The organism is Sorangium aterium (genome assembly GCF_028368935.1).
Lineage (GTDB): Bacteria > Myxococcota_A > Polyangia > Polyangiales > Polyangiaceae > Sorangium > Sorangium atrum.
Window position 1 is genome coordinate 1,264,088 of the sequence record NZ_JAQNDK010000001.1, and the last position, 230,686, is coordinate 1,494,773.

General features: G+C 70.7%; 176 protein-coding genes and 1 tRNA gene (2 of these 177 cut by a window edge). 77 read left to right on the top strand and 100 right to left on the bottom strand.

The features are described from left to right. The 7 genes from POL72_RS04635 to POL72_RS04665 form a co-directional block, all read right to left on the bottom strand. Positions 1 to 841, bottom strand: partial view of a 4-hydroxyphenylpyruvate dioxygenase family protein gene (locus POL72_RS04635; RefSeq protein ID WP_272093787.1) — the 5' portion only. It extends 311 nt beyond the left edge of the window; only the first 841 of its 1,152 coding nucleotides appear in the window; it begins with the start codon at positions 839 to 841; the stop codon falls past the left edge of the window. A gap of 38 nt (positions 842 to 879) precedes the next feature. Next, positions 880 to 1,002, bottom strand: a complete 123-nt coding sequence (locus tag POL72_RS04640) for a glutathione S-transferase family protein (protein WP_272093788.1) — start codon at positions 1,000 to 1,002, stop codon at positions 880 to 882. Next, on the bottom strand, positions 999 to 1,976 hold the full coding sequence (locus tag POL72_RS04645; RefSeq protein WP_272093789.1) for a fumarylacetoacetate hydrolase family protein: 978 nt from the start codon (positions 1,974 to 1,976) through the stop codon (positions 999 to 1,001). Before POL72_RS04645 ends, POL72_RS04640 begins: the two co-directional genes overlap by 4 nt. A 291-nt stretch (positions 1,977 to 2,267) precedes the next feature. Then, entirely contained in the window at positions 2,268 to 3,224 is a 957-nt protein-coding gene (locus POL72_RS04650) for a hypothetical protein (RefSeq protein ID WP_272093790.1), read from the bottom strand. Between the two features lie 435 nt (positions 3,225 to 3,659). Continuing rightward, positions 3,660 to 4,106 (bottom strand): DUF3237 family protein, encoded by a 447-nt coding sequence (locus POL72_RS04655; protein WP_272093791.1) that lies wholly within the window; start codon positions 4,104 to 4,106, stop codon positions 3,660 to 3,662. Next, complete coding sequence (locus tag POL72_RS04660; protein ID WP_272093792.1) at positions 4,103 to 5,329, bottom strand: flavin-dependent oxidoreductase; 1,227 nt, start codon at positions 5,327 to 5,329, stop codon at positions 4,103 to 4,105. The genes POL72_RS04655 and POL72_RS04660 overlap by 4 nt, the downstream gene beginning before the upstream one ends. Before the next feature lie 216 nt (positions 5,330 to 5,545). Beyond that, positions 5,546 to 6,745, bottom strand: a complete 1,200-nt coding sequence (locus tag POL72_RS04665; protein ID WP_272093793.1) for an MFS transporter — start codon at positions 6,743 to 6,745, stop codon at positions 5,546 to 5,548. A 474-nt stretch (positions 6,746 to 7,219) separates the two neighbouring features. Here POL72_RS04665 and POL72_RS04670 point away from each other — a divergent pair, with 474 nt between their 5' ends. Beyond that, positions 7,220 to 7,708, top strand: a complete 489-nt coding sequence (locus tag POL72_RS04670) for a hypothetical protein (RefSeq protein ID WP_272093794.1) — start codon at positions 7,220 to 7,222, stop codon at positions 7,706 to 7,708. 22 nt (positions 7,709 to 7,730) lie between these two features. Next, positions 7,731 to 8,114: a hypothetical protein gene (locus tag POL72_RS04675; protein WP_272093795.1), complete on the top strand. Its 384-nt coding sequence runs from the start codon at positions 7,731 to 7,733 to the stop codon at positions 8,112 to 8,114. Here the strand turns inward: POL72_RS04675 and POL72_RS04680 are convergent. Beyond that, positions 8,066 to 8,545: a hypothetical protein gene (locus POL72_RS04680; protein WP_272093796.1), complete on the bottom strand. Its 480-nt coding sequence runs from the start codon at positions 8,543 to 8,545 to the stop codon at positions 8,066 to 8,068. The genes POL72_RS04675 and POL72_RS04680 overlap by 49 nt on opposite strands. Before the next feature lie 501 nt (positions 8,546 to 9,046). Between POL72_RS04680 and POL72_RS04685 the strand changes: the two genes are divergently transcribed. After that, positions 9,047 to 10,714, top strand: coding sequence for a hypothetical protein (locus tag POL72_RS04685; RefSeq protein WP_272093797.1), 1,668 nt, complete (start codon positions 9,047 to 9,049; stop codon positions 10,712 to 10,714). Positions 10,715 to 10,812: 98 nt separating this feature from the next. Here POL72_RS04685 and POL72_RS04690 read toward each other — a convergent pair whose 3' ends face one another. Together POL72_RS04690 and POL72_RS04695 are read right to left on the bottom strand one after the other, a co-directional pair. Continuing rightward, on the bottom strand, positions 10,813 to 11,598 hold the full coding sequence (locus tag POL72_RS04690; RefSeq protein WP_272093798.1) for a hypothetical protein: 786 nt from the start codon (positions 11,596 to 11,598) through the stop codon (positions 10,813 to 10,815). Positions 11,599 to 11,829: 231 nt separating this feature from the next. Continuing rightward, the gene (locus tag POL72_RS04695) at positions 11,830 to 12,825 is read right to left on the bottom strand and encodes a zinc-dependent alcohol dehydrogenase family protein (RefSeq protein ID WP_272093799.1); all 996 of its coding nucleotides are present in this window, start codon (positions 12,823 to 12,825) and stop codon (positions 11,830 to 11,832) included. Between the two features lie 872 nt (positions 12,826 to 13,697). Here POL72_RS04695 and POL72_RS04700 point away from each other — a divergent pair. From POL72_RS04700 to POL72_RS04720, 5 genes are all read left to right on the top strand, one after another. Then, positions 13,698 to 14,354, top strand: a complete 657-nt coding sequence (locus tag POL72_RS04700) for an RNA polymerase sigma factor (protein WP_272093800.1) — start codon at positions 13,698 to 13,700, stop codon at positions 14,352 to 14,354. Between the two features lie 453 nt (positions 14,355 to 14,807). Continuing rightward, the gene (locus tag POL72_RS04705) at positions 14,808 to 16,259 is read left to right on the top strand and encodes a DUF1592 domain-containing protein (protein ID WP_272093801.1); all 1,452 of its coding nucleotides are present in this window, start codon (positions 14,808 to 14,810) and stop codon (positions 16,257 to 16,259) included. A gap of 64 nt (positions 16,260 to 16,323) precedes the next feature. Beyond that, entirely contained in the window at positions 16,324 to 17,886 is a 1,563-nt protein-coding gene (locus tag POL72_RS04710; RefSeq protein WP_272093802.1) for a DUF1552 domain-containing protein, read from the top strand. A 285-nt stretch (positions 17,887 to 18,171) separates the two neighbouring features. Continuing rightward, complete coding sequence (locus POL72_RS04715; protein ID WP_272093803.1) at positions 18,172 to 19,122, top strand: STAS domain-containing protein; 951 nt, start codon at positions 18,172 to 18,174, stop codon at positions 19,120 to 19,122. 272 nt (positions 19,123 to 19,394) lie between these two features. Next, entirely contained in the window at positions 19,395 to 20,783 is a 1,389-nt protein-coding gene (locus POL72_RS04720; RefSeq protein ID WP_272093804.1) for a pectate lyase family protein, read from the top strand. Between the two features lie 28 nt (positions 20,784 to 20,811). On the opposite strand, the gene POL72_RS04725 is transcribed toward POL72_RS04720, so the two are convergent. Genes POL72_RS04725 through POL72_RS04735 form a run of 3 tightly spaced genes read right to left on the bottom strand, consistent with a single transcriptional unit; the run spans position 20,812 to position 23,786 of the window. Continuing rightward, on the bottom strand, positions 20,812 to 21,831 hold the full coding sequence (locus POL72_RS04725) for a hypothetical protein (protein WP_272093805.1): 1,020 nt from the start codon (positions 21,829 to 21,831) through the stop codon (positions 20,812 to 20,814). Positions 21,832 to 21,834: 3 nt separating this feature from the next. Next, entirely contained in the window at positions 21,835 to 23,154 is a 1,320-nt protein-coding gene (locus POL72_RS04730) for a FecR family protein (protein WP_272093806.1), read from the bottom strand. Next, positions 23,151 to 23,786: an RNA polymerase sigma factor gene (locus tag POL72_RS04735; protein ID WP_272093807.1), complete on the bottom strand. Its 636-nt coding sequence runs from the start codon at positions 23,784 to 23,786 to the stop codon at positions 23,151 to 23,153. The genes POL72_RS04730 and POL72_RS04735 overlap by 4 nt, the downstream gene beginning before the upstream one ends. Before the next feature lie 136 nt (positions 23,787 to 23,922). Here POL72_RS04735 and POL72_RS04740 point away from each other — a divergent pair, with 136 nt between their 5' ends. The 7 genes from POL72_RS04740 to POL72_RS04770 all read left to right on the top strand — a co-directional run bounded on the left by POL72_RS04740 (position 23,923) and on the right by POL72_RS04770 (position 34,724). Then, entirely contained in the window at positions 23,923 to 25,656 is a 1,734-nt protein-coding gene (locus POL72_RS04740; protein ID WP_272093808.1) for a pectate lyase family protein, read from the top strand. Between the two features lie 215 nt (positions 25,657 to 25,871). Further along, positions 25,872 to 27,131 (top strand): pectinesterase family protein, encoded by a 1,260-nt coding sequence (locus tag POL72_RS04745; protein WP_272093809.1) that lies wholly within the window; start codon positions 25,872 to 25,874, stop codon positions 27,129 to 27,131. 59 nt (positions 27,132 to 27,190) lie between these two features. Then, complete coding sequence (locus POL72_RS04750) at positions 27,191 to 28,414, top strand: pectate lyase family protein (protein ID WP_272093810.1); 1,224 nt, start codon at positions 27,191 to 27,193, stop codon at positions 28,412 to 28,414. Positions 28,415 to 28,618: 204 nt separating this feature from the next. Further along, on the top strand, positions 28,619 to 29,593 hold the full coding sequence (locus POL72_RS04755) for a GAF domain-containing protein (protein WP_272093811.1): 975 nt from the start codon (positions 28,619 to 28,621) through the stop codon (positions 29,591 to 29,593). Then, positions 29,590 to 29,787, top strand: coding sequence for a hypothetical protein (locus POL72_RS04760; protein ID WP_272093812.1), 198 nt, complete (start codon positions 29,590 to 29,592; stop codon positions 29,785 to 29,787). The genes POL72_RS04755 and POL72_RS04760 overlap by 4 nt, the downstream gene beginning before the upstream one ends. Before the next feature lie 420 nt (positions 29,788 to 30,207). After that, positions 30,208 to 31,902: a glycoside hydrolase family 5 protein gene (locus tag POL72_RS04765; RefSeq protein WP_272093813.1), complete on the top strand. Its 1,695-nt coding sequence runs from the start codon at positions 30,208 to 30,210 to the stop codon at positions 31,900 to 31,902. A gap of 1,058 nt (positions 31,903 to 32,960) precedes the next feature. Beyond that, entirely contained in the window at positions 32,961 to 34,724 is a 1,764-nt protein-coding gene (locus POL72_RS04770) for a cytochrome-c peroxidase (protein WP_272093814.1), read from the top strand. Positions 34,725 to 35,149: 425 nt separating this feature from the next. Here the strand turns inward: POL72_RS04770 and POL72_RS04775 are convergent, their stop codons facing one another. Beyond that, positions 35,150 to 35,956 (bottom strand): TetR/AcrR family transcriptional regulator, encoded by an 807-nt coding sequence (locus POL72_RS04775; protein WP_272093815.1) that lies wholly within the window; start codon positions 35,954 to 35,956, stop codon positions 35,150 to 35,152. 285 nt (positions 35,957 to 36,241) lie between these two features. Between POL72_RS04775 and POL72_RS04780 the strand changes: the two genes are divergently transcribed. Genes POL72_RS04780 through POL72_RS04795 form a run of 4 tightly spaced genes read left to right on the top strand, consistent with a single transcriptional unit; the run spans position 36,242 to position 43,170 of the window. Beyond that, on the top strand, positions 36,242 to 37,090 hold the full coding sequence (locus POL72_RS04780; RefSeq protein ID WP_272093816.1) for an urea amidolyase associated protein UAAP1: 849 nt from the start codon (positions 36,242 to 36,244) through the stop codon (positions 37,088 to 37,090). Further along, positions 37,087 to 37,761 carry an urea amidolyase associated protein UAAP2 gene (locus POL72_RS04785; RefSeq protein ID WP_272093817.1) on the top strand — a complete coding sequence of 225 codons (675 nt, stop codon included), beginning with the start codon at positions 37,087 to 37,089 and terminating at the stop codon, positions 37,759 to 37,761. The genes POL72_RS04780 and POL72_RS04785 overlap by 4 nt, the downstream gene beginning before the upstream one ends. Then, positions 37,758 to 41,612 (top strand): 5-oxoprolinase/urea amidolyase family protein, encoded by a 3,855-nt coding sequence (locus POL72_RS04790; RefSeq protein WP_272093818.1) that lies wholly within the window; start codon positions 37,758 to 37,760, stop codon positions 41,610 to 41,612. The genes POL72_RS04785 and POL72_RS04790 overlap by 4 nt, the downstream gene beginning before the upstream one ends. Continuing rightward, positions 41,605 to 43,170, top strand: a complete 1,566-nt coding sequence (locus POL72_RS04795) for an APC family permease (RefSeq protein ID WP_272093819.1) — start codon at positions 41,605 to 41,607, stop codon at positions 43,168 to 43,170. Before POL72_RS04790 ends, POL72_RS04795 begins: the two co-directional genes overlap by 8 nt. 26 nt (positions 43,171 to 43,196) lie before the next feature. Here POL72_RS04795 and POL72_RS04800 read toward each other — a convergent pair whose 3' ends face one another. Continuing rightward, entirely contained in the window at positions 43,197 to 44,771 is a 1,575-nt protein-coding gene (locus POL72_RS04800) for a metallopeptidase domain-containing protein (RefSeq protein WP_272093820.1), read from the bottom strand. 657 nt (positions 44,772 to 45,428) lie between these two features. On the opposite strand from POL72_RS04800, the gene POL72_RS04805 reads away from it, so the two are divergent. Continuing rightward, positions 45,429 to 46,811 (top strand): S8 family serine peptidase, encoded by a 1,383-nt coding sequence (locus POL72_RS04805; protein ID WP_272093821.1) that lies wholly within the window; start codon positions 45,429 to 45,431, stop codon positions 46,809 to 46,811. A 25-nt stretch (positions 46,812 to 46,836) separates the two neighbouring features. On the opposite strand, the gene ssuD is transcribed toward POL72_RS04805, so the two are convergent. After that, positions 46,837 to 47,976 carry an FMNH2-dependent alkanesulfonate monooxygenase gene (gene ssuD, locus POL72_RS04810; protein WP_272093822.1) on the bottom strand — a complete coding sequence of 380 codons (1,140 nt, stop codon included), beginning with the start codon at positions 47,974 to 47,976 and terminating at the stop codon, positions 46,837 to 46,839. A gap of 2 nt (positions 47,977 to 47,978) precedes the next feature. Here ssuD and POL72_RS04815 point away from each other — a divergent pair, with 2 nt between their 5' ends. From POL72_RS04815 to POL72_RS04835, 5 genes are all read left to right on the top strand, one after another. Next, positions 47,979 to 48,314 carry a hypothetical protein gene (locus POL72_RS04815; RefSeq protein ID WP_272093823.1) on the top strand — a complete coding sequence of 112 codons (336 nt, stop codon included), beginning with the start codon at positions 47,979 to 47,981 and terminating at the stop codon, positions 48,312 to 48,314. Continuing rightward, the gene (locus tag POL72_RS04820; RefSeq protein ID WP_272093824.1) at positions 48,311 to 49,354 is read left to right on the top strand and encodes a sulfonate ABC transporter substrate-binding protein; all 1,044 of its coding nucleotides are present in this window, start codon (positions 48,311 to 48,313) and stop codon (positions 49,352 to 49,354) included. Before POL72_RS04815 ends, POL72_RS04820 begins: the two co-directional genes overlap by 4 nt. After that, a complete protein-coding gene (locus POL72_RS04825; protein WP_272093825.1) occupies positions 49,351 to 50,163 on the top strand; it encodes an ABC transporter permease subunit in 813 nt (270 codons plus the stop codon). The genes POL72_RS04820 and POL72_RS04825 overlap by 4 nt, the downstream gene beginning before the upstream one ends. A 4-nt stretch (positions 50,164 to 50,167) precedes the next feature. Further along, positions 50,168 to 51,007, top strand: coding sequence for an ABC transporter ATP-binding protein (locus POL72_RS04830; RefSeq protein WP_272093826.1), 840 nt, complete (start codon positions 50,168 to 50,170; stop codon positions 51,005 to 51,007). Positions 51,008 to 51,240: 233 nt separating this feature from the next. Beyond that, positions 51,241 to 53,226, top strand: a complete 1,986-nt coding sequence (locus tag POL72_RS04835; protein WP_272093827.1) for a hypothetical protein — start codon at positions 51,241 to 51,243, stop codon at positions 53,224 to 53,226. 174 nt (positions 53,227 to 53,400) lie between these two features. Here the strand turns inward: POL72_RS04835 and POL72_RS04840 are convergent, their stop codons facing one another. Beyond that, entirely contained in the window at positions 53,401 to 54,783 is a 1,383-nt protein-coding gene (locus tag POL72_RS04840; RefSeq protein WP_272093828.1) for a hypothetical protein, read from the bottom strand. Between the two features lie 162 nt (positions 54,784 to 54,945). On the opposite strand from POL72_RS04840, the gene POL72_RS04845 reads away from it, so the two are divergent. Next, entirely contained in the window at positions 54,946 to 56,421 is a 1,476-nt protein-coding gene (locus tag POL72_RS04845) for a DUF6688 family protein (protein ID WP_272093829.1), read from the top strand. Between the two features lie 356 nt (positions 56,422 to 56,777). Here POL72_RS04845 and POL72_RS04850 read toward each other — a convergent pair whose 3' ends face one another. After that, positions 56,778 to 57,698, bottom strand: a complete 921-nt coding sequence (locus POL72_RS04850) for a transposase (RefSeq protein ID WP_272093830.1) — start codon at positions 57,696 to 57,698, stop codon at positions 56,778 to 56,780. Between the two features lie 361 nt (positions 57,699 to 58,059). Between POL72_RS04850 and POL72_RS04855 the strand changes: the two genes are divergently transcribed. Beyond that, a complete protein-coding gene (locus POL72_RS04855; protein ID WP_272093831.1) occupies positions 58,060 to 60,192 on the top strand; it encodes a DUF6055 domain-containing protein in 2,133 nt (710 codons plus the stop codon). A 16-nt stretch (positions 60,193 to 60,208) separates the two neighbouring features. Continuing rightward, positions 60,209 to 60,904, top strand: coding sequence for a CTP synthase C-terminal region-related (seleno)protein (locus POL72_RS04860; protein WP_272093832.1), 696 nt, complete (start codon positions 60,209 to 60,211; stop codon positions 60,902 to 60,904). 185 nt (positions 60,905 to 61,089) lie between these two features. Here the strand turns inward: POL72_RS04860 and POL72_RS04865 are convergent, their stop codons facing one another. The 7 genes from POL72_RS04865 to POL72_RS04895 all read right to left on the bottom strand — a co-directional run bounded on the left by POL72_RS04865 (position 61,090) and on the right by POL72_RS04895 (position 71,642). Further along, entirely contained in the window at positions 61,090 to 62,955 is a 1,866-nt protein-coding gene (locus POL72_RS04865; protein WP_272093833.1) for a hypothetical protein, read from the bottom strand. Beyond that, positions 62,952 to 63,344 carry a DUF4150 domain-containing protein gene (locus POL72_RS04870; RefSeq protein WP_012237562.1) on the bottom strand — a complete coding sequence of 131 codons (393 nt, stop codon included), beginning with the start codon at positions 63,342 to 63,344 and terminating at the stop codon, positions 62,952 to 62,954. The genes POL72_RS04865 and POL72_RS04870 overlap by 4 nt, the downstream gene beginning before the upstream one ends. A 52-nt stretch (positions 63,345 to 63,396) precedes the next feature. Further along, entirely contained in the window at positions 63,397 to 64,122 is a 726-nt protein-coding gene (locus POL72_RS04875; RefSeq protein ID WP_272093834.1) for a DUF3540 domain-containing protein, read from the bottom strand. A 232-nt stretch (positions 64,123 to 64,354) separates the two neighbouring features. Further along, the gene (locus POL72_RS04880) at positions 64,355 to 65,428 is read right to left on the bottom strand and encodes a pentapeptide repeat-containing protein (protein ID WP_272093835.1); all 1,074 of its coding nucleotides are present in this window, start codon (positions 65,426 to 65,428) and stop codon (positions 64,355 to 64,357) included. After that, positions 65,425 to 68,097 carry a DUF2169 family type VI secretion system accessory protein gene (locus POL72_RS04885; RefSeq protein WP_272093836.1) on the bottom strand — a complete coding sequence of 891 codons (2,673 nt, stop codon included), beginning with the start codon at positions 68,095 to 68,097 and terminating at the stop codon, positions 65,425 to 65,427. Before POL72_RS04885 ends, POL72_RS04880 begins: the two co-directional genes overlap by 4 nt. Before the next feature lie 6 nt (positions 68,098 to 68,103). Then, the gene (locus POL72_RS04890; RefSeq protein WP_272093837.1) at positions 68,104 to 70,539 is read right to left on the bottom strand and encodes a type VI secretion system Vgr family protein; all 2,436 of its coding nucleotides are present in this window, start codon (positions 70,537 to 70,539) and stop codon (positions 68,104 to 68,106) included. A gap of 308 nt (positions 70,540 to 70,847) precedes the next feature. Next, positions 70,848 to 71,642 carry an N-formylglutamate amidohydrolase gene (locus POL72_RS04895; RefSeq protein ID WP_272093838.1) on the bottom strand — a complete coding sequence of 265 codons (795 nt, stop codon included), beginning with the start codon at positions 71,640 to 71,642 and terminating at the stop codon, positions 70,848 to 70,850. Positions 71,643 to 71,709: 67 nt separating this feature from the next. Here POL72_RS04895 and POL72_RS04900 point away from each other — a divergent pair, with 67 nt between their 5' ends. Next, positions 71,710 to 72,846: a hypothetical protein gene (locus tag POL72_RS04900; RefSeq protein ID WP_272093839.1), complete on the top strand. Its 1,137-nt coding sequence runs from the start codon at positions 71,710 to 71,712 to the stop codon at positions 72,844 to 72,846. A gap of 93 nt (positions 72,847 to 72,939) precedes the next feature. Here POL72_RS04900 and POL72_RS04905 read toward each other — a convergent pair whose 3' ends face one another. From POL72_RS04905 to POL72_RS04920, 4 genes are all read right to left on the bottom strand, one after another. Beyond that, positions 72,940 to 73,710: a YbhB/YbcL family Raf kinase inhibitor-like protein gene (locus POL72_RS04905; protein WP_272093840.1), complete on the bottom strand. Its 771-nt coding sequence runs from the start codon at positions 73,708 to 73,710 to the stop codon at positions 72,940 to 72,942. 428 nt (positions 73,711 to 74,138) lie between these two features. Then, complete coding sequence (locus POL72_RS52205) at positions 74,139 to 75,302, bottom strand: pectate lyase (protein ID WP_272093841.1); 1,164 nt, start codon at positions 75,300 to 75,302, stop codon at positions 74,139 to 74,141. Between the two features lie 368 nt (positions 75,303 to 75,670). After that, on the bottom strand, positions 75,671 to 77,521 hold the full coding sequence (gene asnB / locus POL72_RS04915) for an asparagine synthase (glutamine-hydrolyzing) (RefSeq protein ID WP_272093842.1): 1,851 nt from the start codon (positions 77,519 to 77,521) through the stop codon (positions 75,671 to 75,673). Between the two features lie 236 nt (positions 77,522 to 77,757). Further along, positions 77,758 to 80,574, bottom strand: a complete 2,817-nt coding sequence (locus tag POL72_RS04920) for a DNRLRE domain-containing protein (protein WP_272093843.1) — start codon at positions 80,572 to 80,574, stop codon at positions 77,758 to 77,760. 849 nt (positions 80,575 to 81,423) lie between these two features. On the opposite strand from POL72_RS04920, the gene POL72_RS04925 reads away from it, so the two are divergent. Then, positions 81,424 to 83,322 (top strand): c-type cytochrome, encoded by a 1,899-nt coding sequence (locus POL72_RS04925; RefSeq protein WP_272093844.1) that lies wholly within the window; start codon positions 81,424 to 81,426, stop codon positions 83,320 to 83,322. A 451-nt stretch (positions 83,323 to 83,773) separates the two neighbouring features. Further along, positions 83,774 to 84,748: a CIA30 family protein gene (locus POL72_RS04930; protein WP_272093845.1), complete on the top strand. Its 975-nt coding sequence runs from the start codon at positions 83,774 to 83,776 to the stop codon at positions 84,746 to 84,748. Here the strand turns inward: POL72_RS04930 and cobT are convergent. From cobT to POL72_RS04960, 6 genes are all read right to left on the bottom strand, one after another. Then, positions 84,700 to 86,547: a nicotinate-nucleotide--dimethylbenzimidazole phosphoribosyltransferase gene (gene cobT, locus POL72_RS04935; RefSeq protein WP_272093846.1), complete on the bottom strand. Its 1,848-nt coding sequence runs from the start codon at positions 86,545 to 86,547 to the stop codon at positions 84,700 to 84,702. The genes POL72_RS04930 and cobT overlap by 49 nt on opposite strands. 185 nt (positions 86,548 to 86,732) lie before the next feature. Continuing rightward, positions 86,733 to 88,376, bottom strand: a complete 1,644-nt coding sequence (locus POL72_RS04940) for a flavin-containing monooxygenase (RefSeq protein WP_272093847.1) — start codon at positions 88,374 to 88,376, stop codon at positions 86,733 to 86,735. Positions 88,377 to 88,476: 100 nt separating this feature from the next. Then, complete coding sequence (locus tag POL72_RS04945; RefSeq protein WP_272093848.1) at positions 88,477 to 89,694, bottom strand: MFS transporter; 1,218 nt, start codon at positions 89,692 to 89,694, stop codon at positions 88,477 to 88,479. Next, positions 89,691 to 90,230: a glycine-rich domain-containing protein gene (locus POL72_RS04950; protein WP_272093849.1), complete on the bottom strand. Its 540-nt coding sequence runs from the start codon at positions 90,228 to 90,230 to the stop codon at positions 89,691 to 89,693. The genes POL72_RS04945 and POL72_RS04950 overlap by 4 nt, the downstream gene beginning before the upstream one ends. Before the next feature lie 2 nt (positions 90,231 to 90,232). Beyond that, complete coding sequence (locus POL72_RS04955; protein ID WP_272093850.1) at positions 90,233 to 91,504, bottom strand: phenylacetate--CoA ligase family protein; 1,272 nt, start codon at positions 91,502 to 91,504, stop codon at positions 90,233 to 90,235. Between the two features lie 136 nt (positions 91,505 to 91,640). Then, positions 91,641 to 91,871 carry a hypothetical protein gene (locus POL72_RS04960; protein ID WP_272093851.1) on the bottom strand — a complete coding sequence of 77 codons (231 nt, stop codon included), beginning with the start codon at positions 91,869 to 91,871 and terminating at the stop codon, positions 91,641 to 91,643. A 330-nt stretch (positions 91,872 to 92,201) separates the two neighbouring features. Here POL72_RS04960 and POL72_RS04965 point away from each other — a divergent pair, with 330 nt between their 5' ends. Next, positions 92,202 to 93,098, top strand: coding sequence for an SDR family oxidoreductase (locus POL72_RS04965; RefSeq protein ID WP_272093852.1), 897 nt, complete (start codon positions 92,202 to 92,204; stop codon positions 93,096 to 93,098). Between the two features lie 441 nt (positions 93,099 to 93,539). Then, positions 93,540 to 99,887: a DUF4215 domain-containing protein gene (locus POL72_RS04970; protein WP_272093853.1), complete on the top strand. Its 6,348-nt coding sequence runs from the start codon at positions 93,540 to 93,542 to the stop codon at positions 99,885 to 99,887. 186 nt (positions 99,888 to 100,073) lie between these two features. Here POL72_RS04970 and POL72_RS04975 read toward each other — a convergent pair whose 3' ends face one another. The 3 genes from POL72_RS04975 to POL72_RS04985 are packed head-to-tail and all read right to left on the bottom strand — an operon-like array spanning position 100,074 to position 105,849. After that, a complete protein-coding gene (locus POL72_RS04975; protein ID WP_272093854.1) occupies positions 100,074 to 101,333 on the bottom strand; it encodes a PEGA domain-containing protein in 1,260 nt (419 codons plus the stop codon). Beyond that, the gene (locus POL72_RS04980) at positions 101,330 to 104,113 is read right to left on the bottom strand and encodes an FG-GAP repeat domain-containing protein (RefSeq protein ID WP_272093855.1); all 2,784 of its coding nucleotides are present in this window, start codon (positions 104,111 to 104,113) and stop codon (positions 101,330 to 101,332) included. The genes POL72_RS04975 and POL72_RS04980 overlap by 4 nt, the downstream gene beginning before the upstream one ends. Positions 104,114 to 104,115: 2 nt before the next feature. Further along, positions 104,116 to 105,849 carry a serine/threonine-protein kinase gene (locus tag POL72_RS04985; protein ID WP_272093856.1) on the bottom strand — a complete coding sequence of 578 codons (1,734 nt, stop codon included), beginning with the start codon at positions 105,847 to 105,849 and terminating at the stop codon, positions 104,116 to 104,118. Between the two features lie 655 nt (positions 105,850 to 106,504). Between POL72_RS04985 and POL72_RS04990 the strand changes: the two genes are divergently transcribed. Genes POL72_RS04990 through POL72_RS05000 form a run of 3 tightly spaced genes read left to right on the top strand, consistent with a single transcriptional unit; the run spans position 106,505 to position 110,416 of the window. Beyond that, positions 106,505 to 107,635: a hybrid sensor histidine kinase/response regulator gene (locus POL72_RS04990; protein WP_272093857.1), complete on the top strand. Its 1,131-nt coding sequence runs from the start codon at positions 106,505 to 106,507 to the stop codon at positions 107,633 to 107,635. Next, entirely contained in the window at positions 107,625 to 109,634 is a 2,010-nt protein-coding gene (locus POL72_RS04995) for a PAS domain-containing hybrid sensor histidine kinase/response regulator (RefSeq protein ID WP_272093858.1), read from the top strand. The genes POL72_RS04990 and POL72_RS04995 overlap by 11 nt, the downstream gene beginning before the upstream one ends. 14 nt (positions 109,635 to 109,648) lie before the next feature. Continuing rightward, positions 109,649 to 110,416, top strand: coding sequence for a phosphotransferase enzyme family protein (locus tag POL72_RS05000; protein ID WP_272093859.1), 768 nt, complete (start codon positions 109,649 to 109,651; stop codon positions 110,414 to 110,416). A 111-nt stretch (positions 110,417 to 110,527) separates the two neighbouring features. Here the strand turns inward: POL72_RS05000 and POL72_RS05005 are convergent, their stop codons facing one another. Further along, on the bottom strand, positions 110,528 to 111,394 hold the full coding sequence (locus POL72_RS05005) for a HEAT repeat domain-containing protein (protein WP_272093860.1): 867 nt from the start codon (positions 111,392 to 111,394) through the stop codon (positions 110,528 to 110,530). Positions 111,395 to 111,688: 294 nt separating this feature from the next. On the opposite strand from POL72_RS05005, the gene POL72_RS05010 reads away from it, so the two are divergent. Next, on the top strand, positions 111,689 to 112,381 hold the full coding sequence (locus POL72_RS05010; RefSeq protein ID WP_272093861.1) for a transcriptional regulator: 693 nt from the start codon (positions 111,689 to 111,691) through the stop codon (positions 112,379 to 112,381). Positions 112,382 to 112,400: 19 nt separating this feature from the next. Here the strand turns inward: POL72_RS05010 and POL72_RS05015 are convergent, their stop codons facing one another. Next, on the bottom strand, positions 112,401 to 113,303 hold the full coding sequence (locus POL72_RS05015; protein ID WP_272093862.1) for a nucleoside hydrolase: 903 nt from the start codon (positions 113,301 to 113,303) through the stop codon (positions 112,401 to 112,403). Positions 113,304 to 113,450: 147 nt separating this feature from the next. Here POL72_RS05015 and POL72_RS05020 point away from each other — a divergent pair, with 147 nt between their 5' ends. Together POL72_RS05020 and POL72_RS05025 are read left to right on the top strand one after the other, a co-directional pair. Beyond that, positions 113,451 to 114,290 (top strand): hypothetical protein, encoded by an 840-nt coding sequence (locus tag POL72_RS05020; RefSeq protein ID WP_272093863.1) that lies wholly within the window; start codon positions 113,451 to 113,453, stop codon positions 114,288 to 114,290. Positions 114,291 to 114,517: 227 nt separating this feature from the next. Continuing rightward, the gene (locus POL72_RS05025) at positions 114,518 to 115,678 is read left to right on the top strand and encodes an STAS domain-containing protein (RefSeq protein ID WP_272093864.1); all 1,161 of its coding nucleotides are present in this window, start codon (positions 114,518 to 114,520) and stop codon (positions 115,676 to 115,678) included. Positions 115,679 to 115,821: 143 nt separating this feature from the next. On the opposite strand, the gene POL72_RS05030 is transcribed toward POL72_RS05025, so the two are convergent. Together POL72_RS05030 and POL72_RS05035 are read right to left on the bottom strand one after the other, a co-directional pair. Further along, entirely contained in the window at positions 115,822 to 117,057 is a 1,236-nt protein-coding gene (locus POL72_RS05030; RefSeq protein WP_272093865.1) for a hypothetical protein, read from the bottom strand. Positions 117,058 to 117,457: 400 nt separating this feature from the next. Continuing rightward, on the bottom strand, positions 117,458 to 118,126 hold the full coding sequence (locus tag POL72_RS05035) for a glutathione binding-like protein (protein ID WP_272093866.1): 669 nt from the start codon (positions 118,124 to 118,126) through the stop codon (positions 117,458 to 117,460). A 76-nt stretch (positions 118,127 to 118,202) separates the two neighbouring features. Here POL72_RS05035 and POL72_RS05040 point away from each other — a divergent pair, with 76 nt between their 5' ends. Beyond that, positions 118,203 to 119,171 carry a LysR family transcriptional regulator gene (locus tag POL72_RS05040; RefSeq protein ID WP_272093867.1) on the top strand — a complete coding sequence of 323 codons (969 nt, stop codon included), beginning with the start codon at positions 118,203 to 118,205 and terminating at the stop codon, positions 119,169 to 119,171. A gap of 12 nt (positions 119,172 to 119,183) precedes the next feature. Here POL72_RS05040 and argC read toward each other — a convergent pair whose 3' ends face one another. The 8 genes from argC to POL72_RS05080 all read right to left on the bottom strand — a co-directional run bounded on the left by argC (position 119,184) and on the right by POL72_RS05080 (position 127,441). Beyond that, positions 119,184 to 120,134 (bottom strand): N-acetyl-gamma-glutamyl-phosphate reductase, encoded by a 951-nt coding sequence (gene argC / locus POL72_RS05045; protein ID WP_272093868.1) that lies wholly within the window; start codon positions 120,132 to 120,134, stop codon positions 119,184 to 119,186. Positions 120,135 to 120,188: 54 nt separating this feature from the next. Beyond that, a complete protein-coding gene (locus tag POL72_RS05050) occupies positions 120,189 to 120,449 on the bottom strand; it encodes a hypothetical protein (RefSeq protein WP_272093869.1) in 261 nt (86 codons plus the stop codon). A 2-nt stretch (positions 120,450 to 120,451) separates the two neighbouring features. Further along, positions 120,452 to 121,054 (bottom strand): RNA polymerase sigma factor, encoded by a 603-nt coding sequence (locus tag POL72_RS05055; RefSeq protein ID WP_272093870.1) that lies wholly within the window; start codon positions 121,052 to 121,054, stop codon positions 120,452 to 120,454. An 8-nt stretch (positions 121,055 to 121,062) separates the two neighbouring features. Then, the gene (locus tag POL72_RS05060) at positions 121,063 to 121,275 is read right to left on the bottom strand and encodes a YgaP family membrane protein (protein ID WP_272093871.1); all 213 of its coding nucleotides are present in this window, start codon (positions 121,273 to 121,275) and stop codon (positions 121,063 to 121,065) included. A 206-nt stretch (positions 121,276 to 121,481) separates the two neighbouring features. Next, positions 121,482 to 124,514, bottom strand: a complete 3,033-nt coding sequence (locus tag POL72_RS05065; RefSeq protein ID WP_272093872.1) for a patatin-like phospholipase family protein — start codon at positions 124,512 to 124,514, stop codon at positions 121,482 to 121,484. 205 nt (positions 124,515 to 124,719) lie between these two features. Next, positions 124,720 to 125,121, bottom strand: a complete 402-nt coding sequence (locus POL72_RS05070; protein WP_012237604.1) for a group II truncated hemoglobin — start codon at positions 125,119 to 125,121, stop codon at positions 124,720 to 124,722. Between the two features lie 47 nt (positions 125,122 to 125,168). Further along, the gene (locus POL72_RS05075; RefSeq protein ID WP_272093873.1) at positions 125,169 to 126,707 is read right to left on the bottom strand and encodes an FAD-dependent monooxygenase; all 1,539 of its coding nucleotides are present in this window, start codon (positions 126,705 to 126,707) and stop codon (positions 125,169 to 125,171) included. 86 nt (positions 126,708 to 126,793) lie between these two features. Beyond that, positions 126,794 to 127,441: a TetR/AcrR family transcriptional regulator gene (locus POL72_RS05080; RefSeq protein WP_272093874.1), complete on the bottom strand. Its 648-nt coding sequence runs from the start codon at positions 127,439 to 127,441 to the stop codon at positions 126,794 to 126,796. Positions 127,442 to 127,805: 364 nt separating this feature from the next. Here POL72_RS05080 and POL72_RS05085 point away from each other — a divergent pair, with 364 nt between their 5' ends. Beyond that, positions 127,806 to 129,482 carry a hypothetical protein gene (locus tag POL72_RS05085; RefSeq protein ID WP_272093875.1) on the top strand — a complete coding sequence of 559 codons (1,677 nt, stop codon included), beginning with the start codon at positions 127,806 to 127,808 and terminating at the stop codon, positions 129,480 to 129,482. A 131-nt stretch (positions 129,483 to 129,613) separates the two neighbouring features. On the opposite strand, the gene POL72_RS05090 is transcribed toward POL72_RS05085, so the two are convergent. The 3 genes from POL72_RS05090 to POL72_RS05100 form a co-directional block, all read right to left on the bottom strand. Beyond that, complete coding sequence (locus tag POL72_RS05090) at positions 129,614 to 130,150, bottom strand: chlorite dismutase family protein (protein ID WP_272093876.1); 537 nt, start codon at positions 130,148 to 130,150, stop codon at positions 129,614 to 129,616. A gap of 233 nt (positions 130,151 to 130,383) precedes the next feature. Then, positions 130,384 to 131,403: an S-adenosylmethionine:tRNA ribosyltransferase-isomerase gene (locus POL72_RS05095; RefSeq protein ID WP_272093877.1), complete on the bottom strand. Its 1,020-nt coding sequence runs from the start codon at positions 131,401 to 131,403 to the stop codon at positions 130,384 to 130,386. Beyond that, positions 131,400 to 132,212 carry an SDR family NAD(P)-dependent oxidoreductase gene (locus tag POL72_RS05100; protein WP_272093878.1) on the bottom strand — a complete coding sequence of 271 codons (813 nt, stop codon included), beginning with the start codon at positions 132,210 to 132,212 and terminating at the stop codon, positions 131,400 to 131,402. Before POL72_RS05100 ends, POL72_RS05095 begins: the two co-directional genes overlap by 4 nt. Positions 132,213 to 132,302: 90 nt before the next feature. Here POL72_RS05100 and POL72_RS05105 point away from each other — a divergent pair, with 90 nt between their 5' ends. Continuing rightward, a complete protein-coding gene (locus POL72_RS05105) occupies positions 132,303 to 132,863 on the top strand; it encodes an XRE family transcriptional regulator (protein ID WP_272093879.1) in 561 nt (186 codons plus the stop codon). A 118-nt stretch (positions 132,864 to 132,981) separates the two neighbouring features. On the opposite strand, the gene POL72_RS05110 is transcribed toward POL72_RS05105, so the two are convergent. The 15 genes from POL72_RS05110 to POL72_RS05180 form a co-directional block, all read right to left on the bottom strand. Further along, positions 132,982 to 135,162, bottom strand: a complete 2,181-nt coding sequence (locus POL72_RS05110; protein WP_272093880.1) for a family 1 glycosylhydrolase — start codon at positions 135,160 to 135,162, stop codon at positions 132,982 to 132,984. A 91-nt stretch (positions 135,163 to 135,253) separates the two neighbouring features. Continuing rightward, positions 135,254 to 137,182, bottom strand: coding sequence for a glycoside hydrolase family 2 protein (locus tag POL72_RS05115; RefSeq protein ID WP_272093881.1), 1,929 nt, complete (start codon positions 137,180 to 137,182; stop codon positions 135,254 to 135,256). An 8-nt stretch (positions 137,183 to 137,190) separates the two neighbouring features. After that, positions 137,191 to 138,315 carry a UDP-galactopyranose mutase gene (glf, locus tag POL72_RS05120; protein ID WP_272093882.1) on the bottom strand — a complete coding sequence of 375 codons (1,125 nt, stop codon included), beginning with the start codon at positions 138,313 to 138,315 and terminating at the stop codon, positions 137,191 to 137,193. Beyond that, positions 138,300 to 139,454, bottom strand: a complete 1,155-nt coding sequence (locus POL72_RS05125) for a glycosyltransferase family 1 protein (protein WP_272093883.1) — start codon at positions 139,452 to 139,454, stop codon at positions 138,300 to 138,302. The genes glf and POL72_RS05125 overlap by 16 nt, the downstream gene beginning before the upstream one ends. A 703-nt stretch (positions 139,455 to 140,157) precedes the next feature. Next, a complete protein-coding gene (locus POL72_RS05130; RefSeq protein ID WP_272093884.1) occupies positions 140,158 to 140,748 on the bottom strand; it encodes an LOG family protein in 591 nt (196 codons plus the stop codon). A gap of 153 nt (positions 140,749 to 140,901) precedes the next feature. Beyond that, positions 140,902 to 142,386, bottom strand: a complete 1,485-nt coding sequence (gene tssC, locus POL72_RS05135; RefSeq protein WP_272093885.1) for a type VI secretion system contractile sheath large subunit — start codon at positions 142,384 to 142,386, stop codon at positions 140,902 to 140,904. Positions 142,387 to 142,389: 3 nt separating this feature from the next. Beyond that, positions 142,390 to 142,890: a type VI secretion system contractile sheath small subunit gene (gene tssB / locus POL72_RS05140; RefSeq protein WP_272093886.1), complete on the bottom strand. Its 501-nt coding sequence runs from the start codon at positions 142,888 to 142,890 to the stop codon at positions 142,390 to 142,392. Between the two features lie 151 nt (positions 142,891 to 143,041). Then, positions 143,042 to 144,721 carry a type VI secretion system protein TssA gene (tssA, locus tag POL72_RS05145; RefSeq protein WP_272093887.1) on the bottom strand — a complete coding sequence of 560 codons (1,680 nt, stop codon included), beginning with the start codon at positions 144,719 to 144,721 and terminating at the stop codon, positions 143,042 to 143,044. Between the two features lie 142 nt (positions 144,722 to 144,863). Beyond that, on the bottom strand, positions 144,864 to 145,838 hold the full coding sequence (tagF, locus tag POL72_RS05150; RefSeq protein ID WP_272093888.1) for a type VI secretion system-associated protein TagF: 975 nt from the start codon (positions 145,836 to 145,838) through the stop codon (positions 144,864 to 144,866). Positions 145,839 to 146,371: 533 nt separating this feature from the next. Further along, positions 146,372 to 150,088, bottom strand: a complete 3,717-nt coding sequence (gene tssM / locus POL72_RS05155) for a type VI secretion system membrane subunit TssM (RefSeq protein WP_272093889.1) — start codon at positions 150,086 to 150,088, stop codon at positions 146,372 to 146,374. 41 nt (positions 150,089 to 150,129) lie between these two features. Next, entirely contained in the window at positions 150,130 to 150,807 is a 678-nt protein-coding gene (locus tag POL72_RS05160; protein WP_272093890.1) for a DotU family type IV/VI secretion system protein, read from the bottom strand. A 34-nt stretch (positions 150,808 to 150,841) separates the two neighbouring features. Further along, positions 150,842 to 152,203, bottom strand: a complete 1,362-nt coding sequence (tssK, locus tag POL72_RS05165) for a type VI secretion system baseplate subunit TssK (RefSeq protein ID WP_272093891.1) — start codon at positions 152,201 to 152,203, stop codon at positions 150,842 to 150,844. A gap of 181 nt (positions 152,204 to 152,384) precedes the next feature. Continuing rightward, a complete protein-coding gene (tssJ, locus tag POL72_RS05170; protein ID WP_272093892.1) occupies positions 152,385 to 153,143 on the bottom strand; it encodes a type VI secretion system lipoprotein TssJ in 759 nt (252 codons plus the stop codon). 126 nt (positions 153,144 to 153,269) lie between these two features. After that, the gene (gene tssH, locus POL72_RS05175; RefSeq protein ID WP_276596381.1) at positions 153,270 to 155,966 is read right to left on the bottom strand and encodes a type VI secretion system ATPase TssH; all 2,697 of its coding nucleotides are present in this window, start codon (positions 155,964 to 155,966) and stop codon (positions 153,270 to 153,272) included. A gap of 45 nt (positions 155,967 to 156,011) precedes the next feature. Beyond that, positions 156,012 to 157,895 (bottom strand): lytic transglycosylase domain-containing protein, encoded by a 1,884-nt coding sequence (locus POL72_RS05180; RefSeq protein WP_272093894.1) that lies wholly within the window; start codon positions 157,893 to 157,895, stop codon positions 156,012 to 156,014. Positions 157,896 to 158,095: 200 nt separating this feature from the next. Here POL72_RS05180 and POL72_RS05185 point away from each other — a divergent pair, with 200 nt between their 5' ends. Then, positions 158,096 to 159,388 (top strand): type VI secretion system-associated FHA domain protein, encoded by a 1,293-nt coding sequence (locus POL72_RS05185; RefSeq protein WP_272093895.1) that lies wholly within the window; start codon positions 158,096 to 158,098, stop codon positions 159,386 to 159,388. A gap of 132 nt (positions 159,389 to 159,520) precedes the next feature. Continuing rightward, positions 159,521 to 160,171: a hypothetical protein gene (locus POL72_RS05190; RefSeq protein ID WP_272093896.1), complete on the top strand. Its 651-nt coding sequence runs from the start codon at positions 159,521 to 159,523 to the stop codon at positions 160,169 to 160,171. 374 nt (positions 160,172 to 160,545) lie between these two features. Here the strand turns inward: POL72_RS05190 and POL72_RS05195 are convergent, their stop codons facing one another. Then, a complete protein-coding gene (locus POL72_RS05195) occupies positions 160,546 to 161,463 on the bottom strand; it encodes a hypothetical protein (RefSeq protein WP_272093897.1) in 918 nt (305 codons plus the stop codon). A gap of 517 nt (positions 161,464 to 161,980) precedes the next feature. Between POL72_RS05195 and POL72_RS05200 the strand changes: the two genes are divergently transcribed. The 5 genes from POL72_RS05200 to tssG all read left to right on the top strand — a co-directional run bounded on the left by POL72_RS05200 (position 161,981) and on the right by tssG (position 166,650). Continuing rightward, complete coding sequence (locus tag POL72_RS05200; protein ID WP_272093898.1) at positions 161,981 to 162,493, top strand: Hcp family type VI secretion system effector; 513 nt, start codon at positions 161,981 to 161,983, stop codon at positions 162,491 to 162,493. A 265-nt stretch (positions 162,494 to 162,758) separates the two neighbouring features. After that, positions 162,759 to 163,244, top strand: coding sequence for a type VI secretion system tube protein TssD (gene tssD, locus POL72_RS05205; RefSeq protein WP_272093899.1), 486 nt, complete (start codon positions 162,759 to 162,761; stop codon positions 163,242 to 163,244). A gap of 46 nt (positions 163,245 to 163,290) precedes the next feature. Continuing rightward, positions 163,291 to 163,710, top strand: coding sequence for a type VI secretion system baseplate subunit TssE (gene tssE / locus POL72_RS05210; RefSeq protein WP_272093900.1), 420 nt, complete (start codon positions 163,291 to 163,293; stop codon positions 163,708 to 163,710). A gap of 73 nt (positions 163,711 to 163,783) precedes the next feature. Further along, positions 163,784 to 165,553, top strand: a complete 1,770-nt coding sequence (gene tssF, locus POL72_RS05215; RefSeq protein WP_272093901.1) for a type VI secretion system baseplate subunit TssF — start codon at positions 163,784 to 163,786, stop codon at positions 165,551 to 165,553. Next, the gene (gene tssG, locus POL72_RS05220; protein ID WP_272093902.1) at positions 165,517 to 166,650 is read left to right on the top strand and encodes a type VI secretion system baseplate subunit TssG; all 1,134 of its coding nucleotides are present in this window, start codon (positions 165,517 to 165,519) and stop codon (positions 166,648 to 166,650) included. Before tssF ends, tssG begins: the two co-directional genes overlap by 37 nt. Before the next feature lie 82 nt (positions 166,651 to 166,732). On the opposite strand, the gene POL72_RS05225 is transcribed toward tssG, so the two are convergent. After that, positions 166,733 to 167,440, bottom strand: a complete 708-nt coding sequence (locus POL72_RS05225; protein WP_272093903.1) for a hypothetical protein — start codon at positions 167,438 to 167,440, stop codon at positions 166,733 to 166,735. A 146-nt stretch (positions 167,441 to 167,586) separates the two neighbouring features. Between POL72_RS05225 and POL72_RS05230 the strand changes: the two genes are divergently transcribed. Together POL72_RS05230 and POL72_RS05235 are read left to right on the top strand one after the other, a co-directional pair. Then, positions 167,587 to 168,297, top strand: a complete 711-nt coding sequence (locus tag POL72_RS05230; protein WP_272093904.1) for a hypothetical protein — start codon at positions 167,587 to 167,589, stop codon at positions 168,295 to 168,297. A gap of 104 nt (positions 168,298 to 168,401) precedes the next feature. Further along, positions 168,402 to 169,553: a hypothetical protein gene (locus POL72_RS05235; RefSeq protein WP_272093905.1), complete on the top strand. Its 1,152-nt coding sequence runs from the start codon at positions 168,402 to 168,404 to the stop codon at positions 169,551 to 169,553. A gap of 13 nt (positions 169,554 to 169,566) precedes the next feature. Here the strand turns inward: POL72_RS05235 and POL72_RS05240 are convergent, their stop codons facing one another. Together POL72_RS05240 and lon are read right to left on the bottom strand one after the other, a co-directional pair. Further along, positions 169,567 to 170,718, bottom strand: a complete 1,152-nt coding sequence (locus tag POL72_RS05240; RefSeq protein ID WP_272093906.1) for an FHA domain-containing protein — start codon at positions 170,716 to 170,718, stop codon at positions 169,567 to 169,569. Between the two features lie 272 nt (positions 170,719 to 170,990). Next, on the bottom strand, positions 170,991 to 173,444 hold the full coding sequence (gene lon / locus POL72_RS05245) for an endopeptidase La (protein WP_272093907.1): 2,454 nt from the start codon (positions 173,442 to 173,444) through the stop codon (positions 170,991 to 170,993). 398 nt (positions 173,445 to 173,842) lie between these two features. Between lon and POL72_RS05250 the strand changes: the two genes are divergently transcribed. Together POL72_RS05250 and fmt are read left to right on the top strand one after the other, a co-directional pair. Then, a complete protein-coding gene (locus tag POL72_RS05250; RefSeq protein WP_272093908.1) occupies positions 173,843 to 174,676 on the top strand; it encodes a formylglycine-generating enzyme family protein in 834 nt (277 codons plus the stop codon). Between the two features lie 78 nt (positions 174,677 to 174,754). Next, positions 174,755 to 175,690 (top strand): methionyl-tRNA formyltransferase, encoded by a 936-nt coding sequence (gene fmt / locus POL72_RS05255; protein WP_272093909.1) that lies wholly within the window; start codon positions 174,755 to 174,757, stop codon positions 175,688 to 175,690. Positions 175,691 to 175,770: 80 nt separating this feature from the next. Here the strand turns inward: fmt and POL72_RS05260 are convergent, their stop codons facing one another. From POL72_RS05260 to deoC, 3 genes are all read right to left on the bottom strand, one after another. After that, complete coding sequence (locus tag POL72_RS05260) at positions 175,771 to 176,742, bottom strand: aldehyde dehydrogenase family protein (protein ID WP_272093910.1); 972 nt, start codon at positions 176,740 to 176,742, stop codon at positions 175,771 to 175,773. After that, positions 176,742 to 178,286, bottom strand: coding sequence for an aldehyde dehydrogenase family protein (locus tag POL72_RS05265; RefSeq protein WP_272093911.1), 1,545 nt, complete (start codon positions 178,284 to 178,286; stop codon positions 176,742 to 176,744). Before POL72_RS05265 ends, POL72_RS05260 begins: the two co-directional genes overlap by 1 nt. Before the next feature lie 63 nt (positions 178,287 to 178,349). After that, entirely contained in the window at positions 178,350 to 179,303 is a 954-nt protein-coding gene (gene deoC, locus POL72_RS05270) for a deoxyribose-phosphate aldolase (RefSeq protein ID WP_272093912.1), read from the bottom strand. Positions 179,304 to 179,383: 80 nt separating this feature from the next. Here deoC and POL72_RS05275 point away from each other — a divergent pair, with 80 nt between their 5' ends. The 5 genes from POL72_RS05275 (at position 179,384) to POL72_RS05295 (ending at position 183,576) form a co-directional block, all read left to right on the top strand. Further along, positions 179,384 to 180,148 carry a peroxiredoxin gene (locus POL72_RS05275; RefSeq protein ID WP_272093913.1) on the top strand — a complete coding sequence of 255 codons (765 nt, stop codon included), beginning with the start codon at positions 179,384 to 179,386 and terminating at the stop codon, positions 180,146 to 180,148. A gap of 141 nt (positions 180,149 to 180,289) precedes the next feature. Further along, on the top strand, positions 180,290 to 181,225 hold the full coding sequence (locus tag POL72_RS05280; RefSeq protein ID WP_272093914.1) for an alpha/beta fold hydrolase: 936 nt from the start codon (positions 180,290 to 180,292) through the stop codon (positions 181,223 to 181,225). 48 nt (positions 181,226 to 181,273) lie between these two features. Beyond that, positions 181,274 to 181,345: transfer RNA gene (locus POL72_RS05285), tRNA-Thr, on the top strand. Positions 181,346 to 182,029: 684 nt separating this feature from the next. Then, positions 182,030 to 182,980 (top strand): nucleotidyltransferase domain-containing protein, encoded by a 951-nt coding sequence (locus POL72_RS05290; RefSeq protein WP_272093915.1) that lies wholly within the window; start codon positions 182,030 to 182,032, stop codon positions 182,978 to 182,980. Continuing rightward, complete coding sequence (locus POL72_RS05295; protein ID WP_272093916.1) at positions 182,977 to 183,576, top strand: Cap15 family cyclic dinucleotide receptor domain-containing protein; 600 nt, start codon at positions 182,977 to 182,979, stop codon at positions 183,574 to 183,576. Before POL72_RS05290 ends, POL72_RS05295 begins: the two co-directional genes overlap by 4 nt. A 2-nt stretch (positions 183,577 to 183,578) precedes the next feature. Here the strand turns inward: POL72_RS05295 and POL72_RS05300 are convergent, their stop codons facing one another. The 3 genes from POL72_RS05300 to POL72_RS05310 form a co-directional block, all read right to left on the bottom strand. Continuing rightward, positions 183,579 to 184,841 (bottom strand): FHA and sigma-54 interaction domain-containing protein, encoded by a 1,263-nt coding sequence (locus POL72_RS05300; RefSeq protein WP_272093917.1) that lies wholly within the window; start codon positions 184,839 to 184,841, stop codon positions 183,579 to 183,581. A 3-nt stretch (positions 184,842 to 184,844) separates the two neighbouring features. Next, positions 184,845 to 186,695, bottom strand: a complete 1,851-nt coding sequence (locus POL72_RS05305) for a serine/threonine-protein kinase (RefSeq protein ID WP_272093918.1) — start codon at positions 186,693 to 186,695, stop codon at positions 184,845 to 184,847. A gap of 191 nt (positions 186,696 to 186,886) precedes the next feature. Beyond that, entirely contained in the window at positions 186,887 to 188,467 is a 1,581-nt protein-coding gene (locus POL72_RS05310) for a serine/threonine-protein kinase (protein ID WP_272093919.1), read from the bottom strand. Between the two features lie 168 nt (positions 188,468 to 188,635). Between POL72_RS05310 and POL72_RS05315 the strand changes: the two genes are divergently transcribed. The 3 genes from POL72_RS05315 to POL72_RS05325 all read left to right on the top strand — a co-directional run bounded on the left by POL72_RS05315 (position 188,636) and on the right by POL72_RS05325 (position 190,030). Then, positions 188,636 to 188,941, top strand: coding sequence for a hypothetical protein (locus POL72_RS05315; protein ID WP_272093920.1), 306 nt, complete (start codon positions 188,636 to 188,638; stop codon positions 188,939 to 188,941). Continuing rightward, positions 188,938 to 189,672, top strand: a complete 735-nt coding sequence (locus POL72_RS05320) for a sigma-70 family RNA polymerase sigma factor (RefSeq protein WP_272093921.1) — start codon at positions 188,938 to 188,940, stop codon at positions 189,670 to 189,672. The genes POL72_RS05315 and POL72_RS05320 overlap by 4 nt, the downstream gene beginning before the upstream one ends. 109 nt (positions 189,673 to 189,781) lie before the next feature. Beyond that, the gene (locus POL72_RS05325) at positions 189,782 to 190,030 is read left to right on the top strand and encodes a DUF433 domain-containing protein (protein WP_272093922.1); all 249 of its coding nucleotides are present in this window, start codon (positions 189,782 to 189,784) and stop codon (positions 190,028 to 190,030) included. 151 nt (positions 190,031 to 190,181) lie between these two features. On the opposite strand, the gene POL72_RS05330 is transcribed toward POL72_RS05325, so the two are convergent. Then, a complete protein-coding gene (locus POL72_RS05330; RefSeq protein WP_272093923.1) occupies positions 190,182 to 191,138 on the bottom strand; it encodes a hypothetical protein in 957 nt (318 codons plus the stop codon). A 537-nt stretch (positions 191,139 to 191,675) separates the two neighbouring features. Here POL72_RS05330 and POL72_RS05335 point away from each other — a divergent pair. The 3 genes from POL72_RS05335 to POL72_RS05345 all read left to right on the top strand — a co-directional run bounded on the left by POL72_RS05335 (position 191,676) and on the right by POL72_RS05345 (position 193,140). Then, on the top strand, positions 191,676 to 192,014 hold the full coding sequence (locus POL72_RS05335) for a transcriptional regulator (protein ID WP_272093924.1): 339 nt from the start codon (positions 191,676 to 191,678) through the stop codon (positions 192,012 to 192,014). Further along, a complete protein-coding gene (locus tag POL72_RS05340) occupies positions 192,011 to 192,559 on the top strand; it encodes an RNA polymerase sigma factor (protein ID WP_272093925.1) in 549 nt (182 codons plus the stop codon). Before POL72_RS05335 ends, POL72_RS05340 begins: the two co-directional genes overlap by 4 nt. 134 nt (positions 192,560 to 192,693) lie before the next feature. After that, entirely contained in the window at positions 192,694 to 193,140 is a 447-nt protein-coding gene (locus POL72_RS05345; protein WP_272093926.1) for a hypothetical protein, read from the top strand. A gap of 404 nt (positions 193,141 to 193,544) precedes the next feature. Here POL72_RS05345 and POL72_RS05350 read toward each other — a convergent pair whose 3' ends face one another. The 3 genes from POL72_RS05350 to POL72_RS05360 form a co-directional block, all read right to left on the bottom strand. Further along, positions 193,545 to 194,606 (bottom strand): IS1 family transposase, encoded by a 1,062-nt coding sequence (locus POL72_RS05350; protein ID WP_272093927.1) that lies wholly within the window; start codon positions 194,604 to 194,606, stop codon positions 193,545 to 193,547. A gap of 268 nt (positions 194,607 to 194,874) precedes the next feature. Continuing rightward, positions 194,875 to 195,735: a hypothetical protein gene (locus POL72_RS05355; protein ID WP_272093928.1), complete on the bottom strand. Its 861-nt coding sequence runs from the start codon at positions 195,733 to 195,735 to the stop codon at positions 194,875 to 194,877. A 662-nt stretch (positions 195,736 to 196,397) separates the two neighbouring features. After that, positions 196,398 to 197,429, bottom strand: coding sequence for a synaptic vesicle VAT-1 family membrane protein (locus POL72_RS05360; protein WP_272093929.1), 1,032 nt, complete (start codon positions 197,427 to 197,429; stop codon positions 196,398 to 196,400). 232 nt (positions 197,430 to 197,661) lie between these two features. Between POL72_RS05360 and POL72_RS05365 the strand changes: the two genes are divergently transcribed. Both POL72_RS05365 and POL72_RS05370 read left to right on the top strand, forming a co-directional pair. Continuing rightward, positions 197,662 to 198,741, top strand: coding sequence for a DUF2169 family type VI secretion system accessory protein (locus POL72_RS05365; RefSeq protein WP_272093930.1), 1,080 nt, complete (start codon positions 197,662 to 197,664; stop codon positions 198,739 to 198,741). A 28-nt stretch (positions 198,742 to 198,769) separates the two neighbouring features. Next, a complete protein-coding gene (locus POL72_RS05370) occupies positions 198,770 to 199,240 on the top strand; it encodes a DUF4150 domain-containing protein (RefSeq protein ID WP_272093931.1) in 471 nt (156 codons plus the stop codon). A gap of 56 nt (positions 199,241 to 199,296) precedes the next feature. Here the strand turns inward: POL72_RS05370 and POL72_RS05375 are convergent, their stop codons facing one another. The 8 genes from POL72_RS05375 to POL72_RS05410 all read right to left on the bottom strand — a co-directional run bounded on the left by POL72_RS05375 (position 199,297) and on the right by POL72_RS05410 (position 208,800). Continuing rightward, on the bottom strand, positions 199,297 to 200,100 hold the full coding sequence (locus POL72_RS05375) for an Imm49 family immunity protein (RefSeq protein WP_272093932.1): 804 nt from the start codon (positions 200,098 to 200,100) through the stop codon (positions 199,297 to 199,299). A 1-nt stretch (position 200,101) separates the two neighbouring features. Next, positions 200,102 to 200,683 (bottom strand): imm11 family protein, encoded by a 582-nt coding sequence (locus POL72_RS05380; RefSeq protein ID WP_272093933.1) that lies wholly within the window; start codon positions 200,681 to 200,683, stop codon positions 200,102 to 200,104. Positions 200,684 to 200,730: 47 nt separating this feature from the next. Further along, entirely contained in the window at positions 200,731 to 201,459 is a 729-nt protein-coding gene (locus POL72_RS05385; RefSeq protein WP_272093934.1) for a hypothetical protein, read from the bottom strand. Between the two features lie 20 nt (positions 201,460 to 201,479). Next, positions 201,480 to 202,649 carry a beta-ketoacyl synthase N-terminal-like domain-containing protein gene (locus POL72_RS05390; protein WP_272093935.1) on the bottom strand — a complete coding sequence of 390 codons (1,170 nt, stop codon included), beginning with the start codon at positions 202,647 to 202,649 and terminating at the stop codon, positions 201,480 to 201,482. Positions 202,650 to 202,704: 55 nt separating this feature from the next. After that, on the bottom strand, positions 202,705 to 203,967 hold the full coding sequence (locus POL72_RS05395; protein ID WP_272093936.1) for a TIGR02270 family protein: 1,263 nt from the start codon (positions 203,965 to 203,967) through the stop codon (positions 202,705 to 202,707). Continuing rightward, positions 203,964 to 204,605: a DUF6484 domain-containing protein gene (locus POL72_RS05400; RefSeq protein WP_272093937.1), complete on the bottom strand. Its 642-nt coding sequence runs from the start codon at positions 204,603 to 204,605 to the stop codon at positions 203,964 to 203,966. The genes POL72_RS05395 and POL72_RS05400 overlap by 4 nt, the downstream gene beginning before the upstream one ends. A gap of 56 nt (positions 204,606 to 204,661) precedes the next feature. Further along, the gene (locus POL72_RS05405; RefSeq protein WP_272093938.1) at positions 204,662 to 206,800 is read right to left on the bottom strand and encodes a type VI secretion system Vgr family protein; all 2,139 of its coding nucleotides are present in this window, start codon (positions 206,798 to 206,800) and stop codon (positions 204,662 to 204,664) included. Positions 206,801 to 206,991: 191 nt separating this feature from the next. Next, on the bottom strand, positions 206,992 to 208,800 hold the full coding sequence (locus tag POL72_RS05410; RefSeq protein WP_272093939.1) for a DUF2169 domain-containing protein: 1,809 nt from the start codon (positions 208,798 to 208,800) through the stop codon (positions 206,992 to 206,994). 127 nt (positions 208,801 to 208,927) lie between these two features. On the opposite strand from POL72_RS05410, the gene POL72_RS05415 reads away from it, so the two are divergent. From POL72_RS05415 to POL72_RS05425, 3 genes are all read left to right on the top strand, one after another. Then, a complete protein-coding gene (locus POL72_RS05415) occupies positions 208,928 to 210,979 on the top strand; it encodes a B12-binding domain-containing radical SAM protein (protein ID WP_272093940.1) in 2,052 nt (683 codons plus the stop codon). 408 nt (positions 210,980 to 211,387) lie between these two features. Next, positions 211,388 to 211,822, top strand: coding sequence for a hypothetical protein (locus POL72_RS05420; RefSeq protein ID WP_272093941.1), 435 nt, complete (start codon positions 211,388 to 211,390; stop codon positions 211,820 to 211,822). A gap of 114 nt (positions 211,823 to 211,936) precedes the next feature. After that, the gene (locus POL72_RS05425) at positions 211,937 to 212,521 is read left to right on the top strand and encodes a Uma2 family endonuclease (RefSeq protein ID WP_272093942.1); all 585 of its coding nucleotides are present in this window, start codon (positions 211,937 to 211,939) and stop codon (positions 212,519 to 212,521) included. A 111-nt stretch (positions 212,522 to 212,632) separates the two neighbouring features. Here POL72_RS05425 and POL72_RS05430 read toward each other — a convergent pair whose 3' ends face one another. The 3 genes from POL72_RS05430 to POL72_RS05440 all read right to left on the bottom strand — a co-directional run bounded on the left by POL72_RS05430 (position 212,633) and on the right by POL72_RS05440 (position 214,774). Next, positions 212,633 to 213,076, bottom strand: a complete 444-nt coding sequence (locus tag POL72_RS05430; protein ID WP_272093943.1) for a type II toxin-antitoxin system VapC family toxin — start codon at positions 213,074 to 213,076, stop codon at positions 212,633 to 212,635. Then, positions 213,039 to 213,305, bottom strand: a complete 267-nt coding sequence (locus POL72_RS05435; RefSeq protein WP_272093944.1) for a hypothetical protein — start codon at positions 213,303 to 213,305, stop codon at positions 213,039 to 213,041. The genes POL72_RS05430 and POL72_RS05435 overlap by 38 nt, the downstream gene beginning before the upstream one ends. A 161-nt stretch (positions 213,306 to 213,466) precedes the next feature. Then, positions 213,467 to 214,774, bottom strand: coding sequence for a DUF362 domain-containing protein (locus POL72_RS05440; protein ID WP_272093945.1), 1,308 nt, complete (start codon positions 214,772 to 214,774; stop codon positions 213,467 to 213,469). Positions 214,775 to 215,252: 478 nt separating this feature from the next. On the opposite strand from POL72_RS05440, the gene POL72_RS05445 reads away from it, so the two are divergent. The 4 genes from POL72_RS05445 to POL72_RS05460 all read left to right on the top strand — a co-directional run bounded on the left by POL72_RS05445 (position 215,253) and on the right by POL72_RS05460 (position 220,743). After that, entirely contained in the window at positions 215,253 to 215,417 is a 165-nt protein-coding gene (locus tag POL72_RS05445; RefSeq protein WP_012237660.1) for a DUF1328 family protein, read from the top strand. Positions 215,418 to 215,483: 66 nt separating this feature from the next. Further along, positions 215,484 to 215,801 (top strand): hypothetical protein, encoded by a 318-nt coding sequence (locus tag POL72_RS05450; RefSeq protein WP_272093946.1) that lies wholly within the window; start codon positions 215,484 to 215,486, stop codon positions 215,799 to 215,801. Positions 215,802 to 215,806: 5 nt separating this feature from the next. After that, on the top strand, positions 215,807 to 217,921 hold the full coding sequence (locus POL72_RS05455; RefSeq protein ID WP_272093947.1) for a hypothetical protein: 2,115 nt from the start codon (positions 215,807 to 215,809) through the stop codon (positions 217,919 to 217,921). After that, complete coding sequence (locus tag POL72_RS05460; protein WP_272093948.1) at positions 217,918 to 220,743, top strand: translocation/assembly module TamB domain-containing protein; 2,826 nt, start codon at positions 217,918 to 217,920, stop codon at positions 220,741 to 220,743. Before POL72_RS05455 ends, POL72_RS05460 begins: the two co-directional genes overlap by 4 nt. A gap of 71 nt (positions 220,744 to 220,814) precedes the next feature. On the opposite strand, the gene POL72_RS05465 is transcribed toward POL72_RS05460, so the two are convergent. Together POL72_RS05465 and POL72_RS05470 are read right to left on the bottom strand one after the other, a co-directional pair. Then, positions 220,815 to 221,444, bottom strand: coding sequence for a hypothetical protein (locus POL72_RS05465; protein ID WP_272093949.1), 630 nt, complete (start codon positions 221,442 to 221,444; stop codon positions 220,815 to 220,817). Positions 221,445 to 221,746: 302 nt separating this feature from the next. After that, the gene (locus POL72_RS05470) at positions 221,747 to 223,729 is read right to left on the bottom strand and encodes a hypothetical protein (protein ID WP_272093950.1); all 1,983 of its coding nucleotides are present in this window, start codon (positions 223,727 to 223,729) and stop codon (positions 221,747 to 221,749) included. 210 nt (positions 223,730 to 223,939) lie between these two features. On the opposite strand from POL72_RS05470, the gene POL72_RS05475 reads away from it, so the two are divergent. After that, a complete protein-coding gene (locus tag POL72_RS05475; protein WP_272093951.1) occupies positions 223,940 to 224,113 on the top strand; it encodes a hypothetical protein in 174 nt (57 codons plus the stop codon). Positions 224,114 to 224,173: 60 nt separating this feature from the next. Here the strand turns inward: POL72_RS05475 and POL72_RS05480 are convergent, their stop codons facing one another. Genes POL72_RS05480 through POL72_RS05490 form a run of 3 tightly spaced genes read right to left on the bottom strand, consistent with a single transcriptional unit; the run spans position 224,174 to position 227,156 of the window. After that, entirely contained in the window at positions 224,174 to 225,295 is a 1,122-nt protein-coding gene (locus POL72_RS05480) for an outer membrane protein assembly factor BamD (RefSeq protein WP_272093952.1), read from the bottom strand. Continuing rightward, complete coding sequence (locus tag POL72_RS05485; protein WP_272093953.1) at positions 225,292 to 226,017, bottom strand: RNA polymerase sigma factor; 726 nt, start codon at positions 226,015 to 226,017, stop codon at positions 225,292 to 225,294. Before POL72_RS05485 ends, POL72_RS05480 begins: the two co-directional genes overlap by 4 nt. After that, a complete protein-coding gene (locus POL72_RS05490) occupies positions 226,017 to 227,156 on the bottom strand; it encodes a hypothetical protein (protein WP_272093954.1) in 1,140 nt (379 codons plus the stop codon). Before POL72_RS05490 ends, POL72_RS05485 begins: the two co-directional genes overlap by 1 nt. A 364-nt stretch (positions 227,157 to 227,520) precedes the next feature. Here POL72_RS05490 and POL72_RS05495 point away from each other — a divergent pair, with 364 nt between their 5' ends. The 3 genes from POL72_RS05495 to POL72_RS05505 are packed head-to-tail and all read left to right on the top strand — an operon-like array spanning position 227,521 to position 229,138. Beyond that, complete coding sequence (locus tag POL72_RS05495; protein ID WP_272093955.1) at positions 227,521 to 227,898, top strand: hypothetical protein; 378 nt, start codon at positions 227,521 to 227,523, stop codon at positions 227,896 to 227,898. Beyond that, positions 227,898 to 228,605 (top strand): DUF4166 domain-containing protein, encoded by a 708-nt coding sequence (locus POL72_RS05500; protein WP_272093956.1) that lies wholly within the window; start codon positions 227,898 to 227,900, stop codon positions 228,603 to 228,605. Before POL72_RS05495 ends, POL72_RS05500 begins: the two co-directional genes overlap by 1 nt. Then, positions 228,602 to 229,138 carry a hypothetical protein gene (locus POL72_RS05505; protein ID WP_272093957.1) on the top strand — a complete coding sequence of 179 codons (537 nt, stop codon included), beginning with the start codon at positions 228,602 to 228,604 and terminating at the stop codon, positions 229,136 to 229,138. The genes POL72_RS05500 and POL72_RS05505 overlap by 4 nt, the downstream gene beginning before the upstream one ends. Positions 229,139 to 229,162: 24 nt before the next feature. On the opposite strand, the gene POL72_RS05510 is transcribed toward POL72_RS05505, so the two are convergent. Next, positions 229,163 to 230,041, bottom strand: a complete 879-nt coding sequence (locus tag POL72_RS05510) for a carbohydrate ABC transporter permease (protein ID WP_272093958.1) — start codon at positions 230,039 to 230,041, stop codon at positions 229,163 to 229,165. Position 230,042: 1 nt separating this feature from the next. Further along, on the bottom strand, positions 230,043 to 230,686 hold the 3' portion of the coding sequence (locus POL72_RS05515; RefSeq protein WP_272093959.1) for a carbohydrate ABC transporter permease. It continues 289 nt past the right edge of the window; only the last 644 of its 933 coding nucleotides appear in the window; its start codon lies beyond the right edge, outside the window; the stop codon is at positions 230,043 to 230,045.

The window sequence follows — 230,686 nt, forward strand, 5'->3', positions numbered from 1 at the left end:
CCACACCCCGCCCGCGCATCGCGCGCACGGCGGCGAGGATGTCCTCCACGGCGAGCGCCACGTGCTGCACCCCGTCGCCGCGGTGCTCCTCATTGAAGACGTTGATCTGCGAGCTCTTGAAGTAGGGCCGGTAAGGCTCGTTGTTCGCGAACTTCACGCCCGAGGCCGGATCCCACATCACGGCCGAGCGCAGGCCCGAGCCGTGGTCCGCGTCCTTCGCAACGTCGTTCGTGTGGAACGCGATCTTCCAGAACGGCTCGAGCCCGAGCACCTGCTCCATCCAGAGCAGGGCGGGCGCCATCGTCTGGAAGTTCGAGGTGATGTGATCGAACCGGGTGATCCCGAACCGGTTCTCGCCGCCGCGCGGCGCGTCGTAGGCCACGCAGCCGGGGAACAGCGCCCGATATCCGCGCCGCTCCACGAAGCGAAAGGTGGTGTCGCCGAACGGCGTCGTGATCGAGAACGACGCGAACGCGCCGCCCTCGTCCGTCGCTCTGTGGATCTCGTCGATCGGCGTGCCCCCGCGGCCGTCGAGCAGCCGGAAGGCGCGGTCGATGTCCTCGACCTCGAAGATGACCGTGCCCACGCCGTCCGGGTGCTTGCGCAGGTAGCGCCACGCCCGCCCGCCCTCGCCGGCGGGCTGCGAGCACACGACGACGCACTCGCCGGCCTGGAAGACGACCGACTGCTGCGCCGCCGCCGCCGTGAGCTCCGGCGAGCTCGCGGCGATCTCCTGAAAATCGAGCTTCTCCGTGTAAAACTTGCGGCTCCGCTCCAGGTCGCGCACGTAGTAGTGCAGCGCCTCTACCCGCTTGATGCCGATCGACTCCACCTTGGCCATTCGAATCCTCCGTCGCGAGGGGGTAACGCAGGGGCGAGCTAGGCGACCGGATCGACCTGGCGGTCGGCGTGGGCCGCCTGGAAGGCGGGCAGCGCCGTGCGCTCCGCCTCGATCCGCAGCAGGGTCGAGAGCGGCGCGAGATTGACCTCGCAGGCGCTCATCCGGATACCACCCGCTGCGCGATGCGCCCGAACAGGCTCTCTCCCGCGCGATTCAGCATCTCGATCATGATCGTGTCTCCTGGCTTCATGAACGGCGTCCTGGCCGCCCCGTCCGACAGGATCTCGAGCATGCGCTTCTCGGCGAGGCACGACACGCCGCGCGCCGGATCCCGGTTCGAGACGGTGCCGCTGCCGAGGAGGGTCCCCGCCGTGAGGCTGCGGGTCCTGGTGACATGCTCGATGAGCTCGAAGAACGAGAAATGCATCTCCGGGCCGGCCTCGGGATCGCCGATGAGCGCGCCGTTGTAGGTCGAGCGGAGCCGCAGGTGGACGCGCCCATCGTCGAACGCGCCGTCGAGCTCGTCGGGCGTGATCGCGAACGGCGAGAACGCGGTGGCGGGCTTGGAGCAGAAGAACCCGAACCCCTTCGCGAGCTCGGCGGGCACGAGGTTGCGCAGCGTCACGTCGTTGGCCAGCAGGAACAGGCGGACGTGCCGGTGGGCCTCTTCGCGGCGCGTGCCCTGCGGCGTGTCGCCGAGGACGACGCAAACCTCGGCCTCGAAATCCAGGCCCCACGCCTCGTCGCGCAGGACGATGTCGTCGGTCGGGCCGAGGAGGACGCCGGAGCCGCCCTGGTACACAAGCGGATCGGTCGTCAGCGTCTCGGGGGGCTCGGCGCCGCGCGCCTTGCGCACGAGCACGATGTGGTGGATGTACGCCGAGCCGTCGATCCACTCGTAGGCGCGCGGAAGCGGCGCGGCGAGCGCTTCCACGGCGAGCGGGGTCACCGCCGCGCCGCCGCGCTCGATATCGTCGGCGATGCGGCGGAGCGCGGGCTCGGCGCGCTCCCAGTCGTCCAGCGCGGCCTGGAGCGTGGGGAAGGCCGCGCCGGCGGGCGCGTAGGCGAGGCCGTCGCGGCGGACGACGACGAGCGTGCCGTCACGGCCGGGGCCGCGGAGAGAGGCGAGCTTCATGCGCGAGCGAGCTCCTCTCGGCGCCCCGGCAGTCTCTTCGCCTCCGCTGGACGAGCAGGAGCCCCGTCGCGCCTGCCAGGGCTCGTCCTCGTTTGCGCGCTGTGCACCGAGTAACCGGTTGAACGGATCCGCATGAACACCGGATTGGATGTTTTCACGACGCCCCACGATCTCGCGCAGCGCGCCATGGAGGTGATTGCAACGATCTCTTACCCGATCCCTCTGACTCGCGGCATAGGCATACTCACCTATGCCGCGGATCGTGGGCGCGGAACCCCACCGTCCCGGGGATCACTTCTGCAGCTGGACGCCCAGGAACAGGGCGTTCCCCTTCGCCCCCGACAGATCGCTTCTTTGATAGCCGAGCGCGACACGCGCAGCGTGCCCCTCGATGATGTAGCCCAGCTGGGCATCGATGAGCAGATAGGAGTCGGCGTTCTTCGGCTTCGCTTGTTGCAGTCGGACCAGAGGCTGCAGCTTCCCGACGCCGATGTTGCTCGGCGTGAGGTAGCTCGCGAGCGCAAAATAAGAATGGTCGAACCTCTCGAAGTCGCCGAAGTACTTGTAAAATGCGCCCTCGAGCGTGATGGTGCCCGCCGTCCCGAGGTTCTTCTCGAACAGGAGGTCGGCGTTGACCTCGCCATAGGTGTCCTTGCGCGGGGTGCCTGGGGGCTCGCCCGCCGCAGGGGGCGGCAGCGGCTCGACCGAACCTTCCTTCTGCACCTCACCCGCCACGCCCAGCGCGAGGATGCTCTTCTCGCCGAGGTACGTGGCTTTCTGGTAATAGGCCGGCTCCGGGTCGAGCAAGCTCAAGTTGAGCCTCGCCGTGTAGAGCGGGCTCACCGAAGAGTCATGCAGGTTGAAGGCCCCCACGTAGTACTTGAACAGGCCACCTGCCGCCTTGCCCCAGGCGGTTACCCCATCGTTGCGCCCGAAAGGCCCCTGCCTCGGCCCGATCGGCGGCGCATAGGGCTCGAAGAATCCGGGATAGTTCCACGGCCCCATCGACCACGGCCCGGAGAAGGCGGAGCGATCCGACGGCACGATCATGCGACCGATCCAGACGTTCAGCAGATCATGGAACTGGAACTTGGCGATGACGTCACGGATGGTCACGCTGCCCGTGATGTTGCCCCCGGTCGGGGTCGGCCCGAACTGAGCGACGATCGCGCCCTGCAGGCCGATGAATCGGTTGATTTCGCCTGAAAACGACAGATCCAGCTCTCCGTCCCCGAGCAGCCGGTCCATCTTCTCGCGCGCGCCGGGGTTCTGTAAGCGACCTCCGACGCGGGCCCAGGCCGCGACGCTGACCGGCTTCTTCCATGGCTCCTTGTCCGCCGGCGGTGCCGTCGAAGCTGCACCGGACCCGGCAGCGCTCTGCGGCGCCGGCGCGCCAGTGTGGGCTTCCGCAGACGGCGCTGGCGCTGCGCTCGCGTCTGCGGGAGGGCCCGCGGGTTCGGTCGCGGGGGCCGCGCTCGTCGGACTTTCGCCCGTGGGCGCCGGCGGCGCATCGGGCGGCGGTTGTGCCCGTGCCGAGCGATGGAAGGAAGTGATGCCGAGGATGACGGCCAAGAACCCTGCGCCGACATCGCCCCGGCGTGTCGCCGCTCTCGTCTGTTTGCTCATGCGTTCTCCGTGTCAGGCCATCCGAGATCTCGACGATCTCGGCCACGCTCGCGCCCCCTAGCCGATCTCGTACACCGTCAGCCGCACCCGGTCGGCCAGCCGCTCGCCCACGGACAGGGCCAGCACGGCGTTCAGCCGCAGAAGCCCTGGCGCCGAGGTGCGCATACGGATGGCGGTGCGGAAGTAGTAGAGCCCGGGGTCCACCGCCTCGCCGCGCCCGAGCGCCGCCAGCACCTCCGGCGGCCCGGCGCGGACGCCCTCGGAGACGATCTCCACCGTCCCATGGCCGGCGATGTCGAGGATGTAATGGGCGGAGATGTCCATCCGCCCGTCGGCCCAGATCGTCTGCCAGTCGCCGCCCGGCAGCACACGCCCCTCGAGGCCGCCGGCCACCGTGCCGCCGACGATCGGGATGAAGCGCCGGCCGGGCGAGCTCGGATTAACGGTGACCGGCGGGTCCACCGCCACCTCGAGCGTCATCAGGGGGACGAGGGGAGGGCTCACGCGCGGGGCTCCGAGGCGCGCTTCAGGCCGGTCAGCACCTTGTAGCGGGCGGCGATGGCCTCCAGCTCGCCGGGGGCGAAGACGTCCTCGATACGGTCGAATCCGTCGGGCGCGCGGTCCTGGGCCATCTGCATGCACTGCTCCGGACCGTTGCCGCGATTGGCCGCGACGATGGCGGCGGTGGCGGGCAGGCGCTCCGCCTCGTACGCGGCCAGCGCTTCCACCGGATCGGCGTGGGCGGCGAGCGCGCGGACCAGCGCGCGGGCGTCCAGGATGGCCTGGCTCGCCCCGTTCGAGCCGATCGGGTACATGGGATGAGCGGCGTCCCCCAGCAGCGTCATGCGCCCATGGCTCCAGCGCGGCAGCGGATCGCGGTCGACCAGCGGGAACTCGTAGATCGCCTCGGCGCCCCGGATCAGGCCGGGCACATCCAGCCAATCGAAGCGCCAGGCCTCGAACCTGGGCAGGAAGTCGGCAGGATCGCCCCGCCGGTTCCAGTCCTCCCGTCGCAGGCTCTCGGCGACGGTGAGCTCGGCGATCCAGTTGATCGTCTGGCGGCCGTCCGGCCCCGGTGGGGAGATGGGATAAGCGACGAACTTCTGGTCCTGATGTCCGGCCATGATCATGCTGGCGCCGGTGAGGAAGGGCGCCGCCACGCTGGTCGCCCGCCACAGGATGCGACCGCCGTAGACCGGCGGCCCCTCGTCCGGATAGAGGCCCGCGCGCGCCGCCGAATGGATGCCGTCGGCGCAGATCAGGAGATCGGCGGACACCTTGCAGGCCACGCCCTCGCGGTTGAGGAAGCGCGCCGCGATGCGGCCCTCGCCCTCGTCGTGGTCCAGGAGGCGCCGGTCGCAGATCACCCGGTCGGGGCCCAGCCGCTCGACGGCGGCGTCGAACAGCACGCCCTGCAGAGCGCCGCGGTGCAGGGAGATCTGCGGCGCGGCGTGACCGGCGAAGCGGCCGCGCGGCTCGCCCCAGATGCGCTGGCCGAAGCGGTTGAAATAGACAAGCTCGCGGGTCGCCACCCCGTGGGCCATCAAGGCCTCGACCAGGCCCAGCTCGTCCAGCACCTCGCCGGCGTGCGGCAGGAGGTTGATGCCGACCCCGAGCGGCAGGATGGTAGGCACGGCCTCGAACACCGTCACCTCATGGCCCCCGGCGTGTAACGCCAGAGCTGCGGCCAGGCCGCCGATCCCGGCGCCCGCGACGATTACCTGCATGAGTCCTCCCGCAGACATGCGGCTCGACGCCGCCCCTCGTTGAAGCTGCCTCCGCGCGGGCGAAGCGCGCGACGAACAGCACCGCCAGCGCCAGCAGCAGCCAGTCCTCTCGAACGATCCAGCGGGCGGCGCCCCTCGGGACGGCGCAGGCCGAAGGCCCCGCCGCCCGGAGGACGCCCGGCGCGCGGCCGGGCGCCGATCGCCCCCGCCATTCCCTCAATCACCTGCGTAGCGTCCGCGAATGGTCATCACCGCCGCGGCAACCCCGGCCGACAGCACCACCGGCACCATGGCCATGGCCACGCCGGCAGGGCCCCAGCCCTGGCCCAGCAGGTGGCCCGCCACCAGCGGCCCGCCGATGGAGCCCAGCCGGCCGGCGGCGATGGAGGCGCCGGTGGCCAGCCCGCGCGCCCGCGCCGGGTAATAGAGCGGGATGACGCCATAGAGCGAATATTGCGCGCCCAGCAAGAAGAAGCCCGCCAGGCCGGCCAGCGCCAGCACCGGAAGCAGGCTGTTGGCCCCCGCCAGCCCGAACAGCGCCAGGGCCAGGGCGGGATAGGCCGCGATGATGGGAACGCGCGGCCCGAACCGGTCCACCAGCAATCCGATGACCCAGCAGCCGACGACGCTGCCGGCATTGAACGCGAAGGCGGCGCCAGCACCCCCCTTTCCGCCCAGGCCCTTGGCCGCCACCAGCGATGGCAGCCAGTTGAGCAGCAGATACAGCACGAGCAGCGTCAGGCCGAAGGTGAACCAGGCCAGCAGCGTGACCAGCAGCCGGCCATGGCCGAACAGCGCCTGCCCCCCGCCCTGCTGCTGGGCGCCGCCGGCCGCCGCCGTGCGGCTGTCGGGCATCAGGAGCGCGATGGCGGGCAGCAGCAGCAGCGGCAGCACGCCGCCGGCCAGGAAGATGCTGTGCCAGCCGAACCGTGCCAGGAAGCCGGCCGCGAACAGCGCCGCCAGCGCGCCGCCGGCCGGCATGCCGCTGAACATCAAGGTGGTGGTGCGGGTCCGCCGATCGGGCGGGGCGATTTCCAGGGCGACGGCCACCAGGGTGGGCATCGCCGCCCCCAGGCCTGCCCCGGCCAGGAGCCGGTAGACGCCGAGCGACAGCGGTCCACCCGCCACGACGGTGGCCAGCGTGAACAGGCCGAACACGCCGACGGCCATCATCAGCAGCGGCTTGCGGCCCATGCGGTCCGCCATCCAGCCGCCGGCCAGCGCGCCGCAGACCAGCCCGACCATGCCGGCCCCGAACACGACGCCCGCCTGCCCGGGCGTCAGGCCCAGGGCGGGGATCAGCAGGGGGGCGGCCACGCCGATGGCCTGGATGTCGAACCCTTCCAGCAGCGCGATCAAGAAGCACAGCGACAGCGTGACGGCGCCGCGCGGCGCGTGAGGGGGCGATGCGCCCATGGGGAAACCTCCCGTTTCCTTCCCGTTGCCCGGGATGGTTGCAGCTGGCCGCAGCCGAACAGATGCGGTGATTGAGCGTTCTGGTCCGAGTTCGCCGTCCGTCCTCGCATCGCACGATGCAGGTGACTGCAACGACTTCGTACCCGAGCCCTCTGGATCGAGGCATAGGCATACCCGCCTATGCCTGGGGGCGAGACGCTGTCAGGCGACAGGTATCTTGCTGCCGCGATGGGGGTCCAGGCGGAGGCAGGCGCGGTGGCTGCAGGATCGGGTCGCGCCGGATGGCCAGGCTCTCGCCCCCGAACGTCGTCCCCATCCACGAGATCGGCGAGCACGGGCGGGGCGTGTTCGTGGCGATGGAGCTCGCCGACGGCCGGACGCTCCGCGACCTGCGCGGCGGGCAGCCCCGCGCGTGGGAGGACGCGCTCGCCACGGGGCTCCAGGCGGGCCGCGGCTTCGCTCTCGAGGAGCGCGGTGAACCGGCCGATCGGCCACGTGGTGACGGTGCAGCGCGTCGCGACGCTCCTTCACCGGGCGCTCGCCGTGATCACGGACGAACCGGTGGAGCGCGCGCTCGCGACGAACCTGCTCCTCTTCGCGGCCGTCCACGCGACCTCCGGGCCGAGCCTGCCGAGGGTGAGCCGGTTATCGGTCGCGCTCTGCGCGGCGGGCGCGGCGGCCACCACCATCTTTCCGGAGCACCCCGCCGCGATCTACGTCACGGGCTCGCTGACGGCCGCCATCGTGGTGCGGCACCTCGACCAGCGCGCTGTCGCCTGTCCCGTGGTCGCGCGTGAGCGTGAGGTCTTGCGGGAATCGAAGGGGTCGCCTTCACCACGCAGCCTGCGGGCTTCAGGTGACCGTTGCGCGCCGCGCGCAATCCCCGTCATGACCATCCCCAAGGACATCGGCGGTGCACGCCGCGAGATGGCCCCTACCCCGCCGATTGACGCCTTCTCCTGACCATGATGCGTTGCGGAACGGTATGATCATCCGTCGTGAGCAAAAGAGCGCGCTGGCCGAGCGGCAGCGCCGGGCGCAGTGCGACCTCGCGCGCGACTACCTGCGCGCCGAGCTCCGGGACCTCGTGGCGGACCTCGGCGACGACGCGTTGTTCGAGCATTGCCGCGAGTCCATGGAGATCGGCCTCGCCTTCGGCCTCTCCGACCACCGGTCGGTTGTATGGCTGGCCGCCATGCGCGTCCTCATCCACCCCCGCTTTCACGAGCACCCGCGCCTGCGCGCGCTCCTCGCGGATCCGCGCGTGCCGCCCGAAGCGCGCATCGATCACGTCCTCGCGGAGGCGACCGAGCTGGATTTTCACGAGGCCGCGATCGTCGGGCCAGGCATCCCGCTCGCGGAGCCGTAGCCTGTTCGCGGCACAAGGACGAGGCCGTCATGCCCAAATGTCAATTCCCCGACTGCGGCACCACCTTCACCGTCAAGAAGTGCGACGGCTGCAAGAAGCATTTTTGCACGGCGCTGGCGCACCTTCACAACCACAATTGCAAAAAGATCTGCGGCACCTGCAGTCGGGACAGCGTGGTCGTGCAGAAATGCGCTGCGTGCGCCATGGTCCTGTGCCACGAATGCTCCATCCCGCACAACAAATACAATCACACCTCGTGCGGCGCCTGCGGAAAGCCAGGAGCCCGCTGCTCTTGCGGGGAAAGCTATTGCAACCATCACCTGCTCCGGCACCAAAACAGCGGCGCGTGTGGCCAGACTTGTATTGTCTGCCACGGCACCGCCGCGGCTCCATGCCCCAAGTGCAGCCACTTCCTTTGCATCAATCATCATAATCACATCGATTCCCCGCACTGCGCACAGCCGCGCTGTCCCACGACGGCGACGAGCTCGTGCCGCCTCTGCGGCCAGATTCATTGCGCGCCCCACGCCCGCGACCACGCGAACGCGCACGCGCCGGACGACGTGAAGCAGTGCGTCCATTGCGAAGCGCTCACGGTGCTCTCCTGCGATCGCTGCCACGAGCCCCTATGTCGACGCCATAAAAGCTCCGCATCGCACGATTGCGTCAACAGGGGACAATGCTCGGTTTTGACATGCCGCGAGCGCACCCCCCTCAAATGCACTACCTGCAAGACCTTCGTCTGCGGCGACCACCGCGACGGGGCCGCGCACCCCTGCGGAAGATGCGCCTTCGTGCTAGGCGCCAGCAGCCAGCCGTGCACGAACCCTGCCGTCGCGCAATGCGCGAAATGCAATCGGTGGTTCTGCTGCAAGCGCGCAAAGATCGGGAAGGAAAAGAACCACCTGGGCGCCCATGGATGCGACCTCGCCGTGATCGAGCAACTGCAGGCCGTCGGCCGGTTCCCCATCTGGACGTTCCAGTACGCGGGTGGCCACCTCCAATTGCCCCGGCTCGTCGAGCCACCCGACGAGGACGACGAGGACTTCGAGCCCCTGCTCCGATCCGAATACATCCACGGCATGATGAGGATCATCGGCGCTCCGCCGCCGGCGGCGCTTCAAGAGATGGTCACCAATCTCTTCGGCTCTACCCTGGGCGCATCGTCCCCCAATGACCTCCTCGCGATGCTCCTCGCGTTGAAGGAGGCCAAGCACTGGCACGAACTCTACGACGCCTTCCGGAGCTCGCCCCAGATGAAGTTCGTCTGCCGCCAGATGCTCAATTCACAGATCCTCCACGTCAAGGACGTCCTCCACGTCCACAAGAGGGACCTCTTTTCGATGCCCTGGATCGAGGAGGCCGACACGAAGCCCTGGGAGATTCGCCTCGTCAAGAAGTTCACGCGCCTCACGCACAGGGGAGAGACCCCGCTGTTGCAAGTAAAACGATGCCACGTCATCGACGTCGGCAAGAGCGGTCTGCTCGGCGCCGCGGAGGAGCTGATCGAGGTCCGAAAGGCCGTGAACGCGGTGCACGCGAAGCACCCCGACCGCACGATACACCACGCGACCATCCTGAACTGGCCGTTCTGCTCCGTGCTGGCCATCAACCAGAAGGACTCCTCGGGCAAGGGCACCACGCGCATCGTCACGCCCTGCGTCGGCGCCACGGATGCGCGCTGGCAGGTGCGCGTGCTCGACCTGTCATACAACGAGATCTGGCAAGGGCTCGCGCGCTTTTCTCCGCAAGACCAGCAAATAATCGCTCGCGTGCTCATCGGCCTCGTGGAGGGAGAGATGCCGTCCCTGGACGTGCAACGACAGGTCGTGCCGCTCACGGACGTCAAGGCGCGGTTCCTGCGCGGGGTCAGGCTCGACCAGAGCACCAGCGCGCTGCAGTTCAGCGAGAAATGGTGGCTCTCGAACCACGCCAAGAAGATCGACGTCAAGCTCTCCATGATGGAATTCCTGTGTTCCATGGCCGCGATCCTCTTCGTCGCGGAGCCGCGGCACGCGCGCGCCATGATCCCCGTCACCCTGATCCAGCTCCAGGAGGTCGTCGACGGCGAGCTCACCATGGCGGACCTCTTCGGCGACCTCGGCGGCGGCATCGAATATGGACGATTGCTCGCGGGCGCGAACTATATTGGCGACAAACTCAGGCAGGCCTCGGACCAAGGCCAGTGGCTGACGCAAGCGTGCACGACATGGGCCTCCATCAAGGATCGCATCCCCCCGGGGCATAACCTCGTGGTGCGATCATGCCCGCTGAAGGATCTGAGGATGGTGCTCGCCGACAGCCCGGGCTACGAGGTCACGGCGCCTGCGCCGTTTTTATACCATGGAGCATCGCTGGCCGTCGGTTATACGAGCGCGGCGCGCGCGCCGGTATACCAGGTCCTCATGAAAGAGCTATTCACGATGTTCCTGAGGACGCTCACAGAGATGAAACAGTCGCTGAGGCTCAACCTCCCTGCGGCGCCCGTGCCTACCCGCCACGTCCAGGTACCCGCGCTGCTCCCGAGCGACATCGAAGATGTCGCGCTCGGCGAGGCCGAGGCGGCGTTCGACGAGGACATCTCCTCGTTGGATCCATGACGGTCTCGCCGAGCCGCCCGGCCCCGAGGCGGTGCTCGTCGCGCGGGCGGGGACGGGTTGAGCTCCGCTGGGGCGCCCTGCGCCCGCCGTCGCGTCCTCTACTTCAAGAAGATGGTGACCGAGCCGGAGTAGGAGATCGTGCCGCTCGGGAACTTGCCGTACGAATCGCGGGCGCGATCGCGGCAGTTCGGGTAGCTTCCATCGCTTTGCGGTTTGTCGCACGCGTCGCGGCAACTGCCGACGACCCTGAGAGCGCAGTCGTCCAGCGATGCCCCGCACACACGCTCTATCGAGGTCTTCTCGGGCGATACGCAGGCGTAGTAGTTCGGCGGACTCGCGAAGATGTTGCCATAGTATGCCCCTTCGCGGTTCGAGTACGCCGTCCGCTCCGTGGAGTCGGAGGACAGCTCGCACTTGTTCCCTCGCATCGAGATCGGGGTCGCGATCCCGAGGTGATTGATCCTGGACAGGACGCATGCGGACACCCAGGCCTTGCACGCGTTGTCGCAGGAGCCGTCCTTGTCGCCCCATTTCTTGTGGAGACCGAGCTCACCATCGAATCCATAGACGACGCCATCGATGTTGATATCGAAACGCGCACCGCTCGGCAGGGCGCAGCTCACGACGTACTTGAGCAGCTGGCGCGCGAGCGGATCCCGGAGCGCGCTCGACGTCAGCGCGTTCGACGTCAGCGCGTTCGACGTCAGCGCGTTCGATGTCAGCGCGTTCGACGTCAGCGCGTTCGACGTCAGCGCGTTCGACGTCAGCGCGTTCGATGTCAGCGCGTTCTCGACGAAAGCGGCCTGCTCGACAACGCCGACATCGTCTTCCTCCCCTTCTTCCCCCTCCTGCACGCCCACGCAAGCGGCCAGCGACGTCATCATGGCAGGACACAGAACCAGGACGCTTCGAACCATCATGAGCAACACCCCCCCTGGCCAGCTTAGGTCCTTGGGCGCCTCCGTGGAATTGACTTGTTGGACTAACCACGTATCCGGACAAAGTTGGAACGAATACCAGGCTGCGCCTGAGTCGCGCGTCGCGAGCGCATCGCCGACACGTCCCAGACAGCACACCTCCTACGGCTGTTCGGCGCGGCGCTCGGGGAGCGGGTTTCACGGCGGCACGAGCACCGCTGCCCCCGAAAAGCGGCCGTTCCGCAGATCGTCGAGCGCCTCGTTGGCCGCCAGCAGCGGGTAGACGTTGACCTCCGTCCGCACGGGCACCCGCGGCGCGAGCGCGAGGAACTCCTCGCCGTCCCTGCGCGTCAGGTTCGCCACCGACCGCAGCACCCGCTCGCCCCACAGGAGCGAATAAGGGAACGAGGGGATGTCGCTCATGTGGATTCCCCCGCAGACCACGGCGCCGCCCTTGCGTACGGCGCGCAGCGCGGCAGGCACGAGCTCGCCGGCCGGGGCGAAGATCAGCGCCGCGTCGAGCTCCTCGGGCGGCGCATCGAAGGAAGAGCCTGCCCACTCGGCCCCCATCGACAGCGCGAACGCGCGCGCCGCGTCGTCGCCCGGCCGGACGAACCCGAAGACGCGCCGACCCTCGAAGCGGGCCACCTGCGCCACGAGGTGCGCGGCGGCGCCAAACCCGTAGATGCCAATCCGCCCGGCGTCCCCCGCCAGACGCAGCGTCCTGTACCCGATGAGCCCGGCGCAGAGCAGCGGCGCGGCCGAGAGGTCGGGGAAGCCGTCGGGTATCGGGAAGCAGAAGCGCGCGTCCGCGACCGCGAGCTCCGCATACCCGCCGTCGATCTGGTACCCGGTGAAGCGCGCCCGGTCGCAGAGGTTCTCCCGCCCTGCGCGGCAATGCGCGCACACGCCGCAGGTCCAGCCGAGCCAGGGCACACCCACGCGCGCGCCCAGCGCGAACCGCGGCCCTTCGCCCGCCGCGGGCACCTCCTCGAGGACCTCGCCCACGATCTGGTGCCCCGGCACGAGCGGCAGCCTGGCGTCCGGCAGCTCGCCGTCGACCACGTGCAGATCGGTGCGGCACACGGCGCAGGCGCGCACGCGGAGCAGCACCTCACCGGGACCAGGCCGCGGAGCGGGCCGATCCTCCAGCACGAGCGGACTCTTCGGGGCTCTCAGGACGAGGGCGCGCATGGCTCCGAGCCGAGGTTTCCGAGCCGAGTGTATTGCAGCCAGCGCCCCCCGTCCCGTGTGTGAGCCCAGAAGATCGCCGAGCCCAGCCTGCTCGACGGGAAGCGACGCTATCCTGTGCCCTGACGTCCGCCGCCCGCTGCTCTTGACACGGCGCTCCGGAGGAGCCCCGCCAGCCGTGTCCTCCCCAGGATCGAGGAGCTCCGCGGTCCCGCCGATAGGAGTTGACACTGCGCATGTGAGCGTTCACAATCGGCCCCAGCGGGTATCCTTTTGCTTCCCCGCTGAAGGGGTCGGTATGCGCACCGAGACCTTCATGTCCCGAACGACATCGCCATGGATTCGCTCGGTCGTCGCGGATGCGAGTCACGGTGAGCTCAATCAATGGCCCGCGGCTGGAATCGCAGTCCTGGCCAGTATCATCCTTTGTGCAGCAGCGATTACAGCGGCGGTTCATCTGTTGAATAGCATCGCTTTATCATCAATGTCTCCCTCTCCCCGCCCCTGACGCGCGGCGCTGTCCTGTTGAAACCCGGCCCGCCCGAGAGGGCCGTCCATGCCGCGCTCTCGAGAGGTTGAGCCAGGAACGGGGGAGATGTTCCATGCGGATTGCAACCCCTCTCGAAGGGCGAGCTCGGAGCAGTAGATTCGGACGAGCGAGCCTCGCAAGGTGAAGGCGGCACTCTTCGGTGCATGGCTAGGTTCTGGTATCCGGGAGGCTCGCACAGAATGGATTTCTACGGCGGCGGCCGAAAGACGGATCCGTTCGCGTACATCGACGCCTCCCTCGCCACCTGCGACGGCTGCCGCGTCGATCTCGTCGCGGCGCATTGGCATGCTTGCGGCTGGCGGGCCCCCGCGTGTGGTAGGGTATCTTGGCGAGCTCCGATGCTACCGGCGGCGAGGTGCAGCCCGTGACCGCCCGCGCGGCGATCGCTCCGTCGACGCCTCCGCCCGCCGACGCGGTCTCCGCGGCCGGCGTACAGGCCGCGCCGCTCGACTTCGCAGAGGTGTACGAGGAGATCTTCCCCTTGGTCTGGCGGACCGTGCGCCGCCTCGTCGCGGACGCCTCCGCGCACGAGGACGTATGCCAGGAGGTGTTCGCCGTCGTGCACCGGCGGCTCCCGGAGTTCCGGGGCCGCTCGTCGCTGAAGACGTGGGTCTTCGGGATCGTGGTCAACGTCGTACAGGCGCACCGGAGAGCGCAGCGCCGCCAGTGCCCGGCCCACCGCGGGACAGGAGAGATCGTGGATCCCGAGCAGCTCGCGGGGCCGAGCGACCTCAGCCCCTACGAGGCCATGAAGAGGGCGGAGGCCGCGCGCGTGGTGCACGACCTCCTGGCGTCGCTCGACGAGGAGAAGCGCGTGGTGCTCCTCCTCGCCGAGCTGGAAGAGCTTCCGGCGTCGGAGATCGCGCAGGGGATCGGGGTCAACGTCAACACCGTGTATGCGCGGCTGAGGGCCGCTCGACAGGCATTTTCCGACGCGGTGCACCGCCACCACGCCAAGATCCGAGGAGGCCGCCATGGATGAGCTGGGGACCGGCGAGCGGGCGCTCTTGAGCGCCCCTTCGCGACGCGGACGAGCCGACCGACGAGGACAGGCGGTCGATGCGCGCGGCCGTGGAGGGCGCGCTCGCGCCGAGCGCGCAGGTCGAGCAGGCGCTTGGCCGATGCCGCTTGCCGCCGACCCTGGATTCATACGACCCGCCGCGATCTTCGCGCTTATGCCCGCACCCGGTCGATTTGATCACGAAAACAGCGCGCTCCGGTCACAAGACGGAACTGCCGATTCCACACGCGGGAGCCGACGATGACATTCAGACTGGACCGAGTGTTCGCGAGTCCCTGGATCGCTGCCGGGGGATGCCTCCTGAGCATCTCGTGCACTGGCACCCTCGGGGGTGATGACTCTTCGGAGGAGAGTCCGGGGCAGACCCCGGACCAGGGTGCCGCCATCGCTGTAGACAGGATGCCTCTGCACCACATGACAGCGTCGGAGTACAACTCCACCGTCGCCCACCTCCTGGGAACGAGCCTGCGGCCGGCGGACGGATTCCCGGCCTTCGGCGCGAAGGGCTTCGACGCAAACGTCAACGCGCTCTCGAACCTCTCGCAGGTCCTGGTCCAGGGGTATTACGACGCCGCCAGGACGCTCGCCGAGGACGCGTTCTCGCACGAGGAGCAGCGCGCCAAGATCCTCGTGTGCGACCCGGCAGAGGGCACGGACGACCGGTGCGCGCGCGAGATCATCGAGCGCTTCGGGCTGCGCGCCTTCCGGCGCCCGCTCGAGGCGGCGGAGGTCGACCGCTACGCGGCGCAGTACGATGACGCGCGGACCACCCTCGAGATGTCCCCGGTCGAGGCGGTGCAGCACGTCGTCCGGACGGTGCTCACGTCGCCGCACTTCATCCTCCGGATCGAGCTGGGCCCCGACTCGGCGAGATCGCCGGGCGCCCTCAACGGCTACGAGGTCGCGTCGCGCCTCTCGTACCTGCTCTGGAGCTCGCTCCCGGACGAGGAGCTCTTCGACGCGGCGGCGAGCGATGAGCTGGCCACCGCGGGCGAGCTCGAGCAGCAGGTGGACCGCATGCTGGACGACCCGAAGAGCGCCGCCTTCTTCCAGAACTTCTTCGGGCAGTGGCTCGGCACGCGCACGCTCCCCAGCCACAACGCCGACACGAGCCAGTTCCCGAGCTGGAACGATGAGATGAAGGGCGCGATGCTCGACCAGGTCAACGAGTACTTCGCCAGCTTCACGACCGGCGGGCGGCCGTGGTCCGAGTTCCTCACGGCGCCCCACCCGGAGAGCCGGCTGATCGAGCCGCTCTATGCGAACGACCCCGAGGGCCTGCGCGAGGGGTTCCTCACGCTCCCAGCGTTCCTGACGCTGTCGTCCCGCGCCGACCGGACCTCTCCCACGTCCCGCGCGAAGACGATCCTGGAGCAGCTCTTCTGCGCGCCCATGGCGCCGCCCGCCAACGTGGATATCCCGGAGCTCGGCGCCGCGGACGGGGAGACGGGCGGCGTCACCAACGTGCGCAAGGAGCTCGAGAAGCACCGCGCGTCGCCCGACTGCGCGGGCTGCCACGACGTGCTCGACCCGATCGGGCTGAGCCTGGAGAACTTCGACCCGATCGGCGCCTACAGGACCCAGTACCCGAACGGCGACCCGATCGACGCGACGGGGGTGTACGAGGGCGCGCCGTTCGAGGACATCTCCGGTCTCGTGCCGGCGCTCGTGGAGGCCGCCCGCTCGGGGACGTGCCCCTCCGAGCAGCTCTTCAGCTATGCCCTGCGCCGGCGCCCGAGCGCCGGGGACAGGACGAGGATCAAGGAGATCGCCGGGCATTGGGCCGGCGGCACGATCGCGGATCTGGCGAAGCAGGTGGTGACCAGCGATGCGTTCCGCCTTCGAGCGAAGGACAAGGCGCGGTGAGGCCGCACGCGTTGTTTCTGCACACGACGAGGCACGAAGGAGCGATGCGCACATGAAACGCTTGATGACACGCAGAAACTTGTTGCGCGGCGCGGGCGTCTGCCTGGCGCTGCCGTTTCTCGAGAGCCTCGCGCCGCGCAGCGCGCGCGGCGGTGAGCCCGGCACCCCGAAGCGGTTCGTGCTCTGCACCTTTCCGAACGGGGCGCCCCATCACTGGTGGGAGACGGCCCCGGCGTTCGGAAAGACGCTGAAGGGCGCCGACTTCAAGCTGCCGAGGGTGCTCGAGCACTTCGCGCCGGTGAAGTCGAAGATGCTCATGATCAGCCGCCTCGGCAACTACACGTGGAGCACGGAGCAGCACCCCTACATCGAGCCTTCGCACTCGCGCCTCGGCGCGGCGCTCTCGACCTGCGTGGACGCCGATCAGCTGGGGAGGGAGGCGCGCCGGGACCTCGGCGAGTGGGTGGGGAACGGCGTCTCGGTCGACCAGCTCATCGTCCAGAAGGCAGGCCCGGAGCAGGCGACCCGCATCCCGTCGCTGCAGACGGGGCTCGGCGTCAAGCCCGGCTTCTTCGACCAGCGCAGCTACGCCTACAATCAGGTTCTCTCCTGGAAGAGCCCGAGCGAGCCGCTGAAGCGCTCGGTCAACCCGAAGGCGGTGTTCGACGCGCTCGTCGGCGCGGGCGCGGCGGGGTCCATGCCAGGGCAGACCGACGAGCAGGCGAGGATCGAGGCGGAGCGCCGCGCGGCGACCGAGAAGAGCGTCATCGACGGCGTGCTCGCGGACGCGAACTCGCTCATGAACCGGGTCGGCTCCGACGATCGCAAGATCGTCCAGCAATACCTGGACTCGCTGCGCGAGATCGAGAAGAACGCGACCCGCGTCCAGTCGACGATGAACCCCGGGACGGGCCTTGGCTGCAGCCCGATCAGCCAGCCCGGCGTGGTCCCCGAGCCGCCGGGCCAGGCGGAGGGGCTCAACGAGAACGACAACACGGGAGCCGGCCCGTACAAGCACGAAGATCACGCGAAGGTCATGATCGATCTTATCGTCATGGCCATTCAATGCGACGTGACGCGCGTGATCACCCACATGCACGACGACATGCGCTCCGAGTTCGAGTACCGGTGCATCCCGGAGGACGTCCGTGCCAAGGTGGGACTCGCGTACAGGAGAGAGGCCAGCCTGCACTACCACTCCTCCCAGCACGCCGCCGGCAACCTGGACCGCGCGACCCAGAACGGCCAGTACAAGATCGTCACGCAGAGCAACCTCGACTACGCGGCGATCAACACCTGGCTCAACCAGAAGAGCGCGCAGCTCGCGCAGCGGCTCGACGCGATCCCCGAGGGCGACGGCACGGTGCTCGATCACTGCGTCATGGTGCACATGAGCGAGATGCGCTCGCACGACCACGACGGGTACGACCTGCCCATCGTGCTCCTCGGCGGAGACGGCGTCTTCTTGAACGACGCGCACGTCGCCTACGACGCCCTCGGCAACGATCGCCAGCTCCGCGATCTGTGGTTCACCATCATGAACCAGTACTACGGCCTGGGCGTCACGTCGTTCGGCGAGGATCGCCGCGGCGCGAAGAACGCGCTCCTTGAGGAGATCCTGCGGTAGCGCGGTGACTCACGGTGACCCGCGCGGACGGTCATGCGCGCACCGTGCCGGCAGCGCCCGGCCGCCGCGTGGAAAACCTGCAATGTTGATGGCTGGGCCCCAACGTGAGCAAGCCACGACTGCATCAAATCCATCCAGCCTGGCTTTCCAGTAGATCGTAGGCCTTCCTCTCGCCTATAGTTCATCACGCCTCGGGCACACGGCGGTTCGCAGGAACACGTGGTGTGGTGCTGGGCGCCGCGCAGGGGCGAGCGTGTGTGAACAAGCTGGCATGAGGGGAGCGCCATGAGCATGGAGGGCCGACTCGATCCGAGCGACGCCTCGGCGCTGCGGGAGCGCGTCGTCCGCCTGGAGCAGGAGCTGGCCCAGCGCGAGCGGGAGCTGGCCGAGCACAGGCGGGAGATCCGGGCGCTGCACGAGCGCGAGGCGCAGCTCCTCGAGATCGAGGCGGAGCAGAAGCGGCTCGCCGCCGTGACGGAGAACAGCTCGGATTTCATCGGCATCGCCTCGATGGAAGGGGTCGCCCAGTACCTCAACGAGGCAGGGCGGGAGCTCGTCGGCCTCGAAGCGAGCGAGCTGCCGCGGGTGACGATCGGCAGCTTCTTCTTCCCCGACGACCTCCCCTACATCGAGCAGCACATCATGCCCGCGACGATGGAGCACGGCCGCTGGGTCGGGGAGTTCAGGTTCAGGCACTTCAAGACCGGGGCTGCGATTCCGGTCCTTTACAACTCCTTCCTGATCAGGGACCCGGAGACCGGGGAGCCCATGGCGCTGGCGACCGTGACGGCGGACCTCACCGAGCGCAAGCGCGCCGAGGAGGAACGCGTCCGCCTGAAGGACGAGATGATCCGGGTCCAGGCCGCCACGCTCCGCGAGCTGTCGACCCCCCTGCTCCGCATCAGCGATCGGGCCGTCATCATGCCGCTCATCGGCGCGGTGGACTCGAGCCGCGCCGCGGCGGTCCTCGAGCGGCTGCTCCAAGGCGTCAGCGCCGAGCAGTCCAGGGTGGTGATCCTCGACATCACGGGCGTATCGAACGTGGACTCCCACGTCGCCGACGCGCTCATCCGGACGGCGAAGGCCGTGCGTCTGCTCGGCGCGCAGATGGTCCTCACCGGCATTCGCCCCGAGGTCGCGCAGATCCTCGTGGCGCTCGGCGTCGATCTGGGCAGCATCGTCACGATGGGCTCGCTCCAGAGCGGCATCGCGTTTGCGTTGAGCCAGCCGCGTTGAGGTCGACGCGCCCGCGTCGGCTGAGCCCACTGGCAACACGGCCTGGACCTCGGCCATATCGCGTGCGACGCAGCACGCCATCCTGCGCCGCAGGTGACGATTTCTGAAAGGTGAGCGGGAGCTCGATCAACTCCGGGAGCATGAAGACCTGGGCACGATGCCTGCCAGGCCGGGCGAGCCTTTCTCGGCTGGCACTTTTTGCTCTGGGCGCAGCCGCGTGGGCGTGTTCCGAGACGCCGCACGACGGCTCCGGGAGCGGCGGAGCTCCCTCGATGGATCCTGTTGGCGCGGGCGGAGCGACGCCGGGCAGCGCGGCGTCGGGCAGCGACGCCTCCTCCGGGGTGACGACAGGAACCGGAGGGGCCGGCGGCGCGCCGAGCCCGGGTGTGGGCGGCGGCGCACCGAGCCCCGGTGTGGGCGGCGGCGCTGGGACGGGCGGGTCAGGCGCCGTCGAGTTCGGGGCGTTCCCTGGTGCCCAGGGATTCGGTCGGATGGCCACAGGCGCCCGCGGCGGCGACGTCTACCATGTCACCAACCTGAACGATTCGGGACCCGGCTCCCTGCGGGACGCCATCAGCCAGCCGCATCGCACCGTGGTCTTCGACGTCGGCGGCGTCATCAAGATCGACTCCCGCCTGGTGTTCAAGAATAACCAGACGATCGCCGGGCAGACCGCGCCTGGCGGCGGCATCACCATTTACGGGAACGGCACATCGTTCTCCGGCGCCTCGAACACGATCGTTCGCTACGTGCGGTTTCGCATGGGCAAGATCGGCGAGTCCGGCAAGGACACCGTCACCATGGCCAACGGTCACGATGTGATCTGGGACCATTGCTCCCTGAGCTGGGGGCGCGACGGCACCTTCGATCTGAACCGGGAGAGCGGGGCGGAGCTCTACAACATCACGCTGCAAGACGCGATCGTCGCTCAGGGGCTCCAGACCCACAGCACGGGCGGCATCGTCAACACGAGCGCCACGTCGATCATCCGGTCCTTGTACATCGACAACAATTCCCGCAATCCCAAGGCCCGCGGAACGCTGCAGTTCGTCAACAACGTCGTCTACAACTGGGTCGCCTCGGGCTACATCCTGGGCGACACGAGCGGACGCTCGGACGGGGCGATGGTCGGAAACTACCTGATCACCGGCCCGGAGACGAAGGGCGGTACCCTGGACAGCCCCACGCCCGAGTACCACCTCTATGCCGTCGACAACTGGTACGACAGCAACAAGGACGGTGTCCTGAACGGCCGCCTGCTCGGCCAAGGGGACTTCGGCTCGGTGACCTGGGAGGCGACTCCGAGCGTGGAGGTCCCCGACGTGCCCGCGATGAGCGCAGAGGACGCCTTCGACCACGTGATGAATCACGCCGGGGCGTCGCTCTGGCGTGACCCGGTCGACGATTTCGTGATGGAAGAGCTCGCGTCCCTCGGGACCGACGGCGCCACGATCAGCGACGAGAAGAGCCTCGGCCTTCCCAACGCCGTTGGAGACATCCCGGGGGGCTCTGCGCCCAGGGACACGGATCAGGACGGGATGCCGGATGCGTGGGAGGTCTCCGCGGCGCTCGACCCCGGCGACCCGGAGGATCGCAATGGCGACCGCAACGGCGACGGCTGGACGAACCTTGAGGAGTACATCAACTCCCTCGTCCCGTGACGCCTCGAGGGCGGCTCGCCGCGCGTCCTCAGAACGAGACGCCCAGGCTGAGCGTGCCCAGGGCTTGCGCGATGAGCGGAGCGGAGCGCTCCTCCTCGACGGCGATGACGGGGCGCGGCAGGAGCGTGAGACAGGTGAGCTCGAGGCCGAGGCTCACGCTCGGATGAAAGAAGTACTGGACGCTCAGCCCCGCGTCCGCGGCGAAGCTGAAGAATTCCTCGCTGTGCCCCACGAGCGGTGGCTCGACATCGCCGGTGGCCTGGAGGTGGTAGGCGCCGACTCCGAGGAGCGGCCCCCATTCCCAGTGGAGATCGCCGGCTGCTTGCCCGAGGTTCCAGCTCGCCCGGAGGAGCGCGAGCTCCTGGCGCACCCGGGCGGTGCCGCCTGCTGCACGGAACTCGGCGCCAAAGAGGGGACCTCCCAGGAGCAGGCCGAGACGGAAGCGCTCGTCGAGGCGGGTGTGCGCCCCGATCTGCGCGCCGACGCCGCCGCCCACCGAAGGGGTGAAGAGGACGAGCCCTCCCGTGCGCACGTGAAAGCGGGGCGGCTCCCGGGAGAAGCGGAGCACCTCGGGGGCGGGCGGCTGAGCCTCGACGCCGAGCACATCCCGAGCGGGCGCCTGGCCCGAGCCGAGCTCGAGGAGGCTCGCGCGCAGGAGATCGACGGCGCGCACGGCGAGGAGCATCGGGCCATCGCTGGAGGGATCGATGAGGAGCTTGCGTGTGGTCGTCTTGCCGGTCACGCGGTCCACGATGCACACCTCGGCGGCCGTGCCGCTTCCGTCGCGCCGAAGCGCGACAGCCGCAAAGGCCTCGCTCTCCTGCGCCTTTTGCTCGAGCTCCTCGGCTCCGGGCGAGCGCGCAGCGCTCCCGAGCACGATGACCTCGAAGGACTGCAGCTCCAGCTCGGCAGAGAGCCGTCCGAAGGCCTCGAAGAGCGTGGAATCGCGCGGATCCGGTCGGACGACGAGCACGCGCTGCGCCCACGCCGCTCGAGGGCAGACGAGCAGCAGGAGCAGGACGAGGAGCGTTCGTGCCCGCCGGACCATCGATCAGGGCTGAGCGGCGAGCTGTCGAGCCGTCTTGGCGTGGACCCCGCTCGGATAGAGGCGCAGGTATTCTTGCGCCACCGCGCGCGCGGCGGCCGGTCCTTCGAGGCTCTGGACCGTGCGCATCTTTCCCGCGAGCGCTTCGGCGGCAAAGGCGCCGCCCGGCGCCTCGCGAAGCGCCGTCTCGTACCAGGTCCTGGCGCGCGCGGCGGCGCCGCGGCTCTCGTGAAGGCGCCCGAGCAAGAAGGCTGCGCGGCTCCCCGCGGTCGATGCGTAGCGCGCGCGCAGGGCGAGCAGGGCCTGCTCGGCGAGCTCGTTCTGCCCCACGTAGCGAGCGGCGTCGGCCAGGGCGTTCAGATCGGCGGCATCACAGGAGGTGAGGCAGCTCTGCGTGCCCCGCGCCTCGGCCTCCTGGACGACGCGCCGGAACTCGCCCTGGGAAACGAGCTTGGTCCAGGGCGGTCTGGCGCTCGGCGGGGCGACGAGGGGCGCCGGGGTTTCAGCGGCGCTCGGCGCCGGGGGAGCAGCGGACTCCGGCGGCGGCGCCGCGACCTCGGCGTGCTGTCCCTGCGCTGCAGGAGGCGCGGGCTCGGAGCCTTGCGCCGCCGTGTCGGGACCTTGCGCCGCCGTGTCGGGGCCTTGCGCCGCCGTGTCGGGGCCTTGCGCCGTCGTGTCGCTGACGTGCAGGGTCCTCGCCTGAGCGTCCCCCACGAAGCGCTGCCCCGCGCGCACGCTCACGACCCCAGAGCCGGAGTAGCCCTCCACCTCGACAGCGCCCTCGCGCAGGATCACCTCGAGCCGCTCGCGATCGGCGTCCCAGAGCAGCTCGAAGCGCGTGCCCACCACGCGGACCACGAAGGGACCCGCGACGAAGCGCCAATCGCTGTGCCCGGTGTGCGTGACCTCGGCTTCGACCCGGCCGCGCTCGACCGAGATGCGGGCGCCGCGCTCGTTCTTGATCTCGTCGATGCGAAGCCGCGTCCCTGCCGCGGCCCGGATCCGCGTCTGATCGGAGAAGGTGATGGCGGCCGGGTGATCGACGGGCGCACGCACATAACCGCTCTCGTTCACCGCGCCCTCGACGACGTAATCGAGACCTCGCTCCGTTCGCCAGAAGAAGAAAACGGCCATCAGCACGCTCGCGGCGAAGGCGAGCGGAGCCACCCAGCGGACGACCACCCGCGCCTTGCTCGCGCGGGCCTGCTCCTCGTCGACGCGGCGCAGGAAAGCGGCGCGCGCCTCGCGGCGCTCCGGCTCGCTCAGCTGAGCGGCTCTCTGCAGGAGGGCCGCGACGGGATCGAGCTGTCGTTCGGGTTCGCTCATGGCCAAAGTCCTTCACACCGGGACAGGAACTCCTGGAGGGCGGGCTCGCGCGCCTTGAGCAAGAACGCGCGCGCGCTCTCGAGCTCACGGCGCACCGTCGACTCGGACACGCCGAGCGCCGCCGCCGTTTCGAGCATTTCCAGGCCTTGCACGTGGCGCAGCACGAAGGCCATGCGCCGGCGCGTGCTGAGCTTGTCGAGCACACGGTGGAGGGCGCTGAGCACCTCGCGATGCTCGAAGTCGACGCGCGCGAGGGCGCGCTCGGGGAGCTCTCCGCTCGGGGAAAGGCCCACCCAGCGGCGTATCTTGCGCTTCCGGATCTCGAGCGCCGCCTGCCGCGTGGCCATGGACGCGAGGTAGCCGCGGAGGGCCCCCCCGTCCTGGATGCGCGCAGCGCCCTGCATCAGGCCCAGGAAGACCTCCTGGACCAGGTCTTCGAGGCTCGTGTCGGGGCCGAGGGCACCGTAGAGCACACCTCGCACGAGACCCGAATACCTGTCCCAGATGACGGCGAGGGCCTCGCGCTCTCCGGCGGCGGCGCCGGCGACCAGGCTCGCGTCCGACCGCTTGTCGGCGGGGAAGCGGGCCAAGGTGGGTCCGGGCGGCGGGGCGGAGCGCGTGGGTTGAGCCACTCTCTCCTAGTTACTTGGGGGCGTCCCGACCCTCCAGAAAAATTCAGCCGCCGCCGGGACGCTGGATCGGCGCGGGCGACTCGGAGCATTTGGGTTGCGCTCTCGGACATCGCCCCCAAGCTTTGCCCTGTTCGCCATGCGCCTCTCCTGCCGCACCTGGCTCCTCCGAGTCGCCGCGCTCTCGGCCTTGGCCTGGGCGCTCTCCTGTGAGGACCAGCTCATCCAGACGGCCACCCGACCTGCGGAGAGCGCGGGTGTCGGCGGCGGCTCTCCCTCCCTCTCGGAGCTCGCCTGCGACGGCGAGCCGCCCGCAGCGGAGCTCCCCCCCGGGGCCGCCTTCGGAGAGGGAGAGGAGCTCGCGAGTTCCCCGCTCGTCGGCACGATCTACGGCGCGCAGGAGGGCCCCGGTCTCTCCATCACGGCGCGCGATACATTCCGCGTCCATGTCAACGGTGTTCTCATTGCCGCGAGCGAGTCGGCGCGCGCTCCGCTCTTCGTGCCCCTCTCCCTGCTGCCGGGAGAGAACGTGATCGCCGTGAGCGTTCATGCCGCAACGGGGACCCCGGCGGCTCTCCTCCACCTCGACGAGCTCGAGCGCAGCCATGGAAGCGGCAGCGACTGGAAGCTGAGCACCGCGCCGGAAGGGGACTGGACCGCGCTCGGCTACGACGACAGCAGCTGGGCGGCGGCGCGCGAGCTGGGGAGCGCTGGAGATCTGCCGGGCTGCGATCCCGAGGCCGCTTTCCCATCGAGCACGGCGGCTCGCTGGATCGGGCCCGCGCTCGGGACGAGGGGGCCCATCGCCCTCCGAAAAGTGATACGGATCGAGCCGATCGGCTTTGGCGAGGGCACGACGGGGGGCGCGGGGGCGAAGCCCGTGCTCGTCTCAAGCTGGACCGAGCTCGAGAGCCTCGCCCGCTCGGACGAGCCGGCGGTGCTCTTGCTCGCCGAAGGCGTTTACGACTTCCGCCGCCAGGGTTCGGAGGTCCAGGACATCGAGGTCTGTCCCAGCACCTGCTCGGAGGAGCCCGAGAAGACGTTTTATGAGGTCCTCACCGGGGATGCGACCTGCGAGCGTCCGCTCGTCGGGGCGACGCGGAACCATCGCGTCCTCCAGTTCGGTTCCAACAAGACCCTCGTCGGGCTCGGGCGCGGCGCGGCGCTGCCGGGCGTGAACATGGATCTCAACGCGATCGAGAACGTGATCATCCGCAACCTCGCCCTCTACGATCTGAACCCGAACGTGCACGAAGCGGGCGATGCGTTCACGCTGACGCAAGCCTCGAGGGTCTGGATCGATCACACGACCGTCCAACGGATCAGCGACGCCTTCGCCGACGTCCACTCGGGCACGAGCGGGGTCACCTTCTCCTACGGCCACTTCGACGGCAGAAACGAGGCCGAGTGTGGCGGCCGCGAGCGCTGGGCCTGCACGATCACTGACGCCGAGGTGACGATGCACCATTGTCGCTTCGATGAAGTGAGGGCGCGCGCCCCGCTGGCCACCGGATCCCGAGCGCGCGCCCACCTCTTCAACAATGTGTTCTCGAACATCTCGGACTGGGCGGTCGGCGCCGCCTGTGAGGGGCAGGTGCGGCTCGAGGCGAGCGTGTTCGAGAACGCCGACGCGGCGACGCGGCGCTCGGACTGCAGCGACGCGACGGGCAGGGGACTCCTCCTGGCCGTCCCTGATTCGAACCTCTACCGCGACGAGAGCGACGTTCACCTGGGCGGGAACGGGGAGCCAGCCGATGACGTCTTCGAGCCCCCCTACGACTACGCGCCCGAGCGGGCGAGCGACGCGTTGCCCCAGGTGATCTCCCGCGCCGGAGCCGGAGGGCCCTGGGCGCTGCCGCTCGCACGCGAGTAAAGAGGCGGGGCGGGAGCAGGCCGCCCCAGGAAGCGCAGCTCGCTCAGGCACCGCCGCGCGGCGCCGAGAGCGCTCCGCTCCACACCTCGAGCGCGAGGCCCCGAGGGCAGCTCCACCGAGGGCCCTCTTTTTTTGGCGGGTCCGACCTTCGTCGAGCAACTCGCTCTCCTGAGGTGCACGTGATGCGCACCTGCTTCTGTTCGGAGAGCTTCCCCATGCCGCGTCCCCGCTTCTACCTGGCGCTCGCTTCCCTTCTTGCACTCTCTTGCTCCCTCGCGTGTTCGAGCGAGCAGGGCGCCGATGATCCGGCCTCGTCCGCCGGAGGTGGCTCGTCCGCCGCCTCCAGCGGGCAACCGAACGGCACGACGGGCAGCGGCAGCGCGGCGTCGTCCGGCGGCTCGGGAGGCGCTGGCGCCGGCGGAGCCGCCGGCGCGGGGACCGGCGGAACCGGCGGCGACGACGGCGGCGGCGGTTCAGGGGAAGGTGGTTCAGGCGGCGGCGGCGGTTCGGGTGAAGGTGGTTCAGGGGACGGTGGCTCGGAGGGCGGCGGTACGTCCGACTGCAACAGCGTGACGGGTGGAGCCCTCATCGAGGTGAACCGCGATGGTTCTGGCGATTTCACCTCGGTGCAGGCCGCGATCAACAGCGTCGTTAAATCGAACACGACGCCCACCGTCATTCGCATCGCCCCCGGGACCTACTCCGAGAAGCTCGTCGTCGACCGTCCCCACGTGACGCTCTGCGGCCAGACAGGTCGGGCGGAGACGACGGTGCTCACCTACGGTGACAACGCGAACACCTCGAACGGCGCAGGAGGCACGCTGGGCACGTCGGGGAGCTTCAGCGTCAATATCTCCGCGAGCGACGTCTCCGCCGAGAACATCACCTTCGCCAACAGCACGGGCCCGGGCGTGCAGGCCGTGGCCCTCCTCGTCACCGGCAGCCGCGTGCAGTTCCGCCGCTGCCGGGCCCTCGGTTACCAGGACACCCTCTATGTGAAGGGCGGAACCCAGTACTTCAGGGACTGCACCATCGAGGGCAGCGTCGACTTCATCTTCGGCGGCGCCACCGCCGTGTTCGAGGACTGTACGATGCACAACGCCGCGGGCGGCTCGGCGATCACAGCGCCGAGCACGGACGAATCGACTCCTTTCGGCATCGTGTTCCTGGGAGGACGGGCCACGGCGGCCAGCTCCGTCAGATTCGGCTCGGTCGCCCTGGGTCGCAACTGGCGCCCTTACGGCGCGACCACCTATCTCGGGACCGAGCTCGGCGCGCACATCGCGCCCGTCGGCTGGGTCCGCATGGGCGACAACACGCTCGCGACGGCGCGCTTCGCCGAGCACATGACCACGGGACCCGGCGCGAAGGCGAGCCAGCGAGCCCCCGAGTCCAGCCAGCTCAGCGCGGCCGAGGCCGCGCGCTACACGGTGGAGAACATGCTCGCGCCCTGGAAACCCACGTTTGCGGACTGAGAGCGCCGCTCGTCACCCCTCACCCTCATCGCTTGCGACCAAAGAAAGGCCAGGGCGCCATGACGCAGAGCCGCGTCGCCTCCTTCCTCCTTGCTGTCTCTCCTCTCGCCTTCGCCTTTGCCTGCGGGACTTCAGGGCTCGACGGCTCGGGAAACGCTGCCTCACTCGCAGGAGCAAGCGGGATCACGAGCGCGACGACGGGAGGTGAAGCGAGCGGAGGCGGCTCGGCGACGGGTGGAGACCCGGGCCCCGATGGCGCGGGTGGCGGCGGATCGGCGGCCGGCTCCGGGGGTTCGGGCGGCCGCGAATCGAGCGCCGGTTCGGGTGGCACGGGCGGCGGTACCGGAGGAGCGGACGGCACGGTCGATAGCGAGGGGTGTCCCCTGACGCTGGAGGGCTTTGCCAGCGTGAGCGGTGATGGTCAGGACGGGACCCATGGCGGACGAGGCGGCGCGACGGTCACCGTGACGACCCAGGCCGATCTCGAACACTACGCTGGCGCGCCCGAGCCCTATGTGATCCGGGTCCAGGGAAAGATCACGATCTCCCCCAAGGGAAAGGAGATCTCGGTCGCATCGAACAAGACCATCGTGGGCGCCGGCGCGACGGCGGAGATCTCCCAGGGTGGGTTCTTCCTGGGAGGCGGAGTGCACAATGTCATCCTGCGGAACCTGACCATCGGCGACACCTTCGTCGAAGGAGACTGGGAAGGAAAGACGCAGGACTTCGACGGGATCCAGATGGACACCGCCCACCACGTCTGGATCGATCACTGCCATCTCCACCACATCGGCGACGGCATGATCGACAGCCGCAAGGACACCTCCTACCTCACCGTGTCCTGGAGCATCTTGAGCGACCACAACAAGGCGTTCGGGATCGGCTGGACGGAGAACCTGACCGCGCAGATGACCATCCATCACAACTGGTTCCGCGACCTGAACCAGCGCAATCCCAGCACGGACAACGTGCTCCGCGCCCATCTCTATAACAACTGGCTCCAGCGCATCGGCTCCTACGGCAACTACGCGCGCAACCGCACCAACATGGTGCTCGAGAACAGCGTGTTCGACACCGTGAAGAGCCCTCATTATTACGACGAGGGCACGCTGGTCGCCGCGGGGAACATCTACCGTTCCACGACGGGGACCAAGGAGTCGACCGGAATCACGTATTCCTTCTTCGATCCGAGCGAATTCTACGAGTACTCCCTCGATCCCGCCGACGAGGTCGAAGCCCTGCTCACCAGGTGCGCAGGCCCGAGATCCGAGCTCGGCCTCTGAGCCGCGGGAGCGCGACGAGGCAGGGGACGATCGAGGCCGCCCGCAGGTGGACGCCGGTGGGGTCGTGTCTCCTGGAGCACCGAGCCGATGAAGCGCCCGCGGGGGCAGCTCGAGGCGCCGGGTTGCGGTAAGGTCGTGGGCCGGGCGCGGGCATGGCGACGCTCGCGGTCGAGCCCGCCATGTCGCCCCGGCAAGAGCACCCCCATGGCCGATTTGAACGATCCCGCGCGCCTCGCCGAGCTGCACCACGTGCTGCTGCGCGACGACGCGGACACCATCCTGGACGCCTGCGTCGAGCGGGCGGCCGAGCTCGCCCGGGCGCCGATGGCGCTCGTGAGCCTGGTGGTCCGACACATCCAGCTGTTCCGCGCGCACCGCGGCCTGCCACCCGAGCTGGGCGTCAGCTGCGCGACCTCACGGAGCAGCTCGTTCTGCCAGCTCGTGGTGCGCCACGAGGAGCCGCTCGTCGTCGAGGACGCCGTTCACGACGAGCGCGTGCCCAAGGAGCTGGTGGAGCGTTACGGCATCCGCGCGTACGCGGGTGTGCCGGTGCGGGTGCGCCGGCATGTGGTCGGTTCGCTCTGCGTGATCGACCTCGTGCCGCGCACCTTCGAGCCGGGCGTCATCGAGGGCCTCAAACGGCTCGCCGCCGAGGCCGGCGCGCGGATCGAGGCGCTGGAGAGCGACACGCCGCCGCCGAGCCGCACCGCGAGGGAGCGCCTCGCCCGGTTCGGGCAGACCGCGCGTGCGCTGGAGCGCGCGCTCATGGCCATCGCTCCCGTGATCGCCGAGGCGCAGCGCGCGGCGGCGACGCTGCCGGAGGCGCCGCATATCGCGCCGAGCCCGGACGATCTGCGCGCGGCGGTCGACTGCTACCGGGACATGTTCGGTATCGCGGCCGAGCTGGCCGACGACGCCATGGCCCTCTCGCGCTCCGCTCCGGCCGAGGCCGCGTCCGAGCTCGCGCAGGCGACGCGGTCCCTCACGCGGGACATGGTCGAGATCAGCCCGCTCGTCCGGCTCGCCGAGAGCGTGCTCGGGGGCACGCTCGACGAGGGCATCGCCGCGAGGGCCGCGCACGTCGTGCGGGACGCGTTCGCGGCGCACGAGACCGCGACCGCCGCGGTGCGCCGGATCATCACCACCGTCGAGCGGGCGCGGACAGCGGAGGCGTGGTGAAAGGCCGAGCGTACCAGCTGCTCCGCTCCTGTATCGGCGACAAGGACCCTCCGAACGCGCGCGACGCGTTCATCTATGCGCGGGTCATCATGCGCGCGCGGGTCGTGCCCGAGGAGATCACGCCGACGCTCGACGACCCCGACGTCGAGCGCCGGCTGGAGGGCGCGCTGCAAGACATCCTCCGCCGCGCGTAGAGCGGCGGTCACCCGCTTCGGATACGGGCCCACCTCGACGTTTTCGGTGCTCAGCGCACCGGAGTGCGCTTGCGCGCCGAAAACGCCGATCTGGGCCCGTCTCCTGTGCGGGTGACCGCCGCTCTGCTCGGCATGGTGCAAAGGGGGGCGGAAGAGGGGCCGCCGGTCCCTCGCGCCGGCAGGCTCGGAGAGAGACGCCCACGAGAAGGGTGCAGCGTGATCCCGCGAGGGAGCGTGCGGATCGCGCATCGTGCAGATCGCGCGTCCAGGCGTGCATGGCTCGGTGATTCTCCCACTTTCACCTTCACCCGTCGCGCCGGGCCTGCTATGCAGCAGGTCGCCTTCTTTGCCGATGTCCTTGCTTGACGCCCGCGATAGCGGCCGGGCGCGCCGTTCGAGGCGCCTTCCTTGGAGAATACGATGAGCCATGACTTGACCCCTGGACTGTTCACCGGGCCGAAGTGGACGCGCGGCCTTCTGCAGCTCGCCTTGCCCGCGATGGTGCTGGTCGCGTGCGGAAGCCCGTCAGGAGAATCGACATCAGGGGGCGGCGACGCATCGACCGTGGCGTCGGCGTCGACCTCCTCGAGTGGCGGCGTCGATGCGACGGCGTCGGCCTCCTCGGGCGGCCATGGCGGTTCGGACGGCAACGGCGGCTCAGGCGGCAATGGCGGCTCGGGCGGCAATGGCGGCAACGGCGGCTCGGGCAGCAACGGCGGCTCGGGCGGCAATGGTGGCTCGGGCGGCAATGGTGGCTCGGGCGGCAACGGCGGCTCGGGCGGCAACGGCGGCTCGGGCGGTAACGGCGGCGACGATGCGTCGACTGTGGCCTCCTCGTCGGCCTCCTCGGGCAGCGGCGGCGCGTCGACGTCGACCGTGGCGTCCTCGTCGGCCTCCTCGAGCAGCGCCGGTGGCGCGGGCGGCGGCGATGCCTCGACGTCGGCCGTGGCCTCTTCGTCGGCCTCCTCGAGCAGCGCCGGCGGCGCGGGCGGCGGCGATGCCTCGACGTCGGCCGTGGCCTCCTCGTCGGCCTCCTCGAGCGGCGCCGGCGGCGCGGGTGGCGGCGATGCCTCGACGTCGGCCGTCACCTCCTCGTCGGCCTCCTCGAGCGGCGCCGGCGGCATGGGTGGCGGCGATGCCTCGACGTCGAGCGTGACCACCACCTCGAGCGCCACGAGCTCGACCACCTCGACCGGCACGGGCCCCCTCGCGAGGACGCCGGTGGAGCGGCACGGCCGCCTGAAGGTGATGGGCAACCGCGTCGTCGACGAGCACGGGGAAGAGCTCCAGCTCAAGGGCATGAGCATGTTCTGGAGCGTGTGGGAGGGCGAGAAGTTCTACAACGCGTCCGCCGTCGGCACGCTCGTGAACGACTGGGATGTGACCGTCATCCGCGCCGCGATGACCGCCAACACATCGGGGCTCGGCTACGTCAACAACCCGGACGCGGAGAAGCGGAAGGTCAAGGCGATCGTCGACGCCGCCATCGCGAGAGGCATTTACGTGCTCATCGACTGGCACGATCACGACGCGATCCGGAACAAGGAGGCCGCGAAGCGCTTTTTCCGGGAGATGGCGATCGAGTACGGCGATGAGCCCGCCGTGATCTTCGAGGTGTTCAACGAGCCCGACACCGAGACCTGGGAGCAGGTGAAGTCGTATGCCGAGGAGGTGATCCGGGAGATCCGCGGCGCTGGCTCCGACAACCTCGTGATCGTCGGGTCGCCGAACTGGTCGCAGGACGTGGACGTCGCCTCCAGGAACCCGATCACGAGCTACGACAACATCGCCTACACGCTCCACTTCTATGCCGCGACGCACAAGGATGCGCTGCGCACCAAGGCGAGGACCGCGCTGTCCGCGGGCCTCGCGCTGTTCGTCACCGAGTGGGGCACCTGCGCTTCCAGCGGCAACGGCGCGCTGGATCTCGCCGAGTCGCAGCGGTGGCTCGACTTCATGGCCAGCAACAGCATCAGCTGGCTCAACTGGTCCGTCGTCGATAAGGCCGAGTCCTGCGCCGCGCTCAGGCCCGGAGCGAGCGCCGGCGGCCCGTGGTCGGATGGCCAGCTGACCGAGTCGGGGCGGTGGGTGAAGCAGAAGATCCAGGCGCCTTGACGCGGGAGGCCGGCCGAGGGGCGCCGTCGAGGACGGGGGCGCTCCGCCCGGGTCGATCGCGCGGCGACACGTCGCCTCGGGCACGGACAGCGAAGCTCCCGCGGCGCGCTTCCCGTTCCTTCGAGGCCTCCTCGAAGACCAGAGTCTAGCCCTCTCGCCTTCGCCTCGATCACCAGGCGATCCGGGCTCGATCGGCTCACTCCTGCGCTTCCTCATCGACGACATTGCCCGAACTCGGTCGATGAGTCAGGGTTTCGGCGACGCACACGGCCGCGCCTGTTCGGCGCGGTGACGGCGCGATGAAGGGATATGTCCTGTCCCTTCATCCCACTTCATCCGGTCCTCGACAGAGGCCGTCTTCTCCCTCGAATCCCCCGCGCGAGCCGGTGCGCTCGCGACACGAGGAGACGCCCGGCCGAGGCGAGGCAGGACGAGACGTCGATGCGCGCCCTGGACACGCGCTGTCTTGCTGAAGATCGATGGCTTGAAGAGACTCGAACGATGCCGGGCGGAACCCCGTCGAGCGTCGGCGCTCACGACATCCGCTCATCGCAGGACGGACGAACATGCCGGCGACCCGCGGTGTCCCGCGAGGACGCTGGTGCGCGCCGCCTGTCATTCACTCGCGCAGCAGCGAAGGAGGCTTCCTCGTGATGGTTAGAGCTCGTTCTGAAGACCCGCGCACGGGCGGGATCGGGGCGTGGATCGTCAGCGTTCTGATGGGTCTATCGTCAACCGCCGGCTGCTTGCCCCAGGGACACGAGCTTCCGTGCTCGGGATGCGGAAGACCCGGACCGTCTTCGTCGCTCGGGGGCGGTGGGCCTTCGTCGCTCGGGGACGGCGGCTCCTCGTCGCTCGGGGGCGGCGGGTCTTCGTCGCTCGGGGACGGGGGGTCTTCGTCGCCGGTCGCGCCAGGGAGCGGTGACTCGCCGCCGTCGGATCCGCCGGACGACGGCGCGACGCCCGCGCCGGCCGCTCCGCCGCCGTCCCTCGGCTCGCTCCGAGGCGTCCCCATCCCCGAGCCGAGCGAGCTGTCCCGGTACGTCAAGAGCAGGGAGATGGCCGTCGCCCTCGGAAAGGCGCTGTTCTGGGACATGCAGGTCGGCAGCGACGGCGTGGCGTGCGCGACATGCCACTTCCACGCCGGCGCCGACCACCGCAAGAGAAACCAGATCAACCCCGGGCTCAACAACCAGGATCCCGAGCGGCGCACGCGGTTCGAAGCCACGCGATCGGACGGGAAGGGCGGACCGAACTACGCGCTCGTGGCGAGCGACTGGACCTTCCGCCGCGACTTCCCCGCAGATGCCGACGACGTCATCTCTTCGCAGGGGGTGTTCCACGCTCGATTCAACGGCATCGTACCCGGGAGCGCGAAGGACGACTGCACGCTGCTGCCGGACATCTTCCAGGTGCAAGGGGTGAACGTGCGGCGCGTCGAGCCGCGGCAGACGCCCACTGTCATCAATGCGGTGTTCAACTTCCGCAACTTCTGGGACGGACGCGCGAGCAACCATTTCAACGGAGTGAACCCGTTCGGCAAGCGGGATCCGGACGCTGCCGTCCACGCCGTGCGCGACGGCATCCTGGTCCCCGAGAAGGTCGACCTGGAGAACTCGAGCCTCGCATCTCAGGCCGTGGGACCGCCGATCAACCCCTTCGAGATGTCGTGTGAGGGGAGGACGTACGCCGACGTCGCCGCGAAGCTCTTGCCGCGCAGGCCGCTCGCTGACCAGATCGTCGACTCGACGGACAGCATCCTCGGCGAGCTCCGCGATCCGAGCGGGAAAGGGCTCGCTCCTTCCTATGGAGAGCTCGTCGAAGGGGCCTTCGTGGACGCGTACTGGCGGTCGGACCAGCGCGTCGGCGATCGGTCGCTCGCGGAAGCGAACTTCTCGCTCTTCTGGGGTCTCGCCATCCAGCTCTACGAGGCCACGCTCGTGTCCGACAACAGCCGATTCGATCGCTTTGCGGAAGGGGACAGCGCCGCCCTGAGCGACCAGGAGCGCGCGGGGCTCGCGATCTTCCAGGGCAAGGGCAGGTGCATCAACTGCCACCATGGCCCCGAGTTCACCAGCGCCGGCACCCGCCTGCAGCGCGAGGCGCAGGTGGGCGGTTTGATCTCGCGGATGCGGGTCGGGGACGGCGGCGCCGCGCTCTACGACAGGGGCTATTACAACATTGGCGTTCGGCCGGCCGAGGAGGACATCGGCGTCGGAGGGGTCGACCCCTTCGGTCATCCGTTCTCGTTCACGCGGCAAGGGAAGCTGCTGGCCGAGGGCGAGGGCGCCCCGGATGGTTTCCGCATCGAGCCGGCGTCGTTCGAGGTCGATCCAGGGGTGCCAATCGCGCCGGGCGAGCGCGATACGATCGACGGCGCCTTCAAGGTCCCGACGCTCCGGAACGTCGAGCTGACGGGCCCCTATTTTCACAACGGAAGCGCGCTGACGCTGCGGCAAGTCGTCGAATTTTACAACGCTGGCGGCGGCCGGCGCGAACGGGAGGGCGGCGACACGACCGGGTTCGGGCCCAACGGGACGAACCTCGCTCCGAACATTCAGCCGCTCGGGCTGACGGAAGAGGAGAAGAAGGCGCTCGTGGCGTTCCTGGCGACGCTCACGGACGAGCGGGTGCGGTTCGAGGAGGCGCCGTTCGATCACCCGCAGCTGTTCGTCGTCGACGGTCACTTCTGGAATGAATGGACCGTGGTGGATGACGGCACGGGGCGTGCTCGCGAGAAGATCAAGGAGGTCCCGGCGGTCGGCGCCGCAGGGCGCAAGCCGAAGGACCTCCCCGGGCTTGCGCCTTTCAACCCGCTCTGAGCGCCCTGGTGCGGCGGCGATCCCAACCTGCGGCGGCGATCCCAACCTGGGTTGGCGATCCCAACCTGGGTTGGCGATCCCAACCTGGGTCGGGTCGCCTCAACCTCGGTTGGGTCCGCCTCCGATCCCAACCTGGGTCGGGTCGCCTCAACCTCGGTCGGGTCTGCCTCCGATCCCAACCTGGGTCGGGTCGCCTCAACCTCGGTCGGGTCTGCCTCAACCCGGGTCGGGCCGCCTCAACCTCGGTCGGGCCCCCTGGTCGCCTCAACCCGGGTCGGCTCCCCCCTCCCCCTCAACCGGGTCGGGCCGGCCGCCTCAACCTCGGTCGGCTCCCCCTCCCTGCCTCCGGGTCGCCTCAACCTCGGTCGGCTCCCCCTGCCTCAACCTCGGTCGGCTCCCCCTGCCTCAACCTGGGTCGGGTCGCCTCAACCTGGGTCGGGTCCCCCCGCCTTCCTCCGGAGCGCCGCGAGCCTCGACGGCCGCACCAGCAGCCCGCCGACCGTCTGATCCGCGACGAGCTCCGCGATCTGCTCCGGCCCGTAGCCCACCGCCGCCGGATCGCTGGCCGCGAGCGGATGCACGCGCCCGCCTCCCTCGGGACGGCACCAGTTCTGCACGCTCTCGTCCTGCGCCAGCACCGTCAGCGCGCACAGGTAGGCGTCCACCTCTCGGAACCTCCCCTCCCCGATCCCGCGCCCCACCATCGCGGCCACGGCCTCGGTCAGCGCGCGCCGCTCGGCCCAGTACGTCGCGAAAGCCGTCGGATCCCGCTCGCTGAACCGGTGGATCTCCGTGATCTCCAGGGGAAAGCCGCACACCGTCTGCACGTCGAAGCGCACGAAGCGCCATAGCTGCACGTCCGCCGTCTCACCGGCCGCCTCGAGGCTCCGCGCGTACGACAGCGGCAGCCGGTTCACCTGCTGCAGGATCTCCGCGACGATCAACTCCTTGCGCCGGAACCAGTAGTACAGCGACGACTGCCGGAGCCCCGCCGCCTGCGCGACCTCCAGCATCGACACCTCGGCGACCCCCCGCTCGGCGAACAGCCGGCCCGCCACCTGCAGAATCTGCTCCCGCGGCGCGAGATCGCTCCGCTGCGGCGCCTTGCGCGGCCGGCCCATGCGGCGCGGGCTCCCCTCGGCCTTCTGCTCGCCTCCCGCGGTCCGCCCCTCCTCCGCCGGCTGCCTTCCTTCGACGCTGTGCCTGGCGTCGGTCTTCGGAGGAGGAGCCATCTCTGTCTTCGTCATCATCGTCGGAGGTGGCCATCGCGCAGCCGCGCAATCGCCACCGCGCCCTCATGCCGCCTCGCCCTCCCGCGCGTCAATCGGCTCCGCGCTCGCCCCCCTGCGCCATCCGCTCTTCATCCAATCCACCACCCACACCGCCACCGAGAAAATTCACCACTTCCGGGAAAAAGCGCGCGCGCCCTGCATTTTACCCCAGCGAAACAGCCTGGAAACCCCGGCCCCGGATAGTCGGCCCGTAGTTTCGATTCTCTATCGAAAGTGAGGCGGGCGATGTCTGAAACGGCCACAACGTACGCCGCGCGCGAGCACGCGCGCGCCCAGGAAGGCAGCGTCGTCGAGACGCAACCCACCGTGCCGAGCACGTCGATCGGCGATCCGCCGGCGGGCGTCGAAGCGCGCGACGTCCTCTGGGAGGAGACCCTCGGCGCCGGCGGTTACGCGGCGCGCACGCTCCCTGTCGGCAGCCGGCTCCGGCTCGTCGACCTCGAGGGCGACACCTGCGTCGCCCTCGTGCTCCACCGCGCGGACCGCCCCATCGAGCGGCTCTGCCTCCCCGACACCGTGAAGCTCCAGTGGCAGGCCTATCCCGGCCCCGGCTACCTGCTCCTCTCGGACATGGGGCGCGTCCTCGCCTCCCTCCTCGAGGACACCGCGGGCCGCCACGACACCTTCTGCGGCACGTCGCTCCCGGCCGAGATCGAGTCCCGCCACGGCAGCGACGCCCACGGCGGCGCCCTCCGCTCCGGCCGCGAGCGGCTCCTCCTCGCCCTCGCCAAGCACGGCCTCGCCGAGCGGGACCTGCCCACGGCCATCAACCTCTTCAAGGGCGTCCGCATCGAGGCCGACGGCGCCATCACCTTCCTGCCCGACTCCTCCCGGCCGGGCGCCCACGTGCTGCTCCGCGCCGAGCAGGACGTCCTCGTCAGCGTCGCCGTCGTGCCGCACCGCCTCGACCCGCGCCCGACCTACCGCGCCGGCAAGGTCCGCCTGACCGCGTGGCGCGGCCGCCCCACCGCCGACGACGACCCCCTGCGCAACGCCACCCCCGAGGCGCGCCGCGCCTTCGAGAACACCGCCGAGGAGCTCGCGCTCGGCCTCCGGGCAGGAGGCGCGCGATGAGCCCCGCCGCCACCCCCGGGAAGCCGGTCGCCGCCCTGCGCGACCCCGCCCTCGCCGGGCTGTCCGGCGCCCTCGTCTCCGACGAGATCGTCCCGGCACGCGCGCCGTGGGCCAAGATCGTCCGCGCCGGCGAGATCCTCCGCGTCATCGACCTCGAGGGCAACCAGGCCGTCGACTTCCTCGCCTACGTCCTCGCCGACACCGCCGAGCGCTACAGCGCCGCCGACACCCTCGTCGCCCAGCGCAACATCTTCCTCACCACCGGCGCCCGGCTCCGCTCCAACCGCGGCCGCGTGATGATGACCGTCACCGACGACAGCTGCGGCCGCCACGACACCTCGGGCGGCGCCTGCTCGTGCGAGTCGAACACCGTCCGCTACGGCCACCACACAAAGCACCAGCACGCCTGCGTCGAGAACTTCCTCCTCGCCGCCGCGCCCTACGGCCTCGGCAAGCGCGACCTCGTCGGCAACATCAACTGGTTCATGAACGTGCCCGTCGAGGCCGACGGCACCCTCGGCATCGTCGATGGCCTCTCCGCGCCCGGCAAGCACGTCGACCTCCGGGCCGAGCTCGACCTGCTGCTGCTCGTCTCGAACTGCCCGCAGATCAACAACCCCTGCAACGCGTTCAACCCGACCCCGATCCGCGCGGTGGTGGTGCGGCCATGAGCGCCATGACCCCGCCCTTCCGCCGCGTCCTCGTCGCCAACCGCGGCGAGATCGCGTGCCGGATCCTCCGCACCCTGAAGCGCCTCGGCGTCGCGTCGGTCGCCGTGTTCTCCGACGCCGACCGCGCCGCCCTCCACGTGCGGCTCGCCGACCACGCCGTCCGCCTCGGCGGCCAGACCCCCGCCGAGAGCTACCTCCGCATCGACGCCGTGCTCGACGCGGCCCGCCGCGCCGGCGCCGACGCGATCCACCCGGGCTACGGATTCCTTAGCGAATCCGAGAACTTCGCGCGCGCCGTCGAGGACGCGGGCATCGTCTTCATCGGCCCGACGCCGGGCCAGATGGAGGCCTTCGGGAGCAAGCACCGGGCGCGGGAAATCGCCGTCGAGGCGGGCGTGCCGCTGCTGCCGGGGACCGGCGTCCTCCGGGACGCGGACCACGCCGCCGCCGAGGCCGCGGCCATCGGCTACCCCGTGCTGCTCAAGGCGAGCGCCGGGGGCGGCGGCATCGGCATGGCCCGCTGCGACGGGCCGGCGGAGCTCCCCGCGGCGTTCGAGCGGGTCCAGCGCCTCGCCCGCTCGAACTTCGGCTCGGGCGAGGTGTTCCTCGAGCGCTTCCTCGCGGCGCCCCGGCACGTCGAGGTCCAGATCGCCGGCGACGGCCGCGGGAACGTGCTCGTCCTCGGCGATCGCGACTGCTCGGTCCAGCGCCGCAACCAGAAGGTCCTCGAGGAGGCGCCCGCGCCCGACCTGCCGCCGCGGCTGCGCTCCGCCCTCGCCGAGTCGGCCCGCGCCCTCGCCGCGAAGGTCGCCTACCGCAACGTGGGCACCGTCGAGTTCCTCGTCGATCCGGCCCGCGCCGAGCACTACTTCCTCGAGGTCAACACGCGCCTCCAGGTCGAGCACGGCGTGACCGAGCTCTGCACCGGCATCGACCTCGTCGAGTGGATGCTGCGCATCGCCGCGGGCGACACCGCGTTCTTCGCGGGCGGCGACCCGGCGCTCCGGGGCCACGCGATCGAGGCCCGCCTCTACGCCGAGGACCCGGCGCGGGGCTTCCTGCCGAGCGCAGGCCTGCTCACCGAGGTGCGCACTCCCGAGGGCGGCGGCGTGCGGGTCGACGGGTGGGTCGAGACCGGCACCGAGGTCTCCGCGCTCTACGATCCGCTGCTCGCCAAGCTCCTCGTGCACCGCGCGGACCGGGCCGCGGCCGTCGCGGCGCTGCGCGGCGCCGTCGAGGAGACCCGCATCGGCGGGATCGAGACCAACCGGGAGTGGGTCGCGGTCGCGCTCGATCACCCCGACTTCCGCGGGGTCCGGCACCACACGGGCACGTTCGCGTCGCTGCCGTTCCGCCCGCCGACGATCGAGGTGACGGCATCGCCCGGCGCGGTGACGGTGCAGGACTGGCCCGGGCGCCTCGGCCTGTGGTCGGTCGGCGTCCCGCCGAGCGGGCCGATGGACGATCTGTCGTTCCGGCTCGGCAACCGCGTCGTGGGCAACCCCGCCGGCGCCGCAGGGCTCGAGTGCGAGGTGCACGGGCCCACGCTGGTGTTCCACCGCCGCGCCGTCGTGTGCGCCGCGGGCGCCGCGATGCGCGTGCTCGTCGACGGCACCGAGGTTGCGCCGTGGACGCCGGTCGAGGTCGCGCCGGGCGCCACCGTGGCCTGCGGGCCGGTGCGGGGGCCGGGCGCGCGCGCCTACCTGCTCGTCCGCGGCGGCATCGACGTGCCGGCGCACCTCGGCAGCCGCGCGACGTTCACCCTCGGCGGCTTCGGGGGCCACGCCGGCAGGCCGCTCCGCCCCGGCGACGTGCTGCGCCTCGGCGAGGAGGTCGACCCCTCCCTCGACCCCGGCGCGCTGCCGCCCGAGGCCCGGCCGGAGATCGGCAGGTCCTGGGAGCTCGCCGTGCTCGACGGTCCGCACGGCGCGCCGGACTTCCTCACGCGCGACGGGATCGAGCAGCTCTACGAGGCCGAGTGGGAGGTCCACTACCACTCGGCCCGCACCGGCGTCCGCCTCGTCGGGCCCGCGCCGAGATGGGCGCGCACCGACGGCGGTGAGGCCGGGCTGCACCCCTCGAACCTCCACGACAACGCCTACGGGATCGGCGCTGTCGACCTCACCGGCGACATGCCCGTCCTCCTCGGCCCCGACGGCCCGAGCCTGGGCGGGTTCGTGTGTCCGCTCACGGTCGCCGCGGCCGAGCGGTGGAAGCTCGGCCAGCTGAGCGCCGGAGACAAGGTGCGGTTCCGCTCGATCGTGCCCGCGGAGGCCGACGCGCTGGCGCAGCGGTGCGACGCGCTCGTGGCCCTGCGCGGCGGAGCCCCGAAGGAGGCGCCAGCGCCGCTCGCGGCCAGAGCGAACGGCGCAACCACGGTCGGGAACGGCGCAACCACGGTCGGGAACGGCGCAACCACGGTCGGGAACGGCGCAACCACGGTCGGGAACGGCGCAACCACGGTCGGGAACGGCGCAACCACGGTCGGGAACGGCGCAACCACGGTCGCGGCGAGGGCTGCGTCGGCGCCCGCGCCGCTCGCGGCTCCCGCGCCGGCCGCGCCGCGGCGGCCGCGCGGCGAGCCCGTGCTGGGCCGCGTGCCGGCGCGCGACGACCGGCCCGCGGTGGTCTTCCGCCAGAGCGGCGACCGCTACGTGCTCGTCGAGTTCGGCCCGCCGGTGCTCGACATCGACCTGCGCGTGCGCGCGCACCTGCTCATGGCGCGGCTCGAGGAGCTGCGCATCCCCGGCGTCGTCGACCTGACGCCCGGCATCCGCTCGCTCCAGGTGCACGTCGACGGCGCGCGCCTCACCGTGGCCAAGGCCCTCGACCTGCTCCGCGAGGTCGAGGCCGACCTGCCCGCCCACGCCGAGGTCCGCATCCCGAGCCGCGTCGTCCACATGCCCCTCAGCTGGGACGACCCGGCGACGCGCGAGGCGATCGCGCGCTATGAGCGCGCGGTCCGCGACGACGCGCCCTGGTGCCCGAGCAACCTGGAGTTCATCCGCCGGGTCAACGGGCTGCCGGACATCGCGGCGGTCCAGGAGATCTTCCTCGCGGCGAGCTACCTCGTGCTCGGCCTCGGCGACGTGTACCTCGGCGCGCCGGTCGCGACGCCGATCGATCCGCGCCACCGGATGGTCACGACCAAGTACAACCCGGCGCGCACGTGGACGCCCGAGAACGCCGTCGGCATCGGCGGCGCGTACCTGTGCATCTACGGCATGGAGGGGCCGGGCGGGTACCAGTTCCTCGGCCGCACGGTGCCTGTCTGGAGCCGCCACCGGCCGTTCCGGCAGACCACGCGCGAGCGGCCCTGGCTCCTGCGCTTCTTCGACCAGCTCCGCTTCCACCTCGTGTCGCCGGAGGAGCTGCTCGACCTCCGCGCCGACATGGTGGCCGGGCGCGGCGAGGTGCGCATCGAGGAGACCACGTTCGACCTGGGCGAGCACCACCGCTTCCTCGCCGAGAACGCCGGGGCCATCCGCGCGGCGCAGACACGGCAGCGGGCGGCGTTCGACGCCGAGCGCGCCCGCTGGGAGGCGGACGGCGAGTTCGACCGCGTGCGCCGCGCGGGCGCCCGGCTCGAGGGCGCGTCGACCGCCGCCGAGGACGCCCTCCCGGCCGGGGTGCTGCCGGTCACGGCGCCGCTCACCGCGTGCGTGTGGAAGGTCGACGTGGCCGAAGGGCAGCGCGTCGAGGCGGGCCAGCGCGTGGCCGTGCTCGAGGCGATGAAGATGGAGTTCCCCGTGGTGGCCGACGTGGCCGGAGCGGTCGGCTGGATCGGCTGCCGCCCGGGCCAGATGGTCAGCGCGGGCCAGCCGCTCGTGGGGGTGTCGGCCGATGCGTGACCCGATCTCGACCGCCGCACCCGCATCGGCGTCCGTCGCGGAGGATCGCGGCGACGCGGAGGACCTCGCCCGCCTCGGCTACCGCCAGGAGCTCCGGAGGGACCTGGGCAGCCTGTCCGCCTTCGCGGCGGGCTTCTCGTACGTCTCGATCCTCACGACGGTCTTCCAGCTCTTCGTGATCGGGTACGCCTTCGGTGGGACCCGGTTCTTCTGGACGTGGCCGGTCGTCTTCCTCGGCCAGCTCGCCGTCGCGCTCAACCTCGCCGAGATGGGCTCGCGCTACCCCGTGGCCGGCTCGGTGTACCCGTGGGGGCGCCGGGTCTGGGCCGGCGCGCCGGGGTGGCTCGCGGGCTGGCTGAAGCTCGTCGGCGACGTCGTGAGCGTCGCCGCGGCGGCCATCGCGCTGCAAGCGATCTTGCCAAGCGTTTGGAGCGGGTTCCAGCTCCTTGGAGGCGACCCCTCGCTCACGTCGCGCGACGGCGCAGCGAACGCGGTGCTGCTCGGCGCGGGCCTCATCGTGCTGACGACGGCGATCAACATGGCCGGGGTGAAGGTGATGGCCTGGGTCAACGACGTCGGCGTGATGGCGGAGCTCGGCGGCGTCGCGCTGCTGCTCGTGGCGCTGTTCCTGAGCGCGGTGCGCGGCCCCGGCGTGGTGCTGGAGCCCATCTACGGGCCGCCGTCGTCGCTGGGGACCGGGGCGGCGGGCCTGCTCGCGGCCGCGCTGATGCCAGCGTACGTGCTGTACGGCTTCGACTCGGCCGGCTCGCTGGCCGAGGAGACCCAGAACCCGCGTCGGATCGTCCCAGGGGCGATCCTGAAGGCCGTCGTGGCCTCCGGGGTGGGCGGCGCGCTGCTCCTCCTCGCGGCCCTGATGGCGGCGCCGAGCCTGACCGACGGCCGCCTCGCCACGGAGGGCCTCGCCTACGTGGTCGTCGGCGCGCTCGGCCCGACGCTGGGCAAGGTCTTCCTCGTCGACGTGGCGCTGGCCGTGTGCGTCTGCACGCTGGCGATCCAGACCGGCGCCTCGCGCCTGGCCTTCTCGATGGCGCGGGACGGCGCGCTGCCGTGCGCGCCGGCGCTGTCGCGCGTGTCGCGGCGCACGAAGACGCCCGTCGCCCCGGCGATCGTCGTCGGCGCGCTCGCGAGCGGCATGCTCGTCGTGAACTACGGCGAGGCGCAGCTCTTCGTGCTCATCACGGAGACGGCCGTGCTGCTCGTGAACCTCTCGTACCTGGTCGTGACGGCGGGGATGCTCCTCCGCCGGCTGCGCCGGTGGCCGGGCCTCGCGGGGGCGCCGGCCGGGGTGTTCTCCCTGGGCCGGGCCGGGCTCGCGCTGAACGCCGCGGCCGTGGCCTGGGGGGTCGCGCTCATCGCGAACATCGCCTGGCCGCGACCCGACGGCGCCGAGGCGACGTGGATGGAGTACTTCCCGGTGCTCGGGGTCGCCGCCACGCTCGTCATCGGGCTCGGGGTGTTCGTCGCGACACAGAGGCCGGCAGGAGCGCGGGTTGCCATCGGCCAGCCCGGGGAGCGCTCGGCGTCGCTGACCTCCTGAAGCGGGCTGCTCCGGCGGCGAGTGGATCAGGGAGAGGGCGTGACGCTGAGCGCGCCCGCGGCGCTGAGGGACGCCTTGTAGCTCCCGGACGCAGGGTAGGTGATGCGGAATCCGGCGAGGTTGGGCGAGACGGTCTTCGTCTCGCCCGACGCCTGCGTGCCGCCGGCCGGCACCCAGTACTGCGTGCACGGATCCGACTGCCCGGCGGTATGCGTCTGGACGAGCATGCAGACGTCTCCACCGTTCTGGGTCGCGATGGCCTGGCTGACCTGGTACGTGAGCGCGAGGGCATCGCCGACCGCCGTGAGCTCTGTCGCTGCGTTCATCGAGGTCACGCCGGTCGCGCCGCACTTCAGGTACCAGTGGCTGGGCGCGTCGGCGCAGGCGGGGATCGGCGCGGCCGCCGTGCCGCGGGTCACCTTGACCGTCGCCTCGGACGGCGAGACCCCGAGCAACGAGATGGCCAGGTTCGCGTCGCGATCGACGAACGTATGACCCCAGGGGAGCGCCTCGCGCGAGACGTTCGCGGGATAATGAGGGACGTCGATCGGCACGGAGGGCGTCATGTTGACGATGCGCGTCGGGGTCCCCTCCAGCGTGCCCCGGTGCACGAGGATTCCGCGAGCGACCGGCGAGCCCGCCGTGAACCGCTGGGAGTCGAAGATGCCGAGCGGCTGGCGATACTCCACCTGGTACGTCTCGTCCCCGCCGGGGATGGGGACGACGAGCCGCTGCACGCCGTCCGAAGGCTCCTCGATCGGCTCGACGCTGACGACGGAGGTCCCGCTCGCGCTCGCGGTCGCCGTGTTCTCCGGATCGAACCAGCCGAGCAGCGCCTTCTCCGGAGCATTGTAGTGCAGGAACTGCGCCCCCATCGTGCTGAACGAGTCGCCGTACCCTTGCACACAGCTCGTGTTCCCCGGGTTGAGCTGGCCGCTGTTTGCGCACGCAGGCAGGTTGGGTTGCGCGCAGCTCGAGCTCATCGACGCCCAGTTCCCAGAAGCGTCGGCGCAATTCAGCAGGTCGGAATGTCCCAGCCCCAGGTTGTGCCCCAGCTCGTGCGCGAAGGTGCCAGAGTCGGCGGGGCTGTAAAAATAGGTACTGGAGCCCAGGGCTGCAGCTCCGTCGGTACAACCCGCCGGCCTCTCGGAGAAAAAGTACATCGTGTGCTGGTAATTGGACTCCACATAGCCGTCCGCCGTCGCGGCGATCGCCCTGCCCATCGCCGCGTAGGTGGGTCGCAGCGAGCAGCTCGTGGGCGCCGCGTTGATCGTGTACCAGCCGAAATAGTCCCCGTCGGCGTTCACGTGGCCGGTCAGGTTCATCTTCCCGTAGGAGGCTTCATGGAAGAATTTGCTGGTCGAATCCGCGTTGTTGAAGAGGCGGTCCCGCACGTCGTTGACGGTGTAGGTCGGAGTCGGGCTTGTATTGAACCGGATGAAGATCGCCGCGACCTTGCGATCGCCGATGACAGCGGGCTGCTGGACGGCGGAGATCGTCTCGACCTCGTCCGCCTCACCCTCCATCGCAGCGCCGCAGGCGGAGACCGCGAGGCAGAGAAGAAGAAACCCGCTGCGATGGGTGAACGGAACGTTGCGCATTGTACCTCTGTGGTGTCGAAGAGAGCGCGTGGCAGTGCCGGACGCGAGCGTGTGTGGAGTCACGGGCTCCAGACCTCGAGCCCACGCGCAGGCTCGGAGCTCGCGACGTGACGATCGGCCAGGCCGCCTTCGAAGGCAGCGAGCCCGGGGAAAGTCGAGACGCTTCGGAGACGTCAAGCCCCAGCCGCGGGACCCCCGCGGACCAGGTTCATTGAACCCTCTCCTGGTCACTGGATGCCGCTAGCCCCCGTCGCCCTTCAGAAAATCGTAACGTCCTCGCCGACCTCAGGACGAACTCGCCGCGCTGGGGGCGCCGCATGCCCAGCTCGAACCGCTGGCGCGCAATTGTCGTGAAATTGAATTTTCATGGCGCTGCACGCCTGCGGGGATGGGAGCCCGGCGAGCTCTCCGCCGCCTACCCCTCCCCCTGCGTCTCCTGCGTCTCCAGCTGGATCGCCCCCTCCGAGATCGTGATTCGAGCGGCCCCCCGCATCCGGGAGAATCGACACAACAATCCGTCTCGGCACAACCTTGTTCATCGTGCGACAGGGCATTACGTACACCCTGCGAGCCGAGGATGGTGCTGCCATGAGCCACGCGAAGAGCCCAGGATCACCGGCATTCTCCCACGCGCGATTCACCGAAAAAATCGGCGTCTTGGCAGCCCTGAACGCGCTCCTCCCGGCGAGCGGATGCGTGACGGGGATCGACGATCAGCGGATCGCCACGCCCGAGGATCGCGCCGTCGTCGATCCGACGCCGACGCCGCGCGACTTCCGCGGCCAGAACGCGCGGCACAAGGTCCTGGTCGCCGTGCTGGACGCCGGCGTCGACTACAACCATCCTCTGCTCCTGCAGAACATGCACTTCTCGCTGGACGCCGCGGGGACGCCGGCGGCGCTGGGGCGCGACCTCATCGGCGACGACGTGTGGCCGGCTCCCTATGTGGCGCGCACCTCGCGCTACGACGAGCGGCTCGACGAGCGCTCGCGCGCCGCGTCCATGGCCGCGTGGAAGACGGCCTCACGGCTCGTCGATGCCTTTCCAGAGATGGCGCGCTTCTACCATCCGTCGCGCAACGTCGGGCAGGAGCTGAGCAGGAACGTCAAGCACGGGACGCACGTGGCCGGGCTGATGGTCTATGACCGGCCCGATATCGGGCTTCTGGCCTATCGGGTGATGCCCAGCAACAGGATCCCGAAGGACGAGAAGCCGCCCGGAGATGCCGTCGACAAACTGGCCCGGGAGACCTCCGCCGTCATCGAGGCCGCCGTGGAGGACGGGGCGCGCGTGATCAACATGTCGTGGGAGGTTCCGGGCAACGACACGCCCGAGCGACAGGAGATGCTCAGGACGCTGGCGAAGCGCCTCCGGACGACCGTGCTCCGGCACCCGCGCGTGCTCTTCGTCGTCGCGGCCGGCAACTCCAGGACCTGGCTGGACGGCAGCACGCGCGTGCACTACCCCTGCGGGATCGACGCCTCCAACGTGCTCTGCGTGGGCGCGCTGCGCGAGAATGATGACCTGGCGGCGTTCAGCAACATCCCTCTGAGCGGCCTGGACGTGGTGTTCACCCTGGGCGAGGACGTGCTCTCCACGGTCCCGAGCGGCATCTGCCCCGTGAAGGAGACCGACGTCCTGAGAAAGGAAGATCCCAGCGACGACGAGCTGAGGACCCTGGCCGAGGCCGCGGAGGCGCGGTGCGGGAACTCGTTCTTCCTGGAGAGGATGAGCGGGACATCGATGGCCGCGCCCATCGTCGCTCACGTGGCGGCCGAGATCCTGGTCGACGAGCCCGATCTGGTCGCCGCCGAGGTGGTCCGGGCGATCTACCGCAGGGCCACGCGCAGCTTCATCGGCGCCCTGCCGGTGTTCAAGCTCAGGATCCAGAAACCCTCATGGGTTGGCCTGGAGCCACGCTCCGGCGAGGACGACGAGAGCGTCGGCAGCGAAGCGCACACCGATGGCGCGGGGGGCCTCGATCTGGATCGACCGTTCGCTCCCGAGCCTGGAACCTGGGAGGCCTATCTGACGAGGTGATCGTCTCGGGGCGGGATCGGCCGCCTCAGCTCTGCGATCGGTGCGGGACGATGTCGTTGGCGATGATCTCGCCGAACGGCCCCGTGAGGTTCGGGCGGAGGCCTGCAGCCCTCCGCTCGACGGGGAGCCGCGGGAAGAGCAGCTCGGCGACCCGATAGGCCTCTTCGAGGTGCGGATACCCCGACAGGATGAACGTCTCGATCCCGAGCTCCGCGTACTCCTGCATGCGCTGCGCGACCGTCTCCGCGTCGCCCACGAGCGCCGTCCCGGCCCCGCCGCGCACGAGCCCGACGCCGGCCCAGAGGTTCGGGCTCACCTCGAGCGCGTCGCGCCGCCCCTTGTGCAGCGCCGCCATGCGCCGTTGCCCCTCGGAGTCGAGGCGCCCGAAGGCCTGCTGCGCCGCGGCGATGGTGCTGTCGTCGAGGTGCCGGATCAGGCCGTTCGCGGCGGCCCACGCCGCCTCGGCCGTCTCGCGGACGATGACGTGAAGGCGGATCCCGAAGCGCACCGTGCGCTGCTCCGCGGCCGCGCGGCGACGGATGTCCGCGATCTTCTCGGCCACGGCGGCCGGAGGCTCTCCCCAGGTCAGGTAGACGTCGATGTGGCGCGCCGCGAGCGCGTGCGCCGCGGGCGACGACCCGCCGAAGTAGAGCGGCGGGTGCGGCGCCTGGAGCGGTGGAAAGAGGATCTTCGCGCCCTTCACGCGCAGGTGCTGCCCCGTGAAGTCGACCGTCTCGCCGGCCATGACGCGCCGCCAGATGCCGAGGAACTCGTCGGTGACGACGTAGCGCTCATCGTGCTTCAGGAAGACGCCATCCCCCTCGGACTCCGCCGGATCGCCGCCGGTCACGACGTTGACGAGCAGGCGGCCGTCGGACAGGCGATCGACCGTGGACGCCATGCGGGCGGCCCACGTGGGCGACACGACGCCCGGCCGCACGGCGACGAGGAAGCGGAGCCTCTGCGTCAGCGGGATCATGGCCGACGCGACCGCCCAGGCGTCCTCGCACGATCGCCCGGTGGGGATCAGCACGCCGTGATAGCCGAGGTCGTCGGCGGCCTGCGCAATCTGACGGAGATAAGGGAGCGTGACGGGGCGCGCGCCCTCGGCGGTGCCAAGGTAGCGGCCGTCCCCGTGCGTCGGGAGAAACCAGAAGACGTTCATCGATGGAGAAGCTCCTCGCCCGTGCTTCGCCGGGTCAGGCGCGCGAGAGCACGATCCGCACCGCGCGCCGCGGCGCGCTGGGGCCCGCGGCGCCAGCGAACCTCGCCGGGCGGGCCGCTGCTGCCCTAGCAACACCGAGTGCTGATCGACTGCTGCTGGATCAGCTGTCGACCGCTCCTCCACGGGTGCTCCCCGGCGGAGCGCCACGCGTGGACCTGGCACAGCGGCTGCTGGACCAAGGTTTACTCCGCGAATCCGTCGCAGATGCAATTTTACATCATCAATATCATCCTTACGTGCTGACGTGGGTTGTAGAGGAGGCGAAAGAGCCCTCATGAGCAGGTACATCTCGTTCACGACGGTCCGCTCCGCGCTGCTGGGCTGCGCAGCTCTCTCGAGCTGGTTGCTGCTCGGGTGCGGCCGCGACGGCGGCGAGGCGGGCGCCACGGGCGAGAAGGCGGTGAGCGCCAGGGAGACGGCGGAGGACACGCGGGCGGCGGTGGTGGTCCGGCTGGGGTACCAGAAGATCGGCACGCCGTTTCTCCTCAAGGAGCGCGCGGAGGCCCTGACGAAGGCGCTCGAGGCGAGGAACGCCCGCGCCGAGTGGGTCGAGTTTCAAGCCGGTCCTCCGCTGCTCGAGGCGATGCGCGCGGGCGCCGTGGACGTCGGCCACGTCGGCGAGACGCCGCCGGTGTTCGCGCAGGCGGGCGGCGTGCCCTTCGTCTATGCCGCCACCGACGCGCCGGCGCCCAAGGCCGAGGCGATCGTCGTCAAGAAGGACTCTCCGATCCGCACGCTCGCGGCCTTGAAAGGCAAGCGCGTCGCCCTCAACCGCGGCTCCAACGTCCATTACCTGCTGGTTCGAGCCCTCGAGAGCGCCGGGCTGACGCTGGACGACATCCAGGTCGTCTTCCTCGCCCCCGCCGACGCGCGGACTGCGTTCGAGGGTGGCAATGTCGATGCCTGGGTGATCTGGGATCCGTTCCTGGCAGCGGCCGAGCTCGCCGGGGCCCGTGTCCTCCAGGACGGCGAGGGGCTCGTCGACAACCGCCTCTTCTATGTCGTCCGGCGAGAGTTCGCGGAAGCGCAGCCAGCGCTCTTGCAGATCGTGTTCGACGAGTACCGCGCGCTGAGCGCCTGGGAGGACGGGCACCGAGAGGAAGCCTCACAGCTCCTCGCGAAATCTTCGGGGATCTCGTACGAGGCATTCCTGCGATCCGAGCACCGGCGCGCGTTCCAAATACTGCCGATCACGCCCGAGATCGTGCAGAAGCAGCAGGCCATCGCCGATACGTTCCACAAGCTCGCGATCATCCCGCGCGACATCCGCGTCGAGGAGGCGCTCCTGCCGGCGTCCGCGAGCGGAGGCGCGCGATGACGGCCGGCGAAGCGCCGATCGGAGGCGGCGCGGTGCGCGGGTTCGGCGTGCGCATCGCGCCCTGGCTGGCCCCGCTGGCGCTCGTGATCCTCTGGGAGGTGCTGTCGCGGCTGCAGATCATCCCGAAGACCCTGCTGCCGTCGCCCGTGGAGGTGCTGGTCGCCGCCTCGAACGCCACGAGGAGCGGCGAGCTGCCCGCGCACCTCGGCGTGAGCGCGCTGCGGGCCGTCGGTGGGCTCGTCGTCGGCGCCGTCATCGGGCTCGCGCTCGGCCTCGGCACGGGGCTCTCGCGCCCGCTCCAGCTGGTCATCGACGGGCCGCTGCAGATGCTCCGGGCGATCCCCGCGCTGGCGCTGGTGCCGCTCGTGATCCTGTGGTTCGGGCTCGGCGAGACCGCGAAGCTCTTCATCGTCGCGATCACGGTGCTGTTCCCCGTGTACCTGAACACGTTCCACGGGGTGCGCAGCGTGGATCCGCAGCTCATCGAGATGGCGCAGGTCTACGACGTGCGGGGGTTCGCGCTCTACCGGGAGGTCATCTTCCCGGGCGCGCTCCCCTCGATCCTCGTGGGTCTGCGCTTCGCGCTCGGGCTCTCATGGCTCGTGCTCATCGTCGCGGAGACCCTCGGCGCGAGCCAGGGCCTGGGCTATGTCGCGATGAACGCCCGCGAGTTCATGCAGATGGATCTCCTGGTGCTCACGATCGTGCTCTGGGCCCTGCTCGGCAAGCTGGCCGACTCCCTGGCGCGGTGGCTCGAGCGCCGACTCCTACCGTGGCAGCCGCCGCTGCAGCGGCTCGAGGCGAGGTGAGCGAATGAGCGGTTCGGGCGATCAGACCGCCGGCGCGCGCGTCGTGCTGGAGCAGGTCGACAAGCGGTACGGTGACCGGCTCGCGCTCTCGGGCATCGAGCTCGACATCCGCCCTGGCGAGTTCGTGACGATCGTCGGGCGGAGCGGCTCGGGCAAGAGCACGCTGCTCCGCGTCCTGTGCGGCCTCGAGCAGCCGACGCGCGGCGCGGCGCGCGTCCTGGCCTCGAGGGAGGTCGCGGCGCGGGAGGCCGTGCGCGTCGTCTTCCAGGAGCCCCGGCTGCTGCCCTGGCGCACGGTGCTGGAGAACACGTGCATCGGCGGGCCGAGAGGGCGCGACGCGCGCGCGCGCGACGTGCTCGACCGGGGCGGGCTCGGAGATCGGCTGAACGACTACCCGGGCGTGCTCTCGGGAGGTCAGCGGCAGCGGGTCGCCCTCGCGCGCGCGCTCGTGCACGACCCGAAGGTGCTGCTGCTCGACGAGCCGTTCGGCGCGCTCGACGCCCTGACGCGGATCGGGGCGCAACGCCTCGTCGAGTCGCTGTGGGCGCAGCGCCGCTTCACGGCCATCCTGGTGACGCACGACGTGGAGGAGGCGGTCCTGCTCGGAGATCGCGTGCTGGTGTTCGACGAGGGGCGCGTCGTGGAGAGCGTCGCGGTGGATCTGCCGCGCCCCCGGGCCAGGGAGTTCCCGGAGGTAGGCCGCCTCGCCGGCGTGCTCCTCGACGCGATCTTCAGGAGATCTCCGGAAGAAGGAGGGCTGTCACGGCGCGCCCCGCGCGAGGACGCCGCCAGGCATCCCACGACCCTCTTGGCCCCCGCCGGCCTCGGGATCGCTCGTCATTGACTGGATGCCTCGCTCAGGCGCCACAGGCGCCGGAGGAGCGTTAGGCGCGGGCGCCGCCTGCGGCTCGTTCGCCGCATTGGCTCGCGGGGCTCGGCGTTCGCGGTGTGCGCGGTGTGCGCGGGTCCAGGTCAGCGGATGGCCGAGGCGATGACCAGCGCGGCGCGCCGCGAGCGCACCGCCTGGTGATTCCCGTCAGGAAGCTTGGTAAGGGTGCACCAGGAGACCCTCCCTGCATGGTGGCTTCGCGGCTCGCGCTCCTTCCCTTCACGCTTCTCGCTGCTTCGTGTGGTCCCGCCGCCGGGTCGGCCCCCGCGGCGCTCGCGCCGGCTTCGGTCGCCATCCCCCCCGCCCCGCTGGAAACGCCCGCGCGCGCCGCGGGCGCGCCGGCTGTGGATCCATCGGCCCCACTGACGTTGCCGATCGCCGCGATCCCGCCGGCAACCTGGGTCGAGCCGGCCCTCGGAGAGCAGGAGCGGGCGAGGGCCGGTCGGGACCCGTTCCGCGAGCACACCGAGATCGCCCTCGGCGAGCACGTCGCGATTTTCGCGGCGAAGGGAGGCGGCGCCGACCCCGCGGGCGGAGCCTTCGCGGTCGACGAGAAGCTCGGCGTCGTCGGCCCCCTGAAGCTGCCCGCTCGCTTCACCTGGGTTGGCGTCGCCGGCCCGCAGATCGACACGCTCTATGGGGCCACGCCGGATGGCGTGCTCCACCGCGCCGCCGGCGTCCGCGATGCACTGAGGCCGGACGGCGGCTTCGTGCCGCGTAGCAGCGTGCCTGGCGCGACGGCCTGGGACGCCGCCGGCGCCCTCATCGCGGCCGCGGCGGGAGAGCGCGTCAGCGTCTCCGCCGACGAGGGCCGCAGCTTCACCTCGGCCGTGGTCGCGCCCGGCAAGACGGTGCGCGCGGTGCTCGTGCGACCCGACGGCGTGCTCGCGGCCGTGGTCGAGGCGCCGGCGCGTGGCCAGCAGCCGGCGGAGCCCGACACGTTCCTCTCGCTGGATCGCGGGAAGACCTGGAAGCGATCTGCGTTCCAGCCGCGATCGATCGAGCGCGAAGGATCCTGGATCTGGAACGGCAATGCGAGCTGCCCCGCCGTGCTGAGCCGCGATGGCCAGGCGTGGACCAGGGCCGCTGCTGGCCTTTACGCCCGACCCTCGTTCGGCGTCGCGCTGCACCTCTCCCCCGCGATCCGCGCCACCGCGGCCGGCTCGTTCCGCTCGGCCGTCGCCCCGCCGGCGCCCGAGCCGCCCCGGCGCGGCGACACCGCGGTCGGGCGGGAGCCGCCTTGCAAAAACGACGACGATGGCGTCGTGGGCGGAATCGGACTCATCGGCGATGCTGGCGTCTCGTGCGGAGGCGCGCTCTGCCTGCTCGAAAGCGCCGCGCCGCGGCCACAGCCGACGCGCACACGGATCACGACGTTCGGCGACGGGATCTGCGAACCGACGAGCGCGCGACCGCCCGGCAGCGCCTGCGCCGCGCACCTCACGCGGCCACCGACGTTCGCGGTCGTCGACCACATCGCGAGCACCGTGACGCCTGTCGCGGCGCCCGAGGGGTGCCCGCAGCCGGTCGCGCTGCACAATGCCGCCGGGATCGGCGTGCTTGTCTGCCGCGGAGGCAGCGGGGGCGCGGTCCTCTTCGTGCGGGGCGCGCAAGGTGCATGGCATGCGGAGGGGAGCCAGGCGACCCCGGCCGAGGCGCTCAAGTGGATCACCGCGGCGCCGGATGGCACGCTGCTCCTGCTCGAGCCGACGCCGCCCGCGAGCGCCCGGCAGCGCGAGCCGCTGCAGGCGCTCGTGCGCAGCCCGCTGCCGCTCGGCACACCGCAGGCGTGGCGCCGGGTCACGGCGCCGGACGGCGTCGCGGCGCTTCCCGCTCCCGGGGGCGCGGCGCTCGTCGCGAGCTCGCCCACGGCCTCGGCGGGCAGACGCCTCGATGTGACGCTGGATCGCCCAGGTCAGCCGGCGCTTACCCTGGCGCGCGACGTGGATGTCGACCAGGACCTGACGCTGATGGAGCTGCGGGACGGGCAGGTGCGGTTCCGTGTGCGTCCAAAGCCCGCACCGGACGTCCAGGGAGGGCTGGGACCCCCGCCGCCCGCGCCGCCGGACGCACGTTGGCACGTGCTGACCCACGGCGGCGAGCTCGTGCTGGAGACGCCCTCCGGGCCGACGCCGCCGACCGACGGGCGCTTGTTGGGCCCCGCGAGGCGCTAGCGCCGCGTCCGCGCGGTCCCTCGCATCGCGGGACTCAACCACGTCACGGGCGATGGGCCGTCGCGGGACTCCGCTGGCGGGACTCAACCACGTCACGGGCGAGGGCCGTCGCGGACCCAACCACGTCACGGGCGATGGCGATAGCCGTAGACGCCCCCGCCGCCCTCACCGGGGTCAGCGCTCCCGGAGAAGGCGGTCCATCCGCCGGCGAAGCCCCTGGTTGCTCTCCCGCCTCGCAGCCTCGTTCAGCAGCTCGATCGCCGGCCCGCGCAGGACGGCGCCGTGCTCGAGCCCTTCGATCGCCAACCTCCGGGCGATCTCGCAGCGCAAGGACAGCGCCGCGCTCCACACCGCGCCGTCGTGGAGACAGCCGCGCAGGCCGGTCAGGAGCGGCCTTGCGGCGGCAGCGTCGTCCCTCGCGATCGCGCCCCTGAGCCTCGCCGTCAGCCGCATCCTTGCCTGATCCGAGCGCGTGGTCCCGCACGCGGCGATGGCCAGCGCCGCGATCTCCTCGTCGGGATCGGAGGTGAAAGGCCATACCGCATGGAAGAACGGGGTTCCGCCGGTCGCCACGGCCCCGAGGGCGCGGAGCAGCGCCTTTTTCTGGGCCAGGGACGCGGTCTGGAGGCGTGGGAGCAGGAGCGCCTGATCCAGGGTGAACTCCCGTCCAAGCCTGTCGAGGAACGCGGCGCAGTCCTCGTCGGCCACGTGGTCGAGCTCCTCGATCCACGCCTCGGGAACCGGGGGAAGTCCGACCTCCTCCCTGGACTCGAACCCTTCCTTGGCCCCGTCGAGCGCCTCGGCGAGCGCCCTCTGGACCGAATCCTTGTCCCAGGCCTCCGCCGTCCGCGCTTCAAGCTTCAGCGCGGCCAGCAACGCCTCGCCGGCGTGCCAGTGCTGTCCTGGATTCCTGACGATCAGGGCCGCCATCACGGGAGCGCGCCGCCACGGATCAGGAGAGGCGAGGGCCCGCTGGAGCGCCGACTCGGCCTCCGAAACGCGGTACTCGCGGAGGACGAGCGACGCGGCGTGGATGTCCTGCAGCGACGCTGTCCGCTCGATGAACCGCTCGATCGGGGCGATGAGGTCGGGATCGCTGGGTTCGTAGCCCGAAATGACGTGCTGAAGTACCGGCAAGATGTCGCGATCCAGGCCGTCCGGGTCCTGCGCTGCCAGGAGCGACACGAGGAGCGGAACATCGCCTGGGCGACCGGCTACCCACAAAACGAGGAGCGCGCTCCTGTGATTGCGGCTGTGTTGCCCGGGCGGGCCCCGGAGGGCCCTGATCGCCTGGACGCGCATCGCCCCGGCGATCTCGTGCAGGGGGTTGTCTCTTCCCCACCGGGTCTCGGCCTGGCAGCGCTGGAAGTACTCGAAGAGCCGGTTGATCGCCTCGCGGGAACCGGACCTGAGCACGACGCGCGCGAGCCTCACCTGCTCCTCGTGGCTCATGGCCGACGTAAGGAGATCCTCGACCATCGCGTGCGCCCGCCGCCGGAGCGGCCGCCCTTCGGCGGAGGTTGCGGGGCGCGGAGGGCGCTTTCGGTCCGGGCTCATGCCAGATCCCATGGATCCTATCAGCATCCGCTCGACGCGGGGTTCTCTGCGCGAGCAGCCGGCACGGCTCGCTCTCCGACGTGCGACGCGGCTCGCGAAGGACGCGCCCTCCACCTCGCAGGATGGATCTCCTGCGACGGGAGCCGTTAGCATGGTGGACGCATGCCGCAGCAGCCACCGCCCGAGCCGCAGCAGTCGCCGATCGAGCCGCAGCAGTCGCCGCCCGAGCCGCAGCAGCCACCGCCCGAGCCGCAGCAGTCGCCGCCCGAGCCGCAGCAGTCGCCGCCCGAGCCGCCGTTCTCGCTGACAGACGGTGCCCTCGCCGCCTTGGTCGCCACCGGCTACGGCGTTCCGGCGCTCGCGGCGCTGCTCTTCGGCGCGGCGATGCTGGTCCGAGTCGATGGCGCGATCTTCGTCGCCGGAGCGCTCGGGCTGGCCGGTTGGATCGGCCTGACCGTATGGACGTACCGCGCGATACGGCGCCGGGGGCGCGCTTCCTTCCAGGTGGCGGCCGAGGCGCTCACGCTGATCCTCCTGCCCGCCTGGGGCATGGCATACAGCCACGATGCCCCCGGGACGTGCGCTGTCCCGGCATGCGACGCCGGCACGACGGCGTTCCGGCCGCTCGCCGAACCGGAAGTCCACGGCCTGATCGCGCTGCACGCCCTCACCGCGCTCGCCTATGTCGTGTCACGACGCCGGAAAGAAGCGCTGCCTGGCGCTGCAGAGCTCGTCGTCCATGCAGCGCTGATCGTCGGAATTGCGCTCCACGTCCTGCTGGCGGTGCACTTCGGCCCTTGGGTCGGGGCCGGCCTGCTCGTGCCGCCGCTGCTCCTGCCATGCGTCGCGCCGGTGTTCACTGTCGTCTTCTATTCCGCCGAGCTGCGCGCTCGCCTCGTGCGACGGGGCGTCGAGGCCAGCGCGCCCGCTCCGTTGGCTGCTGCCGACCCCGCCTATCGCACGGGGCCGAGGCAAGTCCCGCTTCCGCCACCGCCCGCGATTCACCGACCCACGTTGTGGCTCGCCCTCGCGGCTTCCCCGCTGCTGCTCGGGGTTCACGCCGTCCTCCACGCGGCCTGGCTGGGACATCCGGCAGCCGCCCTCCAGGTCTTCACCCGCACGTGCGGATACACACTGTCGCAGCTCCCGATCGTGGAGCTGCCCGGCGACTGCCACTACCTGTGCACCGTCGCTGCACGCGGCCACACCTGGCTTGTGCGCCCAATCCGGCTCGGACGGCGGGGAGGCACGCCGATCCTCGTCAATCGCCAGCTCGCCATCGCAAACGCCTTCGAGGATCTGCTGCACGAGCGCTGGCCGCGTTTCGGCCGCGCGGCGCGGCAGCTCTACGACCGGATGGGGCTACCCGTGAGCCGGTACATCGGCGCCGCGTGGGCTGCCGATCTCGTCTATCTCGCGATGAAGCCGCTGGAGTGGGCGTTCTATCTGACGCTCCTGCTGCTCGATCCGCGCGCACCCGAAGAGCGGATCGACCGAATGTACAGGTGCGGCCCCGACCCGACCCGTGCGGCCCCGACCCGACCCGGGTTGAGCGATCGCACGACCCGACCCGCGCACGACCCGCACGACCCGACCCGGGTTGCGCACGACCCGACCCGGGTTGAGCGATCGGAGTGAGCGATCGGAGCGATCGCTCAAAAGCGTACGCAAGAGGAGACTCCACCCGGGTTGACCGTCACCGGATCTGGGCGCCCCCAATCCATGGATCGATCCGGATTGATTCAATCGATTCAGCACTCCTACCGGTCCATAACCGTCCCATTCTGTCAATCAGAGTTTATCTGAAGTCACAGGTCCAATCGCTGCGTACACACTCGACCCGGCCCCCGCTCGTAGGCGTGCGTGTAGTGCCATACACACGCTCTTCGCGCCCGCTCCGACCTCTCCAGACGGACGTTCCCCGAAGCACGGCAACACCAGATCGAAGTCGATCCCGCGTTTTTCACATCATTGTGAACAGCGCTACGCGGTATCTACACCAGAAGTTCGAAGACCGTCACGCTGGCGCCGTGGAACGTGCGCATCCACCAAGTTCCCGCCGGGAACACCACACTGCGTACCCCGGCGCGCCACCGTTCAAGCGCAGCGCGGTACGACGCACGAAACGCCCGCACCGCAGCGCCAGCGATTCGCCGTGCATCACCCTGCTCGCGACCAACCGCAAAGGTCGGATTACGTTCGCCCAGCGCCTCGAAGCTCGTGACGCGCTCGTACGGGGAGATCTTGCTGACTCGCTCAGCACCAAGAAAGCGACGCCCTTGCTGCTGCAGCGCCGCATGGGCCTGCGCCTCGTGTTCCCGGAGCGAGGCGGCGACCGAGTGGCGAAAGTCATCGATGCTGTCCTGCTCGATCGCCGGTGGCAACGCGAGAGGCAGCATCACTTCCTCGGGCCACTGTGGATTTTCCGGGTCGAGATACGCTACAGGACGCGCCGCGCGCAGCACGCCGCAGCCGAGCTCGCTCACATCGACTTTCGCCCCCGGCCACTCACGCGCATGCCGGACAAGCCCAGCGGCCACAGGGTTCGCGAGCACGTAGGCGATCTTCTCCACCACGACAGCGCGCGTCAGGAGGCGTACAACGCTCGTGGCCTCGTGGTCCCATACCGGTCCTTCCCACGCGCGAAGCACCTTGGTCCCGAGCGCCACAATGCGATGAAAGAACTGCAAGAAGCGCGGCAGGACTCCATTCACGTCCGTCACCACCAGGTGGAGATGCGTTGACATCGCGCAAAACGCGTGAACCTCGATCCCGAAGCGACCGGCTGAGACCGCGAGGGCGTAAACCAAGAGCTGGGTGATGGCTGCGTCAGGGCGCAGGAGCAGATGCCGACGCAAGACGCGACGAGTGATCATATAGGTAGCGCCGGGCGAGATCTCGCGGGGGTGGCTCATGGCCCGTCCACACCAACAAACGCTGTGCCAGAAACTGTAGTCAATCATTTCAAGCACTTATCATGCACCACAGGTGACGATCATAGCGGCAGAGGTGGCGGCCGCCATGCCACCCGCCACATCGGATGGCGGGTCTACGCAACCTGGGTCGGGTCTCAGGGTCGGGTCTCAACCGGGTCGGGTCTCAGGGTCGGGTCTCAACCGGGTCGGGTCTGGATGGGTCCAACCTGGGTCGGGTCGCGCCCAGCATCCGTCACGATGGCGCGGCCACGCCGGGCCACTCACTTCCGCCGTGCATCAGGGACCTTGGCAAGCATTGTTTTCTTTTGCATGGCGAGCGCGCTCCGAACGAGAATACAGCATGTTCGACCAAGCTTATGGCTCATCCGCGATACACAAACGCGCAGCCCGTGAGAGCTTCACTTACATATTCCGCACACCCGCGGGCGTTCGTCGGGCGACCCGCACATCGTTCCAGCGGCTTCTCGCGAACAGCAGGACGCTCGCTGTCGCCGCGCTCCTCGCTGCGTGCGGTCAGGCGTCGGAGGAACCTGCTCCGGCATCGGGGTCCGGCGGCGGCACGACGGCGACCTCAGGCACCGCCGGCGCCGGCACCACCGGAAGCACCGCCGGCACCGGTGAATCGAGCGGCGACGCGGCCGGAACAGGCGGCTCGACCGGGGCCGCGGGCGGCGGCCCCGGCGCCTGCGAGCAGGGCACGACGAGCACGGAGTGGGCGACGAGCTGCCAGAGCACGGGGGCCAGCTGCGCAGCAGGCGCCTGGAAGGCGCCGCGCGACGGCGGCGAGACGCGCGCGCCGCTGCGCCACGAGTCGGCGCACTTCGCCTTCTACTGGCCCGATGGGACGGACATCGACCTGAGCCAGGCGGAGGAGGCCGCGGACACGCTCGAGACCATCTGGAGCGCATACTTCGGCAGCCCGATCTTCTTCCCCGAGCCGTACTGCAAATCGGCGGACAAGTGGAAGGCCGCGGTCCACTTCGACGACAGCTTCCCGCTCTGGGGCGGCGGGTGGAGCCGCAACGGCGTCAACTACATGGGGATGTGGATCGGCCCCGGCGCCGCCCGCGACCCGTGGGGGCTCGCCCATGAGTTCATGCACGGCGTCCAGTCGATGACGCAGGCATTCCCCGATTGCGGCGGCACCGGCTGCTGGATCTTCGAGAGCCACGCGAACTGGATGCCGCATCAGATATGGCGGGACAACGTGCACTGCTCGGACATGCTGCCGAACATGCCGCACCTCTACTACGGCAACACCCGGAACCGCTATTGCAACTGGCAGTTCTTCGAGTTCCTGAAGGACAAACACTGCTACAGCGCCGTCAACGACATGTGGGCCTACGAGGCGCCACGCGGCCAGGGCGACCCATGGCAGAAGCTCATGCTGAGCCGTGGCTGGGACATCGAGCGGCTCAACGACGAGTTCGGCGAGTGGGCGATGCACAACGTCACCTGGGACTACAAGGACCCGCCGCCCACGGACGGAGGCGATCCATCCAGCGTGTATCGACAGAAATACGGCTCGATCGAGGCCGACATGACGTCGAACGGCCGCACGGATCGGCGACTTCGTCTCACGCGGCTCGAGGCGCTCGACGCGGACTGGGCGCAGAGTCGCCGCTTCGTCTCGCCGTATCACTGGGCGCCGCAGCGCTGGGGTTACAACGTCGTGCGCCTGCACCCGAAATCGGACGCGACCAGCGTGCGCGTCGTGTTCCGGGGCGTGACCCAGGCCGGCGCCGACTCCGGCTGGCGCTGGGGCCTCGTGGCGACGGACCCGGAGCTGACCACATCGCGCTACAGCCCGCTGCAGCGGGGGAGCGACGGCGAGCTGGACTTCTGCATCAGCCCCGGCGAGAACGTCTACTTGGTCGTGGTCGCGACGCCGACCGAGTACCAGAAGCTGATCTGGACGAACCCCTCGGACGGCCCAGCGTACCCGTCGATCTATCGCTATCCGTACATGGTGGAGATCGACGGAGCGTGGCCCGCCGGGTTCCAGGACGGCCAGCTCGACGCGTGTCCGCGGGGCACGGCCAGGCACGCGAACGGCGGCGGCTGCGCGCCCGAAGGCACGCCGTCGAGCGTCTACGTCGGTCCTTACGCGACCATCCTCGGCGGAGAGGTGAGCGGCGACGTCCGCGTCGAGGATCACGCGACCATCGTCAACGGCGTGATCTCCGGCGGCCGTGTCGGCGCGCTCAGCCTGGTCGGGCAACGCGGCTCGGGCATCCAGGCACGCGGATTCAACGTGAGCGGCTCGGCGATCGTGCAGACCACCTTCTATCCGCTCGGCTGGTTCGGCGATCGCCAGTCCGTCTCCGGAACAGCACAGCTGCTCGGAGATGTCGAGTTCGTCGGCACGTCGAAGTCGAGCAGCACGTTTTACGGGTTCGTCCCCGACGACTGGGCGGGCGTCTCGACGGTCACCGAGGTGACGGTCGCACCGCCGTACACCTGGCGGCGTTGAGGCCAGGATGCAGCCGATGCTTCATGTTGGGCTCATCGGTGACCGCGACGACGCCGTGACGGCCCACCGGGCCATCCCGGTCGCGCTGCGGCTGGCGGGAGAGGCGCTATCCACGCCGCTCTCCTTTGAATGGGTGCCGACCGAGGAGGTGACCGACGCCTCGCGGGTGGCTCGTTATGACGCCCTGTGGTGCGTGCCGGCGAGCCCGTACCGGAGCATGGATGGCGCGCTGCGCGCGATCCGCTTCGCCCGCGAGCATCGGCGCCCGTTCCTCGGGACCTGCGGGGGCTTCCAGCACGCGATCGTCGAGTATGCGCGCCATGTGCTGGGCTGGTCGGACGCCGAGCACGCGGAGACCGCCCCAGCGGCGCAGCGCGCGGTGATCACGCCGCTTGCGTGCTCGCTGGTGGAGGCCACCGGCGCGATCCGCTTCGGCGCCGGAACCCGCATCGCGCGGGCCTACGGCCGCCCTGAGGCAACGGAAGGATATCGGTGCCGCTACGGCATGAACCCTGAGTTCCGGGCCGGGCTGGTCTCGGGCCCGCTGCGCATCGGCGCGGAGGACGACGCCGGCGACGTGCGCGCCGTGGAGCTGGACGGACATCCGTTCTTCGTCGCCACGCTGTTCCAGCCGGAGCGCGCCGCGCTCGCCGGCCGGCTGCCGCCGCTCGTGGCCGAGCTCATCCGAGCCTGCTCGAGCGGCGCCGGCTGAACGCTGGCGCCGGCACACCGTTCAAAGAAGGAATGATCTGCCAGGGCGTCGACGACGCCGAACTCTGGATCTCTTCCTGGCATCCGGCGCCTTGTGGTCTCGAGTCCCGGCCGGCTTCAGCGTTCCGATGCGCTTGCTGCTCCACGAGGTGCTCGTGCGAGGCGCTGCGCGTGCGGTGCCGGCGTTCAGCGCGGTTGCAGGAAGTACCTGCGCGCGGCCTCGCAGAGTTCGGGCCAGCGCTGGGCAAGCCCGGGATCTGCTGCGAAGCGGCCTGCCCAGAAGGCGTCGAGGGCGGCGCGCGCAGCGGGGGTCGGTACCCCGTAGCGTGCGTTCGTGCTCTCCACGTAGGCGGGGTACAGTTCGCACGCGACGACGAGGCCAGCGTACTGGTTGAGCGTGAGAGAGGGTGGCGGGCGCGCGCTGAGCGGGTCGCCCACGCTCACGGGGGCCGGTGTGGAGGCGGGCGGGACACTCGGCGTGGCGACCGGCAGCGCGCCCGACGCGGATGCCGGCAGCGCGCTCGGCGTGGCGACCGGCGGCACGCTCGGCGCGGCGACCGGCGGCACGCTCGACGCGGCGACCGGTAGCGGGCTCGGCGCGGCGACCGGCGGCGCGCTCGACGCGGCGACCGGCGGCACGCTCGACGCGGCGACCGGCAGCGGGCTCGCCGTGGCAGCGGCCTGCGCACTCGACGCGGCGACCGGCAGCGGGCTCGCCGTGGCAGCGGCCTGCGCGCTCGGCGTGGCCACAACGGAATGACGCTCGTCGTGGAGCGGCACCGCCGGGGAGTGGTGCGCGGGCGCCGGACCAGGCTCGCGCACCGGCTGTCCATCGGGGCTGGCGACGGGCTGAAATGGCAGTGCCGAGTCGAAACGAGCGACGGACGGCCGAGGACGCTCTTCGGACGCCACCGGGATGAAGGGCAACGCGGAATCGATGACCCGCGGCGTATCTGGGAGCGTCTTGCTCAGAGGCTTCGACTCCGCGCTGCTCACCGGCGGGTCCGTCCGAGGAACCGACGCAGGCGCGGGAACAGGCACGATCGCGGGCTGGGTGACGGATTGGGGTGCGGGTGTGGACGCCGGCGCGGGCTCAGGCTCGGCCACCGGTGCGGGCGCGGCACCCGGTACTGCCATCGGTGCCGGCGCGGCTACTGCGATCGGCGCGGGCACACCGAGCGGCGCCGGCGCGGGCACACTGAGCGGCGCCGCCGCGGGCACACCGAGCGGCGCCGGCCCAGGCACACCGAGCGGCGCCGGCCCAGGCACACCGAGCGGCGTCAGCCCAGGCACCGCCGTTGACGCCAGCACCGCCATCGCCGCTGGCACCGCCATCGCCGCGGGCATCGGCGCCGCCGCTGGCACCGCCATCGCCGCGGGCATCGGCGCCGCCGCCGGCACCGCCATCGCCGCGGGCATCGGCGCCGCCGCCGGCACGAAGGGCAACCCGCCGTCCAGGCGAGACAGCGGCCCCTGCGCCTCGACCAGCGCTGGCGCGCTCGTCGTCGCGGTGGCCTCCTCCGCTTCACGCCTCGCCGCGGCCGCCGGCACGAAGGGCAGCCCTCCGCCCAGGCGAGACAGCGGCCCCTGCGCCTCGACCAGCGCCGGCGCGCCCGTCGTCGCGGCGGCCTCCTCCGCCGCGCGCTTCGCCGCCGCCTCGTCCGCCGCGCGCTGCGCCGCGGCCCGCTTCGCCTCCGCCAGCCGCTCGTCGAGCGTCCCGTGCGTGTCCTTCAGCACGACCAGCGCCTCGGCGCTCTCGCCCTCCGGACCGAGGACGCCGCCGATCGCCAGGAGCATCGCTCGCGCGGCGCGCAGCGCCGCCTCGTCCGCCGCGCGGCCGGGCAGGTGCCGCCTGGCGAACGCCGTGAGCTCGTCGTCCTCGCATCGAACGAGATCCGCGAGCCGGGCCGCCACGCGGCGCCGATCCGGATCGGCGCTGCTGCCCGTCGGCCTGCGCATCGCGGCGTCGAGCTTCGCGAGCGCCTCGTTCAGCGAGCTCTTCTCCGGCGCCGTCGCAGCCTCCGTGGCGGATCCCTTGCTCTCGCCCCTCACGGCGCGAGCACGAGGACGGTTGTGACGCTCGGTACGATGGCCATGCCCGGCGCGTTCGTGCTGTTCTGGATCGAGATGCTCGTCAGGCGCGTCATGGGCGCGCAGCCGACGATCACCGTGAACGCCGCGGTCACGTTGCGCGACGGGCCCATCACCATCCCGGACGCGACGCCGAGCGCGACGCCCGGGTTGTCCCCCATCGTGAGCGGCGCGACCGTCAGCATGTTGTGCGCAGGCGCGCACGTGACGAGCACGTTCGGCACGAAGAGCACGCTCATCGGATGGAGCGAGATGTTCGGGTACGGGATCGGCACCGGGGCCGGCGTCGGGGTCAGGCACACGTCCGGGAACGCCAGGCACATCCCCCCTGCGGTCGTCTTCGCGAGCATCGCTTCACCCCTCGTCGTTGCTGGCGCCCGCGGCCCCGCGCCGCGCGCCCCTTCAGCCGATCTTGACCTGCTCGCCGTCGAGCTTCGCGAGCGTCCGCGCGGCGACGATCGTGTTCTCCCCACGGACCGCCGCGAGGCCCTCCGCGCGGAGATCGAAGACCCCCGCGCGCACCTGCTCGATCGCCTCGACGAAGCGGAACGCCTGCTTCGCGCGCTGGACGAGCCGGTCCGCGCGCACCTCCATGCGCTCGGCGACGACGACGGCCTTCTGGATGTGCGCCTCGAGGGACCGGCCGACGAGCCCGATCTCCTCGATCGCCGCCGCCGCCGCCTGCGCGCGGATCTGGAGCTTGCCCGCGAACAGCCCTACCTCCCTGGCGGCGGCGATCTCGATCTGGTCGCCGGCGCCGAGCCCGAGCCGCCCCGTCGCCTGCACCTTCATGTCGCCCTCGGCGACGATCCGCGTCGTCGCGCCCGCCTCGCCCTCCAGCACCGCGAGGACGAAGACCTGATCGCCGTCCACCGCGCAGAGCACCCGATCCCCCGCGTCCGGCGCGACGAGGCAGCTCTTCGCGCGCCGCGCCGCGACCGGGCCGCCGCCGAGCTCGATCACGAGCCCCGACGCCGTGCCCCGGACGACGCCCGTCTCCAGCGACGGCACGCGTCGCGGCGAGGGCGAGCGCTCGATCGCCGGCAGATCCACAGCGGCCAGGAGGTCGTCCTGCGCGCTGTCGTCGTGTGCCACCGTCAGGGGCTCGCGGGCCGCCATGCTCTGCATCTCGGGTCTCCTCGGCCTGGATCCGCCCGGTCAGGACGTGCGCGCCGCAACGCTAGTTTCAATGATTTCAAGGCAGAAATCAACGGAGTTCGTGGAACGCGGCCTCGCATCGGAGTCTCACGGGTCGCGGTCGCGCGCTCGGTCTCGTGAGTCTCGTGAGTCTCGTGAGTCTCGCGAGTCTCGCGAGTCTCGCGAGACTCGTGACTACGCACGATGCGCGCAGCATGCCCGGTCACGCGCGCTGCCCGTCGCGCTCGCCGCCGCGGCGCGGCTTCCAGTCCTCGATCGCGGCGAGCTTCTCGTCGTCGCCGAGCCAGCCTGCGCCCGCCGGCACCTTCGCCCCGTCGCGGCGAGCGCGGTGCAGCTTGGCGCGGAACATCCCTGCCTGCGAGAAGTCCGCGCCCGAGAGATCGCAGTGCGAGAAGTCCGCGTACGAGAGCTTCGCGCCGACGAAGCGAGCGCCCGGGCACGACGCGAAGGCGAGGTATGCCTCGACGAGCTCCGCCCCCGAGAAGTCGGCCTCCGCGAGCACGGCCCGCTCGAAGATGGCGTTCTGCAGCTTCGCCCGCGAGAACCGCGCCTTCGCCGCGATCGCCTCGCCGAAGAGCGCCTGCGTCAGGATCGCATCGGAGAAGTCGCAGTCGGACACGTCGACCCCGGTGAAGTTGCATTGCGTCGCGTCGCAGCCCGCGAAGCTCGATCCAGCGACGCTGCCGCGCATGAACTGCGTGCGGAACAGCTTTGTTCCCTGGAACGCCCGCGCGCCGAGCGCCGCCTCGACAAGCGTCGTGAGCGTCAGGTTCGCGCCGTTGAGCAGCGCGGTGCGCAGGTCGAGCTTGTACAACGTCGCCTTCTCGAGGTTCGCGCGAGAGAAGTTCGCGCCGCCGGCCTTGACCTCGACCAGGTTCGCCCGGTCGAGGTTCGCCCCCTCGAACGAGGCGCGCTCGAGCGAGCACGTCGTCCAGGTCGCGACGGGCGCCTCCGCGCCCGACAGCGCCGCGCCCTCGAACGTCGACTCGATGAAGCTCGCGCCGACGAGCCTCGCCCCCGAGAGCGTCGCCCCGTCGAGGCGGCTCCGGAAGAACGTCGTCAGGTGCAGGTCCACGCCCGCCGCGTCCACGCCCGACAGATCGCACTCCGAGAACGTCGACTCCTTGACGAGCGCGCCCCGCATCGCGCGCGGCATCCGGACCCGGTCGAACACCGCGCCCGAGAGATCCGCGCCCGTCAGGTCGAGCCCGGAGATGTCCACAGCCTGGATCGGGTCCCCGTGGCGGACCTTGTCGAGCACCTCGTCGCGGTTCATGTCGCGCCTCCAGGAGCCGGCGCCGCCTGCCGGTCGAACCGGGTGAACTCGACGCTCGCCTCGGCGAACGTCGTCCGGCTGTCCCCGCGCGCGCGGCTGAAATCGGCCCGGCAGAGCTGCGCGCCCGTGAAGTCGGCCCCCGCCAGGCGCGATTTCGAGAGGATCGCCTCCGTCAGGTTGCACCCGCGGAGCGAAGCGCGGTCGAGGTTCGTCCGGATCAGGAGGGCGTTCTTCATGACGGCGCGGTCGAAGCTCGCGCCCGTCGCGTCGGCCTCGGAGAGATCGGTCATCGTCATCTGGGCTCGATCGAAGCGCGCGCCGCGCAGGTCCGTCGTCCGGAAGCAGGTCTTGTCGAGCACGGCGTCGCGGAAGTCGGCCTCCGGCAGGCCGCTCTTGTGGACGGCGACCCCCTCGGAGAAGCGCGCCCCCGCGAAGCGCGCCTTCGCCCCCGTGCAGCTCATCAGCGACGTCTTGTGCAGCCGCGCGCCGGAGAAATCCGTCTCGTCGAGCGAGCACTCGAGAAGCGTCGCCCGCTCGAGGTTCGCCCCGGCGAGCTTCGCCCCGGCGAAGCTCGTCTGGAGGAACGAGCAGAGCGAGAGATCCGCGCCCGAGAGATCCACGCCGGCCCAGCTCACCTGGAGGGCGTCGGCGCGCTCGAGCCGCGCCCGCTTCAGGCTCGCCCCGGCGAGCTTCGCGCCCATCAGGACGGCCTCGGTCAGATCGGCGTCGTCGAACACCGCGCCCTCGAGGTTCGCCTTGCCAAGGTTCGCGCCCCGGAGCCGCGCGCCCGTGAGGTTCGCGCCCGAGAGGTCGGCCTTCGCGAGCACCGCGCCCTCGAGCACAGCGCCCGAGAGGTCGCAGCCGCGCAGGTCGGCCCCCTCGAGGAACGCGCGCGCGAAGCGCATCCCCCGCAGGTCGACCCCGCGGAAGTCGGCGCCGGTGAGGTCGCGCTCGTCGAGCGGCTCACCCGCCTCGCGCGCCGCATCGACGACGACGCGCGCCATCTCCGCGGCCTCGGCGGTCATCGGCAGGGCCGCCGTCCTCAGGTGCGCCGAGCCGCGGTAGCCCTCGCGCGCCGCCTGCTCGAGGCGCAGCAGCTGCTCGGGGAACCCTGGATCCGCGAGCATCGCCTCCAGCTCCAGGTTCGGCACGCCGCCGAGGCGCGCCGCCTCAGCCAGCTCCGCATACTGCTGGAGCTGCGCCTTGGCCGAGAAGCGCGGCGGGCCGCCGGGCGGCTCCTCCCCGGTCTGGCCGCGCCGGAGCGCCTCCTCGGACACGTCCATCTCGGCGGCCTGCGCCTTCATGCGCTCTTCGGCCTCCTTCTTCAGGCGCTCGGCCCTCGCCTTCTCCTCCTCCATCTTCCGCGACGCCGCGTCGAGGTACGTCACCAGCGCGTCGAGATCGTCGACCGGCGGAGGCGCCTCCTCCTCCGCCAGCGGCGCGTCGAGGCCGAAGCGCGCCGGGTCGATGCCGTCCGCGAGGAGCTCCTCGCGGCGGCGCTCGCGCTCCCGCTCCGCGCCGCGCCGCAGGTTCTGCGCGGCGAGGTTCTCGCTCTTGAGCCACTGCACCATCTCGATCCCGGCGACGTTCGCGGCGACGCCCGACTCGCGCGGCGGCATGAGATCGCTGTCGCTGAGGGACGCGATCGAGCCCCGGTCCTTGTCGATCCGCCGGGCGAGCGCCTCGCGGTAATGCTCGATCGGCCGGGGGCGGCCGATCTCCTCGCAGGCGACGACGAGGTCGACGATCTCCCCCGCGTCGTCGTCGGCCACGGGCGTCGAGCCGTGGAAGATCACCACGCCGAGGTTGGCCGAGGGGAAGAGCCACACCGTGTCGCAGCGGACGGGCAGCTCCTGGAACGCCTCCCCGCTCGCGTCGCGGCGGGTGACGAGCACGCGCGCGGCGAGGCCGGGGAGCGCGCCCTCGATGCGCGGGCGCGTCGGGTGCATGTTCTCCACGAGGAACGCCTCGTCGCCGCGGAGCGGCTCGGCGACCCACTGATCGTTCGGCGCGACGTTGAAGAAGGCGGGATCGACGTCGGGCGGCAGGCCGGGCGCCCACTTCTCGGCGTAGTCCGCGGTGTACGTCCCCGCGCGGGCGCGGCGCTGGCCGAACGTCACGTCCATCGCGAGGAAGGACGCCGGGCCCGGCCTGTCGCCGGGCGAGCGGATCAGCGCGCCGTAGTGCTCCACGTTCGGCAGCGGCCGGACGCGCTGCCCGCCGCGCTCGACCTCCTCGATCCCCTTCCCGTAGGGGTTCGCCGCGTCCTTCGGCCCGCCGAGCGCGCGCGCCCAGTCGATGGGCATCTCGGAGAACGGCTCCGGCTCCGTGAAGCCGTGGCCGCTCCAGTGCCGGTCGCCCAGCACGGCCAGGCGCTTGTCGACGGAGCCGAGCCGCGCGCGGACGAACGACGCGCCGACGCGGCGGCCCTCCGGCGCGTAGCACCGGCCCGCCACGAGCAGCTCGCCGCGCGCCTTCGTGATGCCGTCGTCGAGCGGGAGGCTCCCGAGCTGCGCGGTCGCGGCCTGCCAGAACGTCATCTCGTCGACGAGCGCGCGCGGCGCGTCGAGGGGGAACGCCAGCATGGCGCCCACGTGGAACCTGGTGCGCCGCGCGACCTCGACGACGCGGGTGAGCGCCGGGACCTTGAGGGGTTTGACGACTCGCATCCGCGCTCAGATCTTCGTGAAGGCGCTGTTCCACGCGATGACCCCCGCGAGGGTCAGGGCGATCGCCTGCTGCTTCAGGTAGGTGCCGAACTGATCCATCTTGGCGCCGACGGCCTTCTTATCGAACGCGTAGTAGTCGAGCTTGATCAACGACGTCTCGAGCTTGAGCAAGTAGGCCTGCTGGGCGAGCACGGCGTGGTCCGTCTTGATGACGCCGCTCGCCCCCTTGTAGAAGAAGAGCTCGTGCTTGTTCGGCGTGAGGTCGAACGTCAGCCCGAGCACCTCCCACTTCAGGTTGGTGGCCGTGATCTTCGCGTTGGGCGCCTTGATCAGGAAGTTCGTGTCGGACTTCAGGTCGACGTCGCCTCCGAAGTGGCCCTTCCAGGTGGTGGCGACCTCCGTCTTCCAGCTCTTGTAGTCGTCGAAGTTCTCGGCCGTGACCTTGTGCTTCCACGGCCCGGTCACCGTCGACGAGCCCTCCGGCTCGATCGTCTGCTCGAACTTGCCGTGGACGTCGTGCTTCATCCCGCCGCTCGTGATGGTCAGCGTCAGCCCGTCGGTGATCGTCTGCTTCATGCCGCCGGCTTCGACCGTGTCCACGCGGCCCGTCTTGATCGTGGTCGTGCGCGTCGCGTAGTACGTCTCCGTCGCCGCGCCGGTGACCTGGTACGTGTACGTCCCGCCGACGCCCGCCCAGAGGTTGCAGACCACCATGCTGAACTTGTTGCCGGTGACGTTCTCCCAGGAGTCGCCGCCGATCCATGAGCCGCCGTCGCCCGCGGTGGTCTCCAGGTAGCTGAACGTGATGTCGACGAGGCTGCTGCCGGCGATGGCCGGGTCGGCGTTCTCGGGGGACAGGAACGTGCCGGTCTTCGTGTCGCCGTCGCCCGTGTAGACCGACCCGTGGTTGCCGCTCGGCGTCCCCATGTAGATGCCGGTGCGGTTGTTCGGCGTGTGGAGGAAGATGAACTCCTTGCCCTGCTCGTCCTCGAGCACGAGCTGGTTGCCGCTCCCGGTCCGGATGATGTTCTGGCTGAGGTTGCGCTCCGCGACGACGCTCGGCCGGTGCGCGTTGGGCACGACGCCGGCGATGAAGGGCCGGTCCGGGTCGCCGCCGAGGAAGGCGATCATCACCTCGGTGCCCTTGCGCAGCGGGAAATGGAAGCCCTCCGTCGTCCCGCCGTGGGGCTGCATCATGCGCACCCGCGTCGAGATGCGCGCGTCGGGCAGGCCGCTCGTGTCGAACTCGAAGCGCACGAGGTAGCGGCCGTCGGCGTCGATCTGCGCGTACTGGCTGTCGGCGGGGCCGCAGACGATCGCGTTCTCGAACCCGTAGATGCGCGGCCACGGCGTCGCCTGCGGCGCGCGGAACTGCACGTCGGCCGGGATCGCGAGCAGCTTGATCGCGTAGATGTCCTTGCCCGAGAGCCCCGTCAGCCGCGCGATCTCGGGCGTGATCCCGGCGATCGACGCGCTGTGCTGCACCTCGAGCGCGAGCCACTGGTCGACGATGTCGGCGGGCTGGTCATCCAGCGAGAACCGGTACCCGGCCCGCGGCCCGAGCGCGTCGCCGCTCCCGCGCAGGGTCACCTCGCGGCAGCCGATCGACTGCGCGCGCACCTGCGCGAGGCGCTCGGCGTCGCTCTGCACGAAGACGCGGAAGCCGTACTCGCGGATCGCGCCCACCCCGTTCGCGGTGATGCTGCTCTCGCCCTTCACCGACGCGGACGGGTTCGAGTAGTTGTAGTCGGCGATGGTGACCGTCTTCGGCAGCCACTGCACGTTCTGCTCGATCTGGTGCAGGCCCGGCGGCGCGGTCACGTCGTCGCCGAAGAGCGGGACGTAGCGCACCGCCCCGCCGCCCGGGAAATCGTCGTGCAGCCCGCGGTCGTCGACGATGACGAGCACCTCGCCGGGCCCGTCCTCCGGGTGCTCGAAGAAGTAGTAGAGGCCCTCGCGCTCGAGCCACCGGTGAAAGAACGCCAGGTGCGTCTCGCGGTACTGCGCGACGAACTCCTCGACCGGGTAGTCGCCGTCGTTGATCGAGAAGCGGAAGTCGCTGCCCGCGAGCCCGCCGTTCTGGAGCGTCGCCGAGAGGAACTCCTTGACGGGCTGGTTCGTGAAGACGTGGCTGCGCCAGAAGTGGCGCAGGAACCAGAGCTTCGGCACGAGCAGCGCCTGGTACAGCGCCCGATCCGCGTTCTGGTGCAAGAGGCGGACGCTCGCGATGACGCCGTGCACGACGAGCGGGTCCTTCCCGTCGCCGCGGCTCGCGCGCACCGTCGCCCGCTCACCCACCGCCTTGCGCACGTCGGTGCTCGTCGGGACGGAGAAGAAGAGCTCGAACTCGTACGGTTGCGAGACGTGCTCGGTACCGCGGAAGCCGATGAAAGCGACGCTGGCGAGCGCCGAGCACGAGAGCGAGAAACCATCTGGGCGCATGGAGAGCCTCCCCATCCCTGGCCTGGTGTTGAGGGCGGAATCTCCGTGCATCGCGTCGCGGTGTCAACGTCCGGATGCGCCGCGACAGTGCTGTGGAACAGCGGATCCGGTGGTGGGACGAGCGCGCACCTGTGCGACGTTCGCCGAGCTGCGCGGGCTTCGATCGCACGCGCCTGCCGAGCTCGTTGCGCTCGTGCGCCGCGCCTTTACCGCGCTCGCTCCGCGTCCTTGTACGCCCTGCGCGCGCACCGTGTGCGCCCTGCGCGCGTACCGTGTGCGCTCTGCAGCCGTACCGTGTGCGTGCCGCGTTATCGCGCTGCTGCACTCGTGAGCGCGGCGATGACGCTGCGGGTGAAGCCCCGGACGCGCGCGACATCGTCGGGGCGGAGGGCGAGGGTGCGCGCGTCGCAGTAGAGCCTGCGGGCGATCTCGATCTGGAGCGCGTGGACCCCCTCGTCGCGGCGCGCGTGCCGGTCGAGCGCGTGGCCACCGGGGAACGGATCGTCGAGCGCGAGCGAGAGGCCGTGCGCGCGCGCGACCTCGGCGACCGCGTCGCGCGCCCAGCTCGCCGCGCTCTCGCCGCCCCGGGTCCCGAGCACGACGTCGGCCGCGCCCGGGAACATCACGTCGGGGTACGCGTGCCCGGAGACGAGGATCGCGACGCCGTGGCGCGCGCGCGCGTCGGCGAGGCGCGCGGCGACCTCCGCGTGGTACGGCTCGAACACGTCGCGGACGCGGCGCTCGACCTCGGCGCGTGGCGGCGGGCTCTCGAGCCACTGCTCGCCGCTCGCGGAGCGCCGCCGCACCTCCCGCAGCCCGTACGGGAGCTTGTCCTCGTACGGCGTGGGCACGCGCGGGGCCGTGTTGAGGTCGATGACGAAGCGGCTCGCCGTCGCGACGACGAGCGCGGCCCCCTCGAGCGTGACGTCGCCGAAGAGCGCGTCCGCCGCGACGTCCGCGTCGGCCGCGAGGGCGCGCTCCGGCACGCGCGTGAAGCGCGCCGCGAGCTCGTCCACGGCGAGGCTCGCGTGCGGGACCTCGACGACGATCGGCCCCGGCGTTTCGGGCTCGTGAACGCGGAAAGGAGACGGCGGCACGGGCATCGTTCCTCCGGAAGGTGGCGCCGGGTTTTTCGCACGGGCGCGCCGGTTTGCGCTCTCATGGCGGGCCATGGAACCCCGGATCTGGCTGCTCGTGAGCCGATATCACCTCGACGCCGGGCTGTCGTCGCTCCTGGTGGACGGCGTCGCGACGGCCGGCTTGCTCGCCCTCGCGGCGCTCGCGCTCCGGCGCTCGCGCCGGCAGCGCCGCGCCGCCGCGCAGGCCGAGGCCTCGTTCAGGCCCGGCGCCGCGCTCGCGCCCGGCGAGGCCGTCGTCGTGGGCACCGTCGAGCGGGAGCAAGGCGCGGACGTGGCGGTGCGCGTCGAGGTCGAGCAAGAGGGGTCCGAGTCCGAGACCTCCGGGGTCTGGAGCCACCAGTGGGCCGAGAGCGGCCGCAAGGTCCGTGTCCACCCCTTCTATCTCCGCCACGCGTCCGGCGCGCGCATCCGGGTCGCGCCGGGCGAGGACGTGCAGCTCGTCGACGCGCTCGACGGCATGATCCGGGTCGATCTCACCCGGCGCGTCCGGGTGGCCGAGCTCATGCCAGGCGAGAGGGTCTTCGCGATCGGCGAGCTCCGGCGCGCGCCCGATCCCGAAGCTCAAGCTCAAGGGTACCGCGACCAGGCGCAGGGATACCTGCTCGTGCCCCCGCGCGGGGGGCGCATGCTCCTCTCGTCCGAGCCGCTCGGCGAGCGGTTCGCGCGCAGGGCGGCGTTCCACAAGCGGTGGGCCGTCGCCGCGGCCGTCGCGTCGCTCGCGTTCAACATGGCGTTCGCGGCCTTCCACGCGCGCCGCTGGCTGGGGGAGACGGTGGATGCCCGCGTGACGCAGCTCCGGGAGAGCGAGGACGGCGACCACACCCGCTTCGAGGTCACGATGCGGGGCGAAGACGGCGCCGCCTTCTCCGACGAGGTGTCCCAGGGCGCGTTCGCCCGGCTCCGCGAGGGCGAGACGGTGAAGGCGCGCCAGGTCCCCTCGTGGAGCGCGGCCAGCGCGATCGGCCCCGACGTGACGGCCCACTCCGTGGCTTACGCCGCCTTGCCGCTGCTCGGCGTCATCGCGCTCGCGTATCTCATTCGCGCGCACGCCACACGGCCCTGGTACGAGAAGAAGCTGATCGACACGGAGAACGGCAGGCTGGCAGACAGCCTGTCTTCGGCGCAACAGGCCACCAGGCGTCCGGAGGGCAACCGCAGCAAACCGTGAACGAAGGAGCGTGCGATATCGCGCGGCGAGCGTGGGTGCCTCGTGCCGTCCTGCGGCCGCAAGGCCCCCGCGGGCGTCGACGCCGCTACCGATTCATCGCGTCGAGGCGGCGTTGGACGTGCCGGTGAGCTTCGCGCTCTCCAGGTGCTTCGCCTCGAGCTTGGTCTCCGCGTCCTTCACTGCAGCCGTGCCGGTGCCCGTGATCGTGATCGAGTCCTCGGCGAGCGCGTAGATCGTGAACTCGTAGGTGTCGGTCTTCGTGCCGGTGGTGCTGCCGAAATTGGGGCAGGGCCCGAGGTAGTTCGAGTTCTGCTTGGCGCCGAGCTGCGCCGCGTCCGCCTGCTTGAACCCCTCGGGCAGCGAGGTGGTGGTGGCAGGAATGTTGTACAGGACCCAGTGATAGCCGTTGGCCTGCGACGGTGTCCCGTGCGCCAGGGTGACATCGATGAAGGTGATGGCGTAGCTCTTCGTGCCCGCAGGCCCTGGGGTCCAGTGGAGCTCCGGCATGACGCTGTTCTGGAAGCCGGCGGTCTGGCAGGTGTACTTGTCGGCGAACTTGGCGCCTTCCGCGTGATTGGTGCTCGCGAGCGCGAAGTCCTCGGAGGGCGCGCTGCCGCCATCTCCCGTCGAGCCGCCCTCTCCGCTCCCGCCCTGTCCCGCCGAGCCGCCCTCTCCGCTGCCCCCGGCCCCCGACGTCGTGGTGGTCGCGGGCTCGCCTCCGCTCGAGCTCGAGCTGCTGGCGCTGCTGCTGCTGCTGCTGTTGCCGCTGCTGGCGCTCTGGGAGCTGGTGCTCGTCGTCGTGCCCCCGCCGTTCCCGGACTCATCGGGATCGCTGCTGGAGCAGTTCAGGATGGCGAATGGCATGGCCACGAAGGCCAGGTATCGAGCGCTACGTGTGAGCCTATCCGTAATGGTACGCATTGGCGCATGATGCCACGTCGCCGTTCCTACCGCGATGGCAGTCGCTTCCCCTCGTGACAAAGATCCGCAATATTGCGGTATATTTCCGGAGTAGTGAGCGATGGAGGCAGTCGCTAACAGAATGTGAACGTTCTCATGACGACGCACCGCTCCGAGCGGCTCGCCACTCCGCCGGAGCGATGGATCCGGAGCGGAGTCTCCTTGACCCTTGACACCGCGCCAGAGCGCTCGGGCGCGCCCGCGAGGACGCGCCGGCCCTGGTGATGCGGCGAGAGCTCGGCCGGCCAGCGCTCGTCCCTCTGGAGCACGCCGCGGACCGTCCCCTCGCCGTGGCGCGACGTCTGGCCATGGACAGCCAGACGTCGGCCGGGTCAGTATTGCGTGTTGTTGGACGTCGTGATCTTCGAGGAGCTCACGCCCATGAAGAGCTCCTTGCCGATGCCGCTGTAGCGGGTGTTCGTCATCGTCACGCTGCTGCTGCTGCTGTCCGTCCTGAAGATGGACTCCTTCATCTTCGAGATGTCGCACCGGTCGATGAAGACATCGACCTTGAAGTCGGTCCCGCCGTTCTGCCGGATGAACTTGCCGGCGTTCTGCGCCGTGAAATTCGACACCTTGAACGTGCTGGCCGCGTTGATCTGGAACACCTTGTCGTCGCCGTTCTTCGCGGAGCCGCCGTTCAGCACCACGGTGCCGGACTTCTTGACCGTCAGGGCGTCTTCGCCGATGTCCTCCCAGACGATGTTCTCGAGCGTGACGTTGCCGTACGTGTGGATGCCGTCGGCCGCCGGCGCGCCGAGGACCACGTTCTTCAGCTTCGCGCCGTCCTCGAGCTTGAACACAGGCTTCTGGTCCTCGGCCTGGCTGCCGTCCCCGAGCGTGTTCTTGTCGGCGATGTACCGCTTGCCGCCGCCGTCGAACGTCTCGCCCGCCTTCACGACGATCGTCGAGCTGACGACGCCGCCGCTCCCTGCCGTCGTGGTGCCGCCAGAGCTGCTGCCGCCCGAGCTCCCGCCAGAGTCGCCGCCGCCCACCGGCACGAGCTCGATGTAGTCGACCTTCAGGTCGTACCCGGACGACGAGGAGCTCTTGCCCTTGCACGTGAGCGCGAACTCGACGTTGCCGGAGAGCGATTTCTCCCCGAGCGTCGCGGTCGTCCAGCTGTCGCCGGTGGAGGAGCCATACGCGTCGAAGGACTTCACCGACGATCCCTTCATGGAGAGCTCGTATTTGCCGTACACGTTCCGCTTGGCGTAACGAAGGACGATCTTGTACGTGCCGGACGCGACCGACGCGGAGAACTTGAAGGTATCGCCGCTCTGGTTGGCGCGGAGCTTCACGTTGTCCGCGTTGTCTTCGATCTTGTCGCCCGACGAGATGGACCAGTTCTGGTTCTCGGCCTCGATCCTGACGGCGCTGAGCGCGTCGCTCGCCGAGTCCACGTCCACATCCAGGTCGGCGCCGTCTGCCGCGAGGCAGCCGACGAGACCGAACGACAACAGGGCACCGAAAGCATAGGTCAATCTCAAGCTCATGATGTTATCCCTCAATCGTTGACGTTGCGCGCGACCGACGACCCCCACCCTTCACTCCCTCTCCGCACCCCTCCCCCGCGGGTCGTCATGTCCTCGCCATGTCTTCGTGATGTCTTGTCATGACGTGAGAGCAATGCCCGGGCCATAGCGCGCCATCGACCGCGGCCGCCGTTCAGGGCACCATGATTGCACTTTTCCGCTGAAGGACAGGGTTTCACCCGCTTCGGCGAACAGGCATGCTCGCCGCTGTCATGGGCCGCCGTCAACGACGTCAACCGGCGGTTGACACATGAGCCCGCCGGCGGCTCGGCGGCGCGACCCTGCCCTCCCGGCGCGGCCGCTGTCGCGCTCGCCGCCGGCCGCGGGGCTCAGAGCGCGAGGTCGATCCGATAACGCGTCAGCCAGTCATTGAGCAGGAGGACCTGATGCATGCTCGACCGGAGGATCTCATCGACCGCTCCTCCCGACTCCGAGGCGACGGCGCGGGCGCGGGCCATGTCGAGGAGCGGCAGCACCGGCGCGTCCTTCCGGGCGAGGAGCCCAGCGAGCTGGCCTCGGAGCCGCTCCGAATAGGCAGGATCCTGCGTCGACGGATACGGGCTCTTGCGCCGGTCGAGCACCGAGCGCGGCAGGAGATCCTCGGACGCGGCGCGCAGCAGGCTCTTCTCGCGCCCATCGAAGGTCTTCATCGACCAGGGCGCGTTGAAGACGTACTCCACGAGCCGGTGGTCGCAGAACGGGACCCGGACCTCCAGGCCCGTCGCCATGCTCATGCGATCCTTGCGGTCGAGCAGGATCGGCAGGAACCGCGTCAGGTGCAGATAACTTATCTCCCGCATGCGCCGCTCCGCTCCGTCCTCGCCAGGCAGGGGCGGGACCTCGGCGAGGGCTTCCCGGTAGCGCGCGGCGACGTAGCCCGGAAGGTCGATCTGCGCGAGGAGCGCGGGGGCGAGCAGCTGAGAGGCGGCGCTGGCGCCCCGGATCTTCCTGCGCATGGCGATCCAGGGGAACGTCTCCGCCGCCACCGTCTCCGGGTCGTGGAACCAGAGGTATCCGCCGAAGACCTCGTCGGCCGACTCGCCGGACAGCGCTACCGTGGAGCGCTCCCGGATGGCGCGGAAGAGGAGATACAGCGAAGCATCCATGTCGCCGAAGGCGATCGGGACATCCCGTGCGCGGAGCACCGCGGCGCGGACCTCGGGGTCGGCCAGCTGCGCTGCGGAGAGCACGATCCCCGCGTGATCCGACCCGACGTGCCGCGCGACCTCGGCGACGTACGGCGTGTCCTGCGTGCTGCGCAGCGCGTCCGGCGTGAAGTGCTCGGCGTGCCCCGCGAACTCGACCGAGAAGGAGCGCACGGGCCCCGCGCCCTCTGCCCTGAGCGCCCTCTGCGCGAGGGCGGTCACGGCGCTCGAGTCGAGCCCTCCGGACAGGAGGGAGCAAAGGGGCACATCGGAGATGAGCTGTCGCGCCACGGTGTCCTCGAGCAGCCCGCGGACCGTTCGGATCGTGGCCTGCAGGTCGTCCTCGTGCGGCCTGGCCTCGAGCGCCCAGTAGCGGCGCTCGGAGATCCCATCCCTCCGCACGTGCACGACGTGGCCTGGGCGGACCTCTCGCATGTCGCGGAACACGGCGGCCCCCGGCGTCTTGACGAAGGCGAGGAGCTCGCGCAGGCCGCCCACGTCCACGACCGGCGACGCGAGCGGGTTCGCGAGGATGGCCTTGGGCTCCGAGCCGAAGAGCACCGCCGAGCCGATCTGCTGGTAGAACAGCGGCTTGATGCCCAGCCGATCCCGGACGAGCAGGAGCTCCTCCGCGCGGACGTCCCAGAGGGCGAAGGCGAACATTCCGTTCAGCCGCCGGGGGAAGCCCGCGCCCCACTCGAGATACGCACGGAGCACGACCTCGGTGTCGCTGTGGGTCTTGAAGCGGTGGCCCCGGGCCTCGAGCTCGCCGCGCAGCTCGCGGAAATTGTAGACCTCGCCCGTGTAGATGAGCACGGCCACCGGCGCGCCGCCCTCGTCGGCGATCATCGGCTGGCGGCCCCCCTCGAGATCGATGATGGCGAGGCGGCGGTGCCCGAGGCCCGCGCGCGGAGCGAGCCAACCTCCTTCGTCGTCCGGGCCGCGGAGCTTCATCGTCGCTGTCATCGTCTGCAGGACATCGCGCTCCAGCGTCAGATCGCGCTCGTAGTCCACCCATCCAGCAATGCCGCACATGGACGCTCCCCTCCCTCTCAGCGCTGCCGCGCGCCAGCGGCGGGCCTCGACAGCCCGCCGCGGCGCTCGCGGATCGCTCGCTGTTCGGCGGACGAGCGTAGACAGTGCGGCTGGGCCGCGCAACCAAGCTGGCCAGCGCGGCGCTCAGCGCTCAACAGGGATGGATCGGAGATCCTGGACGCGCAGGGGGCGACGAGGCCGGCCGGCGCTGCCCGCCGGGGCGTCGCCCTGCGCTGTCACTGTGCGTAGCAGACCTCGAGGCGCGGGCGGCGCGACGCCGTTGTGTCTTCGCTGGCCCGCCACTGCGTCGCCCCCGCCGCGTCCTCTTCCATCACGAACCCGTAATTCGGGAGGACGCCGCTCACCCAGTCCTGCACCAGGTCGGTGAGGTCGGCGGTCCGATCGCCTGTGCCGTTGATGGTGACGATCGACGCGAAGCTGAGCTGCTCCCAGCTCTGGTTGTAGCTGTTCCAGCTCACGGTCGTCTCGCCCCAGGGCGCGAGGGCCTCGTGGAGACGAACGGTGGTGACCGCCGCCTTGTACACCTGATTCATCGTCAAGGTGGCCGAGTAGACCGGCGCGCCCGCGGGGATGAACGAGAGGTCGAACCAGACGAGCGCAGCACGGAAACCTCCGGTGCCGGCTCCGCCCGTGTAGATCGACGGGTACGACCCCTCCTTGTAGGTCGGCGAGGCCGACCAGAGCGTCGCGTCCCAGACCGTGCCGAAGGTGCCGCGCTGCACGGTCCTGCACACGGGCGTGCCTCCGGAGCCGGCGCCGCCGGCCCCGCCCGACCCGCTGCTGCCCACGCTCATCGCGCTGGTCATCATGGCGCTGCCCGTGCTCGTGCTGGATGCGCTCGAGCTGCTGCTGCTCGTGCTCGATACGCTCGTGCTGCTGCTGCTCGTGCTCGATACGCTCGTGCTGCTGGACGAGCTCGAGCTGGACGAGCTCGAGCTGCTGGACGAGCTCGAGCTGCTGCTGCTGCTCCCGCTGCCAGGTGGCGCATAGGTGAGCGTCAGCTCCATGTCGAAGGACAGATCGGTCGAATTGGGGGCCGCTTGCTTGACCATCACGGCGAGGATGTTGCTTCCGACCACGAAAGAGCTCGGGGGGAGCGTCACCGTGGTGAGCTCGTCGTCGCGCGACTCCGCGGACGCATAGTCACCGTAGTCCGTGCCGGTCACGCGCTTCGAGGCCACCTGGGTGCCGTTGAGCCAGACGACGACGCCGTCGTCGTGGATGAGCTTCATGGTCGCCTGCGCGACCGGCCCGTCGATCGGGATGATCTTCCGGAAGTAGGCCGTGGGATACGACGGCGTGGCCCGGTAGAGGGTCGTGCCCTCCCCACCGTCGCCGTAGCCGAGCTGCCCCCAGCCGCCCTTCCACGAGGAGTCGTCGTACGTGAGGTTTCGCCAGGCCGTACCCCGGTCGACGCCCAGGTCGTCGTAAACCCAGTAATCGCCGAAGTAGACAGGCGTGCGGGGGAGGCTCTGGATCGTGAACCCGGCGTTGCTCTCGTCGGAGAGCAGCGGGTGCTCGGCGTCGGAGACGCGCACGAGGGCCGTCGTCGTGTCGATGGAGGGAACCACCCAGTTGTAGCGGCCCGTGTTGGCCGCGCTGCTCGTGATCGTGTTCCAGGTCGCGCCGTCGTCGGTCGTGTACTCGATCCGCACGGAGGGGATGTTCCCGACGGTCGCCCAGCGGATCGGGAAGATGCCGCCCGGCGGCAGGCGCTCCCCGCCGTCGGGCGCCGCAACGTCGATGGCCGTTCCCTTCACCATCGCGAAGCGATCGCTGATCACGCCATCGTAACGAACGTTGGACACCGTGAGCCGGTTGTCCTCGACGTCGAGGAGGCACGAGCCGCTCTGCGCCTCGCTGAAGTACATGAGCGGGTGGCCTCCGGAGCCGCCCACATACGTGCCGTGGCCGGCGACGACGTGGACCGCGCCTTCGTGGCTCCCCTTGCCAGGGAGCTTCACGTAGGGGCCGTCGCCGAGCGGCTTGCCGTCGCGCCCGTCGACGATGTGCCCGGCCGCCGTGGTCGGCGTATCGTAGGCGCCGTCCACGAGGAACGAGCGCTCGTAGTTGTGAGAATGGCCCGAGAGCACCAGGTCGACCCCGCCCGCGTCGAGGATGGGCGCGAGGAACTCCCGGTGCTCGATGGTCAGCCAGTCCTCGTCCGAGTCGTGGGTGCCCTTCGTGTACATTGGAAAATGCATGTACGCGACGATCCAGTCCTGTTCCGTCGCGGCGAGATCGGCGGCGAGCCAGTCCGCCATCGCGCCGGTCGAGTAACGCGAGGAGCCATAGCCGTCGAGCACGACGAAGTGGACGTTTGCATAGTCGTACGAGTAGTAAGCCTCCGTACCGGAGGGGACCCCTCCGGCCTCCCCGGCGGCGGGGAGCACGTAGGCGGTGTAATAAGGACCGGTCTGCGTCGCCGAGTCGGAGCTCAGACCCTCGTGGTTGCCGAACGTCGGCCACACGACCGTGTTGCGAAGGATCGCTGCGTACTGATTGAAGAAGCCGTTGGTGAACTCCTCGGTGGTGCCGAAGTTGTACGCCATGTCCCCCATGTGCAGGAACAGGTTGGGGCGGTACGCGCCGACGACGCTCAGCATCGCGTCTCGCGTGGCCCAGGGCGCTGTGCCGCCGTAGCCGGTGTCGCCGATGATCCACGCCCGGAACTTCTTCGGCGTGGACACGGGCGGCGCCGTCTCGAAGTAGAAGGAGGAGGAGCCGCCGGCCAGCACCGCGCTCGATGTACCGACGCTGTAGTAGTAGCGGGTGTTCGGCGTGAGCCCGCCGACGAGCACCTCGTGCTGGGTCGCGATCGCGCCGAGATCCACCGTCTGCGTCAGATTCGCTGGATCGGTGCCGTAGCGCACGCGGCTGTTCGTGCCCACGTCGGTCGTCCACACCACGTAGACCGAGCTGGGCGTCAACGACTGCAGATAGGGCTGCCTCATCACCGACTGGGCGGCCGCCTGGCCGGCCCACGCCATCGTCACTGCCACCGACGCTGCGGCCAGATGTCCGGGGTTCATTTTCACTGCTTCACCCTCCGTGCTTCCTGATTCATCCCGCCTTGCCTCCAACGAACGCTCGCCATGCGGCGAGCAGGGCGCCTTCCCGGCGCGGTCACGCCAACGATCGCATCGCGCCTGGTACCCTGCGCGATCAGCGCATCGGACGTGAATGCGCTGCTACCATCTTACCGAAAACAGATATGAGAGATCATCTTAAATCGGAGAGCCTTGCGTCGATGGCAACGCGCAGCGCGCAGCGCCCTCCGGTCTCTGAGCGACGCCGGAGGGCAGCGATTGCCGGGGCGCGCTCAAAGCACAATGGAATTCCGTCGTCACTGTCGGACGAGCGCGCGTTCACCATCATTGCCCCTCATTGAATGGGCGCCCGGCGCTGGCGCTTGGCGCTCGTGGCTCCAGCACCCTGCCACGGCCACGTCCGCTCGCTTTCGTACGGAGGCTCGTACCGAGGCTCGTACGGAGGACAGACGCCGGGGCCTTCACCCGTAGCCGCCCCGAGCGACAGCGGTGGGTCAGTCTTGCAAAACCTTTCTGCTCCCTGGCCAGCTGGCGCAGCGCCCCGGGGCGCCACGTAGCATGATCATCATCAGGAGGACCTCAAAGCATTGTCGTCGAGCAGCGAGGTCGCCGCACGATCGAGGGAAGCTAGCATGAACTCTTTTTCGATTGTATGAGGGATATGTGTCATCGCGATTTCTGACTGTCCGCGCAGGACCTGGGCGCATGATCGCGACGGGACTGTGCGCTGGATCGCCGACGCGGGCCGGCTCCACCTCGCGTCTCCCACGTCTTCCGCGGACCCCGCGCCTCGCGCGCCTCCCGCGAGCAGCGACGGCCGGGCTCACCCCCATGGCGACGGTCAGCGCGGCCGCCATGGCCGCCGTCCTGCTCCTGGGCGAGCGCCCTGCGCTGGCGGACCCGGGGGAGCCGGCCGAGGTGGAGGCGCGCCGCCTCGTCCATGTGCTCGGCTACGTCGCCATGGATTATGGCGGCTGCGTTGCGAACGGCGCCGTCACCAGCGTCATCGAGTATGACGAGCAGCTGGCGCTGCTTGGCGAGGCGATCCAGGTCGCCACCCGCATCCAGCCGTCCGCGATCGAGAGCGAGGCGGGCGACCTCGCGCAGGGCATCGTCGGCGTGCGTGAGCTCGTCGAGGCGAAGGTCGCTCCGGATCAGGTGGCCATCGCGTCCAGGGGCGCGCGCGACCGGGTCGCGGCCGCCTTCCGGCTGGCGGAAGCGCCGCTCTCGCGGCCCGACGCGGAGCGCGGCGCGGCCCTCTACCAGGAGAACTGCGCCACCTGCCACGGCCCGACGGGATACGCCGATACCCGGCGCGCGGCGACCCTGGTCCCGCACCCGGCGAACTTCCACGACGCGATCATCGCCGAGCAGCTCGCGCCCGTGGGTATCGAGTCCGCGGTTCGATTCGGCGTCAGCGGCACGGCCATGATCCCGTTCACCTTCCTCTCCGCCCGCGACCGCTGGGACCTCGCCTTCCACGTCGCCGGTCTCCACCACCCCCAGCCCGGCGAGAGCCCGAGGCCGCTCGATCTGCCGGACTACTCCATGGTCGAGCTCGCGGTCCGCTCCGACGCGGACCTGCGCGCCGAGCTCTCCGCGCGCGGGATCCCCGCCGAGCGGCACGCGGCGCTCCTCGCGGAGCTCCGGCGGCGCGTCGCGTATGGCCGCGAGGCCGCGTCACATCCCCTCTCCACCGCGCGCGCGGCGCTCGACAGGGGGCGCGCCGCGCTGCGCGAGGGCAGGCTCGCCGATGCGCGCGCGGCGCTCAGGACGGCCCAGCTCGACGGCATCGACGCGGCCGAGGCGAGCGTCCGCACCGTGAACGAGGCGCTCGCGAACGATCTCGGCGACGGCGCCTTTGCCCTGCGAGCGGAGCTCTCGGCAGGCGCGACGACGGAGGCGCTCGACGCGGGCATGGCCACGCTCCTGCGCGACGCGACGTACGCCGAGGTGGCGCTCGCGCGGTCCGGGGGCGCGCCAGGTCGGCTCGTGGCCCAGGTCTCGAGCCGCTTGTTGCTGCGCGAGATCGCCGCTGCGGCGCTCTTCCTGGTCGCGCTCGCCGCCGTCGCTTCGTCGCGGAGCCGGCGTGTCGTCCACGTCGCGTCGGGCGCGGCGCTGCTGCTCGCGCTCGCCGCCTGGGTCGCGGCGGCGCTCGGGCACATGGCCGGCTTCTGGCGAACGCTCACGGCAGGCGCGACGATCGCGCTCGCGCTCGCGGCGCTCGCCGGTACGGCGGCGCTCGCCCGGCGGCGCGAGGCGCGGCAGATGCGCTCGCACGATCCGTCGCATGACGGCCTGTCGCGAGGCGGCCGAGCGGCCGTGTTCGCGGCCGCGCTGCTGGCCGGCTTCGGCGCCGGGTTCTCGGCGCTCGATGCTGCGCTCGGGGTGACGCTCCCCGTCGCGCCGCCCGCCGTGGCCGGCGTGTCGATCACGCTCGCGCTGCTCGCCGCCGGCGCGGCGCTGGTCTCCCGCGCGAGCCGGGAGGCCGCGCGCCGCTGGGGGAGCCGTCCAGCCTGGCTCGCCTGTCTGCTGTGCGTCCCGCTCGCCGGCCGCGCCGTGGCCGCCTTCCAGCTCTGCGGGCTGCTGCCGGTCCACCGGCTGCCGCTCCCTCGCTTCACCGCGCTCGGCATCTACCCTGCGGTGGAGACATGCCTCGTCCAGGCGGCGCTGCTCGGGCTCGCGCTCGCCGGCGCGGCCCGCGGACGCCGCGCCGAGGGCGCGTGTTGACGGGAGCCGCGCCACGATCGGTAACACCCGTTGATGCCACGCCACGATCGGTAACGCGGTCAGCTCATCGACTTCGCTTGAACACGCCGCGCCGTGCGTCCGCGCAACTCGGCACCTACGATATTGCGATGCACGGTCGAGGAAGAGCGCGCCCGCAGCGCCGTGACACGGTTGACGTCACAGGGCTGTCGCCGGGGAGCTCGCCAGAGCTGCCGAGTCGCCAACAGGCGATGGAGGAGGCTTCCTCACGCCGATATATCATGTAGGGAACGGTCGCCGCGCGCTGCCGAGCTGCCTTGATTCGACAGGCTGAGCAGCGCTGCGCCGGCGAGGGGCCGAAAGCCGCTGTCTCGCGCCCGCGCCGCGGCGGCTCGCGTCGCGACCGACGCGCTTCCATTCTGGCACGCAGCGTCCTATCGTGATTGGCCGAAGCTTCTCGGAGATCCCTTCCATGACCATGAACAGCAAGCTAGCTTTTGCGCGGTGGACCAGCGGGTGCCTCATTGCGGTGCTCGGGGTTGGATGTGCCCAGATCTTCGGCTTCGATAAGTCATACGAGGTAAGGAACGGCAGCGCCGGAGGCGGGGGCGCCGGAGGCGAAGGCGGCACCGGCGGTGCGGACGCGGGAGGCGGGGGCGCTGGCGGCGAAGGCGGCGCCGGCGGCACGGACGCGGGAGGCGGGGGCGCTGGCGGCGAAGGCGGCGCCGGCGGGGATGCGGGAGGTGGAGGAGCAGGGGGCGGATGCCCGGCGCCGCCGCTGGGCGACCCCACGCTGGAACTGTCGTTGATCGACGACATGGAAGATGACGACCATTTCATCATCGAAGTGGAAGATGAAACGAACCCACGGCAAGGGCTCTGGTTCGTGGCGAACGATGGCAAGGGGACGCAGACGCCCGGAGTCGGCGAGCAGTTCGTGATGAGCCTCCTCGAAGCGCCGCGCGGCGAGAGCACGCTGGCAGCGCACGTCGTGGCCGACGACCTGTTCGAGAGCTGGGGAGCCCTCTTCGGCTTCCAGCTGAACAGCGCTTCGTCGTCCCAGCTGGGCCTCTACAACGCCTCCGAGTTCAGCGGCGTCACCTTCTTTGCCTACGCCGACAAAGGCTCCTACAACAAGGTCCTCGTGGACGTCGTCGACACGCAGACCTGGCAGGATGGCGGCGTCTGCACCTCTGCTGACGGCGGATGCAGCGATCACTTCACCAAGACCATCTCGCTGACGAATTGCTGGACTCAAATCAAGGTGCCCTTCGCCAGCCTCAAGCAGTCCGGCTGGGGCCAGACGTTCGAGGCGGTCGACCTGACGAAGATCTGGGCCGTCCAGTTCCGCTTCGCAGCGAGCCGTCAATTCAGCGTGTGGATCGACGACGTGGCGTTCTACAAGGATCCGGCGCCCGAGGCGGAGACGGAGACCACGACCCCGTGAGCGCCGGAGCTGCGCGCGAGCTCGCGACGAGGGTCGAGCCCGCTCAGCGTCGAGACGCAGGCGCCGACGAGGTGCAACCCGAGCACGGCGCCGATCCCCTCGCCCACCCATAGTCCCTGATCGAAGAGCGGCTCGAGCCCGAGCTCGGTGAGCGCGAGGGCCGCCGCGGGCTCGGCCGAGCGGTGCGCCGCGAGGAGCCATGGCCGGAGCGCCGGGGCCATCCTGACGGCGCAGAGGGCCGCGGCGCACGCCGTCAGCCCATCGACGACGACGCCCACGCGAAGCCGCGCGGCCTCCAGCGCGAAGCCGGCCATCGCGGCGATCTCCAGCCCGCCGACCTTCGCCAGCACGTCGAGAGGGTCCGCGGGATCGGGCGCGTGAAGCGCGAGCGCGTCGGCGACGGCGCCGGCCTTGCGCGCGACGCCCTCCGCGTCGAGGCCGGCGCCCGGTCCCGCGAGGCTCGCCGGCGGCGCGCCCGTGAGGGCGCACAGGATCGCTGTCGCCGCCGTCGTGTTGCCGATCCCGATGTCGCCGACGCCCGCCAGCGTGACGCCCTCCGCGGCGAACGCGCGGGCGGTCTCGGCGCCGGCCCCCATCGCGCGAGCCGCCTCGTCGCGCGTCATCGCCGGCTCGCGCCGCAGGTTTCCGGTGCCGCGCCGCACCACGCGCGGTACCAGCGGGACGACCGGCGCACACGGCAGCGCCGAGAGATCGCCCGTGAGGCCGACATCCACCGCCACGAGCCGCACGCCGTGGCGCGCCGCCAGCGCCGAGACCGCCGCGCCCCCGGCCATCACGTCCGCGAGCCTCGCCGTCGTCGCCGACGAGGGGTGAGCGCTCACGCCCTCGGCGACGACGCCGTGGTCCGCGCAGAACACGGCCAGCCCCGGCGCGGGCGACGGGAGCGGGATCTCGCCACGCACGCCGGCCCACCACGCCGCGAGCTGCTCGATCCGCCCCAGGCTGCCCGCCGGCAGGCCGAGCGTGGCCTGGTGCGCACGAGAGGCCTCCATGGCGGCGGCGTCCAGCGGTTGGATCGCCGTCGTCCGGAGCGATGAGCGCGGCGCCTCGCTCGCGCGGCCCGCCGCCGGCGTGGCGGCGTCCTCGCGGTCTCGCCAGATGCCATGTTCGTGGACGACCTCATCGAGCGCGCGCCGCTCTCGCCAGCCGCTCTCTTCCAGCATCGGCCGCCGCCGGAAGGCGACCGGGTGGCCCAGGCAGAGATACGCTATCGGCTCCACGCCCGGCGGGAGGCGCAGCTCGGCGCGGAGGACGGCGGGCTCCACGATGCTGACCCAGCCGACGCCGACGCCCTCGGCGCGCGCGGCGAGCCAGAGGTTCTGCACCGCGCAGCACGCGCTCGCGCGCACCGCCTCCGGCTGGACGATGGTGCCCAGGATCGCCTCCCCCCGAGGCCTCAGGTCGACCGCGACGCACACGTTGAGCGACGCCTCGAGGATCCCCTCGAGACGGTAGGAGAGGTACTGCTCGCGCCGGCCCGCCGGAAAACGGGCGGCTTCCGCCTGACGGCAGCGAAGGAAGCTCTCGCGGATGCGCGCGCGCTGCGCCTCGTCACGCACGACGACGAAGCCCCAGGGCTGGGAGAATCCCACGCTGGGCGCCAGGTGCGCGGCCTCGAGGATGCGCCGCAGGACAGCCCGGTCGAGCGCGCGCCCGGGCTCGAACTGCCGGACGTCGCGGCGCAGGGCGATGACGTCGTAGACCGCCTGCCGCGCGCCCTCATCGAAGGCGACGACGGCCTCCGGGACCAGATACGACGGTTCGTGTGTGGCTGGCACCGCGGTCAGCTACCACGATCGCCAGGCGATGGGCAGCCGACGGCCGCGCGCTGCAGATGGCCCCCCTCGCGCGTCTTCCTTCGCGCCAGCAAACGGCGCCGGTGGGGCTGGGCGAGCGAGAGCCGCCGTGCTCGGCCTCCGCGCCGATCGCGCCCATCACGAGCGCCCTCCCCGGTTGGACGCGGCTACCCTGCTCTCGACAGGCAAAACCCCTCGTATCCCCGAGCCGCGACCGCCTCGCACCGCTTTCTGTAGGCGCCGACGCCCCCGGCATAGGGCATGAGGACGCGCGGCTTGCCAGGGATGTTCGCCCCGACGTACCAGGAGCTGGCCAGCGGATACAGCGTGCCGTCGGCCACCTCTCTTGCGTGCGCGACCCACCCGTCCTCCGCCTCGGCCGTGGCCTCGATGCGCGCGAAGCCGCGCTCTCGCAGGTAGGCGATGCAGTCCGCGATCCATTCCACGTGCTGCTCGATGGAGACGATCGCGTTGCTGAACACGGACGGGCTCCCAGGGCCGGTGATCGTGAACAGGTTCGGGAAGCCGGCGATGGCGACGCCGAGGTACGTACGCGGGCCGTCGGCCCACCTCGCCTCGAGCGGCTCGCCGCCCCTCCCGCGGAGCGCGATCCGGGTCAAGGCGCCCGTCATGGCATCGAAGCCCGTGGCGAGCACGAGGCTGTCGAGCGCGTACTCGGCGCTGCGCGTCCGGATCCCCGCCTTCGTGATCTCCTCGATCGGCGACGCCCTGACGTCGACCAGCGTGACGTTCTCCCGATTGAAGGTCTCGTAATAGCCGGTGTCGACGCAGAGCCGCCGGGTCCCCAGCGGATACCCCCTCGGCGAGAGCGCCTCGGCGACGTCCGGGTCGCGGACGGTCGCGCGGATCCGGGATCGGACAAACTCGGCGGCGGTCTCGTTGGCTTCCCGGGACCGCATCACGTCCGAGAACGTGGCGAGGAAGCCGGTGCCGCCCTGCTCCCAGCGAGCCTGATACGCGCGCTCCCGCTCCTCGGGCGACACCTCCAGCGCCGATCGCGGGTCGACCTCCATGATGACCCCGGCGCGCGTCTCGCGGGCCCTCTGCCGGTGCTCCGCGTAGTTCGCCTTCATCCACGATTCGTGAGCGGCCTCCAGGGGCGCGTTGCGCGCGGGCACGCTGAAGCACGGCGTCCGCTGGAAGACGAAGAGGCGCGCCGCCTGCTCGGCGATGGCGGGGATGACCTGGACGCCGGACGAGCCCGTGCCGATGACGCCGACGCGCTTGCCGGTGAAGTCGACGCCGCCGTGCGGCCAGTGGCTCGTGTTGTATCGCTCGCCCCGGAACGCCTCGAGCCCCTTGAGATCGGGCACCTTCGCGGCGGACAGGCAGCCGGTCGCCATGATCAAGAACCGGGCGGACACGCTGGCGCCGTCGTCGGTCCGGATCACCCACCGATCCGTCGCCTCGTCGAAGGCAGCCGCGGTCACCCGCGTCCGGAGCTGGATGTGCGCGCGGAGCTCGAACCTGTCCGCGACGTGCTCGAGATAACGCAGGATCTCCGGCTGCGTGGCGTATCGCTCGGTCCACGTCCATTCCTGCTGGAGCTCCGGAGAGAACGAATAGGAGTAGTCCATGCTGGCGATGTCGCAGCGCGCGCCGGGGTAGCGGTTCCAGTACCAGGTGCCGCCCACCCCGGCGCCCGCCTCGTAGACGCGGACCGAGAGGCCGAGCCGGCGCAGGCGGTAGAGCATGTACAGGCCCGCGAACCCGGCGCCGACGACGACGGCGTCGAGCGGGCCGACGGGCGCCGGGTCGCCTCCTGAACGATTCGACTGCATGTCAGACATGATGTTCACCTCCCTCTCCGGACATGGGCGCGCGAAAGGCGCGAAAGGTGCAAAATGCGCAAAATGCGCGAAACGTCGATCGCGGCCCCGCGCGATCGCGTCAGAGACGCGCGCCGCCCTGCGCTGGCGCCGGGCGTGAGGCGCGGTGGACACGAAGCGCAAGCGCCATCAAGCCCAGGACCAGCGCCACCCCGAGGTGCACGAGGCCGCTCCACCCCAGCGCCGCCAGCAGCGCGCCGGACGAGAGCGACGCCGCGCCGCTGGCGGCGAACACGCACAGATCATTGACGCCCTGCGCCCGGAAACGCTCGGGACCCGAGCGGCTGCGCGCGACAAGGGTCGTCGCGGTCACGAACACATAACACCATCCGACGCCGACCAGCGAGAGCCCGACCAGGTGCCCTTCGAGCCCTGGAGCCAGGCTGATGACGAACCCCGCGAGCAGGAACAGCAGCCCGAGCCCCTGGAGCGCCGCGATCGACATCCGCTTCAGGAGGGCGCCGACCGAGAGCGAAGGCAGGTACATGCTCAGGAGGTGCACCTCGATCACCCAGCCCGCCTGCCGGATCGAGCTCTGCTCGACGCCGCACATCTGGAGCGGCGTCGGCACCATGATCAGGCTCATCACCAGGAAAGCGCCGGCGCCCATCGCCACCATGGGCCAGTAGAGCGCGCGAGCCCCCGCCTCGGGCGCGGCGGAGGCCTCCGCGACCCGCGCTTCCTGCGGCCGGTACGAGGCGAACGCGAGCGCCGCGACGACCTGGAGCGCCGAAAGGACGAGCAGGGCAGAGGGCAGCTCGCTGGACGTCCGCCCTTCCAGCAGGCCGAAGAGCGAGATCCCAGGGACGATGCCGAGCGCGCTGGCGAGCTGGATCATGGTCAGGAGGCGCGGCGCCCTGTGGCTCTCCTGCCCTTCGAGGATCGCGAAGCGGTACTGCTGCACGAAGGCGCCGTGCAGGCCGACGCCAGAGACCGCCGCGCAGAACAGCGGGAGATCGGAGCGGTCCACCGCGCGCGCCGCGAGCGCGAGGCAGCCGGCGGACAGGAGCGCCGCGGCGATGAAGCAGGGCTTGCGCCCGAAGCGGCGCATCAGCTGGCTGGCCGGCCAGGTGCCCAGGGCCGAGGACAGCACGAGCACGGCGACCGGGAGCGTCGCGAGCCGCATGTCCCTCGCGAGCCGCTCACCGACCACGCTGCCGGCGAACTGGACCGACACCACAGAAGCGATCCCCAGGACCTGGCAAAGCAGCAGGACCAGCGTGTTGACGGACGTGGCGGGCGCGGGCGAGGGCGAGACGACAACAGCCTGACGGCTCAAGTGACGCGCTCCACGCCAGGCAGGGCGGCCCCGTCTCCCGCGTCGAGCGCCGCGATCGCCTCGAGAGAGAGGCCCAGGCGCTGGTGGAGAAAGCGCACCATCGTCCAGTGAGGCAGCGCGCCCTCGTCGAAGGGGCCGAACTCGTCCCGGTAGAGCGGCAGCCAGCGCAGCGCCTCCTCGATCGCCTGCTCCCGGCTGGCCTGCGCCTCCTGATAGTCCTCGTAGGGCAGGCTGCGGTGATGGATGAAGAAGCGGCCCGGGAGGCGCTCCTCGCACAGCTCACGGTACTCCCGCGTCTGCAAGATCAGGTAGTGCCAGACCTCGTCGATCGCCTGCTCCACGGGCAAGAACAGCCCGGCCAGCGGCTCCGGGTAGCGCGATATCAGGTAGAGGTACCGCAGGCATTCGAGCACCTGGCGCTCGACGGTCGCGGGCTCCTCGCCGGTGGTCCGCACGAAATGGCGCACCACGCCGGAGAAGAACGCGCCGTCGAGCAGCGCCTTCAGCGCGGCGGCCGTCGCCCTGGGTCGTTCCATCGTCACGAGCCACCTCGCTCCGCGGCCTCGCCGCCCTGCACCAGCCATGCGTACTTCCCGGACTTGCCGATCGCGATGTGGGCGCGGTGATCGAGGACGCAGTCGAGGCCGGCGCCCTCCCAGATCCGCTCTCGCAGCGCGCGCGCCGCGGCCAGGGCGACGGGGGCGCCGTCGAAGGTTGTATAGAGCAATCGGCCCCGCCGCTGTCCCTCCGCGTGGAGCTGATAGACGAAGATGGACGGCGCGGAGACGGCGATCCAGTCGTCGAGATCGGCCTGCGAGATCGGGCCCCTCGGCTGCGCCCAGAGGAGCTCCCGCTCGCGCCCGCAGAACCGGCGGATCCGGAGCGGATCGGGGGAGCCGTCGACCGTCTCGGCGCAGTCGCCCGAGCGATAGCGGATGAGCGGCATGCAGGGGTTGCGGACGCTCGAGACGATGAGGCTGTAGATCGCGCTGCCCTCCTCGACAGGGATCAGCTCGAGGTGCATCTGGTCGAGGTGAGGCCAGTAGCGGCCGTGACGATCGCTGTAATACAGATATCCGAGCTCCGTGCTGCCGAACAGATCGACGATCGGGCACTCGAAGTGCTGCGCCAGGAACCGCCGCACGTTCCTCGGCGTGAGCTCGTAGGCGTGAACGATGCTGGCCGGCCTCGGAAAGCGCTCCCACGCTCCGAAATCGAGCGCCTTCTTCACCAGGTGAGCCAGGTGATAGCCATCGCAGTCGACGTGGTAAAGGCGTCGCGGGTGCGCCTCCCGGACGGCGGTCATCTCGGCGAGCATGCGCTCGACGTCGCCGCGATCCCAGAGCGCCGGGTCGAGCCGCAGGTTGATATAGAGCGTCCGCGCGTCGAGCCGGCGATCCTCGAGGCTGGGGAGCGCCGGCACCTCGGCGCCGCGCCGCCTCGCGGCGAGCCGCGCCACGTGCTCGGTCGCCAGCACCGTGGTGATCGAGGCGCGCTGGCAGCCCTCATGCCAGGTGACAGCGATGTCGGGGTGCTCGCTCCACAGCCGGTAGTACGACTTCAGGAGGAAGAACGGCGGGCGGATGATCTGCATCCGCGCGTGGTTGGTCCCTGTCGAGAGCACGAGCTCTGCCTCGCCGACCTTCAGCGCCTCGGCGAGCCTCGGGGTCATCCAGTTGTCCGGAAAGCCTCTTGCGATCTCCGGCTTCTCCAGGATCGGGAAGGAGCCCTCCTCGATCGACTGGCGGTAGATAGGGATGTCCCTGACCTGATCGATCATCGCTGCGAGCGTCGGTCCGTGGGTGTCCATCGGTCGACTCCAGGAAGAAGGTTGAACGGCCATCGAGAAGCGCAGCACCCATCCTTCCGGGCGCGCGCGAGCGAGGCAGAAGACCACGGAAAGAAGAACATGGTCCTGCCGCCTCGCCCGCGCCCCCGGAGCCCCGTCAGCTGATACAGCCGGCCTTCTTCGAGATACAGCCTTCCTTCCGCGAGATGCAGCCGGCCTTCTTCGAGATGCAGCCTTCCTTCCGCGAGATGCAGCCGGCCTTCTTCGAGATGCACCCTTCCTTCCGCGAGATGCAGCCGGCGTCGAGGCTCGGCCCACCGGACGAGTTGGCCGCAATCCACTGCTTCCAGAGACGATCCTGGGCGATCTGGCGAATCAGGTGTTCCATTCGAACCTCCGATGATGTGATGGTGGACGATGCAACCACGGCGCACACGTCCACAACCCGCGCAGGGCTGCGGTCGTGGGCTCGACGGTCCGGCAGACACGCTTTGTGAGCAGCCCGACCGTCTGGCTGACTATACGGTTCAACCCAAAGGGGTCAAGGAGGGCAATCCGCGGGTGCATCGCGCCGCCCGGCCATCTAACGAGTCGATCGCTCCAGGCCCAGTGGAACTATTTCGGCGCGCAGAAGCGAGACGATCGCCGTTCGCCGGTTCCGCCGGGTGGATCCAGCGCGATACGCTCCTTGCTCCCCCTTTCGAAAGCGAGCGCGAGAATGACCCGAGAGCTCCGTTCCCTCATCACAGGTTCCAGCAGCGGCTTCGGCCGCGCGACCGCCGTCACCCTCGCCCGCGCGGGACACCGCGTCTTCGCCGCGATGCGCGCGATCACGTCGAAGAACGCGGGGCCGGCGTCCGAGCTCGCGGAGCTCGCCGCGCGCGAGGGGCTCGCGCTGCGCGTGATCGAGCTCGACGTGACGAGCGACGCCTCGGTCGACGCGGCCGTGGCGCGCGTGCTCGACGAGGCGGGCGGCGTCGACGTCGTGATCAACAACGCGGGCGTCCTGTCCCAGGGGCCGCTCGAGGCGTTCACGGTGGCGCAGGCCGAGGCCACGTTCCAGGTGAACTACCTCGGCGCCGTGCGCGTCAACCGCGCGGTGCTGCCCGCGATGCGGCGGCAGAAGAGCGGCCTCCTCGTCCACGTGAGCAGCGCCGTCGGGCGGGTCGTGACGCCGCTCTTCGGCCACTACAGCGCGAGCAAGTTCGCGCTCGAGGCGATGGCCGAGTGCTATAGCTACGAGCTCGCGCCGCTCGGGATCGACGTCGCCATCGTCGAGCCGGGCGCGTTCCCGACGACCGGCGTGATGGCCAACGCGATGCAGGCCGACGAGGCCCGAGCGGCGGAGTATGGCCCCCTGTTCGCGCTCGCCACCGAGCTGTGGAAGCCGGTGATCGAGACGATGAAGCGCCAAGGCCCGCCGGACCCGCAGCAGGTCGCGGACGCGATCCTGAGGCTCACGGCGCTGCCGGCCGGGGAGCGGCCGCTGCGCACCGTGCTCGACCCGCTGGGCAACGGCGCCGTGGAGGAGATCAACCGAAAGACAGCGGACGTGCAGCGGGCGTACATCGCGTGGATGGGCCTCGGCGGCGTGCTCGGGCGAGCAGGCGGATAGCGCGCCGTCGCCGGGATCCGCGGGGCGCGGAGATCTCCGCGCCCTCTTGGGACGCAAACCATCTCCGACGTCCCGTCGCAGAGCGAATGTCAAGACCGAACCGGGTTGCCAGCCTGGCCCGCGCGCCCGTGCACCAGCAGCTGAAATGAAACACCGTGTCCATCCGTCGCTGCGTCGCGCAACGCGCGTCATTCGTCAGCGGCGCTCCGCAGACTCCGCTGCGAACGGGAACCCGCGCGGGAGTGGCCGAGTGGCGCAGGATGAGGTGATTTTCGCCTAGAGGTGCGAAGGGCGGCCGGGCTACCCTGGAAACGGGTCGTCGGCCTTTCTGCCCGAGCGCAGCCGCTCGTGTTCGTCCTGGTCCTGCCCGAGCGCAGCCGCTCGTGTTCGTCGAGGTGTGTCGTGAGTTTGAGAACGTCTTATCTGGCTTTGGCCGTTGGATTGCTGCAAATAGTCGCCGCCTGTGGTGGGGGCGCGCCCTCCACGGGCGAGCCTGGCACAGGCGGCGCGGGGAGCGTGACCTCCAGCGGCTCCGGCGACGGCGGCGCCGGCGGCAGTGACTTCGGCTCGGGCGTCGCCTCCGGCGGCGGCGGAAGCGGCGGCGGGCCCGATCCCTGCGCCGTCGACGACCCGCCCCCCGAGTGCCTCTTGCCCCAGGAGCCCGCCTGCGGCGACGGCGAGATCAACCAGGCCAGCGAGGCGTGCGACGACGGCAACAGCCTGCCCGGCGATTGCTGTTCCGGTCTGTGCGAGATCGAGCCTTACTGCGCGTGTCCGACGCCCGGCGCGCCGTGCGTGCTGACCATCGCGTGCGGCGATGGCGTTGTCGATCCCGGCGAGTTCTGCGACGACGGCAATACCGCGGACGGCGACGGCTGCAGCGCAGACTGCATCTTCGTCGATCCCTCGTACGTCTGTCCGAGGCCGGGCGAGCCGTGCACGCTGCTCTACGACTGCGGCGATGGCCGCGTGAACGGCTCCGAGGAGTGCGACGACCGCAACGAGAGGTCCGGCGACGGCTGCGGCGCGGACTGCAAGCGGGAGGCGGGCTTCGTATGCCCGAAGCCCGGGGAGCCGTGCGAGCGCCTGCCGGTCTGCGGCAACGGCATCAAGGAGGCCGGCGAGCTCTGCGACGACGGCAACGCCGCGAGCGGCGACGGCTGCTCGAGCCTCTGCCGACAGGAGTCCTTCTACGTCTGCACGACGCCGGGGCAGCCCTGCGAGCTCCTGATCCGGTGCGGCGACGGCGCGGTGGATCCGGGCGAGATCTGCGACGACGGCAACACCCAGGACGGCGACGGCTGCAGCGCCGACTGCAAGACGCTGGACCCGCTTTACGCGTGCTCCGAGCCGGGGAAGCCCTGCATCCTCCTCTATCGCTGCGGCGACGGGCGCGTGAACAACGGCGAGCAGTGCGAGGACGGCGACGACCCGCCCGCGTCCGGCGACGGCTGCAGCGCCACCTGCATGCGCGAGCCCGGCTTCGTGTGCTCGCGGCCCGGGCAGCCGTGCGAGCGCCTGCCGGTCTGCGGCAACGGCGCCCTGGAGAGCGGCGAGCAGTGCGATGACGGCAACACCGCGAGCGGCGACGGCTGCTCGAGCCTGTGCCGGCAGGAGGCCTTCTACACCTGCCCGACCCCGGGTCGGCCCTGCACCCTCCTCTACTGGTGCGGCGACGGCGCGATCAACCCGGGCGAGGTCTGCGACGACGGCAACACCGTGGGCGGCGACGGCTGCAGCGCGGATTGCAAGGCGGTCGACCCGATCTACACCTGCCCCAAGCCGGGTCAGCCCTGCACCCGCCTCTACTGGTGCGGCGACGGCCGCGTGAACGACGGCGAGCAGTGCGAGGACGGCAACACCCGGAGCGGCGACGGCTGCAGCGCCACCTGCATGCGCGAGGAGGGGTATCAGTGCAGCCGCCCCGGTCAGCCGTGCACCCGCCTTCCGGCCTGCGGCAACGGCCTCAAGGAGACCGGCGAGCAGTGCGATGACGGCAACACCGCGAGCGGCGACGGCTGCTCGGGCCTGTGCCGGCAGGAGGCCTTCTACAACTGCGCGACCCCGGGGCAGCCCTGCGAGTTCTTGATCCGGTGCGGCGACGGCGTGCTCAGCCCGGGCGAGGTCTGCGACGACGGCAACACCGTGGGCGGCGACGGCTGCAGCGCCGACTGCAGCGGGGTGGACCCGATCTACACGTGCACGACGCCGGGTCAGCCCTGCACCCTCCTCTACTGGTGCGGTGACGGCCGCGTGAACGACGGCGAGCAGTGCGAGGACGGCAACACCCGGAGCGGCGACGGCTGCAGCGCGGACTGCATGCGCGAGGTGGGGTATCAGTGCAGCCTGCCGGGCCAGCCGTGCACGCGGCTGCCGGCCTGCGGCAACGGCCTCAAGGAGACCGGCGAGCAGTGCGATGACGGCAACACCGCGGGCGGCGACGGCTGCTCGAGCCTGTGCCGGCAGGAGTCCTTCTACAGCTGCCCGACCCCGGGGCAGCCCTGCGTGCTCCTGTTCCGGTGCGGCGATGGCACCGTGAACCCCGGCGAGCTCTGCGACGACGGCAACACCGCGGGCGGCGACGGCTGCAGCGCGGATTGCAAGACGGTGGATCCGGCGTACGTGTGCCCCGAGCCGGGCAAGGCCTGCGTCCTCGTCTTCCAGTGCGGCGATGGGCGGGTGAACAACGGCGAGGAGTGCGACGACGGCGGCAAACCGCCCGCGTCGGGCGACGGCTGCACGGCGAATTGCCGGCTCGAAGCGGGCTGGATCTGCAAGCCCGGCCAGCCCTGCACCGTGAGGACCTATTGCGGCGACGGCGCGGTGCAGCTCGGCGAGCAGTGCGATGACGGCGGCGGGGAAAACCCTGTCGGCGGCGACGGCTGCACCGCGCAGTGCAAGATCGAGGTCGGCTGGACGTGCCCGCCGGGCGGTGGGCGCTGCACCCCGCCGCCGCCGCCCGTGTGCGGCGACGGCAAGATCAGCGGCACCGAGGTGTGCGACGACGGGCAGAAGCCCCCGGCGAGCGGCGACGGATGCAGCGCCGATTGCCAGACTATCGAGGACGGGTGGGACTGCTCGCGCGTCGGGTTCCCCTGCAAGACCGTCTGCGGCGACGGCGTCAAGAACGGCGCCGAGCAGTGCGACGACGGCAATCCCTTCTCGGACGACGGCTGCGACGAGACCTGCCGGATCGAGCCCGGGAGCGTCTGCGACAACGGAGAGCCCCAGGATTGCACGGGCTTCTCCGTCTGCGGCAACGGCGTTCGCGAGGGGACCGAGGCCTGCGACGACGGCAACGGCAACTGGCGCGACGGATGCACACCGGACTGCAAGGGCGAGCCGAACTGCAGCGGCGGCGCGTGCATCTCGAAGTGCGGCGACGGCATGCTCCTGCCGGGCGACGCCACCGAGGCGTGCGACGACGGCAACACGGTGAGCGGCGACGGCTGCTCCGCCACGTGCACGATCGAGCCGGGCTACACCTGCGCCGTTCAGCCCAGCGAGATGCGGCTGCCGATGGTCATCCGCGACTTCATCGGCTGGTGCCCGACCTCGTACGACCGCACCGTCAGCAACACCGCGTGCGACAACAACCTGAACGACACCCTCGTCGGGCACTTCGATTTCGAGATCGATCCCAGCGGCAATCAGATCGACAAGATGGTCCAGCCGACGCTCGACGCCGCCGGCAAGCCCGTCAGCAGGTTCGGCCCCGGCTTCGTCACGCCGAGCGACGCGAACGGGTGGACCACGGGGCAGAACAACTTCCAGTGGTGGTACCGGGACAACGCGACGTACAACAGGACGCTCGTCACCTCCATCGAGCTGACCCCGCAGGCCGGCAGGTACGTGTACCAGCGGAGCCCGTTCTGGCCGGTGGACCCCACCCCGCCGAATGGCGATCCCGTGCTCAACAACCTGGTCTCCGCCAGGCTGGAGAAGGCGCAGCAGAGCAACCCCTCGCACAACTACTACTTCACGAGCGAGGTCCGGTACTGGTTCCAGTTCACGCCGAACGGCGCCGCGGCCGATCCGGTGCTCACCTTCTTCGGCGATGACGACGTCTGGGTGTTCATCAAGAACACGCTGACCGCGGACATCGGCGGCATCCACGGGCAACTCCAGGAGAGCGTGACCATCCTGGACAACGGCGACGCCCGCGTGACCCCCTGCACCCAGAACACCTGCCCTGCGGACGCCCGCACGCCCTACGACGTCGACCTGAACCTCGAGCCGGGCAAGGTCTACGAGATCGCGGTGTTTCAGGCCGAGCGCCACGTCACCGGGTCGAACTACCAGCTCACGCTGTCGGGCTTCAGCGCCGGCACGTCGGTGTGCACGCCGCAGTGCGGGGTCGACCCGCCGGTCGTGACGCCGGGCGAGGAGTGCGACGACGGCAGCAAGAACGGGACGGGCTACGGCCAGTGCAACAACTGCCAGCTCGGTCCGTACTGCGGCGACGGCGTCAGGAACGGCATGGAGACCTGCGACAACGGGGTCAACAACAGCACGTACGCCAACGCCTCGAACGCCTGCGCGCCGGGGTGCGTGGCCCCGCCCCGGTGCGGCGACGGCGCGGTCAACGCGCCGTACGAGGCGTGCGACCTCGGCTCCGGCAACACGACGAGCGGCTACGGCGGCTGCACGCGCGAGTGCCAGATCGGGCCGTACTGCGGCGACGGCAGGAGGAACGGCACAGAGGGGTGCGATGACGGCGTCAACGACGGCTTCTACGGCACCTGCAACCCGAACTGCACGCCGGCGCCGATGTGCGGTGACAACCGCGTCGACGCCGACTGGGGCGAGGAGTGCGACAGCGCGACCGACCCGAACTGCGTGAGCTGCCAGCGCGGCGAGCACTGCGGCGACGGGACCACGCAGCGGGACCTCGGCGAGGAGTGCGACGACGGCGTCAACGACGGCGGCTACGGCCAGTGCGGGCGCTCGTGCCTCTACGGGCCACGCTGCGGCGACGGCATCGTCCAGTCCGAGGAAGAGCGCTGCGACCTCGGCAGCGCCCAGAACACCGGCGGGTACGGCGGGTGCACCGCGACCTGCAACTACGGCCCGTACTGCGGCGATGGCATCAGGAACGGCGCCGAGGGGTGCGACGACGGCAAGAACGACGGCGCTTACGGCACCTGCAACGCGAACTGCACGGCGGCCCCGAGGTGCGGCGACAACCGCGTCGACACCGCGTGGGGCGAGGAGTGCGACAACGCGGCCGACCCGAACTGCCTGAACTGCCAGCTCCCTCCGCAGTGCGGCAACGGGATCACGCAGCCGGCCCTCGGCGAGGAGTGCGACGACGGCGTCAACGACGGCGGGTACGGCGAATGCGGGCGCTCGTGCCTCTACGGGCCGCGCTGCGGCGACGGCATCGTCCAGTTCGAGGAAGAGCAGTGCGACCTCGGCAGCGCGCAGAACACCGGCGGGTACGGCGGGTGCACCGCCTCCTGCAACTACGGTCCGTACTGCGGCGACGGCATCAGGAACGGCGCCGAGGGGTGCGACGACGGCAAGAACGACGGCGCTTACGGCACCTGCAACCCGAGCTGCACGCCGGCGCCGAGGTGCGGCGACAACCGCGTCGACACCGAGTGGGGCGAGGAGTGCGACAACGCGGCCGACCCGAGCTGCGTGAGCTGCCGGCTCCCCAAGCAGTGCGGCAACGGGATCACGCAGCCGAACCTCGGCGAGGAGTGCGACGACGGCGTCAACGACGGCGGGTACGGCCAGTGCGGCCCCGCGTGCCTCAACGGGCCGCGCTGCGGCGACGGCATCGTCCAGCCCGGCGAGGAGGACTGCGATCTCGGCAGCGCGCAGAACACCGGCGGGTACGGCGGGTGCACCGCGACCTGCGACTACGGGCCGTACTGCGGCGACGGCATCAGGAACGGCGCGGAGGCGTGCGACGACGGCGTGAACGACGGCACCTACGGCACCTGCGCTCCGGGCTGCACGCCGGCGCCGAGGTGCGGCGACAACCGCGTCGACGCGGACTGGGGCGAGGAGTGCGACAGCACGACCGACCCGAACTGCGTGAGCTGCCGGCTCGGCGCGCACTGCGGCGACGGGGTGATCCAGCCGCAGTTCGGCGAGGAGTGCGACGACGGGATCAACGACGGCGAGTACGGCAAGTGCGGTCCCTCGTGCATCTTCGGGCCGCGCTGCGGAGACGGCATCGTCCAGCCCGTGGAGGAGGACTGCGATCTCGGCGAGGGCAATAACAGCGGCGAATACGACGGGTGCGACGCCCTCTGCCAGTACGGGCCGTACTGCGGCGACGGCCGCGTCAACGGCGCCGAGACCTGCGACGACGGCGTGAACGACGGCTTCTACGGGAGCTGCATGCCCGACTGCAGCCCGGCGGCGAAGTGCGGTGACCGCCGCGTCGACGAGGAGTGGGGCGAGCAGTGCGATCCCCCGAACGAGGCCACGGGCTGCAGCAACAACTGCCGCCTCGGCGGGCAGTGCGGCGATGGCGTCGTCCAGCCCGGCGAGCAGTGCGACGACGGCAAGAACGACGGCGGCTACGGCCAGTGCGGCCCGCGCTGCCAGCTCGGCCCGCGCTGCGGCGACGGCATCCGCAACGGCCCGGAGCAGTGCGACGACGGCGACGGCAAGAACACCGGCGGCTACGGCAAGTGCGCGCCGGGCTGCGTCTACGGCCCGTACTGCGGCGACGGCAAGGTGCAGAGAGCCTACGAGGCGTGCGACGACGGCAACCGCACGGGCGGCGACGGCTGCAGCCTGACCTGCCAGTTCGACGGGTTCCCCAACTGATCGAGCGAAGGCGGGCGCGCGGGGCGAAGGCGTCGTTCGACGCCTCCCCCGCGGGCCCGCGACGCCCGCGCAGCGCCGCGCGTCGCTCGGGTCGACCTCCTCCCCAATACAGCCGCTAGCTCGCGATCGATCGCCGCCGCTCGTCCGCGACGGCCGCCCTCGGCGGCCCGGAGCGCTGCGGTGCCTTCACCAGAACCGGCCGACGAGCCCTGCCCCGCCGAGCCCCGGCCCGAGGATCGGCGCGGCCGAGAGCTCGAGCATCGGGCCGCCCGTGCGCGCGGGCGCGCGGTCCGTGCGCGCGGGCAGCGGCGGCGGGTTCGGCGTGTCGAACGCGTAGAACACGAAGCCGCCGAGGGCGAACGCCGCGGCCGTGCCGAACAGGCCCATGGTCGCGTTCGCGAGCTCGTCGCGCGTGTCGAGGTGAGCCTGGTAGTCGCCCAGCTCCTCCTCGGAGATCCCCTGCACCGCGCGCTTGTCCGCGATCTCGCGCGCCGTCTCCTCTTCAGCGAGGCTCGAGGTCAGCGTCAGCACGCCGACGCCGGCGGACAGGACCCCCACGGCGACGAGGCCATAGGACATCTTCCGCTGGAAGGAGCTCGAGAGGCTCACCTCGACGAGACGGCGCTCGCCGCGGCGGAGCGTCAGCTCGCGCGAGAACGGCGTGTGGCCGTTCTTCGTGGCGACGAAGAACCGCTTGCCAGGGGCGACCTGGAGGGGCGGCAGCGGCGTCGTGCCGACGAGGCGCCCGTCCAGCGTGACCTGCGCGCCGACCGGGGCCTTCACCTGGAGGAGCGCCGGCCGCTCGCGCAGCTCCCGGTCGATCCCGAGGATGTCCCCCTCGATCGCGACCACCTCGCGCTCCTCGTCGACGTGGCCGTCGGCCGTGATCTTGATCCGGTGCTTGCCCGGCTGCACCTCGGCCATCAGCGGCACGTCGGCCAGCGCGCCGCCGTCGATGGACACGCGGGCCCCCGCGGTCGGCGAGGTGACGTTGATGCGGGTCCGCGGCCTGACGTCGGCCGGCGTCGCCTCCGCCGCGGCGGGCGCGGCGGGCGACGACGGAGCGCTCGCCTCGAGGCGCGCGGCCATCACCCCGAGCTCGCTCAGGGCGTCGGTCGCGTCCGCTCGTCGCCCGCCCTGCGGGACCTGCTCCAGGTAGCGCCGGTAGTTCGCGATGGCCGCCCGCAGCGCCTCGGGGCTCTGCTCGACCACGTACAGGCGCCGGTAGGCCTGGGCCAGCGAGAACAGGAGGGCGGGGCGCGGCGCCTTCCTGTACGCCGCCTCGAACGACTGCACCGCGTCGCGGTACCGTGTCGCGGCGTAGGCCTGGGCGCCGGCGTTGTAGAGCGCCTTCGCCTGCTCGATGTCCTCCTCCGCCGAGGCCGCGCTCGGCGCGAGCGCGGTCGCCGCGAGGGCCATGAGCACGGCGCATAGCGAGGTCTTCATCGGCGGATCGGGACTCCTTCGTGGACGCGGAGCGCGCCGTCGCTGAGCACCGCGAGATCGTCGACCCCATCGCCGAGGACGTCGCACGTCGCGATCGCGGAGCCGCCGGGGAGGCCATCGAGCTTGCGGAGCTCGCGCTGGCCGAGGTCATGGCAGTCCGCCGCGCCCTCGCTGCACACGTCGAGCGCGTAGGCCGCGCTGCGCGTCAGCACGACGAGCGACCTCCCCGCCCCCGCGTCCACACGGGCGAAGTCGGCGCTGGTGACCTCGCTCGCCAGGTCCTCGAGACCGGGGTCGGGCGCCTCGAGCTCGATCGGCGCCTCGATCGCGCCATCGCCCGTGTTCCAGAAGACGGCGAGCCGGCTCGCGGTGATCCTGCGGGTACCTGGCGCCAGCTCGTACGCGATGCCCACGACGTCCGCGTGCCCGTCGCCGTCCATGTCGCCGGCGCGGAGCCCCCCGTACAGCCTGTGAGGCGCGGGCGCGAAGGCCGCCTCCGGCGCCTCGAAGGCGCCGCTCGCGCTACGGCGCACGAGGGCGATCGCGCCGGCCAGGGCCGGCGTCCCCGCCCCCGCCGCCGCGTCCTCCTCCGCGACCTCGATCGGCAGCGAGAGGACGAGCTCATCGGTTCCATCGCTGTCGAGATCGACGGCGACCCCATCCAGCGCCCACGCGGGCTCCCGGGAGGGAACAAGCTCCGCGGGGAGCGAGACGCGGTGCTTGGCCTCGTCGACCATGGCGATGGCGCCCGAGTCGACCGCCGGCAGGAGCCAGAGCTCGGCCGAGCCCCGGGAGGAGCCAGGGCTCGGAGGTGCGATCGTCAGCGAGGCGACCTCCGCCCGATCGCCCCCGAAGCGGCCGGCGATGCTCCTCACGGCGCGCAGCTCGCCTGCCTGCCGCACGTCGCCCGAGCGGACGAGCGGCAGCGGCGGCAGCAGCGACCGCGAGCTGCTGCCCTCGATGAGGCTGAACGCGACGTCCCCGCCGTGCGAGAAGAGCACGCTGATGTCGTCCACGGCGTCGTCCGGCTCGGGGAGCCGCACCGCCGCGATGTCGAGGAGCCCCTCGAAGGCGCCGAGCCGCACCGGCGGCTCCGGCGCCTTCATGTACCGGCCGAAGCAGACGGCCAGCGTCGGGTGATCCGCGCTCGACAGCGAGCTCCCGGCGCTCTCGGCGAACGAGAGGTCCGGCAGGAGGTCACCGTCGAAGTCGCCCACGACGAAGCTCGAGACGTTGCCCAGCGTCGGGATCTTGAGCTCGTTGAGCTTGAAGTCGGAGGCCTGCGCGCCGGGGACGCCGTTGAAGAACGTCAGATCCGTCGCGTCCGCGGAGCCGGCGACGACGTCGGGCGCGCCGTTGCCGGTCAGGTCTGCGATCACCGCGCTGGTCCAGCGCCGGCCGTTCGCCGGCGCGAGCCGGCCGAACTCGACCTGGTAGGGAGGAGACGGCCGGGCCTCTCCGAGCCTCACGGCGTCGGGGTCCACGATGTCGATCACGCCGTCGCCGTTGAGATCACCGATCGCGACGGGGGCCCCGAAGCCGGGCAAGCGCTCGGAGCTCATGTCGCCCGCCGGGTACGAGAGATCGCCGTACGGCGCCATGTCGCCGAACGCGCCGCCGCCTGCGCCCTCGGCGACGTCGAGCTCGTAGCAAGGCGCGTCCGCGGGCAAGCGGGAGTCAGGCTGCGCGCACGTGGCGCCCACGAGCAGATCGAGGACGCCGTCGCCTGTCACGTCCCGGAGGAAGGCCGCGCCCGCGAGCCGCGCGCCGGCCGGGAGCTCCACCGCTGTGTGCGCGCCGTCGTCCGGCGAGTAGATATGCACGGCCGAGTCGTCCGTGAGGGCGACGACCACCTCGTGGAGCGGGCCGCCGCCGAGCTCCGCGCTCGCGAGCGGGCCGGCGAGGTCGCGCAGCCCGCGCTGCCGATCGATGAGCGACAGCCGGCCGCTCTCCGACCCCTGCACGACGGCGATGACGTCCTCCGGCGCCGCCCCACGCATGTCGGTCCCGACGACCAGGGCGACCCACGTCTGTCCGTCCTCGCGCGTGCTTCCGACGGGCAAGAGCCGCGCGCCGCGGAGCGTCGTCGTCTCGGACGCCGCGCCGAGCAGCGAACCCAGGCGAAACACCGACGCGAGCACGGGGACCGGCGCGAACGTGCGGCCGGGCTCGCCGCTCAGGATCGCCACGCCAGGCCCCACGCTGAGCGCGATGTCCGTCGTCCCGTCGTCGGTGAGGCGCGCGAGCGCGGGCGTGTCCCCCGCGGAGGGGATCGACACCTGGGTCCCCACCGTGCTGTTCGCATCGAAATAGAGCGCCTCGAGGCTCGTCGAGCCGACGCCCACGAGGTCGCCGCGGCCGTCGCCGTCGAGATCACCCGTGATCAGCCGCTGCGCGCCGAGCGGCAGCGCGGCGCCGAGCGGCTTGAAATTGCCCGTGGAGACGCGGCACACGCGGTCGACCCCGCAGCCCCACCCGCTCGGGCACTCGTGGTCCACGTCGTCGCACGAGAAGCGGCACTCGTTCTCGCTTCCGGCCGGGTTGCACATGGTCTTCGAGGCCGCGCCCTGCGCATCCCGCGTCGTCACCTCGCAGGGCTCGCTGGCCTCGAAGCAGTCGCAGTCCTCGTTGCGCGACGGCTCGATGACGCCGTTGCCGCACACGCCCGGGGAGATCTCGCCGAGCTCCTCGCATCCGGTCGAGCCGGCAGCCGCGACGAGCAGCGCCGCGGCACCCCCGATCGCCCGCACCCGTCGCCTGAAGCTGGGCCGCGCGCGCATGCTCACTGGAACGGGTTTTCCAGGTCGCCCTTCCTGACGGCGCCCCGCGCGGTCGACGCCGCCCTCTTCAACGCCACGGTGAGCGCGCCGTCCGCTTCGGCCGGGACCTCCTGCGCCTGGTCCTGGTACCCGGGCGCCTTGAAGGTGAGCTTCACGGCGCGACCGCGCGCCAGGCGCAGCGGCCCCGGCGCCTTGCCGACGAGCTTGCCCTCGCTCCACACCTCGAGCTCCTTCGGCGTCGCCTGGATCCGCAGCTCGACGTCGGGCGGCGCCGCGTCGGCGCTCGCCGCGGGCGCGGTCGCGGCGGTCGCCTCCAGCGACGGAGGCGGCGCGGCCGACTCGGGCGCGGCCGCGGCGACGGCGGAAGCCGGCAGGACCGGGGCGACCAGCGCGGCCGACTCCGCTGCGGCCGACGCGCGCGCGCGCGGCGCATCGGCCGCCGGCTCGCCGTGCCCGAGGTGCATGTGCCCGAAGTGCAGCGTGAGCGCCGCGGCCGCGGCGACGCCGAGGACGGCGGCCGCGGCGAGCGCCGCCCTCCGCCGCGGCGCCGCAGCCGGCGTGCTCTCCAGCTTGCCCGGCAGCGATCCCTGCAGGAGCGTCTCGTTCCCGTGCAGCCCCGAGCTCGCTTCCGCGACGGGACCGCGCTGCGTCGGTGCGAGCCCAGCGTCCAGCGGCGCCGCGGCCGCGGCGCGCGCGCGGCGCCCCGCGGCGGCCTCGCCGGCGCCGCGCCCGACGGCTGCGTCGCTCGCCCGCAGCAGGCCCCCGGGCAGCTCGTACCCCGCGCCGCGCGCGGCCTCCACGAGCGCCACGGTCGCCTCGAGCAGCGACGCCGGGCGGCTCGCGGGGTCCTTCTCGAGCATCCGCAGCAGCGGCGCGTCGAGCGCCGGCGAGAGGTGCGTCGCCACGGTCGACACGGGGGGCGCCGCCTCCGACGTGTGCTTGATCAGGAGGTCGAACGCGTTCTCGGCGTCGAACGGCGGCGCGCCGGCGAGCAGCTCGTGCGCGAGGATCCCGAACGAGTAGATGTCCGTCCGGTGATCGACGTTCTTTCCGCGGCACTGCTCGGGGGACATGTAGAGCGGCGTCCCGATCAGGTGCCCCGTCCGCGTCTTGTGCACCGCGCCCGAGGACTCGCCGAGCAGCTTGGCGATGCCGAAGTCGAGCAGCTTCGGGAAGATCGCGCCGTCCTCGTCGAAGACCAGGAACACGTTCTCGGGCTTGAGATCGCGGTGCGCGATGCCCGCGGCGTGCGCGGCGTCGAGCGCGCGCGCGATCTTGACGAGGATGGGCAGCGCCTCCGCGGGCGGGAGGCGCCCGCGCTTGCGGCGGTAGGCGTCGAGGGTCATCCCCTCGAGCAGCTCCATCACGTAGTAGTGCCGGCCGTCCTCGAGGGCGCCGAACGAGAAGATGTCGATGATGTTGCGGTGCCTGATCTGGTTCACGGCCCGCGCCTCCGCGATGAAGCGGGAGACGAGCTGCGGGTTCGCGGAGCACTGGCGGCTCAGGACCTTGATGGCCGCCGCCTTGCCGATGACGGGGTGGATCGCGCGGTAGACCGTGCCGAAGCCCCCCGCCCCGATCTTCGCCTCGACGCGGTACTCGCCGACCGGCGTGCCCGGCGCGAGCTCCGGATCGGCGCCAGGCGGCGCGGGCTCCGCCGCGAGCGTCTCGCCGTCCGTCGCGCAGGCAGCGACGCCGTCCGCATGCTCGGTTCGGCACGTAGGGCATGTCGACATGAGAAATCCACGGAGAGCGTACACGGGGAGCCCGGCGCAGCCCAGGGCCCCGAGCGTCGCAAACCGGCGAGAGCTCTGTGCTCCGGCCTCCGGCGGGCGGGCGCAGCGTGGAGCGTCCCTCCGGCGTCGCATGGCGCGTCGCTGCGTCGAGGCCCGACCTAGGCGCCCCGCGCGCAGGAGGTCGCCGCAAGGGCCACCCGGTGGCCCCGAACGGGTGAGGCGCCTTCCGCGCGGCGCCCGCTCGAACGAGCAATACGCCTCCTTCTCCTCACGTCTCTCCTCCTCGCGCTTCCCGCTCACGGTGAGGCGGTTGTCCGAGAACGACGCGCCGACATCATGAGGTTCCAGGGACTCCAATCCAAGGAGGCTCCTGACAGAGCCAGTTTGTTCTCCTGGCGACGAATGATGTTCATGACAGCCTCCTTTCGGTGCGTTGCGCCGCACTCCCTCCCTCGCGGAGCCGGCGTGACCAGAGGCCACGAGGGAAACGATGTAACGGGACGCTGACGTAGCGCCTCGCGCGGAGAACGGGCAAATACGGCAATCTTGGCACTGTCACGACAGCATCGGGGCGCCGTCCAGCGACGACCATGACCTGAACGCTATGGTAGGGCCGTTGCCGCTCATGTAACGTTGCGCCCGTAGCCGAGGGCGCATGGAACAGCACGAGCCGAGATCCAAGGTGCTGGTCGTCGATGACAACGAACAGAACCGCGCGCTCGCCCAGGCCACGCTCGAGGACGACGGCTACGAGGTCGTGCTCGCCGTCACGGGAGAGGAGGCCCTCGAGCAATTCGAGCGCCACAAGCCGGATTGCGTGCTCCTCGACGTGCGGATGCCGGGGATGGACGGGTTCGCCGTGTGCTCCCGGCTCCGCAGCCTGCCCGAGGGCGCGAGCACGCCGATCGTGTTCTTGACGGCGCTCCGCGACGTCGACACGTTCGATAGCGCGCTTCGCGCCGGGGGCGACGACTTCCTGACGAAGCCGATCCGCCCGTCGGAACTGCTCGTGCGGGTGCAGGCCGCCCTGCGGCTGCGGCGGCTCGGCGCGGAGCTGCGCGACCACGTCGAGCTCGTCCGGCAGCAGCGCGACGCGCTGATGCGCCTCCAGCTCCAGAAAGAGCGGCTCACGGCGTTCGTCGTGCACGATCTGAAGAACCCCGTCAGCAGCATGGACCTGCACGCGCAGTTCCTGCTCCGGGACCGCGCGCTCCCGGAGGAGGCGCGCGACTCCGCGCGGCACATCCGCGACCAGGCGCGCGCCCTGCTGCGGCTCATCTACAACCTGCTCGACATCAGCAAGAGCGAGGAGGGGAGGCTCGCCCCCGAGCGAGCGAGCGTCGATCTCCGCGCGCTCGTCCTCGAGGTGTTCGCCGCGCTCGACCTGCGCGCGAGCTCCCGCTCGATCTCCCTGCGCGAGACCGTCGAGGCGCCCGCCGTCCGGGCCGACCCGGACCTGCTCCGCCGCACGATCGAGAACCTCCTCGAGAACGCGATCGTCCACGCCCCGCCCGGGACGGCGGTGACCGTGAGCGCCGTGAAGCGCGGCGCCGAGGTGGAGATCCGCGTCGCGGACGCGGGGCCGGGCATCCCCGCCGAGCTGCGCGAGCAGGTGTTCGATCGCTTCGTCCAGCTCGGAGGCGACGCTCCAGCCCTCCACCGCGCCGGCCGCGGCCTCGGGCTCGCGTTCTGCAAGATGGCCGTCGAGGCGCACGGCGGGACCATCCGGATCGAGGACAACGCGCCTGGCGCCGTGTTCTGTGTGAGGTTCCCCGATGACCCATGAAATCTCCTCCGCCGAGCGCCTGCCTGCACCCGAGCCGGCGCCCCAGGCACCTGGCGCTCGCCAGCTCGACGACGGCACGTTCCGCCTGCTCATCGACGCGGCGCCCGACGCCATGGTGGTCGTCGACGAACAGGGACGTATCGTGTTCGTCAACGTCCAGACCGAGCGAATGTTCGGCTACACGCGCGGCGAGCTCATCGGGCAGGCGATCGAGATCCTGCTCCCGGAGCGATTCCAGCGGTCTCACGTCGCGAACCGCTCGGCGTTCATCGCCGCGCCCAGGGCGCGCCCCATGGGGTCGGGGCTGGAGCTGTTCGGCCGCCGGAGGGACGGCAGCGAGTTCCCGGTCGAGATCAGCCTCAGCCCGCTGGCGACCGAGGGGGGCACCCTCTTCTCGAGCGCCATCCGCGACATCGGCGACCGCAAGCGCCTGGAGGCCGTGGCGCAACGCACGAGCGACCTCCTGCGGAGCGCGGTGGAGAGCTTCCAGGGCGCGTTCGCCGTGTTCGACGCGCAGGATCGGCTCGCGCTCTGCAACAGCGTGTACCGGCACTGGCTCGGCGCGCGGGTGGACGGCCCCATGGTCGGGCGGAGCTATGATGAGATCCTCGGCGAGAGCCTCGCCGCGGGGCTGTTCGCCCTCGGCGGCGAGCCTCCGGCCGCCCTCCGCGAGAGGATGCTCGCGTACCACGCGGAGCCGAATGGCACGCTGGATCTCTGCACGAGCGACGGGCGCAGCCTGCGCGCGACCGAGCGCCGCACGGCCGAGGGCGGGACCGTGTGCACCCTCTGGGACATGACCGGCGACGTGCAGCGCGAGGAGGAGCTCCGCAAGGCGCGGGGCATCGCCGAGGCCGCGAGCTCCGCGAAGAGCGAGTTCCTCGCCTCGATGAGCCACGAGCTCCGCACGCCGCTCAACGCGATCCTCGGCTTCGCCCAGCTCTTGCACCGCGACAGGAAGACGCCGCTCACCGATCGCCAGAAGGAGCGGATAGAGCACGTCCTCAAGGGCGGCGAGCACCTGCTCAAGCTCATCGACGACATCCTGGACCTCTCGCGCATCGAGGCGGGCCGCGTCACTGTGTCGATCGAGCCGGTGAACGTCCCCGAGGTGCTGGCCGAGGTGAAGACGACGCTCGACCCGATGGCCCAGCGCGCCGGGATCGAGATCGCGCTCGCGCCCCTCCCCGCGGAGCTCCCGAAGATCACGGCGGATCGCACGCGCTTCGCGCAGATCCTCATGAACTACGGCTCGAACGCGATCAAGTACGGCCGCAGGGGGGGCCGCGCCACGATCGCGGTCTCGATGCCGGAGGACGGGGTCGTGAAGATCTGCGTGATCGACAACGGCATCGGCATCCCCCAGGAGCAGCACGCGAAGATCTTCCAGCCCTTCCAGCGCGCCGGTCAGGAGACGGGCCCGATCGAGGGGACCGGGATCGGCCTCGCCATCACGAAGCGGCTCGCGGAGCTCATGGGCGGCGGCGTCGGCTTCGCCAGCATCCCGGGCGAAGGGTCCGAGTTCTGGATCGAGCTCCCGGCGCACCAGGAGCCGCCGGCGGTCGCCGCCCCGGCGCAGGCGGGCGCGCGCCTGGAGGCGTCGCCGCTCGCCGGGCCCGGCGGCGTCCGTCATTCGGTCCTGTACGTCGAAGACAACCCGTCGAACATCGCGTTCATGGAGGAGCTCATCTCCGAGTTCGAGCGTGTCCACCTGATCACCGCGCCGAACGCCGAGATCGGCATCGAGCTCGCGCGCTCGCGTCAACCCGAGGTCGTCATCATGGACATCAACCTCCCCGGGATGAGCGGCTACGAGGCCATGCGCAAGCTCGAAGAGTGGCCGGAGACGCGCGACATCCCCGTGATCGCGCTCAGCGCGGCGGCGATGGCCCGGGATACCCGCCGCGCCGAGCAGGCCGGGTTCTACCGGTACCTGACCAAGCCGGTGAGGGTCGACGAGCTGACCACCGTCCTCGAGGAGCTCCTCCTCCCGACGTAGCGCGCCGAGGCTGGATGGTCGACGAGCAGGTATTCAAGGGCGGCGTGAACACCGTGCGCCGGCGCGGCGACAGGGTCTACCGGCCGGCGACGGCGGCCACGCCTGCCATCCACCGGCTGCTGCGGCACCTCCGCGCGGCGGGCTTCGACGCGGCGCCGGAGCCGCTCGGGTGCGACGACGAGGGGAACGAGGTGCTGTCGTACCTCGATGGCGATGTACACAACCCGCTCCCGGCCGAGCTGCGCACTCCCGAGCTCCTCGCGTCCGCCGCCACCCTGCTGCGCCGGTTCCACGACGCCAGCGCGACGTTCGTGTCGGAGCCTGACGACCGGTGGCAGCTCCCGCCTCGCCCACCGGCCGAGGTGATCTGTCACGGCGACCTCGCGCCCTACAACTGTGTCGTCCGCGACGGCCGGGTCGTCGGCTTCATCGATTTCGATACCGCTCATCCGGGCCCGCGCGTGTGGGACGTGGCGTACGCTGTCTATCGTTTCGCGCCGCTGCACGCGCCGAGCAACCCGGACAGCGCCGGCAGCCCCGAGGACCAGGCGCGGCGCGCAGCTCGGTTCTGCCGCGCTTATGGCTTCGCGCCCGGGCCCCTGTTGCTCGACACCGTGGCCGACCGGCTGGCGGCGCTGCTCGCCTCCATGCGCGCGCGGGCCGCGGCCGGCGACACGGCATCTCAGGCGCACATCGCGGCCGGGCACCCTGCGTTGTACGAAGAGGACATCCGCTATTTGCGGGCGCAGCGCGATCGGCTGCTGCGGGCATTCACCCCGTGATGAGCCGACACCTCCCGCCAGCCATCGAGGGGCCCAGAGGGAGCCGGGCTCGGAGGCGCTCCGTATCCAGGCCAACATGGAGAACGAGCGCGCGCGCCGCGAGCGGAAGTCCTAGCCACCGTCGACCCCCGACGGGCCCTCGAGCGACCCGAGAGCGCGGCGGGCCACCGCCCGCACGGCGGCGTCCGGATCGCGCTCGGCGAGCCACACGAAACGCTCCTCCGCCCGCGCGATCTCGCTTCCCCTCGCGCCCGCGCGCATCGCGACGAGCGCCCGGATCGCGGCGCGCCGCACGCCGCCCTGCTCGTGTCGGAGCAGCGTCGTCAGAGGACGCACCGCCTCGCGCGCGGCGCTCGGGGCGGCCCGCGAGAGCCCGCGCGCGGCCGCCTCGACCACGGGCGGGTACGGATGCTCGAGCGCCTCGAGCAGCGCCGCGCGGTGGTGAAGCGCGCTCTCCGGATGTCGCGCGAGGAGCTCCGCCGCGCTCAGGGCGATCCTGCGGGACGCCGGCGCGAGGAGCGCCGCCACGACGTCGGCCGGCACGCCCTTCCCCGCCTGCGGGCCCAGCCGGCGCAGCGCATCGAGCACGCTGACCCGGGCGAGGATCTGCTCGTGACGCACGGACGAGGCCGAGCAGCACATGGGCGAGCACCGCTCCCCGAGCGGCTCGCGCAGCGTCTCGACGAGCACCGGCACCGCGACGGCGGCGCGACGGCCCATCCTCCCGAGCGTTCGCGCAACGTGGCCGCGCAGGTGCGCGACGTCCAGACGTGCATAGAGCTTCTCGTCGTACCCCTCGGCAGGACGTCGCAGGCCGAGAGCCCGCACCAGAAGGTCGGCCGAGAGCTCGGCGGGCACCGGACCGCGGCCGAACGGCATGAGCGCTCTGACCGACGCGTGCCACAGCGCGCGACGCTGCGGCTCCCGGAGGAGCGCCTCGAGGACATCCGCCGGCCGCCGGCGATCGGCCGTGCTCATCTGCTGACCTCGCGCAACGCCCGCTCGAATCCCATCCTGCGAAGACCCTCGCCGTGACCGGGCATCTTCCCGCGAAACGCGAGGCCGGCCGCCAGGGGTGGTATCTTAACACACGCGGTGGAGCTCACGTTCGAGACGGCCAACAGGCCTGCACATATCGCACCTTCCGCTCCTCGACGCGTCGACCCCACCACGTTGTCATCCAGGCTCAGCCCGTTCGCCGGCGGTCGTTCCGATCTGCGACGAGCCAATTTCGCTCGACGAAGCCGCGCTCGATCGGCGTAGCGTGGCTGTATGACCCAAAGGCGCGATCATGCCCTCTCCTGCACGACGCTCTTGCTCATCGCGTGTGGACTGGCCGGCTGCGGCAAGGCCTCCACGCCGCCCGCGGCCGCCCCCGAGCCGCTCGCACCTCTCACGTTCCGGCGATCGGCGGACGACATCATCCTCGCGGCGAAGCTGCCGCCCGAGACCGCGCCCCGCGCGTCGCTCGAGATCCACCGCCTCGACGCCTACGCCGCGTGCAACGCGGCGCAGGTGCGCCTCTCCGCCAGCGTGAGCGCGCGCGCGGACGCGGGGCCGAGCGCGCTCACGCTGTCGAGCCTCGTCATCGGCGGCCTGGGGCTCGCGGGCGGCATCGCCACCACCGCGCTCGCCGCGGGCCTCGAAGCCAAGCCGCCCCCGGTGGGCACGCCGTCGCTCCCGGACGCGGAGCCGCCGGACGTGGACGGCAAGACGGGCGTGATCGTGGCGGGCGTCGTCACGGGCGTCGTCGTCGTGGGCGCCGTCGTCGGAACGCTCCTGCTCGCCGGCGGTGACGACGACGACCACAAGCACAAGCTCGATCTGGGCGTCGGCGGCGCAGGGGGGCTCCGCGACGCCATCCGCGCCTTCGAGGCCGCGTGCCCGGACGAGCCCCCCGAGGACGCCCTCGCCGCGTGCATCGACAGGGCGCGCGCCCTCCGCAAGGCCTGCGCAGCCCGGTGACGCGGGCTCCGCCGGCGGCTCAGCGCGCGAGCACGTCGAGGAAGCGCTCCTCGTGGAACGCGACCGAGATGCGCGTGTTCGTGCCCTCCATGGCCCGCGCCCCCCATTCGCCCTTCTCGCGGTAGATCTCGACCTCGACGAAGTCGCAGACGCGCTCGTCGAGCGCGCAGGCGGCCGCCACGAGATCGTGCATCGCCTTGCCGACGCCCTTGTCTGCCAGGTACCGACCGAGCGCGTCGATCATCCCCGTCAGGCCGCTCCGCGGCGATCGCCCGGAGACCCGGCGGCCCAGCGCCTCGCGCATGGCCTCGGTGTAGACGACCCCGTGACAGACGTTCTTCGAGACGAACCTGCGCTCTCCGATCTGCGGTGAGGCGAGCAGCGCGAGCGTCTCCCGGGGCGCGCCGCCGGGGTTATAGCTCGGGCAGGTGAGGCGCCCGCGGAACTTCTCGAGCGGCTCGGCGACCAGGTTGTCCCCCGCGAAGCCGCCTTGCTGGACCCAGCGAGCGAGCCGGAGCCCGGGGGCGTCCTTGAACGCCTTGCCGATGTTCTTGGGCGCGGCCCCGACGAGCACCGTGGCGTCCGGATCGCGGAGCAGCTCGGCGAGCAGCGCGGGGCCGCCCGCGACCTCGCCGACCGGGTGCTCCAGGATGCCGGGGCCGTAGCACGCCTTGTGGAAGCCGGAGACCCGCGCCTTCTTGCCCTCGCTCGTCGCCCACCACGCGGGGCCGTGCAGGGCGCCGATCGGGACCTCCGGCCGCCCGCAGCGATCCAGACCCCAGCGGACGAGCCGGCACTGATCCTCGGAGCCGGGCGTGACGAGCACGCCGAGCAGCTCGACGTCGGGGTGATCGGCGAGCCAGAGCAGCGTCATGAAGTCATCCGGGTCCGCGGTCTCCATCTCGAAGATCATGCGCTTCACGCCGCACCTCCATGCCATCGCGCGGTAGAGCAAAATCGATTAGGCTCGATCCGAGCGGGCAGCCGGAGAGACGACCGGCCGTACGACGGAGCCAGCGCTCGACCCGCGCGGCTGCGCGCGGCCAGGCCGCACGACCCCGAGGAGCGAATGAAGCGCATACACCTGTTCGAGATAGAGGATTTCAGCTGGTTTCCCGGGTGGCTACGGGCCTGCATGACTCGCCTGATCGTGGTCATGCACAGGGCGCTTGGCACGAGCGAGGCGCTGTCCGAGCTGATCGCCAGAGCATTGAAGGAGTCGAACACATCGAACATCATCGACCTCTGCTCCGGGAGCGGCGGGCCGATGATCGACGTCGTGCGGATCCTGCGCGAGAGGCCCGGGTTCGAGGACATCCAGCTGACACTCACGGACCTGTACCCGAGCAAGGAGGCGGCGGAGCTCATCAACAACCAAAAAGGGAGCAACGTGTCCTACCAGACGAGCCCGGTGGACGCCACGAAGATCGACGGGGAGACGCCTGGTTCCGCGGGCGTCGCGGGCCTCGCGGGTCTCAGGGGTCTCAGGACGATGGTCAGCAGCTTTCATCACATGAGGCCGGACGGCGCGAGGAAGATACTGGAGTCGGCCCAGAAGAGCAGGCAGCCGATCTGTATCTTCGAGATCAGCGACAACAGTCATCCGATGTTCCTCGGGTGGCTCGCCCTCCCGATCAACTTCGTGATGTGCCTCCTCATCACGCCCCTTGCGAGGCCCATGACCCTGCGGCAGCTCGTCTTCACCTATATCGTGCCGATCATCCCGCTGTGCTTCGCATGGGATGGCGCGGTCTCGAACGCGAGGACCTACACGCTCGATGATCTGGATGAGCTGCTGAGCGGGCTCCGAAGTGAAGATTACCGATGGGAGAAGGGAGTGACCGGCGGGAGGGCGAAGAAGCTCTATCTGCTCGGCATTCCCACCGGCGACGCCGGCTCCGGCGGCTGAGCCGCTCCGACGCGGACGAACCGGTACGTACCGGTCGTACGGATCACCGGAGATCGCGCGGCGAGCGTGGTCCGATGCTGTATGTCCCCCTCGTGCGTTCCGACGATTGGATTAAGGCCATGCCTTCGTGCGCGTCGCGGATTGCGCCCTACTATTCGTGTGCGGTCATCGATCTACCTTGTGATGCGCAATCCCGGTATGCCTGTCCGGTTGCGGAGGGGAACACGATGGCTGACGCAAACGGAGCACTGAGCTCGCTGGATGACTTTATCGCACACTCTACGGAGATGCTGTTCGTCGCCGGGGGCGACGGCGCGCTGCTGCGATGGAGCGACGCGCTGGGGCAGACGATCGGCCCAGCGCTCGCGCACGGAACCCCGTTGACCGAGCTCTTCCACCCGGAGGACCGCGGCGCGCTCACCACGAGGTGGGAGCAAGTGCGGGGAAGCACCGCCCCCGTCCATGTCCACGGCCGCGTCATGAGCGCGGAGCGCAGCTACAAACCGCTCTCGTGCGTGGTGCGCGGCGCGCGCCAGGATGGGCTGGTCTACGGCTCGTTCCGTGACGCGCCGACTGGCGATGGCGCGCTCGACGAGCTGACTGAGCTGAGGGCCCGGGACAGGATGCTCCGCGCCTTGATCCACGCTCTTCCGATAGCGGTGTGGGCCGTCGATCCCGACGGAACGTACCTCTACCATGAAGGCAAGGGGCTCGAGGCCAGCGGCCATCGGCCTGGGCAGCACGTCGGGGCGAACATCTTCGAGCTCTACGGCGACGCCATGGGCGCCATCACGCGCGCGCTGGCCGGTGACCATGTGCACGGGCTGGCCGAGGCCCATGGCTGCGTCTGGGAGAGCTGGATTCTCCCCCTCGGGGAGACGACCGGGCAAGTCAGCTCTGTCCTCGGGTTCTCGCTCGACGTGACGGAGGCGCAGCGCGCGCAGCAGGCCCTCCAGACCAAGCTCGACGTGATCGAGGCCCAGCAGCGGGTCATCCGCGAGCTCGCGGCGCCGATCATCGAGGTATGGGACGGCGTGCTGGCGCTGCCCATGATCGGCGTCGTCGACAGCGCGAGGACGGCCGACGCGATGGAGAGCCTGCTCGACGCGATCGCGAGCCGCGGGGCGCGCTTCGCGGTCCTGGACCTCACCGGCGTGCAGATGGTGGACACGAAGGTCGCCGATCACCTGATCAAGCTCGTGCGGGCCATCCAGCTGCTCGGCGCCGAGGGCATCATCTGCGGCATCCGCCCGACCGTGGCGCAGACGATGGTGACGCTGGGTCTCGACCTCAGCGCCATCGTGACCAAGGCCAACCTGCGGGCCGGCCTGATGCACTGCATGCAGCGCTTGACCCCGCGCGCGGCGCCGCGAGCGCCGTCGAGCTAAGGCCCCGCGACGGGGAGCACGTCAATCGGCAGGATGGTCCCGTCGTTGCACGTCACCCAGGGCCCCGTGAACGGCGGGATGCCGCTGGCGTACGGCGGGGCGCTGTGGAAATCGCCGTCCTCGAAATCCTCGATGACGAGGCCTCATATCGCGCAGATGAACAGCCCCTGGCAGTCCGGATCGGAGCAATCCGCGAGACCGTCCGCGTCGTCGTCATAGCCGTTGCTGCACGCCCAATCGGTGTTCTCGAGCCCCGGTGCGCAGTACGGCTGCGACTGGCAGTCCGCATCAGCGCAATCCGCGAAGCCGTCCCCGTCGTCATCGGCGCCGTTGCTGCACGTCCAGTCGGTGTCCTCGCGCACCGGTGCGCAGTAGGGCTGCCACTGACAGTCCGGATCGGAGCAATCCGCGAGGCCATCCCCGTCGTCGTCGTAGCCGTTGGTGCAGGCCACATCGGTGTTCTCGTACACCGGCGAGCAGTATGGATACCCCTGGCAGTCCGGATCGGAGCAATCCGGGAGGCCGTCCCCGTCGTCGTCCCAGCCGTTACTGCACTCCCAATCGGTGTCCTCGCCCACCGGCACGCAGTACGGCTGCCACTGGCATTCCGGATCGGAACAATCCGCGAGGCCATCCCCGTCGTCGTCATAGCCATTGCTGCAGGCCACATCGGTGTTCTCGTACACCGGCGAGCAGTACGGATACCCCTGGCAGTCCGGATCGGAGCAATCCGGGAGGCCGTCCCCATCGTCGTCCCAGCCGTTGCTGCACTCCCAATCGGTGTCCTCACCCACCGGCGCGCAGAACGGATACCCCTGGCATTCCGGATCGGAACAATCCGCGAGACCGTCCCCGTCGTCATCGTAGCCGTTGCTGCAGGCCACATCGGTGTTCTCGTACAGCGGCGTGTCGTCGACCCCGATGACGATGTCGATCCTTCCATGCCCGACGGAAATGACATCGCTGTCTGCCCGGAACTGGAACGCCACGGTCGTCGTCGTGCCTTCGCCGATGAAGACCCCCACCGGATTCGCCGACGTGAGGGACGCCGAGACGGGCTGGAAGCCGACGCCCGTCGATCGCTCGAGGACCCAGCCCGGCTGGAGGAATACGTTGTAGCCACCGACCGGCAGCACCTCCGTGAGCACCGGCGCGTCGCTCCCTCCGTAGATGGTCCGCACCGTCGGGCCGTAGATATCGAACCGTGCCTGGGACAGGCGGTAGGTCGCGCCCGAGGAGCTGCTCCCGACGAGGGCCAGGCTGAGCGAGCCGACATCCGACTCCTGCTCGGCGTCGTCCGGCGCGGCCGCCGTGCAGCCGACCGGGATCGCAGCAATGGCCAGGACCGAACATACGAAGAGTTGTCGCAAGTGTCTCATAATGACCCTCGTATCAGAGCCGGCCGCGCGTGAGAAGCGAGATTCGTGAGCGATCCATAACGTCGCGCGGCCGTTGCCCGTTGCCCCGTTGCCCCGTTGCCCCGTTGCCCGTGGGGCGTAGGTCGTGCGTCGCCGGCCGTCAGCCGTCAGCCTCCGGCCGTCAGCCATCTATGGTTAGTTGCGCAATCCCCCGCCATCATTCATCGCGGCCGTCGCGCCCCCCGGCCATCGCCTCGCCGCTTCTCGTCGCCCGCATCGCCTCGCGCCTGCCATCGCCTCCTCTCGCAGCCCATCCCCCGCTGTCGGCTCGCATCACACGCCATCGTCGCCCGGGCCGTTCCGAGATCGCGCCGCGCCCGGCGCGCCCCTCGCCGGGCGGGCCGGGCGCGATCCGCTCGGGTCAACCGTTCGGCGCCGGCGCGTCGACGGCCTCGGCGGCCTTCGCGTGCCGCGCTTGCTCCCGGAAGTAGCCCTCCCGCTCCTCGGCGAAGGCGCGCGCCACGCTGGGACGTCCGTGGAGGCGCGCATGGTACGCGGCGAGCGCCGGCCAGGAGTTCAGGTCGATCGGCGTGACCACGGACCAGTTGAGCACCGCGAAGAGGTACGCGTCGGCGACCGAGAAGCGGTCGAGCAGGAACTCCCGCCCTTCGAGCCGTTCGGCCACCCAGCCGAGGCGGCGCGGCGCCCCGGCCAGCGCATAGGCCTTGACCTCGGGCGCGGCCGTCTTGTTCAGCAGCGGGCTGTAGACCGCCTTGTGGAGCTCGCTCCCGATGAAGCCGAGCCACTGCTGGAGGCGCGCCCGGCCGAGCGGATCCCGCGGCGCGAGCTCCGCCTTCGGGAACCGATCCGCCACGAGCTGAAGGATCGCCGCGTTCTCGGCGAGGATCTCGCCTCCTTCGATCTCGAGCGCAGGGACGAACCCGAGCGGGTGGATCGCATGGTAATCGGCGCCCCCCACGGTCCGCTTCGTCTTCAGGTCGACCTCCACATACGAGGCCTCCGCGCCGGCCTCGTACAAGGCGATGCGCGTGGCGAGAGAACATGCGAGCGGAGCGAAATAGAGCTTCATGAAAACCTCCTGACGGCGCTCAAGGTGCGCCTCGCGGGGCTGTGCGTCCAACGCATCGTCGTGATAGGGTCTATGCGTGTCACGCATACCGCCTCCCCCTGCGCCTCCTGCCATCGGACCGCGGCCTCAGCTCGAGATCCGCGATCTGGAGCTCGTGCTCTCGCTGGCGGCCGCCGGGAGCACGGCCGGCGCCGCCTCGGCGATGCACATCACGCAGTCCGCCGTGAGCCGGGCGCTCGCCCAGGCGGAGGAGCGGGTCGGCGCGCTCCTCTTCGAGCGCACCGCGCGCGGGGTCACGCCGACGGCCGCGGGTGAGCGGCTCATCGCGGGGGCCGGGCTCGTCCTCGCGCAGCTCCGGGAGCTCGAGCGAGAGGTCGCGGCGCCGGTCGCCGCGACGACGCGCGTCCGCCTCGTGTGCGAGTGCTACACGGCGTACCGCTGGCTGCCCTCCGCGATGACGAGCCTCCGGCGCAGGCTGCCCCGCCTCGAGATCGTGCTCGCGGTCGAGCACACCCACGATCCGGTCTCCGCGCTCGTCCGGGGGGACATCGACGTCGCGCTGCTCACCACGTCGTCCCTGCCGAGCGACCGCGAGGCGGGTTGCGCGCTCGTGGAGCGGCCGCTCTTCTCGGACGAGATCATCTTCGTGCTCTCGACCTCGCACCCGCTCGCGGGGCGGGCTTCGCTCACGCGCGACCACCTCCGCGAGGGCCCGCTGATCACGCCGAACGCGACGCCGGCCGAGGCGCGCTGGTTCATGAGCGCCGTCTTCGGACGGCAGCGGCCCAAGATCGAGCTCCTGCGGTTCCCGCTCACGGAGGCCGTTGTCGACGCGGCGCGCGCCGGGATGGGGATCGCGACCCTCTCGGAATGGGTGGCGGAAGCCTATCTCAGCAGCGGCGACCTGGTGGTCAAACGGCTCTCGAGCGGCCCGCTCCGCCGGCCCTGGCGGATCGCGTTCCGGCGCGCGTTCGCCGACGCCGCGGAGCGCCTGATCGCCGCCCTCGAGAGCTCGGCGCCGCGGCTCTACACGCGCGCCGGGTGACCCGGGTGGCGCTCAGTCGAGGCCGGTGGCCTCCGGCGCGCCCAGCATCAGGTTCAGGTTCTGCACCGCCGCGCCGGAGGCGCCTTTGCCGAGGTTGTCGAGGCGCGCCACGACCAGGATCTGGTCCGGCTTGCCGAACACGAACACGTCGAGTCGGTTCGTGTCGTTGCACTCCAGCGCGCCGAGATAGCCGTCCTCCAGCGCGCCCTGGCCGCCGAGCGGCATCACCCGGATGAACGGCTCGCCGGCGTAATAGGACGCGTAGAGCTCGTGGACCGCGGCGGGCGTCGCCGGCCGCGCCAGGGCGTCCGCGAACAGGGGCACCGAGACGAGCATGCCTTTGTAGAAGTCGCCCACGACCGGCTGGAACAGGGGCGACCTGTCGAGGCCGGCGATCGCCTGCATCTCCGGCAGGTGCTTGTGCTGCATCGTGAGCCCGTACGGGCGCGGGCCGCGGAGCTGCTCGCGGCGCGCCCCGTCGGCCTGCTCGTAGGCCTGGATCATCTTGCGCCCGCCGCCGCTGTAGCCGGTGAGCGAGTGCGCGATCACGCGGGCGTCCCTGGGAAGGAGCCCCTGCTCGACGAGCGGCGCCACGAGCGCGAGGAACCCGGTCGCGTGGCACCCGGGGACGGCGACGCGCCGCGCGCCGCGGACGGCCTCGCGCTGGCCGGGGCGGAGCTCCGGGAAGCCGTACACCCACCCGTCGGCCGTGCGGTGCGCGGTGCTCGGATCGATGACGCGCGTCCTCGGGTTCTCGATCCACCCGATGGATTCGCGGGCGGCGTCGTCGGGCAGGCACGTGATGAGCACATCCGCCTCGTTGATCAGCGCGCGGCGCGCCGCCGGGTCCTTGCGGCGGTCCGGGTCGATCTCGAGCAGCTGGAGGTCGCGGCGGCCCTGCAGCCGCTCGCGGATCTGGAGCCCCGTCGTACCTTCCTGCCCGTCGATGAACACCCGATGCATGGTGGCCGTGTCCATACGCCGACCGCGCCCCCGGGACCAGCGCTTCGCGCTAGCTCACCGGCGGCTCTGCGGCGCCCAGGCGCATCCGCCGTCGCACGGCTCTTCGAGGTGCTCCCCTCGCGCCCTGGCGCTGACCATCTGGATCAACCCCAGCGTCCAGCACATCGGGCATCCGCCCACCGCTACGAGCGCGACTGGCAACAGCGCCATCGACAGCCAGAGGGACGCGCGCGCGACAAGCACCGAGGCCACGAGGGCCGCGAGGCAGATCGCCCCACGCGCGAAGTGCTCCACAAGGCTCCTGCTCATGAACATGGCTAATTTCTCCTCTCCTCCCCTCCCCGCACCCACGAGGCGGAAGGCGCGCCCTCCTGCCGGAGGACCTCCCGCCGCACCAGCTGCCGCGCCCGGTGCAGACGGCTCTTCATGGCCGCCTCGCCGAGCCCGAGCATCTGGCACACCTCCTCGCCCGTCAGCCCCTCGACGTCGCGCAGCACGAGCACCTCTCGATAGGGCCGCTCCAGCACGGCGATGGCCTCATGCACGGCGCGGACCAGCCGCCAGCGCTCGAATGCTGCCTGAGGGTCGAGATCGCCCGAGGGCACCGCGTCGATGTCGTCCACCCGATCTCCCAGCCGCGCGCGCTCTTGCGCGAAGGGGCGAAGCATGCGCAGGCACGCGTTCCGGACCACCGTCATCAGCCAGGAGAGGACGCCCGGATCGCGCGCCACCTCGGGGCGGCGCGCGAGCTTCGTGAAGGCCTCCTGGACCGCATCGTCGGCGTCGAAGGCGTCGCGGCACGCGCGCAGCCCGAAGCGGTACACGCGGTCATGGTAAGCGCGGACGAGCAGCTCCAGCGCGCCGTCATCGCCGCGCGCCGCCGCCGTGAAGACCGGCTCGTGTGCTCTCGATGCTTCCATTCAGCGCCTCAGCTCCGCTGGAGGGGGCATGTGGATCTGCCGATCAGAGCGTACCCGAAGCACGTGCCCGAGAGCGCCGTAAATATCATGTACACGCCCGACAGACCGAACACGGTGAGGCGCGTCACGAGCGTCAGCGGCGCCGCCCAGGCGCACACCAGCAGCGCAAGTGCACCGAGACCACGCAGCAACCGATCCATCTTCCCCACATTGCTTTTCATGAGCTCCTCCATCCTTCGCCCGGAGAAGCCCCGACGCGGGGTGGAGGATTCACGAAATCGTTGCGCCGACGGCGCAGAAAGCGACCGAGCGACGCCTACGCGACGCGTCCACGCCTGCGCGACGCATCCACGCCTACGCGATGCGTCCACGCCGCGCAGCTCCAGGGGCCATCGAGCGCGCCGGCCACGGCCAACGCTCGCCGCGCTCAAGCCGGAGCGACGCGGCCAGCGACGTCGCCGGGTCCGACGGCGCGGGGCTCGGGGCGAAGATCCTCCACGGTGCTCGCCCATATTTTGCCCGCGCTCGTCGTCACGTCGTCCAGCGTGCACACGACCTCGCGAGCGAGCGCCTCGCCGAGCAGCCGGTACGCCTCGAACTGGGCTTCGTCGAAGAACTGATCCGCGGTCGTCTGGTGTGGGAACTCGGGGTAAGACTCCGCGTAACGCTGGACGTCGAGCGGCAGTCCGGGCAAGAGGCCAGCCTTCACGTAGACCACCGTGACCTCCTTGGCCGGCTCGGTCATCGCGCCCGGATCCCGCTTGAACTTCCCCACCAGGATCGGCGTGCGTGGGGTGCGCTGCTCCCAGGCGCCTCGCGGATCCTTCGGGCGAACGCGCTCCAGGTCCTCGCGCTTCAGCTCGAAGTCGAGCCCGCGGTCCACGCGCAGGATCCGCGCCGCCTTCGCGAGCTCGTCGCACGTCCACTCGGGATCGGCGCCGGCGTCGATGCACAGGATGAGCTCGCACTCCCGCTCGACGAGCGTGGTCAGTCCCAGGTTGTCGTGGTGACCGCCGTCGGAGACGAAGACCAGCGTGTCGCTCTCCTTGTTCCGCGCGAAGATCTCTTTGACGTGATAGGCGCTCCAGAAGTGCGCCCACCGCCGGAAGAGCACGAGCTGCTTGCCGGCGCGCCTCGCAAAGCGCGGGTTCCGGACCCAGACCCCGAGACCGCAGTTGAGCAGGGTGAGGACGACGCGCGCCCACCGCGGGATCAGCGTGCCGCCCTGGCTGTTCACGGCTGCAGCGCTGATGGCGATCGAATGGGCCAGGGTGAGCGCGTCGCCATAGGCCTCGGCCGGCCCCCACCCGGTCGCGGGCCCGCCGACGGCGTAGGGGCTGAATTCGAACCGCGCGGTGCCCCGTTTGTAGAGGACCGGGTCGTCCGAACCGGGGGTGTTGACCGTGGCGGTCACGACGTGGAGCGGCGCGCCGCGGTGCGGCCCGCCCAGGTTCCAGGGCGCCGGGTCCGCCGCGTACGTCCTCTCGACGCGCGGCTTGTTTGAGGGCCTCAACGCGGCGAGCGGCCAGGCAGAAGGCGAATCGCTGGCCGCTCGGTCGGAGTCGCCAGGCAGCGACAGGTATGCACGGCGGATCTGGTTGCCCCAGAACCTGTTGATGCCCGCGTAGTTCCTCGACGTCAGGAAGCTGAGCCCGATGAACACCAGGCAGAGCGTCGCCCCGAACGTCAGCTCGACGACCTTCATCGGGTCCTGCTGGACAGGCACATGGACGAGCCCATCGATCGACCGAGCGAACTCGATCGGCGCGAAGAGCAGCCACTGAAGCATGCTCGCCCATGCCGACGTGACGCCCTTCACGACATCGTAGAGATCCGTGAACCTGAGCGCGAACACCTGTCCGCTGACGACGACCCCGATGACCGCGAGGAGCTGCTCGCGTTTCAGGCGACTCAGCAGGACAGCGAGCGCGACGGCCAGGGCAGCGCACAGCGCGAGGAGGGTGAGCAGGGGATCGGCCCGCAGCGCGAGCAGAGAGCCCCACGTGAGCACCACGAGCAGCGCCGCGCGAGCGGCGAGCCAGGTCCCCGCCTCGTGGACGGACGGCCACGAGAAGAGGATCCCGAGATACATGACGAGCAGGGCGGCGAGAAGGACACCCCCTACCAACGCCACGACGAACACGAGGAGGTCGAGCACCGGGAGATCTTTCGCGATCGCGCCAGGCAACGTGCCCGGGTCCACGGAGGCCGTGGTGAAGAAGAGGGATCGCGCCCCGTCAAGGTGGCAGACGACCGTGGTCACGCCGTACTCGACCACGCGCGCGAGGAACGCCTTCGGCGACCTCGCGCTCGAGTGGTGGAGGAACACGAGGGCCGCGAACCCGGCGGTGAGGAGCGACAGCGCATTGGCGATCGCGCCGACGAAGATCATGATGAGCGGCTGGAGCGTGTTGGCGGTGAGGCCGATTCCGCCGGGGATGAGGTAATCGCCTCGCAGGCGGATCCTGTCGAGGAGGCGGTTCCATGAGGCGGCTTCCAGCGGGTCGAAGCGGCGCTCGCGCTCGGCGTCCCCCTTCGGGCGAGGGCCGGACGTCCGGGCCGTGAGCGCGCCCCCCGCCCAGCCGCCGCCGGACACGGAGCTCATGTAATCGACGTACCTCAGGATCACCTCACCGCTCTTCGTCGGGATCGTGGCCAGCCCTTTCAGGAAGCCGAGGCAGATGGTCGCCGAGCGGATGCCTCCGCCGGAGAGCGATAGCCCGATGACGTGCGCGCCGCGCGGATCGCCGTCGCCCGCGGCCTCGTGCTTCAGGTTCGCCGCGCGGCGCCGCGCCTGGATCCACTCGGCCTCGAGCGCGCGAAGCCGACCGATGTCGGGGTACACGGCCTCGTCCCTCGAGGGCCTCTCGGAGGACTCCCACGACTGCAGGATCGTCAGCAGCGTGCCGAGGATCAGCATGAGGAAGACGATGAACGAGCAACCCGCCTTGTAGAGCAGGTTGGTGTGCTCGTTCCCGTGGACCGCGTACCACAGCGCCACCCCCCATACGGTGAGGAACGTGCTGACCAGCAGACCGACGGCGATCAAGAGCCCGCCGCGGCTCATGCGCTTGAGCCGGCTCGAGCCCGCTGCTGGGGGTGGATCCTGCAGCGGGCGCCGGAAGAAGCCCCACAGGACAAACGCCTGAGGCGCCATGGACAGCAAGAAGACCAAGGTGATCGGGACCGCGTGCGCCGCGGCGCTGGCGAGCGCGCCGCGCTGCTCGATGACCGGAGTGACGAGCTTCGGCGGCACTCTGAAAAGCACCGCCGCGACGATCAGGCAATAGGGCACCAGGAGCCGCCGAACGCGCGGATGCAGCTCGCCAAGGAAGCGCCTTAGCCATGGCCACGGGCTGCGCTGCCCGTTTCGCGGCCCCTGCCGATCCGGCGCATCACCGACGCGGGCGCTCCCTTGCCGCAGCGCGCGCCCTCCGTCCGGCGGAGTGGGCTTGGTCATCGGGTGCTCGTCGAGTTGGGACATCGTTCCCCGCACGGGTTCCAGGCGTCGCAGGCCTGCCTGGCGCAGCGGATCCCCGTGCGCCGACGGCAGGCGTCTCGCGCGACCTCACGAGAGCGGACGACGTATCGTACGGAAAATTGGGGAGCGATGGGGGCGTCGAGACGCGCGCGGCCCCGCGCGCCGCGCCGGGCGGCGCTTCCCGTCAGCCTGGACGGTTTCGCATGAAGTCCGCCACCTCGGCGAAGCGCTGGTCGAGGAAGGCGCGGAGGGGCGCGGGCACGTCGAGCTCGGCCATGGCGGCCCGCATGCAGCGCATCCAGGCGTCGCGCATCGCCACGTCGACCGGGACGCGGGCGTGGCGCATCCGCAGCCGCGGGTGGCCGTGCGCCGCGATGTAGTCCTGCGGCCCGCCCAGCCAGCCGATCAGGAAGAGCGCGAATCGATCGCGGCTCTCGCGGGCGACCTGGCCGCCCTCGTCGCAGACGTGGAGGCGCGCGAGCGCCGGCTCGTCGCGGCCCATGAGGTCGTAGAAGCGCTCGACGAGCCGGCGCACCGCCGGCTCGCCGCCCAGCAGATCGAAAGGGGTCTCGGACGGCTCGGCCATGGGCGATGCCCTCTACCGGATCTGCGCCGGCGCTGCACGCCGCCGGCTCAAGCCGCGACCGAGCTGCCGCAGGCCGCGCCGAACCACGCGGTGAGCGCGCGGCGCAGCCGGCGGTGGGCGGAGGCCTCGGGCTCGCCTGCCGCGGCCGCCCAGGCCACGTAGCCGTCGGGGCGAATCAGCATCGCCTCCGCCGGGCGCGGCAGCGCTGCGCAGCGCGCGCTCACGACGTCCACGCGATCGCCCCAGGGCGCAGCCACGCCGCCGAGCGCGGCGCCGCCGGTCAGATCCAGCAGCACGCCCCTGGCCCCGTGCATGAGCTGCGCGACCCGCGTCTCCCCCTTCTGCGTCGTCAGCGGGACGTCCGGCGCCCATCGCCCGAGCAGCGGATGCTGCTCGCCGGGCTCGGTCGGCATCTCGTAACGGACGTCGGCCGCGTCCAGCATCTCGACGACATACCGCAGGCTCTCCTCGTGCTTGAGCAGCTCGCCGACCAGCTCGCGCAGCGCGGCGACGCGCTCGTCCCGCATCATCAGCGCGCCCTGCGCCCGGGTGTGCATGATCACGCGTTTGCCCTCGGGGTGCCGCTCCGCGTGGTAGGTGTCGAGGAGCCCCGACGGCGCCCAGCCGCGGACCTCCGCGGCCAGCTTCCAGCCGAGGTTCACCGCGTCCTGCAATCCGGTGGTGAGGCCTGGCCCGCCGGCGGGGAGATGGATGTGCGCCGCGTCGCCCACGAGCAGCACGCGGCCCGCGCGGTACGTATCCGCCTGCCGGCTGGCGTCGGTGAACCGAGACAACCACCGCACCTCGCGGACGGGCAGATCCTCGCCGAGCGCCGCGCGAACGCTGGCCTGCAGCTCGTCGAGCGTCATCGGCGCGTCGCGATCGAAGTCCTGCGGATACGGCTCCGAGGTGACCACGCGAAACACGCCCGCTCCCAGGGGAACCAGGGCGATCCCGCCGAGCCCGAAGCGAACGCGGCGACCACCGGAGAGGACGAGGTGCCCGTCCTCCGTCGCGCCCTCGGCCAGCGTGACGTCGGCGAGGCGCAGGAGCCGAGAGGGCGGGAGACCAGGGAAGCCGATCCCGGACAGCTTGCGCACCGCGCTGCGGCCGCCGTCACACCCCACCACGAAGCGCGCTCGAAGCGGGTAGCCGCCGTCCGGGCCTCGGACGGCGACGGTCGCGCCCTCCCCGTCCTGATCCAGCCCGATGAGCTCGTGACCTCGACGGATCTCCGTCGTCAGCTCGCGCGCCCGCTCCTCCAGCAGCGCCTCTATGCGCGCCTGATGGATGCTCAGGAAGCGCCTGGAGACGCGCGCGTCGTCGCCGCCGAGGGCCAGCGGGATCCCGCCGAAGTGCACGAAGCGCGTCATTTCTGCGGCGCTCTGCTCCGCGCGAAAGCGATCGAGAAGGCCCCTGTGGTCGAGGATCTCCACGGCGCGCCCGCCGAGGCCGAGCGCCTTGGAGAGCCCCGTGGGCTCGGGCAACCGCTCCAGCACGACGGGGCGCACGCCGGCCAGCCGCAGCTCGCAGGCCAGCATCAAGCCGGTCGGACCGCCGCCCACGATGACGACATCGACGTTCATACGCGCTCTCCTTGTTGAGAAACGATCGATTGACAACGATTGATCAGCGACTACCTGCGGGCGACGGCGGATCAACGAGGCTCACGTCACGTGGTCTCTCCGGCGCCCGCGCGGCCGCCCCACCCAGGCGTGGTCACGCCATCCAGCACGAGGCTCACGGTCTGCTCGCCGAGGCGCGCGGCGAGCTCGAGATCGCACGAGAGGCGCGCCCGAAGGTCCGAGAAGCGCGGCCCGAAGATGCCGATCCCGGCCAGCGCCCCGACGACGGTGCAATAAAGGAGCTCGAAATCGCAGTCTTGCCGGAACACCCCGCTGGCTTGACCTCGCTCGTAGAGATCGCGCAGCTGCGATGGCAGCATCGCGAGCGTCGCGGGCGGCGCGGCCTGCCAGCCGCTCATCGCCTCGTGCATCGCGAGCGGCATGCACAGCGGGCGCGAGAGGAGCAGCCGGAAGAACATCGTGAACGCGCGCCAGAGCCCCTCGCGCGGCTCGAGCGCCGCCGACGCCTCGAGCGCCGGCCGCCACCCCTCGATGAGGCCGGACCACTGGTCCTCGAGGACCGCGCGGTAGAGGCCATCTTTGCTCCCGAAGTGATGGTAGATCATGCGCTCGTTGACCCGGGCGCGTCGCACGATGGCGTGCACGCGGGCCCCCTCGGGCCCATGCCGCGCGAACTCCTCGGCGGCGGCGTCGAGGAGCGCCCGCCGCGTCTCCTTTTTCTCGTCTGCCGGCATCAGGTAAATGTTTATTTACTCATGAACGGGCGGCGGTCAAGGGCGCGATCCGGCCGCGTCCCCTCTCGAGGGGACGAGGCGCCCGGCGCGAGCTCTTCCATCTCGGCCTCGGCGGTCGGGCCCGCGTTGGGTCCATGCCTCCCGGGCGGCTGGGTCCTCTTCCGCTGTGGCCCGATGTGGGCTCAACCGGCCGCCTCCAGCACGGCGCACCGGACGCGGAGCTCGGCCCCGCGGACAACGCGCGATCGAGCGGCGCCAGACTTCACCGATTCGACTCGTCAGAGAAAACCGGCGATTCCTTGGGCCTCTTGCTGTAGGCTCGGCCCCAGGTCAGGTCTGGCCCCTGGCCAATGTGCTTGTTGGCATGAACCAGAAAACGACATTCCTCCCTGCGTTGGTGCTCGCTGCGGGCACGCTCACGGTGAACCTGACAGGCTGCGAGCTCATCGTCGCCGTCGATCGCAGCCGGATCTCCGACACGGGCGGCGCTGGCGGCGCCGGCGGGACCGGTGGCTCCGGAGGCGGCACGACGACGAGCAGCAGCGCCAGCTCGTCGTCAGGCACCGGCGGCTCGGGCGGCAACGGCGGCTCGGATGGCAACGGCGGCTCGGGCGGCAACGGCGGCTCGGAAGGCACCGGCGGCTTGGATGGCAACGGCGGCTCGGGCGGCACCGGCGGCTCGGAAGGCACCGGCGGCTCGGACGGCACTGGTGGCGCAATGGCATGCCCCGGCGGCGCGACACCGTGCGACACGATCGGCGATTGCCCGGCCCCGGCCACGGAGTGCGTGAAGGCCACGTGCGAAGCGCGGTGCTGCGGCACGACCAACGTGCCCGACGGCACCGTCACGACGGCGGGCCAGGCGGCGGGGGACTGCAAGCAGCAGGTCTGCGACGGCAGAGGCGGCACGACGTCGATCCGCGACGACACCGACAAGCCGGCCGACGACGAATGCAACGTCGGCACGTGCCCGGGCGGCGCTCCGGGCAGCTCACCGAAGACCGCTGGCACGAGGTGCACCACCGGCGGCAAGGTCTGCGACGGTAGCGGCGCCTGCGTCGGCTGCCTCTCGGGCACCGACTGCACCGCGCCCCAGATCTGCGATCCGGGGGGCACGCACGCGTGCGTCAACGTGTCGTGCACCGACGGCCTGCAGAACGGCGGCGAGACCGACGTCGACTGCGGCGGCATCGACGACGGCTCCGGCTGCGCGCCCTGCGCCGACGACCTGGAGTGCGCGCTCGGTTCGGACTGCGCGAGCGGCTACTGCAACACGGCCGGCAGGTGCGCGACGCCCGGCTGCATGGACACCGACCAGAACGGCAACGAGACCGACGTCGACTGCGGCGGCGCCTCCTTCCAGGGCGCTCCGGCCTGCGACAAGTGCGGTGTCGGGAAGACGTGCGGCGTCGCGGACGACTGCACAACGGGCATCTGCAGCGGCGGCACCTGCGCGGCCAGGCCGGACGGCGCGCCCTGCGTGACCAACGCCGAGTGCTCCAGCGCGCGCTGCGTTGACTCCGTCTGCTGCGACACGGCGTGCACCGGCGCCTGCCAGGCGTGCTCCGCGGCCAAGAAGCTCAGCGGCGTCGACGGCGCCTGCGGCTACATCGCGGCCGGCGGCGATCCGGACGACGAGTGCCCGGACGCGGGCGCGGCGTCGTGCGGAACCAACGGGTTCTGCGACGGTACAGGCGCCTGCCAGCGCTACGCAGCGGGCACGGTGGTGCCGTCCGTGCAGACACCGGGCGATTGCCAGCAGCTCGTGTGCAACGGCGCCGGCGGCATCACGCCGGACGAAGACGTCAACGATGTCCCGGTGTCAGCGACCGTCTGCTTGATGGACGCCGCGTGCACGGGCACGCCGGCCACGCCGAGCTTCACGATGGCGCCGGCGGGCACCGACTGCACCCCCGACGGCCTGCCCGGCAGGACGGTGTGCGGCGGCGGGCTCGCGGCAGGCACGTGCGTCGAGTGCAACGACGACTCGAGCTGCACCTCGCCCGCCACGTGCAACACGACGACGAACGCCTGCGAGTGATCGCGACAGCGTGGAGGGCGCCCGGGGCGACCTGGGCGCCTTCTTCGTTTTGTCGGCGCGCTCGGGGTGCAGCAGACCTCGAGGCGAGAACGATCGCAAAGACCGGTCGGCCGTCGCGAGCCGACTCCGTACTATGCGCGCGACAGGCGCACCTCGACCTCCCGCTCCACGTAGGCCCACTCCTCCGTCTCGCGCAGCCTGCCCACGAGCTCGTCGAAGGCGCCGGCGTCGCCCTCGGCGAACTCGAACCAGGTCAGGAAGTCGAACGGGCCGCCGAGGTCCCGGCTGTGGTAGAGCCGCCTTGCGACGGCCGGCAGGTAGTCGAGGCCAATCTTGATATGGCGCGACCGCGCCTCGAAGATGGCCCGCCGCTCGTCCTGCGCGAGCGCCCACCACGCCTTCGATTTTCTGAGCGGGATCAGCGCCGCCTGCGCGCTCGACGCCCGGCCGAGGTCTTCCTGAACGGCGATGAGGCGCCTTCTCTCCTCGAGCTCGACATAACGCTCGTTGCTCCTCACGCCGCTCAGCACCCAGGCCGCCTCCGGCGGCGCGACGAAGGTGCTCCCCTCGATGCGCTGCAGCCGCGGCGCCGCGGGTAACCCCTCGCCTCGCACCGTGATCATCCGCTCGACCCGCCACTCCCCGGCGGAACCCGCGACGAAACTCACCCGAACAGGACTTCCTTCCATGGCTCGCTCCGAGACGACGGCAATGCCGGACGAACGCCATTGCCGCCGACGGCGGGGCGGCCCGACCACACGCCCTCTCGGCACGAGAGCGCGCCGGGAAGGCAGCTGCGGTCAGGCCCACCGCGCGGGTCGAGGCCGGCGCGCACCGCGATGACAGTGCGCGGACACGGGTTTCGCCGTCGTTTCCGCGCGATGATTTTCCGTCGCCCGGGTCAGCTCAGGACAAGATAGGAGTCGCCGAACTCGTGACAGAGATACCCTGCCTGCTCCGCGTGGGCGTTCGCGCGGTGGAGCAGCGAGGCCGGCGCGAAAGCCTCGAGGAGCCGGAAGTGGCTCTCGGTCGGATCGTGCACGCCGGTCAGGAGCCCGTCGACCACCCTCGGCCGGAAGCCGTGGTGAAGGATCAGATCGGTGATCCCCGGCCCGGCCCGCAGCTCACCCCCGTGCTGGGCGGCGCAGCCCTCGAGGGCGCGCGTCACCGTCGTGCCGACCGCGATGACGCGGCGCCCGCTCGCCTTGGCCTCACGCACCGCAGCCACCGTCTCTTCCGGGATGTCGAAGCGCTCCGGCAGCGGGAGCAAGGCGTCGAGCGCCGGATCGCCGGTCGACGAGATCCCCGCGGCGTGGGTGAGCGAGGCGATCCGGACGCCGCGGCGGATCAGCTCGAGCAAGAGCCCCCAGACGAGCGGCCGCCCGGCCGACGGGAGCTCGGCGCAGAGAGGCCGGCTCGCATAACGCGTCTGCGCATGCCAGATCTCGAGCGGGCCCGCGACGTACGCATACTGGATCGGGCGCCCCCTCCGGTAGAGCGCCGACCAGAGCGCGGCGCCCCGCTCCCGAAAGGCGATCTCCACGAGGCGCGCCGCGGTCCTCCGCTCGATCACGGCCGACAGATCGTCTCCGAACGTCACCGCGTCCCCCGGGCCCAGGGCGGGCGGCGCCGGGCGCTCCTCGGTGCGCGTGTGCCAGTCGCCGGCGCCGAACAGCAGGGCCGAATAGCGCCCCTCGGACAGCTCGCCGATGAGGCGGACCTCCACCTCCTCACCGCGCTCGGTCGCGCCGTGGAGCGAGGCCGGCAGCGTGGCGCCGTCGTTGACGACCAGGAGATCACCCGGCTCGAGGAGCGCGGGCAGATCGGCGATGCGCGCGTCGCGCAGGCGCCCCTCTCGCGGGTCCACGTGGAGGAGCCGCTCCTCCAGCGGGCTCTCGCGGGGCCACGTGGCGGGGCTCATGGCGCCTCCGGGAGCCGCGCGGCCTCTACGCGCGCGCCGCTCGGCACCTCGCCGGCGCGGCCGACGAGCCCGACGACGCGCCTCGCCACGTCCGCAGGATCGGCCAGCGTGCTCGGGTCGGCGTCGGGGATGGCCTCGGCGTGCATCCGCGTGTTCATCTCGCCCGGGTCCACCGCGTAGAACGAGACGCCCGTGCCCTCGAGCTCGGCGGCCCAGGTGCGGCTCAGGTGATCGAGCGCCGCCTTCGACGCGCCGTAGGCGCCCCACCGCGGATAGGCGTTCACCGACGCGTCCGAGCTGATGTGGACGACGACCCCGCGCCGCCGCAGCGCCATCGCGCCGGCGATCACCTTCGTCAGGCGGAACGGGCCGACCACGTTGACCTCGAGCACCCGCCCGAGATCCTCGCACTCGGTGTCGAGCAGGATCGGCAGCGGCGTCTTGCCGAGCGTGCTCGCGTTGTGGATGAGCAGGTCGATCGGCCCGACCAGCGCCGCCGCCGCGCCGGCGATCGCGTGCGTCTGGCCCTTGTCCCCGATGTCCGCCGCGAGCGCGTGCGCCTCCCCGCCCTGCGCGGCGATCTCGGCCGCGACGGCCTCGAGCGCCACGCGCTCGCGCGCCACCAGGACCACCTTCGCGCCCTGCCGGGCGAGCTCCCGGGCGAGCGCGGCGCCGAGCCCGCGGCTCGCCCCGGTGACCAGCGCCGCCCGCGGCGCGAACCGCTCGCCCCGCGCGGCGCGGGGGAGCGACGGACGGGAGCTCGCTCCGGCCTGGATCAGCGCCTCGCTTCCGGTCGATTCGTCGTTCATGGTGCCTTCCTCCTCGACACCAGCCTAATCCGCGCCGGTCCTCTTGTTGGAGCGCTCTCCAATCTCTTGGAAGAGTGCTAATCTCCGGTCATGGACCAGGACACGGAGCTCTCGGGGCGGCTCGCGAAGAACATCAAGCAGCTGCGCGAGGCGCGCGGGCTGACGCAGCAGCAGCTGGCCAAGCTCGCCGGCGTGCCCCGGGCGACCTGGGCGCACCTCGAGTCCGGCGCGGCGAACCCGACGCTCGGCGTGCTGCACCGGGCCGCCGCCGCGCTCCAGGTCTCCATCGAGGAGATGCTCTCCGCGCCCCGCGCCACGTGCCAGCTCTACGCGCGCGACACGCTCCCCACGCGCTCTCCCGGGCAGGCGTTCGTCCGCAAGCTCCTGCCGGACCCGATCCCGGGCATGGAGATGGATCGCATCGAGATCCCCCCGGGCGGGCGGATGACGGGCGTCCCGCACACCCCGGGCACCCGCGAGTACCTGACGTGCGAGTCGGGGGGGCTGCTGCTCGTGGTCGGGGGCGAGCGGTTCACGCTCGGCGCGGGCGACGTCGCGGTGTTCCGCGGCGATCAGCGCCACTCGTACAACAACCCCGGCAAGCAGCCGGCGGTCGGCTACTCGGTCGTGGTCCTCGCGCGCGTGGTCTGACGAGAGCGCTCGACGTCGGCGCTTCTTCGCCTGGAGAGCGCCGCGCACGCGAGCAGCGCGTACACCGCCCCTCCGCCGCCCCTCCGCCGCCCCTCCGATTGCGCCTCGCGGGCCAGCGCTATCCGGCCGCCAGCATCGGTTCCGCCCGGTGCCGGGCATAGTGCTCGATGGCCTCGGGCACGGACGGCAATGCGGCGCGGCGGCGGCTGTGGAGCCCTCCCTGGCGAGGCAGGTTGGCCCGGAGCCCGAGGGTGCGCGCGGGGCAGGCGTGCACCGCGCGCGACGGCAGGCCGAGCGCGTCGCACATCATCCTCGCCCAGGAGGCGAAGCTCAGGACCCCGTCGTTCGCAACGTGCCATACGCCCTCGGCCTGATCGATCGCGAGATCCAGGCACGCGTGCGCCAGGTGCGGCAGGTAGGTGGGCGACACGAAGAGATCGTCCGCGGCGCGGAAGGGCTCCCCGCGCTGCACGATCGACAGCGCGAGCGCGGCGAAGCTGCGCGCCTCGAGCGGCCCGAACAGGCTGCCCGTGCGGACGACCAGCGCGCCCGGCAGCGCGTCGAGCGCGCCCCTCTCCCCCAGCGCCTGCGCCTCGCCGCACGCGTTGATGGGCGCGACCGGGTCATCCTCGATGTACGGCTCGGGCTTGCTCCCGTCGAACACGAAGGCCGACGAGAACATCACCAGCCGCGCGCCGCGGCGCCGGCACGCCTCCGCCAGCAGGGTCGGCCCGACCACGTTGGCGCGGCGGCACGCCTCGATCTCGTCCTCGGCCTCGTGCACGCGCGTGTAGCCCGCCGCGTTGATCACGAGCCACGGGCCGACCTCCACGAGCGCGCGATCCACGGCCGACGCGTCGGCGATGTCGAGGTCGCTGCGCGCCATGGCCCGGACATGGAGGCCGCGCTCCTCGCACGCGCGCGTCAGCGCCGCGCCGCGCGCCCCGCCCGCGCCCGTGATCAGGATCGGGCGCTCGCGCGGCCTGTAGATGCCCCGCGCGGCGGAGCGCGGCGCCCCGTAGAGCAGCCGCTCGTCGCGGCCCCACCAGCCCGGAGCCCCGGCGAGCGGGTGCTCGCTCCGGCCGGTGGACGCGAGCTCCTTCGCGACCACCGCGAGCGCCGTGGGGCGCGGCGCGGGCCCCCGCACATCGAAGGCCCCCGGCTCGTAATGGCCGCGCGCCTGGGTGACCAGGCTGTCCCAGTCGTACGCGCCGAAGGCCGACCACAGCGTCACCGCCCGCACGTCGGCGCCCTCCGCGCGGGCCGCTTGCGCGCCCTCCCAGGCCTCGACCAGCCAGCGGATCTGCTCCTCCGGCGTGCACCCGAGGTGGACCTCGGTGATCGCGATGGGCGTCATGTACCGCTGCCACACCTCGCGCAGCGCGTCGCGGTGTCCGAGGATCCCCTCCTCCCGCACGCGCACCGCCTCCACGTCGGCGTACGCATCGCGCCCGTTCCCGCCGTGCGTCCAGGAGGGGTAAAGCTCGAGGCGGTGATCGAGGAACCGTTCGCTCGTCAGGTAATAGTTCACGCCGATCACGTCCGGCGGGCACGGCTCCGCCGCGAGCTGCGCGAGCTCCTCCTCGGTCGCGCCGCAGTCGAGGAGGTGCCGGTGGAGGGGGTGCGCGGCGCCCACGCGCCCGCACAGGAGATCGAGGCTCAGCCAACGCCGGTGGTTCTCGAACGCGGCCTGGTACGCGAGCCTGGGCGTGCTGGCGGTCGCGCCGAAATCCTCCGTCTGCACGAGCCGCGCGTCCGGGCGCGCGCGCCGGATCGCGTGCATCGCGGCCGCAGTGGCGCGCGTCTCCACGAGCAGCGCGCGCAGGAACGAGGCCGAGTCCCGGCGGTGCGGGTACCAGTGTCCGTAGAGCGCGCTGAAGCGCGCGGTCGTGAGCGGCTCGTTGACCGGCGTGAAATCGCGCACCCACGGGTAGCGCTCCGCCACCGCGCCGGCGAACTCCGCGAGGCCGCTCGCGAAGCTGTCCTCCATCAGGCTCGTCCACGGCGGCCCGCTGCCGTGGTGCACGAGCCCGACGATCACGTCGACGCCGAGCTCTCTCAGCCGGTGGAGCCGCTGGTCTGCCCAGGAAAAATCGGCGCTCCGCAGGCCGCTCGGCGCCGTGCGCTCCCAGAGGACGGGATACCGGACGGCCCTCATGCCGAGCCCCGCGAGCAGGTCGAGGTCGGCGATGCGCTCGTGGTGGCCCGTGCGCTCCAGCTGGTCGAAGTACCGGTCGCCGACGCGGTTGATCGTGCACTCGACGCCGCCCCAGAGCGCGATCCCTGCGCCGTCTCTCATGAGGCGAGCCCCCCGCCAGCACCGTCGCCCGTCGGTCCGGCGCGCGCCCGTAGGCCTCCACGACGGCCCGCCCCACCCTGCCCGCGCGCCGTCATCGCGGCGCGCCCATGTCCGCGAACCCGGGCATGTCCGCCAGCGCCGGCATGTCCGCCATCCCCCCGTCGATCGACGCCGAGGGCGCCTCGTTCGGGCCGAGCAGCGAGATCCCCTGCGTCGCCGCCGCGATGCTGTGCAGCGGGAACTTCGGCGTGCGGTCGGCGTACAGGAGGCCGTTCGCCTCCTGGTACGTGTCGGCGAACTGCGTGTAACAGAAGCCGGCCAGGAGCTCGAGGGAGTTGATCACCTTCATGAGCGCCGTGTAGCGCTCGGCGAGCTCCTCCGGGGTCCTGCACGCCGAGTACCCCCACGTGCCGCTCTCGCCGCTCACGGGCGCGACCGCGATCCCGCCGAACTCCGACAGCACGATCGCGGTCTCGTGGCTGACGGACGGATCGAGCACGAGGGCGCGGCCCCCGGGCCTCTCCCGCTTCAGCAGCTTGGGCACCACGTCGTGCGCAAAGTAGCGGCCAGCGATGCGCTCGGGCGACGGATCGTAGTCGTGGATCCCGATGATGTCGGTCGCCACGCTCTCCCACCCGTCGTTGCCGATGACCGGCCTCGTGTAGTCCATCGATCTCGTCAGGTGATAGAGCGCCTGCACGTAGTGCCTCTCGTTCGCGTTGTCGGGCAGGTTCGGGACGCCCCACGACTCGTTGATCGGCACCCACGCGACGATGCACGGGTGGCTGAGATCCCGCCGGATCGCCTCCAGCCACTGCCGCGCGAGCCGCTCGATCGACCTGCGCGTGTGGCGGTAGGCGCTCGGCATCTCCTCCCAGACGAGCAGGCCGAGCTTGTCGGCCCAGTACAGGTACCGCGGATCCTCGATCTTCTGGTGCTTCCTCGCGCCGTTGAAGCCCATCTGCTTCGTGAGCTCGACGTCGCGGCGCAGCGCCTCGTCGTCGGGGGCGGTCATCCCCGTCCCGTCCCAGTAGCCCTGGTCGAGCACCATCCGGAGCAGGTACGCCCGCCCGTTCAGGAGGAAGCGGTCGCCGCGGACGGCCACCGAGCGCAGCGCCGTGTAGCTCTTCACGCGGTCGATCACCATGCCGGCCTGATCGTAGAGGACGATGTCGGCGTCGATCAGCGTCGGGCGCTCGGGGCACCACAGGAGCTCGTTGCGGAAGTCGTCGATGCCCGGATCGGAGAGCGTGATGCGCCGGTGAACCTCCCCGGCCACGACCGTGTACTGATCGTTCGCGATCGTCATGTCGCCGATCCGCAGCCGCACCCCGACGCGCGCGCCCTCCACCGGCGCGTTGGCCACGTGGACCTCGACCGCGATCTCCCAGCGCTCGAGGTTCGGGGTCCACCTGAGGTAATCGACGTGCATGCGCGGCACGCGCTCGAGCCACACCGTCTGCCAGATCCCCGTCGTCCGCGGGTACCAGATGGAGTGAGGCTCGAGCTTCCAGTCCTGCTTGCCGCGAGGCTTCGCGAGCTCGTTCGGATCGTCGTACGCCTGCACCACGATCGTGACGCCCTCGCGCCCCTTGGCGTGCGCCGTGATGTCGATCTCGAACGGCGTGTAACCGCCCTCGTGATCACCGGCGAAGCTGCCGTCGATCCACACCCTGGCCAGGTAGTCCACGGCGCCGAAGTGCAGGATGAGCCGCTCGGACGCGTCCAGCTCCGGCACCTGGACCCGCCGTCGATACCAGCAGGCCTTGAAGAAGCCGGTGTTGCCGATCCCGCTCCGCGGCGTCTCCGGGGCGAACGGCACCTCGATCGTCCGGTCGAAGCGCGCGTCGGCCGGGGAGGACCACTCCGCCCGGGGGTCGAGCGCGAACTCCCAGGGCCCGTTCAGCGAGGTCCAGCCTTCTCGCCGGAGCAGAGGGCGCGGGTAACCTTGGCCGCCGCTGTCGGCCGTCGGCGGCACCGAACCTGGAATACCGATCTGTGCGAGGTGCTGTCGAGACATGGGTCTGTTCAGGCAGCGACGGTCACCGCCGCGCCGTCGAGCGTGGCTTCGCGGATCTGGTCGAAGGTGGCGAGGGCCTGACCGACGACCTGGTCCATGTTGTAGTACCGGTAGGTCGCGAGCCTCCCGACGAAGCGGACGTTCGGCGTGGCCTCGGCGAGGGCCTTGTACTTCCGGTACAGCTCCCCGTTCTCGGGCCGCGGCACCGGGTAATAGGGGTCGCCCTCGTCTCTCGGGAACTCGTACACGACGCTCGTCTTCGGGTGCTCTTGCCCCGTGAGGTACTTGAACTCCGTGATGCGGGTGTAGTCGTGCTCATTCGGGTAGTTGATGACCGCGTTCGGCTGGAAGACCTCCCTGTCGTGCGTATCGAACTTGAATTCGATTGATCGGTAGGGAAGCTTCCCGTAGCGGAAGTCGAAGAACGCGTCCACAGGCCCGGTATAGATCATCTCCCTGAAGCTCACCTCGTTCATGAACTCGCGATAGTCGGTGTTCAGGAGCACACGGATATTCTTGTGGTCGAGCATGTTCTCGAACATCCGCGTGTAGCCGCGCAGCGGCATCGCCTGGAACTCGTCCGTGAAGTACCGGGAATCGTGGTTCGTGCGCGCCGGCACGCGCGAGGCGACCGCGGCGTCGAGCTCCGACGGGTCGAGGCCCCACTGCTTCCGCGTGTAGTTGCGAAAGAACTTCTCATAGAGCTCCCGGCCCACCTTGCTGACGACCGCGTCCTCGGAGGTGCGGCAGTGCTTGATCGGCTCGGCGACGCGCGCGAAGAACGCCTCGACCTCGGCGGGCGAGTAGCTGGTTCCGTAGAGGGCGTTGACCGTATCCACGTTGATCGGGAACGGGACGAGCTTGCCGTCGACGTGCGCGAGCACGTGGTGCTCGTACGGGCGCCAGCCGGTGAACTGCGACAGGTAGCGGAAGATGCGCGGCGACGCCGTGTGGAAGATGTGGGGACCGTACTTGTGGATGAGGATCCCGGCGTCGTCGTAGCAGTCGTACGCGTTGCCGCCGATGTGAGGCCTCTTGTCGCACAGGAGGACCGACCGGTTCATCTGCGAGGCGAGGCGCTCCGCGAGCACGCTGCCAGCGAACCCGGCGCCGACGATCAGGTAGTCGAACACGGTACGTCCCCTCCCGTCCGGGCGGCCGATGGACGCTTGGATTGGAGTGTGTCGGCGATGAGCGTCGACATCGATCGCCATGTCCTGTCCCATGACGTCGCGCTCACCATCTCGTCCGCGATCGCGACGTGCTCCTCCCGCGGCCCAGAGAGCGCCGCATCGACCGCGGCCGTGAAGGTCGAGGCGTCGGCGATGTGGACCGCCTTCTTGTCGCCGTACGGCGTGACAACGTCACGGATGGCGGTGGAGACGACCGGCTTCCCCGCGGCGAGGTACTCGAGCGTCTTCGTCGGGCTGATGAACCGGGTCGCCTCGTTGAGCGCGAACGGCATGATGGCGACGTCCCAGCCGCGGAGATAGGCCGGGAGATCCTGATACGGTCTCTGGCCGAGCCAGTGGATGTTCGGCCGCCGGGGCAGCGTGGCGGGGTCGATCTTCACGACCGGCCCGAGCATCACGAGCTGGAAGTCGGGCCGCTCCTTGGCCACACGGGCGACGAGATCGATGTCGAGCCGCTCGTCGATGACGCCGAAGAACCCGAGGCGCGGCCTCGGGACGCCGCGCTGGTCGTCCGGCTCCGAGGTCTGCCCGCGCGCCTTCGCGAAGTGGGCCGCGTCGACGCTGCTCGGGAAGGCGTACACCGACGGGTGGTGGGCGCGCTTCGCCTCGTAGAGGCTCTGGCCGCCGGTGAACACGAGATCGGCCCGCGCGAACAGCTCGCGCTCCCGATCCCGGAGCAGCGGCGGGGCGCCCCGGAAGGCGGAAAGTTCATCCATGCAGTCGTAAACGACGAGCGATGGCTCCACGTCGGCGGCGATGGGCAGCGACATCGGCGTGTACAACCATAGGATCGGCTGCCGGATGTCCTGCTCCCGCACGAGAGAGTTGAGCAGGTGTCGCTGCTGCGCGAGGGCCTCCTCCGGCTCGGCGCGGCGGCGGAGGTGGGGGACGATGACGGTGAGATTGGCCTCGACGTGCCTCGCGTCGAGCCTCGGGGGCCCGTCCTCGAACATGGGCTCTTCGACGAAATAGACCCGCCTCTCCTGCGCGAAGCGACTCATCAAGTGGTTGGGTCGCTGGAAGACGAAGTTCCAGCGCAGGTGCGAGAAACAGAGGAGATCCGGCCCGGCCTGCTTCATCTTGTCTCCGATTTCTGTGATTGGGATCGTACCGCGCCAGGTCTTAGCAAGTTACGCGCCGGCGACGGGATGGAGCCATCGACCGTCACGTCGCGTCACGTCGCGACCGGGCGAGGTCACGGCCTTGAAAACTGCGCCAATCCGCTACATGACCCGCGCGGCGCGCCGAACAGCGAGGTGCTCTCGCCTGCGTTGTGCTCGGTGAGCGCGATACGGATGAACCTGTCACGGATGAGCAAGACGCGCCGCGTTCAGGCGTTTCCTGCTGGGGCCTCGCAAAAGCCGCAACTGGGCTGCACCCTGATAGGCGCCTCAGGAGGCGAGAACGGTTGTGGATGCAGGATGCTTGCCGGGGGCTCTCTCCGGCAGGGCGCTGTCCGCGCGTTCCGTGTCCGCGCGTCAGCGCGCGAGGCGAGAGAAGAAGGCTCGAATCGACGGAATGCACATCGCTCCTGGTCCCCGCAGAACCGCCGAGGCTGCGCGCCTGCCGAGGCGCAGCGGCCGGCACGCGGGCCAACGGCGGCAGAGATCGCTCCTGCTGACGCCGTGCGCTCGCAGCGAGAGCGACCGTCGGAACAGGGCCGCTCGTGGCCCGACGGGCGCCGCAGCGGCGGTCATGGCGCGCTCCTTGCTGCTTACTCGCCGACAGGGCGCCGCCTGCTAGGGCGGGCAGGAGGGTTCAGCCGGACCTCGAGCGATGGGCTTACCGTTCGCCGGGCGTCATCCACTTGGCCTCGGCGCTCGGGCGCCACGCGGCCAGCAGCTCCAGGAGGGCCGGCGCATCGTCGGCGACCTGCAGCACGGCGCGATGAGCCGGCTTCATGAACTGCTCGGCCACCACGTGATCGAGAAACGCGATGAGCGGGCGGTAATACCCCGCCACGTCGAGCAGCCCGACCGGCTTGTCCTGAGAGCCGAGCTGCGTCCAAGTCCACACCTCGAACAGCTCTTCCAGCGTCCCGACGCCCCCCGGCAGGGCGATGAACGCGTCCGCGAGGGCGGCCATCTCCGCCTTGCGCTGGTGCATCGTCTCGACCACGCGGAGCTCGGTCAGCCCGCGGTGCTCGATCTCCCGCTGGTTGAGGAACCCCGGGATGACGCCGATCACCTCACCGCCGCGCGCGAGCGCCGCGTCGGCGACCGCGCCCATGAGCCCGACGCGGCCACCCCCGTACACGAGCCCGATCCCTCTCGCCGCCAGGAGCTCACCGAGCCGCACGGCCGCCTCGCGGTAGGCCGGCGATACGCCGGGGTTCGACCCGCAGTAAACGCAGATCCTGGAGAGCGTTCTCATGGGCGCGAGCCTACGCCGGCAGGCGAGCTCGTCCAAGCGGGGATCGGTGGGCCAGCGCGCCGTGGGAGGTAACATTCCCCCCGGCGGCGCGCCCTCGCCCCCCCGCGCCGCGGCCTGGCACCGCCGCGTGGCGGCGGTGCCGTGGCCGGCGGCTCACTCCTTGTCGAGCTTGCCGACGAGGCTCAGCGTGAAGAACGCGCCCATGTACTTGAAGTGCGGGCGCACCTGCATGTCGACCTTGTACCAGCCGGCGTTACCCGGCACCTCGGTCACGATGATCTTCGCCTTGCGGAGCGGCCTGCGCCCGCGCGTCGCCGCGGAGACGACGTCCTGATCGGCGACGTACTGGCCGATCCAGTCGTTGAGCTCCTTCTCGAGATCGGCGCGCTCCTTCCACGTACCGATCTGCTCGCGCTGCAGCACCTTCAGGTAGTGCGCGATGCGGCACATGATGAACATGTACGGCAGCTGCGTGCCGAGCCGGTAGTTCATCTCGGCCGCCCTGCCCTCGTCGCTCTGCCCGAAGAACTTCGCCTTCTGGGCGGAGTTGGCCGAGAAGAAGGCGGCGTTGTCCGAGTCCTTGCGGAACGTGAGCCCGATGAAGCCCTCCTCGGAGAGCTCGAACTCGCGCCGCTCGGTGAGCATGATCTCGGTCGGCACCTTCGTCTGGATCTCGCCCATCGCCTCGTACTGGTGGAGCGGCAGGTTCTCGACGGAGCCGCCCGCCTGGGGGCCGATGATGTTCGGACACCAGCGGTACTTGGCGAAGCTGTCGGCGAGCCGGGTGGCGAAGGCGTACGTCGCGTTGCCCCAGCAGTACGCGTCGTGCTTGCCGACCACGTCCTCCTCGTAGTTGAACGCCTTCACCGGGACGGTGTTGGCGCCGAAGGGCAGGCGGAGCAGGAAGCGCGGCATCACGAGCCCGACGTAGCGCGCGTCCTCGGTCTCGCGGAACGCGTTCCACTTCGTGTACTGCGGCCCCTCGAAGAGCGCCTTGAGGTCCTTCAGGTTGGGCAGCCCCTGGAAGTCCTTCAGGCCGAAGAACTGCGGTCCGGCCGCCGCGATGAAGGGCGCGTGCGACATCGTCGCGACAGCGGCGCACTTCTGCAGGAGCGCGATGTCCTGCGGGCCCGGGCCGAACTCGTAGTTCGCGATGATCGCGCCGACCGGCTTGCCGCCGAACTGCCCGAACTCGGCCGAGTAGACGATCTTGTAAAGGCCGCTCTTCGGCACCTCGGGGGCGTCCTCGAAATCGGCGAGGAGGTCCTCCTTGGAGCAGTTGAGCATCTCGACCTTGACGTTCTCGCGGAAGTCACACCGGTCGATGACGAACTTGAGGCCGCGCCACGCGGACTCGAGCTTCTGGAAGCTCGGGTTGTGGAGGATCTCGTCGATCTGCCGCGACAGCTTGACGTCGATCTCCGCGATCAGCGCGTCGACGAAGGCCTTGTCGACCTTCTCCCCCTCGCGCCGCGGGGCGACGAGCTCCGAGATGAAGGCCTGCACGCCCCGCTTGGCGATATCGTACCCCTCATCGCCGGGCGTCATCTTCGTCTCGGCGAGGATCTCGTCGAGCAGCGACCCGCCCTCGAGGGTCTGGACGCCCGCGCTCCCCGCGGCCTGTGTCTCCGTCGCCATCGCTTACTCCCCTTCCTTGTCGAGCCCGAGCTCGCTCACGATCTTGTTGCGCTGAGCCGGGTCGCTCAGGATCTGCTGAATCTTGTTGCGGAACGCCTTCTCGTTTCCGAGCGGGCCCTTGAGGGCCGTCAGCGCGGCGCGCAAGTCGAGCAGCTTCTTGAGCTCCGGCACCTGGTTCGCGATCGCCTCGGGCTCCATGTCGCTCAGGCGGCGGAACTTGAGGTTGACCGTGAGCTCGCTGTTCTCCTGCTCGGACAGGACGTCCTTCACGTTGAAGGTGAGCGCGAGCTTCTGCTCGCTCATGACCTTCTGGAAGTTGTCCTTGTCCACGTTGATGGGCTTGCGGTCCTCGAGGGGCCGCGGATCCGGCCGCTGCGTGTAGTCGCCGAGCATCAGGAGCTTCAGCGGCAGCTCGACGTCCTCCTTCGCGTTCCCGGTGGCCGGCTTGTACGTGATGTTCACGCGCTCTTTCGGCGCGACCGATCCCTCTTTCGATCCGCTCATCGCAGGCTCCTTTCCCCGTCAGCAGCGGGCGGAGCGCCCGCAGGCCGAACGAGCATAGAACAAAACCCCCGCCCCTCGGGCAAGCTTCTCGGCGCGACGCGCATCCGCCCTCGTGCCCCTCGTCGCCAACCTGGGTTCCTCGGCATCCCGCTCACTCCCCCAGCGACAGCTTCAAGGCGAGCGCCGCGTCGAGCTGGCAGACCCGCTCGAAGCAGAGCGTCTCCTTCGCCTTGGCCTCGGGGGTGGCCTCGTAGCCCTGGTTCAGGACCCGGTAGCACGTGTACAGCGCGGCGTAGAGCTCCGCGCAGAGATCCGGCTGCCAGGTGGTCAGTCGGTGGTGGTCGACGAGGTGCTCCAGCGCCTCGAGCTGCGCCCGCGCCACGAGGAACTGGGACAGCTCGATGTTGATCTGGGCCATCGCGAGCCTCACGCGGAAGCGGTCCAGCGCCGACGGAGCCGCGGCCGCGGCCTTCTCGAGGAGCGCCATCGCGTCGATGGGCTGCTGGTTCGCGACGAGCCCTCGGGCCTCGGAGAGCGGTTTGTCGAGGTAGCTCCGCGGCCTCGCCGGGGCTGCGGCGCCGCTCGCACCCGAGCCGCCGAGCGCGGCCGCGACCTCGGACGAGAGCCAGGCCTGCGTCTCGCCGTCCGCGAACGGCGTACCGTCGCTGAACTTGAGGGTCGGCAGGAGCGGCGCGCGGAGCAGCAGGGCGCCCACCTCGACGAGCACCGCCCGCTTGGCGTCGGCGTAGTCGTCGCCGAGCTGCTCGAGCGCGTTCGCGACGTACCGGTGCGGATCGAGCCAGAGAGGGTAGCTCTGCGCGTACTCGTCGGCGACCTGCAGCAGATCGGCGAACGCCCCCTGGCTCGTGAGCGCCGGGAGCGTCTGCAGCACGTGCTCGGGCGGCGGCGGGATCGCCGTGCTGCCCGTCGGAGACGACGCGCCCGGATCGTCGAGGAGGTCGACCCAGAGCCCGACCCGCAGGATGCGGTACGCGGACGCCCGCTTCGGATCCGCCGCCCGGAGCGCGTCGCCCGCGCGCGCCATCAGGGGCGAGCACTTGCCGAGGGCGGTGAGCGCCGAGTCCTCGTCGACGATCGCCTCGAGGCTGAGCGCCGGATCGCCCGCGGCGGCCACGGCCACGGGCGCGGGCGGCGGCGCGGCGGCCGCCGGCGTGGCCGCCGGCGGTGCCTCGACCTTCGGCGGCTCGACCCGCGGAGGAGGAGGCGGCGGAGGAGGAGGAGGAGGAGGCGGCGGCGGCGCCTCCGCGGGCAGGCTCGCGACGAGGCTGCGGACCGCGTTCCGCAGCGGGCCGAGCCCTCCGTAGGCGTCGCCGAGCTTGTCGGCGAGGTCGACGTCCAGGGCGCGGCTCACCTGGTCGATGGCGTTCACAACGTCGCGGTCCGCGGCGGAGACGGCGAGGCCGGAGAGCGTCCCTGCCGCGAGGTCTCCGAACCAGGAGCACAGGTTGCCGCGCGCCTTGGGCCGCTTGATCGCGGGATACATGGTGTCCCAGAACGCGTTGCTCAGCTCTTGCACGAGCACGAGCCCGTCGAGCAGGCCGGGCAGCTTGTCGACCTGCGACTTCGCCGCCGCGTAGTAGAGAGCGACGCGGAAGTCCTTTGACTTCTCGCTCAGGAGCTCATCGGCGACGCTCGCGATGCGCCCCCAGTCGACCTTGCCGCCCGCGAGCGACTGCAGCTTGTCGACCTCGTTCTTGAGGCCCTCGAACGCCTCGTCGTAGGTGACGTCGGCGCCGACGCCGCCGTTGATGGGCGCGAACAGCGCCTCGATCCGCTCTTTGGATTGTTGGACGGCGTCTTCAGCGGCCATGGGGCGCGCAGGATATCAAGGCGTCCTGGGTGTGGACGGCGAATCAGACGACGATTGCATGGCGGCTCCGGCGGTGAGCCGGACGGCGCACCGGAGCGGCCGCGCGCGGGGTGGAGCGGGTGCCTTCGGCCCGGCCATCGGCTCAGCCGAGGGCTTCCAGGAAGCTGTCGAGCGACAGGTCGGTCCGGGCGACGAGCGCGTCGAGCTCCGGCCCGAGCGCATGTCGGGAAACGTGCTCCTCGACCCGTGGAGGTCCGCAGAGATCGGCGATGTGTTCGGCCTGGGTGGTCGGCGCGATCATCTCGCGGAACGAGCCCACGTGGGGGGGACCGAGGTGGAGGAGCAGGGTGCGCTGGGGTGTCCAGAACGCGTTCATCAGCGTGCGTCCCCATTTCGACAGGCGGCGGGTCATGTCCATCCACACGGCGGCGGCGTAGGCGTCTCCTGCGCCGAGCGGCAGCCTGAGGGCGAGCCCTGTCCTAGGGAGCTCCTGACCGCGGAATGGGATCACCGAGTCGAGGATGTTCTGCAGCACCCAGAAGCGGCTCGCGTCGGTGCCGAAGCCGGCGTCCCAGAGCGCCTTCATCGGCTGGGTCCTCAGCCACGCGCGGTAGGCGGCGTGCGCCGCGTCGGGGTCGTCGAGCGACGGCGGCGCGATCTGGGAGACGCGGTGGAGGAAGGCGTCGACGGGCAGGGTCCTGCCGTTCGCAGCGGCGTCGTGGGCTGCGGCGAGGAGGGGGAAGAGGGTGATGGGGAGCGACGGCCCGGCGGAGACGAGTTGATCGTAATCGTAGGACCCGAACACCACCATCGGGTAGAGCCGCCCGGCGTTATCGCCGCTGGCGGCCCAGGCGCCCACGAGCCCGCGGGTGGGCGGCTCGTCGCCCTTCGGTTCGCCGTGGAAGACGAAGAGGCCCAGGGCGGTCTGGTAGTGCGCGTCGAAATGGGCGCCCATGGCGCGCCGGGCGAAATCGATGGACGCGCCCAGCCAGCGGTCGAAGGCCGCGAGCTCTTCTCCGCCTGCGTTCAGCCGGATGAAATCGCCCGTGGCGGGCAGCTTGCCGAAGCAGCCGATCTGCGGCGGAGCGGCAGGGCCCTTCTTGCGGCGCCAGAACATGACTGCTGGGAGTGAACCACGAACCGCTCACCGAGCGCTACCACCTTCCCGGTTGCGGGGGAGCGTGCGGGGAGGGAGCCGGGCGCGCGGGGGCGGCGGGGGGCCCTCCCGCGAACTCGCGCCTTTTGGTGGCCATTGCCACATGCGCGGATGAGCCGAGATCATTCGCGTCCCGCTCCGGCGCGGGCCGGCGCTCGGATTCGCGGGGCCCTCCCCCGCCGCCCCCGCGCGCCCGGCCCCCTCCCCGCACGCTCCGTTCCAGTCCGCGCGACCCGTCCCCCCGTCCAGGATCCTTGCCCCTCTCTTCCCCCCTTTTCACAAAGAGCCAGCGGGGGAGGGGGTGTCGTGCGGGGGGCCGGCGGGGTAGGGCCCCGCGAACCCGAGCGCCGGCCCGCATCGGAGCGCCTCGCGCCCGGTCTCGGCTCCCCCGTTCTCACGGCAACGGCCCCCCAAAAGGCGCGAGTTCGCGGGAGGGGCCCCCGCCGGCCCCCCGCACGACACCCCCTCCCCCGCTGGCTCCGTTGCTGTCTACCTCACCCTTTGCCGAAGCGATCGCCGATGCTGGCAGGGCAGTTGGTCGCCCGGAAGAAGCTCGTCGGGAACGGGTGGTTCCCGCGGGTCGGCCGGATCTCCATGGTCACGATCACAGGCGGCGCGGTCATCTGCCAGGTCACCGTGAACAGCTCGTCGTTGTCCTTCTGGGCGGTGGTCGTCCCGGCCTCGAAGAGCCGGAAGATCCCCCACGGCCCTTCGCGCACGAGCTCCTCGTCGAGCCCGCCCGCGCCGCGCACCTGGATCCTCGCGCCCTTCGCGCCTTCGCCCGGCCAGTTGAAGGTGTGCCAGAACTCCTTCTCGTTGCGATAGAGCCTCTTCTGGCCGTCGACCTCGAAGACCACCTCGCTCACGATCGGGCTGACCGTCTTCATGTTGATGTGGAAGACGACCTTCGGCTCCGCCCCGCCGCTGCTCCCGAAGAGCGCGTCGGAGATCTCGTTCGAGCGCCGGAGGCAGTTGTACAGGTTCGCGCTGAACGGCGTGAACGGCTTCGCCGCCTGCGGCTGCCCCGACAGGTGGGCCTTCGGGAAGAACTCGTGCCCGACCTGGTAGTGGAAGCCCTTGAGGTACGTCTCGTAGAAGCCCCAGAGCACCCCGTCCTTCGGCTTGAAGAAGGCCATCGCGTCCTCGAGCGACGCGTCGCGCGACGAGGCGAGGTTGAACGGGTAGCGGTCCTTGATCTTGTCGCGGTAGTGCGGCCAGACCTCGACCTCCCAGATCCCGCTCGCCGCGCCGCCTGCGCGCCGCACGACGGCCTTGTACGCCTGCCGGAGGGGGTTCATGAGGAGCGGCTCCATCAGCCGCTGCCCGTTCTGGTCCATCGAGAGCAGCAGCCCCTGGGTCTCCTTCACCGCGTCCTGGAACGCCTCCGTGGCCTTCGAGGTGTCCGCGTCCGGCGGCCCGTCCTCGACGACGCTCATCTCCCCTGCCAGCCGCTCGAGGTGGCCCACGTACTGGCCGAGCTTGGGCGGGGGCGGCGGGGGCTGCCCTTCGCCTGCCGGCGGCTGGGGCACCCCGAAGCTGGCCATCGACTCGAACTTGTCGGGCACCGGATCGTAGTGCTCGCGCTGGTTCCCCGTGAGCATCGAGTCGACCCGCACGCCCGTCCGCCGATCGACCTTCTGCGCGATCATGTCCTTGGCCCTGTCGAGCAGGCCGCCGTCCGCCGTCAGCAGGCTCGGCTTCTCGTCCTTCCCGAACTGCGTCTCGTCCGAGAGCCGCTGGAGCAGCCGCCGGTAGGGCCAGTCGGGCGTGGAGAGCACCCTGAACTCGTGGATCGCGTCCCGGTTCGTCTTCGGGACGTCGACCTGGATGTCGCGGAAGAACGCCTCCCACTGCGCGATGTACGCGTTGTCGTAGTCCTGCCGGACGCGGTCGAGCTCCTTCTGGATCTGGTCGCCCTGCCGCTTCTCGTCGCTCGACAGCGGGAGCACCCAGAGCTCGCGCTCGAGCTTCTTCCTCCCCTCCTTCAGCGACTCGAGCACCTGCGCGTGCCCCTTGGCCGTGTAGGGCCCCTGCACCTCGAACCACGTCCCGCCCCGGTTCTTCTGCGCGCTGTGGATGACGGTCAGCACCTCGGACCGATCCGCGAACATCTCGTTGAGCGACACCGGCGGGTACTTCAGGTTCTCCGGCGTGTTCGGCCCCGACTCGTCGTACTTCTGATCGATCAGGCTCGTTACAAACTGATCGTAGTAGCGCTTCGTCGGGTCGACCCGCAGCAGGTCGGCGCGCGCCCGGGCGATGAGCGGCTCGTTCAGCTCCTCGGCCTCGAGCTTCTTCCGCCGCACGAGGTCGATGTAATACGCGACGTGCGGCGTGAGCCGCTCCTTGAGCTCGCTCTCGGGCAGATCGGTGAACGGCTTCAGGGTGTCGGCCCAGACCTGGACGAGCCGCCCGGTCTGCCACCGCGCCGCCTGCTCATCCATGTGGCCCTGGTACTCCTTGCCGAGCAGGAGATAGCTCCGCAGGGCGTTGTAGCCGTCCAGGAACTCCCCTTCGCGCACCTTCTCGAGCTTCGCCTCGAGCTGCGCCTTCGCAGGGCTGACGAAGCCCTGCTTCAAGCTCATGATGTACTGGCCCATCGTCGGCGGGAACAGCTTGTCCCCCTGGAACATGAACCAGCCGTACTCGATCGGCGTGTTCTCGACGTAACCGTCGAGCTTCCCCACGTGCTCCTGCAGCCGATCGAGCTTGTCGATGTTCGCGCGCACGTTCGGCGGCGTGCCGGCCCGCCCGGACCAGTCCACGAACGCGATCTCGTCCGAGATGCGCCGGGTCTCGGCGACGAGCGCCTTGTTGTTGAAGTACGAGATCAGCGCCGGCAGGAGGAACAGCAGCGCCACGAGCGCCGCGGCCGCCGCGACCAGGATCCGCTGCATCCGCCGCCGCCGAAGCTCCGCCTCGGAGCGCGCGGCGAGGTCCTGATCCGGGAAGACAACGTTGGTGAAAACGTCGTGCAGGAAGAAGCTCTTCGACTCCTTCGGGACCGCGGCGTCCTCCTCGCCCTCGCCGAGCCCCGCGCGGAGCCCGAACGCGCGCCCCATCGCCCCGACCACGCGGTCGAGCGGCCGCCCCTCCTGGACGCCGCTCGTGAAGTAGAACCCGCGCAGGATCGGCGTGGGCGCCGCGCCCGCCTTGGGCGCGAACGCCGCCGCGATGAAGTCCGACAGGTTGCGCTTCACCGCCGCGAACTCGAGCGGGAACTGGTAGCTCTTCTCCTTCACCTCGCGGTTGCGCTCGCCGATGAGCCGCTTCGTCAGCCGCGCGTGGAGCTTCTCGACGAGCACGTCGAACTCGCGGTCGAAGATCTTCCCGGGCTCGTCCTTGTTCTCGTCGAGCCGCACGGTGGCGCCCCACGCCTGGGCGCGCTCGCTCTTCTTCAGGTCGCCGAAGTACTCGGTGAAGCCCGCCACCAGGTCGCTCTTCGTGAAGAGCACGTAGACCGGCAGGACCATGTGCAGCGTCTGCTGCATCTCGTCGATGCGCGCGCGGATCTTCTTGCCGGTCTGATCGATCTGCTCGTCGCTCGCGTCGAGCAGCTCGCTCAGGCTCACCGCGACGATGACGCCGTTCAGCGGCTTGTGCTCGCGGTGCTGCAGCAGGGTCTCGAGGAACGCCATCCACTCGTCGTGGTCGTCGCTCTCGGTCGTGTACCGGCCGGCCGTGTCGAGGAGGATCGCCTCGTTCGTGAACCACCACTCGCAGTTCCTCGTGCCGCCGACGCCGCGCACGCCGGTGCGCTCGGGGTCGACGTACGGGAACACGAGCCCGGAGTGCCGGAGGGCAGTGGTCTTGCCTGCCCCGGGCGGGCCGACCATCACGTACCAGGGGAGGACGTAGAGCGCGTCGGCGCCCCGCTTGCCCCCGCCGAGCTTCGAGGCCTTGAGCGCGGCGATGCCCTCCTGCATCTGCCGGTTGAGCTCCTGGATCTCCGCGCGCCGCTCCGGCTTCGCGTTGATCACCTGCTCCTGCGCCTGCTGCGCGATCGCCTTCTCGAGCGCCCGCGCGGCGCGCGCCGCGCGGATGCGCCTATAGATCGCCAGCCCGACGAGCACCGCGAGGACGACCGCCGTCGCCACGAGCGGGATCTCGATCGGGAACGCCTCGGCCCCCTCCCCTGCCGCCGGGCGCAGCATGAACCACACTCCCCACACGGCGGTGAGGAACAGGGCGCTCAGGATCCACAGCCACATCGGAAGTCTCCCTCGGGAACAGCAGAGAACGGCGGAGTCGCCTAGGTCCCCGTGCTGATCAGCTTCTTGATCTGGTCGGCCACGCCCTCCGCGTCCGAGGCCACGACGAGCCGGAGCACGATGACCACGAGGACGGCCAGCACGAGCAGCCCGAGCGCGATGGCCAGGTAGGGCAGCTCGCGGCGCACCGCGTTCGCCCCGCCGTCCTTGCGCTCCGCGTTCGGCGCGAGGACCTCACCGCCGCCCTCGGAGACAGCGACGTGGTTGCCCACGCCCTCGATCACGGCGCCGAGGCCCTCCTGCTGGCGCAGACGATATTTCCCCTGGAAGCCGAGGGCCAAGCAGAGGAAGTAGATTTGCGCGACGTGGTTCCTGCCGCGCTGGCCGTAGAGGTTGTCGAGGTTCGTGAAGAACCCGTCGCCGGCCGTGTTCAGCTGGAAGAACTGGAACTGCAGCGGGTTCTGGAGCCACTGCGTCCTCCCCGGCCAGTTCGAGTTGAAGATCACCTCGTCGGCGAAGGCCGCGAGCGCGAACTTCGCGTCGATCATGTCCTGCTCGGGGATGCGCGCTTCCCGCCCGTTCTGCATCATCGTGTCGAACAGGCCGAGGACGCGCCGCTGGAGGATGTCGGGCGCCGGGAGGTCGCGCGAGTTCCTGAGCTGCAGGATCAGCGAGAGCACGTCGGAGCACACAAAGTACATCGTCTGCGAGAGGCTCATGGGCTCCTCACCCGGAGGGGGCGGCCTGACACGTTCACTTTCCTGCCGGGACGGCGATCAGCCGGAGATCGACCTTTTGCGGTTCGATCGGCTGGTAGATAGCGATCGTGCCAGAGCCGAGGATATCGTTCCAGTAATCGCCATTCTGGTTGACGCGGAGGTAGACGAGGCCCGGCTTGATCGGGATGGCGCCCGGCGGCCGGTACTCGATGGCGACGTTCACGCCGGGCGTCGCGGAGTGCAGGATGTGCCCGATCTGCGTCCACGAGCCGATCTTGAGCAGGCGCGGGAGCCGCTCGCGCAGCGTGGCCTCGTCCGTGCCCTTCGCCTCGAGGAACATCTCGTGGCTGCGGGGCAGCTTCGGGTCCTCGAACCTGCCGAGGTACATGCCGTCCTCGCGCTTCTCGAGCGGCACGATGACGAACTGCTCCGTGACAACCTCGTTGATGAGCCTCCAGGCCCGGTCGAACATCGGCTCGAGGACGCCATCGAGCTCGAGGTAGTTGAACTTGGGGATCGTCGTCGGATCGCTGTCGGTCGCTGCAAAGGTGCAGAGCTCTCCGATGAGCGAGCCGAGGACGACATAACACTGCTCCGGGTGCGCGCCGCCGTGGTCGACGAGGTGCGACACGATCGGGATGTACGAGTTCAGGGTATGGAGCAGCCAGAACTTGGTGAGGTCGGAGGCCTGGAAGTCGACCGACGCCGCGCTCCGCATCCGCCGCCCCTCGACGAGCGACTTCTGCTTGCCGACGAGCGCCGAGAGCACGCGGCGGAGGCCGGACATGATGTGATCCGACGTGTTGATGCGGAGGACCGACGGGATGAAGCTCTTCCGCAGGGCGATCGCGCCGGAGCTGTCGCGGACGAGCTGCGCGATGCGCACGGTCTGGTAGGCGTCGCGCGGCTCGGTGCCGAAGAGGAGCCGCAGGTTGGTGCGGGCCCAGGTGACCGACTGCTCGTTGCGCCCGGAGTTCACGTCCGGGACCGTCGTCTGGGCGGCCACGAACCGCTGGGCGGGGCCTACCTTCGCAGGGTCCAGGCTGATGTTCGCCGCGGTCTCGCGCAGGTTCGGGATGCCGAGGAAGACGTCGAGCGTCTTCAAGGCGGCCGGGAAGGCGCCCTCGAGCGGCCGCGCCTCGACCTGGTCTTCGCCGCGATCGCCGATGAAGAACGGCGTGCCGTCGGGGAAGACGCCGTGGCATTTGACCACCTTGAACTGCCCAGCGGAGAGCGCTCGCTCATCGAACTGGGCGGACGTGATGCCCCAGTCATAGCCAACGACGGCGTGGAGGCGCGCGTGGAGCAGCGTCTCGTGGTAGGCGTCCGTTTGCTGCAGGTGCTGAGGGGTCATGAAGAGCCCCTCGGTCCAGACCGGCTTGCGCGGGTGAATCATGTCGCCCGTCCAGTCTTATCAGATGTGCCGTGCGCGGCGTCGCGAAAGCGGGTCGGGCGCGGGGAGCGACGACGCTGCGCTGCGCGCATCGGACCGCTCGTCGTCGACGGGGACCGCGCGGTCACGTCGCGCACGTCGCGTGGACTGCAGCTGGGAGGACGACCTGCGCGCGCCACGGCCATCACTTCCCCGGGCGAGCGGGCGCCTCCGGCGCGGCCACCTTCTTCGGCAGGCTGAGCCGGCGAACGGCGCTCGCGTTGGGGAACATCGACTCGTCGAACTCGACCCCGTTGTCGATCTTTGTCGAGTCGATGAAGAACGCGACCCGCGGATCGGCCACGGGCGGACCAGCGTCGGACTCGCGGCCGCCGCACTGGGCCTCTCCGGGCGGGAGCGGGAATTCGTAGAAGGTCTTCCAGCTGTTGCCCTTCGGGCTGTGGAACAGGGCGGCGCCGACGAGGTGGCTCGCGTCGGGCAGGCGCTCGAACTTCACCTCGACGAGGTCGTTCGGGAAGACCTCGACCTCGTCGACCTTGGCGAGGTCGTCCTCGAGCGTCTCCTTGTCCTTGAGGAGGATCTGGTCGTACGTCGCGTTCTCCATGCGCGCGCTGCTCTTCAGCTGGTAGAGCCGCACGACCACGGGCCGGGGGTTCCCGTTCTCGTTGGGGTTGATGTTGTCGGACGCGTAGATCGAGAGCGTCACGATCTGGACGTCGCACGGCTCGGGGGCCGCGGGCGGCGGCGCGGCGGACGTGCAGCCCGAGACCGCGGCGGGCAGCGCGGCGCCGAGGCCGACCGCGAAGGTCGCCGCCGCGATGGTTGCCGCGACCTTCGCCGGGGCCGCCCCGCGGAGGAGCGACGCCGGCCGACGTCGAGGCCCCGGCCGGCGCGCCGAGCCCTCCCCTGCGGGGGAGGGCGAACGCGGCTCCCCGATCCACATCGAACGCTGTAGGAGCTTGGCGAACGGGACCATGCTCCGCCCAATTTATGCGGAGTCTCGCGGCCAGTACAACTTTCGGTGTGCGAGCGGCGTCGATCGGTTCGTTTCAGTCCGATTCAGTCCGTTTCAGTCCGAGAACGAGATCGTGAAGTTCTTTTCGGCGTCGACCCCGATCTGGAGCCGCTTGGGGAGCGGCCCCTCCGCCATCTTCTCGAGGACGGCGACCGAGAGCAGCGGGAGGAGCGACGCCCGGAGGATATGGTCGATGTTGCGCGCCCCCGTGTCGACCTCGGTGCAGCGCGCCGCGATCGTCTCGACGAGCGCGTCCGAGTACGACGCCTCGATCCGCTGGCTCTTGCGCAGGCGGTCGACGAGCGCGTCGAGCTTGAGCCGCGTAATCTCGCCGAGCGCGTCGGGCGAGATCGGCAGGTACGGCACCGTCGTCATGCGCGCGAGCAGCGCCGGCTTGAAGTGCGCGGAGAGCGTCGGCTTGATCGACTCGACGATCTCCTTGATGAACTCGCCGTCCGCGTCGAGGCGGCGCGACGGGTCTTCTTCCCGCGCGGCGACCGTCATGTTCGTGATCTTGTCGGTCGCGAGGTTGCTCGTCAGGATGATGACCGTGTTCTTGAAGTCGACGAGCCGCCCCTCGCCGTCGCTCAGCATGCCCTTGTCGAACACCTGGTAGAACAGGTTCATCACGTCGGGGTCGGCCTTCTCGACCTCGTCGAGGAGCACCACCGTGTAGGGCCGCTGGCGCACGGCCTCGGTGAGCATGCCGCCCTCGCCGTAGCCGACGTAGCCCGGGGGCGAGCCGATGAGCCGGGAGACCGTGTGCTTCTCCTGGAACTCGGACATGTTGATGACCGTCATCATCCGCTCGCCGCCGAACATGAGGTCGGCGATCCCGAGCGCGGTCTCCGTCTTGCCGACGCCGCTGGGCCCCACGAGCAGGAACACGCCCTGCGGCGTGCTCAGCGGCTTCAGGCCCGCGCGCGCGCTCCGGAGCTCCTTCGAGATGCTCACGATGCCGTGCGTCTGCCCCTTGATCCGCCGGGTCAGCCGGTCCTCCATCTCGAGGAGCGCCTTCACGTCGTCCTGGACCATCTTGCCGACGGGGATGCCCGTCCACGCCGCGACCACGCTCGCGACCATGGCCTCGTCGACGTCCGGCCGGATCAGCGGCACCTCGCCCTGGCTCTGCTTGAGCTCGTCGAGGGCCTTCACGACGTCACGGCGCGCGGCGTCCCGCTCCTCGTTCGTCTTGGCCTCGTCCATCTTCTTGCGGGCGTCGATGACCCGCTGCGTGCCCGCCGTCTCCTTCGCGTAGTCGGCGCGCACCGACTCGAGCTCGGCCTTCGCCTTGGCGAGCTTGTCCTTGAGCTCCGCGACCCGCTCTTGATCGATGTGGACGCCCTTGTCCCGATCCCGCTCGAGCGCCTTGAGCTCGGTCTCGGCGTTCACGATGAGGATCTCGGCGTCCTCGACCGCGGCGGGGCGCTGCTGCAGCGCGACCTTCACCCGGGCCGCACAGGTGTCGAGCAGGTCGACCGCCTTGTCCGGCAGCTGCCTCCCGGTCAGGTAGCGCGCCGACAGCCGCACGGCCGCGGTCACCGCCTCATCCTGGATGATGACGTTGTGGGCCGCTTCGAACTTCGGCCGGAGCCCCCGGAGCATGACGACGGCCGCCGGCTCGCTCGGCTCGTCGACCTTCACCGGCTGGAAGCGCCGCTCGAGGGCGGCGTCCTTCTCGAAATATTTCTTGTACTCGCTCCACGTCGTGGCCGCGATCGTCCGGAGCTCGCCGCGGGCGAGCGCCGGCTTGAGCAGGTTGGCCGCGTCGCCGCCGCCTTGCTGGCCGCCCGCGCCGATGAGCGTGTGCGCCTCGTCGATGAAGAGGATGATCGGCTTCGACGACCCCTTCACCTCGGCGATCACCTGCTTCATCCGGTTCTCGAACTCGCCCTTCACGCCGGCCCCTGCCTGGAGCAGCCCCATGTCGAGCCCGAGGATGTCGACGCCCTGCAGGAGCGGCGGCACCTTCGGGTTCTCCGGCGTGCTCTCGACGATGAGCAGCGCGAGCCCCTCGACGAGCGCCGTCTTCCCGACGCCCGCGTCGCCGACGATGATCGGGTTGTTCTTGCGCCGCCGCGCGAGGATATCGATCACCTGCCGGATCTCCCGCTCGCGGCCGAAGATCGGATCGATCTGCCCCGCGCGCGCCTTCCCCGTGTAGTCGACGCAGAACTTCGCCAGCGCCGAATCGGGCCCGGCGCTCGCCATCCCGGCCGGCAGCTTCCCGGCCCCGGGCGCGCCCGCGCCCGCCGAGGCCGCCGCGGCCTCGGCCTCCTCCTTGGAGCCGGAGACGATCTTGGAGAGGTTGTTCTTGAGATCGTCTTTCGAGATGCCCTCGAGGTACGCGCCGATGCTGCTCACCGAGTACCGGGTCGGCTGCTGGACGAGGCGCTGGAAGAGCACGCCGCTCCGGACCCGGTGGTAGCCGTACTCCATGGATCCGACGAGATAGGCGTCCTGCATCCACTCGAGCATCGTCGGCGAGAGCACGGGCCTCCCGGCGTTGCCTTTCCTCAGCTCTTCCAGGCTGCGCTGGAGCGCGGCGCGGAGGTGCGACGGGTCGAGATCATAGTGGGATACGAGAAACGCGATGTCGGAGTTCGCGTCGTCGAGCAGCGCGAGGAGCAGGTGCTCGAGCGTGACCTCGTAGTGGCGCGCGTTGACACACTGGCCAATCGCCGCCTCGAGGGCAGAGGTGCAGTTCTTTGTGAGTCGCTTGACGATGGCTTTGGTGTCGACGAGCTGCATGCGCGGCATGCTAACCGAGGCGCGCCCTCGTCCGAAAGCGCCTCGTCAGCCTCGCCCCTTGCGCTTCTTCTCCGCGGCCTCCGGGGCGCGGCCCTCGGCCCCGCTCGCGTCTCCGCGCTCCCGCGCGGGCGCCTTGGCCCCCCCGCGGGTCGCGTCGCCGCGCGGCGCCGCGTCGCGGGCGCCGTCGTCCTTCTCCTGCGCGGCGAGCGATTCGCCGGCCGCGACGCGGTCCACCATGTCGGGCCGTATCCGCAGCTTGAGCAGGGCGCCGACGCGGAGCTTTTGGTCCGGCTCAATACGGTTATCGCGCGCGACGTCCTCGACGTCTATGACGAACTGCCGCGCCACGCCGATCAGCGTATCGCCGGGCGCGACGCGGTAGAGCATCACCTCGCGCGCGGACCGCGACTGCGCGCGCGCGGCGCGCGTCCGCGGCGGGGCGCTGGCCGCGTCGTCGTCGGACGAGCCCTCCGGGCCGTCGTCGAGCGACGACATCGCCACGGGATCGCGCATCGAGCGTCGCTTGCCGAGCGCAGGCCGGCCGTCGTCGTCCACGTCCGTCTCCGCCGTCTCGGCCGCCCGCTTCCGCGCGGGCTTCGGGAGGAGCGAGAGCAGGCTCTCGTCGTCCCGGCTCCCCCTCCGCGGCGCGAAGTCGCGCCCGCCGAGCAGGTCGACCGGATCGAGGATCGACGCGTCGTCCGTGGAGAGCACGTCCGTGGAGAGCATCGCGGGCAGGGCGGCCTGCGCTCGCGCCAGCGTGTCCGACGGGAGCATCACGAGGAAGTCCCCCCGTCCGGGCGGCACGCGGTCCCCCAGGATGTCGGGGTTCAGCTTCCGCAGCGTCGAGGTCCCGACGCCGGCGGCCTTCGCCAGCGTCTTGAGCGGCGTCCCCGGGGACACCGCGATCTCGGCGGCGTCGATCGGCCGGCTCACCGCGACCTCATCGAACCCGAACCGCTCCAGGTTGTTCGCGACGATCGCCGCCGCCCCGATCTTCGGCACGTACGCGGCCGTCTCCGAGGGGATCGCCTCCTGGCGCGCCAGCTCGTTGAAGTCGGACGTCCCGTAGCGATCGATGCGGTCGAGCAGCTGCTCGTAGCCCATGTTGTAGGCCGCGAGCGCGAGATCCCAGCTGCCGAAGCGCAGGTAGAGATCGCGCAGGTGGTGAGCCGCCGCCTGCGTGGCGAGGCGCGGGTTCTTCCGCTGGTCGAGGTGCCGCGTCTGCTGGAGCCCGTAGACCGCGCCGGTGGCGGGCATGAACTGCCAGAGCCCGACGGCGCCGACCGGCGATTTCGCCCGCGGGTCGAAGCCGCTCTCGATCATGGCCACCCAGAGGAGATCCTCCGGAAGCCGTCGTTCCCTGAGCTCGCCCTGGATCATCTCCTGGTACCGCCCGCTCCGCTTCAGCCACGTCTCGAACATCTGCCGCCCGCGGTCGGTGCGCGTGAAGAAGCGGACGTACTTGAGGGTGCGGCGCGACACGGCGAGCCGGAGGTCCGGCAGCTGCAGCTTCGAGAGCGCCTCGGCGCCGGCCGCGTCGAGATCGTCCACGTCGTCGGCGTAGCTGCCTTCCGCCGAGAACGCGCGCGGCGGCCGCGAGAAGCTCGGCCGGTCGACCTCGCACGCGGCGCCCTCCCGCGCGTCGCGCCCCGCGGCCTCGCGCAGCCGCCACAGCTCCCGCGACTCGCCCCCCGGCGGCGCTGCCGGGCCGTCGAGCCCGCGCGCAGGCGCCGCGGTCGGCGGCGGCGCCGCGGCGAGCGCCCCGACCGGCGCCGTCGCCCGCGGTGCCCCGAGCTGGTAGGTCGACACCGCCGACTGGACCGACGTGATCGCCGACTGGGGCGCCGCCATCCCGACCCCGTAGCCAAACGCCAGGGCCGAGACCAGGGGAGGGATCTTGTGGACGAGGCTCATTTGCGTGTGGTTCAACGTCGCACCATGTAGGCAAACCGGTCAACAAACCGGCCGGCCCGGGTGGGCGGGGGCTGGGCGGGCCGGCCTCGGCGCCCTCTGGGCGGGCCGGCCTCGGCGTGGCCTCTGGGTGGGCCGCACGCGGACTGGCGGGCCGCATGGTGCGGATGGACGTCAGGCACTCCCGTCCGGCGGAGCGGGTCTGCTAGTCTGCACCCATGCCGGCGGCGCTCTCGGCCCGCGTGTCCGACACCCAGGCCAACCAAAGCTTCGACGCTTCGTTCGAGCGCTTCCCTGTCCGGATCGGCAGGAATCAGCTGAACGACCTTCACATCGACCGGCCCTACATCTCCCAGTTCCATGCGGCGGTGGACGTCCGCGATCGCCGGATCCTCGTGCGCGACCTCGGCTCCACCAACGGGACGATGTTCGCGGGGCACCGGCTGGCGCGCGACACCTCGGTGGACGTGAGCGGCCAGCCGGAGATCACGATCGGCCCGATCCAGATCCGGCTCGCGATCATCGAGGCGCCGCTGAAGTCCGAGAGCCCGAACGACGGCACGCTGCTCGGCACGGGCGGAGACAACCTCTCCGCGCTGATCAGCCCGCAGAAGCGCGCCGCCCCCGGCGGTGAAGACCCGTACCTGCGGCAGGTCGTCCCGTACCTGGAGGCGTACCGGACCGCGTGGGCCGCGGTCTACCGGATGATCTGGGATCACCTCGCGCGCCTCCCGCCCGACGCGCGCCAGAGCTACCTGCGCCGGCTCGGCGAGGAGCACCCGAGCGTGCTCGCGGAGCGGGATTTCCAGAAGATCTCTCAGTACTACGGCGTCGACTACCGCACGCTCGGCGAGCTGGCCCCGGCGAACGCGGCGTTCGCAGCGCTCTCCGAGCTGGCGGGCGCCCTCGCGCCCGGCACGAAGCCGCCCGACGACGTCGCGGGCATCGTCAACTTCGCGCGGCGGCTCCGCGACACGATGGAGGTCTTCCTGAAGTGCTTCGTGAGCTTGCGCGACGGCTATCAGGAGTTCGAGGCCGAGGTGCTGGCGCGCGATCGCTCCGCGGAGACGGACAAGGTCGCGAACGCGCAGGACGCGAAGGAGCTCGGCACGGTCCTGCTCACGCCGGTCGGGGGCCCGGACGCCGCGCGGCACCTCCACGAGATCTTCGTGGATGTCATGAGCCACCAGATCGCGCTCTTGAACGGCGTGATGGGGGGCGTGAGGTCGCTGCTCGTCAAGCTCTCCCCGAAGACGCTCGAGGAGAAGCTCGAGCGCGCGGGCAAGAAAGGCGGGCTGTTCTCGAACAGGTACGAGGAGCTCTGGAAGCTCTACGAGCGCCGCCACGGCGACTATTCGGGGGAGGACAAGGAGACTTTTCGGGAAATATTTGGCGAGCAGTTCTCTCGGGCGTACGCTGCGACCGCCGCAGAGGACTATGGGTCGTCCGGCGAGTCGGGAGGCCGGAGCATCGTCCGCTTCCCCGGCTCTGGGAATCCGAACAAACGCTAGCGCCCCAACACGGCGGGGCTTCGCGCGGCGAGCCGCGTCTTGGGCTCGCCGATCTTCGCCGGAGGCGCGGCCGAACGCGAGGCGCCGTTCATGCGAATCAGGGAGAAAGTCGTAGCAGCAGGATGTCTGGCCGTGGCCGCGTGCCTCCTCGCCCCGATCGAGGCGGCCGCGCAGACGACGGTCCAACGCGATAAGAACTGGGCCACGGTCTCGGACGTGAGCCTCGTGCTGGGAAGCTCCGTCGTTTTCCTGATGCCGCGTGTCTATTACAGCGATCCGGAGGCCACCGTCGGCTGGAAGGGGCGCTGGCATTTCTCGGTCATGGCGCCCGCCATGACGATGACCGCGCTGACGCTGCTCGTGGACCTGCCGATCAAGAACGCGCTCGAGTCGACGCGCCCTGGCTGCTCGATCGACGAGACGAAGGCGGCTGTGTCCGACTCGGGCTGCGAGTCGTTCGGCGGCCCGTCGACGCACGCGTTCGCCTCCTGGGGCGCGACGGGCGCGGGGACGGGCATCTTCGTGGTCGACACGTTCCGCTACTCGTCTGGCCGCTTCAACGCCGGCGGCTTCATCGGCAATGTGGCCTTCCCTCTCACCGCCTCGGTCGTCACCACCATCGCCCGGAGCGTCGCCCCCGGCGACACGCGGCCGCACGAGAACGCCGGTCAGATCGCGATCGGCGGCGTCACCGGCTTCCTGAGCGGCCTCGCCGTCGGCACCGCCTACGCGATGCTCCAGCGCCCGAACTGCGGCTACGGCAACGCGCTGTTCTGCTGGTAGCCGCCTCTCCGGCAGGCCCACTCCCCTCTCTCCGCCAGGCCTCCCTCCTCCCCTCGCTAGCAAGCCTCCCCCCGCTCGCTGGAGCGGCCAGGGGTCGTGGGGGAGCGCGGGGGGCAGGCCGAGGTTCGAGCAGATCACGCGCGCCGCGTCCGCGCCATGCGCGGGCAAGGCGCGCGTCCGGCGGGCCCCCCCGCGCTCCCTCTACGACCCCCTACAGCGGTTTCCGCCCCCCTCTGCCCCATGCCGAGCAGAGCGGCGGTCTCCCGCACAGGAGACGGGCCCAGATCGGCGTTTTCGGCGCGCAAGCGCACTCCCGTGCGCTGAGCACCGAAAACGTCGAGGTGGGCCCGTATCCGAAGCGGGCGACCGTCGCTCTAGTCCTGTCCGACGACGCGCTCCCAGAGCGGATCGTTCGACGAGAAGAGCGTATCTCGCTCCACCCGGAGGAATCGCTGGAACTCGACGCGGCGGAGCTCGCGGTCGCTGTCGCGGTTGCCGTCGTCGTGCTTCACGATCTTCACCCGCACCTGCTCGAGCAGCTGAATGCCGTTCGGCTTGTAGGAGACGTCGGTGCGCAGCACGTAGCGAGCGTAGAGCCCGCGCTCGGTGACGGAGGGCACCACCGCCGTCCGCTCCAGGTCGACGGACGCCGCCTCGATCAGCCGTCCCCTTCGCGCGAGGTAGAAGTGGGCTCGTTGTCGGCAGTCGTCGGGATCAGGGCAGCTCTTCGTCTCGGCCACGACGAGGTTGTCGTTGCCGAGGCGCACCGGGGACAGCTTGGTCCCCTTGGCGGGCGCGCGGAAGCTGCCGACCCCGTAGACGTCCGCGCGATCGCCGGCCGCTCGCACGAGCGCCACGAGGCCGCCCTCGTCGCCGTTCTCGAACTTGAGGACGCGCACCCATACGGCGCGAAGCCCCTCCGGCCCGGAGCGGATCTCGACCTCGTCGGGATCGATCTTGCGCGGCCAGCCGGACTTGGAGATGCCGCCGCGCAGGGTCTCGTTGGCGAACACGTAGTGGCCGGTACAGTCGACGTCGGTCGGTCCGATCCCGCGTTCCTCGCTGTAGCCGGGAATGACGACGCTCAGCCACTGGTCTGGGTCGAGGGTGCGGACGGCCGCCTTGCCGCCTGCCCCGCGCTTCGCAGGCGGCAGCTGGGTCGTGCACACCGGGATCGGATTCTGCTTGCGTGTCTGGAGCTCGCCGTGTGGCTGCTCTGGGTACGATCCGCAGCCCGCGAGGGCGGCGGCGAGCCCCAGGCCGACGACGGAGCCGAAGCGAACGATGCTCACGCGCTCTTCGTATCATGCAAGGCGTCGCCAAGGCGAGTTCGCGACCCAACGCCCTGGCCGGCCAACGGCTCTGGCCGGCCAACGGTTCTGGCCGGCCAGCCCGCCTCGTTCTCGGTGTCGGCGGTCGCACGCATGCCAGATCACGCTGCCGTCCCCCGCGTCGTCACGTTCCCCACACGCCCGCAACGCGATGGACACGCCCGCGTCCTCTTATGGAAGCGATGGCTTCGCGACGGAATATTGCGCGCTCTCAGGAACCAAACGCGAACCAAACCCCAACCAAAAGCGAACCGAATGCCAAGAAACCCGCGCTGCCCCGGGACACAAAAGTCTTGACGCTCCCAAGGAGGGAGTTACCTTCTGGACTCCCTGAGACGAACAGGGGTAGAGATACGATGAGAGTCTTATCTCTATGTCTCTTAACTCCTAGTCCCGACGGGGCGGACCGTCTGCCAGCGCGCAATGGGGCGTAGACTGAGCCCAGGCGGCGAGTTCTTGAAGGAAGAGGCATCTGATCATGGCGTTGCAAGCTCATCTCCAGTTGAAGGGCGTTACCCAGGGCCCCATCGATGGTTCGGTCACCCAGAAGGGTCGCGAGAAGACCATCGCTGTCATCTCGGTGCAGCATCAGGTCGTGAGCCCGCGTGATCCGGCGACCGGCATGCCCAGCGGGAAGCGCCAGCACAAGCCCTTCGTGATCACGAAGGAGCTCGACAAGTCGACCCCCCTTCTTTACAACGCCCTGGTCACCAACGAGAGCATCTCGGAGTGGAAGCTCAAGTTCTACACGCCGGGCACCGCGGCCTCGAAGAACGTCGGCAAGGAGCAGAACCACTACACGGTCACGCTCACGAACGCGACGGTCGCGAGCATCGACTTCCACATGGACAACACCCGCCTCACGGACGGCAGCAAGGACCGGCCGGAGTACGAGCGGATCTCGTTCACGTACCAGAAGATCGAGTGGTCGTACGATGACGGCGACGGCGCGCGCCAGGCGGACGACGACTGGGAGACGCCGAACCAGTAGCGTCTAGCGGTAGATGTCTCGTCGCACCGGGCGGCCTTCGGGTCGCCCGGTTGCGTTTGTCGTCCTGACGTTGGGGCATCAGAGCGGGGCGCATCTTCGTGCGCTACGGGCTCGGCCGCTAGGCAGGCGAGTGAGGCGTACGAAAGTACGCCGCAGCGAGCCGAACGAGGCGGATGAACCCGTAGCGCACGAAGATGCGCCCCGCTCCAGAGGGTTCCTCAAAATCAGGCATGGCCATCACCCGCAGCAAGCTCAGAATGTTGGCATGCCCCTCAGCGCCTACCTCAGACTCACCGGCGAAAGACAAGGGGAAATCAGGGGCTCCGTCACCCAGAAGGGGCGAGAAGGTAGCATCCTCGTCACCGAGGTATTCCACTCGCTGGTGGGGCCGCGCGACCCGGTCACCGGACGCCCGACGGGCAAGCGGATGCACAAGCCCTTCATCGTCACGAAGGACCTCGATCGGTCCACCCCGCTCCTCCTCAACGTCCTCAGCCACAACGAGAGCATCCCCCGCTGGGAGCTCCAGTTTTACAGGTCGATCGCGATCGGTATCGAGAAGCCAGTCTTCACGGTCCAGCTCACGAACGCGAACATCTCGAGCATCCAGTTCCACATGCTCAACGTGAGGAACCCGGTGCAAGCGCGCGCGCCCGAGCAGGAGGAGGTCGCGTTCACGTACCAGAAGGTCGTCTGGATCTGGAACGACGGGGGCGTCTCCGCGGAAGACGACTGGCTCACGCCGCGCTGAGCGGGCGGGCTTCCGCTCGAGGCGCGAGCTGATCTACGATCCCGCCGTGGCCGGTGCCTCCCTCCTCACCCGAATCGCGCACGCGGCCGACCCGCACTCGACGGAGCGGCACACCTACCGGGATCACGACCTCGAGTCGGCCATCCTGACGCACCTCGGGCACATGCTGAACACCCGCCAGGGGAGCTCGCTGACCTGCCCGGACTACGGCCTGATGGAGGTCTCGGAGGTGCTGCATGAGTTCCCCGAGGCGATCGGCCTGGTGCAGCGCTCGCTCAAGAACTGCATCCAGACCTACGAGCCGCGGCTGAAGAACGTGCAGGTCCGGCACCTGCGCACGGACGCGATCCAGTCGATGGTCCTCGAGTTCGAGATCACCGCGCAGATTCACTTTCCCGATGGCCGGCGGCAGGCGCTCCGGCTCGGCGCTGCAGTGGACCAGAGCGGCAATGTCCGGATGACGTAGCCCCCGCCCGGCGGCCCGGCTCACGGCGGTTGACAGCCTTCGGCCCCGGCGGTCGACTGGCGGTGGCGAGAGGATGTTCAACAAGTACTACCAGGACGAGCTCACCTACCTGCGGGATCTGGGGCGCGAGTTCGCCGCCGCCTACCCCGGGATCGCGCCCATGCTCGCGGAGAAAGGCGGGGACCCCGACGTCGAGCGCCTGCTCGAGGGCGTCGCGTTCCTGACCGGCAAGATCCGCCAGAAGCTCGACGACGAGCTCCCCGAGGTGATCCACTCGGTCGCATCGCTGCTCTTTCCGCACTACCTCCGCCAGATCCCGGCGACATCGATCATCGAGTTCACGCCGCTCCCGAACGTGGTGCGCGAGAAGCTCGTCGTCGCTCGGCACGCGGAGGTCGGATCGGTGCCGGTCGACGGCGTCTCGTGCCGGTTCCGCACGACCCAGGACGTCGAGCTCGTCCCGCTCGCGGTGGAGGACGTGCGCGTCGACACGGGCGCGCAGCTCGCGCAGACGCTCCGCATCGAGCTCCGTCTGACCGGCGGAGCCGCGCTGTCGGGCCTGTCGCTCTCCTCGCTGCGCTTCTACATCCACGGTGAGCGCAGGCTGCAGGACGACCTCCGCCTCTGGGTCGGGGCGCACGTCGACACCGTCGCGCTGGCCGCGGTGGACGCCGCGGGGCGCGACACGACGATCGCGTCGCTCCCGGCGCGCGCCGTGCGGCTCACCGGCTTCTCCGATGAAGAGTCGCTGATCCCGTACCCGAAGACGGTCTACCCGGGGTTCCGGCTCCTGCAGGAGTTCTTCACGCTCCCGCAGAAGTTCGCGTTCTTCGAGGTGACCGGCCTGCAGGCGCTCTCGGCGGAGCGGATCTCGGACCGGTTCGCGATCCTGCTGCAGTTCAGGGACGGGCTCCCGCCGGGGACGAGGATCAGCAGGGAGAACCTCCGGCTGTTCTGCTCGCCCGTCGTGAACCTGTTCGAGCACACGAGCGATCCGATCAAGCCCGAGGCCACGAAGCACGAGTACCTCTGCCGCCCGGCGGGCGCGGCGCCCGCGGCGTTCGAGATCCACAGCATCGACAAGGTCGTCGGCATCGCCCGGCGCACGAGCCAGCGCGTCGAGATCCCCTCGTTCTTCAGCTTCCAGCACGAGCTCGATCCCGAGGCCGCCGCGCGGACGATCTTCTACCAGGCGCACCTCCGCCCGGCCGCCATCGGCGACGGCATCGACATGTACCTCTCGTTCGGCTCCCCGCAGGACGCCGGGGCCCTCCCCGAGTTCGACGTGATCAGCATCGAGGCGACGAGCACGAACCGCCGCCTGCCGGCGCAGCTGAAGCTCGGCGATCTCAGGGTGCCGACGGCGACCTCGCCCGCCGTGGCGAGCTTCACCAACCTCACCGGCGTCACCGCGCCGCTCCCGCCGCCGCTCGGGCGCGAGCTGCAGTGGCGCGTGCTGGCGCACATGGCGATGAGCTACCGCTCGATCACCGAGCTCGAGGTGCTCCGGGCGACGGTCGATCTCTACAATTTCCAGGCGATCGTCGATCGTCAGGCGGCGCGCGCGAACCAGCTCCGCCTGGCCGCGATCAAGTCGATCCGGGTGCGGCCGACGGATCGGCTGTACCGGGGGGCGCCGGTGCGCGGCGTCGCGGTCGACATCGAGCTCGACGAGGGCGGGTTCGTCGGCGAGGGAGAGATGTACCTGTTCGCGAGCATCCTGAACGAGATGCTCGGGTCCTACGTCTCGCTGAACTCGTTCACGCAGCTGACGGTCACCGGCACGAATACACGCGTGGTGCACAAATGGGACCCGAAGAGCGGCAGCCTGACGCTGATCTGAGGCCGGCTGCGCCGAGGGGCGCCGCGAGCGCCGACCCCGTCGCGCTGGAGACGCTCCGGCGCTTCGCGGATACCGCGCCGCGCTTCTCGTACTACCGCCTCATCTACCTGCTCGAGCGGCTCTTCCCTGCCGCGCCGCCGGTGGGCCAGCTCGGGCCGGCGCAGGACGAGCGCATCCGGCTGCGCGGCGACCCGTCGCTCATCTTCGCCTCGAGCGACGTGAGCGAGCTCGCGCCGGTCAAGTCGGCTGACGGCGTCGAGCGCGCCCGCGTCTCGACCACGTTCCTCAGCCTGTACGGCTCGGTGTCGCCGATGCCGGCGTACTTCATCGAGCAGATCGCGCAGGCCGACTACCAGGGCGGCCCGCAGCCGATCCGAGAGCTCCTCGACGTCTTCCACCACCGGCTCCTGTCGCTGCTCTACCGCGCGTGGACCAAGTACCGCCTGCCCGTCACGTACCGCAAGCAGGGCGCCGATCCCTTCTCGCGTCGGATGCTCTGCGCGGTCGGCGTCGACGGCTTCCGCGGCTACGAGACGCCGCTCGATCGCTTCTTCTTCCTCCGCTACGCGTCGGTCCTCGCCTCGAAATCGCGCTCGGCGAGGAACCTGGAGACGGTCCTGTCCGAGATGCTCGGCAACATCGGGGTGAAGATCGAGCAGTTCGTCGGTCACTGGACGAAGATCGAGAAGCCGTTCAGAAACAAGCTCGGCGTGATGAACCATCAGCTGGGCGAGAGCCTGACGCTGGGGCGCTATGTGTTCGACGGCTCCGGCCGCTACAAGGTCGTGCTCGGCCCGGTGGGCTACGACGAGTACCTCTCCTTCTTGCCCGGGGGCCGGCGGCAGGATCTGGTCCGCGGCGTCATCGAGACGTTCACGCCGGGCATCCACGACGTGATGCTCGAGATCCACGTGGACACGGAGGAGGCGCCTCGGTTCCAGCTCGGCTCGCCGCGCGCCGCGACGCTCAAGCGCACCGCGTGGATCGGCGGATCTGCGGCGGAGCGGCTCGTGATCACGATCCCCCTCGACGACAAGCACCTCGCGGGCGGCGACGACGAGGACGACGACGATCGGGGCGAGCCCCCGCCGATGTGAGCGAGGCCGAGCGCCGCCGCCGCGGGCCGCCGGGAGGCGCGGCGGCGCTCGCGCCGTGGCGCCGTCTTGACCCGCCCTGCGCTCAGTAAACGGTGAGGCTCTGCAGCGCGGCGGTGATCTCGTCGGCGTTCGCGTCGACGTTCTCGTGGTGCACGATCTGCACGAGCAGGATGCGGCGGGGGCTCCGGAGCAGGATCTCGTGGGCGAAGGCATCCGAGACGGGCTTCGACGGGATCTTCGCCTTGACGAGGTAGCTGCGCCCCTGCGTGTTCGCCGTGGCCACGGGCGCGCGGCCGGAGAGGATCTCCGCGCCCTGCTCCTCGAGGTCCGCCTCGTAGCGCTTGAGCACGTCGGGCCACGGCTCGTCGGGGCTGTCGATGCGCTCGTAGATCGAGAACAGGAACTGCCGCGGGGACTGGTACGTGATGAAGCGGCGCTCGGGCGTGTAGTCGGCGCCGCCGACGTTCCAGTCCATCGGGCGGCTCATGCGGACGTCGCCGTTCATGAGGCCCACGCCGATCCGGCGCGGCACCCGGTCCGTCGCCGGCGCGTCGAGCGGCGGGAAGTACACCTCGAAGCTCGAGTCCTTGCTCAGGGTGCCGGCCGCGCCGTGGAGGTAGAAGACGTCGTCCTGCCTGGGGGCGGTGGGCGAGCCGCCGCAGCCGGCGAGCAGCGCGATCGCAGCCACGGCGACGCAGGCCACGCCCGCGCGCCCCGCTCCGGCGGCGAGCGGACGGCGGGCGCGGAAGGCGGGGACGTGCGCGAGCATCGGCATTCCGAGGTGCCTCATCGGGGGAACTCTAGGCCAGCGAGGGCACGCCAGCCAAATGTTCGCCGAGGAGTTTGCCCTCGGGGTGCCCGGCATTGAATGATTGCCCGGCCCGGGCAGCGCTGCGCCCGCCGATCGAGGCGGTACCCCCGTGCCGCGAGAGAGCCATGTCCAACGAAAGCATACCGAGTCGCAAGGGCGAGCCCGCCGGAGCACAGCCGGCGAGCGCGCCGAGCCCCCCCTCCACCAGCACGCGCCAGGGCCACGAGCGTCCGGCGCCGAGCCAGCGCGCGCCCCGGCGCCCCGCGCTCGCGGCGGCCTTCGCGCTTGCGCTGGGGGCCCCGGCGTGCAGCGGCATCGACGCCGGCGTGGAGTACCCGGGCGACCTGCCCGCGATCGATCGGTACCTCTTGACTCCCGAGAACGGACCCGAGGCGCCGCTCGCGCTGGGTGAGTTCAAGATCGGCCCCGAGACGTGCAGCGGCGTCGACACGCACCCGGTCACCCAGAAGCTCTCGCCCGAGGATCTCAGCCGCTTCCTCGCGGCGCAGGGCGCCGGGAGCATCACCCCGAAGCTGGCGAGGTCGAACCTGTATTGGTTCGACTTCCCCGCGCGCGACAAGTCGTTCGTCCGGCTGCGCCTTGCGGTGCTCGAGGACTCCAAGCACGCGACGCAGGATCTCCACGACGCGGTGCTGCAGCACGGGCCGGGCTGGTGGGGCGTCCGCCGCTCGAACCTCGCCGTGCTCGCGCCGAAGGCGAACCTGAGGGAAGCGATGGCGTTCGCCATCAAGTACAAGCTCGTGTGCTGGGGGGTCTTCACGTACGCGGCCAACGACGACGCGTACGTCGTCCCCGGGCCCTACGCAGAGCTGTGAGGGGAGCAGGCGGCGCGCGGGGCGGAGGCGCACGCTGCCGGCGCGCCGTCGGCAGACCTCTGCGAAGCTGGCCCCCACTCGGGGAGAACGCGTAGACTGCGCCCATGCGCCGTTACGTCTTGCTCGCCGCCGCCGTTGCCCCGATCCTCGCCGTGACCGCAGCCGTCTCCGTGCCCGGCTGCGCAGAGGAATTCGATGACGTCTGCGCGTTCCTCGAAGACACGAGCAACTGTTACGCAGATTTTCATGCCGATGTCGTGAATCGGTGCGGTGCGCCTGGTGCGGGGAACGGGCCCAAAGGCAAGTTCGCTGGCCGCGAGACCCTCGACATCTGTTTCCTCACGGAGGGAGGTCAGGTCGTCTTCGACCCGCCGCTCGACGTCGCATCATTCCCTCCGAAGAGCATCGCGTTCAAGCGCCTCGACGCCCGGGCAGAGGAATGCGGCTCCTTCACGTACTCGGGGGAGTTCAGCTACTCGGTGACCATCAATCCATGCATCCAGCCCGGAAATGACACCGGTGCCGGTGGTGGTGGTGGTGGCGGCGCCGGTGGCGCCACCGCCATCGCACAATGCGAGGACGCAAATGCCGGCGGTGGTAGCGCTACTGGCGGGGGCGGCAACGAGTCTGCCGACGTGGACGGCGGTACAGTGACCGTCATCACACCGGAAGACCGTGCAACGCTCGACGTGAGCTGCTCGGAAGGCACGCAATACCACTTCAACCGGCTCGAAGCCGAAGCGAAGTGCGGCGGCCACGACACGCTCCTTCCGAGGGCCATACTCAAAACGAGCCTGGGGAAACAGCCCCCCCCGGAGGCAGACCCCAACGATCTCGATGGATACAATGGTTTCATCTCCTTCAGCATCCACTACCCACCTATCGTTGGTTCTGGGGAGGGTGGGGGTACTGGCGGCGGGGGCGATGGTGGAGCGGGCTCCGACGCGGCCCCCTCGGCTGAGGTGGTGGAGTATTTCAACTGCGAGATCCCGGCGCCCCTCCCCCTCTGCTTCAATGGCGTGAAGGACGGCACGGAGACCGACGTCGACTGTGGCGGCACGCTCTGCACAGCGCGGTGCGGCGATGGTCAGTCCTGCATCAAGGGCGGCAATGATTGCGCGGATGGGTTCGAGTGCGTCATCGTGGATGGCTTCTCGAAATGCGCAGCGTCCACGGGCGGAGCCGGCGGTGGCGGCGCAGCCGGCGCTGGCGGCGCAGATGGGACTGGCGGCTCGGGCGGCGCCGGCGGTCAGTAACCTCGCTCTCCGCTCAGGCGACCAGCACCTTCACCACGAACGTCGTGCTCCCGAGGCGCAGCCGGTCGTTGTCGCGCAGCTGCCGGCGCTCGCCCTGTCCGAGGCGCTGCTCGTTGACGAAGGTGCCGTTGCGCGAGCCGTCGTCCTCGATGAAGACCTGGCCCGTCGTCGGGTCCGCGTGGATCGACGCGTGCCGTGAAGAGGCGCTCGCATCCGCGAGCCCGATCTCCGTCGTAGCGTCCGCCCCGGCGCGCCCCACCTGCGTCCGGCCGCTGTACATCGGCCAGAAGCTGCCTCCGGGATCGTTCTGGAACGTCACGATGAAGCCGACGAGGACGCGCGCCGGCTGCGCCGACACCTGCGGCACCGCGCCCGAGACCGCGCCCTGGACGATCGGAGGCGCGACGATCGCAGGCGCCCTGGCCTGAGCGACCGCCGGCACCCCGCCCTGCACCATCGGCGGCGGCGCGACCGCGCCCCCCTGCACCATCGGCGGCGGCGCAACCACGCCCCCTTGCACCATCGGCGGCGGCGCGACCGCCCCCCCCTGCACCATCGGCGGCGCGACAAGCCCTGGCGCCCCCGTCGGTATCACCATCGGCGGGGGCGCAACCATCTGCGGGGGCACGCCGAAGACCGGCGCCGGCGCCACGGGCTGCTGCCCCATCGCGCCACCCAGGGACGCGCCGGGCACCATGCCCGGGCCCGGCGCCCCGAGCGCCGGCTGGGCCGGCGGGACGCCCGGCGCGTTCATCGGAGACGCCGGCTGCGACGTGAGCCCCGCGGAAGGAGCCGCTCGGGCCCAGGGCGAGACCGGGAAAGGCGCTTCCGCGCCCGTCGAGAAGGCGACGCCTCCGCCCGGCGACGCCGGCACCGAGAGCCCGCCCCCGCCCACCCCGTACGCCTGGGGAGGAGGCGGATAGGCGCCCTGCGCGCCCCCTGCCGCGTAGCCTGGGGCTGCCGCGCCGCCATAACCCGAGGCGGCTGGCTGCCCTGGATAGCCCGGCGGGCCAGGCGGGGCATAGGCGCCAGCCCCCGCCTGCACCGGCGGAGGCGCGACCGGAACGGAGGCTCCAGGCGCTGCGCCCGCCACGCTCGTACCGCACATCGAGCAGGCAGCGTCGGTCTCCTTGAGCATCCACGCGCAGTTCGGACACGGCCTCATGCGCTCTCGAGGCTACCGATTCGCTTGACATCCGTCGAGGCGAAAGCCGCCCGCAGGCGCGAGCACCGCCGCGCAGGTCGGCCTGCGCTGCGCAGGCGACGCGATGTCGCTGCCGCGCGCCAAGCGAACGCGCCAAGCTCGCCGAGAGGCAGAGGCGTCCGTCGCCGCCGCGCGGGGCGTCTTGACGAAGAGAGGCACGAAAAAAGGCGCCGCGCGTTCAAGCCGCGCGGCGCCTCGGAGACAGGTCGCTCAGCGATCGCTGGCGACGCTCGTCAGTTGCTGGCGATCGAGCTCTTCTCCGACTTCTCGATCTCCTTCTTCTCGCCGTCCTTCGACTCCTCGGTCGCGGGCGCGGGCTCGGGCAGCCGCTCGAGCGCGGCCTCCAGGACCTGCTCCATCCGGCTGACGAAGAAGAACTGCAGCTCGTCCACGACCTCCTTCGGCACCTCCTCGAGATCCGCCCGGTTGCGCTCGGGGACGATGATGCGCTTGATGCCGGCGCGGTGCGCCGCCAGCACCTTCTCCTTCAGGCCGCCGATCGGGAGCACGCGACCGCGGAGCGTGATCTCGCCCGTCATCGCGACGTCGTGGCGGACCTTGATCCCGGTGAGGAGCGAGACGAGCGCCGTGAACATCGTCACGCCCGCGCTCGGCCCGTCCTTGGGCATCGCGCCGGCGGGGATGTGGATGTGCAGATCGCTCTTCTCGAGGAAGTCCTTCGCGATGCTGTACCTCGACGCGTTGCTGCGCACGAACGAGAGCGCCGCCTGCGCCGACTCCTTCATCACGTCGCCGAGCTGGCCGGTCAGCTGGAGCTTGCCCGTGCCGTACATCCGCGTCGCCTCGATGAAGAGGATCTCGCCGCCGACGCTCGTCCACGCGAGGCCCGTCGCGACGCCGCTCTCGGCGGTGCGCTCCGCGACCTCGCTCGTGTACTTCGCCGGGCCGAGGAACTCGTGCAGGTCGTCCTCGTTGTCGACGCGCCGCTTCTGCGTGTCGCCCTCGGCGACCTTCACCGCCACGCCGCGGATGACGCCCGCGATCTGCCGCTCGAGCGACCGGACGCCGGCCTCGCGCGTGTAGTGATCGATGATCTCCTCCAGCGCCTTGTCCGTGACCTCCAGCTGCTCGGTCGTGAGCCCGTGCTCCGACAGCTGCTTCGGGAGCAGGTGCTGCCGCGCGATCGCGAGCTTCTCCTTCCGCGTGTAGCCGGGGATCTCGAGGATCTCCATGCGGTCGCGGAGGGGCGGCGGGATCGGATCCGCCACGTTCGCGGTCGCGACGAACATCACGTGCGACAGGTCGTACGGGATCTCCAGGTAGTGATCCGCGAACGTGTTGTTCTGCTCCGGATCGAGCACCTCGAGCAGCGCCGCCGACGGGTCGCCGCGGAAGTCGTGCCCGATCTTGTCGACCTCATCCATCATGAAGACCGGGTTGATCGTCCCCGACTTCTTCATGCCCTGGATGATCTGGCCAGGGAGCGCGCCGACGTAGGTGCGCCGGTGGCCGCGGATCGCCGCCTCGTCGTGCACGCCGCCGAGCGAGACCCGGTGGAACTTGCGGCCGAGGGCGCGCGCGATGCTCCGGCCGAGCGACGTCTTGCCGACGCCGGGAGGCCCGAGCAGGCAGAGGATCGGCCCCTTCTTGTCCTGCTTCAGCTTGCGGACCGCCAGGTACTCGAGGATGCGCTTCTTGACCTTCTCCAGGCCGTAGTGGTCCTCGTCGAGCACCTTGCGGACGCTGCCGATGTCGAGGTTGTCCTGCGTCGACTGCGTCCAGGGCACGTCGAGGATCCAGTCGAGGTACGTCCGCACCACGGTGTACTCGGCCGACCCGACCTGCATCGTGCGCAGCCGCTTCAGCTGCTTCTTCGCGACGGTCTCCGCCTCGGTCGGCAGGTTCGCCTTCGCGATGCGATCCTCGAGCCCGTCGAGATCGCCCTGATCGCCGTCGTCCTCGCCCAGCTCCTCCTTGATCGCCTTGAGCTGCTGGCGCAGCACGTACTCGCGCTGGTTCTTGCCCATCTCCTCCTTGATCTGGGAGTTGATGCGCTCGCGCATCTTCAGGATCTCGAGCTGCCGCGTGAGCAGCCGGAGCACCTTGCGGATGCGCTCCTTGACGTCGATCGTCTCGATGAGCTGCGCCTTCTCCTCGACCGGCGCGTCGAGATTCGCAGCGACGAGATCGGCGAGCGCGCCGGGCGCCTGGATAGAGTCGATGAGCGAGCCCGCCTCGCGCGGGAGCTCCGGCATCAGCTGGATGACCTGCTTCGCGATGTCGCGCAGGCTCATCGCCAGCGCCTCCGCCTCGACGTCCTCCGTCGCCGGCTCGTCCATGCGGCGGATCTTGGCGCGCAGGTACGGCGTGTGGGCCGTGACGGTGTCGAGCCGGATCCGCGTGAGGCCCTGCAAGATCAACGAGTAGTTGCCCGAGCTGTGCTTCAGCGCCTTCAGCACGCGCGCGGCGCAGCCCATCGGGTACAGGTCCTCCGCCCCGGGATCGTCGGTCGACGGATCGCGCTGGGCGAAGATCGCGATGACCGGGCCAGGGAGGTTGTCGACATCCTCCACCAGCGCGACCGACTTCTCGCGGCCGACATCGAAAGGCGCGACGGCGCCCGGGAACAGCACCGCATTGCGGATCGGCAGAACCGGCAGCTCGTCGCCGAAGACGACCTCTTCCTCGGAGCGCGGCGGCATCGGCGGGTTCTTTTTCTCGGACATGGCGATCTCCTCTAGGCACCCGACCGGGGGAGGTAAACCCCTTCATCAACACGCAGCCGGGCCGCGCGGCCACCGCGCGCCCCGGTCATCTTGGCTTGCATCCAGACGGATGCGGATGGTGCAACGCGGAGCCCTGCTGGCAGCTCTTGGTGGAAGACAGCCCGCGAGGCTACGGGAACTCACCATAGACACGGCGCATGCCGCATGCCACAGCCCTGGCCATTTTTTTGAATGAGGATACGCTGCGGGTCAGCTCCGACCTGCAGCGCTCGCTCGTCATCACCACCACCTGGCGCGCGCGACGCGGCGCAGGATCCTCCGCGCCGTCGCTTGCCGCGCGGCGCGGCGCGGCCGAGGCTGCGCCCGGCACGGAGCGACACCCTGGCCCTCGCTGAACGATGATCGATCCCCTGCTCGGCCTCGGCGCGCTCGCGATCGCGATGCTCGGCCTGCCGGCGGCGCCGTCGCTCGATCCAGGGCCCAGCCCGGCGTGTCCGGCGGACATGCGGCTCGTCACCGGCACGCACCGCGACGAGGTGCAGCACGTCTGCGTGGAGCCGGTCAAGAGCGGCAAGGCGACCCACTGCTTCGCGTACTGGGAGGACATCACGGCCGAGGAGGGGCCGGCGACCGAGATCTCCGTGTGCATGGACCAGTTCGAGGCGCCGAACCAGCGCGGGGCGAAGCCGCTCGTCATGCAGTCGTTCGAGACGGCGACCGCGTGGTGCGCCGCGCGCGGCAAGCGGGTGTGCGCCGAGCAGGAGTGGGAGCTCGCGTGCGAGGGCCCCGAGCGGCGTCCCCTCGCCTACGGCTGGCGCGTCGACAAGGCGGTCTGCAACAGCGGCAAGGCCTGGCGGCCGGTCGACGAGCGGAAGCTCGGCGCCTCTGGCGAGGTGGCGCAGCGCGAGGTCGAGCGGCTCTGGCAGGGCGCGCCGAGCGGCTCCCACCCTGGGTGCGCCTCGACCTTCGGCGTCTTCGACATGATGGGCAACGTCGAGGAGTGGGTCGCCTCGCGCGGCGGCCGCCGGTGGCCAGGCGCGCTCATGGGCGGCTTCTGGGCCAAGCCGTGGACGGGCTGCCGCGGGACGAACGACGCGCACGAGCCGAAGTTCGTGTTCTACGAGACCGGCTTCCGCTGCTGCGCCGATCCGCGCTCGGCTCTCCCTTCGCGCGGCGCGGCGGCGCGCGAGGAGAACGAGGAGCGCGGCGGGCGGCCAGCGTCCGGGCCCTGAGGTCGGCCCGCCGCGGCGGCGCTCGCCGCGAGCGAAGAAGGCGGCACGAGGGACGCAGGTCCTGCTAGAAGCCAGGGCGTGCGCGCCCTGTTCTTCGGTACCCCCGCCATCGCCGTGCCGTCGCTCGAGGCGCTCGCGTCGATCGCGGACGTCGTCGGCGTCGTCTGTCAGCCGGATCGGCCGGCCGGCCGCGGGCTCGAGCTGAAGGCGCCGCCGGTGAAGGTGAAGGCGCTGGAGCTCGGCCTGCCCGTCGTGCAGCCCGAGAAGGTCCGCACGCCCGAGTTCGCCGCGTGGGTCGCGGACGCGCGAGCGGACGTCGCGCTGGTGATCGCCTACGGGCGCATCCTGCCGAAGGCGGTGCTCGAGGCGCCGCGGCGCGGCTGCATGAACCTCCACGCGTCGATCCTGCCGCGCTACCGCGGCGCCGCGCCGATCACGTGGGCTATCGTCGGGGGCGAGGCCGAGACGGGCATCTCGCTGATGCAGATGGACGAGGGCATGGACACCGGGCCCGTCTACGCGGTGCACCGGGCGCCGATCGGCCCGGACACGACCGCCGACGAGCTCGCGATCGATCTCGGTGCGCTCGCCGCGCGCGTCGTGCGCGAGGACCTCCGCCGCGCGGTGGACGGCGCGCTCGCGCTGGCGCCGCAGGACCACGAGGCGGCGACGCACGCGGCGCTCCTGAAGAAGGAAGACGGGCGCATCCGGTGGGAGCGGAGCGCCCGGCAGATCCACGACCACATCCGGGGGATGACCTCGTGGCCGGGCGCCTTCACGACGATCGACGGCAAGGCGCTCAAGGTCCTGGCCGCGCGCGTCGAGAGCGAGGCCGACCAGGCCGGAGCGCCGCCGGGGACCGTGGTGATGGCGGGCCGCAGCGTCGTGATCGTCGCGTGCGGCGCGGGCGCGATCCAGATCCTGCGGGCCCAGGCCGAGGGACGAAAGCCGCTCGCGGCGGCGGACCTCGTCGCCGGGCGGACGCTCCAGACGGGGATGGTGCTCGGTCGATGAGCGCCCCGGGCGCCGTTCACGGCGCCCCGTCGACGAGCGCCGCCCGCGTCACGGCGCCTCGTCGATGAGCGCCGCCCGCGTCACGGCCCGGCCGGGTGCCAGATCGTCTTCATCTCGACGAACCGCTCGATCCAGCGGGGGGACGTCGCGGCCCTGTCGTCGAACCACTCGGCCTCGCCGAGCGAGCGGGCGCGCACCCGCTTGACGCTGGCCGCGGCCGCCTCCTCGAGGCGCTTCGCCAGCGCCGCGTCCACGCCGTGCAGATCGAGCGCGGCGACGTCCATGTGCGCGGCGAGGTGCGGCAGCACCTCCGCGAGCTGGCCGGTGAGGACGTTGACGACGCCGCCCGGGAGATCGCTCGTGGCGAGCGCCTCGCCGAAGACGAGCGCCGTGCGCGGATCCACCTCGCTCGCGAGCACGACGCACGTGTTGCCGGCGGTGATCACCGGCAGGAGCGCGCCCGCGAGGCCGAGGAGCGCCGGCCGCGGCGGCGCCGCGATGACGACGACCCCCATCGGCTCGGGCACCGTGAAGGTGAAGTGCGGGCCGGACACGGGGTTCAGGCTCGCGAAGAGGCTCTGGTACTTGTCGGCCCAGCCCGCGTAGGCGACCGCGCGATCGATCGCCGAAAGGACCTCGCGCTCGGCGGCGCCGGCCTCGAGCCCGCCGCGCTCGAGCGAGGCCGCGAGCTCCGCGCGCCGCGCCTCGAGCATCTCGGCGAGGCGGTAGAGGATCTGCCCGCGGTTGTACGCGGCGCGCGCCGACCAGCCGCCGAGCGCGCCGGCCGCCGCGAGCACCGCGTCGCGCCCGTCCTTCCGCGACGCGCGCGGGATGTTCTCGACCGCGCCCGCGCCTCCGTGATCGCGCACCTGCGTGTACCTCCCGGACTCCGAGCGCACGAACGCGCCGCCCACGAACATCTTGTACGCCTTGCGCACGCCGACCCGCGCGCGCGCCTCGCCCGAAGGAGCGTCGAGCGCGGCCGCGCCGGCGCAATCGCCGATCGACGTGCACCCCTCGTCGCCGCCGCTGTCCTGGTTGCCGAGCGCCATCAGTCCACCTCGAGGTAGGCGAGCAGCCCCTGGCGTCCGCCCTCGCGGCCGAAGCCGCTCTCCTTGTAGCCGCCGAACGGCGCGCTGGGATCGAACTTGTTGAAGGTGTTCGCCCAGACGACGCCGGCGCGGAGGCGCTGCGCGACCCAGAAGCTCTTCGATCCCTTGCCGGTCCAGACGCCCGCCGACAGCCCGTACATCGTGTTGTTCGCCTTCTCGATCGCCTCGTCGGGCGTGCGGAAGGTCAAGATCGAGAGCACCGGGCCGAAGATCTCCTCGCGCGCGATCCGGTGCGACTGCGCGACGCCCGTGAAGAGCGTCGGCGCGAACCAGTAGCCCCGCTGCGGGAGCGCGCAGCTCACCGAGAAGCGCGCGGCCCCCTCGCGCTCCCCCGCGGCCACGAGCTCCTCGATCTTCGCGAGCTGCGCCCTCGAGTTGATGGCGCCCACGTCCGTGTTCTTGTCGAGCGGGTCGCCGACGCGCAGGGTCGCCATGCGCTCGCGCAGCTTGAAGAGGAGCGCGTCATGCACGCTCTCCTCGACGAGGAGGCGCGAGCCCGCGCAGCAGACGTGGCCCTGGTTGAAGAAGATGCCGCCGATGATCCCCTCGACGGCCTGATCGAGCGGCGCGTCCTCGAACACGATGTTCGCGGCCTTGCCGCCGAGCTCGAGGGTGAGCCGCTTCCCGGTGCCGGCGAGCGCGCGCTGGATGCGCTTGCCGACCTCGGTCGACCCCGTGAACGCGACCTTGTCGACGCCGGGGTGGCCGACGACCGCGGCGCCCGTCGCGCCGGCGCCCGTGACCACGTTGACGACGCCGGGCGGGAGGTCCGCCTCCTCGATGATCTTCGCGAGGAGCAGCGCGGTGAGCGGCGTCGTCTCTGCGGGCTTGAGGACGCACGTGTTGCCCGCCGCGAGCGCCGGGGCGAGCTTCCACGCCGCCATGAGCAGCGGGAAGTTCCACGGGATCACCTGGCCCGCGACGCCGAGCGGCCGAGGGTCGCGCCCCGGGAAGGCGTGCTCGAGCTTGTCCGCCCAGCCCGCGTGGTAGAAGAAGTGCGCGGCCGCGAGCGGGAGATCGACGTCGCGGGACTCCTTGATGGGCTTGCCCCCGTCGAGCGATTCGACGACGGCGAGCTCGCGCGCCTTCTCCTGGAGGGCCCGGGCGATGCGGTAGATGTACTTGCCGCGATCGAGCGGGCGCATGCGCGACCAGTGCTTCTCGTACGCGGCCCGCGCCGCCTGCACGGCGAGATCGACGTCCTGCTCGGAGGCCTCGGCGAACTCGCAGAGCTTCTCCTCGGTCGACGGGCTGATGCTGTCGAGGTAGCGGCCCGAGGCCGGGGCGCGCCACGCGCCGCCGATGAAGAGGTCGTACCGCGGCGCGATCTTCACGTGATCGCGCCCCTCGGGCGCCGGCGCGTAGCGCCAGGCGTCGCCGAACACGACGGCCGCGTCGCGCGCCGCGGTCGCGTCCCGCGCGGCGCTCGCGTCCCGGGGTGTGCCCCCGTCGCCGCCTGCCGCGGCGGTGCTGTTGTCGCTCATGCCGCGCACTCTACGCCCGCCGCCGCGCGTTGAACACCGACGCGGCCCCGCCCCGCGGCGCGGTCAGTCCTTGCTGAAATGGTCCCCGCTCTGGTAGGCGCCCGTCCGCTCCTTCTCGAGCTGCATGAGCACGTCGTTGAGGAGCGTCGACGCGCCGAAGCGGAACAGGTCGCTCGTGAGCCAGGCGTCGCCGAGGGTCTCCTTGACCAGCACGAGGTAGTGGAGCGCCTGCTTCGCGGTGCGGATCCCGCCGGCCGGCTTCATCCCGACGCGCCGGCCGGTCGCCTGCGCGTGATCGCGGATCGCCTCCAGCATCACCAGCGTCACCGGGGGCGTCGCCGCCGGCGTGATCTTCCCGGTCGAGGTCTTGATGAAGTCGGCGCCCGCGAGCATCGCGATGCGGCTCGCCTTGCGGACGCGGTCGTAGGTCCCGAGCTCGCCCGTCTCCAGGATCACCTTGAGGTGCGCGCGCCCGCACGCCTGCTTGGTCGCGGCGATCTCGTCGTACACCGCGCCGTACTCGCCGGAGAGCATCGCGCCGCGGTCGATCACCATGTCGATCTCGTCGGCGCCGAGCTCGACCGCCTGGCGGACGTCGGCGAGCTTGACGGCAAGCGTGGACAGGCCGCTCGGGAAGGCGGTCGCCACACTGGCCACCTTGACGGTCGAGCCCGAGACCGCTCGCTTCGCCACGGCGACGAGCTTGGGATAGACGCACACCGCCGCACAGGAAGGGATGTCCGCGCGCTCGTGGGGCCGGAGCGCCTTCTGACAGAGCTGCTCAACTTTTCCCGGGGAGTCTTTCCCCTCGAGGGTGGTGAGGTCCATCATCGAGATGGCGAGCTTGAGGCCGGCGACCTTGGCGGGGCCCTTGATGCTCCTTTTGCCGAGCCCGGCTGCGCGCTCTTCGACCATGACCTTATCCACGGTGGGCGAAGAGAAATCGGGGTAGGTGACCTCCCTGCCCTGGCGCACCACGCCGGGCGCGGCGCCGCTGTCGTTTCCGAAGATCGCCATCGGCCTCGTCTCCTGGCGGCGGAACGTATCAGAAGCTTCGGATCGATCCCACCGAGTGCATGCTAACGTGCCGCTCTGAGATGAAGAGACGCTTCCCGATTGCCGTCGTTTTTGTCGTACTTGCTGTCGTCTTTGCCTTTGCCTCGCTGCTCGGGTGTGGCGCGGCCGAGCGACCCGATGGTGGACAAGGGCTGATCCCGGTCGGCGCGACGGCGCCCGACGTGTTCGCTGCGGATCAGCACGGCGCGATCCAGCGGCTGTCCGACCAGCGGGGTCGGGCCGTGGTCGTGTACTTCTATCCGAAGGACGGGACGCCGGGCTGCACCGAGGAGGCGTGCGCGTTCCGCGACGCGTGGGATCGCTTCACGCAGGCCAACGTGCAGGTCTTCGGCGTGTCTTCCGACACCCGCGAGTCGCACGAGGCGTTCTCGATCGAGCACAAGCTGCCGTTCCCGATCCTCGTCGACACCGATCACACCTGGGCCACCGCGTTCGGCGTGCCGATGAAGCTCGGGACGACGGCGCGCGTGACGTTCCTCGTCGATCCCGACGGCAAGATCGCGAAGGTCTATCCGGACGTGGATCCCGGGGTGCACGCGGACGAGGTGCTGAAGGACGCCGCGCAGCTCACGGGCGCCGCGCTCCCTGTGGCGCCAGCGCCGGCGGGCAGCGCAGCGCCGGCCGGGGCGGACACCGCGGCGCCAGCCGCGACCGGGGCGGCGCCCGCGGCGACGCCTGCGGGAGCGGCGGATCCGGCCACGGCCGCTCCTGTGGCGACGGGGACGATTCTGCCCCCGGCGGCCCCCGCGGCGCCCCCGGCGAAAGGTTCGCCGGCGAAGCGGTGACGCCCGCGCGCGCACGCGGCGCAGGAGCGCCGGCGGCTCGCGCGCGGACCGCGCGGGCCGCGCGGAGGGCTGACGGGAGCATCTGCACACGGGAGCGCGCGCGTGGTGCGTAGGTCGTCGGAAATTTGGAACACCAACGGGTTGGATCTCTGCGTCCACCGCTTCCGCGACGACGGCGCGCAGCCGACGGGCCTCACGCTGCTGCTGCTCCACGGCTTCCTCGACGCCGGGAGCACGTGGGACCTCGTGGCCGAGCCGCTCGCGCGGGCGGGGCACGACGTCGTCGCGCCGGACCAGCGCGGGTTCGGTCGGAGCGCCCGCGTCGGCGCGGGCAGCTACTACTACTTCCCCGACTACATCGCCGACGTCGCGGCGCTCGTCGACGCGCTCGCGCCGGCGCGCCTCGGCGTGGTCGGCCACTCGATGGGCGGCGCGGTCGCCGTGTACTACGCGGGCGCGTTCCCTGGCCGCGTCGAGCGCCTGGCGCTGCTCGAAGGCGTGGGGCCGCCGGCGAGCGGCCCCGAGGTCGCCGTCGCGCGCGTCGAGGCGTGGCTGCGCCAGATGGCGGGGCTCGATCGCGCGCCGCGGCGGCTCTCGTCGATGAAGGACGCGATCGCGCGGCTCGTGGCGAACCACCCGCGCGTGCCGCGCGACGTGCTGGCGACGCGCGCGCCGCTGCTCACGCGGGAGGAGCCGGACGGCGGGCTCGCGTGGGCGTACGATCCGATGCACCGGACGACGTCGCCGCTGCTGTTCCAGGTGGAGGCGTTCATGACGTTCCTGGACCGCATCGCGTGCCCGACGCTGCTCGTGAGCGGCGGGCCGACGGGGTGGCACCCGGAGGACGAAGCCGAGCGGGTGGCGAGGCTCAAGCGCGCGGAGCACGTCGAGCTGCCGGACGCCGGGCACATGATGCACTGGTCGGCGGCGGCGGAGCTGGCGGAGCGGCTGGGCGAGTTCTTCGCCGCCGGAGGAGACGCCGGGGGTGCGGCGGGCGCCGTGGGGCAGGGAATCACGGAAGGAGCCGAAGCAGCGAGCGGAACCGGGTCGCTCGAGGACGGAAATAAAAGAGCTTGACTCGGCAGGGCGAGTGGGTAATCTGCGCGCCTCCTCGACGAGAGGCGTGCCACCTTAGCTCAGTGGTAGAGCAACGGTTTCGTAAACCGTAGGTCTCGAGTTCAAATCTCGAAGGTGGCTCAAAGAGAATGCCAGCGTGTTCGCTCGCCGGTGGGTGAGCGGAAGGCCGCTGGCCCTGGATGGTCTGAGCAACGCGACGAGCTCTGTAGCTGGGGAGCTCGTGAACCCGAGATCTACGGTTCACGAAGCCGTCGTTCTACCGGCCGGCGTTCCAGATAGTGCGCCTCTGCTGGGCGCGCTGCTGCAGTCGCTTCTTGTCGCTCGACGTCGAGCGCCCCCTGCGGACGTCGCATCCCCGGGGTGGAGAACTTCGCCACCGCTCCCGAGGCGGAGGCTCCCACCAGCTCGTCCAGAGAGCGACCGCGAGCCCAGTCAGGGCGCAACGCAGACGGAGCTCATGACGAGGCTTGCCGGGAGACCGCTGGCCGCGCGCATGGCTGCGAGCCACGAGGCTGGAACTTTGCGACCGCCATCGCGTCCCTTTCGAGGCGCCGCAGGTCTATCGCCTCGACGGTTTGCCCTCTTGCTTTCGGGCCTGCGCTGATCGCGGACAGCTCGCCGTCTGATCGCGATCCGCCCTTCGCCTGCTCCCAGGCGAGCATCTCCGTGCATTTCGCCCCCGATCGGGCCGGCACGACGGGTGCTGAAGAGCCCGGCTGGGTGCGACAGGCGCGTGCCTGTGCCGAAGCGATGGTCGCTCTGCATTCACGGCAGGCCCGGCGCGCACCCGCGACGGGATGAACCATGTCAAGGAACTGGGATCAGACGCTCAAGGACTGGGCCGAGACGATCGACGCCACCGACGAGGAGCGCGGCAGCCGCGCCCGCGAGGCCATCAAGGAGGCGATTCGCAGCGCGTCGAACCTGAAGCACAAGAAGATCGATGTAGCCGTCACCGGCTCCTACCGGAACAACACCAACACGCGTGCCGACAGCGACATCGACGTGGCCGTCGTGCTGCACGACGTCGCCTTCTACGCATTTCCTGCCGACGGTTCGGTGACGCAGGAGATGCTCGGGCTCCAGGGTTCGAGCTACGCCTTCGACTCCTTCCGCAACGACGTCGAGGCGGCGCTCCGGGCCCATTTCGGCGCCAGCAACGTCGCCGCCGGAAACAAGGCTCTCGACGTCCGCGCTTCCGGCGCTCGGCTCGACGCCGACGTGGCGGTGTTCCTGAAACACCGCCGCTATACCGGCAAGAAAACTGCAGCCGGAGAATGGGAATACTTCGATGGCGTCGAGCTGCGCCCGCGCAACGCGCCCGCGCTGCGCGTCATCAACTGGCCGGACCAGCACTACAAGCGCGGCGTCGCGAAGAACGAGGCGACCAACAGGCGGTTCAAGCGCGTGGTCCGCATCTTCAAGCACCTGCGCGCCGACATGGCCGCGCAGGGTGATCTCGAGCAAAAGAGCGCCGCCGGACAGGTGAGCTCGTTCGTCCTCGAGTGCCTCGTCCACAATGTGCCGGACACGTGCTTCAACCTGGAAGATGGCGGCTATATGAAGGACACGAAGGCTGTCCTGAGCTGGCTGCTGCGCGCCACCCAGCCCGGCGCCGACAGCTCTGCGCTGACGGAGGTGAGCGGGATGCAGCCGCTCTTCCACGGGCCGGCGCGGCGGACGCCAGAGCAGGCCTATGCGTTCCTGAAGGCGGCATGGCGGCGGGTTCGCGGCGCGGAGCTGCTCCCCCGATGAACCGCGCGTCGCTCACGATCCTCGTGCTCCTCGGCGCCGCCATCTGGGCGCTCACCCTGAGCGGGCATGGCTGGGTCCTGCCGCTGTCGTTCTTCACCCCCCTGTCGGCCGTGGTGTCGGCGGTGTCCGTCGTGATTCTGCTCTGGGACGTGTGGCTGTGGCGGCTCGGCCTGCTGCATCCCTGGCCCGTGAGCAGGCCTGTTCTGCGGGGCACCTGGCGAGGCGAGCTCACGCCCGCCAAGGGCGAGGCGCGCACCATCTTCCTCGTCCTCGACCAGGCGTTCTCCAGGATCGAGACCCGGACCTTCACCGCCGAGTCCCGCTCCGCGAGCATCGCCGCGCGTCTCGACAAGGTGGACGGCGAGTTCCTGCTCGCGGCCATCTACCGCAACGATCCTGACCTGCTCCTCCACGATCGCAGCCGTATTCACCGCGGGGCCGTGTGCCTCTGGGTCCACGGGCCCGACCCCACGGAGCTCAGCGGCTGCTACTGGACCGACCGGGACACGAAAGGGCAGCTCCGCTTCGAGCGGGTCTCCCGGCAGCTCTCGAGCGACTTCGCGAGCGCCAGCGCCCTCGCCGCGCGCTCGGCGTAGGTTCAGGCCAGCCCCAGCAGCCTGCGCAGCTTGCCTCGCGATACGCCGAGCCGGCGCGCCGCCTCCGACTGATTGTCCCTGCACTCCGCGAGCACCTGCTCCGCCGCCTCCCGGGTCAGCGCCACCCGGGCGGCGGGCGGGCCGAGCGCCCGCTCGACCGCGTGCTGCGTGAGCGGCGCCGAGGGGCCGATCATCGCCGCGAGGCGCTCCACGTCGCGCACGTTCGCCGGCCACCTCTCCAGCATGAGCCGCTCGACCGCCTCCACCTCGGTCTCCCGCGCATCGAAGGGCGTGCCCCGCCGCTCGCGCAACGCCTGGAGCACGGCAAAGACGTCCTCCGGCCGCTCCCGCAGCGGCAGGAGATCGATCCGAACGAGGAACCGCGCCAGGAGGTCGCGACGGAACGCGCCCCGCTCCACCATGGCCTCGAGAGCCCGGTTCGTGGCGGCGATGAGCGCCACCTCGACCCGGACCGGACGGTCCTCGCCCACCGGGAGGATCTCGCGGTTCTCGAGCAGGCGCAGGATCTTCGGCTGCACCTCGAGCGGCAGCTCGCCGATCTCGTCGAGGAACACGGCGCCCCCCTGGTGCGCCCGGAGCACGCCGCGGCTATCGCCCACAGCACCGGAGTAGGCGCCCCTCTTCCAGCCGAAGAGCTGGCCTTCGAAGACGCTCGCGGGGATCCCCGCGACGTTGACGGCCGCGAACGGCTTGCCCCGGCGCCCGAGGGCCTCGACGACGGCCTCGGCGAGGAGCTCTTTGCCCGTGCCGGTCTCGCCCTGGAGGAGCACATTGACCTCGCGGCGCGCGGCCAGCGCGAGGAGCTCCGCGCGCACCGCGGTGAGACCCCATGGGCCCACGAGGCGACCGAGCGGCGGCGCCGGCGACAGGGCGCCGGTGAAGGCCTCGCGGTAGACCAGAAGCGTTTTGCCGAGGCGCACGACGTCGCCGTCATCGAGGCCCGTCCGCTGCTTCGCGCGGAGCGGAACGCCGTTGAGGTACGTGCCGTTGCGCGAGCCGACGTCCTCGACCTGAAGGCGACCTCCCGTCCGGGAGAAGCTGAGGTGCCGGCCCGACACCTCGGCGTCAGGGAGGCCTGCCGACACGAGCCAGGCGCGGCCGACGACCTCGCCGGACGCGGGGATGGACAGGGCCACGACCCCGGGGAAGGCCGCGAGGAGGACGGGGTGACCGCGCTCCCCGTCGCCCGCCGACGGGGGCCGGTGCTCCTCGGTCGTGGGCTGGGAACGGCTGTCGGCGCGCATGGATCAGGGCCCCTCGCTCGTCCTGGGGTCGAGGTAAACGGCGAGCTTGATATCGTCCCTCTCGGGGTCGTCGATGTACACGTAGAGCCCTCCGCACAGCGCCGAGACGAGCACAGGCGGGCTCTTCACGCGCCCCGGCAGGTACGCGCTGCCATCGATGGAGAACTGGATCCTCATGTCCTCGACGTCCTCGGTGGTCACTGCGAGGCGATTGACCTCGTCGCCATTCCGCGACCCGATCTTGAAGAACGGCGCACACACGGGCGGATCGCCGATGCGCATGCACACTTTGGAGTAAGGGCGGGACCTGGTCATGTCCTGTGCGTCGGGACCGAACACGCTCGACAAGCGCAACCACCACAGCGCGGCTCTGGGCAGCGACGGAGCCGCGCCGGTGCACCGGGGGCAGCGGAGCTTCGTCGGCCCCTTGCATACCAAGTGCGAGGGGCAACACGCCTCGATCTCCGGGGTGCTCGCGGCTGGCACCTGGGGTGGCTCCGGCACCGTCGACGGGAGCGTCACCGACGCGGCGGACGGGGGCGAGAGCGGCGGGATGCTCCCTGCCATCGGCTCCTCTCGCGAGGCGACGAGGGAGACGAGGAGCTCGGTCCCGCCGCCCGCGATCCATGCCGTCGCGGCGCCGATCACCGAGATCACGAGAGCGAGCGTCGCGAGCCGCCACCCGTTTCGCCTTCCGGCCGGCGATAAGCCATGCGCAGGCGGGGCAGGCGGCGGGGAGAGGTCCTGCGGCGGCGTGATGATCACGCTCGCAATCGGCGGCGGCGCCATCTTCGCCGGTTGCGTCGCGGGCACGGGCGCGCCCCGCGGCGGCGTCATCTTCGCCGGTTGCGCGATGGCCACGGCCGGGACCGGCGGCGACGTCATCGGTGTCGTCGCCACCTGGTGCGGCAACGTCGGCGCGGACAGCAGCGGTGACAGTGGCCCTGCTGCCGCGGGTACGCCGGCTGCCTCCGGATTGGCGTGCGCAGCGCTCGTCCGCAGGATCTCCAGCAGCGCCGCCCCGTTCGCCGGCCGCTGGAGCGGCGACAGCGCGAGACTGGCCTCCACCGCCGCGCCCCACGGCCCGGCGAGCCCCCGCGGCGGCCACACGATGCGCCCCGCCTGCGCGGCTTTGTAAGCGCGTGCGTAATCGACAAGCGTCGCGCTCGACGCAAGGCCGGTGGGGTGATTGTGGAACAGGACCTCCCACGCCATGATGCCGAACGCGAACAGATCGCGCGAGGGTCCCTCGGCTCGGCCCCACGTCGCCGGATCGACGAGCTCCGGCGCCATGTACGGGATCGTGCCCACCACCGCCCCCAACGACGTCAACGGCCGCGGATTGCCCGCCGACGCCGCGATGCCGAAGTCGAGCAGCTTGACCGCGCCAGGTCGCCGCGGGTCGGACCAGAAGCCGTCCGCGAGCAGCACGTTGTCCGGCTTCAGATCGCGGTGCACGAGCCCCGCGCCGTGCACGTACGCGAGCGCCGAGGCGACCTGCTCGAGCGCGGCCAGCGCGCGCTGGCCGTCCAGCTGACCGTCGCTCGCCGCCACGGCCAGCGACCGGCCCCGCACGAAGTCCATCACCAGGCCCACGAGCCCAGCGTGCATATCCTCGAAGAAGCCGTGGCAGGCGACAAGCGCCGGGTGCTTCGCCGACGCGAGGATCTTGGCCTCGCGCCGGGCGCGGTCGAAGCTCTGCCGCCCGGCCTCCTCGAGGCGGACGAGCTTCAGGGCCCGGACCACGCCGCCTTCCCGCGGATCGATAACCTTCCACACCGCGCCCTGCCCGCCCTCGCCGAGAGGCTTCACCAGCGTGTAGTGATCGACCCGATCGCCTGCGCGGAGCCGCATCCTGCCCCCTTACCCGCGCGCTGGCTGCATTGCCTGCAGCTCGCCCCACGCCACGATCATGACAGCCCCCTCCGCCGGCCTGCGCTCCTCCCCCTCCGGCGCGGTAAATAGCGCACCAGCGAGAGCCACGGGACCGCTGTCGCTGATCTTTGCCATCGTGGATCGGCGGATCGCTGGCATAGGGTACGGCCTTATACCTCCACGAGCGTAACCACGAGAACGGCAAGGAGCGCCACGAGACCGAGCAGCAGCGCCACGACCAGCCCCCCTCTCGTCCGAGAAAGCGCCCCCCGCGTCGCCCTCAGGCCGGCGCCAGCCTTCGCCTGCTCCCAGGGTTCCGTCCTCGCCAACCGCTCTCCCGCCGTGACACCCGCCATGAGGGCGGCCACCCCTTCCCACGTCTCCGTGCTCATCGGCGAGCCCGCCCCCGGCCCGACCGCGGCCGCTCCGTTCTGCTTCTCCGTGCTCACGAGCGCGCCCGTCCACATCGCGCGCGCCGCCGCTCCCGGCGCAATCTGCGCCTCGACCTCGGTCCCCGCTGCCCCGCCCTCCCCCGGCAGCGTCGGTGAAGGTGCCGTCTCCGCGCCAGCTTCGCTCCCGGTCCCAAGCGCGTTCCCCGCGCGCGCCGCACCGAGCCCCCACGCCGGCTCGACCCTGAACCGCTGCGCCATCGCCAGCCTGCTCCGCGCATCCGCGCCCGGCGCCGCGCTCCCCGGCATCACGCCCTGCCCCGGCATCACGCCCTGCCCCGGCAGCGCCGCCGCCAGCTGGACCGTGCTCGCTGCCCTCTCCTCCCGAGGTGTCCCCGCGCGCTCCCGGATCGCCCGCTCCCTTGCCGCGTCCGCCGCCTCGCTCAGGAGCTGCCGCGCGCCCGCGTCGTCCGCGGCCCTCTCTGCCGTCACCGCGTTCCGCGCCACCTCGCGCAGCGCCGCCGCGAGCTCCGCCGCCCGCGCAAACCGCCCTTCGGGCCGCTTGGCAAGGCACCTGGCCACCGCGGTCCAGAGCGCCTCCGGACAGCCCGGGAGCACCTCCGGCAGGGGCGTCGCTTGCAGGTGCACGTGCGCCGCCTGGATCTCCGTCTCCCCGATGCCCGACGCCTCGTCGAGCACCGCGTACGGGTGCGCCCCGGCCAGCATCTCGTACAGGACCACGCCCAGCGCATACAGATCCGCGCGCGCGTCCACGGCGCCCCCGGCGACCTGCTCCGGGGCCATGTAGCGCGACGTCCCGACCGCCCTCCCTTGCCCTGTGAGCCCGAGGCCCACGCCCCGCGCGTCCTTCGCCACGCCGAAGTCGACGAGCCGCGCGCGCACGCCGTCGCTCACCAGGATGTTCTCGGGCTTCACGTCGCGGTGCACGAGGTCGGCCTCGTGCGCCGTCGAGAGCGCGTCCGCGATCTGGATCGCGTAGTGGAGCGCGCGCACCGCATCGAGCCGCGCGCCGCCCGCGATGATCTCCCGCAGCGGCACGCCCGAGGCGCGCTCCATCACCATGAAGAGCCGCCCGTCCGCGGCCCTGCCGGCGTCGTACAGCCGCACGATGTTCGGGTGCGCGACCCGCGCGGCGAGCTTCGTCTCCCGGAGGAAACGCTCGGCGTAACGCGCCTCCCCCGCGAGGGAGCGGTGGATGATCTTGATCGCCACCGGCCGCTCCAGCGCCGTGTCGACGGCGGCCCAGACCTCGCCCATCCCGCCGCGTCCGAGGAGGCGATCGATCAGGAAGCGCCCCTGGAACAGCGCTCCGGGGCTCAGCGGCTCATCGACGCTCGTCACCTCGCGACACCCTACCTCGCAGCAGCCGACGATGGCGAAAGAGCGCCCCCGCCCTCCTCGCTTCTCGGCCCTTGTTGACCCTCCCTGGGAAAGGTAGCGTCGGGTGTCCATCGCGCGAAGCGCGCCGAGCGCATGCAGCGCCAGCGGGCAGCGCGCCCCCGGAGCCCGATGTCGAGCCCCCGCCCCGACCCCGATGACGGCGATCCGACCCTCGAGGCCCGCGTCGCCCACGCCGTCGCGCCGTACGCCGATCTCCTGCCCGCCGAGGATCTCGAGGCGCTGCGCGCGCTGACCGCGCGCTTCCTCGCGACGCACCCCGTCGCCGCCCTGCTCGTCGACCGGCTCCGCCCGCGCACGCCCCCCGCCGCGAGCGGCGAGGTCGACCGGCGCGAGCCCGCGGCGCTGGCCGAGGCGGCGCAGCGGCTCGCGGCGAAGGCGGGCGCCAAGGGGCGAGGGCAAGGCGGCGCTCGATGAGCCACGGCGACCGGCCGCGGAGGCCCCTGAGCCCTGACCAGCAGGCGCTCGTCGCGGAGGCCGTGCCGCTCGTCGAGAGGCTCTGCGGCCACTTCCTCCGGCGGACGCGCGCGCACTACGTGGCCGACGATCTCCGCTCCGCCGCGGTCCAGGCGCTCCACGAGGCCGCGCTCGGCTTCGATCCCGCCCGCGGCGTCCCCTTCCAGGTCTACGCGTGGCGGCGCGTCGACGGCGCGCTGTCGGACGCCCTGCGGCAGGAGTCGAAGCACTGGCGCGCCGCCCGCGAGGACGGCTACGACGCCGCCGAGGCGGCGCAGGACACGAGCGACGTGCTCGCCGACGGCGACGCCGAGACGATCGCGCAGGCCGACGGGATGGCCGACCAGGTCGCGGCCGCCGCGGTGCTCGGCCTCGTCGGCCGCGCGCTGACAGCGCAGGGCGAGGAGGGCGAGCGGCTCCGCGCCACGTACGACCGCGCCATCCGCGCGGTGGAGGCTGCCCTGTCGCGGCTCCCGGACGAGGAGCGGCGCGTCCTCGTGCTCCGCCACGTCGAGGAGCGGACCTGGCAGGCGATCGGCGCGGCGCTCGGCTGCTCGGAGCGGACCGCGAAGCGGCGCAGCGCGGAGGCCCAGAGGCGGTTCGCCGCCGCGCTGCGAGCGGATCGGGAGCGCGCGCAGGGCGGCGCCGCAGCGCCGGATCGGGTGGGGCTGGCTGGCGCGACGTCCGGGTGAGCCCAGGAGCTCCCGAGGACGAGTCCGTGACGCAGCCCGCCGATGGCGGCCTCGCGAGCAGCGGCTCGATCGTGCCCGCTCCAGCTAGGCTGGAGTCGTCGGAGGGACCATGACAGACCAGAGCCTGCTCGAGCGCATCACCGCGCAAAGCGACATCATGGATGGGAAGCCGGTCGTGCGCGGTACTCGGCTCACGGTGCCGTTCCTCCTGGGCCTGCTCGCCCACGGCGCCACTGTGGACGAGATCCTCGAGGAGTACGAAGGCCTGAGCCGCGAGGATATCCAGGCCTGCCTGCTCTTCGCCAGCCGCTCCCTGGAGCAGACATCGTTCCTGCCGAGCTTGATGGAAGCGAGCTGAGTGCCGTTCCTCGCATCGTCCGCTCGTAGCGTCGGTCAGGCGGCGCCGTCAGCAGAACGATGTGTCGCGGGCGGGGAGCCTGGAAGCGCTTCGCTTCGCCGCCGCGCTGCACGCTAACCGGGAGCGCGCAGCGCAGCGCCTCGGCACCAGCTCAGCCAGGGCCCTCCGTCACGAACTCCGGGACGACAGGCGTCGCCCCCGGCTCCTCCCCGCTGCCACTCCCACCACCGCCTCCGCCATCACCGCGCCCGTCCCCCTCGCCTCCCTTCGGCGCCTCCTTCCTCGACGACCGGGCCGAGTTGGGCCTGCCCACCGCGAACAGGGACGGGAACCGCTCCTGGGTGCGCGAGCTCTTCCGCCATAGCCACAGCGCTGCCGCCCGCACCTCCTCGTAGCGCAGGCAGAGCAGCGTCCAGACCCGCACGTACCGGTCGAAGGCCTGCCGGGCCCTCGGCGTCATCGCCGTCGAGAGCTTCTGGATCATCGCCCCGGCCAGCTCCCGCGCGCGCGCCGCGTCGTCGGCCCGGTAGTGCTTCGGGTCCGTCTTCACGACGTCGGCGCGCAGCTCGTAGAGCCGCGCGTAGCCGAGCAGATCGTTCGCGAGGTCGCGGTGCCCGGTGCCCGGCCGCAGCCGGTCGAGCTCCGGCTTGATCGCAGGGTCGTCCGCGAGCTGGTACTCGCACAGCGCCTGCATGCGCGCCTCGACCTCCAGCCCCTCGATGACCAGCGCGACCGGCAGCCGCGCCTCCGTCTCGAGCGCGCCGGCGGCCCGGGCCTCCGCGAGCGCGTGCAGCGCGGCGAAACACGCGAGCTCCAGCTCGTCGACGTGCGTGACGTCGAACTCCTCCTTCGGAAGCCGTGCGAAGCGCGCGCGCACGTCGGGAGAGGACACGAACCCGACGACGCCGAGCGCCGCATACGTGGCCGCCTCGACATCGATCCTCACGGTGATGAGCTCGGCCTCGGCGAGGCGGTCGAGCTCCGGAGCGAGCGCCTCTAGCGCCTTCTTGCCAGCCGCGGGATCGTAAATGGGCGGAGTGTAGGATGGCTCTCCAGAGGCGGCAGCAGCGGTCGCGGAGCGCTTCTTCGACTTCGTCACAGCAGGCATATCTCTCCTCCTGAAATCTCCTCGGAAAGGGAGTCTGTTGGTTGCGTTCGACCCGAGCGGTCGCCGCGCCGCGCAGACCGCGCGAGCGAACGATGGACCAGGGCCACCGGGACCGAGCGCGTCGCGCGAAGGGGATCCATCGCCCGGCGTCCTTCCGTCCCGTCGAGGAGATCAATCGGGAGCGCGACCCCGATCGGGTCACGAAAATCGACCAGGGTCGGTCGATTTCTTTGCGGCTCCGTCGGGCACGGGCCCTGCCTGCGCAGAGGTCCGTCAACACGAGAAAGATGATACCTAAACGGCTCTCGACAGCCTCCGCCCAGAGTTTCAACTCTGCCGGCGGCTCTCGACAGGTGGTGTCCGGAATAGCCGCTCTCCCAACCCGAGTGTCCGGAACCTGAAAATGCAGTGTCCGGAATGCTGATATCTGTTGTGACCTCGTGATCGGTCCGTAGGCTTCCGCCGGAAGAAGTGCGGGACGCGACGCCTGGCAGCGTCCGTCCCGCGTGGCCGAACCCCGCGTCAACGAGGTCCGACATGCTCACGGTAGTCCAGCCGCCCACCGGCGGCCAAGGCGAAGGTGCGCCCGCACGGCGCCGTCGCCCCCGTTCCCCCGCGCTCCTCCTGACCGACGTGGAGCGCATGCGGCTCCGCGCCGCCGTCCGCAACCTGCGCGCCTTGTACGGCACCTGGGCCTGCTTGGCCGAGGTGATGGGCGTCAGCGCCGGGTCGCTCCAGCAGCTCGCCAGCGGCAACGGCGGCTCGCATGCGATGGCCCTGCGCGCTGCGAAGGCCGCCGGGACCACGCTAGATCGCATCCTGGGCCGCCCCGTCGCGGCTGACCGCTGCCCGCACTGCGGCCGGGGTGCCCCATGAACCCGTGGGGCCCGTACGACGGCCCCGCTCGCGTCCTGACCATCGCCGAGATCGGCGCGCAGGAGCCGCACATCCGCTCCGCGCTGCGCGGCCTCGGCGTGCCCGCCGTCGACATCGACGACGTGCTCCAGGACGTCGTGCTCGGGGCATGGATCAGCTCGCAGGCCGGTCGATACAGACCCGACCCTGCGCGCGAGCCGCTGGACGCGCTGAGGCGCTGGCTCTTCGGCGTGTGCCGGTTCCACTGCACGCACTACCACAAACGCGCGTTCCGTCGGCGAGAGGTGCCGGTCGACGACCCGTGGGCGACCACGGGTGAGGAGCGCGCCGACCCTTGGCACGTCGGTGAGCGCATCGACGCGGCGAAGGCGCTCATGGCGATCGCTGCGATGCCGCTCTGGGCCCGAGAGGTGCTCGTCTTGGCGGCGCTCGGGCACGGCGGCACCGAGATCGCCGGCATCCTGCGCATCCCGCTCGGCACCGCGGGCAGCCGGCTGCGGCTCGCGCGGGCTCGCCTCGCTCGGAAGCTCCGACGGCGGCGGTAGTCCGCCGCTCCCCGCCGTCATCGCGCCCGTACCCCTCCTCCCACCACACCCTGAACGCCTGCCGCTGCACAGGTGGTTAGTTACCCGGTTTCGTCGACCGCGATATGTCTCTGCGACATCGCATCGGAGGAACCGTGCCCACGCTCAAAGAAATAGAGAAAGCGATCTCGTCGCGCACCAACAAAGACGAGAGCCTAAACATGAAGGCTTTGCGCATCGTGGATAACCTAGTTGCGGGCACAGCCATGGCGCTTCAGTGCGAAGTCGAGGGTGTGTGCAGACTCAAGCAAATCTCTCTCCGTGCAGACACCGGAGACGAGTACGTCAGCGACTTCGTGACAAAGAACCAAGGCAAGTACGCGTTTGTCATTGAAGTGACTGTGCTATCAACAACAATCGCTGTTCCTCTCCAGCTCACGCCGAACTTTAACACGCTCGGGTGGCATATCCCGAGGCTGACGCCGTCTGGAATTCTGCGAGAGTTCACATCCAAGGATTCGCCCGAGTCCCTGGCGGACATCTGCGAGCAGATCACCAGAAAAATTATGCAGTCGGCTCTTGAGAACGTGAGTACGAAATGAACTCGCCATCGCAAACAATCATAACCCAGTCGCGCGGATCTGTTACTGGCATATACGCGTAGATGCGCCAGGCGTCGTCGAACAGCGGCAATTCTGCGCCAGTCGCAGTCTCCCGGTAGCATCCTACCGTCAGGCCGTGCCGCACGATGGGCCTCATGGACTCCGTCGAGTCCAGTTCGATCGTGGCCAGCACTGCTCCAGATTTTGAGTGTAGGCAAAGCTGCTCTTTCTGCGATCCGCTGATGTGCGGCGAAGCGTTTGCCACTGATCGCCAGGCATCTTCCAGCGCACGGCTCATCGGGCACCCCCGGCGCAAAGTGCCTCGGTTGTTGCAATTGCCGGCACCACCATCTCGTGAAACATCGAGTAGTATGGCCCGTTGGCGCTTCACAAACAAGCGGATATTACTCGCCATCTCCAAACAGGTTGAGTTGCGTCATCCGCCGCGGCTCAGGCGCTTGCGGCGGGTCTTGCGGTGGCGTCGGCCCGCGGGGAGCCACAGGCGCAGCAGGCGCGCTTCCGACCAGCCGCAGGAACCCGCGCCCGTTGGGCAACTCGCGAGCGGGCGCAGGCGTCTCGCCGGGGCGAGGCTGCAACTTGAGCGGCTGCGGCACGGGCGGCGGCGCCTCCTCCTCCTCGGCCATGGCCGCGGTGACGAGCTCGGCGAGCGTCCACGGTCGCTCTGCGAGACCAGCCGCTACGGCCGGCGTGGCGCCGAGCGTGCCGTGGACGCGCACCCAGTTGTAGACGGCGATGCCGAGGCCGACCGCGGCACGGTGCCCGCGCAACGTCTTGCTGAAGGCCAGGCAGAGGCGGCGCGTCCTGCCGACCGTGTGACGTGTCTGGAGGTTGAAGCGCTCGACGTAGGACGTCGACATGAGCTCGTCCTTGGGCGCGCCGAAGATCGGCGTCTTGGTGACGAACGGGTTCCGAGGCGGCTCGTAGCGATGATCGGGCGAGCGCTGCGGCCCGCCGCGATAGTTCTTGACGCACTGGGCGTAGTCGGCCGAGCCGCGGAAGCTGGCGGCCATCGCCTCGATGTACGGCTGCCAGCCGTCGCTCGTGATGTGCGGCACGACCGTGAGCCGCGAACGTAGGTCCTTGATGAACGTCTCCGTGTTCTCGCCGTCGCGCTTGCCGACGTGGAAGGAGATGGCGAGCTTCGTGTTCGCGTCCAGTGCGACGTAGAGGTACGCGTCGCCGTGCTCGGCGGCGTCCTTCTCGGTCACGCGGGCCTGCTTCTTCTGGACGAAGCTCCACATCTCGTCCATCTGGATCACGTGCGCCGCTAGGTTGCGCACCTTGCGGCTGTGGAGCCGGATGCAGCCCTCTCCGAGGCGGAGCGCCAGGGCCATCACGGTCCCCTTGTCGACGTCGACCATGCGCGCGACGGAGCGGATCGAGTTGCCTTCCACGAGAGCGGACGCGATGCGGACACGCGTCTCCAGCGGGAGCGGTGCGGGCACGACGGGCCTTGCCTCTCTCCCTGGGCCGGCCCATCATGCGGCTGCGACGCGCGCTCTGTGGGCCACCACAGGGTGTGTTGCAGCCCCGCTCCCGGTTGCAGCCGAGAGCGGGGCGCTTTGCTGAGTGGCCCTTAAAATAACACGAAACGCCTATGTTTCCCGGCGTTTCTGAGTAGCTAGGACACGGGTTGTCCTAGCTCTCATGCGCGATTACAGCCTGTTTGACGGCACTTCTTGGAGCGGCGGCTCGCTCCGCGCGCGGCCTCCGTCATGCCGCGCTCTGGACCTTCTTCTTGGCCAGCTTGGGCGGGTCCTCGGCCAGGTCCTTGAGGATGAGGTCCTTGTAGTGATCGTCGTACAGGTAGCACGGCACATCGGCTACATCGGACCCTGGTTTCTTGTCCATGATGGTCTTGCAGTGCGGCTCCTTGCCCCTGATCCCGAGCTTCGTGATCCGGATGCCGACCATCTGCCGGCTCACTCCGGCCAACCTCGCGATGTCGTCGGGGCGGTGCCACTGCCCTCCGGGCAGTGCGGGCAGCACGTCGGCCGCGCGCTGGCCCGTCAGGAGGCGCAGCCCATGGGCGAGGGCGGCGTCCTTCGACTCTTGGGAGACCGCGGGCGACATGAGTTCGACGATGCGGGTGATGACCCTCGCGCGTTCGAGTTCAGCGTCTCGCGTGTCGTTGGCCGGCTGCCGAACCGCCGACAACTCGCTGCGCCGTGCGGCCATATAGACCGCGATCAGCTCCCTGGTGATGGCGATGGCTGTTGGCGTCTCGCTCTTCGTGACGATGAAGAGCGCAGCGGCCTCGGTGAGCCAGTACTCGGTACCTGGCCGACCACCCTGCGGGGAGGTTCGCCCCACCGTGGGGCGAACCTCGGAATCATTGAGGTTTCCGGCTTCGCGGTGCCGCTCGATCAACTCCCGTATCTTTCTCGGCCGCTCGTACTCGAGCCGATCAGCGAGGTCGACGTCCCTCACCAGCGGCTCATCCTCGCCGTCGCGGAACCCCACCGTCCACCCGTTCACCTCACGCAGAACCAACTCGCTCGATCCACCCATACCCGAACCTCCGCTGCGCCCGCCGTTGTCCGTCGTCGCGCCGATCGCGATCTCCGGCAACACGTCGCCTACGGTGTCACTAGCCCGATCGCCCCCGATGCGGGATGGCGCGTCAAAATCGGCGACAAAACGGCTGGATTTGAGCGAGCAGCACGCGGGCGCTGGCCGATCGATCGACCGCGCTTCACGAGAAGGACGACGACACTGGCTCCTTCACCCGACAGATTCAGAGATTTGTCAAGAACAAACGCAGGACGGCGCCGTCGGCGGGACGGACCGTGCTCGGCGGGGGCGTCTGCCGACTGGGCATCGCCTCAGATTCGCTTCAGTGGAACGGGGTGTCCGGGATGCGCCGCGCGAGTGTCCGGAATGCGGATGGCGACGATGTGGTTCCGGACATCACCTCTCGACAGCCTCCGCCCAGAGTTTCAACTCTGCCGGCGGCTCTCGACAGCCTCCGCCCAGAGTTTCATCTCTCCCGGGAGCCTCTCGACAGCCTCCGGGTCGATCAGATCCGCCCGGTGGCGAGCGCGGTCTGGGCGAACAGGTCGGCGTGCCGGGCCACGGTAAGCACGCGGAGCTCGGCGTCAGCGTTCATCAGCAGATCCTACCGCTTGCCGGCCCATGCGGCGACTGCATGGCGGCGCTCCGACCAGCAGCGAGAGAGACCGAAGGCGCGATGCGCGCGATGCGAACGAGCCTTGGCCTCCTTCCAGCAGCCACCGCTACATCGTCAGCACCAGCTTGCCCACGGTGCTGCCCGACTCGATCGCCCGGTGCGCCTCGCCCGCTCTCTCCAGCGGGAACGTCTTCACCGGCGGCGCCGAGAGGCGCCCCTCGTCCAGCCAGCCCACGAGCCGCTCCATCGCCTCGCGCAGGATCTCCGTCTTATTGAACAGGTACGAGAGGTTGAAGGCCAGCACGCTCTTGTTGTCGTTGCAGAGATCGAGCGGGTTGAAGCGCGGCATCCGGAGGAAGTCGACAGCGAGCTTCGGATAGCTCGGGCGGCCGCCCTGCCGCGGAAGCATCGTGTGGAAGCCGTACACGACGAGCTTGCCGGCCGAGGCCACGTGCCGGTAGCTCTGCCGCAGCGTCTCGACCCCGTTCGCGTCGAGGATCACGTCGTATCCCTCGGGCGCGAGCCGCTCCGCCGCCGCCCAGAGCGGCTCGCTGCTCTTGTCGATCACCGCGTCGGCCCCGAGGCGCCTCGCCGCCTCGACCTTGTGCGCCGCGCCCACCACGCCGACCACCCGGCAGCCGGCGATCTTGCCGAGCTGCACGAGCGCGCTGCCGACGCCGCCGGCGGCCGAGTGCACGAGCAAGGACATGCCCGGCCGCAGCCGCACGAGCTCGAAGAGCGCATAGTACGCCGTCATGAACACCGCCGGGAAGCCGGCCGCCTCCTCCGGTGTGAGCCGCGCCGGCAGCGGGAAGACCTGGTGGCGCGGGACCGCGACGCGCGAGGCGTAGCCGCCGAAGCGCGTCACGCCGAAGACGGGCGCCCCGGGCGCAAGATCGGAGATGCCCTCGCCAAGCGCGGCGACGGTGCCGGCAAACTCGAAGCCGGGTGTGATCGGCCAGCCGACGTACTTCTTCGCCGACTCGTAAAGGCCCATGCGGACGACGCAGTCGGCGTAGTTGACGCCAGCCGCCCGCACGTCGACGAGCACCTCGCCGCGCGCCGCGGTCGGGTCGGGGTGCTCCTCGACGCGGAGCTTGTCGTGGCTGCCAGGCTCGTGGACGACGATCTTCCGCATGGGCACCTGCTCGGTTGACGTGGCCTCACCACGGGTCGGACACCTCGGAGACGGCGACCGCGGTTGTACACCGATCGGGGCGGGAGAGCGCGGCAAAGCGGCCCGCTCCTGCGCTCACGGGTTGCGCACCAGCCGCGGCGGCGAGCCGCGCGTAGTGCGCTGAGCCGGGGGAAAAAGAGAGCCGCGCTGCACCTGTTGCGCCGATCTGGCGGATCGGAGATCCTCTCGATGCATGGGGCATCCCGCGGTCGACAACAAGACGCCGTTTGCCCTGGAGCCTCTCTTCGTGACCGACGAGGAGGGGCGCCCGCTCCTCGTCGCGCTGGTGCAGGCGACCTTCGACCTGCACCCGGTACGCGGCGTCGAGCGCGCCGAGCAGCAGCCGCCACCGAGCCTCGCCGGGGAGTTGTGGGGGGCCGACGCCGCCACGTCGAGCTACAAGATCGAGCCGACGTTCGCCTTCTTCAAGCCCGCGACGGACGTTGTCTTGATCGGCCATGCGCAGGCGCCGCGCCATTCCGTCCCGGAGCTCCAGGTCGTGTTCCGCGTCGGTCCGGTCGGGAAGGCCGTGCGGGTCCTCGGCGATCGGGCGTGGGTCCGTAACGCGGGAGGCCTCGTCCCATCGCGACCGCGGCCGTTCGATCGAGTCCCGCTCAACTACGAGCACGCCTTCGGTGGCTGGGACCGTACCCACCCTGATCCGGCAAAGCATGCGCTCGAGCCGAGGAACCCCGTGGGAATCGGCTTCCGCGCGCCGAACGCGGCCGTCGAGGAGGGTCTGCGCTTGCCGAACATCGAGGATCCGAACGATCCGCTGCAGCATTACGGGCAGGTTGTCGCACCAGCGGGACTCGGGTTCGTCTCGCCGGACTGGCAGCCCCGGGCCACGCTCGCCGGGACCTACGATGAGGCCTGGACCAAGGAACGGATGCCGCTCCTGCCGAAGGATTTCGATCGGCGGTTCTTCAACGCGGCCTCCAAGGGGCTCGTCGCACCGGGATACCTGAGGGGCGACGAGCCGGTGCTCGTGGAGAACGCGTCGCCGTTCGGGAGGCTCTCGTTCCGGCTGCCCGGGCTCAGCGCCCCGAGGTGCCGGGTAGAGCTCGTGCGGCAGGAAGACGCGCAGGTGGAGCTGCGGTTGGATACGGTGATCGTGGACACCGACGCCGATCGCGTGATGACGCTGTTCCGCGGGTACGTCGCGCTGCGGGATGGGCCGCACGACGTGCGCACGATCGCGATCGAGGAAGATCTGGGCGCTGTCAGGAGACAGGTCCCCTCGGGCTGGTCCCGGGAGGGAGCTCGACCGTAGTGAACGCTGGCATCTCGAGGAGACGGCGATGGGCGTGACGGTAGGCGTGAACATGATGTCGGTGGTCCACGCGAAGAGCAACGGGATCACCATCGCATTCCCGGACGTCTGCAAGACCCCGGCGCCCCCCGCGCCGCCCCTGCCGATCCCCTACCCGAACATCGCCAAGAGCGGCGACACGGCCAAAGGCACGAAGAAGGTGAAGTGCGACGGGGAGTCGGTCTGCGTCAAGGACTCGAACTTCAGCACGAGCACCGGGGACGAGGCCGGCTCGCTCGGCGGGATCGTGTCGAGCAAGACCAAGGGGAAGGCGGAGTTCGTTAACTTCTCGTTCGACGTGAAGTTCGAGGGGAAGAACGTGGCGCGGGCGTTCGATCTGATGCTGCACAACGACAAGAACACGCCGCCGTTCCCGGTGATGCAGGGGCCGGTGGTGGTGATCCTGCCAGCAGGGCCGGCGCCGAAGCGGGTGTGCGCCGCGTGCGAAAAGGAATTCTGAAACAGCGGCCGAGCCCGCTGTGCACGTGCACGGCGGCCGATTGGGCCGCACGGACGTCAGGCCAGGCCCTCGATCGCCGCGAAGAGATCCTCGACGGAGTGACTGGCCCAGGGCAGACGCGCGATCCTGGGGCAGCGGGCCAGCTCGCCGCTCACCTTCATGCCCAGAAGCTCGGCGATTTTGATGAGCGCCAGGCCCTCGAGGGAGAGATAACTGCGCGGCCAGTACACGACGTCACCCTCACGCACAGCCGCTGAATCACGAGCTTCGTCGTTCCTCGCCGCCTCCTCGCCCAGCAGCGCCGATACCGACACGTCGAACCCCTCCGAGTCCCTTGCCACCAGCGCTCGACATACTTCATACCGCGGCGATCGCCGATTTTCCAGGGAGCGCTCGAAGCGCGTCAGGAGCACCGGTGCGTCGGGCGGTGGGGATGTACCCGGGTTCTGCAGCATCCTGTGAAGCAGCAGGAAGAAGCAATGGTCATCCTCGTATTCCCAATCGGGATTCCACACTTCGGTCGACTCGTCCGCGATCTGGCGCGCTAGCGCAAGGTCGCCGGCGACGACGGCGTCGAGGACGGAGTTCGTCCGGTTGAGCGCCAGGTGCCTGTCGCGCACGTTGCCCTCCGCGCGCGAGCGCCGCAAGAAGTACCGCCGTGAATGCCCGCTGCGGATCAGGTTCGTACGAAACTCGCCGACATCCGCGAACTCGAGCAGGTGACAGATCCCGAGAGCTCCGAACTGGGCGGCGAGCTCATCAAAGATATCGCCGAGTTCTGCAATGGGCGCCTTGCCGACGCAGAGCATGTTGTAATGAATCTCGGAGACCAGCTCCGCATGAACGTCGGCAATATCCATCTCAGCCGAGCCCTGTGTACTTGGAGGGCTCGATGAAGCTCAGCCCGGAAAGCCCCTGCGCCAGCATGGAATCAGCCAGCTCCCGGCGAATCACGACCAGGTTCCGCCACTTGTGGAGGCGGAACACCTTGTACGAAGCGGGCACCACGTCTTGCCTGAGCACGAGCGAGTCGCAGGCGCAGATCGAATCGGGATCGAGCGCGTTCCACTTGACGCCCGACTGCGCCACATCGATACAGTCGCAGACGTCCTGCGGGTTGACGATGAAATAGTCAGCCGATGCGGTGTGGCCCTTGTGGTTGATGATCGCGATCGGCAAGAGCTCGACGTTGCTGACCTCGGCGTCTTCGAGCGCCTTCTTCACCCGCCCGGAGACGACCAGGCGCTTCGCTCCGAGCAGGCTATCCGCCAGTGCGATGTCCTTCGGCTTGCGAGGGTCCATCCGGCAGCGCGCGTCCTTGGGCCAGCCGGTGGCCCGAGACACCCCCTGCGCTAGCTCGAAGGCGTCCTCCACCCCCTCCACGTCCAGGATCTTGCAGATACCGTCGATGTTTCGCCCCGGCCTCCACAGCAAGAAGCTCATACGTTCATCCACTCCTTTCTTTGCGACATCCGGGCAGCTATTCGAATCTACTTAACCGCAGCAGCCAGGAGGTGCTTCCTTGCCACCGAGGCCCCCGCCGGCGGCTTGACGCGGCGTCGTACGTCACTCTCCGGACATGCCATAGAGAACGGTATGTGCCATACGCTCTCCTTGGCTGGGTCGTTCGACCCGGTGAGGCAGTAATCGAGGCAGGCCTTGGTGCCGCCGTGATCCGTGCCTCTCTTCTTCAAGAACTTTTTCCATTCGCTGCTCCCGCACTCGAACAACTCCTTGACAGACTCGGGGGCCATTTTCTCACATTTTTTTTGCTGCTTATTCTCCTCGATCTTGTCCCATACGTTCTCGGCCATCCACAGCTCGAGCGCATCAAGATAGATGTCGTGATCTACCTGGTGGCACGGCAACCCGCCCCACTGTGTCGTGTTGCCAGGATCGAGAACATAGGCCCACTTCTTCGGAAGACCGATATTGTTGCCGGATCCGTTGATGTCCCAGTCGGTGATCGCAAGCAATTTATGGATGAAGCCGATCCTCTCCTGGGTGAAGGTGGGCGGGAATGTCTCGTCCGAGCAGGCATGCACGCAGAGCACGTGGTGGATCTCGGTGACCCGCCGTTCCCCCCTGGTTTTCTCCGTCCCGTCGCGGATGGTCAGGGTGCGGTAGTACCCGTCGGAGCAGTTTTTCTCATGCTTGTCGCCGTCGCGGTTGCGCTTGAACTTCCAGCCGTTGGCCTCCTCCATATGCTTGTTGCTCACGCTCCACCTCTTTCGCGCAGTCAGCCCGAGCCGCCGTGCAGCACGACAGCGCCCTTGGCGCCGCCTTCCGAGGACATCCAGATCACGCATCTTCGCGCAGGCGCATAGCCCCGCTCGAACGCCCGCACTGCCATGCATAGAGCCATCGCTGCGCTCGCCGCCCCCGTATCTCCAAACGACGTCGCTGGGAACCAGCAGGACAGGTCGCCGATGTCGATCTTTTCGCGCACCCGCATCAGGGCGCCGCCCCACTCCATGGCTCGCCGTTCGGTGCCGTTCAGGTCTCCGATGAGCCATGCCGAGATCGGCCGCTCGACGCCGTGGCTCGGTGAGAGCGACCCGAGCACGACCCGGGCGAGCGCGATCCCGTTCGGGGTAGCCTCGGACAGCAGGCCGACCGGATCGCTGGCGGACACCGCGGACTCGATGAAGGCGAGCGGAGCGCCTGTGAGAGCGGCGGGAGCTCGGCGTGAGTCGATCGGCTCGATGAGGAAGAACGCCGCTCCCTCGCCAGGGACCAGGCCAACCGGGTTCTCGTTGGTTCGGAGCAACCTCAGGCGGGCAGCCGCCTTGAGGAACCCAGGCTCCACGCGCGAGTCGACGCCTCCGACGAGGCAGCGCTCGGCTCTTCCATCCCGGATCATGGTCATCGCGTCCGCTACCGCGAGCGACATGCCTGCGTTGCCGGCGTGGCGCACGGCCTGAAGCTGGCCTGGAATGGGCATCTCGGCCATGTCCGCGAGCCGCTGCGCCAAGGACGCCGTGCGGGCTCGCCATGCGGCGGAGGGCGAGACCCCGTGGACGTCGGAAGAGCTGCCGCGCGCGTCGGCGTCCTGCACCGCCGCGTCGGATAGGTTGACCACCAGCCCGGTGTGGCGAAGCTCGCGATGCGACAGGCCCCTGCGCCGCATCAGATTCTGGAGCGCCGCCGCACCAAGGACAAGGGCCTTGCCAGGCCCAGCAAACCCCTCGGCCACCTCCCTGACGACGTGGCCGAACACGCTCGGCGGCCCGTCGAGGGTCTCCGAACCGAAGAGCGCCTGGGTCCGGAAGTCCATGACCGTCAGCTCGGAAGCAGCGCTGAGCCCGGCCCGGGCGGCGGCGCATGAGGTCTCCACATCACGGCCTAGCGCGCTGACCATTCCCAGTGCCGTGATCCCGAAGCCGATGGCGCCGCTTGCGTGCGTCATGGGTGAGCGACTCCTCGCTCATCCGAGGGTATCGACCGGAGAGCGTCAACACGGGTCATCGAGAGCCTCGCTGGCTACTGCGCCCGCCGACGGCATGCGCCGGCGCACGCACCTCGACCATGCCCGGCCCCGCGCTGCGCATGCCCAGCTCCACCGCCGCCGCCCCCCGCGCCGCCTGGCTCCCCCGCTGGAGCACCTCCTCGATCCACGCCACCTCCATCGGCCTTCCCAGCAGACACCGCGTCCCCCGCTTCAGCTCCTTCCCCCGACTCCCCCACCACAGCGCGATCTTCTGCCTGTCCGGCCACGGCAAGCTCTCGTCCGGATCCATCGCCACGTCCTCGTCCTCCGGATCATCGCTCGGCCCGCTCCGAACCCCCTGCGGCGGCGCCCCCTGTAGCTTTGCCTCTGCCAGATCCACCCCCGAAATCATCGTGAACGCCCCGCCCGCTACCCGCGCGAGCTCCGGCGCCCCCATGCACTCGATGATCCACGGCATCAGCGCAGGATCCCCGAGCGCCGCCGCCCCCGCGAGCGCCACGCGCGCCCCTCGTATCGTCCCGGCTATCGCGTGCAGCCATGTGGACGCCATCCCCAGATCCGTCTTCCGCATCGCCATCGCGCAAGCCCGCTCCGCGAACGGCCCTCCACGATCCGCGATGGTCCCGAGCACCCTCAGCGCCGCCACATCGCCGAGCAGCGCCGCCGACCATGCCGCCGCAAACCGGCACGCGTCGTCCTCGCTGCCCAGCGCTCCGCGCACCTCACCCAGCAGATCCCCCCGCCCGAGCTCCCCCACGGCGCGCAGCGCCCGCGCCTTCAGGCGCAGGTCGCTCGACATAATCGCGTATCCCAAGGCCGCCCCCGGGTCCTGTCGGTGGACCGCGCACCCCGCGATCCCGATGCGGTGCAGCTCCGGCCCAACCCGGTGCGAGAGCAGCCCCGGCAGGATCCCCCGCACCTTGTCAAAGCTCACCCACCCCAGCGCCGACACGATCGCCCGCGCCAGCGCCGGCACGCCCCCGCCCACGTCGAGCACCCCGGCGATGCCCTTCAGATCCCGCCGCTCCACCGCGAGCACCATGGGCGCAAACAAGCTCCCCGGCTCCTCCTCGTCGATGGCGCCCTTGCAGATCTCCCACCCCGCATCACCCGCCAGCCGCAGGCCGTCGACATGCGCCTCGAGCCGCTCGTCCAGCTCACCGAGGCTCTGCAAATCGTAGAGCGGATCCACGGCCGCAGCATCCCGGTAGGACCACAGGAACGCAGCCTCCACGGCGTGCTGCTCGAAGATCTCGGCCTCGATCGTCGAGATCAATTGATCTGCACCGATCCACCCTGGATCCGGTTCACGCCGGACGACCGGGTCAGCAGATAAGCCCCACGAATCAAGATCTTCCCAGCGCGCGTCAGCGTGATGCTGGCCTTTCCGCACTGGAGCACGATCTCCTTCTCCGCGGTGAACACCAGCCGCTCACCATCGGCGGTCGCCGTCGCCCCAGCCTGCACCGCCGCACCGGCGCTCTCCCCCGCCACGTGCATCCGCCCCATCACCACCGGCCTGTCGCGCCGCCCGCCCTCGAACAGAAGCGCCACCTCCCGCCCCTCGTCCTCGGGCCCGAGCGCCGTCATCGCCCGCGCCGGAATTCCTCCACGCGCGCTCTCTCCCAGGACAGCCGCCTCGACGAGCGGATCGCCGTTCTGCGCGAATCCGACGATCCGCCCCACCACGACGCCCTCGATCGGCCCGGCGTTCTCTGCCTCGGCCCGGACGCGCTCCTCGTGCGCCGCGACCACCAGCTCGAGCAGCCCCTCCGCGCCCTCGATCGCTCCCGCTTCTCCCCCGCCCTCGTCCGCCACTTCCCCGCTGGCGGCAGCGGCCTCCCCTTCCCCCTCCTCGATCAGGATCGCCTCGCCGCTCGGCTCCGCCGCCGGTGCCCGCCCGTCGTCTCTCATCACCCAGCTCCTCCGCTCCCCCTCATCCCGAAGCGCCCGCGATCCCCCCGTCGACCTCAGTTCACCCCCACGTTGCTCCCCTTGATCTTCACGTTCCCAGAAGCCTCGAGGTTCACCGCCCCCTCGCTCTTCACATCGAGCTTCTTCCCCTCGACCCGGATCGGCCCCTCGCCCTTCACCGTGATCTTCTTCCCCTGCACCGTCACGTTCCCGTTCTTCTCGACCGTGATCGTGGCGTCCCCGCACTGGATCGAGAGCTTCTCCCCGATGATCATCGTCTTCTTCTCCTTCACCTCCTCCTTCGCGCTCTGCCCGATCGTCACCGTCATGTCCTTGCCCACCGTCACGGTGTAGCCCTCGTCCACGCTCGTCGACTTGCCCTTGGAGACGCTCTCCGAGCTCGATCCGCCAACCGTCTCGCTCTTGTTCTTGCCGATCGACGCGCTCTGGCTCTTTCCCACGTCGATCGACTGGCTCCCCCCGACCGACTCGGTGTGATCCCCCTCCACGCTGACCGAGCGGTTGCCCCCGACCGAGAGGGTCTCGTCCTGGCCGATGCTCTCGGTGTGGCTCTTCGCGACGTCGATGCTCTTGTTGCCGCCGATCGACTCGCTCTGGTCGTTCCCCACCACCTTGCTCCGGTCGTGGTCCACCTCAAGCGCCTCGTCGTTCCCGATCCACTGCTTCTTGTCGTGCTCGATCGCGATGTTCCAGTCCTTCTGACTGTGCAGGAAGATCTCCTCCGAGCCCTTCTTGTCCTCGAACCGGAGCTCGTTGGACCCCCCGCCGCCCTTCGAGCTGTTCGACTTGATGGTGCTCTTCGTCTTCTCCGCAGGGAGCGAGTACGGCGGCACGTTGGTGCCATGGTAGACGCTCCCCACCACGAGCGGCCGGTCCGGATCGCCCTCCAGGAAGTCGACGACCACCTCGTGGCCGATCCGCGGAAGGAACACCGCGCCCCACGCAGAGCCCGCCCAGATCTGGCTCACGCGGATCCAGCACGAGCTCTGCGCGTCCTTCTTGCCCTCCCGATCCCAGTGGAACTGGACCTTGATGCGGCCGTGCTCGTCCGTATAAACCTCCTCGCCAGAAGGACCGACCACGATCGCGGTCTGGATCCCCTTGATCGTCGGCCATGGCGTCACCGACTGCGGACGGAAGGGGACGTCGGACGGCACGACTTGGAACTGGTTCCGGTAGGCCGCGGCGTCGCCCTCGGGGACAGCGTCCACCGCGGGCTCGTGGCCCTCATGGCGCACGGACACCAGCAGATACTCCCGGTTGAAATCGTCGCGCGCGTGCTCCGCGAGCGTGAAGGTCTGGCCAGGGACGAAGCGCGGGCAGACGCCCTCGCCGCTGCCGGTCTTGCGCGAGCTCTGGATCTGCTCGAGCCGGATCTTGGCGATGCTCGATCCCGCGCCGGGTGCGTCGTAGTCACCGGGATAGTCGTAGACCTCGAGGTCGTCGTCCGCCTCGGCCTGGGCGTTGCTCTCGAGCGACAGGCTGGGCTTCTTGAAGTTATAGTCGCGCAGCGTCACCTTCCCGGAGCGTACCCGCTCGACATAACGGAAACGGGAGACGTGCTCGCTCTGGTGGAGCGCGCCGAGCGGCGGCCGGAACACGACGGTGCTCTCCCCCGCGATCGGCCCGTGCCCCGACGCACCGTCAGAGAACACGAGCACGTGGCCGCCCTCGTCGTGCTCGAAGAAATAACAGATGCCCTCCTCCTCGAGCAGGCGCGACACGAAGGCGAAGTCGCTCTCCCGGTACTGCACGCAGTACTCCCGCGGGCGATAAGCGCCGCTCAGCACGAAGCGATAACCCTTGCTCGAGATCCCGGCCGCGCGCAGGACCTTCTCGATGATCTCCGGGGTGGAGAGCGCCTGGAAGATTCGGCTGTTCCTGCGGTGCTTGAGGCGGGAGACGTCGGGTACGACCGTGGCGTGATAGGCCGTGACCCGCTTGCCCTCCTCACCTTGCTCGAAGCTCGAGACGACACCGTGGAGGTGCCGAGGCAGCTCGCCGACCTGCCAGGTGAGCAGCGCCGTCTTTCCCACGACATCGGCGAACGCGATGTCCCTGTCCGCACAAGCGACGAGCACGTCGAAATGGAAGAGCTCGGAGATGCCCTCGCGCCCCTCGAACCGCGTCACACGGAGCTCGTGCTCCAGTCCGTCGACCTGAAACGAGTGCATGGCCTCTCCCCTGTTCAGAGCGCGTGCGCGGACAGACCGCGGGCAGCATTCAGCCCGAGCCATCCTACATGCTGCGACCGCTCGACCGCAATGGACAGCTGAGCTCGATGCCAGCGAAGCTGATCGGGAGAGCCGACGCGGCATCGGGGCCGCCGAGCGGTGCGGCGCTGCCTCGGCAGTTCCTGGGGGTGTTAGCCGTGAAGCAGCCCTGCGTCTGCCATCGCGGCAAGGAACTGAGCACCGAGCCCTTCCGGCAAAGCGCGGGCATCGCCGGGGCCCGGCGGACGCACGATGGGCGGCGCCACATGGACCTGCGCGGTGACGAGAGGCGCTGGCGAGAGAAGCGAAGGGGGCGCAGGAGGCGCGCTCGATGACGCTGCCTGGCGCGGAGGCTCGGAAGGCGCGGCGACCGGAGCTCGGCGCGCGTCGAACGGCGTCGTGGCGGAGGCTATCGCCCTCGCCGCGTCCTCGGGATCGAGCGAGGTCGTCTCCTCGAGCAGATCACGGACGCCGCCGCGCCTCACGGTCGGGGCCGCAGCAGCTCGCGGGGCGGCGGCCAGCGGCGCCGTCGGCGCTGCCGAGCCCGCAGGCTCCGACGGTGTACGGCGCGCGTCGAACGGCATCGCCACGGAAGTAACGGCCCTGGCTGCATCCTCGGGATCGAGCGAGGTCGTCTCCTCGAGCAGATCGCGGACGCCGCCGGGCCGCGCTGGCGCGATGGCTGCAGCGCGCGGGGCGACAGCCGGCTGCGACGTCGAAAGCGTCGCCGAGCGCATAGGCTCCGAAGGCAGTCCCGTCGTGCTGAACGGCATCGCCCCGGCGGCCACCACCCTGGCCGCGTCCTCGGGATCGAGCGCGTCCGTCTCCCCGAGCAGGTCGCGGACGCCACCGGGCCGCGCGGGAGGGGCCGCAGCAGCGCGCGGGGCGACGGTCGGCTGCGATGCCGCCGGCGTCACCGAGCGCGCAGGCTCCGAAAGCCCTCGCGTCGCACTGAACGGGGTCGCCACCGCCGCAACCAACCTGGCAGCGTCCTCGGGGCTGAGCTGGCTGGTGCCGTCCAGCGTGATGGCCTTGGGGTTTTGCTGCGAGGCCGATCCCGAGGGCGCAGCGGAAGCGCCGCCGGCGGCGAACGGATCGGCCCATGCGATCGGCTGCCCCGGGAGCTCCACGCCCGCGAGAACGCGCAGCGACTCGATCTCCGCCTCCTCGACGGGCGCATGGCCGCGCCACACCACCGAGCAGCGCCGCCGATCCACGTCGATGTGCGCCGTGTCGGCGCGGAGCGAGATCGGCTCCCCGGCGCGCGGCGAGGCAAGCTTCTGTCGGTACAGCCGCGCGACGCCGCGCGCCTCGGGCAGCTGCGTCCGGAGCTTCGGCCGCTGCGCCATCATGCCTCCGAGCACGATCCACTCGTCGCCGCGCAGCGCCGGGATGCGCTGATCCATGGGCGCCGCCTGGAAGTAGCTCCAGTCGAGCCCCTCGGGGATGTCGAGCAGCGCGCCGTGAACGCGGCGCGCGTCGACCGCGCCGAGCAGCCGGCTGCGCAGCGGCGAGGTGCGGGGAAGCGGCCCCAGGCCGTCGATACGGACGTGGGAGCGGGCTGGGCCGACGCGCGCGGAGCCGTCGAGCTGAGCTTGCTTGTCGATGCGGAGCTGGCCGTCCTGCACGACCGTCAGCCGGACCATGGCGTGCGGCGACGAGAAGCCCGGAGGCAGCTCTGCGTGGCCGGTCACCACGACGCCGCACGGATCGAGGTACGGCGCGAGGTCGCTCGCGACCTGGAGGCGCTGGCCAGAAGGATCCGGCTGCTCCTCCGCCGCGATCGGATCCGGGGCGACGAGCGACATGCGCCCCTCGGGGACGAGCGCGAACGTCGCCTTCACGACGACGGTGACATGGAGCCGGCCGCGAAGGCGGAAGCAGACCGTCGCGGCGGCGGAAGGGCCGAGGGGGGTGACAGCGACTCGCGGGCTGGGCGCAGACATCGAAGCGCGTGTCATGTCGGAGACGATACTACGTCGGAAGCTCGGAGTTGCGCCGTCGGGCGCGCCCGTGCCCTGCGCCGCGCCGCGGGGCCGGCCGCACGGGCCGGACACCCCTCCCGCCCTGTGCTAGAGCGGCGCCCGAATGCGCATCGCGCTCGTTTATCCGCCGACCTGCGATCCCACGGCCCCGTACCTCGCGGTGCCGATGCTGACAGGCTTCCTCCGCGCGAACGGCGTGGAGGTCCTGCCCGTCGACGCGAACATCGAGGCCTTCGACGCGCTCCTCACGCCGCAGCGCATGGCCGACCTCCGCGACCGCCTCGAGGCGCGCCTCGGCGAGCTCGACCGTCGCCCCGCGCTCCCGCACACAGACCAGCTCGAGTACGTCGCCCTCGCCCGCGCGCGCGGCGACGCGCACGCCGTCCCGGATGCGGTGGACCTCGCCAAGGCCACGCTCCGCTCCCCTGACGCCTTCTACGATCCGGACGCCTACGCCCGCGCGGTCGCGACGATCGAGGCGGCGCTCGGCGTCGTGTCCGCCACGCACCACCCGCTCAAGCTCGACTTCACGGCATACCGCACGCCGTTCGGCCTCACGTCGATGGACGAGATCGCCCGGTCGAGCCGGCCGGAGCACGACCCCTTCGACGCCTGGGTGCAGCAGACGCTCGTGCCCCGGCTCCGCGACGCGCGCGCCGACATCGTGGGTCTCTCCGTGTGCTTCCCGGGTCAGCTCCAGCCCGCGTACGCGTTCGCGCGCAAGATCAAGGAGGCGCTGCCCGGCGCGCACGTCACGTGCGGCGGCCCCGGCGTCACGCAGCTGCTCCTCCGGCTGTCGGGCGAGCGGCTCGCGCGCGCGCTCGGCCCGTTCGACTCGGCGTGCCTGTTCGAGGGCGAGCACACCCTCCTCGCGCTCGCGCGCGCGCTCGACGAGGGCCGGCCGCTCCGGGACGTGCCCAACGTCGTCGTGCGCGATCGCCTGATGGGCGCGCGCTGGACGTCCGGCCACGGCATGGAGGACCTGAAAGCGCTCCCCCCGCCCGACTTCGATGGGCTCCCCCTGGAGGCGTACCTCGCGCCGGCGCTCGTGCTCCCGTACGACCCGACGCGGGGCTGCTACTGGGGCAAATGCACCTTCTGCCATTACGGGCTCGCGGAGGTCGGCACGGCGGCGTACCGCGAGCGCGCCGTCGAGACGATCGTGGCGCACCTCGGGGCCCTCGCCGCGCGGCACGGCACACGCCACTTCTACCTGTCGCAGGACTCGGTCGCGCCGAAGACGCTCGTGAAGATGGCGCAGGCGATCCTCGACGCGGGCCTCGACGTGCGGTGGGCCACCGACCTCAAGCCGGAGAAGTACCTCACCAGGGAGCGCGCGGACGTGCTGCGCCGCGCGGGCGCCGTCGCGTGCGCGCTCGGCGTCGAGTCGGCGTCGCCGCGCGTCCTCGGCCTCATCGACAAGGGCGCGCCCGTCGAGGTCGTCTCCGACGTCATCGACCACCTCGCGTCCGCGGGCGTGGCCGCCGAGGCGATGTGCTTCACGGACTTCCCCACCGAGACGCACGCCGAGGCCGTCGAGACGCTCGACTTCCTGCGCGCGCGGCGGGAGGCGCTCGCGGTCTACATCGTCGGCGAGTTCGGGCTGACGCACGGCGCGCTCGTCGCGCAGACCCCGGAGCGCTTCGGGATCGACGAGGTGTTCGCGCTCGAGGGCGACGAGCTCGGGCTCGGCCTGTTCTTCGTCCCGCGGGAGCCGTGGAAGACCGACGCCGAGCGCGCCGACGTCGACGCGCGGCTCTCCGACCTGTCGCGCGGCTGGACACTGCGCAGCTATCCCTGGGCCGGCGCCGTGTCGACCGCGCACACGATCCTCCAGTACGACCGCTTCGGCCCCGGCGTCTTCCGCGATCGCGCGGCGCGCCGCCCCGACGAGAGCATCCCCGGAGCCAGCGCCATCGAGCGCGGGCTGCGCTTCGATCCGCGCGCCGCCGAGCACGCGGAGGCGCGCGAGGCGGAGATCTGGGCGACGCTCGTCCACGAGGAGCGGCGCGTGGGGCGCGACGCCTACGAGCGGCTCGCCCGGTCGTTGCCGCCGCTCCGGCCGAAGCCCGTGCGCGTCAGGTTCGTCGCGGGCGCCGCGCCGGCCGTGACGTCGGGGCGACGGCCGTCGCACGCGACCAGCGCGGCACGCTGAGCCTCGGCCCGAACAGGAGCGGCGATCGACGCATCACGCGATGGCACGCCGTTGCGCATCGAGGCATGAATCCGCTGACAGCGCACGGGCCCATTGCCTGGCCGCGCGCCGCGGCGGCGCTGTCGCCCGACGTGAGGTAATGCGACCTATCGTCGCACATGCGACGAATCGACGAATCGTCGAATCGACGAATCGTCGAATCGACGAATCAGCGATGAATCGAATAGGCTTCCCACGAGCCTTCACGATCGGTTAAGTTCCACTGTTGGAGGTCCGTCGCCCTCGAGCCCCTGAGTCAGCGAAGCACAGGAGGGGCTCCGGGAGTCGATAGGACATGCGCCTTCGGCGCGCTTGCTTGGGGAAGCCGCGTGCGGGTCGTCACGCGGTGGAATTCAAAGGCATCATAGAATGAAAAGTTTCAATGCATTCGCAATCCTGGGTTCGGTGTTCGCGCTGACGGGGTGCGTCGTCGATGCAGACTCCTCGTCGGAGCTGGGAGACGACGCGGAGGTCGACGAGCAGACCTCCGTCGCCGAGCAGGCGGTGACGAACGGCGCGGTGAACGCCGCCTGCGCCGAGTCCCTCACGCTCCGCGACCAGCCCGGCGGGGCGACGCTCGGCACGATGTACACCGGTCCGTACAACGGCGTCTCGAAGTTCTACGTGCAGTCGACCAGCGGCAGCTGGTCCTACGGCTACTCGTACTCGCTCGGCCGATGGGGCTGGGCGATGACGTACTACCTGACGACGAACTACAGGGAGCAGGGGGCACCCGGACAGATCGGCTACTACTACGCATGTTATCGAGCGGACGGCTCGGGCTGGGGCGGCGGCATCGGCTGACCGGCGCGGCGGGTCGCAGGCAGCGCTCCTGGGGCCGCCCACCCCGCGCCCTACCGCCGCCGCCCCGCTCCCGCCGGCGGCCTGCTCTCGGAAGGGCATGGTAGGATCGGGCCAATGGCCCAGAAGGCGCCCCAGGCGAAGCTGTCCCAGGAGGAGTACCTCGCGCTCGAGCGCTCCTCCGAGGTGAAGCACGAGTACGCTGGCGGTGAGGTGTTCGCGATGTCGGGCGGCACGCGCGAGCACAGCCTCATCGCTGCCAATGTGGTGGGTGAGCTTCGCAGTTCGCTGAGAGCGCGTCCCTGTGAGGCGCACGCGTCCGACCTGCGGATCAAGAACGTGACGATCGGCCGCTACGTCTACCCGGACGCCTCGGTCGTCTGCGGCCAGCCCCTGTTCGAGGACGAACACCGCGACACCCTGCTCAACCCCACAGCCGTCTTCGAGGTGCTCTCCGACTCCTCGGAGAGCTACGACCGCGGCGGCAAATTCGCCCTGTATCGGGGGATTCCATCGATCGCCGATTACGTCCTGCTGTCCCAGAAGCAGGTGGAGGTCGAGCACTTCCGCCGCCAGCCGGATGGAACCTGGCTGCTCCGTGTGCTCGGCCCGGGCGAGCGACTCCAGATCGCGTCGATCGGCTGCGACCTGGCAGTGGACGAGCTCTACCTCAAGGTCTTCGCTCGGCCCACGGGCGATTGAGCGGCTCCGCTCGATGCTCAGCCCGACGGGTGCGGGCCATCGTATGCGCGGGTACGTCCGGGCGCTGCTGGGGTGCCAGAACGGCCGAGCCCATGATCCCCGACGATAAAGTCATACCGGCTCTCTCCAGTTCTCCAGAACCAGCGGGTAGCCGGCTGATTGAACACGGCTGTAATCGGACGTGTTGCCTGTCACGAGGGGCAACCCATGATGAATTGCCGTCGCGGCGATCATCGTATCCGGTACACCGATCGGCGTGCCGGCCATCCGTAGATCGGCCAGGATGCGACCAGCGAGCTCGGCCGCGGTCGCATCGAAGAGCAAGACCTCGCTCCGGTGTGCCATTTCCAGGAACCGCCGCGCCTTCTGGTCGGCCCGCTGCTGCGAGTAGCCAGCGACGACCTCCATGACCGAGACGACGGAGAACGTGAAGCGGCCGTAGGCGGCGATGTACGAGCGCGCGCGCTCCACGACAGCCGGGCTCCTGGCCTTGGTGATCTCGGACAGAATGTCCGTGTCAAGGAGGGCCCTGCTCATCCTCTTCCTCCACGTCACGCAGCCTGGAAGAGCGACGATTCTCCTGGACGACCTCCATCATGGCATCGACGGCCTCGGGGTCATCGGCGAAGAGCCCGATCAGGGAGGGTGCTGCCTCGGCTTCACGCGGCAAGCCCTCGCTCGCGGATCCATCCGCGAGCTCATGGACCACACGCTCGATGAGCCGGAGCCGCTCCTGGACCGGCAGGCCCTGGATGGCCTGGAAAATTTGTTCGACGCTGGTCACCGGGCGGACCTCCTGTTCGCGCGAACCATAGCCAAGCGTACCCCGTCCGAGGGCGCACGGGGTTCCCCTCTCCGCGCGCAGGCAGGCTCCCGCCTGGGCCGGCTCGCAGACGCCCATCACCGCGCCCGCGACCGCTCCCGGCGGAGGGGCCTCCCCGCCTCCTACACCGCCGCCGCCCCGCCCCCGCTGGCCGCCTGCGCGCGCGCCCGCTTGCGGACCATGATCTCCGGGGACTCCGCGACCGCCATCCCCACGAGGCGCATGCCCTCCAGGAAGTGCTTCACCCCGCTCCGGACGAGCTCGTGGCTCGCCTCGCCGACCTCCGGGTAGCCCCGCCCCTCCGCGTCGGGCTGCACCTTGCCCCAGTTCGCGAACAGGCGTCCCCACGGGCTCTCCAGCACGGGGGCCATCTTCTCCTTCGCGTAGCGCGGATACCAGAACATGTCGTGATACGTGACCGACGCCACGTAAGCCCAGGGGGCGAGCCACGTCTTGAGCGACCACTCGATCGGCTTCTTCAGGGGACCCCAGTAGATGCGGTGCTGGTTGCGCGAGGCGAACGTCATCTCCTTGAACGGTCCATCGAAGTTCCACTGCTCGTTCGCCGCGTCCACGTCGCCCACGAGCTCGATGTCGCGCACGTCGCCCGTCCCGAGGCCGAGATCGTGCGCCAGCCGCACGAACTTGAGATCGCGCAGCGGATCGAACCCCATCAGCTTCGCCGCCACGGCGTCGATCGCCACCTGGTCCGAGGATGCGAGCAGCACGTTCTTCACGTGCGGCACCATGCAGCGCGGCCCAGGGCCGTCGCCCGCGAACGTCCCGTCCATCACCGCGAAGACCCCGCGGTGGATCTTCTTCTGGATCATCAGGAGATCCACGAGCGTCTCGTGGATCACCGGGTGCGTCCAGTGCCGGTGCTCGTTCAGGAGGCCGCCGAACGCGTTCTTCATCGCGCCCGTCGTCGTCGTGAAGATGTGGGTCTTCACCGTCGGCAGGTGGATGATGTTCTCCCCGATGAAGCGCTTCGGGATCGAGAACCCCTTCGGGTACACCTCGTTCAGACAGAGGAACTTCTTCCGCAGATCGCCGACCGCGTCCCCGATCGGGATCCACTCCTCCCCTTCGTAGAGGTGGACGTTGCGCAGGCCGTGCGCCTGCACGACGTCGATCTGCTTGTTCTCGCGCTCGCCGAGGTGGGCGTCGATGACGACCGTGCGGTTGTGGCAGGCGTGGATCAGGTCCTTCGAGTACCCGTCCTGCGTCATCGCCCGGATGACCCCCTCGAGCTGCCAGGGCGTCGTGGATGAGCTCGGGTAGAAGAAGTGCCAGGAGATGTTCACCTTGAGCGCCGTGTCGGCGTCCTTGGCGACCACATCCTGGTAACCGGCCAGGTTCATCAGCCGGTGGTAGTCCGAGAGCACCGTCGCAGGCGACGTGCGGATCACAGCGACCTTCGATTTCGGCATGGCTGGGCCCTTATAGCCCGTCCGGAGTCGCCCGTTCCGGGAAGTTGCAGGGCGTCCGCGTGGAGGCTCCGTGCAGGCGCGGTCGGCACGGAGCGCGGCGCGGGCGCGCGCTCGCCCGACGCCCGCGTTCCGCGCTCCGCGTACGCGGAGAGCGTACGTGCAGAGCGTACGCGCAGAGCGTACGCGCAGAGCGTACGCGCAGATCCACCCTGTCACGATCGTGGCATCTTGCCCCAGGCGCGAGGCGCCGCACACGCGCCCGGACGGAAGCGGCTGGGGCCGATCTCGACGCTACCCGCCTCGCGTCGCCGAGAACGCGCCGGCCGACAGCCTCTGCCGCCGGTCGGCACGGGGGCTGCAATGCTCCAACACCAGGGAACAGCAAGGAACCGCGGCGAACAGCCGCCATCAGGAACCACGTTGAGGTCGTCTCCACGAAGACAACGGATCGACCCCTGAAACCCCTTTGGAGGACATCATGCTCGGCTGGACTGTCACCTTCTTCATCATCGCGATCATCGCTGCAATCTTCGGCTTCGGCGGGATCGCCGCCAGCGCCGCGTCGATCGCGAAGATCCTGTTCGTCGCGTTCTTGGTGCTCGCGGTGATCTCGCTCGCGCTCGGGCGCCGCATGCCGGCATGATCCGGAGACAGGGTGGAGGCCATGAAGAACGCTTCGCAACCGCGGAATGGTGAGAGGAACGGTACGTTGGACAGCGCGTTGGACAGCACGTTGAACGGCGCGCCGAACATCGCGCCGAACGGTGAACCCTGGAAGCCCGGCGTGCCGCCGCCGGCGGCGAGCCCCCCCGGCGAATCGCCGGCGACCCCCGATTCGCCAGGCTCGCCCGGCCGCGCGTCGCCGGACCGCGAGATCCAGCTCCCGGGGACGGCGCAGCCCGGAGGGGAGCCGGGGACGAGGCACCAGCCCGAGGTGCCAGCGCCCGCGCACACGCAGGAGATCCCGGCGCCGCCGCCTCACGAGGTCCCCGGCCACGATTTCCCGCGCGCTCGGAGCGGTCCATAGGCGATATGCCAGAGACTCCCGCCCTCCCTCCCGCGCCCGGCGCCGGCGCCCCGCGCCGTCAAGGCCGCTTCCGCCGGGCGCTGGCCCGCGCGGCCGCGGTGTCAGCCAGCGTGATCGGCCTGGGCGCCGTCTTTGTCACGGCGGTGGCGGTCGGCGCGGTCGTTCACCTGAACGCCTCGTCGACCCGCAACCTGACAAGGCAGCTCATCAACGACACCCTGCGATCCAGCCTCGAGGGACGGATCGAGATCGAGCACATCGACCGCCTCGGCCTCTTCACCGCCGACGTCTCCAGGGTGACGGTGAGCCACCCGAACGGAACCGAGCTCCTGCGCGTCAGCGGCGTCCACGCGGACTTCAACGCGCTGTCGATCGCGACGGAGCTCCTCCTCGGCGACGGCGACCTCGCCGTCACGATCCCGCTCGTCCGGGTGGCGGACGCGGACGTGCTGCTCGAGCAGGACGAGCAAGGCGCGCTCACCCTGGCCGAGGCGTTCACGCCGACGCCGTCGGAGCCGCCGGAGGAGCCGCCCGCCGAGCCTGCGCGGCCGCTCCGCCTCGAGCTGTCGCGCGTCGTGCTCGATCGCGCGGCGGTCCACGGCACCGTCGCGCCAGGGAGCCCCATCGACGCGACGATCGAGGACCTCGCCGGCGGCGTCGTCGTCGCGGACCGGAGCCGGTACGCGCTCGAGCGCGTGCGCATCACCGAGCGGCGCCTGTTGCCGGTCCCGGTCGAGGCGACGAGCATCTCCGGGAGCGTCAGCGTGCCGGCGGACGCGCCGATGGAGCTCACCGCGAAGCTCGAAGGGAGCGTCGGGGCGATCCCGCTCACGGCCGAGGGGACCCTGAAGGACGAGCGCCTCACGGCGCGGGTCTCGTCCGCGCGCGTGACGCCCGAGGCAGCCCTCGCGATCGATCCGAGCGCGCCGCTCGCCCGGCCGCTCTCGGTGCTGGTGACGGCCGACGGAGCGCTCTCGGACCTGGCCGTCACGGCGCACGTCGCCGTCCTCGATCCGCTCGTCGCAGGCGACGCCGTGACCGGTGAGGTCACCGCCCACGCCCGGCTGGACGCGCTGGATCCGAAGCGCATCACGGCCGAGGTGCGGATCGCCGAGCTCGACCCGCGCGCCTTCGTCGGAACGGCGCCCGCCGCGCGGGTGAGCGCGGAGGCCCGAGGGGAGATCCACCTCGACGAGGAGGGCGGGCCGCGCGTCATCGCCGAGGCCAGGACGGAGCCGTTCCTCGTCGCGGGGCAGCGCGTGCCGGCGACAGAAGCGCGCGCGACCCTCGAGCGCGGCGCGCTGCGGGCCGCGGCGACGATCCACGAGCCCGGCGCGCCCATCGAGGCGAGCGTCGCCCGCTCGAAGGAGGGGGTGCTCCAGTTCGAGGCGCAGAGCGAGATCCCGTCGCTCAGCGCGGTGCAGCGCGTCCCGCGCGGCATCCACGGCAGCGCCGCGCTCCACGTCGAGGGCGCGCTCAGGGACGACGCGCTCGACGCCAAGGCGACCGTGCGCGTCGCCGGGCTCCGCGTCGGGTCCGATCTGCAGCTCGGGCGCGGCGAGGTCCGGGCCAAGGCCACGGGGCCCCTCGACAAGCTCACGATCGGCGGCGCGTTCCGCGGAGCGGACCTCCGCGCCCAGCAGTACGCGTTCCGCAGCGTGGCGGCGAGCGCCGCGGGGCCCGTCACGGCGCCGCACGTCCGCGTGTCGCTGGCCAGCGCGGAGCGCCGGATCATGGCCTCGGCCCACCTCGATCTGCCGCGGAGCGAGGCGCGGCAGCTCCGCGTGGAGGTGGCGCGCGGGGAGGACGAGGTGACCGCGCAGGCCGCCCGCGTCGCGTGGGACCGCGGGATCGCCCTCCGCGGGCTCGCGCTGCGCGGCGACGGCGTGGGGGAGCTCGAGGGGAGCCTCTCGCTCGCCGGGGACGAGATCGAGGGCGACCTCCGCGGCACCGCGCTCGACCTCGCGCGCATCGCCGACATCACCGGGGCGCCGCTCGGCATAGGAGGCCTCGCCAACCTCGACGTGTCGGTGCACGGCCGGGGGGCGCGCCGCGCGGGGCGCGTCCAGATCGAGCTCGAGGACGGCTCGGTCCCGGGCGTGGCGCGCGGCTCTCGATGAACGTGACGGCGCGCCTCGACGGGGAGGCGCTGAAGGCGGACGGCCTGGTCCGGCTGCTCGCGCCGCCCGAGCCGCCGCCGGCGCAGGCGCGGGAGGCCCAGCGCCCGGGCGCGACGCCCGACGAGGCGTGGACCACGGCCTTCGACACGGCGCCGCAGCAGAAGCCGCCGCCCCCGCCGGTGTGCCACGGCGCCATCGCGCGCGTGCTGGTCGACGGGAACGCGGCGAGGCTGCGCGGGCCGCTGCTCTCGGCGCGCACCTGGCAGACCGTCACCGGCTCGGCCCGCATGGACGCCGACGCGTGGCAGCTCGGGTGCCTGGCGCAGGCGTCGCCGGTCCCGCTCGCGCTGAGCGAGCTCGCGGGCCGGCTCACCGCGCGCCTCGCGGTCGCGCGCGAGGCGGGAGAGCGGCTCCCGTCGGTGCGGGACCTCCTTGTCCGCACGGAGGGCCTGCGCGCGGCGGGGCCGATCGACGAGCAGACGGGCGCGCCGGCGTGGGTGTCGAGGAAGCTCGACGCGCGGCTCGCGGGGGATCTCGACGCGAAGACCGGCGACGCCCACGTCACGCTGTCGGTGTTCGATCGTCAGCTCGTGGCGGAGCTCTCGGCCGCGCTCGACGCGGATCTGCCGGCGCTCCTCGCCGATCCGGCGGCGGCGCTCCCGCGGACAGCGATCGCGGCGCACCTGCGCGTGCCGCGCCGCCGGCTCAACGATCTCACCGAGCTGGCCGCCTTCGGGAAGCGGACGCCGGTGCTCTCCGGCTCCGCGGGGCTCGACGTGTACTTCGCGGGGAAGCTCGCCGAGCCCCGGGTCGTGGCCCGCGCGACGGCCGCGAACGTGAGCGGCACGACCGGCCCCTCGCTGCTCGGCAAGCTCTGGGTCGACACGCTGCTGGTCTATGACGGGCGCGACGCCGCGCTCGACGCCTACGCGTTCCGCGGGCCGATCACCTACCTGAGGGCGAAGGCGAAGCTGGGCGCGGACGCCGCCGCCTTCCTCGGCGGGGCCCCTTCTGCTCGGCGCTTCAGCAACGGCAGCCTCGAGGCGAAGATCGCCGATCTGCCGCTCGCGGAGGTCCCCGTCCTCGCCGACATGCAGATCGGCGGCGAGGCGCGCGGCGAGATCTCCGTGCGCGGGCTGTTCGAGGCCGCGCCCGAGGTCAGGGCGCACCTTCAGTTCCCGGGCCTCACGCTCGGCCCCGACGCGCGGTACGAGACCGCCGAGGCGTCGCTCGACATCGCGCCGCCGGGCGGCGCAGGGCGCACCGCGGCCGTGGCCAGCGTGCGGCTCGCGGGGCGCGACGGCGGCCGGCTCGAGGCCAAGGCCCAGGCGCCCATGGTGTGGGATGCGAACGCGATCCCGACGCTCACCGACGATCGGAACGCCTCGGTGTCGCTCGCGGTCGATCGCTTCCGCCTGAGGGCGCTGGAGCCGTTCGTGCAGGGCTCGGTGAACCGGCTCGACGGCACGCTCGACGGCGAGGTGCGGCTCGGGCTCGGCGCGCAGGCGGGCTTCTCCGGCGAGATGCGCCTCGAGGGCGGCGTCGTCCAGGTGGCCACGATCGGCCAGCCGTTCGAGAACGCCTCGTTCCGCGTCGCCGCGAGCCCCTCCGGCGAGCTCCGCATCGACGACCTCCGCGCCGACGCAGGCAACGGCCAGGTCCGCGGGAACGCGACCCTCCAGATGGAAGGGTTCGCGTTCCGGCACGCCCGCGCCGAGCTCTCCATCCCGAGGGGCCGGGCCCTCCCGATCGCGCTGGAGGGCGTCCCGATGGGCGAGGTGCGCGGCCGGGTGGAGCTCGCGGCGGAGAAGCGGGCCGAGGAGATCGCCGTCCGCGTCGACGTGCCCTCGCTCGATCTGACGCTGCCGCCCACGATCGGGCGGAGCGTGCAGCCGCTCGGCGAGAACCCGGACATCACGACGTCGGCGCCGCTCAGCCAGAAGGACTACGAGGCGCGGCGAGCGCCGGCCGAGCCGCCGGAGCAGGCGAAGGAGAGCGCGGGCGGCACGCCGATCGCCATGGAGGTCCACCTGGGCAGGATCGGCGTCGAGGGCGACATGGTGCAGGCCTCGCTGTCGGGGGATCGGGCGCACCCGCTCCGCATCAAGATCGCGGGAGAGACCGAGATCCGGGGCAACGTGAACATCGTGTCGGGCAGGCTCGAGGTGCTCGGCAAGGAGTTCGAGATCGAGCCTGGCGTGGTCGCCCTGCAGGGGGATCCGTCGAATCCGTTCCTGAACGTGAGGGCGTACCACGACACGCCGGAGGGGACGCGCATCTTCATCGACTATGTGGGGCAGCTCAACCCCATCACCGAGGACAAGATCACCTTCCGTTCGGAGCCGCCGCGCCCGGAGAACGAGGTGATCGCCGAGCTCCTGCTCGGCAGGGAGTTCGCGGAGGGGACGCTGGCGGGCGGCACGTCCGCCGGGCAGCCCGCGTCGGGCAGCGGCAGCGCCGCCGGCGGGGTCGCGGCCAGCGTAGGGACGGGGCTCGCGTCCGCGCAGCTCAACATGATCCTCCAGAGCATCGGTCCGCTCCGGAACTTCGAGACGAAGCTGGGCACGACCGAAGAAGGCGCGCTGAAGACGACCGTTGGCTACCAGCTCGGGCAGCAGGTGACGGCGAGCGCGAGCTACGAGGCGGGGCCGACGGGGCAAGGACAGGGGCCAGGGTCCGGGGGCGGCAACACCGGCGCGCAGGCGCGCACCGAGGTGAGCCTCGAGTGGCGCTTCCGCCGGGACTGGTCCGTGCGGGCGGCGATGGCCACCGGCGCGAACCCGGCGACGAGCCTCGACCTGCTCTGGAAGCACCGTTACTGAGCGCCGTCGCGCTGCGGGCGCGCTCGTTCGTCAGGGCGGCGCATCCCCTTCGGCAGCGGCTGCGCGCCGGCTCAGCGCGCGACGCAGATGCCGCCGCAGTCTGCGCCGATCGGCGGGCTGCAGTCGTCGCCCGGATCGTCGATGCAGGTGAGCCCCTTGGGGCACTGGCGCGCCGTGATGCCGCCGCACGCGGGAGGCCGGGGCTCGGGCACCACGCAGATGCCGCCGCAGTCCGCCCCGCCGCGATTCGGGTCGCAGTCGTCGCTCGGATCGTCGATGCACTCGAGCCCCTCGGGGCACGCGAACCCAGCGAACCCCCCGCAAAACGGCGGCTTGGGCGTCGGTTCCACGCAGATGCCGCCGCAGTCCGCCCCGCCATGCTTCGGGTCGCAGTCGTCGCTCGGATCATCGACGCACTCGAGCCCGTCGGGGCACGGGAAACCCGCGAATCCCCCGCACATCGTCGTCGGCGGCTCCTCGACGCAGACGCCGGGGCAGTCCGCCCCGCCGTGCTCGGGGTCGCAGTCGTCGCTCGGGTCGTCGACGCAGGTGAGCCCGTCGGGACAGCTGGTCCCGAGGAAGCCGCCGCACGTTTCTGATTCGGACGGATCCACCGATTCACCGGTGTCGCCGCCGTCGTTCCTGTCGCAGCCCACGAGCCCGATCACGATCAGCAAGAGAGCCAGCCCTTTGTGGCGCATCAGAACCTCCGCGTTGCGTTTGTCCGAACGCCGCATTGAAGCACCTTCGGTGCCACGGGGGGCGGACGCAATTCGGGCGGAGCGCGCGATCCTCGTCGCGGGCACCGCGATCGCGGTGTCTTGCTGTGTCGCGGTTGTGCCAACGGCTTGACGGGAGGATCTGCGGGCGCGGGTGGAGGTCGTCTCCTCCGCGAGCCCAGGGGCGGCGTATGCATTCGTATGCATTCGTATGCATTCTATGCATTCCGCGCGCCGCCCCTGGGCGGGCCGCGTCGATGGGGGCGTCGACGCGTCAGAGGGCGTCAGAGGGCGGTGGAGAGCCGGTCGAGCACGGCGTTCATGACCGGCCGATAGCCGTAGTCGGGCGCTGAGGTGTCGGCCAGCTGCGCCGGGCAGATCGAGCCTGCGACCCCGCGCTCCCCGAGGCTCCGGATCAGCTGCAGCTCGCGGAGGCCGGGGTAGGCCTTGGCGTGGTCCTGCGTCGTGGACCGCGCCCCGGGATCCGCCAGGTCGTTCGTGCCTTCGGGCTTGCACAGCGGGCTGTCGCTGGGCGCGCCGGCGATCGGCCTGCAATCACACGACTGGGCCGTACCTTCGCAGATGCGCTCATCGGCGAGGGGGAAGATGCAGGCGTACTGGAGATCTCCAGTGCTGCCCGCTGGGATCGTATATTCGCGGCCGTTGATCGCGTTCCAGCCCGCGGAGCTCGGGTGGATGGTCGCGTCACCGGTGATCGGGTTCGCGCCCGAGCGGGGCGCCGTCGACTCGATCATGAACGGATCCCCGGCCGCGACGTGGTTCGCTGGATCGCCGAGGAAGACATCCCACGTGCTGCTGAACGTCGTGGCGTACGGCGGGTCGAGGAGCTCGGCGGCGCTCTTGAGCCCGCCGACCGCCTGGCCGAGCTGGTTCAGGCCGCCCCGGAGATCGGGCTCGCCGAGCGCATTCTGGCGCGCGAGGTCCTGCCAAGGCACGCCGACGATGCCGGTGAACACGACGTGCTGCGGCCCTCGGGTCCGGGTGTTGTCATCGCTCGGGTCCAGATCCGAGAAGATCGGGTTCGGCACGAGCTCTCCGCTCCTCGATACCACCATGCGCTCCGTGAGCGCCCGGGTGTACCGCTCGATCGGGTAGAGGAAGTCGATCCCGAAGCGGCGCTTCTGGTCCCAGCACCGGAGGTTCACCGGGTCTTCCGCCGCGGTGAGCCTGGCGGGGTTGCCATCGGGGCCGGTGCAGGCCGGATCCGCGGGGCAACCGTCCTGCTGCTGTGCGCAGGACGTGCAGCACGGATGGTTCGGGTCGGTGGCGCACTCGCTCCGCGGCCGCCACAACCTGAAGCCCGGTCCCGTCTCGGCGACGAGGTAGTTCTTGCCTTCCTCCTTGATCGAGCAGTCGTTCTCGTCGGAGAGCATCACGATGAGCAAGAGCGAGTCCGGCCGGAGGAACGCCTTCCGCTGCGCCAAGAGCGTCGTGTCGAGCCCGGCCACTGCAATGTCCTCGCTCGGCGACGACACGCCGATCGTCGCATACGGCTCGGGATCGACGAGGAAGCGATAGAAGCTCTCCAGCGGCGCCTCGAAGCCGCACCCGGATTGCCCGACCCCTTGCACGATGTCGCTGAGCTTCTCGGCGAGCGCCACCGGATCGGAGTCTCCCGCGGGGACGCGGCTTCCGGTCGGGTCCCACACGAGGAAGCCCTTGTCCTGGTAGGTCGGCAGGTCGTTCTCGGTCGACGCCTCATTGGAGCGCGCGAGGAGGTGGGCCATGTCGACGTTCGAAGCGGAGGTCGTCCCCTGACAGGCGGCCGACCCGTGGCCGCCGAGGCTGCTGCTGATAACACCGATGTGCATGTCCTGCACTGGGGTGCGCACGCGCAATGTGCCAGCGGGGCATGCGCTCAACCCGCTCGGGGGCTGGAAGGGGGGAGCAGCGCCCGTCGGATCGACGCAGAATGGGTTGGTCATGCCGTCGACGAAGTCGGCGAGCACCAGGCGCATCAGTTGCTGCTTGTCCGACATCGAGCCGGAGTTGTCGACCACGAAGAGGAGATCGACCTTGTCCGGCGTGAACTGCGGCGGAACCCAGCCGCCTGTGCCCGTGCTGGAGTCGCCCCCGCCCACCCCGGTACCATCGCTGCCGCCGGTACCGTCGCTGCCGCCGATCCCCGTGCTGGTGGTGGAGCTGGAGCCGGGTCCGCCGAGGGAGACATCGACTTTACATGCGACGAGCGAGACGGCGCTCAGGACGAAAAAGGGAGACAGTGCTCTTGATAGCCTCGAAGACATAATTCCTCCTTGCGCGGTGCCGTGACGCGCCGTCCAACACCGGCAGTGACCGAACGTGAAGGGACGCCCGCCCCGCTTCCCATTTCAAAAAAACCACCTGGCCCCAAAACGACGCGGACAGCCCCCTTCCCACCGCCCATGGGCGTTAACCAAGCTCGTTCGGTCACGCTCACGGCACGAAGCCTGCCCGCTCCCCCCTCGGCCACCAACGTGAACGTTTACGTGAACGTGAACGTGAACGTTTACGTGAACGTTTACGTGAACGTTTACGTGGTCGTGGTCGTGGTCGTGGTCGTGGTCGTTCACGGCCTATCGTTTACGACCACGACCACGACCACGACCACGACCACGTTTACGACCACGACCACGACCACGACCACGTAAACGTTCGAATGTAGGAGAATGCGACGCTTGGTTAACGCCTATCCCTCACCCTGCCCCGCGCTAGGGGGTGAAGGAGCGGAGACGGGGGACGTGCGGGCTCGACGGATAGGCGAGGAGGAACGCCGACGCGCGCTGCGCGGCCGACGCGCGATCGCCGCTCTGCCAGAGCGCCTCGATGGTGAGCGCCTCGCGCTCCTGCGCCAGCGCGCCGCCGGGGAAGCGGAGCCGCGCCTGCTCTGCGATCCTCAGCGCGCCGGCGGCATCGCCGCGCCGGAGCGCCGCGCGCGCGTCGCCGAGGAGCGTCAGCTCCTCGCGCAGCCGGCTCTCCCGCAGCGCCGGGCTGGACGCGCTCTCCGCGCCGACCGCAGCGCCCGTCGCCTCCGGCACGGGCGCCGCTTCGAGGACGTCCGCCCCGGCCGCGGGCGACGCGCTCGCGGCGCGCTCCGATAGCGACGCGCCCGGGCTCGCGGGCGTCGCGGCCGCGCGGAGGCCGGTCCGCGCGGGTGACCTGTCCGGCAGTGGTGCCTCGGCCGGCGGAAGCGGCCTCGATCGCAGCGGCGCCTCGACATGCGGCGGCGGCTCGGCAGGCGGCGCCAGCTCGACAGGCCGCGGCGGCTCGACAGGCGGCGGCTCGGCCTGCGCGGCAGGCCCACGCCTCTCCAGCAGAGAAACTGGCCCGGATGCCGGCGCCGCGACGACCTCTGCGGCCTCGACGATCCGAGCCGGCGGCGCCTCGCTCGACGGGGCCACGACGACATAGCCGGCGACAATCAGGCCCCCGCAGGCGGCGCCGAACAGCATCGCCTTCACGATACCCGCAGCGCCCGCCGCTGCGGCCACGCCGCCGGTGGCCGCAGCGCCGGAAGCGCCGGCGCCCGCCGCAGCGGACACCACCTTGCCCGCGGACACCGCCGCGGCGATCTCGCCAGCGCCCGCGGCCGCGCTCGCCGCACCGCCCGCGCTCGCCGCGCCCCCCGCGCTCGCCGGGAGCGCCCCTCCCGCGGCGCCTTGAGCCCCTCCGATCACGGCGGCTCCGGCGAGGCCGATCTGCGCGGCCATCGCGGCCCACACCCGCTCCTGCGCCCCGTCGGGCGGGTCCGCCGAGGGAGCTGCGCGCAGGAGCTCGCGCTCCATCTCGAGCGCGTTCGCCTCGGCGTCGAGCCAGCGCACCGGATCGCTCATCGCTCCCCTCCCGCGCGCTTCCAGACGGGTTGCCGCTCCACCTCCGGCAGCGGAAGGACGACCGAGGGATGCCCCTCGGGCGCCGGCGCGCGCTCGGCGGCCGCCGCCTTCAATACGGGCTGCGATCGCGTGGTGACCCGGGCCCCGCCCACGTGGAACTCGTCGCGCGCCTTCAGGCGCGCGACGGCGCGGCGAAACGCATCGCGGGCGAGGCGGAGGCGCGAGTAGACGGTCCCCAGCGGGACGTCGAGCAGCTCGGCGACCTCCTCGCCGCCCATGCCGTCGAGCTCGAAGAGCGTGAACACGGCGCGCTGCTCGAGCGGCAGCTCGTCGAGGATCGCCTCGAGCAGCGTGATCGCCTGCCGCCGCTCCGCCTCCGCGCCGACGTCGGCCCGGTCATCGGCGCAGTCGAGCAGCGGCTCGTCGTCGTGAGCGCGCCGCCTCATATGCGCGAGCTTGCGCCGGTCACGGGCGGCGTGAAAGCAGATGCTGTAGAGCCAGGTCGTAATCTTCGACCGACCCTCGAATTCGGACAACCGCCGATGGACGACCAAGAACACGTCCTGGACCGCGTCGGCGACGTCGCTCTCGGGCACGCCGAGGCGTCGCAGCGAGCGCCACACGAACCGGAAGTGCTGCGCATAGACCTCTCCGAAGGTCATCCTGTCCTGCCGCTTCTCGCCATGCCCATCGCCTCCGTGGTGGGTCCCGTGGTTCGCCATCAGAAAATCGACACGCGGGCGCTCAGGCCGACGAGCAGCCCCACCGGGGAGGGGTCGAGCGCCACGTCCTGCGCCAGAGGCGCGCCGGCCTCGCCGCCCGCGCGGCGCTCGACCGTGAAGCGCGCCCGCGCGACCGGCGCGAGGAGCGTCGCGCGCGCGGACCAGCCCAGCGCGCTGGAGCCGAGGAGGGTTCCTTCTGCGACGGCCGAGCCGCCGAGGGCGAACCAGGGCGCGGAGGCCTCGCGATCCGGGGCGAACCCCTTGCCTGAGCCGTAGACGGCGCCCAGCACCGCCGCCGCGCAGGCCGAGAGCCGGAGGCCGTCGAGGCCGCCGGCGATCGTCGCGCAGCCGCGCGCCGTGGCGGCGACGAGCCCGAGGGAGACGACGCCCGGCGCGAGCTCGGTGTCCTGGGGAGGCAGCCACACAGCGCCGACGCCTGCGGACCACGCGCGGCGCCGCAGGGAGACCTCGGCCATCGCGGCCGCCCGGAAGGGATCCAGCATGCCCACGGTCTGCGCGGCGCCGAGCTCCATCGAGACGTCCCCGCGCGCCGCCCGTGGCGGAGGACGCGGCGGCGCGGGCACGACAGGAGCAGGAGCCGCCGCGGGCGCGACAGGGGCCGGGGCCGGCGCAGGCGCGACAGGAGCCGGCGCGGGCGGATCGCTGTCGAGCAGGATGGCGATGGTCAGCGCCACCGCCTCGACGAGCTCGCCGCAGGACGCCCCTACCTCGGACGAGAGCTGCCGGGTGCGACCACCTGCCTGAAGGACGGCGGTGTAGGTGGCGCCATCGCGGAGAAAGCGGACCTCGAGCTCGGCCGCCCCGTCCGCGCTCGCGAGGGCGCCGCCCGCATTTGCCGGTGCGTCACCGGGAGGAACGCCGCCCGCGTGCGCCGGCGTATCGCCGGGAGGAACGCCGCCCGCGTGCGCCGGCGTATCGCCGGGAGGAACGCCTCCCGCGTGCGCCGGCGTATCGCCGGGAGGAACGCCGACGCCAGCGGGAGCGCCGGAGGTGCTCACGGGGTCGAGAGCCCGCCTCTCCATCACGCGTTCGACCGCGATGGCGAGCGAGGGCGCATCCGGGCAGTCGGCCGCAGAGGGCGCCCGCTGGACCGCGAGCCGCGGGAGCGGGGCGGCCACGACGACGCTCGGCCAAACAAGGGAAAAGGCGCACACGGCCAGGACGCAAAGCGCGCCCCGACGCGAGGGATGAGGGCAGGTCACAGGATGCCTCCCATTAACGCAAGGAACGGCGCAAGCGGAATTAGGACGCGCAGAGCTCCGTGGGCTTGGGCGAAATCGCTGCGAGAGGGTGAGAGCGCCGGACGACCGCGCCCCCTGCGCCTTCGGGCGACGCCGGTCGCGACGGCGCGCGTTCCATGCCGGAGGCGTCACCGCCTGCCATGCCGGAGAGCACGACGCCGCCTGTGGCGCGACGCGCGACCGACGCGACGACGGCGACGCCGGTCGCGAGCACGGCGCAGGATCGGATAGAGTGCGCCGCATGAACTCCTACGAGCTGGTGACGTGTGCGAGCTGTTATGGCGAAGGCGAGATCAACACGGACTCCGGCCCCTATCTGTGCAAGGACTGCCAAGGGAACGGCCGCATCCTCCCGACCGGAGAGCAGATCGAGGAGCGCATCCGCGAGATCGAGGTCGAGCTGGAGCGCCACCCCCACGAGGTGAAGCCGGAGACCCGATGGCTCGTCTTCGAGCTGCGGCGCACCCGCAAGCTGCTGTGGCAGATCCGGTCGTACTGCGAGGAGGCGCGGAGCGACGCCGACGACGCGATCATCGTCAAGATCCGCGATCTCGCCGACGCGGCCGTCGCCCCGAGGAGCCCTGCGATGCCGCGAGAGATGCTGCCAGAGGACGCCTGATGCCCGGCTCCGCCGGGGAGCCGGACAGTCGACCCACGGGAGCTCGCGCGCCCTGCGCTGGCGCGGCGCGGGGTGCTCCGGCGCCGGCTCTCTACCCTGCCCTCCTCGGCGCCGCGTGGGCTGCGCTCGCGCCGCCGGTCCAGCGTCTCCACGCGGGCGGCGCGCGCGCTCGCGGCCGCTTCCGCGTGCGGCGCGGCCGGGGGCTCGCGGCGCGCCTGGTCGCCGGCCTCCTGCGCATGCCGGAGGCGGCCGAGGACGTGGCCGTGACGCTCGCCGTCGAGCCGGCGGGCGACGGGGAGCGGTGGCTCCGCACCTTCGGTGCTCGCCCGCTCTTCTCCTCGCAGTGGCGCTCGGGTGATCTGCTGGTGGAGGGGCTCGGCCTCGTCCAGTGCTGGTTCCGGCTCCGCGCCGAGGGCGGCGCGCTCGTGTTCGAGCAGGTGCGGTCGACGCTCGGGCTCCGCCGCCTCGGGCTCCCGCTGCCCCGGTGGCTCGCCCCGCGGGTCGAGGGGCGGGCCGGGCCCCTCCGAGACGAGGTCCACGTCGACGTGCGGATCTTCGCGCCGGTCGCCGGGCTGCTCGTCGCGTACGAGGGGCGCGTGGCCTACGAGGCGGGCGCCGAGGCGCCCCCTGCTCGCGCCGGCGGATCCACGCCGGCGTCGACCGCGCTGTCAGCGCCGGAGCCCCGCGCGCCGGAGCCCCGCGCATGATCACGGCGCTCGTGCTCCTCGCCGTGCAGGGCGCGCTCGGCGCCTTCGACACGCTCTATTACCACGAGTGGCGGGCGCGCCTGCCCGGCGGCGTGCCGGGCACCGCGCCCGAGCTCGTCCTTCACGGCGCGCGCGATCTCCTGTACGCGGCGCTCTTCGCCTCCTTGCCGTTCGTGCGCTGGGAGGGGCTCGCCGCGTGGGCGCTCGCGGCGCTGCTCCTCGCGGAGATCGCGATCACGCTCCGCGATTTCGTCGTCGAGGACACGGTCCGGAGGCCGCTCGGCGGCGTGTACCCGGGAGAGCGGGTGATGCACGCCGTGATGGGCATCATTTACGGCGGCGCGCTCGCCCACCTCGTCCCCGAGATCTGGCGCTGGGCGCATGCCCCCACGGGCTTTTCCCGCTGGGACGCGCCGCTCTCGCTCCGCGTGATCCTGCCGCTCATGGCCGCCGGCGTGCTGCTCTCGGGGCTGCGCGACCTCGGCGCCGCCTACGGGCCTCGCTGGCTCCGCTTCCCCTGGGGGCGCGCCTGAGCCGCCGACCGCGCCGGCGCGCCTTCAGCCCTTCACCGCGCCCGCCGTGAGCCCCGCGAGGATGCGCCGCTGGAAGACCAGCGTCAGCACCACGAGCGGCACGGTCACGACGATGGAGGCCGCCATGGTCTGCCCCCAGGGGATCTCGTAGAGCCCGCTGCTCGTCGTCGAGAACGCCTGGATCGCGTAGGTCACGGTGCGCTTGTCCGGCGTCTGGGTGAAGGAGAGCGCGAACAGGAACTCGTTCCATGCGGCGATGAAGGCGAGGATGCCCGTCGTCGCCATCCCGGGGACCGCGAGCGGCAGCATGACCCGGGTGAACACCTGCCAGTGCGTCGCGCCGTCGACATAGGCCGCCTCCTCGATCTCGCGCGGGATCGCCTTCATGAAGCCGGTGAGCACCCACACCGTGAAGGGGAGCGTAAAGATCAGGTATGTCAGGATCAGCGCGGTGAGCTGGTTGTACAGCTTGAAGAAGTTGATCATCTCGAACAGCGCGCCGAGGACGGCGATCTGCGGAAAGATGGTCATCCCCAGGACCACGTACAGCACGAGGCTGCGCCCGCGGAAGCGGAACCTCCCCAGCGCGTAGGCGGCCAGCGAGCCCACGGCGAGCGACACCGCGGTGACCGAGACGGCGACGATCACGCTGTTCAGGAGCGCCGTCTGGAACTCGCCGTTCGCCAGCACGAGGCGGTAGTTGTCGAGCGTCGCGCGGCCGGGCCAGTAGCGGACCGGGGTCGTGAAGAGCTCGTCGTCGGGCTTGATGGAGGAGACGAACGCCCAGACGAACGGGAAGACGGTGAACACGAGGACCGCGGCGACGAGCACGTAGAACAGGGCCCGCAAGGCGCCCTGTCCCGGCGAGCGCCGCCGCGCTGCCCTTCGCGGAGCGCCGCTCATCTCATGCCTCCTCGGCGCGGAACACCGCGAGATAGATCATGATGAACACCGCGATGATGAGGAAGAGCGCGACGGAGATCGCCGAGCCGTAGCCGATGTTCGAGACGCTGACGAGGGTCTGCTGGGCGTAGGTGGCCATGGTCTGCATGTCCGGCCGGTTGCCGAACATGACGAAGAAGACGTCGAACACCCGGAGCGCGTCGAGCGTGCGGAAGATGAGCGCGACCAGCATCGAGGGCCTGAGGAGCGGCAGCGTGATCCGGGTGAACTGCTGGAGCGCCGTCGCGCCGTCGACCCGCGCGGCCTCGTAGAGATCGTGCGGGATGAGCTGCAGCCCGGCGAGGAGGAGGAGCGCCATGAACGGCGTCGTCTTCCAGACGTCGATGAGCGCCACGGCCCAGAACGACACCGCAGGATCGGCGACGAAGGCGACGTTGCGGTCCAGCACGCCGAGCTGGTTGACGAGCAGGTCGTTGAAGACGCCGTAGACGTCGTTGTACATCCACTTCCACATCTGGGCCGAGATGACGGTCGGTATGGCCCAGGGGATGAGCATGGCCGCGCGCACCGCCGAGCGGCCCTTGAAGCGGGAGTTGACGACGAGCGCGACGCCGAGCCCGAGGGCGAGCTCGCCGAGCACGGTGA

What these genes read in the sequence shown, in the direction of transcription:
- POL72_RS04765 (WP_272093813.1), top strand. Translation starts at nt 30,208, where the DNA reads ATGAGCCATGACTTGACCCCTGGACTGTTCACCGGGCCGAAGTGGACG.
- POL72_RS04705 (WP_272093801.1), top strand. Translation starts at nt 14,808, where the DNA reads ATGACAGCGTCGGAGTACAACTCCACCGTCGCCCACCTCCTGGGAACG.
- POL72_RS04820 (WP_272093824.1), top strand. Translation starts at nt 48,311, where the DNA reads ATGAGCAGGTACATCTCGTTCACGACGGTCCGCTCCGCGCTGCTGGGC.
- POL72_RS04725 (WP_272093805.1), bottom strand. Translation starts at nt 21,831, where the DNA reads ATGGTCCGGCGGGCACGAACGCTCCTCGTCCTGCTCCTGCTGCTCGTC.
- POL72_RS05305 (WP_272093918.1), bottom strand. Translation starts at nt 186,695, where the DNA reads ATGCGGCTCCGCGCAGGCGATCGGGTCGATCACTACACGCTGGTGAAG.
- POL72_RS04860 (WP_272093832.1), top strand. Translation starts at nt 60,209, where the DNA reads ATGCTTCATGTTGGGCTCATCGGTGACCGCGACGACGCCGTGACGGCC.
- POL72_RS04815 (WP_272093823.1), top strand. Translation starts at nt 47,979, where the DNA reads ATGGAGAAGCTCCTCGCCCGTGCTTCGCCGGGTCAGGCGCGCGAGAGC.
- POL72_RS05055 (WP_272093870.1), bottom strand. Translation starts at nt 121,054, where the DNA reads ATGGAAGCATCGAGAGCACACGAGCCGGTCTTCACGGCGGCGGCGCGC.
- POL72_RS04940 (WP_272093847.1), bottom strand. Translation starts at nt 88,376, where the DNA reads ATGTCTGACATGCAGTCGAATCGTTCAGGAGGCGACCCGGCGCCCGTC.
- POL72_RS05230 (WP_272093904.1), top strand. Translation starts at nt 167,587, where the DNA reads ATGTCCAACGAAAGCATACCGAGTCGCAAGGGCGAGCCCGCCGGAGCA.
- POL72_RS05275 (WP_272093913.1), top strand. Translation starts at nt 179,384, where the DNA reads ATGAAGAGACGCTTCCCGATTGCCGTCGTTTTTGTCGTACTTGCTGTC.
- POL72_RS05185 (WP_272093895.1), top strand. Translation starts at nt 158,096, where the DNA reads ATGCCGGCGGCGCTCTCGGCCCGCGTGTCCGACACCCAGGCCAACCAA.
- POL72_RS04965 (WP_272093852.1), top strand. Translation starts at nt 92,202, where the DNA reads ATGACCCGAGAGCTCCGTTCCCTCATCACAGGTTCCAGCAGCGGCTTC.
- lon (WP_272093907.1), bottom strand. Translation starts at nt 173,444, where the DNA reads ATGTCCGAGAAAAAGAACCCGCCGATGCCGCCGCGCTCCGAGGAAGAG.
- POL72_RS05380 (WP_272093933.1), bottom strand. Translation starts at nt 200,683, where the DNA reads ATGAGCTTCTTGCTGTGGAGGCCGGGGCGAAACATCGACGGTATCTGC.
- tssG (WP_272093902.1), top strand. Translation starts at nt 165,517, where the DNA reads ATGGGACCCGAAGAGCGGCAGCCTGACGCTGATCTGAGGCCGGCTGCG.
- POL72_RS05075 (WP_272093873.1), bottom strand. Translation starts at nt 126,707, where the DNA reads ATGAACGTCGATGTCGTCATCGTGGGCGGCGGTCCGACCGGCTTGATG.
- POL72_RS04855 (WP_272093831.1), top strand. Translation starts at nt 58,060, where the DNA reads ATGTTCGACCAAGCTTATGGCTCATCCGCGATACACAAACGCGCAGCC.
- POL72_RS05260 (WP_272093910.1), bottom strand. Translation starts at nt 176,742, where the DNA reads ATGGCGCTCGGCAACCAGGACAGCGGCGGCGACGAGGGGTGCACGTCG.
- POL72_RS04825 (WP_272093825.1), top strand. Translation starts at nt 49,351, where the DNA reads ATGACGGCCGGCGAAGCGCCGATCGGAGGCGGCGCGGTGCGCGGGTTC.
- POL72_RS05400 (WP_272093937.1), bottom strand. Translation starts at nt 204,605, where the DNA reads ATGAGAGACGACGGGCGGGCACCGGCGGCGGAGCCGAGCGGCGAGGCG.
- POL72_RS04710 (WP_272093802.1), top strand. Translation starts at nt 16,324, where the DNA reads ATGACACGCAGAAACTTGTTGCGCGGCGCGGGCGTCTGCCTGGCGCTG.
- tssJ (WP_272093892.1), bottom strand. Translation starts at nt 153,143, where the DNA reads ATGTGGATCGGGGAGCCGCGTTCGCCCTCCCCCGCAGGGGAGGGCTCG.
- POL72_RS05200 (WP_272093898.1), top strand. Translation starts at nt 161,981, where the DNA reads ATGGCGTTGCAAGCTCATCTCCAGTTGAAGGGCGTTACCCAGGGCCCC.
- POL72_RS05360 (WP_272093929.1), bottom strand. Translation starts at nt 197,429, where the DNA reads ATGCGGAAGATCGTCGTCCACGAGCCTGGCAGCCACGACAAGCTCCGC.
- POL72_RS04960 (WP_272093851.1), bottom strand. Translation starts at nt 91,871, where the DNA reads ATGGAACACCTGATTCGCCAGATCGCCCAGGATCGTCTCTGGAAGCAG.
- POL72_RS05080 (WP_272093874.1), bottom strand. Translation starts at nt 127,441, where the DNA reads ATGCCGGCAGACGAGAAAAAGGAGACGCGGCGGGCGCTCCTCGACGCC.
- POL72_RS04645 (WP_272093789.1), bottom strand. Translation starts at nt 1,976, where the DNA reads ATGAAGCTCGCCTCTCTCCGCGGCCCCGGCCGTGACGGCACGCTCGTC.
- POL72_RS05070 (WP_012237604.1), bottom strand. Translation starts at nt 125,121, where the DNA reads ATGGCCGAGCCGTCCGAGACCCCTTTCGATCTGCTGGGCGGCGAGCCG.
- POL72_RS04900 (WP_272093839.1), top strand. Translation starts at nt 71,710, where the DNA reads ATGGAACCCCGGATCTGGCTGCTCGTGAGCCGATATCACCTCGACGCC.
- POL72_RS05335 (WP_272093924.1), top strand. Translation starts at nt 191,676, where the DNA reads ATGCTCACGGTAGTCCAGCCGCCCACCGGCGGCCAAGGCGAAGGTGCG.
- POL72_RS05405 (WP_272093938.1), bottom strand. Translation starts at nt 206,800, where the DNA reads ATGCACTCGTTTCAGGTCGACGGACTGGAGCACGAGCTCCGTGTGACG.
- POL72_RS05460 (WP_272093948.1), top strand. Translation starts at nt 217,918, where the DNA reads ATGAACGTGACGGCGCGCCTCGACGGGGAGGCGCTGAAGGCGGACGGC.
- POL72_RS04875 (WP_272093834.1), bottom strand. Translation starts at nt 64,122, where the DNA reads ATGCAGAGCATGGCGGCCCGCGAGCCCCTGACGGTGGCACACGACGAC.
- POL72_RS04755 (WP_272093811.1), top strand. Translation starts at nt 28,619, where the DNA reads ATGGCCGATTTGAACGATCCCGCGCGCCTCGCCGAGCTGCACCACGTG.
- POL72_RS05505 (WP_272093957.1), top strand. Translation starts at nt 228,602, where the DNA reads ATGATCACGGCGCTCGTGCTCCTCGCCGTGCAGGGCGCGCTCGGCGCC.
- POL72_RS04775 (WP_272093815.1), bottom strand. Translation starts at nt 35,956, where the DNA reads ATGGCTCCTCCTCCGAAGACCGACGCCAGGCACAGCGTCGAAGGAAGG.
- POL72_RS04680 (WP_272093796.1), bottom strand. Translation starts at nt 8,545, where the DNA reads ATGATGATTGATGCAAAGGAAGTGGCTGCACTTGGGGCATGGAGCCGC.
- POL72_RS05240 (WP_272093906.1), bottom strand. Translation starts at nt 170,718, where the DNA reads ATGAGGCCGTGTCCGAACTGCGCGTGGATGCTCAAGGAGACCGACGCT.
- POL72_RS04830 (WP_272093826.1), top strand. Translation starts at nt 50,168, where the DNA reads ATGAGCGGTTCGGGCGATCAGACCGCCGGCGCGCGCGTCGTGCTGGAG.
- POL72_RS04905 (WP_272093840.1), bottom strand. Translation starts at nt 73,710, where the DNA reads ATGCCATTCGCCATCCTGAACTGCTCCAGCAGCGATCCCGATGAGTCC.
- POL72_RS05115 (WP_272093881.1), bottom strand. Translation starts at nt 137,182, where the DNA reads ATGTCTCGACAGCACCTCGCACAGATCGGTATTCCAGGTTCGGTGCCG.
- POL72_RS05095 (WP_272093877.1), bottom strand. Translation starts at nt 131,403, where the DNA reads ATGAGCCCCGCCACGTGGCCCCGCGAGAGCCCGCTGGAGGAGCGGCTC.
- POL72_RS04650 (WP_272093790.1), bottom strand. Translation starts at nt 3,224, where the DNA reads ATGGACCGGCTGCTCGGGGACGGAGAGCTGGATCTGTCGTTTTCAGGC.
- POL72_RS05035 (WP_272093866.1), bottom strand. Translation starts at nt 118,126, where the DNA reads ATGAAGCTCTATTTCGCTCCGCTCGCATGTTCTCTCGCCACGCGCATC.
- POL72_RS04835 (WP_272093827.1), top strand. Translation starts at nt 51,241, where the DNA reads ATGGTGGCTTCGCGGCTCGCGCTCCTTCCCTTCACGCTTCTCGCTGCT.
- POL72_RS04975 (WP_272093854.1), bottom strand. Translation starts at nt 101,333, where the DNA reads ATGAAGACCTCGCTATGCGCCGTGCTCATGGCCCTCGCGGCGACCGCG.
- POL72_RS05425 (WP_272093942.1), top strand. Translation starts at nt 211,937, where the DNA reads ATGGCCCAGAAGGCGCCCCAGGCGAAGCTGTCCCAGGAGGAGTACCTC.
- POL72_RS04895 (WP_272093838.1), bottom strand. Translation starts at nt 71,642, where the DNA reads ATGCCCGTGCCGCCGTCTCCTTTCCGCGTTCACGAGCCCGAAACGCCG.
- POL72_RS05065 (WP_272093872.1), bottom strand. Translation starts at nt 124,514, where the DNA reads ATGACCAAGCCCACTCCGCCGGACGGAGGGCGCGCGCTGCGGCAAGGG.
- POL72_RS05420 (WP_272093941.1), top strand. Translation starts at nt 211,388, where the DNA reads ATGAAAAGTTTCAATGCATTCGCAATCCTGGGTTCGGTGTTCGCGCTG.
- POL72_RS05100 (WP_272093878.1), bottom strand. Translation starts at nt 132,212, where the DNA reads ATGAACGACGAATCGACCGGAAGCGAGGCGCTGATCCAGGCCGGAGCG.
- POL72_RS05010 (WP_272093861.1), top strand. Translation starts at nt 111,689, where the DNA reads ATGACCCAAAGGCGCGATCATGCCCTCTCCTGCACGACGCTCTTGCTC.
- POL72_RS04880 (WP_272093835.1), bottom strand. Translation starts at nt 65,428, where the DNA reads ATGAACCGCGACGAGGTGCTCGACAAGGTCCGCCACGGGGACCCGATC.
- POL72_RS05510 (WP_272093958.1), bottom strand. Translation starts at nt 230,041, where the DNA reads ATGAGCGGCGCTCCGCGAAGGGCAGCGCGGCGGCGCTCGCCGGGACAG.
- POL72_RS05495 (WP_272093955.1), top strand. Translation starts at nt 227,521, where the DNA reads ATGAACTCCTACGAGCTGGTGACGTGTGCGAGCTGTTATGGCGAAGGC.
- POL72_RS04660 (WP_272093792.1), bottom strand. Translation starts at nt 5,329, where the DNA reads ATGCAGGTAATCGTCGCGGGCGCCGGGATCGGCGGCCTGGCCGCAGCT.
- POL72_RS05000 (WP_272093859.1), top strand. Translation starts at nt 109,649, where the DNA reads ATGGTCGACGAGCAGGTATTCAAGGGCGGCGTGAACACCGTGCGCCGG.
- POL72_RS05390 (WP_272093935.1), bottom strand. Translation starts at nt 202,649, where the DNA reads ATGACGCACGCAAGCGGCGCCATCGGCTTCGGGATCACGGCACTGGGA.
- POL72_RS04785 (WP_272093817.1), top strand. Translation starts at nt 37,087, where the DNA reads ATGAGCCCCGCCGCCACCCCCGGGAAGCCGGTCGCCGCCCTGCGCGAC.
- POL72_RS05325 (WP_272093922.1), top strand. Translation starts at nt 189,782, where the DNA reads ATGACAGACCAGAGCCTGCTCGAGCGCATCACCGCGCAAAGCGACATC.
- tssD (WP_272093899.1), top strand. Translation starts at nt 162,759, where the DNA reads ATGCCCCTCAGCGCCTACCTCAGACTCACCGGCGAAAGACAAGGGGAA.
- POL72_RS04720 (WP_272093804.1), top strand. Translation starts at nt 19,395, where the DNA reads ATGGATCCTGTTGGCGCGGGCGGAGCGACGCCGGGCAGCGCGGCGTCG.
- POL72_RS05480 (WP_272093952.1), bottom strand. Translation starts at nt 225,295, where the DNA reads ATGAGCGATCCGGTGCGCTGGCTCGACGCCGAGGCGAACGCGCTCGAG.
- POL72_RS04675 (WP_272093795.1), top strand. Translation starts at nt 7,731, where the DNA reads ATGATCATCCGTCGTGAGCAAAAGAGCGCGCTGGCCGAGCGGCAGCGC.
- POL72_RS05320 (WP_272093921.1), top strand. Translation starts at nt 188,938, where the DNA reads ATGAGCCACGGCGACCGGCCGCGGAGGCCCCTGAGCCCTGACCAGCAG.
- POL72_RS04745 (WP_272093809.1), top strand. Translation starts at nt 25,872, where the DNA reads ATGCCGCGTCCCCGCTTCTACCTGGCGCTCGCTTCCCTTCTTGCACTC.
- POL72_RS04665 (WP_272093793.1), bottom strand. Translation starts at nt 6,745, where the DNA reads ATGGGCGCATCGCCCCCTCACGCGCCGCGCGGCGCCGTCACGCTGTCG.
- argC (WP_272093868.1), bottom strand. Translation starts at nt 120,134, where the DNA reads ATGCATCGGGTGTTCATCGACGGGCAGGAAGGTACGACGGGGCTCCAG.
- POL72_RS05410 (WP_272093939.1), bottom strand. Translation starts at nt 208,800, where the DNA reads ATGACACGCGCTTCGATGTCTGCGCCCAGCCCGCGAGTCGCTGTCACC.
- POL72_RS05050 (WP_272093869.1), bottom strand. Translation starts at nt 120,449, where the DNA reads ATGTTCATGAGCAGGAGCCTTGTGGAGCACTTCGCGCGTGGGGCGATC.
- POL72_RS05110 (WP_272093880.1), bottom strand. Translation starts at nt 135,162, where the DNA reads ATGAGAGACGGCGCAGGGATCGCGCTCTGGGGCGGCGTCGAGTGCACG.
- POL72_RS04870 (WP_012237562.1), bottom strand. Translation starts at nt 63,344, where the DNA reads ATGCTCGCGAAGACGACCGCAGGGGGGATGTGCCTGGCGTTCCCGGAC.
- POL72_RS05125 (WP_272093883.1), bottom strand. Translation starts at nt 139,454, where the DNA reads ATGAAGCAGGCCGGGCCGGATCTCCTCTGTTTCTCGCACCTGCGCTGG.
- POL72_RS04695 (WP_272093799.1), bottom strand. Translation starts at nt 12,825, where the DNA reads ATGCGCGCCCTCGTCCTGAGAGCCCCGAAGAGTCCGCTCGTGCTGGAG.
- tagF (WP_272093888.1), bottom strand. Translation starts at nt 145,838, where the DNA reads ATGTTCTGGCGCCGCAAGAAGGGCCCTGCCGCTCCGCCGCAGATCGGC.
- POL72_RS05440 (WP_272093945.1), bottom strand. Translation starts at nt 214,774, where the DNA reads ATGCCGAAATCGAAGGTCGCTGTGATCCGCACGTCGCCTGCGACGGTG.
- POL72_RS04780 (WP_272093816.1), top strand. Translation starts at nt 36,242, where the DNA reads ATGTCTGAAACGGCCACAACGTACGCCGCGCGCGAGCACGCGCGCGCC.
- POL72_RS04980 (WP_272093855.1), bottom strand. Translation starts at nt 104,113, where the DNA reads ATGCGCGCGCGGCCCAGCTTCAGGCGACGGGTGCGGGCGATCGGGGGT.
- POL72_RS04795 (WP_272093819.1), top strand. Translation starts at nt 41,605, where the DNA reads ATGCGTGACCCGATCTCGACCGCCGCACCCGCATCGGCGTCCGTCGCG.
- POL72_RS05330 (WP_272093923.1), bottom strand. Translation starts at nt 191,138, where the DNA reads ATGCCTGCTGTGACGAAGTCGAAGAAGCGCTCCGCGACCGCTGCTGCC.
- POL72_RS04930 (WP_272093845.1), top strand. Translation starts at nt 83,774, where the DNA reads ATGACCATGAACAGCAAGCTAGCTTTTGCGCGGTGGACCAGCGGGTGC.
- POL72_RS04640 (WP_272093788.1), bottom strand. Translation starts at nt 1,002, where the DNA reads ATGAGCGCCTGCGAGGTCAATCTCGCGCCGCTCTCGACCCTGCTGCGG.
- POL72_RS04790 (WP_272093818.1), top strand. Translation starts at nt 37,758, where the DNA reads ATGAGCGCCATGACCCCGCCCTTCCGCCGCGTCCTCGTCGCCAACCGC.
- POL72_RS04995 (WP_272093858.1), top strand. Translation starts at nt 107,625, where the DNA reads ATGACCCATGAAATCTCCTCCGCCGAGCGCCTGCCTGCACCCGAGCCG.
- POL72_RS05020 (WP_272093863.1), top strand. Translation starts at nt 113,451, where the DNA reads ATGAAGCGCATACACCTGTTCGAGATAGAGGATTTCAGCTGGTTTCCC.
- POL72_RS04690 (WP_272093798.1), bottom strand. Translation starts at nt 11,598, where the DNA reads ATGATGACGTCGCTGGCCGCTTGCGTGGGCGTGCAGGAGGGGGAAGAA.
- POL72_RS05085 (WP_272093875.1), top strand. Translation starts at nt 127,806, where the DNA reads ATGAACCAGAAAACGACATTCCTCCCTGCGTTGGTGCTCGCTGCGGGC.
- POL72_RS04770 (WP_272093814.1), top strand. Translation starts at nt 32,961, where the DNA reads ATGGCCGTCGCCCTCGGAAAGGCGCTGTTCTGGGACATGCAGGTCGGC.
- POL72_RS05105 (WP_272093879.1), top strand. Translation starts at nt 132,303, where the DNA reads ATGGACCAGGACACGGAGCTCTCGGGGCGGCTCGCGAAGAACATCAAG.
- tssC (WP_272093885.1), bottom strand. Translation starts at nt 142,386, where the DNA reads ATGGCGACGGAGACACAGGCCGCGGGGAGCGCGGGCGTCCAGACCCTC.
- POL72_RS04850 (WP_272093830.1), bottom strand. Translation starts at nt 57,698, where the DNA reads ATGAGCCACCCCCGCGAGATCTCGCCCGGCGCTACCTATATGATCACT.
- POL72_RS05370 (WP_272093931.1), top strand. Translation starts at nt 198,770, where the DNA reads ATGGGCGTGACGGTAGGCGTGAACATGATGTCGGTGGTCCACGCGAAG.
- POL72_RS05315 (WP_272093920.1), top strand. Translation starts at nt 188,636, where the DNA reads ATGTCGAGCCCCCGCCCCGACCCCGATGACGGCGATCCGACCCTCGAG.
- POL72_RS04800 (WP_272093820.1), bottom strand. Translation starts at nt 44,771, where the DNA reads ATGCGCAACGTTCCGTTCACCCATCGCAGCGGGTTTCTTCTTCTCTGC.
- POL72_RS05295 (WP_272093916.1), top strand. Translation starts at nt 182,977, where the DNA reads ATGAACCGCGCGTCGCTCACGATCCTCGTGCTCCTCGGCGCCGCCATC.
- POL72_RS05225 (WP_272093903.1), bottom strand. Translation starts at nt 167,440, where the DNA reads ATGAGGCACCTCGGAATGCCGATGCTCGCGCACGTCCCCGCCTTCCGC.
- POL72_RS05415 (WP_272093940.1), top strand. Translation starts at nt 208,928, where the DNA reads ATGCGCATCGCGCTCGTTTATCCGCCGACCTGCGATCCCACGGCCCCG.
- POL72_RS05485 (WP_272093953.1), bottom strand. Translation starts at nt 226,017, where the DNA reads ATGGCGAACCACGGGACCCACCACGGAGGCGATGGGCATGGCGAGAAG.
- POL72_RS04885 (WP_272093836.1), bottom strand. Translation starts at nt 68,097, where the DNA reads ATGCGAGTCGTCAAACCCCTCAAGGTCCCGGCGCTCACCCGCGTCGTC.
- POL72_RS04840 (WP_272093828.1), bottom strand. Translation starts at nt 54,783, where the DNA reads ATGAGCCCGGACCGAAAGCGCCCTCCGCGCCCCGCAACCTCCGCCGAA.
- POL72_RS05455 (WP_272093947.1), top strand. Translation starts at nt 215,807, where the DNA reads ATGCCAGAGACTCCCGCCCTCCCTCCCGCGCCCGGCGCCGGCGCCCCG.
- POL72_RS05465 (WP_272093949.1), bottom strand. Translation starts at nt 221,444, where the DNA reads ATGCGCCACAAAGGGCTGGCTCTCTTGCTGATCGTGATCGGGCTCGTG.
- ssuD (WP_272093822.1), bottom strand. Translation starts at nt 47,976, where the DNA reads ATGAACGTCTTCTGGTTTCTCCCGACGCACGGGGACGGCCGCTACCTT.
- POL72_RS05375 (WP_272093932.1), bottom strand. Translation starts at nt 200,100, where the DNA reads ATGGATATTGCCGACGTTCATGCGGAGCTGGTCTCCGAGATTCATTAC.
- POL72_RS05235 (WP_272093905.1), top strand. Translation starts at nt 168,402, where the DNA reads ATGCGCCGTTACGTCTTGCTCGCCGCCGCCGTTGCCCCGATCCTCGCC.
- POL72_RS05340 (WP_272093925.1), top strand. Translation starts at nt 192,011, where the DNA reads ATGAACCCGTGGGGCCCGTACGACGGCCCCGCTCGCGTCCTGACCATC.
- POL72_RS04730 (WP_272093806.1), bottom strand. Translation starts at nt 23,154, where the DNA reads ATGAGCGAACCCGAACGACAGCTCGATCCCGTCGCGGCCCTCCTGCAG.
- POL72_RS05060 (WP_272093871.1), bottom strand. Translation starts at nt 121,275, where the DNA reads ATGAAAAGCAATGTGGGGAAGATGGATCGGTTGCTGCGTGGTCTCGGT.
- POL72_RS05265 (WP_272093911.1), bottom strand. Translation starts at nt 178,286, where the DNA reads ATGAGCGACAACAGCACCGCCGCGGCAGGCGGCGACGGGGGCACACCC.
- tssB (WP_272093886.1), bottom strand. Translation starts at nt 142,890, where the DNA reads ATGAGCGGATCGAAAGAGGGATCGGTCGCGCCGAAAGAGCGCGTGAAC.
- POL72_RS05250 (WP_272093908.1), top strand. Translation starts at nt 173,843, where the DNA reads ATGATCGATCCCCTGCTCGGCCTCGGCGCGCTCGCGATCGCGATGCTC.
- POL72_RS05470 (WP_272093950.1), bottom strand. Translation starts at nt 223,729, where the DNA reads ATGTCTTCGAGGCTATCAAGAGCACTGTCTCCCTTTTTCGTCCTGAGC.
- POL72_RS05025 (WP_272093864.1), top strand. Translation starts at nt 114,518, where the DNA reads ATGGCTGACGCAAACGGAGCACTGAGCTCGCTGGATGACTTTATCGCA.
- POL72_RS52205 (WP_272093841.1), bottom strand. Translation starts at nt 75,302, where the DNA reads ATGAGCTTGAGATTGACCTATGCTTTCGGTGCCCTGTTGTCGTTCGGT.
- POL72_RS04845 (WP_272093829.1), top strand. Translation starts at nt 54,946, where the DNA reads ATGCCGCAGCAGCCACCGCCCGAGCCGCAGCAGTCGCCGATCGAGCCG.
- POL72_RS04925 (WP_272093844.1), top strand. Translation starts at nt 81,424, where the DNA reads ATGGCGACGGTCAGCGCGGCCGCCATGGCCGCCGTCCTGCTCCTGGGC.
- POL72_RS04920 (WP_272093843.1), bottom strand. Translation starts at nt 80,574, where the DNA reads ATGAACCCCGGACATCTGGCCGCAGCGTCGGTGGCAGTGACGATGGCG.
- tssA (WP_272093887.1), bottom strand. Translation starts at nt 144,721, where the DNA reads ATGGCCGCTGAAGACGCCGTCCAACAATCCAAAGAGCGGATCGAGGCG.
- POL72_RS05300 (WP_272093917.1), bottom strand. Translation starts at nt 184,841, where the DNA reads ATGCGCGCCGACAGCCGTTCCCAGCCCACGACCGAGGAGCACCGGCCC.
- POL72_RS05365 (WP_272093930.1), top strand. Translation starts at nt 197,662, where the DNA reads ATGGGGCATCCCGCGGTCGACAACAAGACGCCGTTTGCCCTGGAGCCT.
- POL72_RS04750 (WP_272093810.1), top strand. Translation starts at nt 27,191, where the DNA reads ATGACGCAGAGCCGCGTCGCCTCCTTCCTCCTTGCTGTCTCTCCTCTC.
- POL72_RS04950 (WP_272093849.1), bottom strand. Translation starts at nt 90,230, where the DNA reads ATGGAACGACCCAGGGCGACGGCCGCCGCGCTGAAGGCGCTGCTCGAC.
- asnB (WP_272093842.1), bottom strand. Translation starts at nt 77,521, where the DNA reads ATGTGCGGCATTGCTGGATGGGTGGACTACGAGCGCGATCTGACGCTG.
- tssH (WP_276596381.1), bottom strand. Translation starts at nt 155,966, where the DNA reads ATGCAGCTCGTCGACACCAAAGCCATCGTCAAGCGACTCACAAAGAAC.
- POL72_RS05160 (WP_272093890.1), bottom strand. Translation starts at nt 150,807, where the DNA reads ATGAGCCTCTCGCAGACGATGTACTTTGTGTGCTCCGACGTGCTCTCG.
- tssK (WP_272093891.1), bottom strand. Translation starts at nt 152,203, where the DNA reads ATGATTCACCCGCGCAAGCCGGTCTGGACCGAGGGGCTCTTCATGACC.
- POL72_RS04955 (WP_272093850.1), bottom strand. Translation starts at nt 91,504, where the DNA reads ATGGACACCCACGGACCGACGCTCGCAGCGATGATCGATCAGGTCAGG.
- POL72_RS05445 (WP_012237660.1), top strand. Translation starts at nt 215,253, where the DNA reads ATGCTCGGCTGGACTGTCACCTTCTTCATCATCGCGATCATCGCTGCA.
- tssF (WP_272093901.1), top strand. Translation starts at nt 163,784, where the DNA reads ATGTTCAACAAGTACTACCAGGACGAGCTCACCTACCTGCGGGATCTG.
- deoC (WP_272093912.1), bottom strand. Translation starts at nt 179,303, where the DNA reads ATGGCGATCTTCGGAAACGACAGCGGCGCCGCGCCCGGCGTGGTGCGC.
- POL72_RS05130 (WP_272093884.1), bottom strand. Translation starts at nt 140,748, where the DNA reads ATGAGAACGCTCTCCAGGATCTGCGTTTACTGCGGGTCGAACCCCGGC.
- POL72_RS04990 (WP_272093857.1), top strand. Translation starts at nt 106,505, where the DNA reads ATGGAACAGCACGAGCCGAGATCCAAGGTGCTGGTCGTCGATGACAAC.
- POL72_RS05005 (WP_272093860.1), bottom strand. Translation starts at nt 111,394, where the DNA reads ATGAGCACGGCCGATCGCCGGCGGCCGGCGGATGTCCTCGAGGCGCTC.
- POL72_RS05290 (WP_272093915.1), top strand. Translation starts at nt 182,030, where the DNA reads ATGTCAAGGAACTGGGATCAGACGCTCAAGGACTGGGCCGAGACGATC.
- POL72_RS05030 (WP_272093865.1), bottom strand. Translation starts at nt 117,057, where the DNA reads ATGAGACACTTGCGACAACTCTTCGTATGTTCGGTCCTGGCCATTGCT.
- POL72_RS04740 (WP_272093808.1), top strand. Translation starts at nt 23,923, where the DNA reads ATGCGCCTCTCCTGCCGCACCTGGCTCCTCCGAGTCGCCGCGCTCTCG.
- POL72_RS05500 (WP_272093956.1), top strand. Translation starts at nt 227,898, where the DNA reads ATGCCCGGCTCCGCCGGGGAGCCGGACAGTCGACCCACGGGAGCTCGC.
- POL72_RS04890 (WP_272093837.1), bottom strand. Translation starts at nt 70,539, where the DNA reads ATGCGCCCAGATGGTTTCTCGCTCTCGTGCTCGGCGCTCGCCAGCGTC.
- tssM (WP_272093889.1), bottom strand. Translation starts at nt 150,088, where the DNA reads ATGTGGCTGTGGATCCTGAGCGCCCTGTTCCTCACCGCCGTGTGGGGA.
- POL72_RS04985 (WP_272093856.1), bottom strand. Translation starts at nt 105,849, where the DNA reads ATGTCGACATGCCCTACGTGCCGAACCGAGCATGCGGACGGCGTCGCT.
- POL72_RS04715 (WP_272093803.1), top strand. Translation starts at nt 18,172, where the DNA reads ATGAGCATGGAGGGCCGACTCGATCCGAGCGACGCCTCGGCGCTGCGG.